This is a genomic window from Halopiger goleimassiliensis (genome assembly GCF_000455345.1).
Classification (GTDB): Archaea; Halobacteriota; Halobacteria; order Halobacteriales; family Natrialbaceae; genus Halopiger_A; species Halopiger_A goleimassiliensis.
The window spans coordinates 669,856-875,838 of the sequence record NZ_HG315691.1 but is presented as its reverse complement, the minus strand read 5'-3'; the positions used below and the strand labels follow the sequence as shown (position 1 = coordinate 875,838).

The following is a 205,983-nucleotide window of genomic DNA, read 5'->3' as shown; positions in this document are numbered from 1 at the left end:
GAGTATCACCTCGTACGCCAGTATTGTACATAAAGGCGTCGTCTGCGATCGCCGGGAGACGGCGATCGTGACGGGCGATCCGTTCCCTCGAGAACGCCGACGTCGTCGACGCCCACCGAGGACGTGGATACGTTCCTGCCTCCGTGCCGGGTCGCGGCCGGAGGGGACGTGGCCGCGCGGGGCCACGTCGTTCGCATTCTATTCGACGCCCGGGTGCATACATAAGGCCGTCGTCTCGAGGGCGCTTCGAAAATCGATACCATGCAACTGGGAACCAGCCGACGGCGCGATGGTAAGCCACGGTTACGAGCGGTCGACGACCTGTCGATCGTCGACTGCCGTCGCTGTTCGAGAACGCACGGAGAATGTCACGCGGGCGGAGGTCGGCCGGTCATCCCTCCCTCGCAGGTCCGGTCGGACCGAGTAAGACCCGCGTGCGGGCTAGTCGAGCGCGGGTGCGCAAGAAGGCTTCGCGTCTCGCCGCCAGGTCCAGCGACTGAATAGGTTCGGCGGCCCCGCAAACGACGGGTAGACACTCACACGGCGCATCGATGCCGATAAACGGGATGGGTCGTAATGGGCGTACGAATGGTCCGGGACCCGCTCGCCTCGGAGTCTGCTCCGTCGGCGGAGGAGATCTGTTCCGCGCTCGACGATCCCGACTGCCGGGAGATCATCCAGAACCTCGAGGAACCGATGACGGCCTCGGAGCTGACCGAACGGTGTGACATCCCACAGTCGACGTTGTATCGGAAACTCGAGCTGTTAACGGAGGCGACGCTGCTCGAGGAGTCGACCGAGATCAGACGCGACGGGCACCACGCGAGCAAGTACACGATCGCGTTCGACGAGATCACGCTCGTGTTGGACGAGGACCGAACGCTCGCGGTGGAGATCGAACGCCCGGCCCGGACGGCCGACGAACGGCTCGCAGAGCTGTGGTCGGAGGTGCGAAAGGAGACATGACCCCACACACCGGTGGCACGGAGATCGCGATGGCGCTGGCCGTCGTGAAGACGCTCGTTCTCGTGGTGGGAAGCGTCATCACGTACTTCGCGTTCAAGGCGTATCGGCGGACGAGACAGCGGGCGCTCGGACTCCTGGCGCTCGGGTTCGCTCTGGTCACGCTCGGGTTCGTCCTCGCGGGGATGCTCTATGAAGTACTGGACGTCGCACTGGAAACCGGTATTTTGCTCGAGAGTGCGCTCGTTCTCGTCGGCTTCGTCGTGATCGCGTACTCGCTGTACGTCCAGTAGGTGGCTTCGAGGCGGACCGCGACGAGTTCGATCGGGTCGGTTCGACCGCGGCATCGAAACGGAGAGCAGTCGCCACGCCACAACCGACACGGCGTCACCGGTTCAGCGTGTGGATCGCGTGACCGAGCGCGTTCTCGGCGGCCTCCATCACCGACTCCGAGAGCGTCGGATGGGCGTGGACCGTCGAGGCGACGTCCTCGAGCGTGGCACCGAGTTCGATCGCCAGCCCGAGTTCGGCGATCAGCTCGGAGGCCTCCGGAGCGACGATGGACGCGCCGAGGACGTAGCCCTCGGACTCCTCGGCGACGACTTTGACGAAGCCGTCGGACTCGTTCATCGTGAGCGCCCGGCCGCTGGCACGCAGCGGGAACTCGCCGACGACGGGCTCGAAGCCGGCTTCCTCAGCCTCGCGCTCGGTCATGCCGACGGTCGCGATCTCGGGATCGGTAAAGACGACCGCGGGCATCGCCTGGTGGTCGATCGCGGCGGGTTCGCCGGCGATCACCTCGGCGGCGACCTGGCCCTCGGCGCTGCCCTTGTGTGCGAGCATCGGTTCGCCGGCGACGTCGCCGACGGCGAAGATATGTTCGACGTTCGTACGCGCGCGCGAATCAGTTTCGATGAACCCGCGGTCGTCCGTCTCGACGCCGGCCGCCTCGAGGGCGAGCGTATCGGAGACCGGCTCGCGACCGACCGCGACCAGGACCTTCTCGGCGTCTAACTCGAGCGTTGCCTCGCCTTCGGCCTCGGCAGCGGCACCGCCATCGGCCGCGGTCGCGTCGGCTGGCTCGGCGACGACGCGGATCCCGTCGCCCGTCTCGTGCCACTCGCTGGCGGTGTAGCCGAACTCGAACGCGACGCCGAGTTCCTCCGCCCGCTTCTTGACGGGCCGCTTGAGGTCGTCGTCGTAGCCCGGCAGAATCGAGTCGAGCATCTCGAGGACGGTGACGTCGGTCCCCAGTTTCGCGAAGACGCTCGCCAGTTCCATCCCGATGTACCCCGCACCGACGACGACCAGCGAGTCGGGGACCGAGTCGAGGGAGAGCGCCTGCCGGGAGTTCAACACGGGGTCGTCCCCGTAGTCGAAGCCCGGAATCTCGATCGGCCGCGAGCCGGTCGCGACGATCGCGTGTTCGAACTCGAGGCTCTCGGAACCCTGGCCCTCGCCGCTGTGGGAGACGCGGACGGTGTTCTCGTCGGCGAAGGTCGCGGTCCCCTCGAGCAGGTTGACGCCGTTTGCCTTGCAGAGTTTCTCGACGCCGCTCGTGAGTTGCTCGACGACGCCGTCCTTCCAGCCGACCATCCCCGCGAGGTCGATGGCGGGATCGGCGTGGATCCCCATCTCCTCGGCGTGGCGCGCCTCGTGGGCGACGTCGGTCGCCGTGATCAACGCTTTCGAGGGGATACAGCCGTAGTTGAGACAGGTCCCCCCGTACGCGTCCTTTTCGACGAGCGTGACGTCCAGATCGAGCTGTCCGGCCCGGATCGCTGCCACGTAGCCCGCCGGTCCCGCGCCGACGACCAGTACGTCCGTCCCAGTGGTGACGTCTCCGACGACCATCGTACGTCGTCATACTCCCGTCAGCCGTATAAAGGCGCAGGAATTGCCGGGGGATCGACCGAAAATTCGGATCGGGGGTCGTCGGTGCCGAACCCCACTGGCGCGTTACCGGCCGTCGTCGGCGTCGAGCCCCGCCGCGAGGTACTCCAACGCGGCCGGCCACGAATCCGCGTCCGCCTCGGCCATCCCCGCCGCCGTGCCCCCGAAGACGCGGTGGTTCTTTGGCAGGTACGGCGGCGTGACGAAGTGGCCCGCGTCGAGCACGTCGAAACCGTTACGTCGGTTCCGAAACGAGTTAGCGAGTAAACAAGACAACAGGAGATAATCATTAGATATGTATAATTTCGAAAGCGATAAAAATGGCCTTCAGATAAGAAGGTTATGGCCGAGCCAATCGGTCCGGGAGGGGATGACAGGACGACGATCGAATGGGGCCACCACCGAGGTGGGCTCCGACGAACTGCACACGTGCTCGCGTCAGGTGCGGCCGCTGCACCCGACGCACACTGGTCGTTCGATACCGGGTTCTTCGAGGTGAGTGCTGAACCGATCGTCGATCCGGGCGAACCGGTCGTCTACGTCGGCAGTACCGACGGCGTCCACGCGATCGACGACGTCGGCGGGGAACGCTGGACCTACGAGACGGACCAACTGGTCGGTGCCACGCCGGCGCTGGCCGAGGACACGCTCTACGTGAGTTGCGTCGACGATCGCGTCCACGCGATCGACGCCACCACCGGCGAACGCGAGTGGGCCACCGAACTCGAGGGGGGACACTCGTCGCCGGCGGTCGTCGACGGCACCGTCTACGTCGGCTCCGACGACGGCTTCGTCTACGCGCTCGCAGCCGACACCGGCGACGTCGAGTGGCGCGTCGAGACCGGCGGCATGGTCCGATCGTCGTCGGCGGTCGTCGACGGTACCGTCTACGTCGGCTCCGACGACGGAACGCTGTACGCCCTCGAGGGCGCAACCGGAGCCGTCGAATGGACGGCCACCGACGACGGAATCGGTCGGATCAGGACCGTTCCCGCCGTCGCGGACGGGTCGGTGTTCGTCGGCGGCGGCCGGACGATGGTCGCGTTCGACGCCGAAACGGGCGACCACCGGTGGTCGTTCGATCCGGAGCCGGCCGATACGGTCTCCTCGCCTGCCGTCGCCGGCGGCACCGTCGTCTTCGGCTGTGCCAACACCGGCCTGTACGCGCTGGACGCCGACACCGGCGAGAAACGGTGGGTGTTCGCGGGCGACGGCGCGATGGGCGCGCCCCTCCTCACGGATCGGACGGCGCTCGTGGGGAGTCACGACGGGAACCTCTACGCCGTCGACGTGGACGGCGGCGACGAACGGTGGTCCGTCCCGGTCGGCGAAGCCGTCACGGCCGGACCGTCACTCGTCGACGGCGTCGTCTACGTCGGTGGCGGCGACGGAACCGTTCGAGCGTTCCGCGGTGAAACCGCCGAGACGAGCGCGACCGAGTACGGGTCGAACGCGGCCGTCGACGCGCCGTCCGTCGCCGACCTGCGATCGGGAACCGACTGGTCGGTTGCCGGCAGCGATCCGGGCCGTACCGGCTGCCTCGAAGGTCGGGGACCGGCAACGGACGTCGCGAGCCGATGGGAGTTCGCGACCGGCTACAAACTCCACGACGAACTCGCGACCGACGGGGAGCGACTCTACGTCGGCGACGAGAACTACGGTGCCCTGCGGGCGTTCGACCTCGGTGACGGGAGCGAGTGCTGGACCGCCCAGACGAGCCGGCCCGTCGATACGCCACCCGTGGTCGCCGACGGCACCGTCTACGTCGGCTGTCGCGACGGCGTGTTGTACGCGTTCGACGCCGAGAGCGGCGACCGCCAGTGGCACGTCGAGACCGCCGGACGAATGGCAGCGCCAGCGATCGGCGGCGAAACGGTGTATCTGAACGCCGGCACCGCCTGCTACGCGCTCGCAGCCGACTCCGGGGAAACCGACTGGGAAGTCGACCTCGGTGGCGTCGCCGGTGCGCCGGTCCTCGCGTACGGCACGCTGTACGTCGGCGGCGCTGGAACGCTGGCCGCGCTCGATCCCGCGACGGGAACCGAACGCTGGTCGACCGACGTCGGCGACGGCCTCACCGCGCCGGCGATCGGCGACGAGACGGTCTACGTCGGCTCCGACGACGGCGTCTATGCGGTCGACGCCGAGAGCGGCGACCGCGAGTGGCGCGTCGACGTGAGCGGAGCCGCCCGGACGCCCGCAGTCACCGGCGAGACGGTCTATACCGCCGACGACGAGGGCACGCTGTGCGCCCTCGAGACAGCGACCGGCGAGACCCGGTGGCGCTACGAGGGCCGTGACGCGTTCTCGGCACCGGCGGTCGACGGCGAAACCGTCTACGTCGGTTCGGCCGACGACAACCTCTACGCGGTCGCCGCCGACACCGGCGAGGAACGGTTCTTCATCGAGGTCGGCGGCCCGACCGGGCAACCGATCGTCGGCGACGGCGGCGTGTTCCTCGTGGCCGCCCACCGGGACGTCGTCGCGTTCGACCCCCACGAACGAGGCGAACGGACCGTGGAGGGCGTCGAACCGGACGGCTGGCCGTTCGCCGGCGGTGATCTCGGCGCGACCAACCACGCCGGCGGTGGCGGTCCGTCCGACGACGCGGTCTCGGTCCGCTGGCGGGCCGACCTCGGTCGGCGACCGAGCGCAGCGGCGTCAGTCGTCGACGACACCGTCTACGTCGGCACCGACGACAACACGGTCGACGCCTACGACGTGGCCACCGGCGAGCGACGCTGGTCGGCCGACGTCGGCAGAGCGGTCAAAAGCGCACCGGTGGTCGCCGGCGACACCGTCTACGCCGGTACCGACGGGGGGACGCTGTACGCTCTCGAGGTCGACACCGGACGCAAGCGGTGGACGTTCGAGGCGACGGCGAGCGGCTTCAGCCACGTTACCGCCTCGCCGGCGGTCTCGCCCGACGGCGAGACCGTCCTCGTCCCCTCGACGGACGACCACCTCTACGCCGTCGACGCCGCGACCGGCGACCTCGAGTGGTCGTTCGAGGCCGACGGCGAACTCGAGTGTGGACCGCTGGTCGCCGGCGGGACGGTGTACGCCGCCGCGTCCGACGTGTACGCGATCGACCTCGAAACCGGTACGAAACGGTGGTCCGCCGAGACTAGCGGCGGACAGGCGACCGGAATCGCCCTCGCCGACGGCACGCTCGTCGTCGGCACGACCGGCGGCGTCGTCCACGCGATCGACGCCGACCGGGGAACTACGGTCTGGAGCGCCCGGACGAACCGGACGGTCTCCCCGCCGGCCGTAGCTGACGGCATCGTCGCCGTCACCAGCGGCGACCACGCCGTCGCGTTCGACGCCGAGAGCGGCGGTGAGGAGTGGCGCTACGACCTCGAGGGGCGCAGCGAGCAGTCGCCCGCCATCGCCGACGGGATCGTCTACGTCGGGGACGCCGCCGGCACCCTTCACGCGATCGCCGACGGACAGCCCCAGTGGACGCTCGACCTGGGCGACCGTACGTCGGTCGTCGACGCGCCGAGCGTCGCCGACGGCACGGTCTACGTCGTCGACGAGAGCGGGACGCTCTCGGCGGTGAGCGAACCGGGTCACGAACCGGCCGCCACTGCCGGCGACGTCGCCGAGCAGTCGTCCCGATCGCCCGACGAACCGTCGGGTGAATCACCCACCGTGGATTCGGGTGGGGAACGAACCGAATCCGAAACAGCCAGTACGACAATGAGTAGCGATCAACTCGAGACGGACGCATCGATGGACGAACCGATCGATAGCTGGTCGACCCTGGGCGGCACGGTCGCCCGCACCGGCGGCAGCGACGCACCGGCCGGCGACGTCGCACCGGCCTGGACCCACGACGGGGACGGGAAGGTCGACACCGCGCCGGCAGTCGTGGGCGATCGAGTGATCGCCAACGAACACAACGACCTCTGTGCGTACGACGCCGCCACGGGCGACCGGCTCTGGCGGTTCGAGGACGGCGACGTGGCCAGTTCGCCGGTCGTCGCCGACGGCACCGTCTACGTCGGGAGCTGGGACCAGCGCCTGTACGCGATCGACGCCGAAACGGGGATGACCGAGTGGGACTACCAGCCAAGCGGTAGCGGCTTCAGCAACGTCGAGGCGACGCCGACCGTCGCCGATGGCACGGTCTACCTCGGTGCCAGCGACGATGGCATCTACGCAGTCGACGCCGAGAGCGGCGAGGAGCAGTGGGCCTTCGAGACCGGCGACGAGATCCAGGGCTGTCCCGCGGTCGTCGACGACACCGTCTACGCCACCAGCACCGACAGCGCCGTCTACGCGATCGACGCCGACACCGGCACGAAGCGCTGGCAGTTCGAACCCGAAGCCCGTCCCGGCATCGAATCGTCGCCGGCCGTCGTCGACGGGACGGTCTACGTCGCTGCCGGCGACAGCACGCTGTACGCCCTCGAGGCAGACACCGGCGACGTCGACTGGCAGTACGACTGTTCGACCGGCGAGCCGTCACCGGCGGTCGCCGACGGCACCGTCTACGTGCCGGCCGGCCAGACGCTGCACGCTGTCGACGCCGCCACGGGACAGGAGCAGTGGACCGAGGCGTTCGAGTACAAGCTTCGGGCCTCGGCGGCGGTCGCCGACGGCACCGTCTACGTCGGCGACGGTACCGATACGCTGGTCGCACTCGACGCGGAGACGGGCGAGCGCGAGTGGGAGTTCGAGGGCGACGGACGGCTGACGGCTCAGCCGACGGTCGCCTACGGCGCGGTTTTCCTCGGTACGAACGGGAACAGCTTCTACGCGCTGACCGAGGGCGGCGAGGACGTCGCCGTCCCCGAGACGGAAAGCGACGCCGAGGAGGACGACGGCGAGGAGCCGAGCCACGAGGCCGACGCAGGTTGGGCAGTCGCTCGCGGCGACCTGCGCCGGACCGGCGTCGCCGCCGGCCCCGGCCCGACGAGCGAGCCTGCCTCGCAGTGGTCCCACGAGACCGACGACAAACTCGGCGAGATCGCCGTCGTCGACGACGTCGCCTACGTGACCAGCGCCTCCGGCGAGGTCAGCGCGCTGGACCTCGAGACCGGCGAGCCCGAGTGGACGTTCGAGGCCGACAAACACGTGACCACCGCGCCGGCAGTCACCGACGGCACGGTCTACGTCGGCTGCTGGGACGAACACGTCTACGCGATCGACGCCGACACCGGCGAGAAACAGTGGGCGTTCGAGGCGACCGGGAGCTTCGCCAGTTTCGAGGCGACGCCCGCCGTCGACGACGGCGTCGTCTACGCGCCGTGTGCGGACGGCAACCTGTACGCGATCGACGCCGACACCGGCGAGGAGATCTGGACCGTCGACCGGCGCGACGACTTCCGGTCCAGTCCGGCCATCGGTGACGGTCTCGTGTACGTCGGCTGTGACGACAGCGTCCTCTACGCGATCACGACCGACACCGGCGAGAAGCGCTGGGAGTACGACGTCGGCGGCCTCGGCGGGATCAAGTCCACCCCCGCGATCGTCGGCGACACCGTCTACGTCGGCAGTTCATCGCCCGGTATCCACGCCGTCGACGCCGAAACGGGACGCGAACGCTGGACGACCGAGATCGACGGCCGCGTCTACGGCGCGGTCGCCGTCGTCGACGGTACCGTCTACGCGTGTGCGAAAGACGAACAGGTCTACGCGCTCGACGCCGAGACCGGCGACCTCGAGTGGCAGGTCGAGGCCGACGGCGAGATGGAGAACGGGCCGGCAGTCGCCGACGGCGTCGTCTACGTCACGAGCGGCAGTACGATCCAGGCGCTCGAGGCGGACAGCGGCCGCGAACTGTTCGACGTCCACCAACCGGGCAACCTCGACGTCTCGCCGGTCGTCGCCGACGGGCGACTGCTCACCGGCGGCCGCGGCTTCAACGCCTACAGCACCGACGGCGACGATGCTGCTGCCGACGAAGCCGACGATACCGACGAAACGGACGCGGGTGGATCGAGCAGCGACGTTCTCGCCAGCGAAACGGAGTTCGTCGCGAGCGCCGCCGACGACACCTCCGACCCCAGCGACGAACAGATTCAGGAGGCGATTCTCGGCGCGCTGTGTGACGAGTGGCAACAGTTCACTCGCGACGTGCGACTGAGCCTCGAGGAGATCACCAACCGCGTCGCCGAGGTGCTGCCAGGGGCGAGCGAAGGGCTGGTTCGACACAATGTCCAGCGCCTCGACGAGGAGGCGTACGTCCACTTCGAGCGGGCCTACGAGACGGTCAGCCTGCGCGCCCGCGGCGTCGGGAAGTACCAGCAACTCAGCGACCGGCAGGTCGTCCCCGACGCCCAGCTCATGGAGGTCCTCGAGCCGCTCTACGAGGAGTCCCGACACTCGCCACAGCATCCCCAGCTAAGCCGCGAGGAACTCATCGAGGAGACTTACCTCGACGAGGACGAACTCGATCGAACGATCTGGTTCCTCAAAGACGTCGGCCTCTCGCTGGGCGGCATCTACCTCGACGGCGGCGGCTACATCGACGTCCACACCCAGGGATCGACTCCCTGGTGGCTGTCGGCCCAGATCAACCGCTTCGGCAAGCAACTGTACGAAGAACTGTCCTGATCGTAGCGATAGCGACCGCCACGGCGGTCGAATCGCCGTGATTCGACCGTGGAATCCGGATACCCCGTAACTGCGGCGGAGCCGATCCGCCTTCGACACTATCGAATCGGACGATATCCTGCACGGGGCCGAACGTCGCCCACACTCAGTTTCTACTCACGGTTGCCACTCACAGCGGGATCGATGCCGGAGAAACACGTCGACAGCGTCAGTGCCGCGCCTGCGGCTCGGTCTCGACGTAGACGACCCGTTCGGTGGGAATCTTGCGCTCGACGTCCTCACCGTCGCGCTCGAGAATGAGCGACCACATCCCTTTCCCCTCCTCGTACCGGTACAGGTCGGGTTCGTAGGTTTTGGTGCCCTCGTCGGTCCGTGGATCTTCGACTACGATCTCCATACATCAGCAAGGAAACAAATACTGAATAACGTTACGTTTTGGATTTAGGTGAATCGGGCACGTAGCCGGGCGTCGCGGTCGATGGCTGTCGGGCACACGTCGTACCCCCGGACGATAGTCGGTGACCGCCCGACCACGTCGCACGGGTCGTCCTCGAGCGACGAGCGACCGTGTAGGATCGGGCGTGAACGGTCTCTTCCGGCGGGATCAGTCGAGAAACCACCGGAGATCGTCCCCAGGACCGCCGTCGGCGGGCGTCACGTCTGCGGGCAGTTCGTCGAGCCAGGCGGCTTCCCAGCGGTCGCTCCCGGCCGCGGCCGACCGCTTGCACGCCTGGATCTCCCCGCCGACCGGTGAGGCCTGAAAGAGCACCCGCGTCGTCGTCGCGTGGGGGTCGTCCTCCCCCTCGAGGACGTGATCGACCGTCCGGACGACGTCGATCGCCTCGAGTTCGATCGTGACGCCGGTCAGCGCCTCGACCTCGCGGCGGGCCGTCGCCACCCAGTCCTCGCCCGGTTCGACGTCCCCGTGCGGCAGCAGGGCGATGCCCAGGTCGGGGTTGACGAGTACCAGCAGCTCCCCCGCGTCGTTCCTGACGCCGGCGACGGCGCGGCCGTCGACGCGGACCCCGCAGTGGTCACGATCCTCCCGGACCACGGTCTCCGCCTCGAACGGCACGTCCGTGCGCCCTCGTAGCGTCTCGGGGTCGGAGAGTGATCGGAGGATGCCGCCGTCGGCAGCGAGTCGGGCGTCGTCATCGGGTCCGGTCCGTGCGTCGTCGCGGTGATGTGTATTTCCTGTCATCGGTCGTGGAACCGAAGGGAGCCACGGCTGGTCGTTCGTAAGCGGACGGCTCGAGTACGACGGTGTCGCGGCCCCTACTCCGGAGTCGGTGGATAGATGGGACTCCCGGATAAAACTTGTCCCTAGTACAGAATTTACCCTTCACTTACAAATTCGTGCGCCAGTGTGAAAAGGGTTTTTCTCCATTTTTGATAGTAGCGACGCCGGAGTGTCGAACCGCCGGGTACTCGTCCACTTGTGAGCCGCGAAAACGGGGCCTCGATACTCGCGCGCGGACGGCACGCGTCGGGAACCCGATCTTACTCCAGCAGGAGCAGGTCGGGATTCTCGAGGTACTCCATCACGGCGTTGGTAAAGCGCGCGCCGACGGTGCCGTCGATCAGCACGTCCGTTCCGATAGTGACGTCTCCGACGACCATACGTCTACAAACCCGTTCGAGGCATAAAATCGCGAGGGTCGCGGGTCGGTGTTCGCCACCGGACAGTAGAACTATTCGGGTCGCACCCCGAGTACCGACATGAGCGGGATCGAGTTCCGCGACGGGGTGCTCGTCGTCGATCGAACGCCGAACGCGCTCGACGAGCTCGCGATCGAGTTCTCCGAGGTACTGACAGATCTGGACGTCGATCACGTGTTCGTCGCGGGTTACGTTGCGATCCTGACCGGCCGAGCGAGGGCCACCGAAGACATCGACGTCCTGATCGAACCGCTCGATGCGGACGAGATAGAACGTCTCGTCGGCGTCCTCGACGAGGCATCGTACTGGGGTCCCGCGATGCCGCTCGAATCGATGTACGACTCGCTCTCGGACGGAACGAACGTCTGGATCGCGCCGAGCGAGCAGATGACGCCCCATCTCGAAGTGAAGTTTCCACACGACGAGTTCGATCGTGCATCACTCGACGGAGCGATCGACGCTCGCATCGGCGGAACCACGATACCGATCGGGCCGCTCGAACTCCAGATCGCGTACAAACTGTACCTCGGGGGACGGAAGGATCTGGAGGATGCAGTGCACCTGTACACGCTCTTCGACGAAACACTTAGCCGGCGGGAACTCGAAGTGTGGGCCGACGAACTGGGCGTGAGAGACAGATACGAGCGACTCGCAACCGATGACTGACGAACGAAAAATAGCTCGCCTCGACGCCAAACACGAGCGGAATCGAGAACGGCGGCTGGAAGCCGTCGTTCGCTGGGCCGAGTGCGTCAAAGAGGAGCCGCCGGAAGTCTGGGGGCCCCAACAAAACGCCGTCGTCAACGCCCAGATCGAGAGTGCACAGGCAACCGGCCTGGATGCCGACCACCACAAACGGGTGCGATCGCTCGCCGGCGAACTCGCCGAGGAACCGATCGAAAACCGGGCCGACGGGACGAGTGCAGAACCGGTCGAATCGAACGACGAAGAGTCGGCCGACGAAGCGGACGAGTAGACGGGCGCACCCGCCGATCATCCGGGGCCAGCAGCCGATCACTCCAGCAGGAGCAGGTCGGGATTCTCGAGATACTCCATCACGGCGTTGGTAAAGCGCGCGCCGACGGCACCGTCGATCAGGCGGTGGTCGAACGAGAGCGACAGCGTCATGACCGAGCGGGGTTCGATCGACTCCTCGCCGTGCTCGTCGGTCACGACGCGGGGTTTGCGCTTGATCTCGCCGATGGCGAGGATCCCCGACTCGGGGTAGTTCAGGATCGGGGTGGCGTACTCGCCGCCGATGCCGCCGACGTTGGTGATCGTGAACGTCGAGCCCTGCAACTCGTCGGGACTGATCGTCCGCTCGCGGGCCTTCTCGACGAGTTCGTTCGTCTCCGACGCGAGTTGGAGGAGACCCTTCCGGTCGGCGTTCTCGAGCACCGGCACCATCAACCCGACGTCGGTCGCGGTGGCGACGCCGATGTTGTAGTAGTCGCGGTAGACGATCTCCTCGTTCTCTTCGTCGATGACCGCGTTCATCTCGGGGAACTCCTGCAGCGCCGCGACGACGGCCTTCGTGATGAACGGCATGTACGTGAGTCGAATACCCTGCTCCTCGGCGCGGGATTTGAGCCGTTCGCGGGTCTCGACGAGGTCGGTGACGTCGACCTCGTCGTGGTGGGTGACGTGCGGAGCCGTGTACTTCGACTCGACCATCGCCTCGGCGATGCGCTTGCGGACGCCGCGGAACGGCTCCCGTCGCTCGCGCTCCCCGGGTTCGAACTCGGTCCCCTTGCTCTCGCCGACCGGCTGGCCGGCCTCGAGCGCCTCGCGGTCCGCCTCCTGTGCGCGTTGCTGGGCCTCGGCGTACTCCCGGACGGCCTCGGGCGTGACGAACGCCTCGCCGTCGCGCTGTTCGACGGCCGGGACGGCGTCGAGATCGACGCCCTCCTCCTGGGCGATCCGGCGAGTCGCGGGCGCGGCGAGGGTTCGCTCCCGGTCCGCAGACTCGAGGTCGGTCGATGCGGTCGACCCGCCCGAAACCGTTCCCGAGTCGGCCGTCGGCTCCGCGCTCGAGGCCGCCGTCCCGTCGCTCGAGTCCGCTCCCGACTCCGCTGGCTCGGCGTCGGTCGTCCCCGACGCGGTCGTTGCGGGTTCCGTACCGGCCGCCGCCCGGACGTCGGCGGCGGTGATCCGGCCGCCGGGACCACTACCCTCGACGGTCGCGAGGTCGATCCCCTCCTCGCGTGCGAGTCGACGCACGCGCGGGGGCGCGAAGACTCGGTCCTGGGGCGTATCGACCGTCTCGGTTTCCGCGCCGGTCGCGCCAGGGTCGCCGGCGTCGTCGCCCCGGGCCTCCTCGGGCGCGTCGACGCCCGCGGAGTGGCCGGCGACCTGGGCCTCGGACTCCGTCTGGCCCTCTTCGGACGAGTCCGACGGCTCGCCGGCGACCTCGAACGTGACGAACACCTCGCCGACTGGGATGACGTCGCCCTCCTCGTAGTGCAGTTCCGCGACGGTCCCGTTCACGGGCGCGGGGACCTCGACGAGGGCCTTGTCGGTCTCGACCTCGGCGACCGGCTGGTCCTCCGAGACGGTGTCGCCGACCTCGACCAGCCACGAGACCAGTTCGCCCTCGGCGACCCCCTCGCCGACGTCGGGGAGTTCGAACTCGCGCATGCTAGAACTCCACGGCGTCCCGGATGCCGTCCTCGATGCGGGCGGCCTCCGGCAGGTAGTAGTCCTCGAGCGCGTACAGCGGGAACGGCGTGTCGAAGCCGGTGATGCGCTCGATCGGTGCCTCCTGGTAGAGCAGCGCCTGTTCCTGGATCGTCGAGATGATCTCGCCGGCCAGTCCACCCGTCTTGGGGGCCTCGTGGACGACCGCCGCGCGGCCGGTCTTCTCGAACGACTCGACGATTGTCTCCTCGTCGAGCGGCGAGAGCGTCCGCAGGTCGACGACCTCGACGTCGATCTCCCCCGCGAGGTTCTCGGCGGCCTCGAGGGTCGGCTGGGTCATCGCCCCCCACGTGTAGACCGAGACGTCCGAGCCCTCGCGGCGAACGGCGGCCTCGCCCAGCGGGACCTCGTAGGACTCGCTGGGGACCTCCTCGCGGAACGCCCGGTAGATGAGCTTCGGCTCGAGGAAGACGACGGGGTCGGGACTGCGGATCGCGCTCGTCAACAGCCCCTTCGTGTCGTAGGGCGTCGACGGCATCACGACCTTCAGGCCGGGCTGGTGGACGAACATCGCCTCGCTCGACTCGGAGTGGTGTTCCGGCGCACGGATCCCCCCGCCGTAGGGTGCCCGAATCACCAGCGGACAGGTGAACCGACCGCGCGAGCGCGTCCGCAGCCGTGCGGCGTGGGAGACGATCTGGTCGAACGCGGGGTAGATAAAGCCCAGGAACTGGATCTCCGGCACCGGCCGCAGTCCGTAGGCGGCCATCCCGATGGCCGTCCCGACGATGCCCGACTCCGCGAGCGGCGTGTCGATCACCCGGTTCTCGCCGAACTCGTCGTACAGCCCCTCGGTGGCACGGAAGACCCCGCCGTTCTTCCCGACGTCCTCGCCCATGACGACGACGTCCTCGTCGCGTTCCATCTCCGTGTGCAGGCCGTCCCGAACCGCCTGGACCAGGGTGAGGTTCTCGGTCTCGGCGTCCGCGTCGATCGTGGTTTCGGAGTCTACAGCCATGGTATCACTCCAGAAGTTCCTCGTCGCCGTGGCGTTCGCGAATCGATTCGAAGTACTCGAGTTGGCGTTGTAACCGTTCGGGCATTCCCTCGTAGACGTGAGCGAAGATCTCCTCGGGCTCCGGCCGGTCGTAGGATTCGGCCGCCTCGATCGCGTCGGCGACGTCCTCGTGGATGCGGGTTTCGATCGCGTCGACCCGCTCGTCGTCTAAGATGCCCTGCGAGCGCAGGTACGTCTCGAGGCGCGGAATCGGGTCCTTCTGCTTCCAGCGTTCGACCTCCTCTTCCTCGCGGTAGACGGAGGGGTCGTCGGCGGTCGTGTGTGCGCCGAACCGGTACTGGACGGCCTCGATCAGCGTCGGCCGGCTGGCGTGGCCGGCCGCGTCGTCCTCGAACGCTTCGGGATTCTTGGCCTTCTCGACGGCCTCGCGGGTCACCTTGTAGACTGCGAGGGGATCCATTCCGTCGACCTGGACGCCTTCGAAGCCGTAGGCTTCGGCCTTCTGGGCGAGCGTCGCGCTCGCGGTCTGGCGCTCCCGCGGGACCGAAATCGCCCACTGGTTGTTGTTACAGAAGAAGACGGTCGGCGTGTCGAAGACCCCGGCGAAGTTCAGCCCCTCGTGGAAGTCCCCCTCCGAGGTCGCGCCGTCGCCGAAGTAACAGACGAACGCCTTCTCCTCGCCCTTGAGCTTCGAGGCCCACGCGGCACCCGTCGCGTGGGGGATCTGGGTCGCGATCGGCACCGCGACCGAGAACATGTTGACGTCCTCGGGGATCGCGTTGCCCTGCTCGTGACCCATCCAGTACAACAGCGTCCGCTCGAGGCTCATCCCGCGGGCGAGGCCGACGCCGTGCTCGCGATAGCTCGGGAACACCCAGTCCTCCTCGGCCATCGCGTGGGCGCTGCCGATCTGTGAGGCCTCCTGGCCCGAGAGCGGCGGATACGTCCCCATCCGCCCCTGGCGCTGGAGACTCACCGCGCGCTCGTCGAAGTGGCGCGCCAGGCGCATCTGCTCGTACATCTCCACGAGTTCGTTCGGCTCGAGATCCGGCACCTCGGCACCCTCGACGACACGACCCGCCTCGTCTAAGACCTGTACTCGCTGTCGGGGGTCGCGCTGTAACGTACTCACGGGTAGACCCTCCTGGGCATACCCGTATGAACTATCGCTCAGGATAAAGGAGTTTCCCAAAGTGGTTTACTATTAGCGAGATTCTTGCCATTCGATCGGAGCCAAGCTGGGTATTCTTGTCCGATTTTGGCCATCGATGTTGAAATTCGCAACATCGGCCGCCGCGCTGCCGAAACATTGCTGAAACGGAACTATCAGCATTCAAAAAGCCTATGCCTACCAACACGCGAGTCGGGTGCGTTACGCTCGACGATGACTCGGCCCTCCGCTATCGGTTCCTCCACCGCACGAGACCGCCTCGCAGGTGCACTGGATCGGCTTTCACGGGGATTCCAGCGACGCATCGCGATCGATCTCCGGGGCCTGGCCGCGCTCCGAATCGCGCTCGGGGCACTGCTGATACTCGACCTCCTGCTGCGAGCACGCGATCTCAGTACGTTCTACACGGACGACGGCGTGCTCCCGCTCGAGGCGCTCTTCGCCGACTACTCGTCAGTCTACTCGCTACACGCCCTCTCGGGGGAGGCGTGGGTGCAGGCGCTGTTGTTCCTCGTTGCAGGGGTGTTCGCGCTCGCGCTGCTGGTCGGCTATCGAACGCGGATCGCGACGATCGTCTCGTGGCTCCTGTTGCTCTCGCTGCACGTCCGCAACCCCATGATCCTCCACGGGGGCGACGTGTTGTTGCGGATGCTCCTCTTCTGGAGCATCTTCCTGCCGCTGGGTGAGCGGTGGTCGATCGACGCCCGCCGACTCGACCGCGACCGGACGACCGTGGCTTCCATCGGGACGATGGCGCTGCTCGCACAGGTGGTGCTCATGTACGTGGTCAACGCCGTCCACAAGACGAGAGGCGACCTCTGGATGGAGGGAGAGGCGGTCGTCCACACGTTCCAGGCCGATCAGTACACCTACCTCCTGGGACCCGTCCTCGCGGACCACCACGCCCTGTTGGGCCTGTTCGGCTACGCCTGGATGGGGCTGCTCCTGCTCGCCCCGCTGCTCGTGGTGCTCACGGGGGTTCGTCGTACGGTGTTCACCACGCTGTTCGTCGGGATGCACCTCGGCATGTTCGTGACGATCCGGATCGACGTCTTCCCGCTGATCGTCGTCGCTGCGCTGCTCGCGTTTTACCCGCCCGTCTTCTGGGACGGTGCGATCGGGCTGGCGACCCGCGTCGGCATCGCGGACCGCCTCCGCGTCGGACTCGAGCGCCTCCAGCGGACGGCACCCACCCTGCCGGCGTCGCCGCTCTCGAGCGCGGCCCGGGCCGCGCTCCCGTCGGTCCCGAACCGCGACTGGATTCGGGCTACCGGCCGCACCGCCTTCCAGACGGTCGTCCCCTGGTTCTTCCTCGTCCTCGTCGTCCTCTCGAACGCGCAGGCGGTCGATTACGCCGAGGTCCCCGATCCTGCCGAAGAGGTCCTCGAGACCGTGGAGGCGGACCAGGACTGGCAGCTGTTCGCCCCCGAGCCGGTCACCCAGACCCGATGGCTCGTCGTGCCGGGACAGTTAGCCGACGGAACCGAGATCGACCTCCGGGACGGGACCGACGTCTCGTTGGACCGGCCGCCGAACGTCGACCAGCGGTTCGACACGTCGCGGGAGCGCAAGTACCTCGCGAGTATGCGCTCCACCAGCAACGAGAACCACCGATCCTACTACGCCAGCTACCTCTGCGAGCGGTGGAACGCCGATCACGACGGCGACGAGGAACTCGAGTCGCTGACCATCTACGGGATGACCGACACGGCCGACCTGGACGACGAGGAACCGGACGTCTCCCGGTACACGCTGCTCGAGTACGACTGTTCGGGCGCGTTCGTCCAGAACGAGTAGCGCTTCGAGCGATCGCCGTAGCCGTTCGACGTCACCAGAACGGGTCTCGAACGGGTCAGGCGTCGACGCGCGCGCGTTCCCGCGCCTCCGCGACGCTTTTGCCGTCGCGAAGGACGGCGTCGACGAACAGTTCGCCGGCCTTGTACGACGAACGCACCATGGGACCGCTCGCACAGTAGAGAAAGCCTAACTCTTCCTCGGCGACGCGACGCCAGGTCTCGTACTTGTGCGGGTGGTCGTACCGTTGCACCTCGAGGTGGTCTCGCGAGGGGCGGAGGTACTGGCCCAGCGTCACGATGTCGACGCCGCGTTCCCGACAGTCGGCGAGCGTCTGGTAGACCTCGTGGTCGTACTCGCCGTGACCGAGCATGATCGAGGTCTTCGTGTAGATGTCGGACTCGCGGTCGACCTGCTCGAGGACCGAGAGAGACTGCTCGTAGCCCGCGCGACGGTCGCGGACGGGCCACTGGAGGCGTTCGACCGTCTCGACGTTGTGGGCGATCACGTCGGGTTCGGCGTCGATGATCTTCCGGACGAGGTGTTCTTCGCCCTGGAAGTCGGGGATCAGCACCTCGACGAGGATGCCCGGATGTCGCCGTTTGATCTCGCGGATGGTCTCGGCGAAGTGGCCCGCGCCCTGGTCGGGCAGATCGTCGCGGTCGACGGAGGTGAGTACGACGTAATCCAGGCCGATTTCGGCGACCGCCTCGGCCACGTTCGCGGGTTCGTCGGGGTCGAGCGGCTCCATCCCGCCCGTCTGCACGTCACAGAAGTTGCAGGCACGCGAGCAGCGATCGCCCATCAGCATGAACGTCGCCGTCCCTCCCCGGTCACCGTTCGCGGCCCCGCCGCTCCGTCCGGACCAGCACTCGCCCAGGTTGGGGCAGTTGGCCTCCTCGCAGACGGTGTGGAGGTCGTGCTCGCGCAGCGTCTCGCGGATGTCGGCGAACTCCCGACCCGACGGCGGCCGGTGTTTCAGCCAGTCGGGCTTGCGGGCGCTGCTCATACACACACGTCACGGGCAGAGGTGAAAAGTCGTTGTGATCGGTCCGGCCGACGACGAGAACAACGTTTATTGTACTTGGTTATATCCTACGACGTATGATCGAGTTCGACCGCGAGGAACTCACGGGTGGCTCGATCCCGAAAGCGCTCGCGGTCCTCGCCGCGCCGCTTTTGGTCCAGAACCTCGTGCAGGTCGCCCAGCAGGTCGTCGACACGCTCTGGCTCGGCCGCCACAGCCTCGAGGCCGTCGCGGCGGTCGGCCTGACCTTTCCGCTGACCGGCCTGCTCGCCGCCGTCTCGATCGGGACCAGCGTCGGCACCCAGGTGCTGGTCTCACAGCGGGTCGGCGCGGACGACCTCGCGAACGGTCGCCGGGCCGCGTTCAACGGAACGATCGTCGGCTTCGTCGCCGGCGCGCTCGTCGGCCTGACCGTCCTGGGGTTCGCCCACGAGGTCGTCGCCGTCTTCGGCGCGGGCGAGACCGTCACCGAGTACGCCGCGGCCTACCTCGCGATGTACGGCGTCGCGTTTATCGTGCTGTGTACGAGCGAATCGCTCGAGTCGGGGTTCGTCGGCTGGGGCGATACCCGCGCGGCGCTGTACATCAACGCCGTGGCGGTCGCGGTCAACGTCGTCCTCGATCCGTTCCTCATCTTCGGCTGGTGGGGTGCCCCCCAACTCGGCGTCGCGGGGGCCGCGCTGGCGACGGCGATCGGCTACGGCGTCGGCCTCCTGGTGGGGGTTGCGATGGCACTTCGGGGCCGCGAGGACTTCGTCCTCTCGCGTGCGGACTGTGCGGTCTCGCTTTCGGACTGGCGCGAAATCCTCGACATCGGCTGGCCGACCGCCGGCCAGCACGTCTCGAGTCAGTCAGCCCGCGTCGGGATGATCTGGCTGGTCACGCTGGTCGGCGGCGCGGCGGGACTCGCAGCGTACACGATCGGGGCCCGGGTCGCGACGATCGCGTTCGTCCCGGCGATGGGCCTCCAGCAGGCCGCCCAGAGCATGGTCGGACAGAACCTCGGTGCGGGGTTGCCCGAGCGGGCCAGGCGAACGACCTGGATCGGCGTCACCATCGCGAGCGGCGTGCTCTGTCTGGTCGGCGCGATCCAGTGGATCGTCCCCGAGACGCTGTCGGTGCTGTTCGTCCCCGACGCCACACCGGCGGAGGTCGAACTCGCCGCCGAGTACCTGCGGATTCTGGCCTACGGCTACTGGGCCATCGGTGCGACCTACCTCCTGCAGGCCGGCTTCAACGGCGCGCGGCGGACCCGGACGAGCCTCGTCGCGACCCTGCTGCAGTACTGGCTCGTGCGGTTCCCCGTCGCCGCGGTCGCCGCCTACCCCCTCGGCCTCGGCGTCGTCGGCGTGTTCTGGGCCGTCACCGTCTCGAACGTGGCCGCCGCGATCGGACTCGGCTGGTACTACTGGTACGAGACCGCGAATGGGATGAACGACCGCGCGGTCCGGAGCGCGACCGCAGACGCCGCGGACTAGGCCGCCCGCGGCGTCGCGCGCCACGGGAGCCGAGTAAGGACCCCGTACCCCCGATAGCTTTACGGCAGCCAGCGTGATAGCGGCGCTCGAGACCGATGGCGTTCAGCACCACCCCGGACTGGTTCCACATCAGCGACGACGAGGAACTCGTCTGGGAGAGCCGGCCCCACCCGATCGAACTGGGTCCGGGGTTCCCGATCGCAGTGATCACGGCGATCGCCGGCGTCGGCGTGACCGCCTGGGGGCTGACCGACGGCGGGACCCTCGCGGCGATCCTGGGGGCCGTCCTCGTGGTCGGTTGCGTCGCGTTCGCGGGCATTCGCTATCTCTTCTGGACGAACACCCGTTACGTGATCACCTCCACGGAGCTATACAAGAAACGCGGCGTGATCTCCCGGGACGTCACCCAGTTTCGCCTCGAGCGCGTCCAGAACACCAGCCTGAACCAGAGTATGCTGGGCCGGGCGCTGGGCTACGGCGACCTGACCGTCTTCACCGCCGGCTCGGGCGACCCCGAACTCACCTTCGAGCACGTTCCGCGACCCGAACGCGCCTCGAGCATCCTGAGCGACCAGCTCGCGGCGGTCGCGAGCGACGAATCCGCGGTCTGACGGCGGCGCGCAGAACACAAAACCCATCACGCGACGGCGCGAACCTCGCGACGATGTCACACCAGCGATCAGCGACGCGAGAGGGGTCGGTTTCGCGGGAGTCGGCCGTCGCCGCAAGCGCGGGGCTGGGCGCAATCGCCGCGGTGCTCGGCTACCTGGTGACGTACGTGCTCGTCGGGAGCGAGGTCCGCGCGAGCTTCGCCGGCAACGTCCCCGAGTGGAAGGGCGTCGCCTGGTACTTCTACAACGCCCACCTCGTCGAGATCGAGGCGAGCGGCTCCCTCGGCGGACTGGGCGGTACGGCGACGATCGACTTCATCTCCCAGTCCGAGGCGACGCGGGTCGCGTTGCTGTACGCCGTCCCGCCGGTCGTCCTGCTGGGGATCGGCGCGTTGCTCGCCCGACGACTCGGCGCGCGCGACCTCGGCGAGGCGGCCCTCGTCGGCGCGCCGACCGCGATCGGCTACGCCCTCGTCCTCGGAATCGGTGCAGTCGTCACCGAGTCGAGCGCGCAGGGGGAGTTCTTCGGCATCATCGCCTCGGGAGCGACCGGTCCCGATCTCGGCTCCGCGATCCTCCTCGGCGGCGTGTTGTTCCCGGTGGTGTTCGCCACCACCGGCGCACTGATCGCGACCGTAGCGGGGTCGCGGTGAACACGAGACGCCGATTCGGAGGCATCGAACGGGGCAGAGCGACGCGGATTCGCCGCGACGGTTCGACCGGCCGCGAAGGAAACGCCTTTCATCGCCCGCTTCCCGTATCCGTCTGATGGAGGTCGCCGAGGTTCTGCCAGAGTTCGCCGACGCCTTCGCGTTCGAGGAGTTCAACCGGATGCAACGCGAGGCGCTGCCCGCCTTGCTCGAGTCCGAGGAGAACGTGGTCGCGAGCGCGCCGACGGCCTCGGGCAAGACGGCGCTCGCGGAACTGGCGATCTGTAAAACGCTCGCGGACGGCGGCACCGCCTTATTTATCGCGCCGCTGCGGGCGCTGACCAACGAGAAGGAGGACGACTGGGACCGCTTCGAGGAACTGGACTACTCGGTGTACGTCGTCACCGGGGAGCGGGACCTGAACCCCCGGCGCGCCCGCCACGCCGACATCCTCGTGATGACCCCCGAGAAACTCGACTCGGCGACGCGCAAACACGACTCCCGGCGCTACGACTTCGTCACCGACGTCGACGTCTGCGTCATCGACGAGGTCCACCTGCTGGACGCGGATCGGCGGGGGTCGGTGCTCGAGGTGACCATCTCCCGGCTGCGACGGCTCTGTGACCCGCGGATCGTCGCGCTCTCGGCGACGATGCCCAACGTCGACGACGTGGCGGCGTGGCTCGACGCGCCCGACGAGACGACCTTCGAGTTCGGCGAGGAGTACCGCCCCGTCGACCTCAACGCGGGCGTCAAGACCTACACGCACGGCGAGAACTCCTTCGCGGACAAGTACCGCCGACTCTACCGGGCGCTGGATCTCGCGGAGCCGCACCTCCGGGAGGACGGCCAGGCGCTCGTGTTCGTCTCCTCGCGACAGGATACGGTGCGAGCGGCCGAGACGGCCCGCGACGAGATCGCCGAACGCGACGTTCCGATGGGCGTCAGGGGGGAGTACGACTTCCACACCGACGCCCAGGAACTCGAGAACGACACCCTCCGCCAGTCCGTGTTAGACGGCGTCGCCTTCCACCACGCCGGCCTCTCGAAGAACGATCGGGACCTCGTCGAGGAGTGGTTCAAGGAAGGCCACGTCGAACTCCTCTTTTCGACCTCGACGCTGGCCTGGGGGGTGAACCTCCCCGCCCGCTGCGTCGTCATCCGCGACACGAAGCTCCACGACCCCCTCGAGGGCGAGGTCGACATGAGTCCCCTAGACGTCCTCCAGATGCTCGGACGCGCGGGCCGGCCGGGCTACGACGAGGTCGGCTACGGCTGGATCGTCTGCGACACGGCGGAGGCCGACAAGTACCGTCGCCTGCTGAACGAGGGCAAGGAGATCGAGTCCCGCCTCGCCGAAAGTCTGGAGACCCACCTCAACGCCGAGATCGCGATGGGGACGATCACCGACTTAGAGGACGTGATGGACTGGCTCGAGACGACCTTTTACTACGTGCGTGGCCAGTCCAAACCCGAGGCGTACGACTTTCCCAACCTCCGCGGGCGCGTCCGGGACTGCCTCGAGGACCTCGTCGAGCGGGGCTTCGTCGAGACCGGCGAGTCCGGCGACCTCTCGATCGAGGCGACGGCCCGCGGCGTGTTGGCCTCGAAGTACTACCTGCGCCTCGAGACCGCGGCGACGTTCGCCGACCTCGCCGATCGAGTCAGCGACGGCGAGACTGCCCTCGAGACCGACGACGTCCTCGAGGCGGTGGCGACCGCAGACGAGTTCGACTCGGTGTCGGCCCGCCAGGACGAACGCGACGCGATCAGCGCGGTGCTGGTCGGCGTCGACACGGAGGACCTCGATGCCGGCGAGCGGAAGGTGCTCGCGATCCTGCGGAGCGCGGCCGACGGCCGGATCCCCGCCGAACTCCGCAGCGACGCCTGGGTGATCCGGCGCAACGCGACGCGGCTCGTCTCGGCGCTGGGAGCCTTTCTCGACCGGTTCGCCGGCGCACACGCCGCGAACCTCGCACGCCGCGTCGAGGCTCGCATCGAGAACGGCGTCGCCGGGGACGCGGTCGGTCTGACGGCCATCGACGGCGTCGCCGCCGGACGAGCCAGCAAACTCGCCAAAGAGGGGCTGGCGACGCCCGCCGACGTCGTCGAGGCCGGCGTTTCCGGACTCGTGGACGCCGGCCTCTCCGAGGGCGTCGCCGAAGGCGTCTACGAGGGTGCACAGTCGCTCCCGACCGTCGAAATCGACTGGGGCGCGTTCCCCGACTCGATCGCGGCCGGCGAGAACGACGTCCGCGAGGTGACGGTTCGCAACGTCGGCGAACCCGCCCGCGCGGGGATTCGCGTCACCGTCAACGGGGTCGAGATGACGAGTACGGCCTGTTATCTGCGAGGCGAGGAAACCGTTCCCGTCGCCGTCTTCGGTGCCGACGCGGAGACGCTCGAGTTCACCGTCAGCGTCGCCTTCCCCGAGGAACCGCTCCGGCCGACCGAAGAGCGACGGACGGTCGACGTCGTCTAACCGCTTTCGGCGGCCTCCCCGGCGGCGTCACCGTCTGCGAGGGCCGACCGCGAAATCCGTTCCGGAACTGTCACGAGCGTCGTCGTCGGCCTCGACGCTTTTGGGGCGACCAGCACTACAGGCGCGTATGCCCATCATGTCCGGCGACGACCTCTCGTACCACACGAACGACTGTCCCGACGTCGACGACGGAATGCGGCTCACGGACCTCCCCGAGGAGATCACGTCCCTCGAGGACCTCGAGTGTACCTGCTGGGAGCAGTACGACTCGCTCGCGGAGGTGTGAACGATCGCCCGGTGACGGACAGTCAGTCGACGGCCTCGAGCACCGCCTCGCGCAGTTCCGCTGGCGAATCGACGATTGCGTCGGCCGGCGAGAGGTCGAGATCGTCGTGGGCGTCGATCCGGTAGGCGACCACGAACCCGCCGGCCCGGGCCCCCGCCGCGACGCCGTTCTCCGAGTCCTCGACGACGGCACAGTCCTCGGGCGCGACGCCGACCTCGCTCGCAGCGTGTTCGAACACGTCCGGCGCGGGTTTCCCCCGGGCGTCGATCTCCTCCGCGCTCACCACCTCGTCGAAGGTCCCCTCGAGATCGAACCGCTCGAGGACGATATCGATCCACGCGTGCGGAGAGGAGGAGACGACCGCCGCGGCGACGCCGCGTTCGTCCAGTTGCTCGAGCACCCCCTCCAGTCCGTCGAGGAGGTCGACGTGCTCGCGGTAGATCTCGCGGGCGGTCTCCTCGAACCGGGTTTCGAACGCCTCCCGAGAGATTGCGGTTCCGTATTCGGACTCGAGGTAGTCGTAGGTCTCGCGGTAGTTCATCCCGGTGACCTCGGCGACGTCGACGTCCCGATCGGGGACAGCCGCGGGAAGGATCTCCTCGCGCTGGAACGTCGTCCAGTAGTCCTCGCTGTTCACGAGGACGCCGTCCATGTCGAACAACACTGCGTTCATGTGGGGCAGGCTACCCCCTCGCGACGGATAGCCGTTTGGTGCCAGATACGCGCCCCAGGCCGCAACGGTCCGCCGTCGTGATCGATTTCGGGTGTGAGTTGATCGTGGGTGGAATCGAGGTGACTGCGGAACGGCCGTCTGAAAACGGAACCACAACACGGTGCAAGCCCCCGGCCGTCTCGAGTCGAGGGGCTCGTTGCGCGCCTCACTCGCGACGCTCGTTCCGGTGCTTACGTCGCCCATCTTCCTCGAGACGGCCGGCCCCTTTCAGTCCCACCCACGTCCTCATCCTCCCCAGCCGACTCGTTCGCTCGTTAGACTCGCTCACTCGTCCCTCGCGGGTAAGCGAGGGGTCATCGCATCTGCTCAAACCCCTCGCCAGCGCGCCAAGGCCGAGAGCGCGCACCGCAAATCACGGGTGGGGCCGTGCGACCCGGGGAAGGGCAGGTTGTGGTCCCTGGCGTCTTGGCGAGCGAAGCGAGCCAAGGCACGGAAGACGTGCGTCTTCCGGCGGACTGAAAGGGGGAGTCGTGCGTGGCGGCTACGCCGTGGTTGGAGAGACCTTCGGTCTCTCGTCATGACGAGACGCCTTCGGCGTCTCGAACGACCACGTTCTCGGTTGTCGACTTCGCCGACAACCCTGTCGCGCAGCGCGTGGTCGTCTCAGCGACCGCGACAGCGACGAGGGCTTTCGCGTGGTTCGACGTTCGAGTGCTCGCTGCACTCACGAAAACCAAATCACCGACTCGATCGAAAAGTGATCAACTCACACCCGCGATCGTGCGAAGACGATCGCAACGGAACCGACGACTAGCTGAACACCTCGCCGCGGCGCTCGTGGGCCATCTCCTCGCTGACCGCGCTGGCGACGTCTTCACCGAACTCGCGTTCGACGAGCCACAGCGCCAGGTCGATCCCGGAGGTGACGCCGCCCGCAGTGAGGACGTCGCCGTCGTCGACCACGCGCTCGTCGACCACGTTGGCCGCGTGGGCCTCGAGGTCGTCCTCCGCGACCGGGTGGGTCGCTGCGGGACGGCCCTCGAGCAGGTCCGCCTCGGCGAGGATCATCGCGCCGGTACAGACCGAGGCGACGGTCGCGCCGTCGGCGTAGGCCGCGTCGACCGCGTCGGGGAGCGCGCCGTCGTCGACGACCGCGCGGACGCCCTCGTTGGCCGTCGTCCAGCCGCCGCCGGGGACGACGAGGATATCGGGCTGGTCGAGGGTCCCCTCGGGTTCGACCCGGAGGTCGTGACTCGCCGTGACGATGTCGGTCTCCTCGAGCGTCACCAGCCGCGTCTCGAGGTCGGCGCCGGCCTGGGCGGCGTTCTCGAACACTTCGTACGGCCCGATCGCGTCGAGTTCGTCGAACCCCTCGAAGAGGACGATGTCGACGGTAGTATCGACCATACGAGATCATCACCACGCCGGAGGAAACCTGTTATGCCTGCTCCAGGCGGGCCCGCTGTGACCGCCGGGATCGGCTCCCAAGCGCGCCACCACCCCGCCGTACCAGGGAGCCAGGAAACTGGAAATCGCACGACGGCGGCGTGAAATTGCAACGGAATTGCAGCGGATGTCGAACGCAAGCGAACGCATCCCAACGGAGTTCGAACGGATCCGACAGGAAGTCCGATCGGAGTTCGAAAAACGCCCTTTAGGGAGCCTCGAGTCGGCCTACGTGCGATGTTACGAACGACGACACGCACTGGAGTACTGGTCGTGATTGCCCTACTCGTCGGCAGCGTCGGCGCGGTCGCCGGCGCTGGCGCGGCAGCCGGCGGTGTCGACGCCGGCGGCCCAGCCCTGACGATTCAGGACGACGGCATGGACGACGATTCCATGGACGACGATTCCATGGACGACGATTCCATGGACGACGACTCGATGGACGACGACTCCATGGACGACGATTCCATGGACGACGATTCCATGGACGACGATTCCATGGACGACGATTCCATGGACGACGACTCGATGGACGATGATATGAACGACGACTCCATGGACGACGACTCGATGGACGATGACATGAATGACGACATGGGCGAATCCGACGAGATGAGCGATACCGAAGAGGACGGCCTGTTCGGTACCGTCGGCATCGTCGCGGTCGCCGCCGCCGTCCTCATCGGTCTCGTCGGCATCGTCGCAGTGAGGCAGTTCAGCTGAACCGTCCACCCCAGCCACATGTTCCACAGACTGTCACGGCTGTCGACCACGCACGCGACCTGGCGGGCGTTCACCGCCACGATCGCGGCCGTCGCCGCCGTCTGCGGCTCGTTCGCCTACGCCGGGCGGACGCCCGCGTTCGTCGCCGATCCCGCCGCCTCGTTCGTCGTCGACGTGATGCCGGCCGCGATCGTCAATCCGGTGCTCGACGCGCTCGGGTCGCTCGCCCAGCCGGCGAGCTTCCTGCTCGGACTCGCGCTCGTGGTCGCGCTCCTCGCCGGGGCGATCCTGCTCCCCCTCGAGGTCGAGGCCCTCGCCGACGTCCAGTATCTGGCGATCCCGCTGACGCTGGTCGCGGTTTGGCTGGTCGCCGCCGCGACGACGAACGCGCCGATCGCGGCCGTCGCCGCCGCGGTGCCGGCCGCCGCGGTCGTCGCCGTCGTCGAAGTCGCCGCAGCGCGGGACCCGCTGTCCGTGCGCCGCGACCGGACCGTCGATCGGAGCAAGCGCGCCACGCTCCAGGCCGGCTTCGGCACCCTCACGTTCGCCGGCCTCTCCGCTGTCGCCGGACGGCGGCGAACGCCCGACTCGAGCGTGCCCTACCTCGAGGGCGGCACCCAGCCGCCGATCGCCGAGCGAACGCTGCTTTCCGACGCCGAGGACGCCGCGTTCGACCTCCCCGACGCGCCGGGGCTGGTCAGCGAGATCGGCTCGTTCTACACGGTCGACATCAACACGATCGATCCGATCGTCGAGCGCGACGACTGGTCGCTGTCGCTCACCGGGGCCGTCGACTCGGAGCTGACGCTCGCGTACGACGACCTCCGCGACCGCGACGCCGACCGGTTCTACAGCACGCTGCGCTGCGTCGGCGAGGATCTGAACGACCGCGAGATGGACATGGCCGTCTGGACCGGCGTTCCCGTCGCCGACCTGCTCGAGGAGGCCGGCCCGACCGACGAGGCCGAACACGTGGTCGCCCACGCCGTCGACGGCTACTGGAACACGATCACGCTCGCGGAACTCGAGCGGTCGTACCTCGTCTACGGGATGAACGGCCGGCTGCTGCCGCGGGAACACGGTCACCCCGTGCGACTGCTCGTCCCCGGCAACTGGGGCGAGGTGAACGTCAAGTGGATCGACGAGATCGAACTCGTGGCCGAGGACCGCGAGGGTTACTGGGAGGAACGCGGCTGGGACGGCACCGGCGAGGTCGAGACGGTCGCCAAACTCTGGTCGGTCGACCGCGAGGGCGACGCGATCACGGTCGGCGGCCACGCCTACGGCGGCCTGGACGGGATCGACGCCGTCGAGGTATCGACGGACGGCGGCGATACCTGGACCGAGGCGGAGCTCTCGCCCGAACTCGGGACGGGAAGCGACCGCGCGGGCCGGGACACCTGGCGTCAGTGGCGCTACGAGTTCGAACCGACGGCCGAGAGCCACGAGGTCGTCGTCAGAGCGATCGACGGTTCCGGCGCAGTCCAGACCGAAACGCCCTCCGGGTCGAAACCCGACGGCGCGACGGGCTGGGTATCGCAAACGATCGAGGCATGACACACCGACCGACCCGCCGAACGGAGACCCCACGGCCGTGATGGACGCCACGCAGTCGCTGGTCGCCGTCGCCGTCGTGCTCTCGGCGCTGAACCTCGCGTTGCTCGGCGTGCTCGCGACCGTCTGGCTGCGGAACTTCCGGACATTCCGGAACGGGCAGGTGCTCGCGCTCCTGCTGTTCGCGCTGCTGTTGGCGGGCGAAAACCTCGCCGCGCTAGGGTTTCACCTCGGCATGGGCATGCTGTACGCCGACGCCGCGACCGCGCTCCTCGCGGCAGCCGCGCTACGCGGGCTTCAGTTCGTCGCCCTCTGCTTTCTGGCGTGGGCGACGCTGCAGTGACCGCCACCGAACCGACCTTCCCAACTCACACGAACTCATCAATGTCGAACGAACGGACGCCACGAGTCGAGAGCGAGACGACCCGCGGGGGCGAAGCCTGCTCGAGCGCCGGCGGACTCCTCGAGCGGGGGACCCGATCCCGAGCGCTATGCAAGGCGCTGGGCTACCGCGTGCTGATGTTGGTGACGACGGTCGTCATCGCGCTCGCGGTCACCGGCGATCCGGGGGTCGCGATCGACATCGGGCTGGCGGCCACCGTCGTCAAGACGGCCACCTACTACGGCTACGAACGGGTCTGGAACGCCGTGTGACGGTCTCACTTCAGGGAGACGTACGACAGGAACGCCAGCGCGACGAACTGCAGGCCGCGGAGCAGGGCGACGACCCACTGGACCGTCGGATCCGAGGCGTAGAACATGCCCGAACTGAAGAAGAAGTAGATGGCCACGGCGTTCTCGAGCGCGAGCACGAGGCTAAAGGCGAGCAAGCCGGCGACCAGCGGCGTTCTGAACCGCCGGTAGTTCTGCACCCAGACGTAGGTGAGCACCGCGAGCAGTACGAGGTTCCCCGCCGAGAGGATCGCTGCCGCCGTAAGTTCCGTTGACATTGCCATCGGTATCACTCCAGTTGCTCCGTGATCGATTCGAACTCCTCCCAGTGGCGTTCGAAGCGGTCGGTGAGGAAGTACAGTTCGCCGTAGGTCCGGCCGCCGCGTTCGACGACGTCGTGGTCCTCGAGCATCTCGAGGTGGTGTCGAACCGTGTTGTAGCCGACGTCCAGTTCCTCGGCCAGCTGGTTGGCGTTGCGGGGACGCTCCTCGAGCGCACGGATGATTCGCGCCCTGTTCTCACCGCCGCGGGTGCCGGCGATGAGGTACCACAACGCCTTCTCCATTGATTCGAACTGTCAGTTCTCAACCGACCGACGAAAAAGATAGGGATTCGTACCGAAAGCGACCGCCGCGAGGACCACCGCTGTCGGAGCGGCTCGAGCCAGCGAGCATATCCACTGAAGCGAACAGGTTCTGGTAGCCTCTGAAAAGAATTACGTTGGGTGGGGGCGGAAGCCACTACTAGGATGAACGTCGTCGTGATTGTCGTCGATGCCCTCCGGACGGACCGGGTAGCCTGTTATGGGGGCCGGCCTGTGACACCGACTATCGAGGAGATCGCATCCGAAGGCACCGTCTTCGAGCGCGCGTATACGACGATCAACGCGACGGATCCCGCGCTCACGTCCCTCACGACCGGGCAGTTGCCCCAAACACACGGTGTGAGAAATCACGGCTCCCACGTTACGGCCGAAGAGAAACGACGGGTCGAATCCGTCGAGTCGCTCCCCCAGGTCCTCGATCGGGAGGGGTACGCGACGGGAGCGTTCGGTCGCCCCCTCGGCCGGTGGCACCAGCGGGGCTTCTCCCGGTATCCGGAACTCTCCGACATGCACTGGTACCGTCAAGCCGCTGAAAACGTGATCAGTAGCGCACTCTACGGCGTGCACCCGGCGATCGGAGAGACGATCTCGTCGATCTATAACAAACTCACGGGCGGCAAAGACAACGAGGACGAAGACGAAATCGTCGCCGAGTTCGAGTCGTTCGTCGAGGGGAACGACGAGTTCTTTGCCCTCGTGCATCTGATGGACACGCACACGCCCTACGACGTCGATCCGGAACTCGTGGAGGCGTATCTCGAGGAGTACGAGTACGACAACCAGCCGTTGTCCGAGTTGCGCGACGAGTTCCCGTCCGGCTCGATCACCCACAACAGCCTCCAGCCGGGCGGGGTCTGCAACCAGGATAACGAGCGGTGGGCCGATCACGAGGTCGGAATCGGAACGGCGCTGTTGCGGGCCCAGTACGACGCCGCCGCAACCGAAGCGGATCGGACGATCGACGAGCTTCTCGAGGTACTCAGCGCTTCAAATCAGTTAGACGAGACGCTGGTCGTCGTCCTCGCCGACCACGGCGAGTCGCTCGGTGAACACGGGATCTACTTCGAACACCACGGACTGTACGAGCCGACTGTTCGCATCCCGCTGATCGTCCGCCCCCCGTTCGAGTCAGTCGATCGATCGACGGAACTCGTAAGTATCACCGACGTCGCACCCACCATTGCGGAGTATCTGGACCTCCCCGATCTGGATGCAGACGGAACCTCGGTACGCCCGCTTCTCGAGGGAACCGACGGCTGGCCCGGCCGCGATACGCTGTTCTTCGAGGAAGCGAACACGCAGCGGTTCCGCTCGGTGTTGGTCGACGAGTGGAAGCTCATTCGCGCCGTCGACGATCCGACGTGTCGGTACTGCGAGACCGCTCACGGCGAGCCGATTCAACTCTACGACCTGGAGTCGGACCCGGACGAACGGACGAACGTGGCCGACGATCACCCCGATGTCGTCCGGGACCTGGAAGCGACCCTGGACAACCTGATCGAAACCGCCGAGGAGACGCAGGACGGCACCGACGAACCCGAGGAGATCGAATACGACGACGAGAGTGAAGTACTAGAACGGCTGGAGGAACTCGGGTATCGCTAGCCGCGACACCAGCCTCGAGCACTCGCGTCGAGAGGCGAACGACTCGCGGTCACGTACGTCGCAGTCCCGTTCGGTCATCGAGGGGGTCGACGAGAGAGCCGGTTCAGCGGCCGAGCCAGCCAAGCGCCTACACGAGCGGCTGGCGTGGCGGACGGTCCACGGGGACCCGTCAGCGGCCGGCGTCGACGTACGCAGTCAGCGATCGGCATCGACGTGCTCGTCGACTATCGCCCGGAGCGCGTCGAACACCGGATCGGTACCAGCGGCGACGAACCACTCCTCGCCGGCGGCCGTCTCGAGTCCGCTCTCGCGGGCGAACAGCTCCCCCAGCAGTTGCTCCTCGCGATCGGGCCGATAACAGACGATCCCATCCAGTCGCCCGCGTGCGAGCAGTCCCCAGTGAACCGTCGGACTCCAGCTCTCGAGACGGCGCTTGCACCGGTCCTCGATGCCCCGATTGATCGCCTCCGAGACCGCGCGGTGTTCCGGGTCGCGTTTCACGTCGTGGCCGATGATCGAGACGACCGTCGCCGTCGCGGGGTCGGCCGTCTGCCCCTCGTCACCTGCGACCGAGCGACCGTCGTACCGGACGCCCCGGCCGCGCCGGCCGACGTACAGATCGTCGAGCAGCGGGACGGAGACGACGCCGAGGACGGGGTCGCAGTGCTCGAGATCGACGACCGTCACGGCCGTCGCGAACGACGGCAGGCCCGACTCGAAGTTGTTCGTCCCGTCGAGGGGGTCGACGAGCCACTCGTACTCCGCCCCCTCGTGGACGCCAGACTCCTCGGCGTCGATCCGGTGGTCGGGAAACCGCGAGCGGATCACCTCGAGCATCCGATCCTCCGACCCGGTGTCGGCGCTCGATTTCACGTCGTGTGCGCGCAGGTCGGCCGCCGTCTCGCCCGATCGGTAGACCGATCGCAGGTAGCGGCCGCCGACCGTACAGGCCTCGATCGCCGTCGCCTCGAGCGGGGCGAGTTCGTCCATACCGCTACCGCACGCTCCGTCGATTCATTTCGATTGCGTTTTCCGTCGACAGGAACCTCGAGACGGACATGGACGACGCCCAACAGCGAGTGGCCGACTTCGTCGCGCGTCACGACCTCGAGACGCCGCCCGCGTATCGCGTGCTCGATCTGGCCTCCGAGGTCGGCGAACTCGCCAAGGACGCCAACGAATCGACCGACTACGGTACCACGCCCGAGGACATCGCCATCAACGCCGACGAGATCGGCGACGTCCTGTTCGCCGTCCTCGCGCTCGCCGACGCCCTCGAGATCGACGCCGCCGACGCGCTCGAGGAGTCCCTCGAGAAGTACGAGCAGCGGCTGGAGAACGGCGGAACTCCGGGATCGAACGCGACGGAGTAACCCGCTCAGTGGACGACCTCGGCCTCGATCTCGAGCACCGACGCGGCCGCCTCGCGAACGGCCTCGAGGTGGTCCGCGGGGGCGTAGACGCCGAGTCGCCACATCTCGCGGGCACAGGCATCGAGTCCGGCGACCAGCGAGGAGCGATCCGCGAGGCGGCGCACGTCGCCGTCGACGACGATCCGGGCCCGGGACTCGGGCGAGGTCCCGTCCGAGGGGCTGTCGAGGATCACGGCGTCGGGATCGACGCCGGCTTCGGCCGCGATGTCGCGCTCGAGCGCGCGCGTCCGGTCGTAGTCGGGACCGACGAACCGGTCGGGAACCGTCTCCCGCCGGGCCCAGATCGCTCGCTTGTAGAGTTCCCGCTCCCGCAAGCGCCGCGATACGTCGGCCGTCGGCCCGTATTCTTCGAACGTCGCGAGCAACTGGGCGTCGGTGAGTCGAGTAAACTCCGCGGGCTCGAGGACGCCGTCGGCGAGCAACCGCTCGCTCGCGCGATCGATCATCGCGCCGGCGATCCGGGAGACGTGGTGGCGGTAGACGGTCGCGTTCATCAGCGTGCGGGCGATCAGCGCGCTCTCGGCGGTCGCGACGGTGTCCTCCTCGACCGCCAGTTCGCCGTCGACGATCCGCAGGTTGTGCAGCAGGCGCGCGTGGTCGATCGTCCCGTAGGGGACGCCCGTGTGGTGGGCGTCGCGCACGAGGTAGTCCATCCGGTCGACGTCCAGCGCGCCGGAGACGAGTTCGCCCAGCGGGCCGCGACCGTCGACCGTCGCCGCGATGGCCGTCGGATCGAGCCCCCGCTCCGCGAGCACGTCGCCGAGTTCCGTCCGCTCGAGCAGCCAGTCGATCTCGTCGTGGTGTCGCCCGAGGTGGCGCTCGATCGCCGGCTCCGTCTGGTGGCCGAAGGGACCGTGCCCGACGTCGTGGACGAGCGCGGCGGCCCGGAGCCGATCCGCGAGGTCCGGCTCGAGGTCCAGGCGATCGACGGCACGCGAGGCGAGGTGGTAGACGCCGAGGCTGTGTTCGAACCGGGTGTGGTTGGCGGAAGGGTAGACGAACTGGACGGTACTCAGCTGTCTGACCTCCCGCAGGCGCTGCATGGGCGCGGTATCCAGCAGCGCCTCGGCGGTCGGATCGAGTTCGATGTAGTCGTGAACGCTGTCCTTGATCGTCGTCATACCGGAGATACAGAGTCTCGTGCGGGGAGGCCCTTAGCCGCCCTGATCTGGTCCCGTGGCTGGCTCGCCGAGGACAAGAGGTGCAGGGGACGCGACGCTAGCGGACCCCGCCACGGTCGCCGTCGTCGCTCACTGGCGCTGCAGAGGCAACAGCGAGCGATCGATCTGGCGGTAGGTCTCCTCGAGGGAGCCGGAGTTGTCGATCACGACGTGGTCGCGCTCGAGGGGTTCGAACGACTCTTTGACGAGATTGTACACCCGGAGGTCGGCGTCGCTGACGGAGTTCGTCCGCTCCTCGAGCCGCGTCTCGACGACGTCGGCGTCGCAGGTGACGCGGGTGAACACGACGTCGGCACCGGCGTCGTCCGCGAGCGTCGCCGCCCGCTCGCGGAGCCGTGTCGTCCGGAAGGTCGCGTCGAGCACGACGTTCGAGCCGGCCTCGAGGTCGGCCCGGGCGCGCTCTAAGAGTTCGTCGTAGGTCGCCTGGGTCTCCGCGGACGTGTACTCGGGGTCGGGAAACAGCTGTTTGCGGACTTCGTCGCTGCGGTACCGTTCGGCCGGCAAGTTCGACGCCGTGTAGGCCGAGGCCACCGACTTGCCGACCCCCGGCAATCCACAGTAGACGATCAACGTTGGACGGGCCACGCAGACCCATCGTGCGTACTGGTACAAAATCCGACCGGATTTCGACGCGGCCGATCGCGGAGTGCCGACGGGCGAGTGGCATCGCTCGAGGACGAGACGCCAGAGGAGAAACGCCGAGAAGAGAAGACGGTAGCGTTACTTCGTCAGCGACCGGGCGAAGCGGTTCGGCAGGCCGAAGAGCAGTTCGCGCCAGCCCATCTTCTCCTCGTCGGAGCGCAGCCGTGCACGCAGGCGCTGGCTGAACAGTTCGACGACGAAGATGAGCACGAAGATGACGAATAGCGTCGCCATCATGTTGCCGTACGCGAGGAAGTTCTCCTGATTCCGAACGACCGCACCGAGGCCGCCGGCACCGATGACTCCGACGGTCACGGCCGCGCGAACGTTGATTTCGAAGATATAGAGCGTCCAGGCGATGAACGAGGTCCGGACCTGGCTCAACATCCCGAAGAAGACGATCTGGGACTTGTTCGCGCCGGTCGTCCGCATCGCCTCGATGGGGCCTTCCTCGAGTTCCTCGAGTTCCTCGACGAACAGGCGACCGAGGTTCCCGATCGTGTTTAACGCGATCGCGAGCGTGGCTGCTGCCGCGCCGAGGCCGACGAGAGCGACGAAGATGAGCGCCCAGATGATCGCCGGAATCGCCCGGATGAACGACATGATCGCGCGGAAGATGAAGTTGATCGGGAACGGCGTCACGCGTTCGGATCCGAACACGCTGAACACGAGCGCGAGCGGGAAGCCGAGGATCGTCCCGACCAGACCCATCGCGAGCGTCGTCCCGGCCTCCCCGAAGATCGTGAACATGCCCAGCTCCCCGAAGACGAAATTGTACAGCTCCGGCGGGAACTGGAAGAGCAGGCCCCCCACCTCGGGATCGTAAATGAGATTGTTCGCCTGGATGAACTCCCAGTACGTGCCGACGTCGAGGAACGGAACGCCGCCGTAGTCCGTCGTCGGGAAGTAGTCGCCCATCCGCTCGACGAAGTGGCTCCAGGTAAAGCGCGTGTTGTCGTCGAAGAACTCCGTCGCTGCGAGGCCCTGCAGCGTGATGAACAGGAGACCGAGGGTGCCGACGATCCAGCCGATCGCACGTCGCCGACGGGTCTGTCGGATGTTTTCGTACTGTTCGTTGACCTCGGCACTCGCGGACTCGAGCGGTTGCGATCGATCGGTGCCGCCGTCGGTGACCGCCTCCGATCGATCCGGATCGGCCGAATCGGTCACAGTGCGGCCCCCGTCCCTCGGTTTTCGGTTGCCGGTTCGTCCGTCGCCGTCTCGTCGTCGTCCATCACGAACATCCCTTCGGTGTCGATGTCACCGTAGATCTCGTCGATCGCGTCGATCGTCAACTCGTCGCGATAGCCGTCGAACACCTTCTGGCCGTTCCGAAGCCCGATGAATCGCTGGCCGTACTTGCGGGCGATGTTGACCTGGTGGAGACTGATGAACGTCGTCAGGTCCCGCTGGTTCGAGGCTCGCTGGAGGTACTTCATCACGTCCTGTGCGCTCCCGGGGTCGAGGCTCGCCACTGGCTCGTCGGCCAGCAACACCTCGGGAAGTTGGGTGAGCGCACGCGCGATGCCGACGCGCTGTTGCTGACCGCCGCTCATCCGTCGGGCCTTCTTCTCGGCTTCGTCGAGCAGGCCGACCGTGTCCAGCGCCTCGAGCGCGCGCTGTTTCTCGTCGTCCTCCTGTAACTGGAGGACGCTCTCGATGAAGCCACTCCGATTGATCCCGCCCGAGAGCGCGTTCGAGTAGGCCGTCATGTCGCCGATGATGTTGTGTCGCTGGAAGATCATCGCCACCTCCGGCCGCGTCGTCGCCATCGGCTCGCCGTCGATCAGCACTTCGCCTGCGGTCGGTTTGGTGAGCGCGGACATACACCGCAGGAGCGTCGATTTCCCCGACCCGGAGACGCCGAGGATGATGACGAACTCACCCGAGGGAACCTCGAACGAAATATTGTCGAGAGCGACGGTGTCACCGTACGTTTTTCTGAGATTGTCGACGACTATTTTACTCATCAGTTGGCCGTTGTTGGTAGTGGGGTTATTTGGGGCTTACCCTAGCTGCTCGAGCGGGAGATCGAGGTCTTCGGCGAAGTCGTGGATCGGTTCGTAGTCGTTGTGGTCGGCTTCGACGATGTCCGTGAACCAGAGCGTGTGGTCGTCGAACTCCTGCCAATCCTCGAGCTGGTCGTCGCTCAGGTCGTACTCGTCCGGATCGGCGCTGGCGTCCGGATCGTTGTAATCCTCGAGGAGGCCGTCGGGCAGGTCGAGGTTGAGTTCGTCGGCCAGATCGAAGGCGTCGTGATCGAGTTCGTCGGTGGAGAGACCGCGCATGAACTCGCCGATGCTGTGTCGGAGATCGTCGTCCCAGTCGGCGTTGACGACGATCGGTGCGCGCGGGATCGGCGGCGACGCGTCCAGCAGGCGGAGTTCCGGCTCGCGCGAGCCGGCATTGCTCATCTCGGCGGAGATTTCGGCCACCTGCGGGAAGTTCTCCTCGATCTGTTCGGCGGGGACGTGCGGAAGCGAGGCGAATCCGCCTGCCCCTGCGGCCGCGACGGTATCGTCCTGAATCAGTTCCTCGACCGCGAGGTCGTGTGCGACGCCGCCACGACGGACGAAGTCCTCGGCGCTCCCGCCCTGGGCGGCGTTACCGATGTCGAGACCGTTGTCCTGGAGCATCCACAGCGGGGCGATGCCGCCCGAAACCGAGCCGGTGTCGGCCATCGCAACCGATTCGCCTTCCAGCTCGGATACGTCGGTGATCCCGCTGTCGGCCGTCGTCACGAGCGTGCCGAAGTACTGTGCTGCGCCGTAGGCCTCTCGCATCCCGACGACGTCGATCGCGTCGGGTCCGAGCGCCGGGACGGCGACCGGCGACGTGTCGGCGAACATCATCTCGTTCTCGTCTGCACGGTCGAGGGCGTCCAGCGTGTGGGAGTAGCTCTGTGTCGGCATCCCGTCGATCTGGACGTCGAACTCCTCCTCGATCCGATCGAACAGCGGCTGGTACTGGACCTGGATGTCGATCGTGTCCTCGGCCGGGTTCATCACCCAGGTGATGGTGTCGCCGCCACCGCTGCCGCCGTTTCCGTTCCCGTTGCCGTTTCCGTTCCCGTTACCGTTTCCGTCACCGTTGCCATCGCCACCGAGGCATCCAGCCAACGTGAACGCACCAGCAGCCCCAGCGCTTGCCAAAAACGTTCGTCGAGTGTTCCGGATCGCGGAATTATCGTCCACCATTCGAGCTATTCTCTGAAACTACTCCTAAATAAGTTTTATAATATCTCTGCGACCTCCGCTTGTGGAATACCACACCGTCAGTGGAGATATATAGATATATGTTCGCCACAGTAGCACCAGAACGTGAGAGTGCCAACCGCAATCGGGTATCTGTGACCACCCGACGACGGTACCAGATTCGGACCACCGCCGCGCGGCCACAGTCAATCGTCCGCCTCGAGCGGGTCCGTCCACGGCCGACCGCCGGCGAACGCTCGAGCCGAAACCCCAGTCCCCGACTGTCGATCGGAGGCAGTGCCTGCGATCGACGATCGTCGCTAGAACGGACTGTCGGGGTGTTCCCACTCTTCGGCGTACGCGCGCTGACGGTCGGTCCACTCGTCGATCGACGCCCCGAGCGTCTCGAGTTTCCGTTCGGCGACCGCTCGATCCAGGCGATCTGGCATGGCGTACAGGCCGGGCGCGAGGTCCTCGCCGCGGCCCTCGGCGAGCATGTCGCGAGCCGCCTCGAACATCATCGCGAACGTCGTGTCCATCACTTCGGCGGGGTGACCGCCGCTGTGCGGGCCGGTGAGGTTGACGAGTCGCCCCTCGGCGAGGAGGTTGACCCGCCGACCGTCGGGGAGGTGGTACCGCGTCACGCCGTCGCGGGGTTCGGTGATCCGCTCCGCGGCCTCCTCGAGCGCGGGGACGGCGATCTCGACGTCGAAGTGGCCCGCGTTCGCGAGGATGACGCCGTCCTGGAGGTGCTCGAGGTGTTCGTCGCGGACGACGTCGCGGTTGCCCGTCGACGTGATGATGTAGTCGGCTTCGGCCGCGGCCTCCTCCATGCTCGCGATGCGGTGGCCGTCCATGTGGGCCTCGAGCGCCTTCCGGGGGTCGACTTCGGTGACGATCGTCTGTGCACCCATTCCGCGAGCCTTGCGGGCGATCCCCCGGCCGCAGTAGCCGTAGCCGCCGACGACGACGGTCTTGCCCGAGAGCATCGTGTTGGTCGTGATCATCACGTTCGCGAGCGAGGATTCGCCCGTGCCGTGGACGTTGTCGAAGTAGTGTTTCATCGGCGTGTCGTTGACGCCGTACACCGGGAACGCGAGGACGTCCTCGTCCTCCATCGCCTCGAGACGGGTGATCCCGGCGGTCGTCTGCTCGCCGCCACCGATCACGGATTCGGCCACGTCGGGGTGGTCGGCGTGGACCTTCGCGATCAGTTCGCAGCCGTCGTCGAGGATGAAGTCGGGTTCGGCCTCGAGCAGTTCGTGCTGGCCGTTCTCCCACTCCTCCTCGGACATGCCGGCCTCGACGTAGGTCTCGATCCGGTCCTGGTCGCGGAGCGCGTCGACGACCTCGGCCTTGGTGCTGTAGGGTTCGCTCCCCGTGACGAGCACCGTCGCTCCCGCGTCCCGCAGGGTCTCGACCAACACGCCGGTCTTCTGCTCGAGATGGGACGCCAGCGCGACGCTGTAGCCCTCGAGGGGCGTGGTCTCGCCGTACTCGTCGGCGAGCGAACGGAGGATCGGGGTGTAGTCGCGGGTCCATGCCAACGGATCGGTGTCGTCAGTCATACCCAATCGAGGGCGACCTCGGCCTATAAACAGTGGTGATCACGTCGCCTGCCCACGGACAGTTCCCGTCAACGTAACAACCGATTTCTCGAGTGATTCGATCGCTGCGTCAGCGACCGATCCGTGGGAACACCAGGCGCAGATACCGAAACCGATCATCGACGATCCGTCGACGAGTCGTGAGCGGTAGTCCCGACGATCGACCGTTAGATCGCCCCGTACCCCTGCAGCCGGAGGGCGATCGCCGCCGCAGCGAGCGCGAGGCCGAACGCGGCGACCAGCCAGTCGGTCGCCCCGAATGGCTGGTTGTTGTAGAACGACCGCTTCCCGCGCGTGTCGAAGCCGCGCGCCTCGAGCGCCATCGCCTGGGTCTGGACGTTGCGGATCGCGGTCATGAACACGGGGATCAACAGCGGAATGTAGCTGCGGAGCAGCCCGATCGGGTTGTTGCCGCCGACCTCGTGGCCGCGGGCGGCCTGGGCCTGCCGGACCGTGTTGGCCGATCCCAGCAGCGTCGGGAACAGCCGCAGGGCGGTACCCACGGCGAAACAGAACGCGAACGGGATGCCCAGCGACCGCATGCCGGCGACGATCTCCTCGTTCGAGGTGGTCGTCACGAACAGCAGGCCGCCGACGATGAACGCGACGATCCGCTCTGAGCGCCCCAGCGCGAACAGCAGTTCCCGCTCGGTGAGCGTGCCGAGCGGCGTCGACAGCAGGGTCTCGCCGCCGGGTTCCGTAAACGCCGGCCACACCGCGAAGCCGACGAGGAACAGCGCGAGGACGATGAACCAGAGCCGCCTGAAGTTCGGCCAGCCGCCGACGGCCACGAGCGCGACGAACGACGCCGCGAGCGGCACGAACACCCACAGCGGGTTCCCGAAGACGTACGCCGATACGAACACGCCGACGAGCAACGCCAGCTTCGAGCGGGCGTTCAGCCGGTGGAGGAACGTGTCGCGGTCGACGTACAGCGACGGCGAGGAACTCACCGGCGATCACCTCCGCTCTCGCCGGCGTCGCGGCCGCCGTCGGTGCGACCATCGACCTCCGAGGAGGAGCCCGTCGGTGTGGGGTCCGAGCCGGCGTCGGAGCCGTCGGCCGCGGGTCCGCCCAGGCCCGCGATCAGTTCGTCGACCGACAGTGCCGGCAAGGCGTCGTCCTGGCCAGTCTCCCGGGCCAACCGGTTCGACACCGCGACGGGCTGGGGCGGTTCGAGGTTCCACCGCTCGAGCAGCGACTCGTCGGCGAACAGTTCCCGGGTCGGACCGTCGCGGACCTTCTCCCCGTCTGCCATCACGACGGTCCGGGGGGCGTACTCGGCGACGGTGTGCATGCTGTGGGTGACCATCACGACGGTGACGCCGGTCTCGCGGTTGAGCCGGGCGACGAGGTCCATGAACCGGTCGCGCTGGGTCGCGTCGAGGCCCGTCGTCGGCTCGTCGAAGACGATCACGTCCGGATCGGTCGCGAGGATCGACGCGAGCGCGACCCGCTGGCGCTGGCCCTTCGAGAGGTTGAACGGGTCGGCCTCTTCCAGCCCGTCGAGTTCGACCGTCTCGATCGCCTCGGCGACGGCCTGCTCGAGTTCCTCGCCCTCCATGCCGAAGTTCTCGGGGCCGAAGGCGACCTCCTCGCGGACGGTGTCGGCGAAGATCTGGTGGTCGGGGTTCTGGAAGACGTAGCCGACCGAGCGGCCGACCTCGCTCATCGATAGCTCGGAGACCTCGCGGCCGCGCCAGCGCGCGCTCCCCGCGTCGGGCTCGAGCAGCCCGTTGAAGTGCTTCGCGAGGGTCGTCTTCCCGCTGCCGTTGTGGCCGACGATCGCGACGACCTCGCCCTCGCGGATCGTGAGGTCGACGCCGTCGACCGCTCGCACCGTCTCCCGGTCGGTCTCGTACTCGTGGACGACCCTCTCGAGTTCGAACACCGGGTCGCCGGCGTCCGTCCCGGTTCCGGCGGGCGCGCCGGGGAGGTCCTCGCCCGCTCGCGCGGGCGGCGTCCAGGAGAGGTCGCGCTCGAGGACCGCGTCGACGGCCTCGTCGGGGTACAGCGGGAGGTCCGCCCGGTCCCAGCCCAGCCGGTCGAAGACCTCGACGACCGGCGGGACGGCGACGCGGGCCTCGCGGAGCGCCTCGACGTCGGTGAAGACCTCCCGGATCGGTCCCTGGCGGTAGACCTGCCCGGCCCGCAGCAAGACGGCACGATCGGCCAGCAAGGCTTCCTCGATCTCGTGGGTGACCATGACGATCGTCTCCGGGCCGTCCCAGCCCTCGGGCGCGTCCGGCACGTCGGCGTCAGCCAGCGAGCGGATCACGTCGATCGTCTCGTGGCTCCCGGCGGGATCGAGGTCGCTGGTCGGCTCGTCGAGCAGGAGCAGTTCGGGGTGGTTCGCGACGACGCCCGCGAAGACGAGTCGCTGTTTCTGCCCGCCCGAAAGGGCGTCCGGCGGGCGTCGCCGGTCGAGATCCTCCAGGCCGACGACCTCGAGGGCGTGGTCGATGCGCGGATCGATGTCCGCCGGCGGGACGGCGAGGTTCTCGGGGCCGAACGCGACTTCGCTGGTGACGCTGGTCCCGAACAGCTGGGATTCGTAGTCCTGGAGGACCATTCCGACGTCGTCGGCCATCTCCGGGACGCGTGCGGCGGTCGCGTCGCGGCCGAGTACCTCGACGCTGCCGTCGAACGTGCCGGTGATGAAGTTCGGAATGATGGCGTTGAACGTGCGCAACAGCGTCGATTTGCCGCCGCCGCTTGCGCCCATCACCACGGTGAAGCTGTCGGCGGCGACGTCGAGGTCGAGCCCGCGCAACACCGCGCCGCCCCGGTCGTCCGGATCGTACGCCTCGTCGTCGCCGAACGAGTCGGCCGCCGGGAGGTCCAGTCCGCGCTCGTACGCGAAGACGACCTCTCGCAGTTCTGCGGCGGTACCCCCGCTCGAGTCAGTGCCCATGATATCTGGTAGAGATCGACGCTGTGACTAAAACTGCGCGGATTACTCGAGCAGTTTCGAGAGGCGCTCGCCCGAGATGGCCGTCAGCCCGAGCAGGAGCAGGAACGCGACAGCGCCGAGGGCGATCTGGACGGTCGCACCGCCCTGCTGGAAGGTCTCCTCTTGCCCGGCCGCGAAGGGGACGTCGTAGAGCCCCAGCGAGATCGCAATGCCGACGACGGCCCAGGCGAGCGAGATCGCGAGCAGCCCGAACGCCGCAGTTTGGGCTCGCCCCGCGCTCGTGTCCGGGAGGTCCTCGTCGTGCAACAGGTCGGGATAGAGCAGCCCCATCTGCTTGATCCGCGGGTACGTGAGGAACAACAGCGGCGGCCCGAGGACGACCGTCGCGATCGTGTTGTTCAGGAAGATCACCGTCCCGAGCACCGAGAACGGGAACAGTCCGAGCAGTTCCAGCCCCCAGGCGATGATCGCCGCACACGCCGCGGAAGCGGCGACCGCGACTGCGACGAACTCGACGAGCTGGCGGCCGACGTTCTCGCGGAAGTTCGGCTCGACGCCGCTCGAAAGCGGGCCGAGGCTCCCCCACAGCTTGTACGCGAGCATCCCGAAGAAGAAGTTCCCGACCATCCCGAACGCGCTGCCTGGTCCGAACTGTCCGGTGAAGATGTCGTTGATCAGGTTGCCGATGGCCGATCCCCAGGCGGCCGCCGGGCCGAACGTGACACCGAACAGGATAGGAATCACGTTTCCGGGTCGAACCGATGTGATTCCGGGAATGATTACGAACCCTGCGAACGGGATCAACAGAGCGGCGTACACCGCCGCGACGACCGCGACGAGCATGATCATCCGCGTGTCGCGCCACATCGTGAGTAGTTCTCGCATCGGTTTACATCCCGCGCAACCACCACTTAAACGTAATTATTCTCTATGATAGATATTGGTCGTTTGAAAGGTCAACATCAGACGAACTGACCCATCAGCAAACCAACCACGAACAATATATCAGATTGGCATTACTATCTATTCTCCATACCGACGGGAAACTGTCGAGTAGTGGAGACGTAAGCAGCGATAGTCGGTTTCGAGCGCTCCCGAGCGAATCGGTGACGACCGCGAGTTTAAGTACGATCCCCGGGCCAACGGCGGCATGATCGACGACGCGATTCGCGTCCTCGCCGGCGACTGTACCGTCATCACCGAAGGCCCGGAGCGCGAGGAGTACCGCGGCCGGGTGACGACCATCGTCAAACCCGACAACACCGTCCTCGTCCACGACGTCGACGGCTACCAGCCCGTCGCCTGGCTCACCCGCGCCGACAGCGTCTCGAGCGACCGTGCGGCGGACTTCGCGCTCGTGGCGAAAAAAGAGGGGCAGACGCTCCGGGTCGCCGCCCACGACCGAGACGGGTTCGCCCACTACCCGAGTTCGGCTGCCGGAACCCCCCTCGGCCCCTGTCCGGACTGCGAGAACGGCACGCTCGTCCGCTCGAGCGGCGTCCGCTGTATCGACTGCGGGAGCGAGTACGGGGTGCCGCGGGACGCGACGATTCAGCCCGACGGCAACCGGTGTGCGTGTGGCCTCCCGCGGATGCGCGTCGAGCGCGGCCTCGCCTTCAACGTCTGTCTCGACCGGGACTGCGAGTCCCTCGACGCGGCCGTCCGCGAGGCGTTCGACCGCGAGTGGGCGTGTCCCAACTGCGACGGCGACCTCCGGATCCTCAGACGCGGCGGCCTCATCGCCGGCTGCGAGCGCTACCCCGACTGCGACACCGGCTTCGCCCTCCCCAACGGCGTCGTCGACGGCGAGTGTGCCTGCGGCCTGCCCACCTTCGACACCCACAGCGGCACCCGCTGTCTCGACCCGAACTGCGACCGGATGCTCGAGCCCGCGCTCGAGGCCGAACCGGAGCCCGCGAGCGACGACTGAGTGTACTCGTACCCGCGAGCGACGACTGAGTGTACTCGTACCCGCGAGCGACGGTCGCCCTCGAGTCGGAACGACCGAGCGATCCCCATCGCAACAGCCGCCCGATCGTCCACCGCGGTGGGCGGACTGAAAGGGGCTGACCGTCTCGGCGAAGCACGACGGCCCAAGCACCGCAATCGAATGACGTGAGATGCGGAGCGCAGGGTCGGCGCGCGAGTCGAGACGATCAGGGGCTTTCGAGGGAGGAGAAACAGCGGGGACTCGACCGAATCCGACTAGCGATCCACAGCCCCTTAGTGATCGCCGCCCGACCCTCGAGTATGGGACTCGAGGGGCGATTCGACGAGGAAGCGGGCGTCGTTCGCGTCGGTGCGGACGCCCGGCAGCGATACCACGACTCGCGGGGGTACGGCTATCCGCTCTCGGGTAACGAGATCGCGCTGGCACCCGTCGAGGCGGCGCACCTGCTCTTCCGGGGCGACCTCGAGGCCGTGGTCGCCCCGGACGGCACGGAACTCGACTTCCGGTCGTTCGTCGCCCGCGAACCCGGCACGGACTTCGGGGTTCGCTTCCTCGTCTATGCGGACCTCCGGTCGCGGGGGTTTTACCTCTCGCCGGCGGCCAAACCCTGGGTCGCCGACCCGCCGGACGCGGACTTCGCCGTCTTCCCGCGCGGAAAGGGGCCACAGGACGGCGAGGTCGAGTACCCGCTGCGGGTGATCGGCGAGCGGACCGACGTGGCCGCCAGCGATCTCGCGGCGGGCGTCCTCGCTGTCGTCGACGAGGAGAGCGAGATCACGTACTTCGACATCTCGCGTGCGCCCCCGAGCGGCGCGACGGAGGCCCCGCTCCCCGAGGGCTGCGCGGCCGACCTGCTGGCCGACCGCGTCGTCGTCTGGGAGCCGCCGCTCGAGCTGTACGAGGAGGCCTTCTACGGCCAGCCGCTCGAGGGCCGGGAGTACGACCGGCCGACGCTACAGTGTTCCCTGCTCGAGGCGGCCTACCTCGCGGAGCGGGGGGCGATCGACCTCGAGCCGGAAACGGTTCGATCGCGCGGGCGCGAGGTCGAGGGCGACCGGTTCGACCGGCGACTCGCGGTCTACACGGCGCTGCGCGAGCGCGACGTCGTCCCCAAGACGGGCTACAAGTTCGGCGCGGACTTCCGGACCTACGACGAGGTGGAATCGGTCGACGAACTGGGCCACTCCGAACGGCTGGTGCGGGTCCATCCCGCCGACTACGTCTTCGAACCGCGCGATCTCGCGCTGGACGTCCGGCTGGCCCACGGGGTTCGGAAGACGATGGTGTTCGCGCTGGTCGACGGAGACGGACCCGCTGAAGACGATACCGAAGACGGAGGAACCGCGACGATCGAGTGGTGGTCGATCGAACGCCTGACGCCCTGATGAACGTCGAACTGGACGGTTTTTGAAAGAGAGTCGAAGCAAAGAACGTTGAATTGGATGCTGTTTTGAAAGAGAGTCGAAGCAAAGCGTCCTGCTATCGTGGACACGGGGAGTAGCCACACCCTCCCCAGCCGACTCGTTCGCTCGTAGCGGCGCTTCGCGCCCCGTCCTCGCTCACTCGTCCCTCGCGTCTCAGCGAGCCGCCCTCGCAGTGCTCACGGCTCACTCCGTTCGCCGTTCGCGTTCCGAGGTGCTCCCGTTGGTCGCACCTCGCCTTGCTCGGTCGGCTCGCCAGCGCGCCTAATGGCCGGGAACACGGCTCCGCGCACTCTCGCGCGGAGCCGGGCGACTCGGGGGAGGGCAGGCCCTTTCCTGGAGGACTGAAAGGGCGAGCCGTGCGTGGCGGCTATGCCGTGGTTCGAGAGACTTGCAGTCTCTCGTCATCACGAGACGCCTTCGGCGTCTCGAACGACCACGTTTTCGGTTGTCGGCAAAGCCGACAACCCATGTCGCATTCATATAGTCGCCTACCCCTATCCGCGCTTGCGCGGATATGTCGCTGAGCGACCGCGACAGCGGCGAGGGCTTTCGTCGTGGTCTCGTCTACTGATTTGCACCAGCATCAGTCACCGACTCGAGTCGAACGACACCGACGGACTCACCAGGATACAACCGGCGGCCACCGCGGTCGGAAACGTAAAACCCCCCGCCGGACCATAGGGGGACGTATGCAACTCGAGGTGATCGGTGTCGGTGGCGCAGGCTGTCGGATCGCCGATGCGATCCACGCGAGGGAGCCGGACGAGGGCGGGTTCGTCGGGACCGCCTACGCGTTCGATACCGACAGCGACGCGGTGACGGCGCTGTCGTCGATTCCCGTCGCTCACCGCCACCGGTACGGCCAGACCGTCGCGGGCGGACTCGAGGGGAATCTCCAGCAGGGGTTTGCGGTCGGCGAGGACCACGTCGACGAACTCAGCCGACAGCTCGACGAGGGAACGCCCGCGGTCGCGGACGCCTTTCTCGTCTGTCTCGGACTCGGCGGCGCGACCGGCGGCGGCACCGTCCCCGCGCTCGTTTCGAACCTCAAGACGCTGTACGACGAACCGGTCTACGTCCTCGCGACGCTGCCCGCCAAGCGCGAACTGGAACCCGGATCGAACTCCCAACGTGACCGCGAACGCGCGGGCGACCCGAGAGCGAACGCGAGCGAAGGGGCCACGAGCGGAGGCGACGGCGAGGACGCCCGCCCGATGGCCGAGCAGAACGCGGTCCGGACGCTCGAGCGACTCGAGGGGATCGCCGACGCGGTCGTCTGTTTCGACAACGACGAGTGGCTCCGCGGCGAGGAACCGCTCCGCGAGGCGCGCGATCGGCTCAACGAGGAACTCGTCGCGCGCGTGTCGGCCCTGTTCTCCGCGATGGGCGACGAGCGCGACGGCGGGGCGGCCGAGACGGTCGTCGACGCCAACGACCTCCACCGCATCCTCGGCGCGCGGACGGAGATCGCGACCATCGGCTACGGCAGACAGCAGGTCGACACCGGGAGCGACTCGCTGCTCGGTCTCGGCCTGTTCTCCTCGAGCGACGAGGTCGAGACTACCGAGGCGATCAGCGCCATCGAGACGACGATCAACAAGGCGCTGCACGGGAAACTCACCCTCGAGTGCGAGCGCGCGAGCGCGAGTCGGGCGCTGTTGCTCGTCGGCGGACCGCCGGCGTGGCTCAACCGGCGGGCCATCGCCGACGGCCGCTCGGTGCTCGAGTCGACCACCCAGTCGACCGAGATCCTGAGCGGCGACGCCCCCCGACCCGACAGCGACCAGGTGTTCGCTACCGTGCTCCTGGCCGGCCTCGACCCCGCGGGCCGCCTCGAGACCCTCCGCGAGGAGACCCGCCCGCTCGAGACGGATCGATACAGTACCGACTGAGACGGATTGCCGGAACGATATACCGGCCCACCCGCGCGACGAATCGCCGTCGGAGGCGTGTAGCGGGCGAGTACTTTTATAAGGCCGACCGATACAGATACACTGAAACAGCGGGTTTTGATGCGGGGACCAAGCGATGGCTGAACGCGACGCAGTCGACGAGCAGACGGCGGGACCGGACTGGGGACAGCTGGGGCTCGTCGGTTTGCTGTGTCTCACGCTCGCGCTCGCAGCCGTCGCAGCCCCCGGGCTCGGCGGCATCGGCCTGGGAGGACTCGGCGGCGACGCAGTCCCCGGCGACGCCGAACGGATTAGCACGCTCGAGAGCGAGGACCTCGAGGGCCAGCCACAGGAGTCCGGCGACGGGTTCGGCGACAGCCCCGCGAACGGGGACGCCGACATGGCCGGCAGTGACGCGGTAGCCGGCGAAGACGGCGGATCGGGCGGGGAACCCGGCGACGGAACTACTACCGACGACGGTACCGGAGGAGGCCACGGTGGCGACGACGGTGAACCCAGTGCGGCCGGAGCCGGCGACGGCGAGTTCGGCGACGGCGCAGACGGCGAGGCGGGCGGTGGTGAAGCCGGCGAAACCGGCGACGGTGAATTCGGTGACGACGGCCAGGTCGACGGCGAAGACGGCGAGTTCGGTGACGGAGACGCAGGGGACGGCGAGTTCGACACCGGTGAGGACGGCAGTGACGACGGCGAATTCGGTGACGGAGAGCCGAGCGACGGTGCTGGATCCGGAGAGAGCGGTGACGGCGAGTTCGGCGATGGCGACGGTGATGGCGGCGACGAGGGAAGCCAGGACGAGGAGGTCGACCTCGAGGAGGACTCGAGCCAGGACGAGTCCGACGACAGGATCGACGGGGACTCGAGCGACGAAGACGGCGCGGGGCAGGCGGACGAAGACGGTGACGAAGCGGAGACGACGACCACCTACGACGTGGCGTTCGAGGAGGAGCCGGTGCCTGGAGCCGAGACCACCGCGACGGTCACCAGGGACGGCGACCCGGCCGAGGACGTGGTGGTCTTCTTCGACGACGAGCGGGTCGGAACGACCGACGCGAACGGACGGGTGACCGGCGAGGTGCCGTACACCGACGAACTCGAGGTGACGCTCCGGCCGGCCGGAACGGCCCAGCCGGCGCTGACGGGTGCGGGGTCGGTCGTCGCCGACGGACCGCAGTTCGCCGGCGTCTCGAGCGCCGTCCAGGACGACGGGAACGAGACGCGGACGACCGTCGAACTGAACGCCGAGACGGAACTCGCGGTCGAGGACCCGATCGTCGCCGGGACGGACGTCACGATCAGGGCGACCGTCGCGGACAACCCGATCCCGGACGGGACCGTCTCCCTCGACGGCGACGAGCGGGGGACCACCGACGCCAACGGGACCGCGGAGATCACCCTCCCCGAGACGGCGGGGAACGCGACGATCGCCGTCGAGCGCGGCGAGATCAGGGCCGAACGGACCGTTACCGTCCGCGCGCTCTCGATCGAAACCGACGCGGCGTTCCCCCTTCCGGGGCGATCGATCGACGTCGAGGTGACGGAGGGTGACGATCCAGTCGACGACGCGACGGTCCTGTTAGACGGCGACAGGGTCGACACGACCGAGAACGGGACGGCGACGGTCGCGTTACCGATCGCGGACGCGGCGACGATCGGCGCGACCTACGAGGGGGCGACCGCCGAGACGACCGTCGATGGCCTGTATCGCAACGCCGCGATCCTCGCGGCCGTCGTCCTCGGCCTGCTCGGACTCGTCGGCTACGTGCTGGTCCGCCGGTTCGACGTGACGCGGGAGACCCTGCGCTCGCTGCCGGAACGGATCGTCGCACGCGCCCGGTGGCTGCTCGAGACGGTCCGGCGAAGCGTCGTCGAAGCGATCGTTCGGACGGCCGATGCCCTCGAGCGCGCCGGCTACTGGCTGGCCGACCGCGGACGTGACGCGCTCGACGCGCTCGCTCGCGCGGGTCGCTGGCTCGTCGGCCTGCCGGGGGCGCTCGCCGACCGGGGACTCGCCGCGCTCGCGGCAGTGAACCCGATCCGGCTGGCGGCGGCGCTCGTGGCCGCGATCAGATCGCTGTTCCGGTCCTCGGGGGAGCGACTCGAGTCGCTCGCCGATTCGGCGACGGGTGATTCCGAAACCGAAACGGGCGAGACGTCCGCGGCCGACCGCGACGTCGTCCTCACGCTCAGGGACCTCTGGGAGCAGTTCGTCGGGATCGTCCGCCCGCCGGAGCTCCGGACGAAGACGCCCGGCGAGGTCGGCCGCTACGCCGTCGAGAAGGGGTTCCCGGAGTCGCCGGTCCGCACCGTCGTCGACGCGTTCCGGGACGCCGAGTACGGGCCGTCGCCGCCCTCGAGCGATCGCCTCGAGCGGGTCCGCGCCGCGGTGCGCTCGGTCGCGGACGATCCGGACGGTGTCGACGCGGATCCGTCCGCGCAGGTGGTCGCCGATTCGGAGGCAGGCGGCGACTCGAGCGACGCCGGCGAGAGCGAACGCGAGGCCGGAGACCCCCGGGGAGGTGAGCCGCGATGAGAGTGCGATCGATCACCGACGCCGTGCTCGTGCTCGTCGCCCTCGCCGCGCTCGGGTTCGGGGCCGTGCTGGCGACGACGCCGTCCGCGATTCCGTCGGCGATCGGCCAGGAGGTCGCGACGCTCGAGGAATCGCTCGACCCCGAACACGTCCTGCTCGGGGCCGGGGCCGTCGTCGGCCTGTTCGCGCTGTGGCGGTCGTACTTCTCGGGCGCGACGGACGTACGCGACGGCGGCGTCGATCGGACGGAGCCGAACGAACCGACGGGTGACGTGACCGTGATCGGCGAGCGGACCAGCGAGCGCGTCGAGCGAACGATCGCGGCGCTCGAGCGGGGCACCCAGACCGACGCCGACGCGGTTCGCCGGGAGGTTCGTGCCGCCGTCCGGGCCATCGAGGAGGCTCGCGGCTACTCCCGGGAGCGGGCGGCCGAACGCGCCCGGACGGGCGCGTGGACCGACGACCGGATCGCCGCGACCTTCGTCGGCGACGAGTCGGCCGGGCGGCTCTCGCTGTGGCACCGGCTCCGCCGGTGGCTGTTCCCCGGCCGCACGTTCGAACGCCGGCTCGAGCGGACCCTCTCGACGCTCGAGGCCCGCGCGGCAGGCCGCAATTCGGCCGCCGACGGGGGAGAGACGATCGACCACGAGACGGAGGCAGGAACGAACGTGACGGACGGCGAGCCCGACGATACGGAGGCGAACCGATCGAACGACCGAGCAGGCGACGCGGGGGGCACCCATGCGTAGGGTCACGCGCTGGCACTCGGGCGTGGTCGCGTCGATCTTCCTCGTCGCCGTCGGCTTCCTCGTCGGGTCGGCCGCGCTCGTGGTGGCCGCGATGGTGCCGCTTACGTTCCTGGGGTACGCGGCGCTGTCGTCGGTCGCCGACCCCGCGTCGGCGATCGCGCTCGAGCGGGACTGCACGCCCGCGACGCCGTTGCCCGGGGAGCGCGTCGAGGTCACGCTCACCGTCCGCAACGAGTCCGATCGGACGCTGCCGGACGTGCGGATCGTCGACGGCGTCCCCGACGAACTCGAGGTGCTCGACGGGACCGCCCGCGAGGCGGTGACGCTCCGGGCCGGCGAGGAGGCGACGCTCAGCTACGCGCTGCGGCCGCGGCGCGGATCGTACGCCTTCGATCCGACGTGGGTGCGCCTGCGAAGCCTGAGCGCGACGGCCGTCTCCACCGACGCCGTCGCGGCTGGCGGCGACGACGAACTCGAGTGTACGGTGCCGCTGGACGGCGTGCCGATGCACCGGGAGACGATCCCGTTCGTCGGCTCGATCGCGACCGACAGCGGCGGGCCGGGCTACGAGTTCCACTCGACGCGGGACTACCAGCAGGGCGACCCGCTGAACCGGATCGACTGGCGACGCTACGCCCGAACCGGCGAACTCGGGACCGTCCGCTACCGCGAGCAGGAGGCGGCGAACGTCGTGGTGATCGTCGACGGACGGACGGACGCCCGACTCGCACCGGAACGGGGGCACCCGGACGGTATCACGCTCTCGGCGTACGCCGGCATCGTCACGACCAGCGCCCTGACCGACGTCGGCCACAACGTCGGCGTCGTCGGCCTCGGCGTCCGCGGCGAGACCCCCGGCGTCTACACGGGGCCGCCGGCGTACGTCGAACCCGGAACGGGCGCGAACGTCGGCGGTCGGATCGCTCGAGTCTGTGACGCCATCGCCGCACGCGGTAGCGGCGGGGACGTCACCGCTAGCGGCGCGAACGGGTCGTCCGGAGCGGCCGACGCGGGCTCGCCGACGGCCCGCGCCGACGGCGGCGTCGAGACCGCCGACTACCTCGACACCCTTCTGCCCCCGAATACCCAGCTGGTGGTCTGTACCCCGGCCGTCGACGACGAGATCGTCGACCTCGGGCTCGAGCTACGACGACGTGGCTATCCGCTCTCCGTGCTCTCGCCGAACGTCGCGGACCGCGACGACGTGGGGGCACGACTCGCCGCGGTACACCGGCAGGCGCGACTCGAGCGGCTCCGGCGGACGGACGTGCCGGTGGTCGACTGGTCGCCCGATACGAAGCTCTCGACCGCGCTCGAGCACGGCTTCGGGGAGGTGATCCGCTGATGGCGACCGACGCGGGCCGTCGGTCCGGATCGACGCGGTACGACCGACGGGAGTCCCGACAGTCGGGAGACGCGCGCACGAGGGATCGACGCAGAGCGGAGACGGTAAGCGCGCCGGTGACGGCTATCGCGACCATCGTCGCGGCGCTTTCGGGCGTCCTCGTGCTCGCGTTCGGGGCCGACGTCCTCCTGCCAGGCGTCGTCGCCGCGGTCGCCGGTGGCCTGTTGACGGCGACCGTGACGGCGACGAAACGACGGACACCGGGCGGCCGCGCCGTCGGCAGCGTGCTCGTCGTCCTGACGGCCATCGCGATAACGGCTGCCGTCGGGCTCACGGCGCTCGGAGGCCTCTCGCTCGGAATCGTCTATCGAGTCGGGCTCGTCGTCGCGATCGGAGTCGCGGCGTTCGGTGCGACGGCCACGCTCACCGGCGCGATCGGGGACGGTGCCGTGCGCTCTGCCCTGCCGATCACGACCGCTACCTCGCTCCCGCTCGTCCTCGTGGCCGCAATCTACAGCGGCGTCGTGGATTCGCTAGTCCCCGACCGACGATCAATCGGTGGGGTCGACACCGGCGTCGTCAGCGAACCGTTGCTCTCGCCCGACGGGATCGCGGCGGCGACTGCCACGTTCGTCCTCCTCGCGGTCGCGACGCTGTGGACGGTCTGGATCGTCCTGCCGCGGCTGCCGATCGTCGAGTTCGTCCCGCGGGATCGGCGCGCGGAAGCCCGCGAGTGGGTCTCCCGGATCGCCACCGCGTCGCTGCACTACGGGTTCGTCGTTCTCCTGCTCGGGTTGACCGCGGCCGCGTTGCTGGTCGGCCGGGAGGAGATCACCGTCGACGTCGTCGCCAACGCGGCCGATCTGCTCGAGACGATCCTCGAGCCGATCGCGACCTCGAGGGCGCTCCGACTGCTGTTGCTCTGGAGTATCGCCGCGTTCGTCGCGGCGTACGTCATCTCGCGACTCCCGGGGCTGTACCGGCTGCGACACAGTTCGCTGGTCGCCTGGACCCCGGTACTGACCGGCGGCGTCCTCACGGCGACGCTGATAGCGGTCGCGTATCCGACGCTGTTCGAGCGGCTGCTCGCGCCCGAACTCGAGGCGCTCGCCGCCGACGGGGTCGTGATCCCGAACCCGCTGGGCGGCGTCCTGACGGGCGAGTCCCTGTACGCAATGCTGGCTCCGCCGGGCGGGGTCGCCGTCGCCGCGGTCGCGATGATGGCCGCGGTCGGCACCGCCGGACTGGTGGTGGGCCTGATCTGGCTGACCGGGGCGGTCGCACTCCTGCCCGACCGGGCCGCTCCGGGGTCGGTCGTCGCGGGGGCGCTCGTCCTCGGGAGCGTCCTCGCCGGGGTGGACGGGGCCGGCACGCTGGTGGTCGCGATCCCCGTCGCGTCCGCGATCGTCGCCTGGGACGCGGCCGTCTACGGCGTCTCGATCACCGAGGAACTCGGCGCGGACGCCCCCGTGCGGCGTCCGGCGCTCGTCCACGTCACCGGCGCGGCCGTCGTCGGCCTCGCGAGCGTCGCGCTCGCGGTCGGCCTCACCGCCCTCGCCGAGCGCCTGACCGCGCGAACGGGCGTCACGATCGTTCTCAGCCTCACCGTCGCCTTGCTCGCGGTCTGGATCGTCCTCAAACGGCGGGCGACACGACGGGCCGTCGAGTCGGCCCGGGCCGATCGGCGCGATTCGGGCCGTTCAGGGACGACCCCCCGCGAGCGACGCTCCGAGCCGGCCGCCCCTCGAGAACGTCCCCGAAGGAGCCAGGAGACCGACCGTCCGAACGAGGCGGTGTCCGACCCCGACCGAGAGATCAGCACGACCACCGTCCCGGTGCTTGCACCCGGCGACCGCGTCGACCTCGAGGCGGCCGGCTACGAGACGGTCGGCGACCTCCAGAAAGCGACGGCGGCGGAGCTGGCAGCAGTCGAGGGGCTCCATCCGAGGAAAGCGACGGCGATCAAACGGGCCGTCGACGCAGGGATCGACGGCGACGATACTGGGTCCGACGACGGCTGATCCATCCCACGATCTGTCGGCCTCGAGCGTTACGGGTCGACCGCCGGCACTTCGACGCGGTTCAGCACGTCCCCCACGACGGTCGCCCCGTCGACGCCGTCGATCCGTGCGTCGGTCGTCAGCACGAGGCGGTGTTGCATCAGCGGTTCGGCGATCCGCTTGACGTCGTCCGGCGCGACGTACTCGCGGCCGGCGATCACCGCCCGGGCGCGCGCGGCCTCGTAGTAGCGCTGGATGCCCCGCGGCGAGATGCCGATGTCGACCCGGTCGTCGCGCCGGGTCGCCCGAGCGAGGTCGACGAGATACTCCCGGACCGCCCGGTCCATCGTCACGCCTTCGGGAACCCGCTGGAGTCGTCGAACGCCCTCGCCGTCGAGCACCGGATCGACGGAGGGCATCTTCGTCTCCCGCCGGCTCCGGCGCTCGATCAACTCGAGTTCGCCCGCCTTCTCGGGGTAGCCGATCGAGGATTTGACCATGAAGCGGTCGCGCTGGGCCTCGGGAAGTTCGAACGTTCCCTCCTGTTCGACCGGGTTCTGGGTGGCGATCACCAGGAACGGGTCCGGCAGGTCGCGGGTCTCGCCGTCGACCGTCACCTGGCCCTCGTCCATCGCCTCGAGCAACGCCGCCTGCGTCTTCGGCGGCGCACGGTTGATCTCGTCGGCCAGCACGACGTTCGCGAACACCGGTCCCGGCGTGAACTCGAACTCGCCGCGCTGCTCGTTGAACACGTGCGACCCCGTGATGTCGCTCGGGAGCAGGTCCGGCGTGAACTGGATCCGCGAGAACTCGAGGCCGAGCGCCTGCGCCAGCGTCAGCGCCGTCAGCGTCTTTCCGGTTCCCGGCACGTCCTCGAGGAGGACGTGGCCCCGCGCCAGCGTCGCCGTGAGGACGTGCTCCAGGAACTCCCGATCGGTGATGACCGCGTCGCCGATGCGGGAGATCACCTCGTCACACCGCTCGCTCGCCGACGCGACCGTGAGATCGTCGCCTTGCATCGGTCATCACTGTCAGCCGAACGACCAAGAACGTACTGGCGTGGTAGCACCGTTCGATTCTCAAACACACCTTGGAGAACTGTTTTATCACCAGCGACCGAGCAGCCTACCATGGGAGTCTACGCCGACGAAGTGAGCGAGTTTACGCGATCGAACGACGAGAACGAGGACGACGACCGCGAGCCGCTTGGTGAACGGCTTCGAGGAATGGCAAGCGAGATCGACGTCGATTCCGTCGACGAGGTTCGTGAACTCCGCGAACGGTCATGAGACTCTTTCTCGATACCAACGTATTCATCGCTGCAGTTACAGACGAGCAGGATACAGGGGGCTCAATCTGATGGAGCTGCGGTCGGTGCTGACGAAGAAGCAACGTCTCGAGCTATCCCGGGCCGAAACGATCCAGGACGAAATCACCAGCGACGTAAGGATCGTCATCCCCGACGCGTCCGATATGATGGACGCCAATCGGCTACAGCGTGAAACGCTGCTGTATCCACTCGATTGTTCGATACTCGCCTGTGCACAGAGTCACGACGCTGAACTGGTGTCTTTCGACTCGGAGTTGCAACAGGCGGGTGCTCTCAGTCCTCGCGACGTGTAACCGTACTCGTCTCTCACACCGAAGCCGAAGGCTTTTGCGCGCTGGCGCGCCAACCCCGTGATAATGACCGGAGACGACCCGCTCGAGGAGTCCGAGTCAGGGGAACCGACGACCGGGGAACCGGTGACGGATGGTGGCGCTGCAGGAGCCGACGATGTCGCGCTGGATCCCTGGGGCTCCTCGACCGTCTCCGACTACCGGAAACTGTTCGAAGAGTTCGGTATCGAGGAGGTGGACGAACTGCTCGAGGAGGTGCCCAACCCCCACTACCTGATGCGCCGCGGCGTGATCTTCGGCCACCGCGATTACCGGCCGGTCGCCGAAGCGCTGCGCGAGGGGAAAGAGGCCGCCGTCCTCTCGGGGTTCATGCCCACCGGCGACCCCCACATCGGGCACAAACTGGTCTTCGACGAGATCATCTGGCACCAGCAACAGGGCGCGGACGCCTACGCGCTGATCGCCGACCTCGAGGCGAACTCGGCCCGCGGGATGTCCTGGGAGGAGATCGACGAACACGCCCGGGATTACCTCCTCTCACTGCTCGCGCTCGGGTTCGACCCCGAGGAAGGCACGCTCTACCGCCAGTCCACGAATCGCGAACTGCAGGACCTGGCGTTCGAACTCGGCTCGGAGGCCAACTTCTCGGAGTTCCAGGCGATCTACGGCTTCGACGGCGAGACCAGCGTCTCGCACATGCAGTCGGTCGTCACCCAGATGGCCGACATCCTCTACCCGCAACTCGAGGAGCCGAAACCGACGGTCATCCCCGTCGGCCCCGACCAGGACCCCCACGTCCGGCTCGCACGGGATCTGGCCGAACGGATGCGCTTCTTCAAGGTCTCGAAGGCGTTCGCCAGCTTCGAACTCGAGCCGGGGGAACGCGACGTCGTCGCGGAGTTCTACGAGCGCCTCGATCCCGCCGACTTCGACGACGACCAGCTTCGGTGCGTTCACGTCGCCGAGGCGCTCGAGGAAACGCCGCTGTCGGATCTCGAGGTCGACGCGGGAACGCTCGATTCCGTCCTGACGAAACTCCGCGAGGCGGGCATGGAGCCGGTCCGGCCCCGCACCCGCTTCTTCGATCGCCGGGCCACCGACGAGGCGTTCGAGGCGCTGATCGACGCCGTCGACGGCGAGAAGCGCGTCTACGAGAGCCACGTCGACGCCTTCGACCTCGACGTCGCCGCAGCCGAGGAACTCGCCCGCGAGATCGAACTCGCACACGGCGGCTACGGCTTCCGGCCGCCGTCGTCGATCTACCACCGCTTCATGACCGGCCTCACCGGCGGGAAGATGTCCTCCTCGATCCCCGCCTCGCACATCTCCCTGCTGGACGACCCCGAGGACGGCTACGACAAGGTCAAAGCCGCGACCACGGGCGGCCGCGAGACCGCCGAGGAACAGCGCGAGAAGGGCGGTCGCGCCGACGAGTGTCCCGTTTACGAACTGTACGCCTACCTGCTGGCCGGCGACGACGACGAGTTCGCCAAGCGCGTCTACGACGAGTGCGTCGGCGGCGAACGGCTCTGTGGCGACTGCAAGGAGCAGGCCGCCCAGCTCATGCGGGAGTTCCTCGAGGAACACCAGGAGAAACGCGAGGAGGTCGAGGAGTTGCTCGAGGCGGCGGACGTCGAACTCGAGTCGCCCCGACGGGCCTGACGGTCCCGGGCGTGGAAGTCGACCGCCGCCGGGACCGCGACCGGGTCGAACCGGCCGCCGCCGTCGGATCTGTCAGCCTAACGTACACGGCGGCGTCTGACGAAAATATTTACGACCCACCGTGGTAGAGCCGCCACGGATGCCCCGCCCCTCCGGCCCGCCACGCGACGCCGACGAGCTGTTGATCTGTGCCGACGTGCTGGGTGCGTTCGGCGTCGGCCCGACGGACGTCGCCCGAGCGGACGCGGACACGCTCGAGGAGGCGCTCGCAACTGCCCTCGCCGACGGCCAGCACCGGACCAGCGTCCTCCGGCGAACGATCGCGCGGAGCGACCCCGGCCTCGGCTGTGCCGCCCGCTACGCCCACGACGCGCTCGTCGACGAACTCGAGACCCTCTTCGAGTCGGTCGACTGGTCGTTCGAGATGGTCCCCGCGACGGAACGGCGCGACCGCTGGACCGTCCGGGTCAGCGACCACCGCGGACGACAGGCCGAGACGACGGTCGCGTACCCCGATACGCCGCTCGGAACCGACAACCTCCCGGCAATCCTCCACGCGCTCAACACCTCCCTGCTCGCCGGCACCGACGCGCGGTTCGTCTTGCTCTCGAGCGGGCGCGATCGCTGGCAGGCCGCCCTCGTCGATCCCGAAGAACTCGAGCGGCTGCGCGACCGGTACGGCCCACGCATCACCGCAGTCGAGCGGCCGCTGCTGCCCGAACACCCGATCGAGGCGTACGTTCCGGACGCCGACTCGGCCGACGGACGCCCGTCGTCGGCCGAGGAGACCGACCCCTGGCCCGACTGGGCACAGACCCGGGAACGGGACGACGGAGCGGCCGCTCGAGCCGACGGCGCGGACGCCAGCCAGTCGACGCTGACCGACGTGGCCTCGCTGATCGAGGACCCCGAAACCGACGACCACGCCGAAGCGGACGCCGCCGGGTCGTCCGCCGAAGCGGACGAATCCGACGACGCGACCGACGACCGTGGAGCGGCGGACGACGCTGCCGCCGGCCCCGGTACGGCAGGGGAGACGACCGAGGGTCGATCGCCCGTGGAGCCGGCAGCCGCCTCGTCGACCGCAGCGACGGACGGCTTCGAACTTCGAGGGTCGCCGTCGGTCTCGAGAGTGTCCGACGACGCCCCGACCGAGACGACGTCACCCCCCGAGTGCCGCCGAGCGGATCGGTCGCTCCTCGCCGCCGACTCGGACTCGTCCGACGCCGACGCGAACTCGCGCGCCGACGACGCGTTCGGGACGCTCTCGGGCACGACCCGGACGGCCCGCGTCTCGAACGACTCGTTCGGCAGCGACGTCGCCTGGGACACCGAAACCGACCGCTACCGGGCGCTGGGTGCCGCTCTCGGTGCCGGCGGCCGCGTCTCCGTGCGCGGCCTGCTCGAGGACGACGAGTTCTTGCCGGAACTGCCCGCGGCCGAACCCGAACGGACGCGCATCGAGTTCGAGGACCCGTTCGATCCCGGCGCGTTGCACGAGGCGAGAGCCGCCGCCGAACAGTCCGGCTTCGTCTGGGTCGACGCGGGCACCCTCGATCGGACCCGCGTCTCGAACGGGTGAACGGAGTGCTGTCGTTCGACCCGACCCGAAACTGCCACAATAGGTTTTAGCCGCGGGTCGAAAGTAGCGCGTATCGATGACAGCGACGGCGACGATGGGAGCAGCGGGCGTCCTCGGCGCGAGCGGGCTCGCCCTCTGCTGGCTCGCCCTCGTCGTCGCCAGACGGCCCGACAGACCGGGACGAACGGCGTTCGGCCTGTTTGCCGGCGTCGTCGCGGTAGCCGCGCTGAGTGGCGCGGTCGGACTGCTCGTCGGGGTCGAGCCGACGATCGACGGCTGGAATCACCTCGTCCGTGCGCCAGCGTATCTGGCCGTCGGTGCCTGGTTCGTTTTCGTCGTCCAGTACACGGGACGGAGCGAGTCACTCACTGGACGAGGAACCATCGCCCTGATGAGCCCGCTGGTCGCGGCCGTCGTGCTGACGACGCTCGACGTCGGAATCGCCGGACAGAACGGCTCGCCAGCCGACATCGTTTCCGTCCTCGACACCGCTGGCGGCACCCTCTGGATCGCCGTCGGCGTCCTGCTGTTCGGCCTCTTTCCGTTCGCCTTCGCGTTCGCCGGCATCGCGATCCTCCTCCAGACGAGTTTCGCGAGCGACCGGTTCTCGGCCGGACTGGCCGGCACGCTCGGCGTCGTCGTCGTGAGCCCGCTGGTCGCCTCGTTCGTCGGCTCGACGGTCAACGACGCGATCGGCACTGGCGGGCTCCTCGCCATCTACGCGATCGGATTCGGGAGTTGTGCGGTCGCCTGCTGGGTGGCGATCGATCGGTACGAGGCGTTCGGCTCCTCGGCCGTCGCCGTCAGCACGCTCGCCCGACGGCGCGTCCTCTCGGAACTCGAGGACGCCATCGTCGTCCTCGACGATCGAAACCGGATCGTCGACCTGAACGACGCCGCCATGCGGACGTTCGACGTGCGTTCCCAGGACGTGATCGGCGACCCCGTGGACGCCCTCGTCGGCCAGCGCCTCGAGAGCCTCGACACCGACGACGTCGTCCGCCTCGAGACGGTCGACGGCACGCGGCGGTTCGACTCCCAGGCGACCGGATTGGTCGTCGACGACCAGTGGGTCGGGACGGTGGTGAACTTCCGGGACGTCACCGAGCGGGAACTCCGCGAACAGCGGATCCGAATCCTCAATCGCGTGCTCCGGCACAACCTGCGGAACAAACTCGCGGTCGTCCGGGGGAACGCAGAACGGGTGCGGACCGTCGACGAACCGTCTTCGATCGCCACCGAGATCCAGGCCGTCTCGGACGAACTGCTCGCGCTCGGCGAGAAGGCTCGCATGATCGAGTCGGTGCTCGACGCCCAGCGATCGAACGTCGATCCCACGCGGGTCGCGGCGGTCGTCGAGTCCGTCGTCGAGGACGTCCGGGCGCGAAACGAGGACTACGAGATCGACGTCGCGATCCGCGAGAGCTGGACCATCGAGGCCAGCGGCCGCGCGCTCGAGTACGTCGTGGGCGAACTGATCGAGAACGCCATCGCCCACAACGACGCCGCGTCGCCGCGAGTCGAGGTGACGGTGACGGCGGACGACGAGCGCCACGGCATCGTCTCGATCGTGGACAACGGTCCCGGCATTCCGGAGGAAGAACGCGTCGCCATCCAGTCGGGCGAGGAGTCGCCGCTCGTCCACGGCAGCGGCCTCGGCCTGTGGGGCGTCCGCTGGATCGTCACGCTGCTGGGCGGCGACCTCCAGTTCGCGGCGAACGACCCCCGCGGAACGATCGTCCACGTGGACCTGCCGCGGCAGTCGACGCCCGAGTCGCTGCAGGACCCGACCATCGTCCGCGACCGCTCGGAAGCGGGGCTGGTGACGACCGACGGCGGCGACCGCGAGCCACCGTCGATGGGGCGTGGGGAGTGAGGGCACACCGCAACGTTTTTGCCGAGGGTCGCGAATTCTCGAACGATGACGCCCGAATCCCACGACGGCGGTGTCGGCGATCGACCGCAGCAGCGACGCCCGGGATTCGGCTTCCGTTTTCGCGGGTAGGACGGGGCGGTGGACCCGGGGACGACCACACCGGTCGGCCCGGCGAAACCGTCCAGTTCGGGACGGCTCGAGCGACTGCCCTCTCGAGCCGAGTCGGAACCGCTAACTGAGAGCCACCCAGCTATCTACCCAAGCGAATGCAACTTCCAGAATCACAGGTCGCGGTCCTAGAGGCCGCGAGCGCGGACGAGGCGACGGCCGTCGACGCCCTCGCCGCGGCGACCGACCTGCCGCCGGAAACCGTCACCGGGGCGGCGTTCGAACTCGAATCGGAGGGCCTGGTCGCCGTCGAGGAGCGCGTCGACGAAACGATCACGCTGACCGACGAGGGGGGGACCTACGCCACGGAGGGCCTGCCCGAGGTGCGACTGTACGAGGCAGCCCTCGAGGCCAGCGCGGACGAGGACCCCGTCGAGATGGGGCGAGTCATCGGCCAGTCCGGCCTCGAGGGGCCGCAGGTCGACATCGCGCTGTCGAACTACGCCCGGAAGGGGTACGGTACGATCGAGAGCGGCGAGATCACCGCCGACCCCGACGCCGATCCGTCGGCCGACGCCGAGGCGAACGCCCTCGAGAGGCTGTCGGGCCAGGATGCACTCGGGCTCGAGGACGTGGGCGTCGACGACGAGACGCTCGAGCAACTCGAGCGGCGCGGCCTCGTCGAGGTGCGCGAGTCGACCGTCCGCGAGGTGACGCTGACCGAGCAGGGCGTCACGGAACTGATGGCCGGCGTCGAGACGGCCGAGACGGTCGGCCAGGTGACGCCGGAACTGCTCACGAGCGGCGAGTGGGAAGACGTGGAGTTCGCCGACTACAACGTCGAGGCCGACGCCGAGGCGGTCGAGAGCGGCAAGGTCCACGTCCTGCGCCAGATGGCCGAGCGCGTCAAGGACGTCCTCGTCGGGATGGGCTTCCAGGAGATGGACGGTCCCCACGTCGACGCGGACTTCTGGATCAACGACTGCCTGTTCATGCCCCAGGACCACCCCGCTCGCACGCACTGGGACCGCTTCGCGATGGAGCAGCCCAGCCACATCGACGACCTCCCCGAGGACCTCGTCGCGGACGTCGAGCGCGTCCACCGCGAGGGACTCGGTGACGACAGCGAGGGGTACCACTCGCCGTGGGACGAGGACTTCGCCCGGGCGCTCGCGCTTCGGGGGCACACCACCTCGCTCTCGACGCGCTACCTGTCGGGCGAACAGATCGGCGAGATCGAACCGCCCGCGCGCTTCTTCAGCGTCGAGAAAGCGTACCGGAACGACACGCTCGACGCAACACACCTCCTCGAGTTCTACCAGATCGAGGGGTGGGTGATGGCCGAGGACCTCTCGGTGCGGGATCTGATGGGCACCTTCGAGGAGTTCTACGCCCAGTTCGGCATCGAGGACATCCAGTTCAAACCCCACTACAACCCCTACACGGAGCCGAGCTTCGAACTGTTCGGCACCCACCCCACGACGGGCGAACTGATCGAGATCGGTAACTCCGGCATCTTCCGCGAGGAGATGCTCGAGCCGCTGGGCGTCGACTGCGACGTCATGGCCTGGGGACTGGCCCTCGAGCGACTGGCCATGCTGACCACCGGCGCGGAGGACATCCGCGACCTCCACGGGACGCTCGCCGACCTCGAGTTCCTGCGCAACGCGGAGGTGACCTACTGATGCCCACCGTCGACATCGATCCCGACGAACTGCGCGAGTTGACCGACCACGAGGAGAAGAGCGACGAGGAGCTGAAGGACGATCTGTTCGGCCTCGGCCTCGAGTTCGAGGGCCGCACCGAGGACGGCGCGTTCGAACTCGAGTTCGCCCCCGACCGCCTCGACCGGCTCTCGGTCGAGGGCGTCGCCCGGTCGCTGCGCTACCACTACGGCGACTCGCGGGGCGTCCACGTCCCCTCGACGAACGCCGCGGACTGGACGATCGAGGTCGACGAGTCGGTCCCCGACGAGCGACCGTACGTGACCGGCGCGGTGGTCCGTGACGTCGACTTGGACGAGGAAGCCCTCGAGTCGCTCATCCAACTGCAAGAGAAGCTCCACGCGACGATGGGCCGCAAGCGTGCCAAGGGCGCGATCGGCATTCACGACCTGACGATGCTCAAGGGTCACGATGCGCTACGCGCATCGGAACACGCGAGCGGCGATGAGCCGCGAGCGAGCCCCGCGACGGAGGGGAATCCAACGATCGAGTACGTCGGCATAGAGCCCGACGAGGACACGTTCGTCCCGCTGGACTCGGACAAAGAGATGACGCCGGCACAGGTGCTCGAGGAGCACCCGACGGGCGAGACCTACGCCGACCTCGTCAGCGAGTACGAGCGCTACCCCGCGATCTACGACGACCTCGGGCTGTTCTCGTTCCCGCCGGTCATCAACGGCCGCCGCACGGAGGTCTCGACGGACTCGAGAGACCTGTTCGTCGAGATGACCGGCACCGACCAGTGGACGATCGACAAGATGCTGAACATCGTCTGCTACGCGCTGGCCGCGCGCGGGGCCACGCTCGAGGAGGTCCGCGTCGAGTACCCGGACAGCGAGGCCGCGAACGCGGCCTCGGACGGGAGCCGGACGGAGTCCGGCGGACGCGAGATCGTTCGCCCGGACCTCTCGACGAAGACCAAGACGGTCGCCCACGACCGCATCGAGACCATCCTCGGCATCGAACTCGCGCCCGACGAGGTGATCGACCTCGCGGAGCGGTCGGGGCTCGAAGCGGAGCGCGAGGAGGACGACGACGGGAACCTCGTCTACGAGGTCACGATCCCGCCGTACCGCGTCGACGTCCTCCACCCGCTGGACGTGATCGACGACCTCGGGCGGGCCTACGGCTTCAACGACCTCGAGCCGACCTACCCCGACGTGGGAACCGTCGGCGGCCGCCACGAGCGCTCGCGCCTCGAGCGCGCGGCCCGCGAGCAACTCGTCGGGCTGGGCTTCGAGGACCTGCTGAACTTCCACATGATCAACGAGGAGCAGAACTACGAGCGCCTGGACCTCGAACCGGGCACCGACGCCTACGGCGCGGGCGAGCCCACCACCATCAAGGAGGTCTACAGCGAGGACTACACGATGTTGCGGACCTGGGTGCTGCCCTCGCTGCTGACGGTCCTCGAGCGCAACACCCACCGCTCGTACCCACAGCACCTCTCCGAGATCGGCTTTACGGCCCGTCTCGACGAGACGGAGAACACCGGCGTCGCCGAGAACCGCCACGTCGGGGCCGTCCTCGCGAGCCACGACGCCGGCTACGAGGACGCCAAGGCCCGCCTGCAGGCGCTCTGCCGCCAGTTCGACGTCGACCTCGAGACGCCGCCGACCGACCACCCGACGTTCATCTCCGGTCGAACGGCCGCGGTCGTCATCGACGGCGAGGAGGTCGGCGTGATCGGCGAGATCCACCCGAAAGTGCTCGTCGAACACGACCTCGAGGTGCCCGCGGCCGCGTTCGAGTTCGACCTCGCGGCGCTGCGGTAACCGGCTATTTTCGTTCCGAGCGACCCAGTTAGACCCGTCGCGTGAGGTGATCCCGGACCGTCCGCTGGCAGTCGGCACAGACCTCCTCGAGCCGAAGGGCCGTCGTCAACACGGGATGTGCGGTCGAAAACTCCCGGTAGAGGAAACCGGCGACCGTTCGCTGGCGGACGCCGGCGCTGCCGTTGTACGTCGCCGTCTCCTGGAGGACCGACTGTCGCTCGCGCAGGAGGTCCCGACAGCGCTCGCGGTGGCGCTCGAGCGTCTCGTGGCGCTCGCGAAGCGCCTCGAAATCCAGTTCCAGCAGGGGGGTCTCGTTCGCACGGCAGAGCCACGCCGTGATCACGTCGATATCGGATCGGGCCGCCTCGAGCGAGTCGGCTTCGCGCTCGAGCGCCAGGTCGAACGCCTCGAGTTCGGCCCGACGATCGGCGGTCGCCGAGGTGACGGCACGCTTGACCTGCGGGGTGAACGCGCCGTCGGTTCCGGGGGCTAGCGCGACGGCGATATCGCGGCCGAGTTCCTCGCCGATCGTCTCGAGCAACGGTTCGTCGTCGGCGTCGGTCACGCTGTGGGGCCGGATCGTCTCGGCGAACGACTCCCGGACCTGCCGGCACCGGTCCGCCGTCGAGTCCGAGCGATCGATGGTCGTCACCATCCCGCCGTCCGTGAGACGTGGCTGGGTCGGCGTGTCTACCTCGACCGGGTCGAGGTCGGCGACCTCTTTGGCGAACCGCTCGACGCTCTCGCGGTGGGCCGCGACTTGCTCGCGTTCGCCGTCGACGCGGTCGATCGCGCGGTGAACGAGGGTTTCGACGGTCATGGTTCGGGCTCCGGGGAGGCGTGGATCAGGCCGTTCGACGACGTCGCCTCCGTCGAGACGTCGAGTCGCCACGTCGCGGACTCCTCGGAGAGCCGTTCGACCGCGGAAATCTCGAGTTCGCGGTCCGGCCGTCGGCGCAACACGTCGAGGACGATTGGCAAGGTGACGAGCCGTTCGTCCGAGTCGCCGAACGCGTACTCGTCGAGCGTGACGGTCCACGACCCGGCGGTTTCGTCGGCGTCATCGGAGTCGGGATCGAGCGTGAACGCCTCGAGGACCGTCGCCGCCTGGAGTCGCGACAGCGCCGACTCGAGCGGTTCCTCGTCGGCGGGACCGGGCGGAAGCCGGTTCGCGCTCGCGAGCAGGATCTCCCGTTGCTCGTCGGGGTCGAGGGAGTCCTCGAGTTCCGTCGCCATGCTCTCGATCAGGCGGATACAGAGTTCGTCCGGCCCGTCGACGGATTCGGCGACCGAGAAGTAGGTGTCCATGATCGCGTCTTCGACGTCCGTGTACGACGACGCCGCGACGCTCTCGAAGACCGCGCCGGCGACGGTGTGACAGAAGTCGATCATCGACGCGCGGTCATCGAGTGGGTCCTCGGTCTCGGACGATCGGCGGCGCTCCGGGTCCGAGTCTCGCCCGGCGGCCGACCGCTGACAGACCACGACGTCGTAGTAGGGCACCTGCGGGTCGTATCGTCGAAGGGCGGCCCGATACTGCTCGGTCGCTCGCGCAGCCGCTCGAGCGGTCGGGCGCGTGTCGAACGTGAGCCCCGCGGCGGGAACCGGCCGTTCGCCCGTCCGGCCGCAGACGAGCACGTAGTCGCCGGAATCGCTGGCTATCGATTCAACGTATCGCCGAATGTCGTCGAGTGTCGCGCCGACCATTTTAGGCTAACCTAAAGCAAGGCGAGTATAAAATAGTTAGGTAGACCTAAAACCTGTAGCGGTCGTGGGGAGCAACCCATCGCACTCGGGCCGATATCACACCAACATAGCAGCCTGGGCCGGCCATATCGCTTCCGAAATCGGCCCCCAGCCGACTCGAGCGCATCGATTCGAGTGGCGTCTTACCGACTCGAACGAACGCCACCAGAACAGACCACGACGGCAAGCGCGTAGACGGCAGCGAGAGAACTAGAATTCGTGTTCGACGTCGTCTTCGTCGGCTTTCTGGATGATGATCTTGCCGTCTCGGACCCGGACGAACACCTCGTCACCGATGTCCATCCCCGCGACTGCGAGTTCGTCCTCGTGGAGGTTGAGGTGGACGTTGTGGTAGTTGCCGTCTTCGTCTTTCGCACCGCTCGGACTCAGCTTCTTTTTCCGTACCATCGCGGGATTCTATGACGAACTTCGCCGTAGGATATACTTAAGTGTTTTCTACGACACGGCCACTGATACGTCGGAGTACCAACGACACTGAGTCGGGAGAACAGCGTCCGTGACGCTATTGCGGAGCAATAGTGCACCCCACGCACTTAAAAATACCGACGCTGTCGGTCGGTTTTCAGGGATATCTTTATGTCGGGCCGTGTGCTGGGTTGACACGGAGGCGAAACCATGGTACGTGAAGACGGTAAGCGAAACTTCGCACTGCGCGAGTCGGATGGTGAGGAAACTAGCGTCTTTTCGGGGAACACGCCACGGCAGGCAGCACTGAAAGCGGCCCGACGGCTCGAGCCCGGACCGAGCGAGGAGGAGGCCGATCGGGTCGAACTCCGACTCCGCGAGAAGGGGACCGACAAGGTACACATCTACGACGGCTGGGCCTGGGAAGAGACGGCACCCGACGACAAACCCGACTGGATGCCCGACGAGATCACCGAAGCGAACGTCTCGAAGAAAGGGATCGAACACCTCGAGGAGTGAGGAGCGGACCGGTCGTTTTTGCGTCGCGATATCCACGAACGCCTCGAGAGCCGTGAGTGCAACGGCGCTGGGCCTCGAGTGACGAAGTAATCGAGAAACACGGTCGCGTTCTACCGAAACGAACCGCGAGTGAAAACGAACCGAGAGCCGTCCGTTCAGACGGTTTCCTGTACGTCGTTTCCGGCGCACCCGCCCGGGTCGCGGGTGCGCCGGTACATCGGCAATCCGTCTCAGTCCGCGGGCTGGGAGTCGCCGGCCTCGACCCGCTCGAGGGAGCCGTCGTCACCGGCGGCTCCGGCCTCGGCGGTGTCCTCGAGTGCGTCGGGGCTACGTAGAACGATGCCTCCGAAGCCGATCACGAGGATCCCCTCGACGTAGATGAGCGAGATCTGGCCGACGAAGTCGTCGACGAGACCCATGCCGGAGATGAGGCCGTTGACGACGAGACCGATCCAGGCGAGTACGACGAGATACTTGAGTTTGTTGAAGAGCAGGCGACGCTGGGGCGACTGCGTGTTTACCACGTGCGTGTACGGTCCGAACAACACGTAGATACCCGCGAACAACAGGGCAATCGGGGTTAACGATCCCACGGTTGCGAGCACGCCGTCGAGGAACCCGGCGACGTACGTGATCCAGACGCGACCCAGCACGATGGCGTACAGGACCCCTGTCAGTCGCGTGCCGACGCCGGCGACGGCAGCGATGACGTAGATGATCGGGAGCCACAACCCGGTGTACCCGAGGAAACGGACGAGGTCAGTGGTACCGCTGTTTGTGAACTCGATGGCAGTCATCACGACGTACGAAACGGCCATCGCACCGGCCGCAATCGTCACCACGTAGCCGTAGCGTCGACTCTCGGGCGAGAGCGAACGCGACCAGACGAGGAACGCGAGCGTCGTGACGACGAACACCAGCGCCGAGATGGCGAGGAGCTGATTGGCGTCGAGCACGGTCAGTCACCCCCCACGCTGCCCGCGGCGGTCGGATCCGCCCGTCCGTCCTCTGCGAGCGTGAACTCGTCGATCAACCGTTTCAGGTCCTCGGCGTTCTCGCCGAGATCCCTCGCGGTCTGCGAGACCGTATCGATCGTCGCGCTCGTCTCTTCGGAGGCCGCCGCGGCCTGCTGGGCCGTGTTGCTCGTCTCGTCGGCGACGTCGGCGACGTCGTCGACGATCACCGACAGTTCCTGTGCGGAGTCGGCCTGATCGTCGCTCGTCTGTGCGATCTGCTGGATGCTCGCGTCGACGGCGTCCATCTCGTTCGAGACCGTCTCCAGACGCGACTCGAGGTCGTCGACGATCGCGGCCGTCGTCTCCATGTTGTCGTCGACTTCCGAGATCTCGTCGGCCGTCGTCTGGGTGCGTTCCCGGATCGACTCGAGGGTCGCCTCGATGTCGTCGACGGCGTCCATCGTCTCCTCGGCGAGCGATTTGATCTCGTCGGCGACGACGGCGAACCCGCTGCCGGCGTCACCGGCGGTCGCCGCCTCGATCGACGCGTTCAGTGCCAGCAGGTTCGTCTGGTCGGCGATGTCGTCGATCAGGGCGATGATCTCCTCGATCTGTTCGGTCTCCCGGGAGAGTTCGTCGGCCGTCTTCACGACGGTCTCGGTCTTGTCGGCCAGTTCGTCGATCGTCTCGGCCGCCTCGCCCGCGAGTTCCTGTCCGTCGTCGGTGAGTTCGGACACCTGCTGGGACTGATCGGCGATCTCGTTGGTCGTCGAGGCGACCTCCTCGGTCGCCGCCGAGAGTTCGCTGACCTCGCCGGCCGCGTCGTCCAAGTTGCCCGACTGCTCGGCGGCACCGTCGGCGATCTCCTGGACGGACTCGGCGACGTCCTCGCTAGCCGTCTTGATCTGCTGGCTCGAGTCCTCGAGTTCGACCGAGATCGACTCGACGGTGTCGACCGAGGTCTGAACCTGGGCGATGGTCTCGCCCATCCGGTCGAGCATCTCGTTGAACGACGTGGCGATCGCTTCGATCGCCTCGTCCTCGACCTGCGGTTCGAGTCGCCGGCTCAGATCGCCCTCTGCACAGGCGTCCATGACCTCGGAGAAGCGTTCGGCTTCGGCGACCAGACGCTCGTTCTGCCGTTCGACTTTCTCGCGCGTCTGCTGGACGCGTTCGCGCTCCTCCTCGAGTTCTTCGGCCCGCTCTTCTGCCTCCTGCTGGGCCTGCTGGGCGCGCTGTTGTTCCTCCTCGAGGTCCTCGAGGGTCTCCTCTAGGGAGTCGCGCATCTCCTCGATCGAGCCGTAGAGCCGGCCGATCTCGTCGATGCGGTCGGACTCGAGGTCGACGTCGAACTCGCCCTCACCGATCCGTTCGGTGCGCCGGCTGAGCCGGCGAAGCGACAGCGAGACGTTGCCCCCGAGGACGATCCCCAGGAGGCCGAGGTTCATCAGGAACACGACGACCAGCCCGGTGATGGACGCGATCGCCCGTGCCTGGGCCTCCTCGGCCGGTCCCGTCACGGCGTGTCTCCCCAGTATGACCGCGATGAAGAGGGTGACGCCCATGACGATCCCGACCATCGCGGCGATTTTCGCACTGTACTGCTCGCGTAACCGATTCGGAGTGAACGTTTCGAGTACCATCGTAGCCCTGCCCGAGTGAGCCCACCGTCGTGACGGCAGGCGTCGGCTAGGTGAAGCGACTGTCAGGGATGCAGATAACTGTTATCGCCGAAACGGGACGAGTTCGACGTGTCTATCAACCTAGTAATGAGTGCGGTCTGGAACGATCCCTCCGTTCTCAGTACAAGTGCGTTCACGAATGCCCGTATTCACACACCGAACTCTGGTCGTGTTCGCCAGCTATTATGTCGTCGATCGACGCCAGACGGTATCTCGAACCGCTGGCATGAATCGAACTCGACCGTTCGTTTCGGTGCCTTCACCCGGGAGAGCGACCGGCAGGGAACCCGACGGTCTTTTGACGGTCTCGCCGCTACGAGGGGACGATGGCTGCAGTCACACTCGGGCCCGAAGGAACCTACTCACACCGGGCGGCGCGTGCGATCGCCGACGGCGACGCGATCGCGTTTCGGCAGTCGGTCACCTCGATCGTCGACGCCGTCGCGGCCGGCGAGTACGACCGCGGCGTGATCCCCATCGAGAACAGTATCGAGGGCTCCGTCACCGAGAGCCTCGACGCCCTCGCGGAGTACGACGTCGCCGTCGTCCGCGAGATCGTCACCCCCATTCGCCACGCGTTGCTCGCTCAGGGTGAGGAATTCGACACGGTCGCCAGCCACTCCCAGGCGCTCGCCCAGTGTCGGACCTACCTCGAGCAGGAGTACCCCGACGCCACGCTCGAGGCCGTCGCCAGCACGGCCCAGGGCGTCGAGTTCGCCCGCGAGGATCCCTCCGTCGCGGGGATCGGCCACCCCGCGAACGCCGACGGCGGGAACGGCCTCGAGGTACTCGCCGAGGACATCCAGGACCAGGATTCGAACGCGACGCGCTTTTTCGCGCTCGCGCCCGCCAGCGAACGATCCGAGGGTGGCGGCAAGACCTCGATCGTCGTCTATCCCGACGTCGACTATCCCGGATTGCTGCTCGAGATGCTCGAGCCGTTCGCCGAACGGGACATCAACATGGCCCGCGTCGAGTCCCGGCCGAGCGGGCAGCGACTCGGCGACTACGTCTTCCACATCGACATCGAAGCCGGACTGTACGAAACCCGGACGCAGGAAGCCCTCGAGGAGATCGAGGCCCTCGCCGCGGACGGCTGGGTGCGACGGCTCGGCTCCTACGATACGGAACACGTCGTGGAGTGACGGCCGGCGGGAACACGTATCGAGACCGGCCGGTTCCCTCGCGTTGGGAAGACCGTTTATGTACCGATGGTCGTTGCTGTGGGGTATGGCAACGACACGGGACGTTCCCGATCCGGCCGAGTACGAGTGGGACTTCGAGAAACGCGGTTCGGTGGGCATCTGGTTCATGAAGGGCTGGCAGGGGTTCGCCGACGAGGACCTCGAGGCGGCCAGCGAACACTACCGAGAGCGAGGGAGTCGACCGGACGTCGAGGCGACCCTCGCCGTCTTCGGCGACGCGACGACCCTGCCCAAGGAAACCCAGGAGTACATGGGCGAGGCGTGGTCCGCCAACGGCGAGTACACCGGCGTCGACCGGATCGGCTTCGTCTCCAGCGGGATCGCCGCGATGGCGGTCAAATCGCAGGTCGAGGTCGACGGCGCGGACGTCGAGAGCTTCGACGACCTCGAGGCCGCCCTCGAGTGGGCGTCGGCCTAGCCCGTCGGCCACCGAAAGCCGTTTCCGCGCGTTCGCAGTACGCTCCCGTATGTCACTCGAGGAGGGTACGGACGCGCCGACGGTCACCGCACGGAATCAGGACGACGAGACGGTCACGCTCGCGTTCGACGAGCCAACCGTGCTCTACTTCTACCCGAAGGACGACACGCCCGGCTGTACGACCGAGGCCAGCCAGTTCCAGCGCGAACTCGAGAGCTACCGCGACGCCGGCGTCTCGGTCTACGGCGTCTCGGTCGACGACGTCGACTCCCACGCGGCCTTCTGCGAGCAGGAGGGCCTCGAGTTCGACCTGCTGGCCGACCCCGACGGCGAGGTGGCCGCGGCCTTCGACGTCGAGCGACGGGGCGGCGACGGACCGACCGCCCGGACGACGTTCGTCCTCGCCGACGGCGAGGTGCAGGCGGTCTACGAGAACGTCGATCCGGACGGCCACGCCCGCGAGGTGCTGTTCGACGCGCTGGACGCGGGACTGGTCTCGCTGCCGGAGTGACGCCGCCGTTCATTGTGACCGTCCGTCGCGGGCAGATTTATCCCGATCCAGGCCCTACGGAACGATATGCGAGGGAACCCGTTCGACGAGTTCGAGAACGTACTCGATCGGCTGAGCCAGCAGGTGGAGCAAGGGATGGGCGGCGGCCTCCAGGTCCCGGGGTCGGTCCCCGTCGACGTCGTCGACACCGGCGAGGAGTACGTCGTCACGGCCGACCTCCCCGGCTACGAGACCGACGACATCGAACTGACCCTCTCTGACGGCACGCTCCGCCTCGAGGCGAGCAAAGCCGAGAGCGAGGAACACTACGAGGGCCAGTACGTCCGCCGCGAGCGCAGCAAGACGACGGCCAACCGTCGGATCCGGCTCCCGGAACCCGTCGAGGAGGATTCGGTCTCGGCCGGCTACGAGAACGGCGTCCTGACGGTCCGCCTGCCGAAGGTCGGCGGCGGCGAGGAGTCCAAAGAGATCGACATCGAGTGACGCGATGGCGCGGCCGGTCGCGACCGCTCCCGTCGCGGCGACCCGTTCCGTTGCGCGCGGCCGCCACTATCGCCACCGGTTCGTATCGCCCGATGTGGGAGTGCTTTTACCGGAGCCGACACAACGAGGGGGTATGAGCTACGACCCGCAGGAACTCGAGGCCGAGTGGCGCGAGCGCTGGGCCGAGTCGGGGCGGTACGAGGCCGACCCCGACGGCCGCGACGACGAGGCCGGCGAGGCGCGACGCGCCTCGAATCGGTCGAGCGGTGACGATGAGGAACCGCGAGACGCGACGTTCGTGACGGTCCCCTACCCCTATCCCAGCGGCGGGATGCACATCGGGCACGCCCGAACCTACACCGTCCCGGACGTCTACGCCCGGTATCGACGCCAGCAGGGCGATAACGTCCTCTTCCCGATCGGCTGGCACGTTACGGGCACGCCGATCATCGGTGCCGTCGAACGGCTCAAGAAAGGTGAAGAGGAGCAGCTGTCGGTTCTGCGGGACACCTACAACGTCCCCGAGGACACCCTCGAGGAGCTCGAGACCCCGATGGGCTTCGCCCGCCACTTCATCGAGAACCACTACAAGCAGGGGATGCGCCAGCTCGGCCTCTCGATCGACTGGCGTCGCGAGTTCACGACGAACGACGAGCGCTACTCGAAGTTCATCACCTGGCAGTACGAGACCCTCAAGGAGCGCGGCCTGCTCGAGAAGGGGCTGCACCCGGTCAACTACTGTACGAACGAGGAGCAGCCGGTCACGACCCACGACCTGCTCGAGGGCGAGGACGCCGAGTACCAGGAGTACACCCTCATCAAGTTCCGCGCGTCGCAACGCGACGCGGAACGAGCGAGCGGTGACGGGACGGAACCGCGAGCCGAGGACGACGGGACGATCTATCCGATGGCCACCCTCCGCCCCGAGACTGTCCGCGGGGTGACCAACGCCTACGTCGACCCCGACGCGACCTACGCCCGCGCGATCGTCGACGGGGAGGAGTGGATCGTCTCCGAAGAAGCCACCGAGAAGTTCGACCTGCAGGCCCGCGACGTCAGCGTCGAGGAGACCTTCGAGGGGGCCGAGCTGGTCGGCGAGCACGTCACGAACCCCGTCACCGGCGAGGAGATCCTGATCATCCCCGCCGACTTCGTCGACACCGACAACGCGACCGGCGTCGTGATGTCCGTCCCGGCCCACTCGCCGGACGACTGGGTCGCCCTCGAGGAGGCCAAAGCGCGGGCCGACGACCTGACCGAGTACGGCGTCGATCCCGACGAGGTGCGCGCGATCGAGCCCCGGGCGATCCTCACCATCGAGGGCTACGGCGAGTTCCCCGCCCGCGACGCCGTCGAGGAGCACGGCGTCGACTCGGCGAACGATCCCGCCCTGGAGGAGGCCACCCAGGAACTCTACAATCGGGAGTTCCACCAGGGCGAACTCATCGAGGAGTACGGCGAGTTCGCCGGCGAAGTGATCGAGGACGTCCGCGACGAACTGAAAGCCCACTACCAGAGCCAGGGCGCGTTCGACTCGATGTACGACTTCGCGGAAGAGGTCGTCTGTCGCTGCGGCGGCGACGTCGAGGTCTCCGAGCAGGAGACGTGGTTCTTGCGGTACAACGACGAAGCGTGGAGCGAGAAGGTCCTGCGGGCGATCGAGAACCTGGACGCGATCCCGGAGACCACCCGCGAGCAGTACACCCACACCGTCGACTGGCTCGAGGAGTGGCCCTGCATCCGCAACTACGGTCTGGGAACGCGGCTGCCATGGGACGACGAGTTCGTCATCGAACCCCTCTCGGACTCGACGATCTACATGTCCTACTACACCATCGCCCACCGGCTGGAGGACGTCCCACCGGAAGCGATGGACAAGGACTTCTTCGACACGCTGTTCTACGGCGCGGACGCCGTCGACAACCCCGACGAGCGCGCGCTGGAGCTGCGCGAGGAGTGGGACTACTGGTACCCCGTGGACTACCGGTGCTCGGCCAACGACCTGATCTCGAACCACCTGACCTTCTTCCTCTACCACCACGCCGAACTCTTCGAGGAGGAGCAGTGGCCCCAGGGCATCACCAGCATGGGGATGGGCCTGCTCGAGGGCGAGAAGATGAGCTCCTCGAAGGGCCACGTCGTCCTCCCCGACGAGGCCATCGAGGAGTACGGTGCCGACACCGTGCGCTTTTTCCTGCTCAACAGCTCCGAGCCGTGGCAGGACTTCGACTGGCGGGCCGACGAGGTCGGCTCGACCCGCGACCAGCTAGAGCGGTTCTGGAACCGTGCGATCGACGTTATTGAGGCTCCCGAAGGCGAGCGGGACCTCGAGACGATCGACCGCTGGCTGCTCGCCCAACTGCAGGAGACCGTTCGGGACGTGACGGACGCCATGGAGCGCTTCGAGACCCGCACCGCCAGCCAGCACGCCTTCTACCGCTTCGAGGAGCACCTCAAGTGGTACCGACGGCGCGCCGACCTCGATCGGCCGGGTTCCCGGTGGACGCTCCGGACGGTGCTCGAGACGCGGCTGCGGCTGCTGGCTCCCTTTATCCCGTTCATGGCGAACGAACTTCACGAGCGGCTCACGGGCGAACCCGCCGAGGACGTCCCGTGGCCCGAGCCCGTGCCGGAGTTCGAGGATCGGGCGGTCGTCGCCCAGGAGAGCCTGGTCGAGGACGTCTTAGAGGACGTGCGCGACATCGTCGACGTCACCGACACCGATCCCGAGACGATCCGCCTGTACGTGGCGGCCGACTGGAAGCGTGACGTCCTCGATACCGTAATCGACGTCGGCCCGAACCAGGGGCAGGTGATGGGCGAAGTGATGCAGAACGACGAGCTGCGCGAGAAGGGCGACGCCGTCAACCAGCTCGTCGGCGACCTCGTCTCGTTCGTCCGCGAGCGCGACGACGAGACGCTCGCGACCCTCTCGGAGATCGACGAGCGCGCGGTCTACGAGGAGGCCGCCGACTTCCTCGCCCGCGAGTTCGACGCCGACGTCGAGGTGTATGCCGAGGACGGCGACCCCGTCGATCCCGACGGGAAGGCGAGCCAGGCCCAGCCGTTCCGGCCGGCCATCCACCTCGAGTAGGGCCGTCAGCGCTCACCGGTTCGAAGGCGTTCTACCGACGATCGAACTCGAGTGCGATCGATCGACAGAACTGGTTCGGTAGCGTACACTTTTGCCGCTGGCCACGGTAGAATCGAATATGCTCCGATCGCTTTTCGCTCGCGTGCACGAGTGGGTCGCCGTCGACGATCCCGACGAGCGCATCGAGGGCTCGGGCGAGGCGATCACGTCGCCGCAACACCGCCGGTCACCCGAAGCGCGGCGTGAGCTAGAACGTCTCGAGGAGGTGGCGGACGAGAATCGAGACCCGTAACCGGTCGGCGATCCCGTTTCGAGCGGCCGCCACGAAACACGACCCTCACTGCCGGCGAACGGATCGGTCCACGCAACCGCCGCATCACACATCGGAGGCGTACCTATCCGAACCAGACGACCAGGATCGCGACGGCTGCGAGCGGGTGAGCCACGAGCAGGGCGACGGCCCGCCTCGAGAGCGGGTCGGCGTCCCGGCGTCGCCGGGCGACGTACCGACCGACGAGGTACGCGATCGATCCCAGCGGCATGGCGACGAGCGCGACGGTGGCCGGACCGAGCGCGAGCAGGGTCTGACTGACGCCGCCCCTGACGGCGTCGCCGGCCACGAGGTAGCCCCAGATCCCGACGAACGGCGTGCTCGCGACTCCCCAGCTGACCAGCAGCCCGTCGTTTCGGACGGCGACCACGACGGCCGCGACCAGCCAGGCCGGGATCGCCCACTGGACCAGCAGCCACGAGAGCAGCGTCAGCCAGTAGGCCGTCCCGACCGCGACGAGGTCGAGCACGAGGAACACCGCGAGCGTCCCGGCCAGGATCGAGGCGGCGTACCGGCGGGTCACACCGGGTCGACGGCCGAGCAGTCGCTTCGCCACTCCGCTTCGCTCGGCGCTGAGCCGTGCCCGATCACGGTCGAACGCCCCGAGCCGATCCGCGGCGAGCACCGCGAGCAGTCCGAGCAGGAACGTCGTCACGGCGGCGGTAACGGCTGGCGAGACGACGGTCGCGCTCCGGGTAGTCGCGTCCGCCGCCCCCGCTTCGTCGCCGGCGAGCAAGCCGATCCCTGCCGGCTCCCGGACGACGACGCCGGCGACCAGCGCGAGCAACCCCACGATCGCGACGGGAGCGAACAGCCGGTCGACCGCCGCGGCGATCCGCTCGACGACCCCCGGTTCGCCCGCCGCGATCACGAGCGCCCGCTTCGACGGCTCGTAGACGGTCACCTCGCGGCCGTTCTCCCCGTAGCGGGTCTCGACCGCCTCGAGCAGCCCCGCGGACTCGAGTTTGTCGACGTGGTAGCCGACGTTCTGGACGCTCGTCTCGAGCAGGTCGGCCAGTTCCGAGCGGGTTCGCCCCTCCTCGTAGCAGGCCCCGAGGACGGCCCGGGAGGTCTCCGAGCCGAGGGCGTCGAACACCTGGTCGGCGTCCTCGCCCTCGAGGCCGACGACGCTCGGCTCGTCGGGTTCCTCGCGGAACCGGCGGACGAGTTTGCCCGCGAGTCGATCCATGGCGAAGGCGACGGTACCCGGCGAGAAAAAGTATCCGGGAACTACAACGTTCGTTTGAGCTGACTGCGGCCGCGTCGTCGGTCCGGGTGGAATCTACCGGTTACGCGCGTCGCGTCCTGACGGCGGTTCCCGAGATATTGACCCAGAGCATCCCCTCGGCCATCTCCTCGTAGTCGAACGACGCGCCGACGACGGCGTCCGCGCCCACCTCGCGTGCTTCCTCGCGAACGTCCGCCTTGGCCTCCTCGCGCCCCTTCGCGATCTTCTTCTCGTAAGAGGCGCTCCGACCGCCGACGACGTCGCGGATGCCCGCGGCGATGTCGCTGACGACGTTGGCACCGATGATCGCCTCGCCAGCGACCACGCCGTAGTAGTCGGTGATCTCTCGCCCCTCGAGCGAGTCGGTCGTCGTGATGGTAATCTCGTCCATGCCCACCGTTCCAACTCCCCGGGGCTTAAACACCTAGTTCGAGTTACAGCATCGCCGCGCGCCGCGAGCGCACCCTCTGCTGTGGTTCCCGGAAGAAGGTTTTTCCCAGTAGAAGGCTCTACTACTGGTATGGCCACCTCGATCAAGGTCACGGACGCGACGAAATCCCGCCTCGAGGAGCTACAGGCCGAGATCAGGCTCGAGACCGGGACGAACGTGACCCAGCAGGAACTGCTCGAACGGATCGTCACCGACAGCTACGAGTCGAAAGACGAGTTGATCGATTCGTTCCGCGACGAGTTCGAACCGCTGTCAGCGGAGGAGATCGACCAGTGGCTTTCCGAGACGGTTAGCTCCGGCGTCGAAACGGCGGAAGCAGACATCGACGACGTGTTATACGACGAATGAGTGTAGTTATCGATACTGGCGTCTTCTTCGCTCAGTACGACACGGACGCTGCGAGACACGAGTCCGCATCGAACGCGATGCGAGCCGTCTTCGAAGGGCGGTTCGGACGGCCGTACACGAGCGATTACGTCGTCGACGAGGCGATAACTCTGACGAGAAAACGAACCGGTAGTCACGACGACGCCTGGACGCTCGGTCAGCGAATCCTCGGCCGAGGAGCGTATCCGGAACGGATCGAGTTGACGACGATAACGCCCGATCTGTTCGAAAAGACGCTCGAGGTATTCGAAACGTACGCGGATCACTCGCTCAGTTTCACGGATGCGAGCACGATTGCGATCGTCGAAACGAACGACATCGACGCCGTGCTCAGTTTCGACGACGACTTCGATGGACTCGTCGATCGCATCGATCCGAGAACGATTTCATCGTGAAAAAGGCCGGATCGGCGTCCCCTCGAGCGAACGGATTCGTCCGCGGAGTTAGTCCGCGGCGACTTCGAGTTTCGCCTCGTCCTCGGCGTCGATCGCCTCGACGATGAGTTCGGCGACGTCGACGATTTCGATCTCGTCCTCGTAGCCGCCGGTCTTGCGGCCGTCCTCGTACATCGTCATGCACATCGGGCAGGCGACGACGAACTTCTCGACGTCGGGGCCGTTGTCGGTGTCCTCGAGCGCCTCGCGGATGCGTTCCTCGCTGGGTTTGGGCTCTTCCTCGAAGTCCATCCAGAGGCCGCCACCGCCGCCGCCACAACAGAAGGAGTTGTCGCGGTTGCGGGGCATCTCGTCGAGTTCACAGCCCGTGGCGCGGATGAGTTCGCGCGGGGCCTCGTACTCGTCGTTGTACCGGCCCAGGTGACAGGGGTCGTGGTAGGTGACGGTGTAGTCGAGTTCGTCGCCGTTCAGGTCGAGGTTGCCCTCGTTCACGAGTTCCTCGACGGCCTGGGTCCAGTGGAGCACCTCGATCTCGCCGTCCGCGTTCCACTGCTCGTCGTACTCGAACGGCATCATCGGGTCGTCCGCGAACTCGTCGAAGTTGAGCTCCGGATACTCGTTCTTGAACGTGTTGTAGGAGTGGGGGTCCGTACAGACGATCTTGTCGAACTCGCAGTCCTCCCAGGTCTCGACGTGGTGACCGGCGAGTTCGACGTAGAGCAGTTCCTCGCCGACGCGGCGAATGTCGTTGCCGTCGTACTTCTCGTCGTCGAAGAGGATGCCGAAGCTGACGTCGGCCTCCTTGAGGATGGTCGCCAGCGACCGGGCGACCTGCTTGTTGCGCTCGTCGTAGCTCGGGAAGTCGCCGACGTACCAGAGGTAGTCGACGTCCTCCTCGCGGGCGTCAGGGACGTCGAACTCGAGGGCGTCGGCCCAGTCGCCGCGGTTGCGCGGGCTGTCGCCGAAGGTGTTGCCGTTTTGCATGACGTTCTGGAAGACGTCCTGCATGCTGGGGGCGACGTCGCCCTGGTCGGTCATCTGGCGGTTGAGCTTGGTGAAGCTCTTGAGGTGCTCGATCTCGACGGGACAGGCGTCCATACAGGCCATACAGGCCATGCAGGACTCCATCGTCTCGGTGTCGATCACCGAGGTGCCGCCGTCGGCGATGATCGCCTTCTCCTCGCCGCCGGCGTCGAGTTCCTCACGGTACTTCTTCAGGTCGAGGATGACGTTGCGCGGATCGAGCGGGCGGTCGGAGGCCTTCGCGGGACAGACCGACGAACAGCGACCACACTTGGTACAGGCGTCCTGGTCGAGGATTTCCTTCCAGGTGAAATCGTCGATGGACTCGGCGTTGGTCGCGTCCAGATCAGAGGGCACGTTCGGGAGGCGCTGTCCGGCCTTCTCGTCGCGCGTGACGACGTTCGCGAACGACGAGATCATGTGGAACGGCTTGGCGTAGGGGATCCACGCGACGAAAAACAGCGCCAGCAGCGAGTGTGACCACCAGAACAGCCAGTGGAGCGTCTCGGCGTTGATACCGAAGTGTGCGGCCGAACTGTAGTAGGCCCCGGCCTCGGTCGCCTCGACGGCGAGGCCGAGCGTCGGCAGGTCGATCGCCTGCAACACCATCGCGATGCCGTAGCCGACGAAGCTGACGACCTCGTGTTCGGGCATTCCGGTGGCGTAGATGCGAGCACCCTCGAGGAGGAAGCCGCCGACCCCGAGCAGGAACAGCGTCCAGATGAAGATGTCGTCTTCGTTGGAGGTGTGACGCCCCCAGAGTCGGTGGTTACGGACCCAGTAGCGCCGGTAGATCGCCATCCCGATGCCGACGACGAACAGCAGGCCCATCGCGTCGACCATGAACTGGTAGGCGAGATAGAAGTCGCCCTGCCAGAAGTACAGGCCGATGAGTTTCGACGTCCCGTACTGTTCGAAACCGATGATCAGCGTCGCGATGAACAGCGTCAGGAACCCCCAGAGGATAAAGGAGTGCATCAGCCCGCCGTAGAGGTCCCTGTTGAAGTTCTTCTCGTTCGAGATGACGGTCTTGGTTGCGCCGACGATGCGGCCCGGGAGATCGTTCACGCGGGGGAACGGATCGTCGTCGCCCGCCGCGTATCGGCTGAATCGCTGATACGCGCCGTACAGGAAGACCGAGATGGTGATGGCGACCAGGAGATAGAACAACAGGTACTCCGTGTTGCTGATCCCCAGGTACGTCTCCCTGCCTGGTACCGACTGCGCTACCACGTTCATATTCATGGACGTGCGGGGACGTGACTTAACTCTTGTCACACCGTCTCGTGGCCCATCCCGTCGCTTGCCCGCGGAAATTTTGATTCGGTTTCACGTTTATAATTGTCGATCGTGTCAGCTATCGCCGGCCAACGCAATCTGGCAACAGGCTTATATAGCCGCCCGTCGGGAGTGTCCACCCATGAACGACAAAACCGAGGAACTCCGAGATATCTTCACGGACGTCACCGACGGCGAGGAGACCGTCACCGAATCCCAGGAGAACACCCGGGGATCGCTGGCGACCGACGAACGAAGCGAAGAAGAGCGCCTCGAGAACGTCATCAGCCAGATGCGCGAGCGCTACGCGTTCGACACTCCCCTATCGACCGACGAACTGATCCAGGTCGCACGGGGCTTTTACGACGAGGAGAGCGACGCCGAAATCGCCGACGACCTGGGCGTCGACCCGGAGACGGTCTTCGAGGCCCGCATGTCCCTGCACCTCGTGGGCGAGGACGACGCCTCCGAGATCGACCTCGCCGTCATCCGCGGCCGCGACGAGGACGACGCGACGCTCGCCGCGGAGTTCGACGTCAGCGAGGAGCAGATCCGGCGCTACCGGCGCGTCGCCGAGGCCGAAGACGAGTCCCGCACCGCGAACGACCGCTACCGCGACGAGTTCGACAGCATCCTCGCCGACGCCGAACTCTCCGAGCGGATGACCACGGACGTCCGCGAGGACGGCCTCGAGGACGCCACCGAGGGGATGGAGACGAACGTGGACTTCTAGCCGACCGTTTTTATCCGATCGGGCGGCCAACGGGGGCGTGGCCAGCGAGTACGTCACCTTCAGCGACCTGCGAACCGCCGCCTACTGTCCGCGGAAACTCTACTACCGACGGACGCACGAGGACGATCCCGACCCGCCGTCCCGTGTCGACGCGATCCGCGACCTCGAGCGACGGTACGAGGAGTTGCTCGCAGCGCCGGCGGGAACGCTCGCGGACGAACCGATCGCCGTCCCGTCGGTCGACTACCGGGAGACGCTGGCAGCCACGCGGGAGCGACTCGCCGACGAGGGGGAGTGGGACCGACTCCGCGACCCGCGCGACCGGAACCGACTCGTGACGGGCCGTGACTGCCGTGGCGTCGTCCACAAGGTGCTCGCAGATCCCATCGAACCCGTCCTCGTCTCGAGCGGAGCACCGCCCGACCGCGGCGTCTGGGAGAGCCAGTCGGTGCAGGCCGTCGCCGCGGCGAAGGCGCTCGCCTGGGAACACGAGCAGCCGGTCGAACGTGCGTGGCTCGAGTACCCCGCCTACGGCGTCGTGCGGTCGGTCTCGACGACGGTCCGGCGGACGGCCCGCTACCGCCGCGCACTGCGGACGGTCCGCGAACTCGACGGGCCGCCGCCCCGGACGACGAACCGGTCGAAGTGCGAGTCCTGCGAGTACGCCGGCGAGTGCGGCGTCCGGACGCGGACGCTACGCTCGCTGCTCGGGTTCGGCCGGTCGTGACGGGGATCGAAGCTCGAGACGCGGCGAACGGGGCCGACCCCGGGTCGCAGGTCTTAACAGTCGTGGCCGCGACGTTCCGTCAATGACCGACCGAGAGCGAGACCGTCACGACTTCTCCGAAGGGGAGGGGTTCGACGATCCCTACGACGAGTTCGATCTCGATCCGCCGGAACTGGACGTCGACCCCTCGAAGGTCGACCCCGTCGACTCGCGGGTGATCGCCGACACGCTCGACCGGGAACAGCTACCGGCGGACGAGGTCGACGCCGGCGAACTGCTCGACGTCGGGCTGAACTACATGGGCATCAACCGCTACGAGCAGGCCACCGAGGCCTTCGAGCGGGCCGCCCGCTTCGCCGAGGACGACCGCCTCGAGCAGGAGGCCTGGGTCAACAAGGGCATCGCCCACGCCGAACTCGAGGAGTACGACCAGGCGATCGGGGCCCACCGGGAGGCCATCGCGATCGACGACGCGAGCGAACACGCCGCGACGGCCGAGACGAACCTCGCCTACGCCCTCTGGGAGTTCGGCGAGACCGCACAGGCGCTGGAACACGCCGAGCGCGCCGTCGAGATCGACGAACGATTTGCGGAGGGGTGGTACAACCGCGCCTTCTTCCTCTCCGAGCGCGGACTCGCCGAGGAGGCCTTACACTGCATCGACAACGCCATCCGTCTCGGGATGCGCAACGCGCCGGTTCTCGAGGAGAAAGCCCGCATCCTCGAGGAACTGGGCGAGTACGACGAGGCCGAGGAGATCGCCGACGAGGCCAACGAACTACGCGAACGCGCCGAACAGCACGTGATGGAACAGCGCCGGGAGATGGAGGGCCAGCCGACGGGCGGCGCGCCGCCACGTGAGGACGTCGAGATCACCGATCCCGGCCGCGAGCACGACCGCGACGAGGAGTGGCGACTCGAGTGAGCATGCTGGTCACCGAGCGCGAGACCGAACAGGGGCTGCTGGTCACCGTCTGCGACAGCGACGTCCTCGGCGAGACCTTCGAGGAGGGTGAGTTCTCGCTGACGGTCACCGAGGAGTTCTACGGCGGCGAAGAACGCGACGAACCCGCGGTCGCCGACAGTCTCGCCCGTGCCGACATCGCCAACATCGTCGGCACGCAGGCGGTCGCGCTCGCTATCGACGAGGGCGTCATCGACGAGGCGAACGTCCTCGAGATCGGCGAGACGCGCCACGCGCAGTTGTTGCGGATGTACTGAAGGGTCAGTTCGGACGCTTCGACGGCTCCGACCGGCTCTCGACGGAAGTTTCGTCGAAGCGTTCGCTCGGCCTCCGTCCGACGACCGATAACCGGGCGCGCAGACTGAGGAAGGATCGCGCTGCATCCATCCCGTGTGCGGAGGCGCGCGCTGTCGTCCGGTCGAGGGAAGCGAGAGATGAGCGGAGCGAATCCCTCGGAGAGCGAACGGGGAACGGAGTGACCCGTGAGCACCTTCGAGACCGGACGACGAAACCGCGCGAGGGATGAGCGACCGAAGGGAGCGAATCGGTTGGGGAGGGCGTGGCCACTCCTCGAGTCCACGATAGCAGGACGCTTCATTTCGATGTTCTCCGTCCAAACGCGCCGTAAACAGATTCGAAGGAGAAGTGAACAACATCGAGACATTGCGTACACTCTCGAGAGAGCGATCACAGGTCGGCTCGGCTGAACCGGTAGTAGCCGATCCCGAGCGGGACGACGATCCAGACGAGCAGCCCCACCGCGGCGAACCACTCCTCGAGGTAGAACGGGATCTCCGCCCAGTACCGCTCGGCGGGCGTCATCCCGATCGCCGCGGGCGTCTCGAGGCCGTACTGCAACCGGAGCGGGAGCAACTCGACCCCCAGCGCGTAGTCGGTGAGCGTCGAATAGGCGACGATCGGATTGAACTGCTCGAGCGCGAGGTACCAGGGGGCCGCCTGGACGGGCGGGCCGTGGCCATAGAGCAAGTAGTAGGGGCCGGCGGTGAGCAACTCCCAGAGGCCGACGAACGCGACGTACGAACCGACGGCGAGCGCCAGCGCGCGGCCCCGCGAGGCGACGGCGGCCGAGATGCCGACGCCGATGGCGAGAAACGCCGCGCCGAACGCGAGCGTGATCGCCCCGAAAGCGAGCCAGTCGAAGATCGGCGCGGAGCCGAAGAAGACCGCGCCGGCCACGAGGGCGACGGCGAAAGCCAGCCCGACGGCGGCGGCGACGACGCCGAACCGGCCAAGGAGCGTCCCGAAGACGACGTCCGCCCGGGTCGGCACCACCCCGAGCAGGAGTTTGATCCGGCCGGATCGTCGCTCGCCGACGACGGCCATGTAGCCGACCACCAGTGCGGCGACGGGCAACAGGACCTGCAGCGGGAGGCCCAGGAAGACCAGCGCCTCGAGGGCGGTGATCGACTCGCCGGCCGCCCACAGCCCCGCGTAGCCGACCGCCGCGACGACGAGCAACAGCGCCACGAGCGCCCACAGCAGCCGCGAGCGGCCGGCGTCGTCGAACTCCTTGCGGGCGACCGCCCAGACGGCCGTACTCATTCGACCGCCTCCGCGCCGCGTTCGACGTCGGAGGAGTCGGCGTCGCGATCCGTCTCGGGGGACGGCTCCGTTGCGTCGTCGGTCGCCGACGGGCCGACCAGCGTCGTGAACAGCGACTCGAGGGACGGCTCCTCGAGGCGGAGGTCCCGGATCGTCGCGCCGGCGTCGTCGAGCGCGGTCACGACGGTTGCTTTCGCCGGCGGATCCGTGACCGTACACTCGAGGGAGGCCTCGGCGGTGACGACGTCGGTCACGCCGTCGATCGTGGCGACGACGGCCTCGGCATCGGCGGGCGACTCGGCGAAGGCCACGCGCATCGTCGCGCCGTCGCCGATCGACTCGCGCAGCCCCGCGATCGTGTCGACGGCGACCAGTTCGCCCTCGAACAGGACGCCGACGCGGTCACAGACAGCCTCGACGTGCTCGAGGATGTGGCTCGAGAAGAAGACGGTCGTCCCGCGGTCGGCCTCCTCGCGGACGAGCGCCTGGAGTTCGCGAATGCCGTGGGGGTCCAGCCCCGTCGCGGGTTCGTCGAGGACGAGCAGGTCCGGGTCGCCGACGAGCGCCATCCCGAGCGCGAGTCGCTGGCGCATGCCGGTCGAGTAGTCGCCCGCGGGACGGTCCCTGGCCTCGGGTGCGAGGCCGACGCGATCGAGGAGGGCGTCGGGATCGTCGTCAGCCTCGAGCGTCTCGATGGCGAACTCGAGGTGGCGGCGGCCAGTCAGCCGCGGGTAGACGTCGACGTCCTCCGGGAGGACGCCGACCCGCCGGCTCACGGCGGCGGACTCCGCCTGGGCGTCGTATCCCAGGACCGCGGCAGAGCCGGCGGTCGGGCGGACGTAATCGAGCAGGAGGTCGATCGTAGTCGACTTGCCGGCCCCGTTCGGCCCGAGAAATCCGAACACCTCCCCTTCCGCGACGGTCAACGAGAGTCCCTCGACGGCCGTGACGTCGCCGTAGCGTTTCGTCAGATCGACCGTCCGTATCGCTGCCATCGCGGGCGGCTACCACGAACGGACAGTTAATCCGGCGGGTGCCTCTCACGCAGGGAAAAGCCCCGGGTCAGTCGGATCCCGGCGTCGGAGAAACCGGCGATTTCGTCCGTCTCGCGGTCGCGGAACCGAAGGAGTGTTTTGTATGGGACCCCTGCTAGTCGCCAATGAGCCACCAGAACCTCGAGTCGCTCGACGTCGAGGCCATCCGCGAGGAGTTTCCCATCCTCGAGCGCGAGTTCGACGGCCAGCAGGTCGTCTACCTCGACAACGCGGCGACGACCCAGACCCCCGACGCGGTCGTCGACGCGATGAGCGACTACTACCGCCAGACGAACGCCAACGTCCACCGGGGCATCCACCACCTCAGTCAGGAGGCCTCCATCGCCTACGAGGAGGCCCACGACCGCGTCGCCGACTTCGTCAACGCCGACGGCCGCGAGGAGGTCGTCTTCACCAAGAACACGACCGAGGGCGAGAACCTGATCGCCTACTCGTGGGGGCTGAACGAACTCGAGCCCGGCGACCGGGTCGTCCTCACGGAGATGGAACACCACGCCTCGCTGGTTACGTGGCAACAGATCGCCAAGCGGACGGGTGCCGACGTCGAGTACATCCGGATCGACGAGACCGGCCGCCTCGACATGGACCACGCCCGCGAGTTGATCGACGACGACGCCGCCATCGTCTCGGCGGTCCACGTCTCGAACACCCTGGGGACGGTCAATCCCGTCTCCGAACTCACCGACCTCGCCCACGAACACGGCGCGCTCTCGTTCATCGACGGCGCACAGGCCGTTCCTAACCGCCCGGTCGACGTGAAGGAGATCGGCGCGGACTTCTATGCCTTCTCCGGGCACAAGATGGCCGGCCCGACCGGCATCGGCGTCCTCTACGGTAAACGGGACCTGCTCGAGGACCTCCAGCCCTATCTCTACGGCGGTGGCATGATCCGCAAGGTCACCTTCGAGGATTCCACGTGGGGCGACCTCCCCTGGAAGTTCGAACCCGGCACGCCGCCCATCGCCGAAGCCGTCGGCCTCCACGCCGCGGTCGACTGGCTCGAGGAGATCGGCATGGACCGCATCCGCGCCCACGAGGAAGAACTGGCGGCCTACGCCTACGACCGTCTCGCCGAGGAAGACGACGTCGAAATCTACGGTCCCGAGGGCGGTCCCGACCGCGGCGGCCTCGTCAGCTTCAACCTCGAGGGCGTCCACGCTCACGATCTGGCCTCGATCATGAACGACCACACCATCGCCGTCCGGGCCGGCGACCACTGCACCCAGCCGCTGCACGACAAACTCGGCGTCCCGGCCTCGACGCGGGCGTCGTTCTACATCTATAACACCCGAGAGGAAGTCGACCAGTTGGTCGCCGCGCTCGAGGACGCGCGGCAACTGTTCGCCTAGGGCAGACCGCGAACGGAGTGAGCGGCGTTTTGGTCCAGCTTTTTTCGTGAGCGGTGAGCGAGTACCGCGCCGCACAGACCGATGCGCGCCAGTTGATCGCCAGATCATCGCGAACGAATCGGCCGGAGGGGGCGGCGGCTCCTCAGAGGTGGGTCCGACCCCGTTCCGGATACGATGGGTATCACCGAAACCGACAGCGTCGTCGGTGAGAACGGTCGGTCGACCCGTCAGCGGATGCACCTACGACTGATCCGATCCATGATACCATTGCACACATTTATGCTACGGAACCCATAATATAGTGGTATGACTGGCCACCAACGGCAGGATTCCTCGTCCGCAATACGCCGCTGGAATCGCGTGTTCGAGGTACTGGCGGTCGATCCGCGTCGCCAACTCGTGGATGCGCTGATGGACGTGCCTGACGGTGGTGCCGTCCAATTGCCGGACGCGGCCGCCAACCCCGACCTCGAGCGGGACCCGGACCGACTCCGCCTCGAATTGCGCCACCAGCACCTGCCGATGCTGGCCGACGCCGATTACGTGGAGTGGCAACACCGTCCGTTCTCGGCGAGCCGCGGCCCGCAGTTCGCCGAACTCGAGGCGGTGATGTGCGGGCTGTACGCGACGGCCGACGATCTCCCGGATCGACTCGTCCGAGGCTGTCATCCTTTCGAGCGCGAGTTCGACGGGTCCGAGTGGTAACCGGCCGGTACGGCCGACGACAGGTAGGGCAACGCCAGAGGCCGGGTTTTCGGTCGCCGAGCAAACAACAACAAACTCGCGTAGGGTTTTTCCATCCCGGCGTCCTACGATAACGTGCCGAGGTGAGAACACGTGTACGAGAAACCCATCGGCCGTCCCGAACGGGACCCGCTCGAGACCCTGGTCGGTGTTCTCACCGCGGCCGACCGGTACGATCTCGTACTCGCCGTTATTCCGGTCGCGTTCGCGGTTGCACTGGTCGCAACCCACGCCTTCGGCGTGGCGATGCGACACGCCGTGACCGTCGCGTCGGTCGTCGGCGTCCTCGCCATCGCCGACGCCTGCTACCTGCATCCCCCCACCGACCAGGGATCCGCGTAGCAGCACCGACCACCAACCGCTCGCCGTGACGGTGCAACCGCCCATTTTTCGTCCGTAGCGACGCGTCCGAACCGCCGGAAGGGACCGTCCGAGCGCCGATCGCAACCGGTTTCGGTATCGCGCGACGCCGAGCCCCGGAACCCTTTTACAACGGAGCGGTCTATTCCGGCATACCAATGGGACTGGGCTCGGACATGTACCGACAGCAGATCCTCGATCACTACAAGAACCCTCGCAACTACGGGGAACTCGAGGATCCCACCTTCTCACACGTCGGCGAGAACCCGATGTGCGGCGACGAGATCCGCATGGACGTCGAACTCGACGAGGAAGAGGAGACGATCGAGCGGGTCGCCTTCTCCGGGGACGGCTGTGCGATCAGCCAGGCCTCCGCGAGCATGCTCTCGACGGAACTCCAGGGGAAGACCGTCGACGAACTGCTCGAGATGGATCGCGACGACGTCATCGACATGCTCGGCGTCGACATCTCGCCGATGCGGGTCAAGTGCGCGGTCCTGGCCGAGAAGGTCGCCCAGGACGGCGCGGAGATCTACCAGGGCGATCTGGACAAGGAGAAGACGACGACCGAAGACTAGCACCCACCTTTTTTGCGGTCGGGTTCGCTCCCTGCGGTCGCTCACCACTCCCGCAAAAAATCTGGACCAAAAAAGACCGCTCGATCACGTCACGCGGCGCAGAGCGCCGCGTTCGTTCTCTCGCGGGTGCCCCGCTTGCGCTCTCGCTACCCTCGGTTTCGCTGCTGGCCACACCCTTACCCCGCTGCTTCCCGTGGAACGGCCATGGTCGAGACGGCGCTCGGCTTCGTCCTCGGTGCGGTCATCGGCGCGATCGCCACCGCGGCGGGGTCGTACCTGCTGTACTGGAAACGCGAGCGCGACGCCACCCGTCGGCTCCGGCGGGCGTTCCAGGAGGAACTGCGCTCCTACGCGTACGTGGACGAACTGGTCGCCGACGGCGGCTACGAGCGGATCACCGAGCGGGTCGAGGCTCCCGTGATCTACCGGTCCGCTGCGGGCGACCTGGGCCTGCTCACCGAGGACGAGATCGGCCACCTCGTCTCGTTTTACAGCGGGCTCTCGTGGCTCGACGGCCTCGAGGACCCAGAGGACAAGAAAGAGCGGATCGAGGCCGTCGTCGAGAAACGGCAGGCGGCGCTCGAGGCGGTCAAGTCCTGACTCGCGGATCGGAAGCGACGATTCTCGTCGGCCTCGTCCCGCGGTGGGCCGTCGCGATCGCACGAGGGGAACCCGGTCGGTCAGTTCACCGATCCGGACTGACCGCGTAGAGGGCGTTTTCGACGGTCCCGTGTTCGATCGGATGCGGACGCTCGGGGAGGTCTTGGTAGCCGTAATCGATGATTCGGTTGCGGTTCAGCGTCAGTCGAGGGAACGTGGGCTCGAGCAGGTCGAACAGCGCGAACCGGTCCTCGAGTTCGGGGAACTGCGCGTGGTAGTCCTCGACGGCGGCCCGGACCTGTCGCCAGAACCGCTCCTCGGGGTACTCGTGGTGACGAACCAGAACGTCCGCGAGGTAACGGTAGACGCCGACGAACAGCCCGTAGACGAGGAACAGTCGGAGATCCGACGGGGGCACCGAGAGGAGTACGTCGTCGACTTCGTCCGGCAGCGCCTGCAGTTCTTCGATCGGGTGTTCGGTTACGTTCACGTCGTCGACGAAGTCCTTGACGCCGAGCCGCGAAGGACGGCCGTCCTCGAGCACGAGGATCGTGTTCTCGCCGTGTGGCGAGAAGGCAGTCCCGTACCGGTAGAGGTAGTGCAACAGCGGCGGGAGCATCGTCGCGAACAGCTCTTCGAGCCACTCGGACAGCGACAGCCCGGAGCGCTCGACCAGTTTCGAGACGACCGGCTCGTCGTCCTCGACGTGCAGCAAGGCGGAGAGGGTCATCGCCCGCTCGTCGTCGTCGATCAGCGCAGTGACGCTCTCGCGCCAGACGCAGCCGAGCAGTTCGTCGTACTGGTAGGCCGGGCCGGAGAGCGCGTCGAACGTCGGATGGTCGACGTCGATCCCGGCGATTTCGCCGGGAAGAACGAGTTCGCACTCGTCCCGCAGGAACGGATCGTCGTCGCGAATTCCCTTGATGTACTCCGTGACGATCGGCGCAGCCTCGGTGCGCTCGCCCGGAAGACCGCGCCAGACGAGCGTGTTGATGATGCGCATCGGGAGCTTCACGTTGTGTTTGTCGGGCTCGTCGACGTTGACGAACGTCCGAACGGACTGCATGGGGCGGTACTCGTCCGGCCCCTGCCCTAGGGGAACGATCACGTCGGTCGCGAGTTGTTTTCCGAACAGCGGAACGACGGTGTTCGACCACTGCCAGTCGTGGACCGGGACGACGCGGTAGTCGTCGGGTTCGAGCCCCCGGTCCGCGAGTTCGTCGCGGAACCGATCGTAGTGGCCACCGAGTTCGGAGCGGACCAGCGTCTCGTACTCGAGGTCCTCGACCCCGACGAAGGTGGCCGCCTCGCGGGATACGGCACACCACGACAGGCTGATCGGCTCGGATCGTTCGGGGGCGAACTGCAGGTAATCGTCGTATCCCCAGCCGATTCGCCCCTTGTTGAAGGTGAGCCACGGATGACCGGTCATCTCGCCCTCGATTTCGGCGTAGGTCATATCGAGGACCGACACGTCGGTCTCGTCGGCGGCGATGTGTGCGTCCGCGAGCAGCGTGTTGGTGTACTCGCGAACGAGGTGGCCGGCCGTGATGCCGTCGAGATCGACCGTCGGCTCGAGGTCGACGACGAACCGGAGCGGATCGTCGGCGGGGTCGAAACCGTCGCCGTCGTCCGGTTCGCGCTCGATCGACGCGGGGCGGACACTGATGCTGTCCCAGTACCGCTGCTGGGCGTCGAACCGGTAGCGCGTCCCGTCGAGATCGATTTCGTATCGGGTCCAGGACTCGTCCGACGGGTCGGCATCAACCGGTTCGGGATCGACGATCCCTTCGTAGGTGAACTCACGAAGGATCTTCGCGAGCAACGCTCGTTCCGCGTCGGTCCAGCGGTCGTCGGTCAGCACGTCGTCGAGCGTTTCGGTCCCGTCGAGTCCGTACTCCAGATCGTGGTCGTGTCGTGGGTCGTCCATCGTTATTCCGTGTCGCGTTCTGCGGAGTCTGCCGTGTCAGTTCGGACGGGCGCGTGCTCGGCGAACCGATCGACGTCGAAATCCTGAAAGACGGTGTCCCGGTCGATCGGATACACCTCGCGACCGACGAGTTGGTCCACAATGACGGCGTTCCGGTAACAGCCGAGGCCGAGATCCGGCGTCCCGACGCCGTGGGTGTGAAGTTCGGCGTTCTGGACGAAGACGCGACCGCCGGCGTCGTCAGAACCGCCGAGGTCGCCCTCGAGGCGGTAGTCCTCGCTCACGCGGAACCGTCCGCGATCGTCGAACGCGATCCGGTCGGCGATCGGTTCGATGAATGTCGGGGCCGGCCGCTGGTAGCCCGTCCCGAAGACGACGGCGTCGGTCTCGAGGACGAACGATTGCTCTTGCTGACGGTGTTCGCACGCGAGCCAGTAGCTGCCGTCGGCGCGTTCCAGGTCGGTGACGGCGGTCGTCGCGAGCATTCCGAAGTCGGGATCGCGGTCGCCGATCGAGTGCTCATAGAGGGTTTCGTAGATTCGGGCGCTCGTCTCGACGTCGATCCCCTTGTAGAGGAGGTCCTGCTCCGCCAGCAACTCGTCCTTTCGGGATTGCGGCAGGTCGTAGAAGTACCGGAGATACTCGGGCGTGAAATGCTGGAGCCCGAGTTTCGAGTACTCCATCGGGAAGAACCCGTCCGAGCGGGTGATCCAGTCGAGGCGGTAGTCACGGTGGGACTGGCGCTCGAGCAGATCCAGGACGACCTCGGCGGCGCTTTGCCCGGAACCGATTACGGTGATCGAATCGGCCGACAGGACGTCCGCGCGGCGCTCGAGGTAGTCGGCAGTGTGGAACGCACGCTCCGATCCGTCGTCCGCGGTCACGTACTCGCGAGCGAACTCGGGCACCGCGGGCCGAGAGCCGATGCCCACGACGAGGTCGTCGGCGCTGTAGCGGTACCGGTTGCCGCTCTCCGGATCGGCTGATTCGACCACGAACGTTCCGGCTGCGGGCTCGTCCGCACTCGCGTCGCCGTCGTCCGCCGCGACGTACTCGACGTCCGTCACATCCCGGCTGAACTGCGTCGTGGGAACGGTCTCGGCGACCCAGCGCAGGTAGTCGTCGTACTCGCGGCGCGGGACCTGGAACGTCTCGTAGAAGTAGAACTCGTACATCCGGTCGCGTTCGCGGACGTAGTTGAGGTAGCTGTAGGGGTTCGTCGGATCGGCGATCGTCACCAGGTCCGCGAGGAACGGCACCTCGAGCGTGACCCCCTCGATCAACATGCCTTCGTGCCAGGCGAACTCGGGTTCGCGCTCGAGAAAGACCGCATCGAGGTCGTCGTCGACCCCCTCGAGGAGCGCCGCGAGCCCGAGATTGAACGGCCCGAGACCGACGCCGAGGACATCGTAGTGACCACAATCGACGACGGTTCCGGGATCGGCCGTCCCGGTGGCAGCCGAGGACCCGTCAGTCATTTCGTTCACCTCCATCGGCAGCCGTGGGCGGCCATATTTCGCGTTCGAACCGCTCGCGCGGACAGGTTACGAGGGTCGCCGTCTTCTCCTCCTCGTGGAACGTGAACTCGCCGCGCAGTTCACAGCCACACCGCTTTGCGACCTCGAGGACGGGCTGGTTGCGCGCATCGGGTTCGCCGACCACCCGATCGGTGTCGGGATGACGGAACTGGAAGGCCATCATCGCCCGGAGCAGCGGCGTTGCGAACCCCCCACCGAGGTACTCCGGTGGACCAAGTAGGAGGTGAACTCCCCGGTCGCCGGGCCGTACATCGTAGTACGCGGCCAGGTCGTCCTCGGCGGCCCAGTAGGTCTCCCAGTAGCTCATCGGAACGTGATCCAGAAAACCGATGTAGAGCGTCTGGTGGTCGTCCGCGAGCTTCTCCCGGCACGTCTCTCGGAACGCCGGCAGCGGCTCGTCGAGATCCCAGTACGGTTTGACGTGATCCGAGCCGAGCCAGGCGTGCAGTCGGCCGAGGTCGCGCTCGAGATCGACCGGTCGGAAACCGATGTGCCGGTCGATCGTCTCGTCGTAGTACGCGAAGTCGTACTCACCGACGGCCGTGGCGTGGGGGTCGCGAACGGAATCCGTCGCGGTCATTGGCTCACCTCCGCGTCCGTGGCTCCACCCGAATCGTCGACAGCCGCGTCGAACGTGTCGACCAGCGGATTCCGCACGTCGGCGTAGACCGACTGCTCGTCCAGCGAGGGTGCCTCGAGTTCGTCTAGACCGCGAAACCGGGTCAGCAAGTTCGCCTTCCGTGGCACCGTCGCGGACTCGAGCAGCGGATCGAGGATCGTCGTGTCGAACCGATCGAACTGACGAAGCGACTCGAGTTCCGCCTGGAGAACGTCGAGTAACCGATGCTCGTCGACCAAGCCGGCGGTTCCGAAGGCGTTGATTACGCCGAACGCATTGTTGAGTACGACGTAGTAACGGATCCGCTCGTCGGCGACCGCGGCTGGACACAGCGAGTTCGCCCGCTCGCCGATCCCGGGGGCGACGGTATCGATACGATCGTTCGCCCCCTCGGGCATGTAGAAGCCCTGATTGTCCCGGTAGCGGAACGCGGCCGGATACCCCTCCTCGTCGAGCCTGACCACGCTATTTTGCTGGTGGGCTTCGAGACCCAGTCCCCACTCGAGATAGAGCCACAGGAGCGGACGCACGGAAATCTCGAGGTACTGGCGGAACCACGCCTCGCTCACGGCCGCTGGATCGCGTCCCTCATTGGTCGCGATGGAGTCGACGAGTCGGGCGAGCCGGGACCGACCATCGATCGCGTCCTGACAGAGCGCGACGACGGGCGACGCTCGTCGAGCGTCCTCACCCTGAAAGGGGTTCTCGCGGAACACGACCTCGAATCCCGATTCGTCCGCGTCGATCGCCAGCGCGTTCGGTTCGATCGTCAGATACGCGGGGTCGCGGATCACGTCGAACGCCGGGAACCGGTCGCGGAGTTCCTGCCCCAGTTCGGTCGACAGGAGTTCGGCGACCGCGACGCCGCGCTCGAGTTCGTCGCGCTTGTTCGTCCGCAGGGAGTTGGTGATCTCGACTGGTAGCGAACACTTGACCATGAACGGCGCGTCGGGTGCGTACAGCGTCCGCACGGACGCCGTCGGGTGGAACTCCCGGCCCAGTTCGCCCAGCGACTCTAGACGACCCGCCGAGACGAGATCACGGACGGCGGGCCGGTCGAGCAGGTGTTCGGCCTGCAACGGATGCAACGGGATCACGACGTCGTCCGCGTCGAGTCGGTCCTCGAGATCGGCGGCCGGATCGTCGTGAAGCGCCTCGCGAACCCACTCGGCCGCGGCGACTGCGAGTGCGGACTCGGAGGTGACGATATCCGGGTCGGCGCGGAAATACTGCAGCGGGAACGATCCCTCGAGCTCCGGCGCGTAGCGGTCGGCGTGTCGACCCATCCCGCGCCGGCTCTTCGGCGTCGGGTGGCGGAGGTGGCCAAACACCAGCGACTGTTCGGCCTCGCGGAACGTAAACGCCGTTCCGTACAGCGTCTCCCCGTCGTCGGCGCGGGCCGCGACGTAGCGTTCGACGTTCCGACAGGAACGGATCACCCGCTCGAGGAGGTCATCGCGCGCATCAGCGTCGCCCTCGAGTTCGAGGTCCTTCGTCACGAGGGTCGCGAGCGTTACGTAATCGAGTTCGATCGGATCGTCGTCGGTGCGGTAGTAGCCGGGGAGATCGAACAGGTGGCGACCGGTGGGCGACCGGTAGGCGACGGGAACGAAGAGTTCGATCCCCTGGTTCGCCAGCGCGCAACGGAGCACGAGTCCGCTGGTCGGCGCACAATCGATCGGTGCGTCCGCCGCGGGAACGAACTCGCCAGCCTGGGTCTCGTGACAGTAGCAGTTCAGAAAGCTGTGCACCGTCGCCTCGCGCGCGATCCACGTCGGATCAACGCGAGCATCGGTCGTGGTCGGTGTCGTGGATGGTGACGTCATACTGAATCGATCAACTCGTGTTCGAGGGTCTCGCCGCGATCGACGACCGCCTCGAGAGCGGCCCGGAGGTGGGAAACCGTCGTTCTCGGGTTTAGCAGGGTGAACTTCAGGGCGGAAACGCCGTCGACGTCGGTGCGGGCCAGCAACACCTCGCCGTCGGTCAACAGTTCGTCGCGGATGGCGCGGTTGATCCGGCCGACGTCGTCGTGATCGTTCGAATCGATGCTGTCGGTCCCCCGATCCGGTCGGTACCGGAAGACGACTGTGCTCAGTTCGGGCTCACAGCATAGTTCCAGCGCCGGCGCGGCGCGGATCTCCTCGGCGACGGCGTCGGCGAGGTCGCAGACGTACTCGACACACTCCGCGAGCCCGGACCGACCGAGGGCGTTGAAGGTGACGTACGGCTTCAGCGCGTCGAAGCGGCGACTCGTCCGGAGGGACTTCGAGACGAGGTTCGGGACGCCGACGTCGTCGTCTCGTTCGGGATTGAGATACGCCACGTTGCGCTCGAGCAGCCGATATCGATCGCCGTCTCGCAACAGGAAGGCCCCACAGCCCAGCGGCTGGTAGAACAGCTTGTGGAAATCGACCGCGATGGAGTCGGCACGGTCGATCCCTGCAAGCTTCGGCCGGAGTCGATCGCTGATCGCACACGCCCCGCCGTAGGCGGCGTCGACGTGCAACCAGCAGTCGTATGCGGAAGCACGATCCGCGAGCGGCGCGAGAGGATCGATACTACCGAAATCGGTCGTACCGGCGGTAGCGACGATCGCAAACGGGTGGTGACCGTCGGCCGCGATCCGCTCGAGTGCGTCGTCGAGCGCGTCGAGATCGATCCGGCGGTCGTCGTCGGTCGCGACCGTCACGACCGCGTCTTCGCCGAGCCCGAGGTGGTGGGCGGCCTGTTCAGCCGTGAAGTGGGCATCCTCCGAACAGAGCAGTCGGAGGTCCGCCCCCGACGGTAGTCCAGCGGTCTGGACCTCGCAGTCGAACCGCGTCTCGCAGTACCAGTCTCGCGCGAGCAACAGTCCGAGGTGGTTCGACTCCGTACCGCCGCTCGTGAAGACGCCGTCGGCACCGGGCGGATAGCCGAACAGTTCACAGCAGGCGTCGACGATGCGCTCCTCGAGCACGGACGCTGCAGGTGCCTGATCGAACGAATCCATCGACTGGTTCGTCGCCGAGAGCAACAGTTCCGCAGCGAGCGCGGGGATCGTCGGCGGACAGTGGAGGTGTGCGACGCAGTCTGGATCGTGGACCCGAACGGAGTCGACGAGGATCTCGTCTGCGACCGTCTCGAGAACCGACTCGAGCGAATCGCCGTCCGCAGGGACGACCGTAAGGTCGGACAGGCGCTCGCGTAACGTCTCGTGATCGGTTCCCGCGTAAGGCCCCTCGACCGTCGCGAACGATTCGAAGAGGAGGTCGCACGCCTGCTCGATCGCGTTTTCGTAGCTGACGTGCCCGTCAGGATCACCCAGGAAGGCGCTCGTGGCAGCCGGTGGAACGGGGTCGACATCGGAGTGAGAGCGTCCCGCGGTCATCCCATCGCCTCCGTCCGATCGTGATCGGTCTCGACGGCCGCACGCACGCTTTCGGCGACGATAGCACCGATCTCGTCGACTTGTGAGCGCGAGATGGTCAACGGCGGAAGGAACCGAACGACGCTGCCGTGCCGGCCACCCGTCTCGAGGACGAGCCCGCGCTCGAACGCCGCCGACTGGACGGCTTCGGCGAGATCGCCGTCCGCAGGCGGGTGCCCGAGCGAGTCGGAATCGCTGCCGGGATCGACGAGTTCCATCCCGAGCATGAGGCCCCGGCCCCGAACGTCTCCGACGGCCTCGAACTGCGCGGCGGTCTCCTCGAGGTGACCGCGCAGCCGCTCGCCCATCTCGGCGGCGCGGTCGTCGAGATCGTTCTCGAGGACGTACTCGATGGTGGCGACACCGGCGGCCATCCCGAGCTGGTTGCCACGGAAGGTACCCGCGTGGGCACCAGGGTCCCAGACGTCGAGCGACTCGTCGTAGACGACGACCGACAGCGGGAGGCCGCCGCCGACGGCCTTCGAGAGCGTCAGTACGTCAGGAACGACGTCGGCGTGTTCGACGGCGTACAGTTCCCCCGTGCGGCCGAGACCGGTCTGGATCTCGTCGACGATCAACGGGACGTCGTGATCGCGTGTGAGCCGGCGCATCTCCCGAATCCACTCGTCCGGGGCCGGTACGACACCGCCTTCGCCCTGGATCGGCTCGAGGATCATTCCGGCCGGCTCCACTATCCCGCTCTCGGGATTCGAGAGCGTTCGCTCGACGTACTCGGCGCTCGTCTGCCAGCAGTCCTCGCCGCCGAGCCCGAACGGACACCGATAGGCGTAGGGATAGGGCAGGTGATGGACGTCCGAGGTACTCCCCGTGATCGGCGCTTTCGGCTCCGTATCGCCCATCAACTCGAGCGCTCCCTGGGTCATCCCGTGGTACGCACCCTGGAAGGTAAGCAGCGATCGATTTCCGGTGGCCGTCTTGACGAGTTTCAGCGCGGCTTCGACGGCATCCGTCCCCGCGGGACTACAGAACTGCACCGTCGCGTTCGCGGCGAACTCGTCGGGCAGGCTCTCGAGCAACCGGTCCACGAATTGCTCCTTGATCGGCGTCGTCAGATCGAGCGTGTGGAGCGCCTGTCCGCACTCGAGCAGGCGTTCGATTCGTTCGACGACTGCGGGATGGTTGTGGCCGAGCGCGAGCGTTCCGGCTCCTGCGAGACAGTCGATGTACTCGTCTCCGTCGACGTCCTCGAGAATTGCACCCTCCGCCCGTGCTATCGCGAGTGGAAGCGACCGGGGATACGTCCGCGCGTTCGACTCGCGACGGGCCTGTTGCGCCAAAAGCTGTGCAGTCGACGGGGTCGTATCGGTCACACTACACCACCGCTGCGTTCGTTACCGCCCGGAATATCGAGCGGCGATTGTCGGGGCAGCATAATTTTTAGGCCAACCTAAATAATGAAAAGCGTACCGATCTTTAGGCTAACCTAAAGTTCATATTGATCGAGGTGCAATAACGAGTTTCAGCCCGGAGCAGCCCTCATCGGCCAGCGGGTGTAGTGGATCAGCACGCGAGTTCGACGCAGTCGAACGGTCGCGGATAGTTGTCGGGGCACTCGAGTGGTCGGGTAACAGGCCGTCTTGCGGCGAGAACGAGTAGTTCGGATCGAAGAAGGGTCGAACGCAATCGATTCCGGATGGATTCGAACGGCGGGATCAGTGAAGTGGTCCGTCGGAAACGCCTCAAGCGAACGTACGAACCGAATACACGTAGCCCGTCGGTCGAACGCAGTAGGGTGATTACGATCTACTCGGGCTTCAGCCCCGCGTCCTCGACGCGCATGACGGCCTCCCCGTCGGCGAGGTTCGGCGCGTCGACCAGGCGGACGATCCGCTTGTCGCCCTTGGACTTGCGCAGGTAGATGCGGAACGTCGACTTGTGGCCGAGGATGTTCCCACCGATGGGCTGGGTCGGGTCGCCGAAGAACGAGTCGGGGTTCGAGGCGACCTGGTTGGTGACGATGACGGCAGCGTTGTAGAGGTTGCCGACCTTGTCGAGGTCGTGGAGGTGTTTGTTGAGCTTCTGCTGGCGGTCCGCGAGTTCGCCACGACCGACGTACTCGGCACGGAAGTGGGCGGTCAGGGAGTCGACCGCGAGCAGACGGACGGGATACTCGGAGTCTTCGTGTTCGCTCGCGAGGTCCTTGGCCTTCTCGGCGAGCAGCATCTGGTGGTTGGAGTTGAACGCCTTCGCGACGTGGATCTTCTCGAGGATGTCGTCGACGAGTTCCTCCATCGCGTCCTCGTCGCCGGGCGAGCCCTCGATCTCGCGGTCCTCGAGCGCGGCCTCGATGGCCTCGTCGGGGAGCCCGCGGACCATGTCGTCGATCCGCTCGGGGCGGAACGTGTCCTCGCTGTCCACGAAGATGGCGCTGCCGTGGAGGCCGCCGACCTCCTGGGGAAGCTGGACGTTGACGGCCATCTGGTGGGTGACCTGCGACTTGCCGGAGCCGAACTCGCCGTACACTTCGGTGATCGACTGGGTCTCGATCCCGCCGCCGAGCAGGTCGTCGACCTCGTCGATGTGCCACGAGAGCTTGCCGATCTTGTTGCGACGCTCCAGCACCGTCGAGCCGGTCTCGAAGCCGCCGACGTCGGCGGCGTCGCGGGCGGCGTTGACGATGTCAGCGGCCGTGGACTCGCCGACGTCGGCCGTGTTCGACAGCTCCGACGGGGAGGCGACGGCGAGACTCTGGAAGGAGTCGAAGCCTGCGTCCTTGAGTTTGTCTGCGGTTGCCGGTCCGACGCCGGGGAGTTCCTCGAGATCTGCTTCTGGCATACTCCATCGTTGCGCCGGACCCCTCATAAACCCTCGTTAACAGGGAAGTGAAAGTGAAAGTGCCGGCCGGCACGGGGCTCGAGAACGACCCCTCGGATCTCGAGAGCGATTCGAGAGCGAGAACGTCGCTACTGGCGATCCGTCGCGGTGGTCGGGGGAGGTCCGTCGCGACGACACCCTGACCGAACCCATTTCAGCGTGCGTAGAATACCGATGGACGTGACCGACAGCGACGACGTCGTCCGGGTCTGGCTGGTCGAGCGGACCTACTCCGACGGCGTCCTCGGGAGTGAAACGAGCGAGGGGTCGTGAGAGCGCCGCTCTCACGGTGAGCAGAACCTGATCATCCTCACGTACGCGACGCGGACGGCCGCCGATACGTCCGGAAAGAACGGGCGCTGACCTCATACGGCGACGTTCGCGAGCCGACCGCCGCGCTCGAGGTCGAACCGCACAACCTGGGGATGGTCGACGACGAACGCGAGCGCGAACAGTACGCGAAGCCCGGCGGATGGCAGAGAGCCACGATCCGGACGACGTCATCTGAACGACCGGGGCGCGAGCGACGAACCGTCGCTACGCACCCGGCTGGTCGCCCGGCGTCCACTCGAGACAGTAGAGTCGTTCGTCCTCACTGCCGACGAACAGTCTCGCGTCGCCGACCGCGGGGGTGCTCGTGACGGGGCCGTCGGCGGCGAAGTGCCACCAGTGATCGTAGCGGTCGGCGTCGATGCCGTAGATCGACCCGGTCGTGTCCGCGACGCAGACGACGCCGCCGACGACGACCGGCGTGGCGTGGACCTCGCCATCGAGTGCGAGCCCTTTCTTCGAGAACAGCCAACCGCGGACCTTCCGCCGGCCGAACGTCGTGTCGGTGACGTGGACGTAGCCGTCAGCCGCGCCGACGAACGTCGTCCCGCCCTCGGCGTCACCGTCGGCCGTCGGAATCTCGTCGACGGCCAGGTCCTCGCCCGGCAGGACCGTCACCGAGGAGGTAAACCGGCTCGTCCCGTCGTAGGAGAACCACGACTGCCCGGAGTCGCCGTCGAGCGCGACCATCGTGCCGCTCCCGTCCGCGACGTAGACCCGGCCGTCGACGGCCGTCGGCGCGCCAGCGAGGTCGTCGCCCAGCGGGACGCTCCAGACTTCCTCGCCGTCGGCGGCCTCGAACGCGTGGACAGTCTCGTCGGCCGTCCCGACGAAGACGCGCGGGCCGCTCCAGGACCGGTCGTCACCGACGGCCGGCGGCTCGAGGGCCGCGGCCTCGGTCTCGGCCGTCCACAGCGGATCACCCGTCTCCGGTTCGAGCGCCGTCACGCCGCGTTCGTGGGGGGCGTAGAGCCGTCCATCCGCGAGCGTCGGCGCGCCCCCGAGTTCGCCGGGCAGGGTCCGCTCCCACCGCGGGTCACCGGTCGCGGGATCGACTGCGTGAATCCGCCCGTCCTCGGTACCGAAGTAGAGGAACTCGCGAGTGACGACCGGCGCGGTGTCGGTCGCCTGCGTGGTCTCGACCGTCCATCGTCGCCGGCCCGTCTCGGCCTCGAGCGCGTAGCAGTTGCCCCGCGTCGTGCCGACGTAGACGGTGTCGTGGTCGCAGACGGGCGTTCCGACCGGGCCGACGAGGTCGGCCGTCCAGGCCTCCTCGATCAGCCGCGGCCCCTCCCGGTCGGGCGCGATCCCCGAGTGGGCGGCGTCGCCCTTGTACTGGTTCCAGTCGCTCACGATCACGGGCTACCGAGCGAACCCGTATAATGGACCGGATTCGTTTCCGCGATCGCGGATAGTTATGTGCGCGGGACGCCTACCGGCCAGTATGAGCGTACTCGTCGCCTACGACGGTTCCGCGCCAGCACAGGACGCCGCGACCTACGCCTTCGAGGAGTATCCCGACGAGGAGATCGTCCTGCTGCGCGTCCTCGAGCTGGCCGAGGGCTACACCGGTGCGGGCGTCGAACTCGCCCGCGAGGCGCTGGGCGAGCGCACGGAGGAAGCCGACGAGGAACTGCTCGAGGAAGTCACCGACCTCGCGGGCTCGAGCGAGGCCGCGTTCCGGACCGAGGTCAGGGTCGGCGACCCCGCCCACGAGGTCGTCGAGTTCGCCGGCGAGCACGACGTCGACCACATCGTCGTCGGCAACCACGGCCGGACGGGCGTCTCGCGCGTGCTGCTGGGCAGCGTCGCGGAGAAGATCGTTCGTCGCGCGCCCGTCCCGGTGACGGTCGTCCGATAGGGGCTCGCGGTCGCGAATCGGCCCTACTCCCGCCGGACCTCGACGTCGCCGACCTGTCCCGCCGGCTGGTACTCACAGCGGTAGGTCGCCATCTCGGGCGTCGCCTCGAACGCCAGCGTCTCGGTCCGACCCTCCTCCTCGTTGCCCTCGGTCGCGTAGCCGTCGACGACCTCCCGATCCGCGTCCCAGAACGCGACGTTGTGGTGGATCCCGTCCATGTTCTCCCAGGTGAGTTCGTACTCCCGGCCGTCGAACAGGACCAAGGTCGGGTTCTCCACCCGATCGATCGCCGGCGGCTCGACGCCCACCCAGCCACCGACCCACCCCTCGAACCTGATCTCGGAGACGTCCCGCCACGCGTCGGGATCGGTCTCGCCCTCGAGTGCCTCCGCGACGTCGACCACCGGCTCCTCGACGGACGGATCGTCGTCGTCCCCGCCCAGGCAGCCCGCAACCGGTACGGCGGCGAGGCCGGCGACCCCCGCCAGGAACGAGCGGCGCGAGTCGTCGCTCGAGTTCATGAGCCGACCTACGCGATCGAGCGCCAAAAGCGGTCGTCCGGCGCGTCCGAACAGTGATCCGATCTGATCCGTCGACTCCGCCGTACCGTCAGCGTTCTCGAAGCGATCGGGTTCGGGTGCCTCGTCGGATTACCGCGATAAATTTCGGGTGTGAATTGAGGACTTTTCGATCGAGTCGGTGATGTGATTTTCGCTAGTGCAGCGGGGAACTCGAACGTCGAATCCCTCGAAAGCCCTCGCCGCTGTGGCGGTCGCTCAGCGACATATCCGCGCTTGCGCGGATAGGGGTCGCTGAGACGACCACGTGAAACGCCACAGCGGCTCGCCCTTTCAGTCCACCAGGGACCGCACCCTGCCCTTCCCCGGGTCGCACGCCTCCACGCGGGAGGCGCGGAGGCGTGCTCCCGGCCACCTGGCGCGCTGGCGAACCGTCCGAGCAAAGCGAGGTGCGACCAACGGGAGCACCTCGGAACGCGAACGGCGAACGGAGTGAGCCGTGAGCAGATGCGAAGGACGGTTCGTCGACACGCGAGGGGCGAGTGAGCGAAGCGAACGAGCCGGCTGGGGAGGGAGAGGCTCCGGGTGGGACTGAAAGGGGCCGGCCGTCTCGAGGAAGGCGGACGACGGTAGCACTACAGCGAACGCAGTGAGCGAAGCGCGCAACGAGTCCCCCGACTCGAGACGGCCGGGGGCTTTCAACGTGTGCTCGATCCAGTCGCCGACAACCGTTCCGCTGCCATCACGGTACCATCAATACACACCCGGAATCGAACGGAGAGCCGCCGAGTGACGCTACTCGAGCAGATTTTCGACCATCCCGGAGACGAACTCGAGTTCGTCCTCGTTGACGCCGTGGCCCATCCCCTCGTAGATGCGGGTGGTGACGTCGCCACCGAGCGCCGCGAGCACGTCGGCGGTCTCGTGGACGCGCTCCTCGGGGATGTGGGGGTCGACGTCGCTGCAGCCGAGGAAGACGGGGGTCTCCTCGAGGTCGCCGTCGCCTGCGAGGTAGTCCTCGGGGTCGACCGACTCGCCGATGAGGCCGCCGCTCAGGGCGGCCAACCCGCCGTAGCGTCGCGGATTACGGGCGACGAACTCGCTGGCGAGACAGCCCCCCTGGGAGAAGCCGACGAGGAGGACGCGCTCTGCCGGGATGCCGGCGGCGGTCGCCTCGCCGATGGCGTCGGCGACGGCCCGCAGACCGGACGTGCGCCCGGGTTCGTTCTCCGCGACGGGGGCGAGAAACGAGTTCGGGTACCAGGTGTTGCGCCGGGCCTGCGGGGCGAGCAGGGCGACGCCCTCGCGATGGACCTCCCGGCCCATCTGAATGATGCTACGGGCCGTCGCGCCGCGGCCGTGGGTGAACACGACGGCGGCCTCGGCGTCGCCGAGGTCGGTCCCGGCCGTCACGAGGGGCTGGTCCTGGTGGGGACCGTCGGCGTCGTAGTCGGCGACGGCCGACGCGTCCGGCGAGCCGTCGCTCATTCGAGACCACCGACGCCGGCGTCGGCGTCGGGAAGGTCGTGTTCGACCACCTCGAGGCCAAGCGCCTCGATCGCGCCCCGCAGGTGTTCGTCCTTGGCGTAGTCGGCACCGTCTTCCTCGCGGAGTTCCTGGGCCTTCGCGAGCACCTCGCCGCGGCGGTCGTCGGGGATCTCGTACTTGTCCGTCGAGAGTTCGATCACGAGGCCGTTGTTGTCCCGGGTGTAGATCGAGTGGAAGATGCCTCGGTCGAAGACGTTGTAGCCCTTGCCGGCGTCCTCGAGGGCGCGCATGGTGTCCTCGTACTCGTCGGGGTCGACGCTGAAACAGAGGTGGTGGACGGCACCGACGCCGGCGCGCTGGCCGCGGGCGGAGGGGCGGTCGCCCACGAAGAACGTGAGGATGCGACCATCCCCGGTGTCGAAAAAGAGGTGGGTCTGGGAGGGGTCGTCCAGATTGGGCTGGCGGAGAACCAGCGGCATGCCGAGGAGGTCGCGATAGAACGCGATGGTGTCCTCCGCGTTGCTTCCCCAGACGGTGATGTGGTCGGTTCCGGTCGTGTGGACGGGGCTGTCCGGCAGTTCTGGCGTGACGGGAATGCTGTCGTCTGACATTGGTGATCGTGGGTCGTCGATGGTGAATCGCGTGTCTGCGTCGTGGATCGCGAGGGCGTGCTCGAGGATCGCGGACCGTGGTCGTGGTGGATGTGACGACGGTCGCGTCACGGTTCAGTGTGTTGTGTGTTGGCTTTACACGTATCGTACGGGGATACGACCCCGAGAGCCTTAGGGAACCGGGCTGAATCGAGAAGCCGATCGATCGGGCGTTACTCCGCGACGTGCTCGCCGAAGACGCGCGCGGCGTCGTCCGGGACGTCGAAGTCGTGGTAGTACTCGCCCTTCTCGGTCGAGAGGACGTTCAACGCGGCGGCAGCACCGTCGCCGACGGCGATGGCGGCCTGCCACTCCTCGGGGCGGACCATCGCGCCGGTGGCGTAGACGCCCTCGACGCTGGTCTCCATGTCGACGTCGACGTCGACGACGCCCTCCTCGGTGAACGCACAGCCGAGTTCCTCGGCCAGGTCGCGGTTCGCGCCCGTGGCGAGGATCACGTAGTCAGCCTCGTAACTGTCCGCGTCCGTCTCGACGACGAAGCCGTCGCCGCGTTCCTCCACGCTCGTCACTTCCTCGCCCTGGTGGCGGTCCGCGCCGAGGTCGTCGACCTGCTGGCGCGCCGTCGCCATGAACTCGGTGCCGCCGACCGAGCCGATCCCGAGGTAGTTGAACAGGTGTGCCTTGTGCATCCAGGTCTCGTCCGTGTCGAAGACCGTCGTCTCGAGGCCGTTCTTCGCGGCGAACAGCGCCGCGCTCAGGCCGGCGGGGCCGCCGCCGACGACGATTACCGACGCGCTACGCTCCGTCTCGTCTCCGTTGGCGCTCATGTGCAGTGTCACTTTGTTACCGGACGAGTATGAATGCGGTAGCAACCCCACCCCAACCACGTGACGCCGATGTCAGTAGCGATTCGGGAGCAGGCGGCGACCCTCCTCGGCGTCAGTGCGGGTGGGTGAGAGCCCCTGTCAACCTTGTGACCGGCAGGTGCAGGCTCAACGGCTTCACCCGGACGTTGCCTATCTCCGATCCACAGGACAGGAGCGGTGTCCGGACGCCCCGCTCCCGGAGTGCGATTCCGGGAGTTCGTCCGCGAACCGTGGCCCGGTGACAGCTTCCTCGAGGGCCACCGCGATCCCGGTTCAACGGAGACACATCCATGAACACAAGCCTCGAGGTGGAGTACTGGGTCGTCGACGACGACGGCGACCTGACTGCACCCGACACGCTGCTCGACGTCTCGGAGCAGATCGATCCCGAGTTCGTCGAGCCGATGCTCGAGCTGAAAACGACCCCGTGTGCCTCGATGGACGAACTCCGCGAGGAGTTTCTCGGCCTCCTGGCGGAGGTCGTCGACGCGGCCCGCGACCAGGACAAGCGGCTCGTCCCGCTGGCGACGCCGCTGCGGGCCACGCCGGCGGAGATCCCCTACCGCGACAAGCGCGGCACCGACCTCCAGCGCCGGATCGTCGGCCCGACGTTCGACGACGCGCGGGTGTGTGCCGGCACGCACCTCCACCTCGAGCAGTCGAACGTCGTCGACCAGCTGAACACGCTGACGGCGATCGACCCCGCCTTCGCGCTGGTCAACAGCGCCTCGCACTACCGCGGCGAGCCGATTCTCGAGTGTGCCCGCCCCTACCTCTACCGGCGCTCGTGTTACGATACCTGCCCCGAACAGGGCCAGCTGTGGCCCTACGTCGACAGCGTCGCCGAGTGGGAGGCCCGCCTCGAGTCGGCCTACGACTGCTTCCGCGAACGCGCGAGAGAGCGCGGCGTCGACCTCGAGACGTTCGACGACGAGTTCGACCCCTACGACGCCGTCTGGACCCCCGTTCGCCTCCGGACGGCGATGCCCACCGTCGAGTGGCGCTCGCCCGATACGGCGCTGCCGGGCCAGGTGCTCCAGCTGGCCGAGGACGTGCGATCGACGGTCATGCGCGCGGACGCCAACGGTACGAGCGTTGGCGGGCCGACGGTCGCCGCCGACGGCGGCACGGCACCCACCCCCGACGGCCGCGGCGGGCCGGTCTCGCTCCCGCCGTTCGAGACCGTCGAGCACGTCACCGACGCCGCGATCCACGACGGCCTCGAGAGCCCCCGGGTCCGCCGGTACCTCCGGCGGCTGGGCTTCTCGCCGTCGGCTTACCGGCCCTACGCCGATCGACTCCCCGACGGACGGCTGTCGAAGCGCCACGCGAAACAGTGTCGACTCCAGGCCGCCGACCGACTCGAGGCCGACCTCGGGACTCGTCGGGCAAGAGTCTGAAAACGAAAGCCGCAGTCGGCAACGGGCCGGCGCGCGATCAGCCCGGGAGAGCGGCCCACGGCGGGCCGTTGCCGTTCCCGGGAGCATTACCGTTTTCGTTCCCAGGGCCGTCGCCGTTCCCGGGACCGTTGGACGCACCGTCAGGCGTCTCCTCGATCAGGATTTCTCCGTCGACGAGTCGCGACGGCGCGTCGAGTTCCGCCGTAACCTCCGTAGCGACCAGATCGCCGGCCACGGTGACGCCGCCGACCAGCCGGACCGTCTCGACCGTCGACAGCGAGACCGTCCCGTCGACGGTCACGCCGCCGCGAACCTCGAACGTGCCCGTTTCGTCCGCGACGGTGACGCTATCGACGCTCGAGCCGCCACGGAGGTCGATTCGGTCCACCGTCTCGAGGGCCACGTCGCCGATCGATCCGGAGCCGACGACTTCGAGGGAACCGATCGCGTCGACCTCGAGCGAGCCCTCGATGGCCGCGTTGCCCCGGACAGCGACCGTCTCGACCGACTCGGCGGTGACGTCGCCACCGACGGAACCGCTGCCGAGCAGTCGCACGTCACCCTCGACAGCGCCGCCGACGAGTATCCGGTCGACCGACGACGCGCCGCGGACGATCACGTCGCCCGCGACGTCGCCCGCGATCAGGAGGTCGCCGTCGATCTCGGTCGCGCCGCCGAGCACGACGTCGCCCTCGACGTCGCCGTGGACGACCACGTCGCCGTCGACGTCCTCGCTCCAGTAGTGCAGTTCCGGGACGTCCTCGCCGCGGTCCTCGGGGACGTCTCCGTCGTCGCTCTCCGCGTAGGTGAACTCGACGGTCGTCGTCTCGTCGGCCGCGACCGCGAGGTCGACTGCCGCGGTCTCGCCGTGGGAGAGCGTCTCGGCGACGACCGCGTACTCGCCGGGCGCGACGCCCTCGAGCAGGAACTCGCCGTCGGCCTCGAGCTGGACCGTCTCGTCCGCCTCGAAGCCGTCGGCGGCGAACGTCACCCACGTTCCCTCGGGGAGGGGCTCGCCCTCGGCGTCGGTGACGGTGCCCGCGATCGCACCGGTCTCGGGATCGGTCACGACGAACTCCGTTTGCTCGCCGGCCGTCGCGTCGACCGTGACGGGGTCGCTCGAGGCGTACCCCTGGACCGTGACGGCGACCTCGTACGCCCCGGCCGGCACGCGATCGAGGGCGAACGCGCCGTCGGCGTCGGTCTCGACGATCGAGACGCCCGTCTCGGGGCCGTCGTACTCCACGACGACGGTCGTCTCCGCGAGCGGGTCACCGTCGGGCGTCGACACCGTGCCCGCGATCGTTCCGCTCGTCGGCGCGTCGGCGTAGGTCAGTTCCGTCGCCGCCGTCCCGCCGGCGGGAACCGACACCGTCCGCGCGTCGGTCTCGCCGTGCGCGACGGTCGTCGCCGTCAGGTCGTACGTTCCGGGCTCGATCCCCTCGAGCAGGACGGTGCCGTCGGTCCCGACCTGTCCGGTTCGAACCGGACCGAACGCGCCGTCGCCGTCGACGGCCACCCACGTTCCCTCGGGGAGCGGGTCGCCGTCCGCGTCGGTTACGAGTGCGTCGATCGCGCCGGTGGTCGGCGTCTCGAGCGTGATCGACGCCTCGGTTTCGCCCGCGACCGCGACGGTGTCGGTCGCCGTGCCCTTCTCCTGGGCCGTGACGGTAACCTCGTAAGTCCCCGCCTCGGACACGTCGACGGTCGCGACGCCGTCGGCGTCGGTCGTCGTGAGCGCGACGGTCTCGCTCGGCCCCTCGAGTTCGACGGCGACGGGCGTCTCCGCGAGCGGTTCGCCGTCGGCGTCGGTGATCGTCAGGGCGAGGGCGTCGTCGGTCTCGCCCACTGCGAACGTGGCCTCGGCGGTGACGGTGTCGTCCCCGTCGAGGACGAGCACGGCCGCGTGCTCGCCCGCCGGCGGGTTCTCGAGGCCGTCGACCGTGACCGTCACCGGGCCGTCGACGTCCGTGTCGTACCAGCCGCTCAGGTCGAACGTCGCCTGCGAGCCCGCGTAGGTATCGCTGTTGACGTCGATGGTCGTCGGTTCGTCCTCGCCTGCGCGCGTGATCCCGACGGTGACGTCGCCGTCCTCGAGGCCGTCGAACCGCGTGCCGTCGGGGTAGTCGACGGTGATGGTATCGACCTCGCCCTCGTACGCGATGTCCTCGAGGGTCCAGGAGTGGACCGTCGGCGCGCCGGCCGCGTCGGACTCGAGGGCCAGCGCGGCGTCGGCGTAGTCGGGCGCAGTTGCCGACTCCGTGCTCGAGAAGGCGGCGTCGACGGCGACCGTGTCGTCGCCGACGAACGTGAGCGTCGCCTCGCCGTCGCCGGCCGGCGGGTTCTCGATCCCGTCGATCTCGACGACGACGGGGCCGTCGATATCCGTGTTGTAGTTCCCGCTGAGGTCGAACGTCGCCGCCGACCCGGCGTAGGCGTCGCTGTTGACGCTGATCTCGGTCGGCTCGCTCTCGCCTTCTCTCGTGAGTTCGACCGTCACGTCGCCGTCGTCGAGACCGTCGAGGCTCGTTCCGACGGGGTAGTCGACGGCGATCGCGTCCACCTCGCCGTCGAAGTCGACGTCGTCGACCGACCAGGTGTGGGTCGTCTCCGCGCCGGCGTCGTCGCTCTCGAGCGACAGCGCCGTGCCCTCGGCGAGTCCGAACGCGGCGGGAGCGAACGCCAGCGTCGCGACGAGCAGCAGCGCCGCGGTCGCGACTCCGAGCGTGACCCGACGCCTCATGAGACGATCACCTGCAGGCCCTCGGACCACGCCTCGATGGCCGCCTCGAGCGTCTCGCGGTCGATGCGGCCGGCCGACCAGTCCTCGACGGCCCCGTCGACCGCCTCACGGCTGACGGTGCCGTCGTCGTCGGCGATCAGCCGGAGGTACGCCCGCTGGTCCGGGTCGAGGTCCCCGAACGGGCCGTCGCCGACCGGCGAGAACAGCGGGAACGACCGGTCGAACCGGCTCGTCACCGGCAGGTCCGGCTCGTCGGCGAGGTTGTCCTCGGGGTCGACGACCCGGTCGTCGTTGAGTCGCAGGTCGGAGCCGAGGCCGGCGGCGACGGCGTCCAGGTTGTCGCGGTGTGCGGGGTCGGCCGCGGCCGATCCGACGAGGATCACCGCGCCGCCGGCGTCGCGGTACTCGCGCAAGGCGGCGAGTTCGGCGTCGGTGTAGGGCCGTCCCGGTGCGGTGACGAAGAGGACGGTCGGGTCGTCCTCCTCGGGGAGCGTCTGCACGACGTCGTTGAGCTGGCGGAAGCGATAGCCGACGCCCTCGAGGTAGCGGAGGTAGTACTGGGTGCGCTCGAGCGAGAGCGATCCCGGGACGTCGAACTGCGCGTGGCCGCCCTCGACGAGGAAGTCGCCGTCGTTGGCCGAGAGGTAGCGCGCGAGGTTCGTGACCAGCGGGAAGTTGCCGTAGCCGCTCGTGTCGACCGGGAACTCCTCCCCGGATTCGTAGGCCTCGTTGAACAGCAGGCCGCCGATCATCGCAACGCGGTGCTCGCGGTCGACGCCGATCAGGGGAACGTCGTCGTAGGCGTCGACGGCGCGATCACCGAGCGGTTCCTGTTGGGCCGACGGGCCGGCGACGACGGGCGCTCGGTCGTCGGCGAGCGGGCCGCTGGCAGTCGTCACGCTCGAGGCGCGGGGCACGAAGACGTCCTCGACGGAATCGTTCCGGCGTTCCGGAACCGCGTCGAAGTCGGCGGCAGACCAGACGCCCCGTCCCTCGGCGAGGGCGGCTTCCTCGGCGGCCGCGAACTCGTCGTGGCGAGCGAAGCCCGAGGAGTAGACGCGGGCGTAGCCCTCCTCGACCATCTCGAGGTTGTACTCGACCGAGAACGAGCCCGTATCGGGGTCGGCGTCGAAGTCGTCGGGGTCGTAGGACATGTAGCCGAGCAGTCGGCCGTAGTTGCCCCGGATCGGTTCGACGTCGTCGAACGTGAGTGCGATCCGCCGGCCCTCGACGTCGGTGTCGCCCGTCTCGGTTCCCTCGGGAGTCAGCCGCTCGAGGGCGAACTCGCTCGCCTTCGTCCCCCAGGTGTCGAGGTGGTCGCGGTCCTCGATGCCGAACCACTCGTAGATTTCGTTGGCGTCCTCGCCCGTCTCGGCCGTGTCGACCCCGAGGTGGCGGACCACCTCGCGGTAGTCGTACTCGGTGTCGAACTCGACCTCGACGGTGTCGCCGTCGAAGACGCGCACGACGCGACCGTAGTAGGTCTCGTCGGGGTCGAACTCGATGCCGATGGAGGCCTCGCGCTCGTCGAAGTAATCGAACGCGGGGTTGAAGTTCGTCGTCGTGACGTCGAACTCCCCGTCGCCGTCGTTGACCTGGTCCGAGTTGAACCGGAAGGAGAGGTCGAGCGCGTCCGCGATGGCGTTCAGGTTCTCCGTCTCGTCGAAGCCGTAGTCGGTGTTGCCCTGCCCGCCGAAGTCCGACTCGTCGAAGAGGAAGAGGGCACCGCCATCGGCGACGAACGACTGCAGTGCCTCGAGTTCTGCGTCCGAGAACGACTCGGATGGTGACGTAACGACCAGCCCGTCCGCGGCCTCGAGTCCCGTCGTCTCCAGCCCGTCGAAGAGGTCGAACGCCTCGTTGAAGTTCGAGGTCGTGGGGACGAAGGCCGCGCCGTCGTTGTGTTGCTGGTCCTCGACCTGGTCGGCGTTGAACCGGAACGCGAGGTCGAGTTCCTCGGCGATGGCGTTGAGGTTCGCCGTCTCCTCGTTGGTGAACTCCGACTCGTCGAAGAGGAAGAGGGCACCGCCGTCGGCGACGTGACTCGAGAGCGCCGCCAGTTCCGCGTCGGTGTAGGCCTCGGCGGGCGAGGGAATGGCGACGACGTCCGCCTCGTCGATGGGCGCGTCGCCGTCCCCGCCGCCGAAGAAGTCGAACGAGTCGTTGAAATTCGACGTTCGAAGCACGAACGGAGCCCAGTCGCTGTGTTCCTCGTCGACGACCTGGTCCGAGTTGAACCGGAAGGGGGCCTCGAGCGCCGCGGCGACGTCGTTCAGCGTCTCGGTCGCGTGGCCCCCGTAATCCGCCTCGTCGTGGAGGAAGACGACGCCACCGTCGGCGACGAACGACGCGAGTGCCTCGAGTTCGGCCGCCGTGAACGGCTCGTCCGGCGTCGTGATCATCACGAGGTCGGCGGCCCCGAGGTCGGCCGCGAGGTCGTCGGTCGCGGTCACGTCGAAGCCACGCTCCTCGGCGGCGGCCGCGAGGTCGCTATAGTCCGCGAGCGCCAGTTCCTGGCCGTGGCTCTCGTCGTAGTAGACGGTTCCCGTGCCGCCGAGGCGATCGATCCAGGCCTCGACCAGGAACTCGCGGTTGGCGTCGACGTCGCTCTCGTCGGTCGCCAGCGCCGCGCCGACGCCGACGACCTGCTCCGTCGCGGCGACCAGCGGGACGTCCGCGTCGACGCCGTCGTAGCTGACGTAGCCGTCGCCCGCCTCGTCGACGTTCTCCGCGGTCGATTCGGCCCACACCGCGACCAGCGAGTCGTCGGTCAGCGCCTCGCCGTCCGCGTCGAGCAGGCTGGCCGTCGAGAAGAACTCGAGTTCCGCGACGCCGGCGTCGCCGCCGAGGAGGTCGCCGACGGCCTCGAAACTGTAGCCGGCGCTCTCGACGCTGCTCGCGAACGCGCCGAACGTCGAGGAGTCGTAGTAGGTGTCGTGAGCGTCGTCCCAGAGGATCGTCCCCTCCTCGCCGACGGTGTCGGCGAGTAACTCGTGGACGAACGACTCGTTGGCACCGGTGAAATCACCGTCCTCGAGCAGTTCCGGCGTTCCGAAGCCGACGACGGCCCCGTCGCGGGAGACGAGCGGAATCGCCTCGTCGTCGCCGTAGTCGTAGGTCGCCTCGTCGCCCGCCTCGTCGACGGTTTCGGCGGTGGGTTCGGCCCACACCAGCACGTGTTCGGGGTCGGAAAGCGGGCCGCCGCCCGGTGCGACCTGGCTCGCCGTCGAGGGCAACACCAGCGTCGAGCCGCCCAGAAGGTCCGTCGTCGCAGTCAGGTCGTAGCCCGCGTCCGCGGCGTACTGGCTGAACGAGTGGTAGTGCTCGAGGGCCAGTTCGTGGAACTGGTCGTGGCCCTCGTCCCAGAGGACGGTCCCCTCGCCGCCCAGCTTGGCGTCGAAGAGGTTGAGCATGAACTGCTCGTTGTCGACGTCGAACCCGCCCTGGTCGTCGCTGAGGAAATCGACCGTCCCGATGCCGACCACGTTGCCGTCCTCGGAGACCAGCGGGATGTCGGCGTCCTCGTAGACGACCGTCTCCGGCCCGTCATCGGTCGTCTCGAAGTTGTACGCGGTCGGCTCCGCCCAGACGACGACCGTCTCCTCGTCGGTCAGTTCGCTCTCGCCGTCGGGAGCGATCTGGCTCGCCGCGGAGTAAAAGGATAGCGCCTCGAGCTCCGTCTCGGGCGCTGACTCCCCCGCTGCGGTCCGAAGACCGGCGCTGGCGAGTGCCGTTCCGAGTGCCGTCCCACCCACCGCCATGAAACCGCGGCGGCTGAACAGGGACCGATTACGATCGGGATTCGTTCCCATAATTCGACCCGTTAGTTCTCGCAGTTAAAGGTACGTATTTCTAGTATATATCCCAACGTCGTGCAGGAAAGTCGACAGTGGAACGCAATAGACGGGACGGACGGTCGCGTCCCGTACCGCCGGCCGTGTCGCTACCGGGACTGAACCCGTTCGAGCCAGCGTCCGCCCGTCCGGAGATCGGCCGGCACCTCCTCGCCGAACCGACAACGCGTGCGCTCGGTTTCGCAGGGGTTGCCCATCCCGACTTCGATGGTTGGCGAGCCGCCCTCGAAGATAGCCGTACTCGCCGTCGTGAGCTGGCCGAACGCGTGCTCGCCGACCTCGGGTTCGGGGTGGCGACAGATCGAGTCGTCGCCCGGTCCGTTCGTGTGATCCTGGGCGATCGTCCACAGGTCGTCCCGGTCGATCCGCGCGGTGCCCTCGAGCAACTCGCGGGCGCGCTCGCGTCGTTTCGTCGAACTCTCGGTCTGCGTCGACTCCGAGCGAACGAAGTGGTTCGTCCGCGTGACGACCCGCTCGTCGTCGACGATAATTCGCTCGGCACCGGGGTCGACTTCGAGCAAGACGGCGTCGGTGTCGTCCGCGAGAAACAGCGTCTGCCCGCAGAGTCGGCGAGTAGGGTAGGACTCGAGTTGTGCCCGGGCCTCGTCGACCGTCGCCGTCTCCTCGAGCAGCATGCGGATGACCGTCCCGTTGCGAAGTTGCTTCTCGGGGGCAACCGACTCGCACTTGCTGTCGATGTACGTGTTCGCCGCGACCAGTCCCTGGTCGTTGACCCCCTTGAACATCGCGACGGTCCCGCAGGTATCGACCGTCAGGATCCCGTAGTAGTCGTCGATCGGCGGTTGCTCGACGACCGACTTCGGTCGCGTCCCGCGGCCCGCGATGTCGCGGTTCTTGAGTACCAGCGGGCCGCCGGCCGCGTCGTCGCTGGCCGCACCCTCGACGCTCGCCCCGGGGTCAACCCGCTGCGGCGAGACCAGCACGTTGGTACAGCCGTTCGCCGTCCCCATCGGGTTCTTCTCGGATCGACCCTCGCCCCTCGAGAGCTTCTCGCACAGCTCCGAGTACGCGAAGGCGTAGACCTCGTAGACGTCGGCGTCCACGTCGAAGACCTCCGCCATCGCCTCGTAGGCCCGGTCGTGTCGCTTTGGGAGGCTCTCGCGACTGCGCCGGGCGTACTCGAGCAGCGGCTCGAGGTCGACGTCCCGGGCGGCGATCAACTCCTCGAGTTCGTCGATCGCCCACTCGACGGCCTCGCGTTCGGTCTCCGCGCGCCGGCGGGCCTGTTCGGCGAAGGAGTCCGCGCCCGCGATGGTGTCGCTGTACGCGATCGTCTCGGGGCTCGTGTCGACGCCGGTGTCGTCCATGGCTGAACGAGAGGACTCGACCCGGTTGTACTCCCGGCATGCAAGCGAACGGTCGTCGATCCGCGTCCGTCACGTGGGCGCGAACGGCGACTCTCGAGCGGGCCGGGACCGACGCGGACGTTCCGGGGACGGCGTGAGACGGCGATCCGACGTGGGTCGTCACTCGAAGTCCGGTTCCGAGAACGTTCCGGGAGCGATCGAACAGCCACAGGGGGCCGCAACCGCGTCGGTCGGTCCCAGCACCGAGACCGTGGCGACCCGGCGGCCACAGTGGGGACACTCCGGCAGCTCTCCCTCCTCCACCCCCTCCGACGAAGGGGGGTGGTCGGCCCCGTCGCTCATCGGGACCTCCAGGCGGCGGGGGGGCTCCCGCTCGTCGTCGCTGCTCGAGGTGGGCGATTCGTCCGTCGGTAGTGCGTCGCGTGGGCTCCGTACATGGTTCGACGTCTCGTCGGTGGTCGCCGTCCCCGCGTGGCGTTCGCCAACTCATACCGGGGACGGCCAGCGTTCGTTCCCCCTGTCAAGCGTCTGCAACTTATACCTACTGCTAGCAACCGACAATATTTGCGAGAAGCGATTGGAATCGGTTATCGACCCCAGTGACGTGACCGGTCCAGTCCCACCGTGCGGGAGGTGGGCGACCGACTTATCTTCCGTGAGTGCGAACCACACACATGGCCACAGAGGTAGAACACGCGTGTCCGGAGTGCGACAGCGTGGGGCGACGCCGGGCCGACGAGTCGCTGGGCGGTGCGACGTGTTACCTGTGTCTAGCCGAGGACTGCCCCGTCGTCGAGTACACCAGCGACGGGCGCGTGTCCCACGAAGCCGGCTGCCCCGAGATGAAACGCGCGGTGTTGACCGACCGGGACGACCTGTAGGCAGCCGACCTGCCGTTGTGACTCAGATCACAACAACACTGTGAGGAGTCGCGTACTCGCACGTCGCTTTTCGTGGTCGATTCGAATCTCGCGAGTGGGATGTCAGGCGATGGGGATGACCGACTGGTGGCAGCGTGCGAAAACTGCGGCTCCGTCTACGCTGCTCTCGAGCACTCCGACGGTACCATCCGGCCCATCGGCAGCCGCGACGGCTGTACCGCCTGCGGCGAAACGGCGTTCACGCCGCTACCGGACTTCGAGGACGACTCGAAGGCTGCCGGTGCCGGTGACGAGTAACGCGAGTCGATAGCCGACGGCGTCGAATCGCCGACTCACTCGAGCGGTCGGCTACTCGCGTTCCGATTCTTCCTCGCGTTCTGCGGTCGGCTCCCGCGGCGACGCGTTGGACTGCCACCACTGCACGGCGATCGCCGGGAGTGCGAGGACGAGCAGTGCCAGTCCCGCGGCCACGAGCACGAGAAGCCAGCCGATAGCCTCGAGCATCCGTCTCTCGTCATCCAGTTCGTTCGCGTCCGGTATATCGGTTGCCCGCACTCGAGGGGCGTCGGCGGTCGTGACGCCGCGCACAACGCTCGAGCGGCGAGCGACAGTAACGATCAGTAGCGAAGGACAGCTCTCCCGAGGCCCCACGTCACTCCAGCGAGGACGGAACGAGGAGCGTCGAGCCGACGCCACGGCCGAACCACCAGTAGACCAGCCCGACCGCTATCCAGCAGTGATCGCCTCGAGTATCACCTGCCGAGTCGTGATCCAGTCGCTCATCGTCGAGACGGGCGGGTGCGCTATTTGCTGTGTGCACGTTCGCGTATTTAATTACGAAGGCGACGAGTAACGCGAGTCGGTGACCGACGACGTGTGGCCACTACGAAGGTCCCACCCCACGGTGGCCAGTCCGGCCAGCCGACACAGGCGGGACTGAACGGGGCCGGCGTCGAGCGAACGCGAGGCGTTCGCGATGCTCGAGGGGGATTTCGTGGTAATTCGAACCGCAGCCGGACGAGCGATTCACTCGAGTCGCGCTTACGGGCCGGGCGTCGCGTGGGTGATTTCGTTGGGAATCGATGCCGTCGGCGTCTCCCCCCGTACCGACGGCCATCGCCGCGGACGAGACGGACTGCCGTCGGGTCGCCGACGCAGTCGCAGGGTGGTCGCGGCTGCGCCGACACTGGCGGCCAGCAGCCCGTCCGACTGTCGCCGCGACGCCCGGCATACCGCCGCGGCTCGAGCGGGTGGTCACTCGAGCCGCGAGGCGGTGATCGTCCCGGGAGCGACCCGACAGCCACAGGGGGCCGCGACGGCCTCCCCGGGACCGACCACCGTCACGGTGGCGACCGGGCGATCACAGCGCGGACAGCTCGAGAGCGGTGCGTCGGGCGGACTGTCGGCGTCACCGCTCATGGCTGTCGCTGGGGGTACGGGAGGGTACTCGAGGCGGGCGATTCGGCGGTCGTGCGGGACGTTTATATCCCGGTAGAATGTACGCAAACATGGCTTTCGAACCCTGCATGGGTTGGAAGCCGCGTCTCGGGTGTTCCAGCACCCGGGACATTTCGTGTGTATGTCCCCGCGGAGACGGGCTTCCGTGTTGTACGTTGATGTGAACCGACTTATATCTACTGCTAATTGACGTGGATATTGCGTCGTTAGTATGGATTGTGGGCGATTTTGGTGGGTGAGAGTTTCTTCGGATACTTCGGGAGGAGTCGAGGTCGTGTGCTCGAGTCGTTCACACGCTGATTTTCCTAATGCGCCTCACGGCCTTCCGGTGTAACCGGTCCGGATCTGTCGTTGCAGGTCATGTTCGTGGACACAAACCGCTATTCCTAGATTTTTGCGGCTACTCACTCGCGGTTCAGTTATAAATGTGGTATCGGGATCCGATGTGATCGGGTCGATCGGCACGCCCATCGCGACGGTGATCGACGAAATATGAACACGGCCGATTCGTGCTTGTGTTCATATTCGGGAAATCGATCTTCGCGCTGTGCAACCGGTGGGTGGTTGGCTTGCAACCCCACGCGCTGGAACGAATGCCGTCTTTTTGCTAGGACAGTTGAGGCCACCACTGGAATAGAATACTTCCAATCAGGTTACGTCAGAGATGCGGGAGTAGTCGATAGATCTCGTCTGCAACTCGATATTTTCGTCGTACGCATTGTAAATATTCTTATCTATCTTTCCACCATTTCGTCCGTCATAGTGCATCTCATGCCACCAGATATGTTTCAGGCATTGTTCATCGTTGAGATCACCGATACCAGTCGTGACTTTGAACAGGATCTCAGCAAAGTGGAGATCATCTAGTGTCGGCATCTCTGGGTCTGGGTTACTCGGTGACGGATATTTATTTGGAAAAACAACCACATCGGGGATGACACGACCGTTCTCCGTACGGGCACCTGCTGGAGGATCGCGAATAATCATGTAACCTGGGTCTTCGTCTTGGTTTAATCCCCACCGCACTGCTCGGTTGATGACCTCGTTCAGCCGAGACGCAGGGGACTTGGTGTTGCGAGCATTCCGCTCGCTCCACACCATCAGTGTGTCTGTATTGGTTGGAACCAGCAGGTGACCGATGCTCTGTCCTTCACCACCCTTCACGTCCATCGCAAAGACCTCCCCCGTGTCTTTGAGCCGACCTTTGAAATCGATACGTTCACTCCCACGCTGGTCAGTGAACGAGAGATATCCTTGCTTCTCGGCCGGTTCTAGGAAAACCTCGCGAACAATGTCCTCATTGTCCGCGCCGTGGGACTGACGGAAGGTTCCACCGAGTGAGAAGACCGCATCCTTAAGTTCACGTTGATAGTCACCGGCATTAATATCCCACTCCTCAAACACCTCTGGGTGTTCATTCCCAAGCGACTGGATTAGCTCTTTAACCTCGTCCAAGGTCTTTTCACGCTTGTCGGTACCTAAGTCCGTAAACCCAAGTGTATCGGTCCATGGATCCTTGTCAGTCACATAGACAAACCTATCCTGCGGCGAAATAATCTATGAATCCCTGTTTTCCTATGCATAGGGCTACACCTATGGTAGTAATATACCTGGTATTTGAGAATTAGGTGAAACAGAGAGAGTCCGTATGCACATTACAGTTATTCAGATAAGAAACTGGAGGATATTAGAACTCAGTTAACGAGCGTTGCTGTAACGACGCGAGCCGCTCAGAGATAACGTCTCGGAACTCCTCGTTCAGCTCGTAGCCAATACATCGGCGATCGAGTTCGAGAGCAGAAGCTGCGGTTGTTCCACTTCCGAAGAACGGGTCAAGCACTGTATCGCCGGGGTCCGTCGAAACCTTGACGATGCGGTCGATGAGCGATGTCGGGTAAGGGGCCTGATGGAGTACGTTCTGGCCTACAGTCCCTCGCTTGACCGGGTGCCGCCACAAATTACCAAGACGGTGTTCTTCCGCAACAGCAGGGTCTTCGAGCCCGTTCTGTCCCTCTTCTTCGCGGAATTTGTGGTCCTTCGACTTGGAGAGGTAGACAACGTACTCCTTCTTATTCACCACGTTGCGGTCGGTCATGCCGGCGATAGCGGTAGGCTTGTACCAAGTGACCATATCTTGGAGAACGAATCCAACATCCTCAACCCGTTCAGCAATGTGGTACGGAAGGAGTCGGAGGTCGCCACGCTCCATGACGGTATCAACGACCACCCACATCGTTCCGTCATCGCGTAGTACGTCGTAACACTCGCTCCAAACGGCCTCCATTCGGTCGTGGTAGTGTTCGTACGACTCGTCGGCCGTTCCGATTTGGTTCTCGTGTCCGTAGTCCTTGAGGTCCCAGTAGGGTGGTGAAGTGATAACCGACTGTACAGTGCCATCCTCGACCTCGGTCATCTCTTCGCTCGTACTCCAGTGAATTTCGAGGTCGTCGATTGCGTCAAGGTCAACCATCTATTCGTTCACCTCTTCACGTAGCGCGGTCGCATCAAGTGGTTCAGCAACGCGTTCCTCCTCGGAGAAAACACCTTCAATATCATCTGTCCAGAGTGTATAGATGGTTTCGCCTTCATCGGAGCCCACGAGAATACACCGGCGGAGCGCCTCGCGAAGTGGTATTGTCTCTACCTCGTCGACCTCTTGGTTATCTGTCTGCGTGCGGTCTTCATCTAGCCAGACGTTGCCCGGGTCCTTGCCGTCTGGATTGTATCGGCGAACCTTAGTGTCGTGGTAGGCGCTGTTACCTTCCTCACGTTCGCCTCCCCATTCGTTCCCTTCGTATACGTGTGCCACCCGAATATCGTCCTTGTAGAACTGATACTTCCGTTTGTCTTTTACGAAGAACAGAATTTCATCATATGCTGATTCCATATCGCCGCCACGGTCCTCCCACCGGTGGACTGTTATCGTGTTCTTCAGGGAGAGCCCTGATTCTTCTCTGGCGTAATCAGCTACCGCCATTGCAACAGGCCACATCCGGCCGTCTCGGTACGCGTTCGGCGCGACGACCCACAATGTCTCGGTCGGGTCCATGCGATCGTAGATAGCACTCCAGATCCCCTCTGTCGCGTTTAGGACATCTTCTTGGATGTCGGCGTTCGACACCACCCGTCCGAGATCAACGAGGTACATCTGATTGATCTCTCGTTTCCCACTTTGGGTACTTGACTGTTGCACCATCTTCACTAATAAGTAGTCGGTCACCTATGCATAGACATTCGGGTATGCATCGCTTATCAACGACCCATGCAAACCCCAAGACAAGATGGGGCTAACGCTGACGGACGCGAAGCGTAGGATACTCACTCTACTTGATGAAGAGCCCCGCCACGGCTACGCACTCGCCAAGGACCTCGGTAGACAAGGACCTACAGTGTATGAACACCTACAGGAACTGGAAGAGGCCGGCTATGTCGAGGTCGAAGAGCAAGACCGGCGGAAGGTGTACTCGCTTACTGAGCGTGGCAAGCTCATTCTACAAGCCGAACGCACCAATGAGTAGATACACTACCAGAGATGGGACGCACTACTGAATGATGGAAAATATTATCGTAGCTATTGTCAACAGCACAGTGGCGTAGCCGTTAATTTGTGTGTTTGGCCTTAGCCGAAGTTCTCTCCCACCTGTCTGTAGTACCACACCTCTCACGTTCTCTTGCCATTATGTTTCATTTCACATTATCTTAGTGTTCCGATATAAAGGTAGAATCCACGCAATCGAATGGCAGCGGTACGAAGGCGGGCAGTTGATTTGGAGCTTTGGCCTTACCCACTAACCCGGAATTTGACCCGTCGGATCGGATTCCGGGATGAGTGCGGCTGGGGCCGAACGCAGCGTTATCGAGTATCGGCCCCGACCGCACCCGCCAGGATCCCCGGTATTCTGGAAAACGCAACCACAAAATAGTGAAATAAGCCAGAACGATAGTGTTGCCACTACTCCAGGCAGCGGTACCGGGGCGCGATCGCGAAGCCGCGGCCCTGCTCGGTAACGATTTCACCGAGGTTGACCAGGCGCTCCTCGAGTCGGTCGGCGTCCTAGGCTACCCTCGAGATGGTAGCACGATTCGAAATAGCGTCTCTGAAAACGGTTCTGAGGGGGCACGATGGGATTTGAACTACGCCGTCGGCTCGCTATCGCTCGCCGCCGTCTACTTCAAATCCCACGTGCCGGTTCACTCGTCACTCCGCGACTCGTTGCACGGGCACGATGGGATTTGAACCCACGACCGTCGGATTAGAAGTCCGACGCTCTAATCCGGACTGAGCTACGTGCCCTCGAGTTCTTCTCACCGACCGAACGGCTTAAGCGGTGTGGATTCCCCGCTGTGGAACCGACACGGCGGGCTGTGAGTCCACATATCGCCCACGTCCCCACGTAGACTCACAGGTCCATGAACCGCAGGAACAGGCCGAGCAACAACAGCCCGATCCCGATCGTCGACCCCACGAACGGCGGCAGGACCGGAATGGGGAGCACGATCAGGAGAACGGCGACGAGGATCACCGTCGTGGACAGGCGCATGCGATCCGCGTCCACCTCGAGCCCTAAAGTCTCGAGGGGGCCGAGAACTCCGGGAGAAAGCTTAATACACGATACATAGAACGTGTATTCGAATGTCGGTCGACGATCATCTGGCGTCGCCGCGGGATCCCGAAGGGCCAGTCAACGATCTACTCACGTACGCTCAGCTGCTGAACTCCCCGCAGCTGGCTCGACTGTACAGCTACGTGCTCCAGCACGGACCGGTCGAAATCGAGGCGATCAAGGAGGACCTCGAGATGCCCCACTCGACGACGTACAAGTACGTGGGCCAGCTCGAGGAGATGGGCGTGCTCACCCGTCACGACGAGGAGTCACCGGCGACCGTCACCGCGACGCCGATTCACCTCGAGATCGAAACCGACCAGGGAACCGTCACCGCGTCACCGACGCTCGTCGAGGCGATCGGTCGGCAACTCGAGGACGAGGACCTCCGCGTCTTCGTCGATCGACAGGGAATCGCCAAGCTGGCTGGGGCACTTCACTACGCGCGTCGAATACGAAACGGGGAACTCACCCAGCGAACGGCAGCGAACAGGCTGGGCGTCCATCCAGTCGAAGGCATGACCGTCTTCACCGCACTGCAGGACGTCATCGAAGACGTAGCCGAAGACGACCCGCATCTGGAGCGATCGGAGTAATGTCGGCGGCGGAGAGTCCGCCCGATAGCACCATCGTGATCGATAGCAGTGTGCTGTTCGCGATGGGAGGGCCGACGAACGAGAAGTGCCAGGCGTTCGAACGGTTCGTTCGCCGTCGAAATATCACCGTCCGCGTCCCACAACGGGTCGCCGAAGAACTCGGGGAGAGTCCGGACGACTACGGCTATCAGCGCGATCGGCTCGAGCACGCACGAGAGGCCGGATGGCTCGAGTCGGCGACGATCGACTTTTCCATCCCCCGGGTTTCGACGGTCGTGGATAAAACGCGGCATCGAATGCAGCAACTGTCCGCGGACGACGTCACAGAAGACCAGATCGAAAAAACGGATACCGTTCTCGCCGGGCTCGCGTACCAGTACGCCAGCAACGAACCGAGACACGTTACCGTGCTGGTGAGCGACCGAGTCGCCCACCGAGCGATCGAAGACGTGTTGACCGCAGTCGGTGTCGACGACAGAACGCAGGTCGTCGAAGGTCGAGCGTTCCTCCAACGCCTGCTTTCCGAGTCGACAGAGAACTGAACGCTCGAGCGGGCTCTCGAGCACGAATCTGGCACTGGATACGCTATCATCGACCGCTTTCTTCCCCTCGCGATTGCAGACCGACCTCGCGACACGGGGAGGGACTGACAGGGGCTTTCGTAGTGTTCGCAACGATCACTACAGCACGCGTTTCTCGAGTAGACAGACCACCGACCGAGGCAAGGCACAGTCCTTAAGCGCCCGTCACCGGTACTAGCCGGCGATGCACGTCATCGGAACGGTGGGACTGCCCGGCAGCGGGAAGGGCGAGGCCGCCACCGTCGCGCGCGAGGAAGGGATCCCCGTGGTCACGATGGGCGACGTCGTCCGCCAGGAGACGGCCGACCGCGGGCTGGACCCGGCGAAGGATCACGGCAAGGTCGCACAGGCGCTACGCGACGAACACGGCCCAGCGGCGATCGCCGAGCGGTCGCTCCCGATGATCGAGGACCGCCTCGAGGACCACGACGTCGTCCTCGTCGACGGCATTCGCTCGGACGTCGAGGTCGACGCCTTCGAGCGACGCTTCGACGAGAACTTCACCCTCGTCAGCATCGAGGCCCCGTTCGAGGTCCGCGCCGAGCGGATCGAGGCCCGCGGCCGGGACGCCGGCGCGGACGACGGCGGCGAACCCCTCGCGGCCCGGGACGAGCGCGAGCGCGGCTTCGGGATGGACGACGCGATGGCCCGGGCCGACGTCGTCGTCGAGAACACCGACACGCTCGAGGCGTTCCACGACCGGATTCGGGCGATCATCCGCGAGGGGCCGGCCGCCAGCGAGGGCGACGAAGCGCTCGAGCGACCCGACGAAGCCACGGAGGCCCGACGATGAGCGAGATCTACCGCGTCGACGTCGAGATCACGGCCCCGGTCTACGACACCGAGGTGACCAGCCGGGTCGCCGACGCGATCACCAATATCTTCCCGAACGCCGACCTCGAGGAGAGTTTCGGCGAGATCCGCGGCGAGACCCACTCGATGGAGCACTTCTCGGACCTGCTGTACCGCCAGGAGATCCTCGACACCGCCCGCGGCGAGTTCTTTTCGAATCGCGAGGGCGACGCCTTCGCCTTCGCCCTGAAGAAACAGGCCGCGTTCGAGGGCCGGGTCAACTTCTCCGTCGGCGAACCGGACGAACTCGGCGAGATCACCGTCCGCGTCCGCGTCGACGATCCGAGCGTCGAGGGCTATATCGACCACATCGCGCCGCCAACCGAGGACGGCCAGCCGGTCGACGCGTAGCGCTCGAGCCGGTACCGCTACGAACCGCCGTTCTCGACGCAATAGCACGTCCGACTCCGCTCGAGGCAGGTCGTGAGCAACGGCCAAGGAACGATATAGCGCCACCGCGTAGAGCCGTCGACATGCACGACACCATCCCCGTCGCCGAGATCATGGTCAGCGACGTGGTGACGGCCGAGACGGACGCGAGCGCGACCGACGCGGCCCGCCTGCTGCGCGACGAGGGCGTCAGTTCCGTCGTCGTCACCGAGGACGACACCCCCGTAGGCATCGTCACGGAGGGCGACATTGCGACCCGGCTCTGTCACCGCGAGGACTTCGGCTCGATTTCCCTCGCCGAGGCCATGTCGACGCCGCTCGAGACGATCACGTCCGACGCCTCCATCGTCGAGGCGGCCACGGCGCTGCGCGAGGACGGCCGCGAACACCTGCCGGTCGTCGACGAGACTGCAGGCGACCCCGGAGAGCTCGTGGGCATCGTCACGACCTCGGAGCTGTCGTACTACGTCCCCCACCTGGTCCACCGCCAGCAGCGGGCGGCGGCCGAGCGGCCCCGCCGACGGGTCCGGACCGACACCCAGTACGAGCGCGACGACTGGGCGTTCGAGTACCGCGGCGAGGACGAGTCGACCGTCTCGGTGGGCGACGTGGCCCGCTTCACGAAAACCATCTCGAGCGACGACGTCGAGGCGTTCGCCGAGGTCACCGGCGACACCAACCGCGTCCACCTGGATGACGCCTACGCCGCCGAAACCCGCTTCGGCGAGCGGATCGTCCACGGCGTGCTGGCAAACGGCATCGTCAGCGCAGCCCTGGCCCGCCTGCCGGGGCTGACGATCTACCTCTCCCAGGAGAGTAGCTTCCTCGCGCCACTGTCGATCGGCGACCGCGTGACCGCCGTCTGCGAGGTCTCAGAGGACCTCGGCGGCTCGAGGTACCGGATCGACACGACCGTCTCCGACGAGAACGAGACGGTCGTGCTCGAGGGCGACGCGGTGGTGTTGATCGACGAGGTACCGTCGGACGTCGACGACTAGTGTTGGACGTTACAGAGACTCGTCCACGGGAATATGCACGGCCGCTTCATAGCAACTGTCCGGGAGTCGTGCTGGAAAGCGGGTGACCCGCTGAAGCAGTGTTTTCTCGTGGAACCAGGTGTCAGCACATCGCTCACGGGCCACTCGCTCACGAGTCATTTCGTTCCCGTTCGCAACTCTCATCGGAACAGCGCCATCAAGTAGTCAAATTTTATTCCCGTCCATCCAAGAGAAAAATTATGCGCTCCCGTCGAACGACCCTCCAGGCGACGACGCCTTTGCTTGCCAGCCTGCTTTCCGGGTGTGTCTCCTCCGTTCTTTCTACTGACCACCCTCTTCTCGGCTGTATCGAGATCGTGAACGGAGACACTCGGCCGCATACTGTTCACGTCCGTGTCGAATACGAGGACGAGGAAATCCTCTCTAAGTCGTATACTATCGACGGTCGCGGGGAAGACGGACGGGATCAAGTGAAATGGATTCCACGGCAGTGGCCCGACGAACCGGGTCAATTCCGCGTCCACCTGCGTATGGATACCCATTCGGAGTGGGTAACGATCGAGTCGGAGGAAGAACTGGGCGAGTACGCGATGCAGATAGCCTATCGGATCGATTCAGATGGCCACGGAATACCCGTCTGGGAAACGATCGACGCTGACGAGTACACTCGAGAGTGTGACGAATCAATAGTGGCAAATCCGATCACAGTAGCCGAGTGAACTGATATGTAGAGACGGGACGACGTCGAGAGAGGCAATGTGACATCGAACCGAGGTCGTGCGTCCTCGAGGGCGACGCGGTCGTGTTGATCGACGAGTTGCCGTCGGAAGCCGAATCGTAGTAGGGAAAACGTCTGCAATTGCTATCAGTTGGAACGGCGATTCGAATGCGCTCGGGGCCCCAGCCCCGTCTCGTCGCATCAAACATCGTCCAGTTCCGTTCGATCTGCGTAGTGTTTCCAACACAGGATAGGGACGTCTGCCGTATAATTTCGCTCTTCAAACAGCATCGTCACCTCAATATAAGGCGGAATACTCTCGACTAACGTGTCGAAATCGGTTTCGGGTTCTCTCACCAGCTCTTCGCCCCCGTACTGGTAATCAATAGCGACGGTGACCCCGATATCCACTTCTCGGTCGAACAGCGACGGATCCGGGTCTCGACTCGTTCGGCTTTCATCGATATCGTCCCGTTCTATTACGCCCATCGAGGCCCCCGCATCTGCTAGGCCCTCATCGGACAGTAACGACCGCATTTCGTCGGCAGCGGCTGCTGTCGCTCGACGCCGCCCCCACTCGTCGAACGACATCGTTCTCTCGGACGAGTCATCGTACTCGATGCGAACCGCCTCGTCGTCTTCCAAATACTCGTATTCACGTTCGGGGGTCGCCGCTATCGAATACGGCTCAGCAGTACCCAGTACGGCAACGTCTTCGAACTGCGTGTCACCGCCACCAGTATCGTCGCTGTCGTCGGCGTCGAGCGATCCCAAACAACCAGTCGTCGGCAGTAGTACCGGCACGCTGCCCAGTAGTACGCGACGTCTCGTCACACCCCGGCGATTGTTATCCATACGATCGTCCCAGAATTTTGGGTCGGTCGAACGAATATCTTCTGTCCCGGTTACAGTTGGCGATGGGTCCAGAAAGGATCGAACGATACCCGCGAGCAGAACCGTGAAAGCCGCGTCCGACACCGCTACAGGGAGAAAACGCCAGGCGACTTCAGAACGGCCCCATCCCGCCCATACCGCCACCGCCGCCTTGCTGTTCCATCTGTTTCATCATGCGCTGCATCTCCTGCTCGGAGCCCATGTTCTGGAACTGCTTGATCGTCCGCTCCATCATCTTGTACTGGTCTAAGAGTTCGCGGACGTCGTCCTCGCTGGTACCCGACCCGCGGGCGATGCGCTCGATCTGGCTCTGCCCGATGGCCTTGGGGTACTCCTTCTCCGCGTCGGTCATCGAGTCCATGATGACCTGGAACCGTCGCATCCGGTCCTGGGTGACGTCCATCGCGTCGTCGGGCAACTGGTCTTTGATCCCGCTGCCGAAGCCGGGGATCATGTCCATCACCTGGTCGAGCGGCCCCATGTTGTTCATCGCCTCCATCTGCTTTTGCATGTCGTTCAGGGTGAAGTTGCCCTGCAACATGTCCTCGGGGTCCCAGTCCTCTTCCTCGATGTCCGTCTCCTGCATCGCGCGCTCGACGCGCTCTGCGAGCTGGGCGAGGTCGCCCATCCCGAGCAGTCGGGAGATGAAGCCGTCGGGTTCGAACCGCTCGACGTCCTGGACCTCCTCGCCGGTCCCGAGGAAGGCGATCGACGAGTCGGTCTGGTCCACGGCGGTCAGCGCGCCGCCACCCTTCGCGGTCCCGTCTAACTTCGTGATGACGACGCCGTCGATGCCGATCGACTCGTCGAACTGCTGGGCCTGCTCCTTGGCTCCCTGCCCGATCGCCGCGTCGAGCACGAGCAGCGAGGTGTCGGGGTCGACGACGCCCTCGATCTGCTCGATCTCGTCGATCAGGTCGTCCTCGAGCGCGTGGCGACCCGCCGTGTCCACGATGTGGACGTCGGCCTCGCTGGTCTCCTCGAGGCCCTGGCGGGCGATCTGCACCGGATCCTCGGCGTCGGGATTACCGTAGAAGTCGACCTCGGCGCGCTCGGCCATCTCCTTGGCCTGGTCGTACGCGCCGGGCCGGAAGGTGTCCGTCTGGATGACCGCAGGGCGTAGCCCCTTCGTGGAGAACCACCAGGCCATCTTCGCGGCGGAGGTCGTCTTCCCGGACCCCTGCAGGCCCGCCAGGAGGATGGTCTGTTCCTCGAGGGGAAGTTCGGTCGAGTCGCCGATGAGATCGACCAGTTCCTCGTAGACGATACGAAGGACGAAGTCCCGCGCGGGGGTGCCCGCGGGGGGTTCCTCCTCGAGTGCGCGTTCTTTGATGTTGTCCGAGAGCTCCTGGACCAGCGTGATGTCGACGTCGGCGGAGATCAGCGAGCGCTGGATCTCCTTGACGATCTCCTCGACGTCTTCCTCGCTGATCCGGGACTTGCCACGGAGCTTGTCGAGCGTGCCCCGGAGCGAACTGCCGAGATCGTCGAGTACCATTTGCTCGGAGTACGGGGCGACGGCGTTAAAGGCTTTTTCTACGACCGACAGGTCGTACTCAGGGTTGCGACCGACGAACCGGGGCGGACTGCGGTCGCGTACTCGCCCCTCGAGCTACGACCAGCTGTCCTCGATCCTGGTTTCGATCGCCGCGAGGACCGTCGAGACGACGTCGATCGGATGGAGCGACGGCAACTCGAGGTCGGTAACCGTCTCGGCGGTGGGCGGTTCGTGGAAGTGGAAGCGAGCGTCGTGGGCGTTCGGATGGCGATCCCAGTGACACTCCCACCGCTCGTGCTCGGCGGTTTCGACGTAGTGAAACGTGAAATCGCCGGTCGTAAACCAGCGAACGTCGAGCCGCGCGGACTCGACCGTAGGCGGATAGCGACGGGAATCGAGCGTCGCCTCGAGGGCGCGGGGATCGTCACCGCTCGGTTCGAACGTCGTTCGATCGACGAGCGGCTCGGCCGCGAGACGGCGCTCGAGTGCGCGAAGCGTCCGTCGATCGGGTGGTCCGGTCGACGGCCCCTCGTCGGCGGGTCCTTCGGACATCGGCCTACACCGGAACGAGGTGGCCGTCGTTCTGTGCGATCCGGCGGGCGAGGTCGTAGAGGCGAATCTCCCGCTCGATCGCTCGCCAGTCGCCGAGCAGTTCCATCCGTTCGTGGACCGAGTCGTGGTCGTCGCCAGCGTCGTCGGGGTCGAAGGCGGACACCGCCGACGGATCGGACGCGCCGAACCGATCGCGGAACGCCTCGCGTTCGGCTTCGAGCGTCGCGACGCGGTCGACGATCTCGTCGACGGTCCGTTCCTCGGCGATACGACTCGCTTCCTGCCACTCGAGGTAGCCGTCGTTGCGTTCGTACCGGAAGGGCTGGACGTCACGATGGGCACGGACGATGCCCATGTCGGCGAGTCGATCCAGGTGTTTCCTCGCCGCATTGGGAGAACAGTCGGCGATCCGCGCGATCTCGTCGTAACTCGTCGGCTCCGTGATTCCCAGGGCGGTTTCGTAAACGCGATCGAACGTATCCGCCCCCTCTCGCCACCGCTCCCGGACCGCGTCGATGGCCTCCCGATCGGGGACGGGATCGAACTCGGTCACGCCTCGTCCTACGACTGCGAGAATAATATGTGTTTGTACTCGCAGATATTTGATCGTCGTCGGCTGGCCCCGGTACAGATGACAACAGCCTTATCATTGGCGGAGGGATACGACCACGTATGCCCTCCGATGCCGACCTCGAGCCCGACGGCGGCGAACCCGTCGGCGTGTCCAGCGAGGAACTGTACACCGTCGTCCACGCTGCGGTCAAGGACGCGCTGTTGGACGTGCTCGCGACCCTTGCCTTGCTCGGGTTCGCGCTCGTCTTCCTCTATGCCGGCGCGACGAGCCTGCTCGAGGGGTCGACGGGGTTCGAGTACGTCGTCGGCGGAGCCACCGTCGGCCTCGGACTCGCCTTCGCCGCGGCGGCGTTCGACCTCGTGCCGTCGTTCCACGAGAAGCTGATCGGATAGGTGACCGAAAGACGGCGAACGCGACCCGACCCTCGAGCCACGTCGGTGCGTATTTCTGCCGACGTCGCCAATCGTCGGCTATGAGCTCCGACGACGTGCTCGACCTCGCGGATCTGGACGTCGATCCGGCCGACTACGAACCGCTGGCCGACGCCGACGTCCGCATGCGCGTCAACGAACACGGTCTACACATCGCCGACGACCTCGAGACGCAGGTCTCGAGCCAGGGACAGAGTCCCGAGGAAGCGATCGAGAATCTCGCGGAGGCCGTCGACTCCTACCTCGAGGCGACCGACGACGATCCGGGCGACGACTGGCTGTAGGGTCTCTCGGTGCTCGCAGAACGCGGCGTTCCGGTGCGATTATGTGAGCGTATCGGCTATCGGAAATTATGAACGTTCGGCGGGACCGCGTCGAGGAGGTGCTGCGGGCGCTCGTCCACGAACTGAAGGTCGAACGCGTCACCTTCATGGCCGGCAGCATCGCCTACAACGCCTTCCTCTCGCTGTTGCCGCTGTTGCTGTTTTTGCTCGCGATCCTCGGCAGTGCCGGCACCCAGGGACTCGAGGAGGCGCTGGTGTCGATCACCCGCGCGGCGCTGACCCCCGGCGCGGCGGACGTACTGGTCGCGGAACTGGAGTCGGCCTCGGCCGGAGCCTCGGCCATCGGACTGGTCGCGCTGGCCTGGGGGGCGTTGCGCATCTTCCGGAGTCTCGATATGGCGTTCTCGGACATCTACGAGACCCAGGCCGAGAACACGATGGTCGACCAGTTGCGCGACGGGCTCGTCGTACTCGCCACGGTGACGGCCGTCGTCGCCGCCGTCGCCGCCATCGAAGTGTTTACCCCCGGCGGCCTCTCCGGCCCCGGCGGCACCGTCGGCTGGATCGTCCAGCGACTCGTGCTCGTGCTCGCCGTCGCGGTCGCGATCGTCCCGATGTACTACCTCTTCCCGGACGAGGACGATATGGCCGTCGTCGAGACGGTTCCGGGCGTGGCCGTCACCGCGATCGGTCTCGTGGCCGCCGAATCGCTGTTTCGGCTCTACGTCGCCTACAGTTCGACCAACGCCGAGAACAGCCTGCTCGCCGGGATCATCGTCTTGATGTCCTGGCTCTACGTCAGCGGCCTCGTCATCCTCGTCGGCGCGGCCGTCAACGCCGTACTCTCGAACCGGAGCGAGGACGTCTCGATCGAACCCGTAATCGGCGGCGTTCCCGTCGACGACGAGGATTCCGGTCCGACGGATACCGCCGGCGACCCCGTCGCGACCGTGACGGAACTGCAGGAACGGTTGCCGACGGCGACCGACGTACGACTCGTCGTCGACGGCGAGTCGATTACGGTCCCACCGCCGGATCGCGTCGACGCCGACAGTGACACGTCGCGGGTCCCGTTCGTCGACGACACCGTCGGCGTCGGTCTCCACTGGAACGTCCGCGACGGCGACGGCGGTCTCGAGGGTTCCGGAGTGGACGCCGTCGCCGACGACTCCGGCGGAGACGCCGACGGGAGCGAGGGCGAACGGCGACGCCACGAGCCCCCCAGTCGGTCGTAACCGACTCGCAGGGATCGCTTTTAGGCGGCCGTCCGTGGTCGTCGCGCGTATGACCGAGTACGACGTCGTCGTGATCGGCGGCGGCTCCGGCAGCCAGGTCGCGACGGCCGCGGCCGAGCGCGGCCTCGAGGCGGCCGTCGTCGAACCCGGCCCGCTCGGCGGGGCCTGTATCACCCGGGGCTGTGTTCCCTCCAAGGCCCTGCTGCACCGGGCCGACGTGGCCGACGCGATCGGCCGTGCCGAGCGGTTCGGTCTCGAGGCGACACTCGAGGGCGTCGATTACGGTACGATCACCGCGTCGATCCACGACCTCGTCTACCGGAAGGCCGCCAGGCAGGAACGAAACCTCGAAGACAGCGAGAACGTCACTCTCTACCGCGGCGAGGGGCGGTTCGTCGACGACCGCACCCTCGAGATCGACCCGACCGACGGCGCGGGGACCGAGAACCCGGAGGAGATCCGCGGCGAGCACGTCGTGATCGCCGTCGGCTCCCGGCCGACGACCCCGCCGATCGACGGCCTCGAGGACGCCGATTTCCTGACGAGCGACGACGCGCTCTTCCTCGAGGAGCGACCCGACGACCTGGTCGTCGTCGGCGGCGGCTACATCGGTGTCGAACTGGGCTACTTCTTCGCCGCCCTCGGTACGGACGTCTCGATCGTCGGCCGCAGCGACCGGCTCCTCCCGGGCGAGGACGACGACGTGAGCGAGGCCGTCACCGACGCCTTCGAGCGCCGATGCGACCTCTACACCGGCTACGAGGCCGGCGAGGTCGCCGCGAGCGACGGGGGGATCGCGGTCACGGCGGCCCCGACGGCCGACGACGGGGAGACGGTCGACCTCGAGGCCGAGGAACTGCTCGTGGCGGCTGGCCGCCGGCCGAACACCGATACGCTGGACCTCGAGGAGACGGGGATCGAGGCCGACGACAAAGGACACCTCGAGACCGACGCGACGCTCGCAACGACCGCCGAGAACGTCTGGGCGCTGGGGGACGTGGTCGGCGAACAGCCGTTCAAACACGCCGCCGACTACGAGGCGGAGGTCGTCTCGGCCAACGTTCTCGACGATGCCGGCCGCGAGGTCGACTACACCGCCATGCCCCACGCCGTCTTCACCAGCCCGCAGGTAGCCAGCGTCGGCCACACGGCGAGCGACCTCGAGGACGCGGGTCGCGAGTACGAGGCCACGCTCGTGGGCTACGACGCCGCGCCGAAGGGACTGCTCCTCGAGGCCGAGGGGGCGTTCGTCAAGGTGCTCGCGGCTCCCGACGGCGAGCTCCTGGGCTGTCACGTCGTCGGCCCCGACGCCGCGACACTGATCCACGAGGTCGTCCTCGCGATGGAGCGCGCCGACGGGACCGTCGAGGACGTAGCCGAGACGGTCCACGTCCACCCGGCGCTGAACGAGATCGTGCTGAAAGCGTTCGACGAGGCCGCCGACCGCGAGTTCTCGACGGCTCCCGACTGGCGGGACGTAGGCGAGTGATCGGCACGCTCGAGCTTCGAAACCGTTACGTCACGGACGTAACACGTGAGAACCGATGGCCGATTCGATCGACGCGTGGCTCTCGAGTCGGAAAGCCACGAACCAACTGCTCGTCGCCGCGATCGTCGTCATCGCCGCGGGATTCGTGAGCGTCGGTGCCGGCCCGGACAACCTGCGCGTCGTCTCGGAACTGCTGCTCACCCTCGTGCTGTTCGGTGCCGCCGTCCTCGGCCTCGTGTGGCTGCTCGACGAGTGAGCGCCAGACCCGTCGACAGCCGTCGCGGGCCGCCGCGAGTCGCCGATCACTCGACCCGGCGGACCCGCTCCTCGAGCGCGAGGTCGCGCGCGACTTCGGGGGTGAGGCCGGCGACGGCGTCGCGGAAGTTCGTCCGGTAGCTGCCCGGTCCGCGGTGATCCATCGCGGCCGCGCGCTCGCCGGCGACGCCGAACGCGAGCGTCCCCAGCAGCGCCGCCGCGGGGTCGTCCTCGAGCGCGCCGCAGAAGGCCGCGACCGTCGCCCCGAGCATGCAGCCGGTACCGACGACCTCGCCGAGCATCTCGTGGCCGGCCTCGAGGCGGACCGCGCCGTCGGCGGTCGCGACCACGTCGTCGACGCCCGAGGCCACGACGACGGCACCGGTCGACTCCGCGACCGACTGTGCCGTCGCCTCGATCTCGTCGTACTCGCCGACTGATTCGACGCCCTTTACGTCGGCCTCGACGCCCGCCAGGGCACTGATCTCGCCGTAGTTACCCTTGATGGCGGCGAACTCGAGCTCCGAGAGGAGCCGTTCGGCCAGCGACTCGCGGGTCGGCGTCGAGCCGACGCCGACGGGGTCGAACACGACCGGGACGCCCCGTTCGTTGGCCCGCTCCCCGGCTTCGACCATCGCCTCGACGCGGTTCTCGGCGACCTGGCCCATGTTGAGCAACACGGCGTTCGCGAGGTCGGCCATCTCGCCGGCGTCGCCGGGCGTGTCCGCCATCACCGGGAGCGCGTCCCAGTGGAGGATGACGTTCGCGACGTCGTTGATCGTCACCGCGTTGGTCAGCGCCTGGACGAGCGGTTCCGTCTCGGCCAGCGCCGCGAGCGATTCCGCGAGCGCGTCGCCGGAGGCGTCGATCGTCGCTGGATCAGTCATGGCTCTCCCCTTCGGCCCCGTCCCCTTTCGCCGTTTCGACCGCAGTGGCGAGCGCCTCGGTCGCCGCCCGCGGATCCTCGGCGGCGGTGATCGCGGAGATGACCGCGACGCCCGCCGCCCCCGCCTCGACGACGGGACCGGCGTTGTCGGCCGTGATCCCGCCGATACCGACGACCGGGATCGAGACCGCGTCGGCGATTTCGGCGAACCGGTCCGTACCGAGGCCGTTCTTGTCCGCCTCGACGTCCTTCGAGGTCGTCCCGTAGACGGCCCCGACGCCCAGGTAGTCCGCGCCCGCGGACTCGGCCGCCACGGCCTCCTCGACCGTCGAGGCCGAACAGCCGACGACGGCCTCGGGACCGAGCAGGTCTCGAGCGACGGCCACCGGGAGGTCCGACTGCCCGAGGTGGACGCCGTCGGCGTCGATCGCCTCCGCGATGTCGACCCGATCGTTGACGATCAGATCGACGCCCGCCTCGGCGGTCAGCTCGCGTAGCTCGCGGCCGAGTTCGTACCGATGGCGGGCGTCGGTGTCCTTCTCACGAAGCTGTACGACGTCGACGCCACCCTCGATCGCCGCCTCGACGACGTGCGTCGTCGAGCGCCCCTCCGAGAGGGACGCCTGGGTGACGAGATACGTGCCGTAGTTCGACGGCTCCATGCCCGAAACGGCGGCGGGGAGGACACTAAGCGACTTCGATTGACCGACAGCATCGACGGCGGCACGTCCGAGCCGGGGCCGGTGTGCCTACCGTCGCTCGGCGACGTTCGCCACCGCCAGCGCTCGAACGAGTACGACCGTCCCGAGCGCAATGACCGGCATGAGAAGCATCGTTGCTGCCAGCGGCGGGAGTTCCGAGGGCTGGCTGTACAGGCAACCGACGAATCCCCCGATTATCGCGTATATGGTGATGGGGTCGTGGCTACTCTTGCGTTTGAACCACGTCCCCACCTTCCCGAACGAGAGGGTGATACCGTATTCGGGAACCAGCCACCGTATCGCGAAGCTTACGCTCACGCCGATCACGATGAGAGCGGCCAACTCGACGGTCCGAACGCCACCGACGGCCGTCGTGGAATCGCTGAGCAGTCGCAACGGGTCGACGACGTCTATCCCGCCGTTGAAGGGTGGGTCGATCCCGCCTACGTACCTCGGGACGTACATGATCAGGAAGGACAGATAGAACGACACCAGGATCGGGGAAACCGGGAGTAAAACGCCATCCGGATCGGAGACCGTCTCCGTTTGCCGGACCATCCCCAGCAGTTCCTCGTACTCCTCGTCGTCGTGCCACTCGAGGACGGCATCGCGCTCCATGAGTTCCCGCGCGCGACCGAGATTGCGGGCTTCGACGTGTGCGTGTCCGACCGCAAGGCAAGCGTTCGCGTAGTTCCCCCACACCCACTTCGTGTCCGGGTGGCGATCGAAGAGCCTCTCTAGATCCTCGAGTACGTTCTCGGCTGCGTCGAGCGAGCCCGCGTTCGCGTACGCCTCCGCGAGTTTGTGGAGCGATCGGGCGAGCGCTTCCTGTACCTCGGACTCGTCCCGATGGGACTCGTAGTACTCCCTGAGTCGGTCGATCGTCCCGCCTGCGGCCGTTCGGTCGTCACGCGCTAACTGACAGTCCAGCACGTCGTCGAGCGCCCGCGCCACCCCGGCGGCGACGGCATCGGTCGAACGATTTTCGTACAGTCGTTCCAGGCGTTCGGTCTCGGTTTCGACGGCCTCGAGACGAGCGCGCGTGATCGCGCCCGTCCGTACGGAGCGGGCCCAGGCCAGGTGTCCAGCGACGTCGTCGGTCGGATGATCCTCGTAGAGAGCATCCAGCCGGTCGAGCCACCGTTGCTTTTCGTCCAGCGTCTTCGCCGACACCGTCTTGTCCGAATACAGCGACGCGAGCGCGCTGGCGACGCCGTCGGTCGCATGGTCGTCGTAGAGCGCCTCGACTCGCCGTCGGTTCCGCTCGGTCATTGCGCAGGGACCCTCGTCGTCGCTGTGGCGTGCGTGCTCTTTCGCCTCGCCGGCGAGGGCTGCCGCGAGGTGTTCGGCGATCGTCTCGTCACCTCCGTGCTCGTCGTACAGGTTCCGTATCGCCGTTCGTCGCCGTCGGGCTTCCTCGAAGGCTTCGAGCTTCGCTCTCGCAACTGCGAGGTGCCTGTCGGCGTGTGCGAGTCGTCTGGCGATGGATTTCTCCGGGTAGTCCTCGTAAAACCGTTCCAGCGTCGATCGGTTCTCCTCGAGCCGACGGCAATCCGTCTCGAGATCGTAGATTCCGTCGCGGTTTTCGTAATCGGTCGCGTTTACCAGTGCTCGAGCGTAGGCCGTCCGGACGTCGGGATCGTCGGTTTCGGACGCCAACAACGCCAGTTCCGCGAGGTGCTGGTCTTCGGCGTCGAACCGACCGGCTGCGCCGTGCTCGTCGGCGGCTTCGACGTGCTGTTCGGCCCTCTCCAGCGCCGTCGCGTGGACCTCGACGTCGTCGATCCCGCTCCCCGACTCGTCGTCCCGAGTTCGTTCGGGCGGATCGACGGAGTCGGACGTGTTTCGTTCCCCCGTCATCGATCTCACTGGTAGTTGTCTAATTGCCGCATTTAACAGTTGTTCAATCAATTTCGCGAAACCGCTGATGGTATTGCCACAGCCACGATTGGAGTGGCGACTGCTCGATCCTCCCCGCTGCGACGTAACGTTCCGACGAAAACTCGGACTCGTCACGAGCTGCCGAAACGGTGTGATCGGCTCCGGATCGTCGGTCGGCTCGCGTGGCTCGAGACCGAGTGGTTCGACGGCGCGCTGGCCAAACCGCGGCAGGGAGGCTGCGAAGCGAGTTCGGTCAGCACCGGTGACCAGCGACCCTACTCGTCCGATCGAGCGACGGCGTCGACGTCGACCAACTCGAGTTCGGAAAACGGCGTGATCGGCTCCGGATCGTCGGCCTTCTCGTGGATCGAGCGACGCCACCAGGCCACGTCGTGCCAGTCGCCTTCCGTGTAGCCCATCGCGGGGAAGTCGACGACCCGGTCGAACCCCAGCCGTTCGTGGAAGGCGACCGTCGCCGGGTTCGGCAGCGTCGTCACCGCGTAGGCGTCGCAAACGCCCTGTCGCTCGAGCACGTCGAACAGTGACTCGTAAAGGACCCGACCGACGCCGGTCCCGCGAGCGTCCGCGGCGACGTAGACCGACAGTTCGACGACCCACTGGTAGGCGCGGCGCTTGCGGAGTTTGCTCGCGTACGCGTAGCCGACGACCTCCCCCTCGCGCTCGCAGACGAGCCACGGATAGGTCTCGAGCGTCGACTCGATGCGCTCGACCAGTTCGGCTTCCGTCGGCGGCGTCTCCTCGAACGTGACCGCCGACGACTCACAGAATGGCGCGTAGATGTCGCGGATGGCCCCGGCGTCCGAGGGCTCCGCGACGCGAACGCGCTGGTCCGACGCGTCGTCCATAGCAGTCCGAGCGTTCGCTCGCGTCGGGATAAGTCCGCTGAATCCACGGCGGTCTCGAGGAGGATACTCGAGAGGAGGGGTGACTGCGACTCGAGCGCGACCGCTCTCGAGTACGTGATCGCTCAAAAAACGCGTTCCGTACGGACCGTCGGAACCGACGGCCGCGGGACGGAGTTAGTTGCGGACGACGTTCGTCGCGCGGGGGCCCTTGGGGGCCTGTTCGATGTCGAATTCGATCTCTTCGCCTTCTTCGAGGTCCGGACCGCCGACGTCTTCCATGTGGAAGAACACGTCATCGTCCGCGTCGTCCGTCGAAATGAAACCGTAGCCGCCAGTGTGGTTGAAGAAGTCAACCTTACCGTTTGCCATTACAAACAGACGTAGGCTCGGTACGGGGATAAGGGTTCCGAGAGTCGTGGTACCACGATCGAACCGGTCAGTCGTCGCGGACGGTCATGGAACGGACCATTGTGGGGGCTCGTCTATCCCGAATGCTCGAGGACGTGATCGAAAACGAACAACGGCCGGCTCGAGACCGCCGGCTAGCGAACGGTGAGTACCGTAGAACGACGTTCGTCCGTCGTATCTTCACCTTGTGACCAGAGACACTTAAAGGACCGTCGAGTCCTCGTCAGTACGGACGGAGGGAATCCGAGACTGAAGGCGAGCGATCGTGAACGCCGACGGTAGCGACTGCGGATCGAGAGTACGAAAAACGGCGACTTCCCGTCATAGCTCTACCTTGTGACCAGAGGCACTTAAAGGAGGAGCGGTTGTGCTCACGCGGATCGGTCGGACAGTCAACGGCCCAGACACAGTCGACCCGCTCGAGATTCTATCGTCGACGGCGGTATCGAGAACCGGCGCTGGAGGTAGCAATCGTTACGAACTCGAAAACGCGGAGAATGACGATTTCCCGTCGTATCTTCACTTTGTGACCAGAACCACTTAAAGAGCGAGCAGTACCGAGTTAGCGACGACCGGAACCGTGCTGAGAACGTGGACGGAACGAGTTCCTGTTTCCCCGGTGAGTGCAACAGGGTGTCGTCATGCTCGGCGTAGTTCGTGTAGTCGTGGAACCCGCGCCTGTCGAAATCGAGCGGGTACACGAGGCGGCTTCGACGCTGCGTTCGAAACCGACGCTGTGATCGACGCTGACGCCGCGATCGACGGCGACAGTATCGAAACCACCTCGACTTCGCCGACTACTGGCCGTAGAATCTTCTTCAGACGGGAAGGTGTCGAAAACGAAACAGGGATACGATCTGCCGACAGAAAACGAGTAACAGACGTGGCATGATCGAAACGGTCGTCGACGCCGGATACTCGTTCCTGCTTTCGTTCGGGTTGCCCGCGCTGTTCGTGCTGTTCGTCGTCAAGGGCGCGATCATCGGCAAGTTGTTTCCCACGTCGGTCTTTCTCCCCGGCTATCTCGTCGCTATTTCGGCGTCGCGTCGCACGATCGTACTCGGCATTCTCGTGGCGTCGGTCGGATACGCCTGCGGACAACTGCTGATCTACTGGGTGGCTGCGGTCTACGGAGTCGACGCGGTGCGATCGATCCCTCGCGTCACCGTCTCCGACGAGCAGTTGGATCGCGCCGAACGGCTCTTTCACCGCTACAGCGGGGCCGGAATCGTCGTCACGAATCTGGTGCCGTACGTCGGGAGTTTCATCATGATTCCGGCCGGAATCGCCGGCTATCCGGTCTCGCGAGCGGCGTTCTACGCGTTCACGTCGACGGTGGTGAACTACGTGCTCATCGTCTGGGTGGTCGTCGGCTCGGTCCGGCTCTTCACGTGATCGGCTTCGTCGCGGTGACGACGCCGATCCGGGGATTGGTGATCGCCGATCCGCCCGACCCCCGAGAAGACGACCCGAACGGACTGCCCGCCGAGCACCACGTCAGTGCGCCTGATCGTGGGGGTTCAGCGCCGTGCCGTAGTTCTCGGCGTGATCCGTGTAGTCGATGAACCGTGGCGCGTCGGGGTCGAACGGCCGCTCGAGGCTCTCGAAGGCCTTCTTCTTGTCCCAGCCCTGAAGCTTGCCGATGGCCGAACGGTCCTCTAAGTCGTGGTAGTCGAGGTTCGGCTCGGTCAATTCCCAGGCGTTCATCCCCTGCTCGGTGCGAATGATGACGCTCGAGTACTCGTCGGAGGAGCCGACGGAGCCGACCGTGATATCCGAACAGAAGCCGGTGAAGTCGGCACACTCGTCACAGCCCTTCAAGGCGGCGTCGTGGAAGTTCTCGACGTCCTCTTCGAGGATCATCTCGCCGTCGTGGTCGTAGACCATCATCTTGCCGTGGAGGACGTCCATCTTGCCGATCTCGTCGGGCGAGATACCGCGTTGCTCCTCGAGTTGCTCGCCCATGAGGCTGTAGTAGTTGAAGTTCTTCGTACACATCAGCGAGATCGTGTACTCGACCGCGCTGATGCCCTCGTTTTGGGCCTGGTAATCCCAGTCGAAGTTCTGCAGGGCGCGGATGCCCTCGATCTCACAGGGGGTACCGACGAGCGCCAGCGAGAGGTCCTCCCAGTCCTCGTCCGGGAGCTTGTGCTCCCACTGTTTCAGGTCGAGGTTGCCGAGCGCGAGGGTCTGGTTGTAGACGGTACCCGCGTTCTCGATGAGTTCTTCCTCGGTGGTCGCGAGGAAGCTCTCGGCCTTCCAGGGCTCCTCGTCGCTTTCGGTCGCGATCAGCGCGCCGTCGATCTCGCCCTCCTCGAGCAGCGTCGCGAGGATGCCGGTGACGACGCCGCCGTCCTGGGCCTGGTCGGTCCAGTCGTCCTCGACCTTCGCGGAGAACTCCGTGATCGGGTCGCCAGCGCCCGTGACGTTGTCCTCGCCGCCGGTAACCACCCACTGGCGCTCGTAGCGCATCCCGCCGCGGGGACAGAAGTCCCAGCACAGCGAACAGCCGGTGCACATCTTCACCAGCTTGGGCAGGTCGTCCGCGCCGACGCCGATGGAGTCCGAGGGACAGGCGGCGACGCAGGTTCCACACTGGATACAGCGACCCTCCCGGATCACCGCCTCGTCGAGTTCCATGAACCAGGTCTTCTCGTCCGGCGTCTCGATGTCGTTCATCTCCGACCGGATGGAGTAGTCGGGCGTCTCGAGGTCGACCCCCTCCGGGACGCCGACGCGAGTATCGGGTGCGTCGTCGTAGACGTCCTGACTGACGCCCTCGGCGGGCTCGGTGAACTCGAGGTCGCCGAGTTCGCCCTTCTCGTCGACGTTTGCGGCACCCGCACCGTCGGTGGCGACCTGCGGAGTCCCCGCTTCGGAGTCGACCGCCGTCTCACCGCAGGTGCAGTCGTCGAGCGAGCAGGACTCGCTGTTCTCGTCGGTCGCGATTGCGCCGTCACGAGTCGGTGCGGTTTCCTCGTGCGACCGGGACGCGAAACCGTTCGGCTCGAGGTACTGGACGGTCTCCTCGTCGTCCGTCCGCGATTCGGGAACCCCCGGGAAGGGCCGTTCGTCCTTGCGGCTCGCGGCTTCGCCGTCTTCTCGCGGACTTCGCCCGCTCGAACGGTCCGCGGAGCTTCGCTCCGCGCTACTCGCTCCATCCGAGGACTCGCTTCGCTCGCCCTCGCGGCTCGCGGCTTTGCCGCTCGATTCGTCCGAGGCCTCACTACGTTCGGCCACGCTATCAATCCCCATGGGCGACACCTCGCGCAACCGGCGCGTCAGCGCCTTGCATGATCCGCCGGAGTCGCTCGTTGTCGACGCGGCGGGTCCACTCGTAGAACCGCTCGCCGTCCTCGCGCTCGTCGCTGTAGGCCTCGAACAGTTGCTCGAGGGCCGGGATCACGGACTGGGCGGGCACGGCGTTTTCCACCCAGTCTAAGAACTCGTTGTCGGCACCGAGCGAGCCGCCGAGCCCGAAGTCCATCCCCTCGACGATGTCCGATCCGTCTTCGTCGTCCAGCTTGACGGTCTCGCCGCGGAAGCCGATGTCCGCGATCTGGGGCTGGGCGCAGGACGCGGAACAGCCGGACATGTGCATCCGGATGGCCTCGATGTCGTCGGGGACGTCGATACGCTCGTCGAGTTCGCGGGCCCAGCGCTTGGTGCGCTTTTTGGTCTCGATGATCGCGTAGTTACAGAACTCGTTGCCCGTACAGCCGACCGCACCGCGGGAGAACGGCCCCGGATCGGGGCTGTACTCCTGGGCGAACGGCTCCGCGAGGAGGTCGTCGACGTTCTCCTCGGGGATGTGGGTGATGAGGAAGTTCTGGTCCGTCGCGAGGCGGATCGAGGCGTCCTCGGTGCCGTACTTCTTGGCGGCGCGGGCCGCCTCGGCGAACTCGTCGCCGCCCATGCGGCCGGCGATCACGTTGAAGCCGACGTATTTGAGCCCGTCCTGCTTCTGGTCGTGGACGCCGACGTGGTCGCCCTGGTAGCCGACGGTCAGGTTCTCGCCGCCCGCGGGGAGATCGACCTGACAGCGGTCGCGGATCGCCTCCTCGAATTTCTCGGGACCCAGCTGCTCGACGAGGTAGCGCATCCGGCAGACGCCGCGGTTGTTGCGGTCGCCGATCTCCTTGAACGTCTGGGCGACGGCGCGGCAGAACTCGACGGCGTCCTCCGGCGGGACGAAGACGTCGAGTTCGGAGGCCATGCGCGGGCCGTCCGAGAGGCCGCCGCCGACGCGGGCGTGGAAGCCGTAGTAGTACTCGCCGTCGATCTCCTTCCTCGCGGGGACGAGCCCGACGTCGTTGATCTGGGACTGCGCGCAGTCGTGGGCACAGCCGGTGATGGTCATCTTGAACTTCCGCGGGAGGTTGGCGTACTCGCGGTTGTTCGTGAAGTAATCCGAGACGGCGTCGATGACCGGCTGGGCGTTGAAACACTCGTGGTCGTCGAGCCCGGCGGCGGGGCAACCCAGCACGTTCCGGGCGGAGTCGCCACAGCCCTGGATCGTCGTCAGGCCGACCTCGTCGTAGCGCTCCCACATCTCCGGGACGTCCTCGACGCGGATCCAGTGTTTCTGGATGTCCTGGCGGGTCGTGATGTCGAGGTAGGCGTCGCCCCAGAGCTCGTTCTGTTCCGCGCCGCCGTACTCCTCGGGGGCGGTGGCGTAGTCGGCGGCGCACTCGCCGATGACCTCGGCCTGCTCGGGCGTGAGTTTCCCGCCCGGGACCTTGGTCCGGATCATGAAGTAGCCCGCCTGCTTCTGGGCGTACATGCCGGCCCACTTCAGGCGCTCCCACTCGCCGCCGCCGGCGCGGTCCTCGATCTCCTCGAAGGTCAGGCCTTCCTCGGCGTACGCGTAGACGTCCTCGACGACGTCGAGGGGGTGTTTCTCCTGTTTGTGCTGTTCGACCGTATTCATGCGTACCACCGCCGGCCGTCGCGCCGGGCCGGGGACGCGACCGTAGACGTGCCGTCAATACCCATCGTATCCCGGCAATCACGACCCCGAACTATACGTCCGCGCGATGGGGCGAAACGTGACGGCGGTCCCTCTATGCGGTAAGTGTTGCCTGAAGATGTGGCGGTTTGGACACCCGCGAACGGAAACTGCCGGATAGGCGGTCAGACGAAGCGGTTTCGTCGAGAGCTTCGGATGTCCCGTCACGGGTCACGGCAAGTATTCCCGAAAAAACGCACCGCGAGTGCGCCACTGCTCGTGAACGTCAATGACGACGCGCATTGACCGACGGTTATCGCGTCACGGCCGATCGGCCCCCACTTGAGGAAATTATTTATGGAAATTCGTAGTGGAATTTCGCATGGACGGCCTCGAGACCCTCGGCTCGCTCGTTCGATCGCCGAACAAAGTACAACTTCTCGAGCGACTGTCTGCCGAACCGACAACGGCGGACGAACTCGCGGAGGCGTACGACGTCCATCGTCGAACGATCGTCCGCAACCTCAATGACCTCGAAGCGAGCGGGTGGGTCGTCACGGACGGCCGAATGTACCGTCTTGCGCCGGCAACCCGCGTGTTTCTCCCGGATCTACTCGACGTCATCCGTGACGTCGATACCGCATCTCGGCTGGTGACGTTCTTCGAATGCGTGTCCTCCGATACGGTTGACATCCCCATCGCCGCACTCGAAGACGCCACCGTGGTTAGTACCGATTCAAACGCCGAACGCGAACCGCTGTCAACTGCCTGTGAGACGGTTTCGGCGTCGACGAACGTCCGAGCGGTGGTCCCCGTATTATCCCCGATGATCGCCGAAGTGTTCGGGACAGCGATCGAGAACGATTCACTCACCGAAACGATCCTCGCAGTCGATGTCGCCGACACGCTGCGCAGTATGTCGGGCCACGGCCTCTACGCCGAGTTCAAGGCAAACGACGTCCGCGTGTACGTTACCGACAGCACACATTCGCATGGCCTGATCATGACGGATCGTTCGGTGCTGATCGTCGGTTACGACGATGGCATCGCACGGGTACTCGTTCGGGGTGACTCCCCCGAATTCAGAGAGTGGGCAATGGGAATGTTAGACCGGCAGCGGACAGCCGCACGGCCCGTTCCTACACTCACTGAAGAAGGATAAGTCACGCCACAGTCTCGACTCAGTTTTTCGTCACCGACTTACCCGCCCTGGAGTTTGCTTTCCGCCGCCGCATGCTGTCGCGACGACAGCCGGTGTCTATTCTACAGGGAATGTCATTATTTCCAATACCTATGTATTGAAGGCTGCGATGGTTCGAGAAAAACCACTTTCCAGACGAAGTGTAATACAATCGGTTGGCGGTACAGTCGTTGGCATTGGTACACTCGGAGCGTTCTCAAGTCCCGGTAGTGCCTCGAGCGATAATCGAGTCACGTTCACCGTTGACGTAGACGAGTACGAGTTCGTCGACCGCGCATCGCTAACGATCGAAGATCGATCGAACCGGTGGCTCGTTCGGGAATCAGTCTCAGTAACGACGCCGGCAGACGCACCACTACAACAATACAACGTGACCCTGAAGAGCGATCTGCTTGAGGAGTACGAACGCGACGGTGGCGCGGATCGGTCGGACGGGCCTCGCAGACACGACAGCGAAGAACTCCCGTCAGTCACCGACCTCAAGAAGGAAGCCGAAGCAACCCTCGAGGTGGAAACGCTCGACGAAAATGCGACGGACGCTGTCACCTCGAACGAAGACGTTACGACGGCTGACGATACCTGGAGCGGTCTCCAACTGGTCACAGCCTCGCAGTTCTGTGGTGACCTAGCCAGGTCACAACTCAACGTCAATTGGGAACACCACGTTCCGAACCCACAGATGCAGTACAGCGAATACCACGATCACTTCTTCTCGACGTGGTCCGTAGACGGTGCGGAGTGTAACTTCCCGGACTACGATATCTTCGCGACGACCTGGCACGTCGACGACGAAAGCGACACCGCCGGGAACGTGGGTGATGGCAGCATTGAGGCCGACGGCGAAGCGGAGTACTACAACACCGACTTCCCGATGCCTGGTTCCGGGACGCACTACGCTGACCACACCGCATCGGTTGACATCTCCTACTACGGATCGGTCACCCGCTATTGGGACCGAACCCACGAAGGGACCTACGCGTGGGTTCTCGATAAACCGTCCGTCACTACGTGGTAATGACCGTAAGATATACGCCTCAACCAATATAGTGACAAGGCGATGCGAACGCCGACCGTCCGGCGAGAGATTCATCGATTTTCCCGCTCGAGATGGGCGTGGACCTGCTGGCTCGTCGTCACGGCGTTGCTGGTCGTTGCGGTCGTCCGAGCGTCGCCGCCACAGTCCGTCGGATCGGTCGACGTCCACCCGATTCTGTTCGTCCTGTTCGCCCCGGCAGGTGCGACGTTCGAGGCCGTAGTTCGCACGTTCGTCTCGGCACTTGTCCTGGTACCGCTCGTCGCGTTCGTTCACAGCCACAGCGCCATCGCCGAGGAACGCGAGACGGGCCGGCTTCGCGTGCTGCTCACGATGCCGTGCTCGAGACGGGAACTGTACGAGGCGAAACTGCTCGGCCGGTCGGTGACGTTTCTCGGGCCGCTCGTCGGCACGCTGGGTGCGGTCGGTCTCGCACTCGTGGCCACCACCGGCACCGTCGCGGGCGGATACGGCTACGTCGTCGCGGCGGCATGCCTGCTCGGCCTCGCCTGCGTCAGCATCGGCGTCGCGATTTCGGCAGCCGCGTCGACGACGAACCGGGCCGTCGCGGCGTTCTTCGCCGTGTACGCGGGGATGCTAGTCGCCTATCCGATCACCGTCCTCCGCTCGGCGCTCCCGTACGGGCTCGTCGTTCTCGATCCGCTCTTTGCGGCGGCGGCCCTGTTGACCAACAGCAGTCCCCACGTCGGGATGCCGGGAGCGGTCGAAGGGGGCGCAACCGACTTCGTGACGGCGGCCCCGGTGCCCGTATACCTGACCGACTGGTTTCTCGTGGCCGTCCTGCTCGGCTGGACGGTCGTCCCGGCGGTGATCGGCCGGTGGTGGCTCACCAGACCCGACCTTTCGTGACATGTCGATATCCACGCTCGCCACGACAGAAGCCAGACGCGTGCGCCGCTCGAGAGCCTTCGCCGTCCTCGTCGCTGCCCTCGTCGTCGCTCCTCTCGTGATCGTGGCGATGGCGTCCCCGGAAGCGTTCTCCGGCGCGTACTTTCACCGTTCTCGGACGGTTCCCGAGGAGTCGATCGTCGTGTTGCACCTCGCGAGTCCGACCTGGCTCGTCTTCTCCGTTTCGCTCGTCGTCCCCCTGCTCGGGTTGCTGCTTGGCTCGAGCGCGATCGTCGACGAGCGGCTGACCGGTCGCGTTCGGACGACGCTGACGACCCCCTGTTCGCGCCGGGCGCTGGTCGCTGGGACGCTCCTCGGCCGGGCGTTGGCACTCGCGGCGGCGATCGGCGTCGGATTGAGCGTCGCTGCGATCGCCGCCTACGCCCGGTTCGGGGTCGTCCCCGCCACCACGTACTGGCGGTTCGTCCTCGTGACGATCCTCTATGGCTGGCTGTTCATCGCCATCGGTACCGCACTCTCGGCGCTGTTCGCAACGAAGCGACGGACCGTCGTCGGGGCCGTCGCGACGTACGTGCTCCTGTCCCCGATCGGTTGGAACGCGCTCGTCGCCGGCGTTCCGGCCCTCGACGCGCCACGGATGCGGGCGCTCGAACCGACGACGGGCTACGCGATCCTCGTCACCGGCGGCGATCCGGCCCTCGAGGCGACGGCCCGCGTCGACGCGGCACTCGGCCCCGGACAGACGACGCCGTTCGAGGCCTGGGCGTCGATCCCGGACCAAGTCCCCGTCGTGCTGACCACGTGGGGGGCGACCTCGTTGCTGATCGGATGGTTCCTCGCCGCCGTACTCGTCGCGACCGTCGCGTTCGAACGAACGGACCTACACAGATGACCGCACTCACCACCACGGACCTGACCAAACGGTACGGCTCGACGACTGCGATCGACTCGGTCTCGCTCACGGTCGACTCGGGCACCGTCTTCGGTCTCCTCGGACCGAACGGAGCCGGAAAGTCGACGCTGATCGACCTGCTGCTGGACTTCGTCCGCCCGGACGCGGGGACGGCGACGGTACTCGGACTCGATCCGCGAACGGACGCGGTCGAGATCCGTCGCCGAACGGGCGTGTTACCCGACGGATTCGCAGCGTATCCGCACCTCACCGGTGAAGAACACCTCGCGTTTACGATCGAGATGCACGACGCCGACGACGACCCGGCGGCGCTCCTCGAACGGGTCGGCCTCGCGGACGCCGCCTCCCGGCCCGCCGCGGAGTACTCGACCGGCATGACCCAGCGACTGGGGCTCGCCATGGCGCTGGTCGGCGATCCCGACCTCCTCGTGCTCGACGAACCGTCCGCCGGACTCGATCCGAACGGCGTCACCCGGCTCCGGGAGATCGTGCGGACGGAACGCGAGCGCGGCGCGACCGTCGTCTTCTCGAGTCACGTCCTGCCGCAGGTCGAGGCCGTCTGTGACGACGTCGCGATCGTCGACGACGGCCGACTCGTCGCCGAGGGACCGCTCGAGGAGCTTCGAGCCGGCACCGGTGACGCAACCAGGCTCACCGTGAGGGTAACCGCACCGCCGCCGTCGACCGCACTCGAGGCAGTTCGCGCGCTTCCGGCCGTCGACGCGGCGTCCGCAAACGAGGAGACACTCGAGGTCTCCCTCACCGATTCGGCGGGACGAACGCCAGTGTTGACGACCCTCGACGACCACGGCGTCGACGTCGTCGATTTCGAGACCGAATCGAACACGCTCGCGGACGTGTTCGCCCACCACGTAACCGAGTAAGAGAGGCAAAAAGCGATCGGTCGACGACCCCCGCAGCGTCGACGCCCGTCAGGAGTCGTCCTCGAGCAGTCGATCCACCATCTCGTCGGGATCGAACCGCTCGAGGTCGTCGTACCCCTGCCCGACGCCGAGGAACAGGATCGGCTTCCCGGTGACGTGGGCGATCGAGATCGCCGCGCCGCCGTTGGAGTCGGCGTCGGCCTTCGTCAGGATCGCGCCGTCGATCTCCGCGGCCTCGTTGAACTCGCGGGCGCGGTTGACGGCGTCCTGGCCCGCCACCGCCTCGTCGACGAACAGCGTCAGGTCGGGGTCGACGACGCGGTCGATCTTCTCGAGCTGGTCCATCAGGCCCTCGTTGGTGTGGAGCCGACCGGCGGTGTCGCCGAGAACGATATCGACGTCGTTGGCCTCGGCGTACTCGACGCCGTCGTACAGGACTGCGGCGGGGTCGCCGCCCTGTTCGTGGGTGATGAGCTTCGTGTCGAGCGCGTCGGCGTGTTCCTCGATCTGTTCGTTCGCGCCGGCGCGGTAGGTGTCGCCGTTGGCCATCACCGTCGAGTAGCCCCGCTGTTCGAAGTAGCGGCTCAGCTTGGCGATCGAGGTCGTCTTCCCGACGCCGTTGACGCCGGTGAAGACGATGGTGACCGGTTTCTCCGCGTCGGCGATCCGCTGGTCGAAGTCGAACTGGCCGACGCTGATCACGTCGTGGATCGCCTCGCGAAGGGCGTCCTCGACGACCTCGCCCGTCGAGGTCGTGAAGGTCCGGGTCTCGCCGACCAGTTCGTCCCGGATGGTGTCGAGGATCTCCTGGGCGACGTTCATCTCGACGTCGCTCGAGAGCAGCGCCATCTCGAGTTCGTAGAGCGGATCTTCGAGGTCTTCCTCCTCGATGACGAACTTGCCCTTGACGAGGGACTTGGCCTTGCGGCCGAAGCCGGTGGAGTTGTTCCCGCTCTCGTCTCCGTCTTCCTCGTCGTCTTCCTCCGCCGGTTCGGGCTCGGACTCGAGATCCGCCTCGGCGTCGGCCGCTGTGGCGTCAGCCGTCGCCGACGGTTCGGCCGTCGCGTCGGGTTCTGCGTGTTCGTCGTCGGCCACCGTCGCGTCGGCGGCCGTCGCCGGCTCGGTCTCGGTTCCCGTCCGGGCCTCCGCCGTATCGGTCGCGGCGGCAGCCTCGGGTTCGGCCCGGGGTTCCGCCTCGGCGTCGGCTCCCGGTTCGGGGGTAGTATCGGGGGCTTCCGCGGCCTCGGCGTCGGCCTCGAGGTCGGCGTCCGCCAGCTCCTCCTCGTCGAGTTCGTCCTCGTCGACTTCTTCGACGTTCTCCTCGGCCGCCTCCTCGGCGTCCTTGCGGAAGCTCCCCAGTTTCTCCTTCAGGTTGTCGAACATGGGTCGGCGTTACTGGTCGTCCTGCCCCTGGCCACCCATTCCCTGAAGCTGCTGTTGCATCGCCTGCTGCTGGAGTTGCTGGGCCTGTTGCTCGAGTTCCTCGCTCTCGGTCTCGAGTTCGGCGATCTCCGCGTTGAGTTCGTCGATCCGGTCGTCGAGGTGCGCTTTCTTGTTCTCGAGGGCAGAGACGGCGTCGTCCTCCTCGAGTTCGGCGGCGTAGTCCGCACCGAGATCGACGATCACTTCGTCGATGTCCTCGATCGTCGCCCGGAGGTAGGCACCCCCGCCGATCGGGACCTGCACCGTCGAGTCCGTCTCGAGGGTCTCGAGGGCATCGATCGCCTCGTCGACCTCCGATTTTTCCTCCTGGACGGCCTCGACGTTCGTCTGGAGGGCTTCGATTTGCTGTTGAATCTCCTGGAGTTCCTGGGAGAGCTGCTGGAGCTGTTGCTGGCTCATTGGGTTACCTCCTCGAGTTCGATCTGCGTCCGCTTGAGCCCGTGCTGGCTCCCGAGCTGGGCGTAGGCGTGTTCACGGGCGACGTCTTCGTTCTCGGCGTCGATCGTCTTCTCGAACTCCGCGAAGCCGTCGCGGGTCTTGAACCGACCGGTAACCGTAAACTGGCTCATGTCACTCACTCCGGCAGGCAGTCGGAAGAATCTTCCCTTCCGTCGGAAGGCGCGCGTCCGGAGTCGCCCGCTGTCCGAACAGTGCTCGACGTCCACACACCACACGTACCTTGAAGACGGACCGACAAGTCAGAAACGATCGACATGGTCGATTTCGTCACGCCACCGCCGCTCGAGCCCGGAGATAAGGTCGCAATCGTCGCACCTTCCTCCGGTCTTGCGGCGGCCTTCCCGCACGTCTACGAGCGTGGTCTCGAGCGAATCCGGTCGGTATTCGACCTCGAACCGGTCGAATACCCGACGGCAACGATGGACCACGAGACACTCTCAGAACACCCCGAACAGCGAGCGCAGGACGTCGAACGCGCGTTCGCGGATCCCGATATTCGCGGCGTGATCGCGACGATCGGCGGCAACGATCAGCTCCGGATCCTCAAGCACCTGGACGGGGACGTCCTCCGGGAGAACCCCACTCGATTCTACGGCACCAGCGACAACACGAACCTCGCGCAGTTCCTCTGGAACCACGGCATCGTCTCGTACTACGGCGGGAACGTGCTCACCGAGTTCGCGTTTCCGGGGGCGTTCCCCGACTACCTGGCGTCCAGCATTCGATCGGCACTGTTCGAGGACTCGATCGGCCCCATCGATCCCGCATCCGAATTCACGGACCAGGACCTCGAGTGGGCAGATCCCGACAACCTCGAGCGATCGCCGGAGATGGAGGAGAACCCGGGCTGGTCGTGGCACGGCGGGGACGAGCCCGTCGAGGGGCGAACCTGGGGCGGCAGCTTCGAGGTCACCGCTCTCCAGTTGACCACGGATCGGTACGCGCCGTCGCCCGAGGCACTCGAGGGGACGGTGTTGCTGCTCGAGACGTCGGAAGAGTTGCCCGAGCCCCCTGTCGTTCGTCGGAAGCTGTTGGCGATGGGCGAACGAGGGTTGCTCGAACGGTTCGCCGGCGTCCTCGTCGGCCGGGTCAAAGCCCGCTCGCACCGCGTCGACCGGTCGCGCGAGGAGCGCGAGGCCTACCGGGAGCGAATCCACGAGGCGATCCTCGACGTCGTCACGCGATACAACGAGAGCGCACCGATCGTCCTCGGCGTCGACTTCGGTCACACGAACCCTATCGTCCCCGTTCCGATCGGCGGGACCGTGACGATCGACCCGGAAACCGAACGGATCGCGTTCGAGTGAGACGGACCGACCACTGGACGCCGGGACCACACGACAAACGGCTTTAGCCGCGACGCCGTACTCACAGCTATGAGCGAAATCGAACCCGGCGAGTTGCTCCCGAACGACCGGATGCAACGGGACGCCCTCGAGGGCGAGGTCACACAGATCCACCGCGGCCACCAGTACGCCGCGGAGGGCGACACGTTCACCATCGACGGGACGACGTTCGAGGTGACCGACGTCACCGAACGAACGCTGGGGGACCTCACCGACGAGGACGCCCAGGCGGAGGGAATGGACGACCTCGAGGCTTACCGCCGGTTGCTCGAGCGCGCCCACGAGAACTTCGCGTGGGACGACGATAGCGAGGTCGTGTTACACGAGTTCGAGCGGCGATAACGGTGCGGACGGAAGAACGGCTGGCTACGCCGGCTCAGTGTACGTCGGAAGAACCTCCTCGAACAGCGACTCGACGATCTCCCAGAGCACGAGGGAAGGCGTTTCGTGATCGAACTCGACGCCTCGACGATCCGTTTCGTCGCCGACGGCGACCTGAACGTGTGCGTAGCCGAGGTCGGGGTGGTCCTCGTCCTGGTGCCAGCCTGCGTGGAAGCCGGTGTTCGGATCGCTGTAGTCGACGTGGAACCAATCGCGGGGCGTCTGTCGATACCACTTCACAGTGAGTTCGGGCGATTCGGGACCAGTCGGTGGGTCGAGCCGGTGTGGATCGACGGTTGCCCGGAGCGACCTCGCTTCGATTTCGTTCGGAACGTACTCGACCAACTCGACCTGCGGAGCCCGCTCGAGGACGTCCCGTTTGAGCTGTTCGTACAGTTGCGCGTTCGGGTCGCCTCCGGGATGTGGAACCGACATCCATCACCCGTTGACCGCTACGCCGTTCGCGTCCGGCGCGAGGAAATCCCACTCGCGGATCGTGAAGCCGACGATCTCGATCCGGTGCTCGAGGCGTTCCCATTCGCGGGCGATTTCTCGGCGTCGAGCTTCGGCCTCGGGATCGAGCTCGTCATCGGCGATCGTCGCCCGGAGCTGGTTGGGTGAGTCGACGTCGAACTCGGCCTTCCACTCCCGGATGTCGGCTTTCATCTCTGCGACTCGATCGGTCAGATCCTCGACCGAGTGCCCGCTGTCCCGAAGCCGCGTCGCTTCCGCGATCGCCTGTCGTCGATAATCCGGATAGTACGTCGTGTGCGCCCCGCTTTCGTCACGACGAAGCACACCGTCGTCGACGAGTCGCTCGAGAACTCGTTTCGTCGGCTCGTGCGACCAGTCGGCCTCCGACGCGATCCAGTTCGCCGTTCGGGGTTCGGCGAGCTGTCGAGCGACCATCCGCACGCGGTCCTGGCCAGTCGTCTGTCGCTCCGCCAGTCCGGCTTCGTCGTCCGACGGTTGGTCACTCATATCCGACGATACGGAGTGTGTCCTGATATAAGTTGAGGGAGGTCGTGCTATACCGAACTACAGAACGAGCGTTCTCGAGACGTATCGGCGACGACTCGGTCGTGCAGCAAACGATCAGTGAGAGAACGAGTTCTAAGGAGAAACCGCGGTATACGGTCTGCGAGTTACCGGTGTGCTTTCGGGACGGACAGCGGTCGCGTCCAAACTGGCGTCCAGCATCTCGTATCAATCGTCGGTACCGCCGAACGACTGGTGGGGACCCTCGACGGTCGTCTTCCGGGAACGACGCAGTCGAAACGACAGACCGTTCGGCGACCGGAAGGCCGCGATCAGCCACCACATGACGCCGGTCGCGACCAGTCCGACCGCCGCGAGGTACATCCCCAACGAGGCGAAGGTGACCGCGTACACCGCGCCGAGGGCCATCTTCGGGAGACTCGTTACGAGCGGAATCCGCGCCTCGACGTCTCGAGCGGCGGGAACGAGGACGACCACCGTGAGCAAACTCCCGACCAAGAAGATCAGATCCTGCCAAGCCATAGAGTGTGTACTCGGTCTCGAGTAAATGTAGTTGCCGGTGGCGACACCGGCGATCGGCCACCAGACGGTCGCCACGATCGGCAGCCGGCGGAAGAGTGCTCGAGTCGCCGCGAGTCAGTCGATGTAGCCCAGTGCGTCTTCGATCCGGCCGAGTTCGGGACCGGTGGTGTCCTCGCCGACGACGTAGCCGCCCGCGTTCGCGATCAGTCCCGAGCCGACCAGCGGCGCGCCGTAGTTGACCGTGCCGACGTCGGCCCGGACGTCGAGCGCCTCCTCGAGGAAATCCAGTTCCTCGTCGGTCGCCTTCGGGTGACAGAGCACCCCCTCGTTCGTCGCGACGGCAGCCGTCCCGACGGTCCGGACGCCCGCGAGGTCGCCGCGTTCGACCGGCACCTCGAGGGCGTCCGCGACGAGTCGAACCGTCTCCCGGGGGAGGTCGGGGTGGACGTACGCGCCGTAGTCGTTGGCCAGCACGACGTTGCCGGCGGCGTTGATCTTCCCCGGAAGCTCCGTGACGGGGACGTCGAGGGCTTCCTCGAGCCGGTCGCGTTCGTACTCGAGGACCCGGGAACTGACGAGCAGTCCGTTCTCGTTGCCCGTCGCTAACGCGCCGACCGTCGAGGAGCCACCGACGGTCGTCTGGATCGCGGACGCGTCGAGTTCCGCTTCCAGGTCGGCGACCACGTCGTCGTCGACGTCGGGACGAACGAGCACGCTCGAGTCGGTCGCCGTCGCGAAGACGCCGACGTAGGCCGACCCGGCGAAGGCGAGACGTTGCAAGTTTAGTCGGCGACCTCGGCCTCGACGACGGCCTCACCCTCTTCGTCGAAGCGGGCCGCTCGCACGCGCAGTTTGCGCGGCGGGTTGGACCGGCCGTTCGACCAGACCGCTTCGTTGATCGAGGGGTCGAGGCGGACCGCGTCCTCGTCGACCGCGAAGTGTTTCGCGAGGTGTTCGCGGACCAGTCGCATCGCCAGATCCGCGGCCTCGTGGTTCGCTCCCTTCTTGACGTCCCGCAGCGGGACCGTTACGACGCGTTCTTCGAAGTCGCTTGCACTCATGATTACTCGTCGGTGTCGCTACGTCGCCAGTTGCGTCGCTTCGGGTTCCGCGTCGTTTCCATGTCCGTCTTGAGCATGACCCACGTCGGAACGCGGCTGTTCTGCTTGTCGAGTTTGGCGAGGCGCTTTTTCTTGCCCTTCGATTTCTTACCCATAGTAGCCGAACGTAGCCCACGCTGGCTTAAAATCTTGTCCATCTGGTGGACGCCGGTCTGCCGCCGCTCCGCCGCGCGAACGCGGCCGCTCGAGCCGTCGAACGGGCCACATAGCGCCAGTTCGTCGGAGGTACCGTCGAACCCGGCGACACAAGTTACTCCGCGAGCGGGAACGAGGCAACCGTCGAATACACCGGCCCGTCGTCGGTCAGCGTGCTCTCGGTCAGTCGGATCTCCTCGACGGTCGTCTCGCCGACGGTCGGATCGCGCTCCCGGACGAGGTCCTGGACGAGGTCCTTGCCGCCGGCGTGTTCCATCCGCGCGAGCGTGACGTGGGGCGTAAAGTCGTGGTCCTCCGGGTCGAACCCCATCGCCGTCGTCCGCTCCTCGACGGCCTCGTGGAGGCGCGTCAGTCGCTCGCCGCCCTCCTCGACGCCGAACCAGACGACGCTGATGTACTCGAGGCTCGGGAAGACCCCGAGTCCCCCGTAGCGCACCGTGAAGGGGTCGACCCCCGCGTCGTCGACGGCGGCCGCCAGTTCGCGCTCGAGGGCGGGGACGCGGTCCTCGTCCACGTCGCCGAGGAACTTCAGGGTGACGTGGGCCTGTTCGGGATCGGTGACGTTGAGGCCGCTCGCGTCCGCGAACTCCGCCTGCAGGTCGGCGACCGCCGACGCCATCTCGTCGGGCAGGTCGACGCTGACGAACAGTCGCATACGCGTGGCTCGTACGGCGAGTCCAAAACCCGTTGCGGTGGCCCGCTCGAGCGCGTGGTTCGGTCGCTCGAACGATCAATCGTCCCTCCGAAACCCCGACGGATACGACGCCTCGTCCCCCCGCACGGAAGCGATCTTCGAGGGGCGACGGTGGCGAACGATCACGACGTCGTAGGCCTCGTCCGCGGCCACGCTCGTGCCGACCGTCGCCATCGCGTTGACGACTCGTCCCGCGTTCTCGCTGCCGACGACGACCATCGAGGCGTCGACCTCCCGCGCCAGCTGGCGGATCCGCTTCGAGATCGTTCCCGACGGCGCGTACCGGTCGACGAGGGCGTGCCTGAAGTTCGCGGCCGGGTGGAGGTCCGTCACCTGCCGGTGGAGCGTCGCCACGACCGCCTCGAGGTCGTACGCCTCCTCCGGGCCGATCCAGCCCCGTTCCCGCGCGTACTCGGCGTTTCCCTCGGGAATCACGCTCACCGCCAGCACCGGCTCCTCGAGTGCGTCACTGAACTCCGCCGCGCGGACGAGCGCGGCTTCGGCGAGGTCGGAGCCGTCGAAGGGAACGACGAACGTCATACGTCGATCTTACACCGTACCGACAAAAACCGCCCGTCGATTCCTGCGAACTGGTACCGCTTCGAGACCGACCGCCGGTGCTACGGGATCCGGGTCAGGCCCTCGGACCCGACCCCCGGATCGGAGTAGAGTATCTCGAGGAGCGTCGACGTGACGTACGCCTCGACGAAGGCCGCGAGCACGAGCAACAGCCAGGCGAACGCGACGAGGGCGACCGTTCGGGCGAGGTACGGTTTCGTGACGAACGCGTCGCGACTGCCGAGGAGACGTTCGCCGAACCGATAGATGAGCCGGAACCCGACCCCGGAGGCGATAAACAGCGCGGCCAGTTCGAAGACCCCGTGTGGAACCAGGCCGACGATGATGAAGTCGACGCCGACGTCACCGGCGACGGCGGCACCGAGGTTTCCGACGATGATGCCGTTGAAGACCATGACGAACGCCGTCAGCAGGCCGAGCGAGAGCGCGCCGACGATCGAGAGGAAGAACGGCTGACTGTTGTTCACGACGAACCACGTCGCCGTAATCTGGATCTCGCCGGAGCCCTCCGCGGGGAGCAGGTCCTCGAACTCCTCGGCGAACAGTTCGGCGATCATCTCGAGCAGGTCGACGCCCGCGAACAGCAGGAGGGCACCGATCCCGATGCCGACCGCGAACAGCCCGGTCGCGAACAGGGTGTAGCGTCTGTGTTCCGCCCAGCCCGCCGAGAGGGTCGCGACGAGGCGCGACTCCGACTGCCAGGTGAGGCCAGCCAGTGCGAGAAAGCCGACGCCGAGCAGTCCCGCGCCGGCGACGGGATCGAACCCGTCCGCCGTGACGGCGATCACGCCCGCCGTGGCGAGCGCCGTCAGCGAGAGCGCGACCAGCAGGACCGTCCAGTTCCGGTCGGCGTTCGGACCCGGATCCGGCCCCGTCGCGACCGGGTCCCGGTCGGGATCCCGCTCCGGCGGCTCCGACGCCGACTCGTCGAGGTCGACCGTAATGCGGCGGTCGGCGGTCGATTCGTCCGCTCGGGACGACGTCTCGTCGACGGGCTGGTGATCGCGGCCGAACTCGTCGGCCCCGTCGTCCGCGGGGACCTCGCGGGGACGATCCGGGTCAGGATCGTCCGCTCCCGTCCGGTCGCCGTCCTCGGCTCCAGTCATGGCCGATACTTCGGCGAAACGAGGGATAAATCCGCCGACTACTGCCATCGCGCTCGAGCGACGGGCGGTGACCGACGCTCGAGACGCCACTCGCCCCGGCGCTGTTCGGAATCGAAATCGCCGGACACGAGCGCGGTGTTCCAGGCGAAACGAGGGGGTGCTCGCGGCGGGAACGCCGTCGACGGACACAACGTCCGGTCGGGATCGACAGTATAAGGCGCTCGCGGGAGAACCTCCCGGCGATGACGACGCTCTCGGTCACCGGCGGGCACGTCCTGTTGCCCGACGCGTCGGTGACGCGTGCGGACGTACTGATCGATCAGGAGCGCGGCGAGATCCTCGAGATCGGGGCCGACCTCGCAGGCGACGAGACGCTGGACGCGAGCGACGCGCTCGTGACGCCCGGCTTCGTCAACGGTCACTGTCACGTCGCGATGACGCTGTTGCGCGGCTACGCCGACGACAAGCCGCTGGACGCGTGGCTGCAGGAGGACATCTGGCCCGCCGAGGCAGAACTGACCGCCGAAGACGTTCGCGTCGGCACGGAACTGGGGCTGGTCGAGATGATCAAGTCGGGGACGACGGCCTTCGCGGACATGTACTTCCACGTCCCCGAGATCGCCGCCGCGGTCGAAGAGGCGGGCCTGCGCGCTCGCCTCGGTCACGGCGTCGTCACCGTCGTCAAGGACGACGAGGAGGCGCGCGCAGACATGGAAACCAGCCTCGAGATCGCCGCGGAGTACGACGGCGCGGCCGACGGCCGCATCTCCACGGCCTTCATGCCCCACTCGCTGACCACGGTCGGCACGGAGTACCTCGAGGAGTTCGTCCCGCGGGCCCGCGAAATCGGCGTGCCGATCCACTACCACGCCAACGAGACCGAGGACGAGGTGACGCCGATCGTCGAGGACCGGGGCGTGCGCCCCCTCGAATACGCCGCCGAACGCGGCATGCTCGAACCCGAGGACTTCGTGGCCCACGGCGTCCACGTCGACGAGCGCGAGACCGAACTGCTCGCGGAGGCGGGCACGGGCGTGATCCACTGCCCGGCCTCGAACATGAAACTCGCCAGCGGAATGGCACCCGTCCAGCGCATGCGCGAGGCGGGCGTCACCGTCGGCCTCGGTACCGACGGCGCGGCCTCGAACAACGACCTCTCGATGCTCGACGAGGCCCGCGACGCGGCCATGCTCGGCAAACTCGCCGCCGCGGACGCGTCGGCGGTGCCGGCCGAAGCGGTAGCGGAGATGCTGACCGCGGACAGCGCCGACGCCATCGGCCTCGAGACCGGTCGCCTCGAGGCGGGCGCGCCCGCCGACCTCGCGGTGATCGACCTCGAGACCTCCCACCTGACGCCCCGGCACGACCTCGTGAGCCACCTCGCGTACGCCGCCGCGGCCGCTGACGTCCGCCACACCGTCTGCGACGGGCAGGTACTCATGCGCGACCGCGAAGTCCTGACGCTCGACGAGCGAGCGATCCGGGAACGGGCGCTCGAGGCGGGGAAGGCCCTCGTCGGCCGCGTCGAGGGTTGAGACGGCGGCTCCAGGCAGATTCCCGAAAACGGGTCGATCGAGGAAGATTGATCACCGACCCGGTCAGACTGGCGCTCGGCGGTGCCCGAACGGCCGTTCGTATCGGATTTCGTGAACGGCACTAAACCCTCAGAGAGGTTTTTGAACAGTTTAACTTTCTCTCGTCTGGTTTCGAGAACAGCAAACCGTTCCAAACCGCCGGCCGGGTTTATTCACCGAAACGTGAACGTCACGACCGGATGATCAGGTGGAAACAACTCGCAGTAGCACTTTCGATCGCGATGGTACTGACCGCGATCGCCCCCATGGGGGCGGCCGCGGCCGAACCGGATCACGAGGAGATTTCGCTGGCAGTATCGGACGACGGAGTCGTCTCGGTGACCGCAGACGGGACGCCCGTCGAGAACGCGACCGTCGAGGTCGTCAGTGACGAGGAGTACGCGGGCACGGGAACGTACGCGACCGACGCCGACGGCGAAGTCGCGCTTCCCGCACCCGACGAGACGGTCGAGGTGACGGTAACGGCCTCGACGACCGAAACCAGCGTCGAACTGACGACGACGCTCGAGCCGGAGACCGTCGACGAGCTCTCGATCGGCGTCAGCCAGAACGAGGACGTCGTCGTGAGTGTCACCGACGGAAACGAGAGCGCCGTCGCGAACGCGACGCTCGACGTAAGCGACGCCGACGAGAACGCGACCTACGCCGAGACCGGCCAGTATACGACGGACGCCAGCGGAACCGTACCCCTCGCCGCACCGAACGAGACGGTCGACGTCACGTTCACGGCGTCGACCGACGACGCCTCAGCCGAGACGACGGTCACGCTCGAGGGCAGTGCGGACGAGCCCGAGAGCTTCGGCCAGCTCGTCTCGTCGTTCGTCCAGAACCTCGAGACTGACGGCCCGGCAGGCCTCTCGGTCTCGGAGTTCGTCCTCGAACACAACCCGGGTAACGCGCCGGATCACGCCGGCCCGCCGGGTGAGGACGGGAAGCAGGGTCCGCCGGACCACGCCGGCCCGTCGCACGACGATGACGACCAGCGAGGGCCGCCGGCCCACGCCGGTCCGTCCGACGACGAGGACGACGAGGACGAAGACGAGGAAGACGACGATGACGACGATGACGACGATGACGAAGACGGTGGTGGCCCGCCGGACCACGCCGGTCCGAACCGCTGACACCTGCTCATCCACGACCGAGTGACGTCGGACGACGGAACCGAGTGGACGATGTCAGAGGCACGTGCCGTCGCCGGCGTTCGTGGACACACACTGCCGGACGATCCGGTCCGGTAGCTCACCCCGAGCAGCAATCGATCGATACCCCGCGACCGCACGTCCGGGGTATCACGGGCGTCCCTCATCGGGACGCTTCGGTAGCGTTTTTGCGTCGGTGGCTCTCTATCGAGCTATGACCGACGCCAGGTATCCGACGATCACCGAACAGCTGGACGACCCGGACGCCGCTCGCGAGGAGGGGCGTCGCAAGATGGACTGGGCCGCCCAGCACATGCCCATTCTCGAGCACGTCCGCGAGGAGTTCGTCGACGAGCAGCCTTTCGAGGGCGAGCGCATCGCGATGGCGATGCACGTCGAAGCCAAGACGGCGATCCTCGTCGAGACGCTCGCGGAAGGCGGGGCCGACGTCGCCGTCACGGGCTGTAACCCGCTGTCGACTCACGACGACGTCTCGGCGGCGCTGGACGCCCACGAGTCGATTACCAGCTACGCGAAACGCGGCGTCGACGACGAGGAGTACTACGCCGCCATCGAGGCCGTCATCGGCCACGAGCCGACGATCACCGTCGACGACGGGATGGATCTGGTCGCCGCGATCCACGAGGAGTACCCCGAACTGATCGACGGCATCGTCGGCGGCGCGGAGGAGACGACCACGGGCGTCCACCGCCTGCGCGCGATGGACGACGACGGGGCCTTAGAGTACCCCGTCTTCGCCGTGAACGACACCCCCATGAAGCGGCTGTTCGACAACGTCCACGGCACGGGCGAATCGTCCCTCGCGTCGATCGCGATGACCACGAACCTCTCGTGGGCCGGGAAGAACGTGGTCGTCGCGGGCTACGGCTACTGCGGCAAGGGCGTCGCGAAGAAGGCCGCGGGCCAGAACGCCAACGTCATCGTCACCGAAGTCGAGCCCCGCCGCGCCCTCGAGGCCCACATGGAGGGCTACGAGGTCATGCCGATGGACGAGGCCGCCGCGGTCGGCGACGTCTTCCTGACGACGACCGGCAACCGCGACGTCATCGTCGAGGAGCACTTCGAGAAGATGCAGGACGGCGTCCTGCTGGCGAACGCGGGCCACTTCGACATCGAGATCGATCTGGACGCGCTCGACGACCTCGCGGTCGACCGCTACGAGGCCCGCGACGGCGTCGAGGCCTACGAACTCGAGGACGGCCGCCGGCTGAACGTCATCGCCGAAGGTCGGCTGGTCAACCTAGCCGCGCCCGTCTCGCTGGGCCACCCCGTCGAGGTGATGGACCAGTCGTTCGGGATCCAGGCCGTCTGCGTGCGCGAACTGGTCGAGAACGGTGAGGCCTACGAGGCGGGCGTCCACGACGTGCCCGACGAACTCGACAAGGAAATCGCCGAGATCAAACTCGAGGCCGAGGGCGTCGAGTTCGACTCGCTGACCGACACCCAGCGCGAGTACATGGACTCCTGGGACCACGGGACGTAGACGGAGCGAACGGGGTCGACGCGGAGGGGGCGGCGACGGGCGCTCGAGCCGCGCCTCAGCCCGAGACGCGGTCGATGACGGGCGTGGCCGTCACCCCGTGGACGACGATCGAGATGACGACCACCGCGCCGACGATCGCCCACAGCAGGTCGGCCTCCGCGAACGCGCCCTCGTTCAGCCCGTGGGCGAGGTAGTAAAAGGAGCCGATGCCCCGGATGCCGAAGAAGGCGATCGCTCCCCGATCGCTCCACTCCCTGTCGAATCCGAGCAGGCCGGCGATGCCGGCGGCGGGGCGGACGACGAAGACGATGGCCACCGCGGCGACCAGCGCCTCGAGAGTCAACGCCGAGAGCAGGCCGCCCGCGATCGCGCCGCCGAAAAAGACCATGATGACCGCCATCATCGTCTGCTCGGCCAGTTCGCTGATCTCGTGGAGCGACTCGTTGTAGTCGTGGGAGCGTTCGTAATCCCGGATCGCGACCGCGGCGACGAAGACCGCGATGAAGCCGTAGCCGCCCGCGAGTTCGGTGAGGCCGTAGACGAACAGCGTGCCAGCGATCGCCTCGAGTCCCTGGACGGAGCGGGCGATCTGGGTCCCAGGGTTCGTCAGGAAGACAGCCCAGGCCGTCACCCGCCCGAGGACGAGTCCGAAAAGCGTACCGACGGCGATCCGGTAGCCGACGTCGATCAGGAGCCACTCGCCGATCCAGTTGCCGGGCGCGACGCCGACGAGCGCGATGGCGATCGCGAGGTTCGTAAACGGAAACGCGAGGCCGTCGTTGAGCCCCGCCTCCGAGGAGAGCGCGAACCGGACCTCGTTCGCCCAGCCGTCGCTCTCGGGGTCGTCTTCGGCTTCGATGCCCTCGCCGGGATCTTTCACCTGCACCTCCGAGGCCAGCACCGGATCGGTCGGCGCGATACAGGCCCCCAGCAGCACCGCTGTCGGGACGAACAGCCCCACGTACGCCCAGCCCAGCAGGGCCGCCCCGGCGATCGACAGCGGCATCGTGATCGCGAGCAGCCGCCAGGTCGACGCCCAGGCTCGCAGCCCGGGAACGCGATCGAGTTTCAATCCGACGCCCATCAGCGCGACGATGACGCCGATCTCCGCGAGCCGTTCGGTCAGGTGGCCCTGTTCGAGCGGATCCAGCGTAGGGAGGCCGATCGGCAGGCCAAACGCCAGGATGCCGACGCTCACGAAGAACATCGGGAGCGAGATCGCCCGATCCGCGACGAACCGGGGCAAGACGGCCACGGCGAAGAGAACGATTCCGAACAGGACCAACAGGACGTCGTACAACTCGAGCGCCATCGATGGGGTCGAAGCTAGCGCCGACGCCGGCCTTGAGTGCGATGCAAGCGTCTGCAAAATCAACCCCTATGCCGGCCGCGGCGCTAGCCCGTCGTATGTCCCCGCAGTCCGACGACGGGTCTCGACGGACGCCGTCACGCCGCCGGATGCTTCGCTGGAGCGCTCTCGGGGGTCTCGCGCTGTTGAGCGGCTGTACCCGGGACGTCGGCGAGGAACTGCCGCCCAACCTGGAGTGGCCCATCGCCGACCTGACTCCGGAACTCCCCGTGCAGGAGCGGACGGACGTGCTCGAGGCGGGCATCGAGGAACTGGCGAGTCGGACGATCACCGACGAGGCGGAGTTCGCGGCGGCCATCGAGGACTACTCGCTCGAGGTCGAGTCGGTCGAGTACGAGCGGGACGTGCTGACGATCGAGTACGTCAACACGAACGTCTACGAGGAAGGGAACGTCCACGACGTCGGGCCGATCGCCGGCGCGTTCGCGGCGTTGCTCGACTCCGGCTACGAGGCGGTGGCCCTCGGGATCACGATCCTGGACGCGGCACCGTCGTCCTACGGTGCCGCGGAGGTCGACGCCGCGTGGGCCTACCAGTACAACGACGGCGTCCTCTCCGCGAAGGAGTACGGCGAACTGGTGGCCGGAACGATCGAGTCGGACCGCCACGAACCGCACGTGGCCGTGGAGCCGGACGAGTGATCGGTTCGGGCCGGCGACCCGTGCGGGCCAGCCGCGAGACGCGTCCGCGGCCCGAATCGGCCGACACGCTGAACTACGCCGACCGTGAGTCCTACCCAATGAGCGGGGGGACACCGGCGGAGGAATCGACCGCAGACGGCGACCTACTCGAGGACGGCACGCCGGTCGAGAGCGGCGTCCCGGTCGGCCCGTTGCTCGAGCACTCCCGACTCGACGACGGGCCGCTCGAGGTCGGGATCAACGTCTCGGGAACGGAACCGATCGACGGGATCGAGTTTCACGCGTTCCTCTCGCGGTCGCGGGTCGATCCCGGCGACCGGATCGAACTCGGAATCTTCGTCGCCGGCGTCGGGGACCTCGAGGAGACGGACCTCAGCGTCTTCTACGACGACGAGTCGCCGCTGGACCTCGAGGACCCCGGCCTGGTTCGGCGCAACGCGACGGCCTCGTCCGACGACGTGGGAGACGTCGAGTCGTCGGTGTTCCGCGCGACGCCCGGCAGCGACGAATCCGGCCTCGAGCGCCGCCCGCTCGAGGGCAGTTGGCAGGACGGGCCGGCCTACCTGCTCGAACTCAACACCCGGCCGGACGCGCCCGCCGGGACGTATCCGCTCCGGGTCGTGTTCACGTATCGATCCGAGGACGGGTTAAAACAGGTCAAACGAAGTCCGACGGTTCGGCTCCGGTCGCGTCGGGAACGCTGGCAGCCGTGGGTGGTCCGCGCCGTCGCCGGCGTGGCCGCGCTGGGCGGCCTCGCCGCAATTCTCCAGTGGTCGGGCGCGTTGTTCTAGGGTTCGTCGACGACGAAGACGAGACTGCCGTCCTCGAGGCCGTCGAGTGCGACGCGGGCGGTGAAGGTATCGCCGTCGTGGCGGCGGGCGGTACAGGTACCGGACCACCGCCAGCCGTCGGCGACGGTCGGGATCGCCGCCGCCTCGAGGCGGTCGACCGTCTCGGGGACGAACAGGTCCTGCCAGGGGCGGCCGACCAGCGTCTCGCGATCGGTGCCGAACAGCACCGCGAACGACCGGTTGGCGAACTCGAGTCGGTCCGCGGGGTCGACGATGCCGATGGCGTCGCCGGCGAGTTCGATCCCGGCCAGCGATCGCTTCGAGAGCGCCGAGAGCCGCCGCCGTTCGACGAGTCTGGTGACCCGCCGCTGGAGTTGCCCGTCGTCGGGCGAGGCGACGACGTCGACCCAGCGGAACGAGGACACCTCGGCGCGAACCGCCGCGGCGTCGTCGGTCGACGGGACGAGGACGATCGGCAGTCCCACACGCCGCGAGCGAACGCGTTCGACGACCGCACGGGCGTCGTGATCGGCGATCGGGAGTCGGCAGACCAGACAGTCGACGTCCGCGAAGTCGCGTCCCTCCGCGAGGAGGCGGTCGCTCGAGCGAGTCGACAGCGAATCGGCGTCGGCCAGCGCCGACTCGAGGGCCGTCCGGTCCTCGTCGGCGACCACGAGGACGGTGAGCGTCGACTGGCCCGTCTTGGGTTTGGGCACGGCTCCGTCGATCGATGGAACGGTCATCGGTGGGTGAGGCGGGGAGACCGGACGGTCGAGCGGAGTATCGCGACGACCGGAGGCGTCGCCGTCCGCTTACGCACCGTCATGGACGACTCCATCGACCACGACGGTATCGTCGCTGCGGACCTCGACCGTGTGGCCGTCGTACTCGAAGCGGACGCTCGCGGTCACGTCCGCGTCGGCCCGGAAGAGTCGGTCGAGCGCCTCGGGGTCGACGACGTTGTACAGCGGCTCGAGTTCGAGCGGATCGGTGTCGGTCGTGGTAGCGATCGCGTCGACGACGCGGAGACTGGGAGAGTCGCGGTGGTAGTCCAGCGTAGTTCCTGACATCGAATGAGTAAACGCCGACCGCGGGTATCCCCCTGTCCGCTATATGCGTTTACCCGAGATGGATTGGACGCTACGTGTATAGCCCCCGGCCACGACGGGGCCGCTCTCCCCGCGAACGACCCGACGGAACCGTATCGTTCGAATTACGCCCAATAGTCGCTGAATTTGACGGGTTTTCTTCCCTCCGTTTCCCAAACGAATTATTCCGGCGAGGGACGTATACGGAATATGCGTTACAGTCCGCGTCGATCCCGGTCGCGACGGGACCGTCCGGCCGCCACCCGATCCGGGCACTCCGGTCGCGGGTGGCTGCTCGCGGCCGTCGCCGTACTGGTCGTGCTGGTCGCGATACGGGCAGGACTCCCCGGCGAGGGGTTTCCGATCGCCCCCCTGTTCGTGGGCCTCGCGGTCAGCAGCGACGACGACCGCAGCGCCCTCCAGCGACTCACCGACGACGTCGAGACCGTCGTCGAGCGGTTCGGCGACGTCGACGCCACGAACCCCGACGGGATCGACGACTGGGACGTCGACGTGGATCGATCCGACGAGGTGGGCGACCTGGCCGCGGCGGTCGACGAGTTGACGTCGACGATGGTCGACCGCACGCGACAGCTGGCCGAGAGCGAACGGTACCGGCGTGCCGTCCACGAGATCACGTCCGACACCGACGCGAGCAGCGAGGCGAAGATCAGGCGGCTGCTCGAGCTGGGCTGCGAGCGTCTCGGCGTCGAGAGCGGGTTCGTCGCCCGGATCGACGAGGAGCGCGGCGACTACGAGGTCGAACGCGCCGTCGGTGACCTCGTCGAGGAGGGGCTGGAGACCGACCTCGAGCGGACGTACTGTCGGGACGCGATCGACGCCGAGGACATCCTGACGCTGTACAACGCCCCCGAACAGGGCTACGCGGACCACCCGGGCTACGAGGACGCGGGGATCGGCTGTTACGTGGGCGGCCGGATCGAGGTCGACGGCGAGCTGTACGGGACGGTCTGTTTCGTCGACCGCGAGCCGCGGTCGGCGTTCTCCGGTCCCGAACGGACGTTCGTCGACCTCGTGACCCGGTGGGTGAGCCACGTCTACGACCGCCGGGAGTACGAACGACGCCTCCGACTCAAGGACCGTGCGCTCGAGGAGGCACCGGTCGGAGTGACGATCACCGACCCGGACCGGCCGGACAACCCGATCGTCTACGCCAACGCGTCGTTCGAGGAGATCACGGGCTACGCGGAGTCGGAGTGTCGGGGGCGAAACTGTCGGTTCCTGCAGGGTGAGGCGACCGACCCCGACCGGGTCGAGGAACTGCGCGAGGCGATCGAAACCGAGGAGCCGACGACCGTCGAGTTGCGCAACTACCGCGCCGACGGCACCGAGTTCTGGAACCGGGTCAGCGTCGCGCCGATCGGGGACGACGACGGCGAGGTGACGAACTACGTCGGGTTCCAGGAGGACGTCACCGACCGGAAGGAGCACGAACGCGAACTCGAGGAGACCAACGAGTGGCTCGACGCGGTCATCCAGGCGTCGCCGGCGGCCCTGATCGCGGTCGACCTCGAGGACCGGGTGCAACTGTGGAATCCCGGTGCCGAACGTATCTTCGGGTGGAGCGAGGAGGAGGTGCTCGGCGAACCGTTGCCGACGATTCCAGAGGGGAACGAGGACGAGTACGAACGCTACCTCGATCGACTGCGGGCCGGCGAGACCGTCACCGGCGTCGAACTCCAGCGGCAGACGAAAGACGGGTCGCTGATCGAGGTCAGCCTCTCGAAAGCACCGATCCACGGCCCTGACGGGGAGGTCGTCGGGATGATGGGCGCGCTCGAAGAGATCACCGAACGAAAAGAGGCCGAACGGGCGTTACGCGAGCGCGAACGACGCCTCCAGGAGTACAAGGAGTTCACCGACGGCATGCTCGACGCCATCGACGACGCGTTCTACGTCATCGACGCCGACGGCGATCTGATACGGTGGAACGAAACCGTCGCGGCCGCGTCGGGCTACTCCCACGAGGAGATCGCAGAGATGGACCCGGTCGAGTTCTTCGTCGACGACGACAGGGACGAGATCACGGCGGCGATCGACCGCGCCTTCGAGACCGGTAGCTCCCGCGTCGAGGTCTCGGTACGTCGGCACGACGGCGAGCGCGTCCCTTACGAGTTCGTCGCCTCACGGCTCGAGGATCCGGACGGGAATCCGGTCGTCGCCGGCGTCGGCCGCGACGTCTCCGACCGGGTGGCAAAGGAGCGGGAACTCGAGCGCTACAGGGAGTTCACCGACGAGATGCTCGACGCCATCGACGACGTGTTCTACGTGCTCGACGCCGACGGGGGCCTGCTGCGGTGGAACGAGACGGTCACCGAAGTAACGGGGTACACCGACGACGAGGTCACCGAGATGGACGCCCTCGAGTTCTTCGGCGAGGAGGGCCGTGAGATCATCCGCGACTCGATCGAGGAGACGTTCGAGACGGGCGATACGCGCGTCGAGGCCCCGTATCGGACGAAAGACGGCGAGCGGATCCCCTACGAGTTCGTCGCCTCCCGGGTCGAAGATCCCGAGGGCAACCCGGTCGAGGTGGGCATCGGACGGGACATCTCCGACCGGAAACGGTACGAGCGGGAACTCGAACGGACGACGCGGATGCTCGAGCAGTCCCAGCAACTGGCCAGCGTGGGGGCCTGGGAACTGGACGTTCGGGAAGCGCCGTACGACGTCACCTGGACCGAGGAAGTCGCCCGGATCCACGGGCTCGAGTCGTCCGCCGACCTCGACCTCGACCGCGCACTCGAGTTCTACCACCCCGAGGACCGGCCGATCGTCGAGCGCGCGGTCGAACGGGCGATCGAGGGCGGCGAACCGTACGATCACGAACTCCGCATTCGGACGGCCGACGGCGAACGACGGTGGGTGCGGACGATCGGCGAACCCGTCCGGGAGGACGGCGAAGTCGTCAAACTCCAGGGGTCGTTTCAGGACATCACCGACCGCAAGCGTCGCGAACGCGAACTCGAGCGCTACGAGACGATCATCCAGGCGATCGGCGACCCGGTCTACACGCTCGATCCGTCCGGGGAGTTTCGGTTCGTCAACGACGCCGTCGAGTCGCTTCTGGGCTACGAACCAGCGGAGGTCATCGGGACGAACGTCTCGGAGGTGCTACCACCGGCGGATTTCGAACGTTCGCAGGAACTCGTCCGCGAACTGCGTCGAGAGGGGGATCCCTACGGCACCGTCGAAGCCACGCTCGAGACTGCCGACGGTGACCGCATCGACGCCGAGATCCACGTCGCCTTGCTTCCATCGGACGACGGCGAGTTCGCCGGCACGGCGGGCGTCGTCCGCGACATCACCGATCGCAAAGAGCGCGAACGTGAACTCGAGCGAACCCGAAACCTGCTCGAACGGGTCCAGGAGATGGCGCGGATCGGCGGCTGGGAGCTCGACGTGCGGACCGATCCACCGACGGCGGAGTGGACGGACGAACTCTACCGCATGCACGGGCTCCCGACGGAGGTCGAGCCGGACCTCGATACCATCGTCGACTGTTACCACCCCGACGACCGCGCGTTCGTCCGTGAGACGATCCAGGAGTCGCTCGAGAACGGAACTGGCTACGAACTGGAAGCGCGGATGCAACCGCGACCGGGAGAGACCAGGTGGGTCCGGGCGTTCAGCGAGCCGATCTTCGAGACTGACGACGGGCGTCGCGTCGTCGGCACCCCGGCACCGAACGACGCCGAGCTGATCAAGTATCAGGGGGCGGTCCACGACGTCACCGACCTGAAACGCCGGGAACGGGACCTCGAGCGAACGACGGACCTGCTCAAACGCGTCCAGCGGATGGCCGGGGTCGGCGGCTGGGAACTCGACACGCGCACGGAGCCCCGGCTAGCGGACTGGACGGACGAACTCTACCGGCTCCACTACCTCTCGCCGGACGTCGATCCCGACCTCGAGACGACGATCGACTGTTACCATCCCGAAGATCGCGCGTTCGTCCGCGAGCAGATCCGCACGGCGATCGACGAACAGCGAGGCTACGAGTACGAGGCGAGGATCCAGTCCGACGAGGGCGACGTCCGATGGGTACGGGCCCGCAGCGAGCCCATCTTCGAGGACGGCGACCTCGTCAAATATCGCGGGACGGTCAAGGACGTCACCGAACAGAAAGAGCGCGAGCGCGAACTCCAGCAGACCCGGGCGTTGCTCGAGCGCGTCGAGGACCTCGCGAGCATCGGCGGCTGGGAACTCGACCTGCGGACGGATCCGCCCACCCCGACCTGGACGAAAGAGCAGTACCGGCTGCACGGCTTCTCGCCGGAGATGGAGCCGGACCTCGAGGCGGCGATCGAACGGTACCACCCCGACGACAGACCGAAGGTGCGACGCACGCTCGCGGACGCCATCGCCGGAGAGACGAACTACGAACTCGAGGCGCGACTGCAGCCGTCGCCGGACGAGACGCGGTGGGTTCGCGGCTTCGGCGCGCCGGTGTACGAGGACGGCGAACTCGTCAAGTACCAGGGCGCACTCCAGGACATCACTCCGCAGAAGGAGCGGGAACTGGCCCTCGAGTCGCTGCACGAGGCCGCCCGCGGGTTGCTCGCTACGGAGAGCGCCGCGGAGGTCGCTGACGTGGTCGTCGAGGCCGCCGACGACGTCCTCGAGGCCTCGGGGGTCGCGCTCTATCAGCTCGAGGACGAACACAACCGGCTCGAGCCGATCGCCCACACCGACGGCTTCGAGGCGCTCTCGAGCGGGACGCCGGCGGTGGCGGCCGGTGCCGGCGACTCCGTCCTCTGGAACGCGTTCGTGGCCGGCGCGCAGACGGTCGTCGACGATCCGACGGCGTTCGATCGCTCGCAGGTGTTCGGCCCGAAGGTCGAGCGGGCCGTCGTCGCGCCTGTCGGCGACCACGGCGTCGTCACTGTGGCCGCCGAATCCGAACCCATCGACGGCGACGCCCGACGGCTGATCGAGACCCTCGTGGCGACGGCCGAAGCCGCGTTCGATCGCCTCGAGAGCGAGGCCAGCCTCCGGGAACGCGACGCCGAACTCGAGTCGCAGAACCGTCGTCTCCGTCGACAGATCGCCGTCAACGAGACGATCAGGCGAATCAACCAGTCGCTGGTCGGCGCGACCAGCCGCGCGGAGATCGAACGCACCGTCCCCGAGCGGTTGCTCGAGGACGACCGCGTCGCGTTCGCCTGGATCGGGTCGGCCGACGACGACCGCCTCGAACCCCAGGCCTGGGCCGGTACCGACGCGGCGTACCTGGATCGGGTCTCGCTCGAACCGGCGACGTCGGGTGAGCCGGCGTCCCGCACCGCCCGGACGGGCGAGGCGACGGTCGTCGAAAACGTCGTCGCGGACCTCCAGAGCGAGCCCTGGCGGCGGGAGGCTCTCGATGCCGGCTTCCAGTCGGTCGTCAGCGTTCCGCTGGCCGTCGAGGAGTACACCTACGGCGTGTTGACCGTCTACGCGACCGAGCCCGACGCCTTCACCGACCTCGAGCGGACCGTCTTCGGCGAACTCGGCGAGGCCATTGCGAACGCGATCACGGCGACGAAGACCCGGGAGGCGCTGCAGGCCGAGACCGTGATCGAACTCACGCTGTCGGTCACCGGCGGGGGCGACGTCCTCTCGCGGATCGCCGACCGAACCGACGCCGAGGTCGTCTACGAGGGGCTGGGGACCCAGTCGAGCGAACAGTCGGTCGTCTTCTTCGAGACGCAAGGGGTAGCGCCCGAGGCCGTCGAGGGCGTCCTCGAGGACCTCGTCTCGGTGTCGGAGTACCGGCTGATCAGCGACGACGATGGAGTTTGCCGGTTCGAGGCCCACGTGACGGGCGACCTCCTCGCCGCCCAGCTGGTTCGTCACGGGGCCAGCCCTCGTCAGATTCGGGCCGACGGCACCGAGACCGTCGTCGTGGCCGACGTGCCGGTCGGGACCGACGTTCGCGAGTTCGTCGACACCGTTACCGAGGAGTACGGCACCGTCGAGTTGCGACGCCGACGTCACGTCGAACGGGCCATGCACACCCGTCGGGAACTCGTCTCGTCGCTGTTCGACGACCTCACCGACCGGCAACTCGAGGTGTTGCGGACGGCGTACTTCGCCGGCTTCTTCGAGTGGCCCCGCGAGAGCACCGGCGAGGACGTCGCCACGATGCTCGACGTCTCGCAGCCGACGGTCAACCGTCACCTGCGAATCGCCCAGCAGCGGCTGCTCACCCAGCTGTTCGGGACGGAGACCGCAGAGACGGCCGACTGAGACTCCGACCCGACCGTCCCCGCGTCGGTCGGAGGGAACGTTTCGATCCGTGACCCCGGTACCGGCGGCCGTCGCCCGCCCGGCTTCCGCGACAGGAACGCAAAAGGCGATCCTGTCCGTACGGCGAACCATGGACGTCGATACGCGGTCCCCGTCCGAGAGTCCGGTGCGGACGTTTCTCGTCGCCATCGGGCTCGCCATCTTCGGTATCCTGGTCGCAGAGCTGACGACGGCCCCCGCACTGTTGCTCGAGCCCGGACTGCTCGACGCACCGGGCGAGACGTCGATACCGCTTCGAACGCTGTTTTTCGTCCTGAACTTCCTCGGGTTCGTCCTCGCGGGCGGAATCTACATTGCCGCGACCGATCGCGACTGGTCGTTCGTCGATCTGCGCGTGCCGACCTCGCGCGACTGGCGCTACGTCCTCGCGGGGATCGTCCTGAGCATCCTGTTTTACCTCGGCGTCAACGTCACGATCACGCTCCTGGAACTCCCGTCGGCGGAGAGCCAGGTGATCGACTTCGTCGGCAACGACCAGACGATGATCCTCGTGATGCTCGCGATCGTCTTCCTGTTCAACGCACCCGCCGAGGAGTTCCTCTTCCGGAACATCGTCCAGAAACGGCTGTACGCGGCGTTTTCTCGGATGCAGGCCGTAGTCGGTGCGAGCCTGATCTTCGCGACCATCCACCTGCCGACCTACCTCCTCTACGCCGAGAGTCCGCTGGCGACCCTCGTCTCGCTGAGTATCGTCTTCGGCGGGTCGCTCGTCTTCGGCTACGTCTACGCGAAAACCGACAATCTCCTCGTCCCGGCCGCCGCCCACGCGGTCTTCAACGCCATCCAGTTCGGCCTGCTCTATCTCGCCGTGGAGTACGACCTCGAGGGCGTCGAACCCGAGACCACGGGCGCACTGGTCGACGTCCTCTCCGCGATCGGGTTCTGAGGGGCCGAACCGCCTCCCCGTCCGTTAGCCGTCCTCGAGTCCTCACCGAGTCTGGGTCCGTCCCTTTATTAGCGGCCGCACGTGAGAGAGTGGTATGTCTCAGGCGAAGGGCGACCGCCGCGAACGGGAACTCGTCAACGCGCTCGACGAGGCCGGCTTCGCGGTGATGCGCGCGCCCGCCAGCGGCTCTGCGACCGACCGGGAACTGCCCGACGTGCTCGCCGGCGACGGCGAACTCTTCTACGCGATCGAGGCGAAATCGAGCGCCGGCGACCCGATCTACCTCACCGGCGAAGAGGTCGAAGCCCTCACCTACTTCGCGCAGAACTTCGGCGCGAAGCCCCGCATCGGCGTCCGCTTCGACCGCGAGGACTGGTACTTCTTCCACCCCGCCGACCTGCACGTGACCGACGGCGGCAACTACCGCGTCAAGAAGGAGACGGCCATCGCCGAGGGGATCGACTTCCCCGAGTTCGTCGGCGAGAGCGAGAAGGTCACCCTCGAGGACGTGGACGAGGAGGGCATCGACGACGGCCCGGACGAGGAGATCCTGCGCGTCCTGAACGCGGTCAAACAGGGCACGATGGAACTCGAGGAAGCGGCCGAACTGCTCGAGTAACGGCCCTACTCGTCGACGATGTTCGCCACGACGGGACAGTCGGCGTTCAACAGGAGTTGCTGGGCGACGCTTCCGAAGACCGCCTTTCCGGCCGGCGACCGGTGACGGCCGCCGATGACGAGGTAGTCCGGCTCGAGCGCGTCGGCTTCCGCCAGAATCTGGTCCGTGACGTCGCCGACGCGACCGCGTGGCTCGAGCCGTGAGGGATTCTCCCCGAGCGTCTCCATGACGAACCGCCGGACGAACCGTTTCGCGCTGTCGGCCTGCTGATCCAGCGAGAAGTCCCCCATGCCGGGGATGCTCTCGACGCTCTCCTTGTGCGACAGGTACTCCGCGTCCGGGACGACGTGGAGCGCGACGAGGGGTACGTCGTACGTCGTCGCGAGGTCGTAGCCGACGTCGACGACCCGTTTCGATCGCTCCGTCTCGTCGATCGCAGCAAGTATTGCCATAGCCGAGCGTTTCATTCGCGAACACAAGTGTGTTGCTGCGCGATCCCGACACCCGGGAATTCCCGACGCCGAGCGGATCGATCGGGTTTCCTCCACGAGTTCCGCGACATCGATCACCCCGTCGGGAACGATCGCGTCGAACAGCGGTTCGTGGGCGACCTCGCGCTCGAGCGCGCCGTAGTCGATCCCGTCGCCCATACCACGTGATAAGATACCATGAGACAAGAGATCGGCCGGTTTCGATGGCTCGTCGACCGTTCGGAGTCGGTACAGTCGCTCGGCCCTACCGGGATCGGAGAGGGGTCTCCGGGGGTTCGTTGCGACGAGCGGGCGCTTTCTCGAGTCGCGTCCGCGGGAAGGTGTAGACCTTCAACGATCGGGGGACGACGCCGTTGCGTTTCACGTTGGCGTGCGGGTAGACCGCGCCGACGACGGGCACGTCCGAGTCGTAGTTCTCGTTGGTGCCGTAGTCGGCGACGGTACAGTCGGCCTCGCGGATGGTGACCGCGTCGGCTCGCAGATCCGAGACGTCGACGACGGTGAGGCGATCGCCCGTCTCGCGGTCGCGGACGGTGTCGCCGGGGGCGATCGCGTGCGCCTCGCAGTAGATCGGTTCGGGCGCGTCTTCGTCCACGAAAACCGGTTCGCCGCAGTCGTGGCAGGGGACGGCGATTTCGCCCGGCGGCGGGGTCCGGCCCTCGGTGATCTCGATCGCCACCCGGCGAACGTGCTTGCAGCGCGCGTCGCGGAAGACGTGATCGGGGCAGGTACAGCGGCCGGCCTCGAGGTCGACGAGGTAAGTGTTGTCGCTGGCGGACTCGATCTCGTAGAGGCCGTCGCCCAGCGGGAGCACCGACATCGGTTCGATGCGGGCGCGGCGCGAGCGCTCCTCGAGGTGGTCAGTCGTCGGGACGGGAAGCGGTGCTTTCGGTGATGCTGTTGTGTTCATGGGTGCATCAGGGGTGAACTGCAACGGTCGGCGGGCTATTCGACTACTGTAGGTGCTCGAGGGGTATAACGGGTGCGCCCGTCAGGATCGCTGACGTGTTCGTACCGTCGTTTCGGGCGTTGACGGGGGTGGCGACTGGGCGTCGTCGCGACCCGTGTCGCCGACGAGGTGTGCTCGAACACAACAGGTGGATTCTAAGGGCTCGCCCCCGTTCACTCGCCTATGGGACTGCTGGACGGACTTCGGGCCGCCCTCGGCCTGCGCGCCGAAGCCGACGCCAAACGCGACGCCGACCCCGACGACCTCTTCGGGATGAGCACCGCCTACCTGACGATGGAGGCCGACCTCGGCTACGAGTCGGCCGACGTCGGCGCGCTCTGTTTCTCCGGCGTCGACTCCCACACGTTCCAGGAGGCCGTCGACGACGTGGAGGCGATCCTCGAGGCCGGCCAGCAGGACACGGGCACCGACTTCCGCCTCACCGAGGACGACCACGGCTACCACTGGGTCGTCCTCGAGGACAGCGATCCCGAGGACCTGATCACCAGCCTCCACTTCGCCGCCGACACGTTCATCGAACACGGTTACGGCTCGCGGCTGCTCGCCGCGGTGTTCGCCTACCACGGCCGAGACGGCCCCGCCTACTGGATCTACTCGTTCCGCCGCGGTGCTTACTATCCCTTCGCACCCCGCGACGGCCGCGAACGCGACTCGAGCACGGAGTTCAAACTCGAGGCGGCCCTGGACGGCGAACTCGAGATCGAACGCGAGAAAGAGTACTGGTACCCGCTGTGGCCGAGCCGGGGCGGTACCCACCCCTGGGAGTGAGCGGGGAGTGACGTTACAGGTCGACGTCTAAGTCGTGTTCCTCGAGGACGTCTTCGAGGACCCCCCTCGAGCGACTCTCCATCTCCTCGTCGTCGGGTTCGATCGGTTCGCGCCCGTCGAAGGTCTCGTGGACGATGGCGACGCTGTCGGCGAGCACGTCGAGGCCGTAGCCGCCCTCGAGGACGAACGCCAGCGCGGCGTCGATGTCGTCGGTCAGCGACCGCAGCCGATCCGTCATCAGGGCGTAGGCCTCCGTCGAGAGGCGGATGCGCGAGATGGGATCGTGACGATGGGCGTCGAAGCCCGCGCTGACGATCAACAGGTCCGGATCGTACTCGGTGAGCGCGGCGGTGATCGGTCCCTCGACGGCCGCGAGATACGCCGGATCACCGGTTCCGGCCGGCATCGGGAGGTTCATCGTCGTTCCCTCACCCTCGCCGGTCCCCGTCTCGTCGACGCTCCCGGTTCCCGGATACAGCCCCTGTTCGTGTAACGAGACGAAGAAGACGTCACCGCGGTCGTAGAAGATGTCCTGTGTGCCGTTGCCGTGGTGGACGTCCCAGTCGACGATCGCGACCCGATCGACGCCGGTCGTCTCGGCCTCGAGGGCCTGTTGTGCGGCTACAGCGACGTTGTTGGCGAAGCAAAAGCCCATGGCGTCGTCCTCGACGGCGTGGTGACCCGGCGGTCGCCCGATCGAAAACGGCGTCTTCCGCCCCGTCGCCCCCTCGAGTGCGGTCTGGATGGACCAGCACGCCAGCCCTGCGCTCTGTCGGATGGCGTCCCAGGTCTCCTCGACGGCGACCGTGTCGGGGTCCCAGTTGCCGCCACCCTCCGCACAGAACTCCTCGACCGATTCGACGTACTCGCGGTCGTGAACGCTCGCGATCTCGTCGATCCCGACCGGATCGGCCTCGACGTACTCGACGCCGTGTTTCGTCTTCAGCCGCTCCCGGATCGCCCGCAGTCGGTCCGGTGCCTCCGGATGACGAGGCCCGGGATCGTGTTCGAGACAGACCTCGCTGTAGCCAAACTGCATCTCACTCGAACAGCGAGAAGTACGTCTCGATGTCGTCGTCGGTGATCGTCCGACGATCGGCGTGTCGAGCGAGAATCGCCGCCGCCCTCGCCACGTTGTCGGCGTAATCCTCGAGGATGTCGGCCAGGGCGATCCGTGCGTCCATCGAGACGCGGTACCGGTCGTCGATCTCGAGTCGGGCGATCCGATCGACCGGTGCGACGGGGAGTTCGAGGTCGTCCTTGTCGACGACCTGTTCGACGCCGAAGTCCTCGGCCATCAGCGTCTTGCGCCCGTCCGCCGTCGCCCGTTCGGCCGCGTCGACGGCCAGCTCGCTCCCGTGTTCCTGGATCCGCGTCGCGAGTTCCTTCGACGCATCGGCGCTCACCCGGAGCCCATCCGCGTTCCGGCGGATAATCGTGTCTACCGGGGCGAACGGGAGTTCGACGTTCATATCATCATAGGCGAAGCTAACACCCTTAACGCTTTTCCTAGGCGCTCGAGGAGGTCCCTCGCGGCGTCAGAACACGTCGTTGGCCTCGAGACGGCCGTCGCGGACGACCCCTCGGGCGGTTACCTCCTCGCCGAGACCCACGTCGGCTTCCGTCGCGACGCTCATCGTCGTTTCGCCGTCGTCCAGCACGACCGGATCGCCCGCCTGCACGACGACGCCGGTGAACTCGATCTCCTCGCCGTCTGCCGGTTCGTCCGACCCGGGATCGGCAGCACCCGCGTCCGCCGTCGAATCGGCCGCGGCGGACCCGGCGTCGGCCGCTCCATCCGACGCGTCCGTCCCGTCGTCCTCGTCGGCGAACGCCGACAATCCGGTGTTCTCCTCGACGGCGTCGCCGTCCTCGCCCGCAGCGCCCTCGGAGTCGGACTCGAGGACGGTGATCGTCGACTGCCAGCCAGCGGAGGCCTCGAGGTCGTCCTGCCAGCCGTCCTGGATCTCGACGTCGCCCAGCGCGAGTTCGTCGCCGGGGCCGACGTCGATGTCGGCCTTCTCGCCCCACAGCGCGACCCGGATGTCGTCGGTGGCGTCCTGCACGCGGATGTTACGGACCTGCCCCTCGGAGCCGTCGTCGCGGTCGAAGGTCCGCTTCGGGTCCGCCGAGCGAACGACGCCCGCGATGTCGACCGTCTGGCCGATCTCGACCTCCTCGATCGGCGTGCTCTCGGGGACGTACTCGACCTCCTCGTCGACCTCCTCGACGGTGCCGCGGTTGCCGACGTGAAGTTCGAGGTCGCCGTCGCGTTCCTTGACGTAACCGTCGACGACCTCGACGGTCGTACCGACCTCGAGCTCCTCGGCCAGGTCCGCCTGTTCGTCCCACAGCGTCACTCGGACGCGGCCGGTCTGGTCGCCCAGCGCGAGGTTCGAGACCCGACCTTCGGAGCCGTCGTCCCGGTCGAAGGTGCGGACGCTGCCGGTGTCGAGCACCTGTCCGACGAGGTTGACGTTCGAGAGGCCGAGCGAGAGGTCCTCGACGCGGTGGGTGTCCGAGACCGTGACGTCGATCTCGGTGTCCTCGTCCGGTTCGACGTCGTCGACGCTCACTTCGACGCCCGAGAACCCCTCCTTCGGGCGGCCGGCGATCCGGAGCACCTGGCCCTCCTCGAGTTCCTCGATAGCGGCCTCGGCGTGGTCGTCCCAGAAGGCAGCGCGAACGGAGCCGGTCTCGTCGGCGACCTCGACGTTGACGACGCGGCCGTCCTCGTCCTCGCCGTCGCGTTCGAACGTTCGCATCTCGCCGATCGAGATCACCTTCGCGACGAACTTCGCCTCCTCCATCCCGGGTTCGATGTCGGCGACGCCGCCGACCTCACTCTCGCCGATCTCGTGAGCGACGAGCATCGCCGCCGTCTCCTCGTCCGCGAGTCCCCCCATCTGCTCGACTTTCGCCTCGACGGCCTCGCGAAACTCCTCGAGAGAGACGTCGGCCTCGAGATCCTCGTAAACGCCCTCGATGTCGCTCATTCTATAGTCGTGCATGCATACGCCGCGCATAAGCGTTGTCCATTCGGCGTGCGCACCCGCGTTCGCGTGTACTTTGACCCCGTTTCCGCGTGGAAATTTCGACGTCGGTCGCACCCGACGCCACCTCCGACAGCATACCCTCGCTGGCCGCCCCTCAGTATATAAACTCTCGGCCGAGTGAATCGCCGCTCGAGTGGAAACGAAGGGGATCGATAACCGAACTGACCGGAAATCCGGGCCGGCGCGGTCCCGGTGGGTGGCTTTCGAAAGGGCTTTAATACTCACCCGGCTACGGGTAGATGAGTCCTGGTAGGGTAGTGGACTATCCTCTTGGCTTGCGGAGCCAGGGACCGGAGTTCAAATCTCCGCCAGGACGTTTCTCTGCAGCACAATACGACGAGCGAAGCGAGGAGTCCGTGCTGCAGAGAAACTCTCGGAGATTTGAACACGAGAGTCGCAGCCCGCGCAACCGAGCGAAGCGAGGTGAGCAGGACTGTCTCTCACCTGTTCAAATCTCCGCAACGTCGAAGACGTTGCGTGCCCAACGCTCACTTTCGCTCGCGTTGGACTCCGCCAGGACGTTTTTGCGAACACAACGACGACGAGCAAAGCGTGACACGGTAGCGCCACGGGAAACGAACGGCGTAGCCGTGAACAGCGGGACGGTGCTCGAGGTCGCCGTGGTCGGACGCACGCTCGGGTCGAAAATTTCGACGCGAGGGCCGAACCACAAAATTCACTTCGATGCGTCGATAATTCGATCCGAATGCCCTCTAGACGGAACGTCCTCCTCGGGGTCGGAGCCGCGAGTACCGCGGCGGTCGCCGACTGTCTCGGTAGTCGTACCGACGAACCGGGAACGGACGACGACTACGCGTGGTCGACCGTCGGTGCCGACCGGCGAAACTCGAGAGCGATCCCCGACGGCGTCGCGCCGCGGGACGAACCGGACGTCGAGTGGCGCGTCGACCTCGAGTCGGCCACGGCGATGGGTGAACCGATCGTGACCGACGACACGGTCGTCGTGAACACCGGTCTCGACGTCGTCGCGTTCGACAGGGAGACGAGAGACCGGCGCTGGTCGATCGATCCCGAGAACGACGTCTACTCCTACAACGGCGCGCCAACGGTGTTCGGCGGAACGGTCTACGTCCCCGAACGCGAGGTACTGACGGCCCGCGACCTCGAGTCAGGCGAGGTCGACTGGTCGGTCCAACTCGACTACCCTATCAGCCGGAGTTCACCGGTCGTCACCGACACCGACGACGGCCGCGTCTACGTGGCCGCCGGCAACGCAGCCTACGCACTCGACGCTGACAGCGGCGACGAGTTGTGGGAACAGGAACTGCTGGGAATCGCACGCTACGCGCTCGCGAAGTACGCCGACTGGCTGTTCGTCGCGACCAGAGGTGGCGAACTGCACCGCATCAGTCGCTGGGAAGGCCGGGTCGAGTGGCGACGGACGATCGAAGCGGGCATCTCGAGTGCGCCGATCGTCCTCACCTCGGACGACCGTCGACGCGGCCACGGCGTCGCGGTTGCGGGGGACGACGGATCGATCACCTACTTCGATATCAGCGGGGAACGCGAGTGGCGAACGGAACTCAGTGCGTTCGGAAACGACGGGCTCGCAGTCGGTCATCGGAGCCTGCTGGCCCGTTCAGGGTCGACGCTGTACGCGCTCGACGCGAACGACGGGGACGAACGCTGGCGTGCGGATATCGGACACACGTCCCGGAACCCGCCGATACTCGTCGGTGATACGGTGTACGTCGGCGGGGATCGACTCCGGGCGCTCGACGTCGGCGGCGGCTACGGAATCCGCTCGCTTCGCATCGGAGAACAGCGGTTCGAACGCGAGGAGACGGGCGACGTCAACTACGTGACTGCGGCCGACGGGAAACTGTTCGTGACGACGGACGTCGGCCGGTTCGAGGGTGACGACACCGCGGAGTTGCTCGTGCTCTCGTAGCACCGGAAGCTGCCTGCCGGGAGCCTACTCCCCTCGAGTCCGCACTCGAACCGTGAGCGAACGGAACGCACGAACGGACGGTGATGGCGACGAGGCGGACCCGACTCGAGTCGGTAGACGCCGCCTGCTCGGATCGGTCGCGGGAGCGAGCGCCGGCGTCGCGGGTCTCGGCGCGACGACCGATTCGGCGTCCGCGACGGGGTTCACGGGCTGTGACGACTGGCTCGAGGCCCCCGCGGAGTACCCCGAGATCGATCTCACGACGGGCAATCCGACGGCGGTGAACGCCGACGCCGTCGAGGATAGCGACGAGGTGGTGATCTTCGTCCACGGCTGGCTGGGCCTCGAGACCAGCACCGATCAGGCCCACACCCTCGAGCGGGCGCTCGCGGACGAGGGCTACGACGCGCCGGTGCTGGCGGCCTCCTGGGAGGCTGACACCCCCAACTACTGGCGTGCGGAAGGCGAAAGCGAGACGGCCGGACGGCGGCTGGCCGCCTGGCTCGAGGCGGATCGGATCGACCTCGAGGGGACGACCGTGCGGCTGGTCGGTCACTCGCTGGGCGGTCGGGTCTGTCTCGAGACGCTGCCCGCGCTGGACGACGCAACCCTGGAGACGGTGGCGCTACTCGGGACGGCGGCGGACGACGACGCGGTCTGCCGGGACGGCGAGTTCGCGTACGGGATCGAAGCCGGCGCGGAGGCGGTGTACAACTACCACTCGGAGAACGACGACAACGTCTGTTACGGCTACGACCTGCAGTCGCTCTCGAGCGGTCTCGGTTGTGGCGGCGCGGACTGTTCCGGCGGCTGGTTCGACGACGAGAGTTCGACGCCCGACAACTACGCCGACGTCGACGTCACCGCGTCGGTCGAGGGCCACTGCGAGTACGCGAAACCCGGGGTCGGCTGCGTCCCGCGGGTGGTGGCGCACTTCGACTAAGCGGACGGCATCCGTCGTTCGCCGTACTCCGGATCCGTCGCCCGATAATCGTCCCAAATAGATAAGTTCCAATTAGAACTAGTCAATTATAAATAACATCGCCGAGTGGCTCCCGCCAATGGTGGGAGGACGGAGACGATTTCTGACCAAACTGGGTGCGGTCGGCCTCGCGACCGTCGGTGGGCTGTCCGCGTTACCCGATCCGGAGGCCGAACCGGGCGTCGATCCGCCCGCAGGGATCGAACCGACCGAGACCGTCTCGTCGGAGAGCCAGACGCCGTTCGCGCTCTGGCAGTACCGGCCGAGCAGCGACGGCTTCACGCCGACGTCCCCGATCAACGTCGTGTTCGACCTCCACGATAGCGATCGGACGCTCGAGGACGTCGTCGACGTGTTGCGGTCGGACGGCTGGCTCACGACCTTCGAGGAGTACGCCCGGTTCGCGTACGACGTCAGGAGCGAAACGTACGAACGCCAGCACGAGACGGCGGCACAGACGTACTACGGCGGCTTCGGCCGTCACCACGTCCGCTGCTGGGAGTTCGACGGTTACGTCTCGATGCAAGCACACCAGGATACGCCAGCGGCACCGAAACACGGAATCGCCTCCTACGAGCGCACGCAGGAACTGATCGGCGCGAAGTACGCCGACGTCGGCTGGGCGGTCTCCCCGAACGAACTTCGATTCGAGAACGAGAGCAGTCCCGACCACGATGGACTCGTAACGGTGATCCGGCCGTGAGCGACGACGAGAGCGGTACCGCCCTCGAGGAATCCGACACCGACGCAACTGCTCGAGACTCCAGCGCAGTTGCCGAGTTCGAAACGGACGATCCTCACGGAGCCGACGACCACGTCGAGACGGAAACAAGAGACCCGACAGCGACGGGCCGTAAAAGCCGCTCGAGGGACCATACCTCCCGTCTCGATTCGCCGCTGTTGGGGCGAGACCCACGCCAGACGGCCGTCGCGATGGGATCGGTCGTAGTCCTGCTCGGACTCGTGACGTCCGGCGTCGTCCTCAAAGAAACCGTGCCGGCGACCTGGATCGCGGTCATCGTCCACGACGAGATCCGGGCACTGGCGATCGCCGCTGCCGTCCTCTACATGCTGGTCGCACCGGTCGCGTACGCCCTGACGAACGGCGGCCCCGTCATGGCGGCGACGCTCGGGATCGCTCCCCTCGCGGTCGCTGCGCTCGGGGCGGGACAGGTCGCGCTGACGACCGACTTTGCCGTCGCGCTGCTGACGGGGGCGACAGGGGCTGCGCTCGCGACGGTCGTCCCCGCTGCCCGGCGAGGCGAGGGATGGCTGCCGTCGTGGTCGGCCTCCTACGAGAACGGGTTGCTCGTGGCGACCGGGACGACCGTGATCGCCGTCGTCGCCGTCGCGACGCTCGCGTCGGAACCGGTCGCTCATCCGTTCCGGCGACACGTCCCCGCCCTCGTGGTCGCTACTCTCGTGCCGACCGGCCTCGTCGCCGTGGGATGGGTGGGCTGGTATCGAACGCGTCCGAACGCCTCGAGACGGACGGAAGAAGCGATAGCAGCGGCTCGAGAGCGTGAAAACGGGTGAGAGGAGTAAGCCCCCTTCTGTTCGTCCCGGCATTCGGCTGAGCGTCCGCGCCGTCCGCGACCCGTGAGGGTCGCGGGGCGTTCGGGCTACCACGGCGCGGACTTGCACCGGTGAGGGTTCGCCGTTCCATCGATCCTCGGCCGTCTGTGTGTGGTCAGCGACGCCGAGCGTCACTCGCGGTTTCGAACCGCGGACGTCGACCACACGTCCTCGGCGGGTTTACTCCCCTTCCTCTCGGTCGGGTTCGCGCGCATCATCGGTCGGGCCGAGACGTGTCGTTTCTGTTCCAGAGCCAGCGGTCTCCCGCTCCGGACTTGCGTCCGGTCACCTGCCCGAACAGGTGGGGGGACTTTCCTCGCGGGCGTTGGCCACCTCTTCGAGGTGCCCAACGTTTGGGCGTGGTGCATCTCTTCGAGAGGGACCACGTTAGGTGACCGCGCCGTTGCCGGCGCGGCCATCGCGGCAGCCGGGCTCTCTCTCCCGATTCACGTAGGAGTTCTCGGCGAATAAGTCCCTCGGTCGTGGTGTGGTTCGAGCCTCGAAACGAATGGAAGCGTTTTAGGAGCACAACCCCCATGTACAGGTGTATGTCCCAGCGACAGGGCGTCGACCTCTCCTACGAAGACGGCGCACGCGCGGTCGAACTCGCGCGCGAAGCCGTCGAATCTTACGTGGAACACGGGCAACGTGAACAACCGGGCAGTATGCGCGAGGCGTTCTACGAGCGAACGGGCGCGTTCGTCCGCCTCGAGTCGACCCGCGGCCGGGGAAGCCTGCGGGGGTGTGCGGGCGGCTACCGATCGGGTGAGCAACTCGGGCACGTCATCGTCGACGCGGCGATCGAAGCCGCGAGCGAGGACTCCTGTGGCTCCGAAGTGCGTCCCTCGGAGCTCCCGAATCTCACCGTCTCGGTCTGTACCGTCAGGAACGTCCTCCTCACGGACGATCCGCTCTCCGACCTCGAGATCGGCACCCACGGGGTCGCCATCGACGGCGGCGAAGGAGGGTGGCTCTACCCCACCGTCCCCGTCGAGAACGGCTGGAGCGAACGCGAGTACCTCGATCGCACCTGCCGGAAGGCGAAACTGAATCCGGGTTCCTGGCAGGACGACGACGTCGTCGTCACGCTGTTCGAAGGACAGGTCTTCCGCGAGCGCGAAGCCGACGGCAGCATCGAAGAAGTCTGAGCGGCAGCGCGTCGGCGGCCACTCGAGCCGACGAGAAGTGGGATGAGACGTCGACGTTCGATCGGCGTTCTCGACCTACGACGTTCGATCGAGGCGAGAGCGGTGCCTGACAGCCCTCGAGTCGCCGCCGAAATGTGAATATCGATGTGATTCTTCTCTCCGACGGGGGTGTCTTACACCATATTTTTTAGCACATCTATGTTTCTCGGCTTTGTGAAGGTGTAGGTGAAAGAAAATGCGGAGGCGGATACAAATGCATGCTCGAATGGAATGACACCAATAACCCACATGAGCATCACAGCCACGAAAGGGATTACGAAGTCGTAAATCAGGTAAACTACTGGGTACTCCTGGCCAATATCGTCTAACCACTCGACGCCTTCTTCGATTCCGCTGTTTTCTTCAGGCATCACGGGATTCAATCATCGTCTCCTTTTTTCCTCGACCCCTGGTACCACGAATTGGTGATCTGTACGGAACGGTCGGGGATAAATTGGGGGATTTGCTAGCGCATAATGGGACCAATATCGTCGCCACGCTCGAGAGAGCCACGTACAAAGCCGAGGTGTCCTCGCCACGCTTATGTCGGTCGGCTGCGGGCGTTTCGACGTACCTGTGGAATCCGAACGCGACGCCTCCAGACTCAGCGGCGGCGGTGGACGGCTCCTGCTGTCGACGATCGGTCGATCGATACGCCCGCAGAGCTGGCTGCACCTCCTCTATCTCCTGCTCGCGATTCCGCTCGGCGTCCTCTATCCGGTCATGTTGATCGGCGGCCTCACGCTCGGACTCGTGCTCTCGGTCGTCCTGGTCGGCGTCCCCATTCTGCTGTCCGTGCTGGGGACCGCCCACGTCCTCGCCGCGTTCGAACGGGCGACCGCACGCCGACTCCTCGGCGTCGAGATCCCCTCCCCCGGCTACCCGTTCCTCGAGCCGGACGACGAGCGCGAGCGGCTCCGCGCGCTCGTGTTCGGGATCGGGACGTACATGGTGCTGTGCTTTCTCGCCACGAAAGCGCTCGTCGGAGCCGTCGCGCTGGCCCTGGTCTCGACGCTGCTGGCCGGCAGCGTGGGACTGCTGGCGGCACCGCTGTACTACGACCGGACGGCCCACCTCGCGGACGCGCTCGGGGAACCGGTCGGCGTCGTGCTGTTCGATATCGCGTGGAACCAGCTGCTCGTCGGCCTCGAGGCCGCAGTGAGAGTCGTCGCGTCGGCGGGCACGTCGCTGCCGCGAGCGGCCGGGCTCTCACTCGTCGGTCTGCTGGTGCTGGTCGTCTCGCTGCAGGTCTGTAACGCCGTTGCACGACTGGTCGGCCAGTTCAGTCGCGTGTTCCTGGGTCCGTTCGGATCGACGCCCGGGGCAGCAGCTGACGAGACCGATCGACGGGCGAACGGACGCCAGTAAGTCGAGAAGAAGCGTCGTCGATCAGCCCCAGCTGTCGTCGAAGCCGACCGCCTCGGCGTCGGCCAGACAGCGCTCGCGCGCTTCCTCGAGGTCGAACTCGCGGACGACCTCGCCGTCGCGGACCAGCGGCTCGAGCAGGTTCCGTCCGTCGTCGGGTCCGTCGCGGTCGGCGAGGGCGACGTGGTGACCGCCGTCGGGCGTGCGATACACCTCCTTGACCCCCGAGAGCTTGCCCCGTTTGGAGGTGGGGTCGCCCTCGAGTTCGACGATGTCGAGGCTGAAGTCGATCGGCGAACGGTTGGTGACGTGTCCCCCGACGCCGAAGCCGTCGGCGACGTCCCGCAGGGTCCGAAGCTCTTCCGGGCCGAGACCGCCGCTGCAGAAGATGTCGACGTCCTCGTGGCCGCGTGCGTCCAGTTCCCAGCGAACCTCGCGGATGATGTGCCGGAAATCGCCCCGGCGCGAACTCGTCGTGTCGATGCGGACGCCGTCCAGATCCTCGCCGAGCGTCTCCGCGGCCAGCAGGCTCTCGCTTTTCTCGTCCCAGAAGGTGTCGACCAGCGCGATGCGGGGGGTCTCCTCGGGCGCGGCCTCGTCGAACGCCCGCCAGGCCTCGGCCTGGTTTCCCTCGCCGAAACAGAACATGAGCGCGTGGGGCATCGTCCCGCTTGGCTCCTGCTCGAGCAGCTCACCCGCGGCGACGTGGGAGAAGCCGTCCAGGCCGGCCAGCAGCGACGCTCGCTCGACGACCGAGGAGATCGAGGGATGGACGTGTCGGGCACCGAAGGAGAGCACGAGCGACTCCGGCGCGGCCAGTCGCGCCTCGAGCGCGGCGGTCGCGAAGCCGCTTGGCTGTGAGAGCAGGCCGAGCAGGGCCGTCTCGAGTTCCGCGAACGCGAGGTACGGCCCCTCGATGCGCAAGACGGGGCCGCCGTCGAACAGCTGACCGTCGGGCAAGGCGTCGACGTCGACGGACCGGCCCTCGAACAGCCGGGCGACCGATTCGACGCCGGTGAACACCTCGAAGGCACCGGTCGGGAACTGGTCGGCGGTCACCTCGGCGACGACGCGGGGGTTCTTCCCCGCGTGCTCGAGCGTCGCCCGGGTGCGCTCGAAGTAGGCGTCCGTCGCTGACCCCTCGAGGATCGCCTCGTCGGGGACGGTACCGAACGGAGTTGACATATCTTCGATTTCCCGCCGACGAGGAAAAAGCTACTCGTCTCGGTCGTCGCCCGCGAACGGCTCAGCGATCCGCCGAGCGTCCCCCGCGGCCGCCGCGGAAGACCACGAACGCTGCTGCGGTACCCAGCACGACGCCGGCGGTGAGCACGATCGAGCCCGGAGTGCCGATGGCGTCGCCGTCCTCTGCTGTGTCTGTTGCCGCGTCGTCATCGTCGGCCGTGTCGCTCTCGTCGGACTCTCCGTCCGCGTGCGTCTCGGCGTCGGCGTCGATCTCGGCGACGGTGTCCGAACCCGTCGGGCCGACGCCCTCGTGGACGGCCTCGAGGTCGTCGACCGACGGTGCGCGGACGATCGTCACCGTCTCGTCCTCGTACTCGATGGCGTAGGCCCCGGGGTAGTCCTCCTCGATCACGTAGGTGTCCTCGCGATCGTCGACCGCGTCAGCATCGTGGATGTCGAGCAACTCGAGGTAGCCGTCGACGAACTCCGCGGCCTCTGCCTCGCTCGTCCACTCGGATTGCCAGACGTAGCCGGCGTGGTCGAGCGCGTCGCGGGTCGTCTCGGCCGCGGCCGCGTCCTCGTGGACGTACGTGACGAGTTCGTCACCGGCCCAGCCGTCCGTGTAGGGGTGGTCGTAGTCGGTACTCAGGTCCGGGTTGACCAGCGCCGACTCGTCGATCACCGACGGCTTGGTGGGATCCAGCGCGCCGGCGGCGAGCATCGAGACCATCCCGACCTCGCCGGCCGTCTCGGTCGCGACCTCGCCGTCGATCTCGAACTGCTGCCACTCGGCGCTCGAGCGGTCCGCGACGTCGACGTCGACCGGCTCGCGCTCCTCGCCGGGCCGGATCACTTCGGAGCTGCTCGCCGGCGGATCGTCGTAGGCGGCGTCGACTGCCTCCCAGCCGCCGGTCTCACGGAGGTAGTCGACGTAGTCCGGACCCGCCTCATAAGGGTGGGTAACGATCAGCATCATCCCCCAGTTGACCCCGGTCGGCGTCTGGGGCGTGGTCGTTGGCTCGAGACAGTCCCACTCGCTGGCACAGCGCTGGGCGTACTCGTTCTCGACGGCGGTGGCGTCGCCCTCGATCAGCCCGTTTTTCGCGGCGTCCTCGTCGATCGTCTCGCGGTCGAAGCTCCCGAGGTCGAAATGTTGGTCCTGCAGCGCGTGGTGGAGTTCGTGGCCGAGGATGACCTCGTCGGTCTCGGGCGTCTCGGGGTTCTCCGAGACGAGGACGATCTCCTCGGTCGCGGGATCGTAGTACCCGCCGACGGCGTCGCCGTAGAGGGCTTCGACCTCGTCCTCGGCGTCGGTGTCCCGATCGACCATAAAGAGCGCCTCGAAGTTGACGTTCTCCTGGAGGCGCTCGTCGCGACTCAGGTTCGCGAAGAGAGCGTCGTCCTCCTCCTGGAACTCCTCGCGAGAGACCACGTCGACGGGAACCGCCCGTTCGAAGGTGAGCCCGCGGACCTGCTCGACGCGGGCCATCGAGCGGTAGACGGCCGGCTCGAGTTCGCTCTCCTCGAGGACGGCACCGTCGCGGTCGTCTACGGGCAGTTCGTCGTCGTACCAGTACCCCTCGACGTAGCCGACGGTCTCGCTCGTGGAGGGCTCGTCGGGCCGGTGGTCGGACCCGACGTTCGCGTCACCGACCGGGCCGAGCGAGAGCGCCGTTCCGACGACCGCACCGCCGAGGAGGGCGACCACGGCGACCGCGAGAACGCCAGCGAGAACCTGTCTCCGACTGCGTTGCATGTTCGTGACTGCCAACCAGTAGGGGTGGCACACCAAAAAGATCGGTGATCCAACAGCCGGGCGGTACCGGATCGCGACCCGCAGACACCGTTCCCGACTGCGGACCGCGTGTGGGGGCGTCACGAACGTTTTTACGATCCAGCCCGAACCCTCGCGTATGAATCTCGAGCCCGAACAGACGGCGGTGGTGGTGGTGGACATGCAAAACGGCTTCTGTCACCCCGACGGTTCGCTGTACGCGCCCGGCAGCGAGGACGTGATCGACCCGATCGGCGACCTGGTCGCGCGGGCCGACGCGGCGGGGGCGTCGATCGTCTACACGCGGGACGTCCACCCACCCGAACAGTTCGAGGACGCCTACTATTACGACGAGTTCGAGCAGTGGGGCGAACACGTCCTCGAGGGCTCCTGGGAGGCCGAGGTCGTCGAGGAACTGCCGGTCGAGGACGCCGATCACGTCGTCGAGAAACACACCTACGACGCGTTCCAGAAGACGGAGTTCGAGGGGTGGCTGAACGCCCGCGGCATCCGCGATCTGGTGTTCTGCGGCACGCTCGCGAACGTCTGCGTGCTCCACACCGCGGGCAGCGCCGGCCTGCGGGACTTCAGGCCGATCCTCGTCGAGGACTGCATCGGCTACATCGAGGAGGACCACCGCGAGTACGCCCTGGATCACGCCGACTGGCTGTTCGGCGAGGTGGCGACGAGCGACGACCTCGCGTTCGCCTGATCGCTGCCGGACGCGGGACTGCGACCGCACGCGATGGAGGGCGGGCGGACCGACAACCGGGCCGACTCGAGCGGACAGGTTTTTGTCGCGTCCGCCGAAGGCCGCGGTATGGATCGGGACCGGCTGCGGTACATGTACGTCGTCGGCATCGCGCTCTGTACGATCGCGCTGGGGTCGGCCGCGACGGCCGGCGACTACCTGATCGCCGGCACCTTCGGGGTCGTCATCGCCTACCTCGGCGTCCGCTACTGGATGGTCGCGACGGGGAAGTTCTGAGAACCGCCACGGGAGTCATCGACGGCGGTCGTTCGTGCTCGACGTACGCGGATCACCTGATCAGTAGCACCGTTCGGAGTCCACGAGAGGAGACCAGACCACCGAGCGCCCAAGCGTTATTCCGCTCGCTCCCGTAGAGCGGAGGATGGCAGACACCAAAAAGGGTCGAGACAAGCAAGCCGACGACGAAGAGCGACGCCAACGAGAGCGGGAACTTCAGGAGGCGATCGACCGAACCGACGAAGCCGAGCCGGAACGCGACGACACTGGCGAGGAACTCGGCGGCCTCGACGAGGCGCTCGAAACCCACGAGTATCCGACGACGACGGAGGAACTGGTGACGGCCTACGGCGACCGAGAGGTAGAAACACAGGGAGGGTGGGAGTCCATCGACGACGTGCTCGCCCCGATCGACGACGAAACGTACGACTCCGCCGACGAGGTCCGAAACCGGATACAGGGACTGATCCATCGCGGATGAGAGCGGCCCGATCGATCACTGTCGTATCCGTATTTCGAGGTCACTGGTCCCGATACGGATAGCCGCTGTATTCACAACATCGGTACTGCCGACGTTCGGTCGCAGGTCGGTTCCCCGTTCGACGACAGCTTCGATCCGGGGCGAGAATCTATCCGCGTCAAAGCCGTGATTTGAGCGTCTCGGCGGTCTTCTCGCCGACGCCCGGCACGCTCCGGAGGTCCTCGAGGCTGGCCTCGCGGACGTTCTCGACGCTGCCGAACCGGCCCAGGAGCCGTTTGCGGGTCTCGGGGCCGACGCCCGGAACGTCGTCCAGCACGGTCTTGACCTCGTCGCGGACGGTCTGGTGGTACTGCACCGCGAAGCGGTGGGCCTCGTCGCGCACCCGCTGGCAGAGGTGGAGGTGTGGCGCGTCGTCCGGCCACCGGAACTCCCGGTCGGGCGTGACGACCCGTTCCTCGGCCTTCGCGAGCGCGATGGCGGGCACGTCCCAGCCCACGTCCGCGAGCGCGTCCCGGGCCGCCTCGAGTTGTCCCTCGCCGCCGTCGATCAACAGCAGGTCGGGGTCGGGCCGGTCGTCCCGGCCCTCGACGGCGCGGCTGGCGCGCCACTCGATCAGGGCGCGCATGTTGTCGTAGTCGTCGTTCTGGTCGGTGAGCTTCTTCCGGCGATAATCGGCCTTCTCGGCGGTGCCGTCCACGAACGTCACGTTACTACCGACCGCGGACTTCCCCTGCGCGTGGCTGACGTCGAACCCCTCGATCCGGCGGGCCGAATCGATCCCGAGCGCGTCGGCGAGCATGCCACACTCGTCGCGTCCGCCGACGTTGCGCCGGGCGTTTTTCAGTGCGAGGTCGACGAGTTTGGCCTCCCGCCCCGCGCCGGGCACGCGCACCGAGACGCCCTCGGCCTCGAGCCAGGCCGCCACCTCGTCGTCGCCGTGGCGTTCGGGCAGCAAGAGGGCGTCGGGCAACTCGCGCTCGGCGTAATACTGCACGATGAAGGCCGCGAGCACGGCGGGCACGCCGCCCGCTTCCGCCTCGACGCCGGTGGCGTCCTCGACGCTCGCCCCGGGTGCCTCGAGCGTGTGTCGGTCCCGGTCGACGAGTTTGCCGTCCTCGGCGCGCAGGCGGGCGACGGTCGCGTCGCCGCCCTCGATAGCGGCCCCGAGGACGTCGACGGCGCGCTCGTCGCTCACCGCCTGGACGGCCTCCCCGCCCTCGCCGTGGAAGGCCTCGACGGTCTCGAGACGGTCCCGGAGGTTGGCGGCGCGCTCGAAGTTCTTGTCCTGTGCGGCGGCCTCCATCTCCCGGCGCAGCGGGTCCGCGAGGATGCCCGTCTCGCCCTCGAGGAATCGCTCGACGGCGGTGACGTCCTCGGCGTAGCTCTCGAGGTCGATCTCGCCGGTGCAGGGGGCCGTGCAGAGGCCCATCTCGTAGTCGAGACAGGGTCTCTCCCGGTCGGCGTACTTGTGATCCGAACAGCCCCGGACGCCGTAGGTCTCCCGCAGCGCCTTCACGACCGTCTCGACGGTCCCCTTGTTCGTGTAGGGGCCGAACACCGTCGCGGACTCGTCGGGATCGCGCGTGATCTCGATCTGCGGGGCCTCGTGCTCGGTCAACTGCACCATCGGATACGATTTGTCGTCCTTCAGTCGAACGTTGTACTGGGGCTGGTGGCGCTTGATCAGGTTCGCCTCGAGCAACAGCGCCTGGGTCTCGGTGTCGGTGACCGCGATCTCGATCTCGTCGGCCCGGTCGACCATCCGCCGAATGCGAGCGCTACGAGGATCGGCGTACGAGGCCACCCGGTCCCGGAGGTCGACCGCCTTCCCGACGTACAGCGTCGTTCCGTCGTCCCGGAACTGGTAGACGCCGGGCTCCCGCGGCAACGATCGTGCGCGTTCGCGAACCCCCTCGGCGTTCATCAGCGGGCCTAGGGAGTCAGCGACTTTGAGCCTGACGTACCGGGTACCAGTCCCTCCCCTCGAGGACCTTACCCGCCTTCGGAATCGCCGGACGTTCCCTCGTCGCCTACGTCGGTTTCGGGACTCCCATCGTCGATGGTATCCTCGTCGTCCTCGTCCGCATCTTCGATCGCCTCGTCCGGATCTTCGGTTGCCTCGTCCGCATCGCTCGACTCCGCGAGGTCGATCCGATCCGCGTCGCCGTCGCCATCGTCCGCCGACAGCTCACCGCCCTCCGAATCGGCTGGACCGTCGCCGTCGGGTTCGTCCGTCGAATCGGTGCTCGCCGACTCCTCGACCGGACCGACCGTCTCGACGGTGAACTCGTCCGGCCCGAGCGTGACCTCGTCGACCGTGCTCGTCTCGTCGAAGGGACCGTCCTCGAGCGACTCGAATTCGTCGTCCGCCTCCGCGTCGAACGGGTCATCAGTCCCCGTCTCGAACCCGTCGTCGGCGGCCGACTCTCCGAACGGATTGCGTGGATCGGTGTCGGCTGGCCAGTCGTCCTCGAGCGTGTCTCCGAACCCGTCGTCCTGACCGTCGAACGGGTCGGTGGCCGCCTCGGGGTCGTCCCTCTCGCTGAACGGGTCAGTCGTCTCCTCGCGATCGTCTCGATCGTCGAACGGGTCGGAAGTCTCCCCGTCGAACGACGGCTGTTCGGACGCCCGTGGCCCGACCGCGTCCGCCCGACCGTCGGTGGCGAAACCGCCCGGCGAGTCCTCGGTATCGACGCCCGAAGCCGTCCGTTGCTCGCCGCCGCGGTCGGCAGTGGTCGGACCCTCCGCATTCGACGAGTCGAGGCGGTCGCCCCGCGAGACGACCGGATCGTCGGATCGCGACCCGATTCCGTCGGGATCGAACCGACCCGAACCGATGGGGTCCGGACTCGAATCGTCGGCTCCGCGGTCGGTCGCGTCGCTGTGCAGTCCCGCTCCGACGGCCGTCCCACCAGGACCGCCCGGCTGAATTGCGTCCTCGAGGTCGTAGACGACCCCCTGTGCGGTCCGCTCGAGCGGGAGTTCGACGGTCTCGTCGCCGTGGACCTCGATCACCAGTCGCCGCGAGCGCGAGACGACGTAGCGAACGAGCAAGACGACGGCCACCAGGAGCAAGACGAGGCTGAACGCCGCGATCGAGAGATCGATCAGCGTCAGCAGCGTCTCGAGTGCGCCGAAAACGTCGCCAGTTGGATCGCCGCCGGGGACCTCGCCCGTCCCGCCGTCGATCCGGAGCCCTGGAACGAGGTCGGCGACGCTAAACAGCGTCGCGGCGAGCGCGCCGCCGACGCCGAGCAGGCCGAGGATCGTCGCCCAGACGAGGTGCCGAAGCCGGCCGCGGGACTCGACGCCGACCGATCCGACGTTCGGGCGGTCGACCTCCCGAAATCGCGGATTGCCGTCGGGCCTGAAGACGAGAACCCGGTGGCTCGTGACGACGACCGTCGCCGGCCCGACCGACACCCGTTGCCGTTCGGTCTCCCCGTCGTAGAGCAACTGGTCGACGCGCTGGGTCCACTCCATCGGTCCTCACTGTACCACGGACGTACAAGTACGTCGTGGTCGCCGGACTGTCCGTCGTGGTCGTTTCACCGCCGATCCGGTACGTTCTCGGTCGTCGATACCCTATCGACGTCCATGTCAGACTCGACGGTTCGGTGCTGGCTCGTCGAACGGGACGTCGATACGCGAAACACAGTGACGATGGTCTACGCGACCACGGACGGCTCTCGCTACCAGCAACGACAGCGCTCGTCGGTGGCGCTTCGCACCGGATCAGCCGTGACGGCCGCGGTCGACGTTCCGGAAGAGGACCTGAGCCCCGTCTCGGACGAGGAAACCAGGGAGCGCTACGCGTCGGAGGCCCAGCGAACCGCCGAGCAGTACGATCCCGACGAGGAGATCTGACGCAGACGCGTCGAAAGCTTAGGGCCTCGGCGTGGTACGCGCGGTCGATGACCAGATGCCTGTTCTACGGCGGCAAGGGCGGCGTCGGCAAGACGACCTGTGCGGCGGCGACCGCCGTCGGCCTCGCCGCGGCGGGCCGGCGAACCCTCGTCGTCTCGACCGATCCCGCTCACTCGCTGTCGGATTCGCTCGAGGCCGATCTCGGGCCGGAGCCGCGGCAACTCGGGACCGGTTCCGATGCCGTCGCCACCGACGACACCGACGGCGGCCTCTGGGCCGTCGAGATCGACCCCGACGCACGGGCGGACCGGTACGAAAACCTGGCACGAGCACTCGCGACGGACCTCCGCAGTGCCGGCATTCGACTGGACGACGAGGAGGTCCGCCGGCTGTTCGCCTCGGGCGCACCGGCCGGCAGCGACGAAATCGCCGCGCTGGACCTGCTCGTCGAGTACGTCGACGAGGGCGACTGGGACGTCGTCGTCTTCGACACCGCGCCGACGGGTCATACCCTCCGGCTGTTCGACATGCCCGAGGTGATGGGACTGGCCCTCGAGACCGCCCAGTCGCTGCGCGGCCAGGCCAGGCGGATCGGCAACGCCGCCCGGACCGCCGTCCTCGGTCCGATGTCGATGCTCGGAACCGGGAGCGACGACGAAGAAGAGAGCCTCGAGGCGTTTCGCGACCGCCTCGAGCGCGCTCGCGACCTGTTGATCGATCCCGAGCGCACCGAGTTTCGCGTCGTTCTCCTCCCCGAGGGGATGGCCATCGCCGAGTCCGAACGCCTCGTCGAGACGCTCCGGGAGGCCGAGGTTCGGGTCAACCGACTCGTGGTGAATCGGGTCTTCGAGGACCCCGAGGAGGGGTGTTCGCGCTGTCGGTCACGGCACGAGCGACACCTCGAGCGGGTCGCGGAGATCCGGGAGACGTTTCCCGACCTCGAGGTCGTGACGCTGCCCGAACGGGAGGGCGAGGTGCAGGGGCTCGAGTCGCTGGCGGCGGTCGCGGACCGACTGCCCGCCGAGGCGTGAGAGCGATCGGAGCGACCGTCGCCAACTCGAGACATACCTGCTCGTCGTCTCTACCACCCCACCGTTTCCGACGAGTGAACGTTGTCGCTGATACGAGTGCGAGCGTCTGTCGCTGTTCCCGCCGAGATTGAGAGCGAACGACGTCGACACGAGCGCCTCTAGTGACGCCACGAGGCGCGGCGGACGTTACTCTTTAGTTGTTGTGCGTTCAACACTTTTGTATGACGTACTCCATCGGTCGAGACTCGGCCTCGATCGGAACCGCGGTCGGACTCGCCGTCGTGCTCGTCGCGATCGTCGGGACCCAGTTCCTCGGCTGGGAGTGGGGCGACGGTCGATTCCTGCCGACGATGATCGGCATCGTCGCCGCCGTAATCGCCGTCGTCCTGCTCCTCAATCGACGCGGCTGAGTCGGTCGCGCGGAACAGCCGCCACCGAGACCGAGACGGTCACTCGAGGTCGACCCCGTACTCCGCCAGCAGTTCCCGGAACTCGTCCTCGTCGACCATCGGGACGTCGTTCGCCGCGGCGTCGTCGCGTTTCGTCTGTCCCGGGTTCTCGCCGACCACGAGGTAGTCCGTGTTCCCCGAGACGCTGCTCGTCGCCGACCCGCCGTGGGCCTCGACGGTCTCCTGGGCCTCGCCGCGAGTGACGCCCTCGAGCGACCCCGTGAAGACGAAGGTCAGCCCCTCGAGTTCGTCGCCGCCGGACTCGAGGGCCGACTCCTGGGGCGAGACGTGCTCGAGGATGGCGTCGACCGCCTCGGCGTTGGCCTCGCTGGTGAAGAACTCGTGGATCTGGTCGGCGACGGTCTCGCCCACGTCGTCGACCTCCTCGAGCCGTTCGGGTTCGTTCTCGGCGGCTTCGCGGAACGCCTCGAACGTGCCGAACTCGCGGGCGAGTTCGCGGGCCGTCGTCGGCCCGACGTGGGGAATCCCGAGCGCCGAGAGGAAGTCCGAAAGCGGCGGTTCGCGGCTCTCCTCGAGTTCGTGCAACAGGTTCTCGGCGCTCGTCGCGCCCCAGCCCTCGAGCGCAGTGAGGTCCTCGCGCTCGAGTTCGTAGAGGTCCGCAACGGACTCGAGCAGGCCGGCATCGACAAGCTGCCGGACGCTCTTCTCACCCAGCCCCTCGAGGTCGAGGCCGTCGTCGCCGGCGTAGTACTCGATCGACCGTCGAAGCTGCGCGTCGCAGGCGAGCCCGCCGGTACAGAAGGCGATGGGACCGTCGCGCTCGACGGCGCTGCCACAGACGGGACAGTGATCGGGGAGTTCGTAGTGGCTCTCGGGTTCGTTCTCCGCCCCCTTTTCGACGACCTCCTCGACGTAGGGGATGACGTCGCCCGCGCGCTGGACGCGGACCGTGTCGCCGACGTCGACGTTCTTCTCGGCGATCTCCTCGGGGTTGTGCAGGCTCGCCCGTGAGACCGTCACGCCGCCGACGTCGACCGGCTCGAGGAGGGCGACGGGCGTCAGCCGGCCCGTGCGACCGACCTGGACGGCGACGTCGACGATCGGCGTCACCTCCGCGCGAGCCGGGAACTTGTAGGCGAAGGCGTAGCGGTCGTGACGCGCCGTCCGGCCGAGTTCCTCGCGGGCCTCGCGATCGTCGACCTTGATCACGGTGCCGTCGATCTCGTAGTTCAGGTCGTCCCGCAGCTCGAGCATCCGGTCGCGGTAGTCGATCGCCGCGTCGATATCCGCCGCGCGCTCGACGTGCTCGGTCACCCGGAGTCCCCACTCGGGGAAGCGCTCGAGCGCGTCGCTGTGGGAGTCGAACGGCTCGCTGGACTCGAGGACGTCGAAGTAAAAGACCTGCAGCGGCCGTTCGGCGACGACCGAGGGATCGAGCTGTCGGATCGTGCCCGCGGTCGCGTTCCGGGGATTGGCGAACGGCTCCTCGCCGCGTTCGATCCGCTCGCGGTTGTGTTCCTGGAAGGCGTCTTTCGGCATGTAGACCTCGCCCCGCACGGCGAGGAAGTCGGGGTGGTCGCCGTGGAGTTGCTGGGGCACCGAGCCGATGGTGCGGGCGTTCCGGGTCACGTCGTCGCCCTCGCGGCCGTCGCCGCGGGTGACCGCGCGCTCGAGGGAGCCGTCCTCGTAGACGAACTCCATCGAGACGCCGTCGAACTTGGGCTCGCAGACGTAGTCGACCGCGCCGACTTCGCGGCGCACGCGGTCGTCGAACTCGCGGACGTCCGTCTCCTCGCCGCTCTGGTCGATCGAGAGCATCGGCGCGACGTGTTCGACCGTCTCGAAGGCGTCGATCGGTTCGCCGCCGACGCTCCGGGTGGGGCTGTCCGGATGCGAGAGGTCGAAGGCGTCCTCGAGGGCCTGCAGTCGGGAGAAGAGCGCGTCGTAGGTCCGGTCGGCGATAATGGGATCGTTCTCGACGTAGTACCGGCGGTCGTGCTCGCGGATCGCCTCGCGGAGCAACTCAACTTGCTCGCGGGCGTCCTCCGCCGAGAGCTCCTCGACCGGTTGGAAGTCGGTCGGCGGCTCCCGGAGATACGGGTTCTCGTCCGCGTCCTCGTGGGTGAGCGACATTCGTTGCTCGAGAGTTTCGTCGCGGCCCCGTTAACGTTACTGGGGTTAGCCAGTCGCCCGCGGCGGACGGCCCCGAGCCGTCGAATCCGCGTCGATCGGGAACGGGGGGATTCGACACCGGAACGACCTGCCTTCGGCGATTCCCAGTACGCTGGAGCCGGTTGGTCCGTTTATTATAACTCCCCGCCAAACGTCGGGTGCGGTCGCGCAGAGACCGCACGCCCCGACCGATCATCGCTACCCACCGCCGACTCGGCAGTCCACAGGCACCCGATCACGTACCTTCCCGCCCGCCTCCGTTTCCCTGCCCGTTCGGGTCGACTCCCTCCGTTTTCCGCTGCGAACGCCGGCGGCTACTCGACGGACGCGAGTGTACCCGTCGTCACGAACCGCTCGTAATCGTGCCACCAGCGTTACAGACGAGGTCGTTACTCCTTGATCGGCTGCTGTGAGATCGTCCATCACCGCGTTATTTCTTTTTCGACCAGAGTTCCCGTCGCTACGTCCACTCGGCATCGCGCTCCAATCGGGTTTACAACCCAAATTCCACCGTTCTCTTTGGACAAATCCACGTATGGCTGGTCTGCAGTTGGATCGTCACTGATCGGTTCTATTTCCCAAAGCCGGGCTCCGTTTTCCGAGACTCCGATGACGTTCCGATTATCTATCGTTCCGGTCGGGACGTCGAGTAGCACCACGACTACGTCGTTAACTCGAGTCGCTTCCTTTACAGGATGTCGGAGGCTAACCGTCGTATCCTCGATCGTCAACGTTCTTCCATCATATCTTACAGTGGTCATACATATCTACCTCTTGTTTCGTCAGCAGGAGTCTCAGCAGTTTAGAGTAGATCATCGTTCAGTCGGTTAGCAAGTTCAATCTCCGGCCGATCCACTCGTTCATCCTGCGTCGGCATCGTTCACTCTTCACAACAGCCATCATTCGTTTCGGTATCTTCTTCAGACCCCAGGTCTTTTTTGGCGGATTCAATGGAATCTCGTTGTCCTTTTACCGTTTCTTCGAGTACATCTGTCGGTTCGGGCTCACGTTCATCGTTTGGTTGATCGTCGTCAGTCATAGATCAAATAGCTGCTCGTATTGGTGTTCGAGGTTCCCCGAGATGTCCGTCCCGACTCGTTCCATTGCGAAGAGTTCCGCTAGAAACTCGTATGGATGTCCGTCGGCAAGGCGGGCACGGGCATGTCCCAGTCGGGATGCTCGCGGTCTTCGAAGTCGATGCCCGTCTCGGCGCGGTACTCGCTGGATTTTTCGTTTCGCCAGAAGTGGAATACGTTTGACGACAGCACCGCACCCACGTAACCGTCGGTCGATTCGGGGTCGACATCGATACTCCGTCGTACTCGAGAACGACTCACTCGTCGACGTTCTCGAGCGCCGTTTCGAGCGCGGAGAGTTTTTCTTCGAATTCTTCGAGGTACTCGTGACCGAACTCGATCGGATACCCAGAAATTTCGTCGAAATATGCGCTTGTGGCTCGCAGGACTTCGGAGCAGAACTCCGCCGCCGTGACAACGTACCCGCGAGCACTTTCGGGGTCGGGAAGAACGTCACCGGCAGGTTTCGAATCGGTCGAAATTCGATACGCGATCCTGAGGTGTGTCTCCGTGAGCATCTCGAAGACGAATTCGTTGACTGTGCCGCTAAATCGACAGGTAACAGGTTCGTACATCGCGAGTTTCCCTCGGGCGATCCGCGTCGTCTTCGACAGCAGGTCGATGAATTCAGTGTGGAGGTACTCGCCCGCATACTCGGGCTTCCACCGGAGCGGAGATTCGAACGCGGCTTCGTTTCCGTATCGGTTGATGCGGCGGCCGTCGACATCGATCCGATATCCGCCTCTGATGTCCTCGGTATCAATGACTTCGTCCGCGATCTCGTAGCTGATCCTGACAGACATGGTAGATACACCTCACGTGACCAGTTTCGTAGGGAAGGCTGATCGGACGACTCCGAGCGTCGGATTCCGACGACTGACCACTACCGTACTGCTGGAACTCGAAACCATCGTACATCAGTTCTCCCCTGTCTGTTCCGTGGTGGCCGTTTCCGATCGGGAACTCGATTACCGATATCATTTCGTCGTACGTCAACTCGCCGGGAAATATTGTCGTTTCAGAATCCGTCTGTGGGTCGTGCGACGTTGGCCACTCGTCTTCATCGGTATGGGCCCTCGAGCGACCGCTGGATAAGCGCTCGTAGTCGAAGTCGTTCGTCGGTACCGTCGCCTCGCACGTATTCTACCCTCCAGTACATCGATAGCGCCCGAACGGCTGCAGCAACCGGTTCTCGTTCGACCGATACGGGACGGTTGGCTGCGGAGACTGAGCAGCCTCGAGACGATCGATCGACCGAATGCCGCCCGATCGGCATGGAGCTCGTTTCAGTTGGTGCTATCGCTTCGCGGACTCTCAGCTCCAGGGACTATCACCGACTTCCGAGCGCACCTGTGGACCGACCCTGACGTGGCAGTCGGCTCGCGGCACGGCGATACACAGCAGGACGTAGCCGTCGGCCTGCTCGTCGTCGGTCAGCGCCGCGGGTGACCGCCGGTAGGTGAACGCGTCCGCGGAGGAAGGCCGTGCCGACCCGTCGGCCCCGTCGGTATCGGAATCATCGTCCGTACCTTCGACCTCGAGCACCTGGCCGACACAGGTGATACAGGTCCCCTTTCGGCAGTCGTACGGCAATCGGACGCCGGTCCGCTGGGCCGCCTCGAGCACCGACTCCCGCGGGGAGACCGTCACGGTCTCCGTGCGGCCGTCGCGCCACTCGAGGGTGATCTCGTGGTCGGTCATCGTACCCGGCTCCGAGTCGGTCGATCGGACGGTCCTGACATGGTCCGCGGCTACGGGACGCAGCGAAATAAGCCTGCAGCCGTGGGGCGCGTCCGTTGCGTCGGGACGTGAACCGTACCCAGTCTTTACCCGCTCGCACCCCGTAGGCGCGGGTAGATGGGAGAGGGAGAATTCGGACTCGTGGACCTCGAGGAGGCCGAGACGCCCGGCGACGAGTGGGAGGAGATCGACGTCTCGGACACCGAGGCCGACCGCATCGCCCGCAAGCGCGACCGCGAGTTCAACCAGTTCCAGGAGCGGATCAAGGACGCCGACCAGTTCAAGGTCGAGCAGTCGGTGTTCGACGACGCCACCTTCGCGGCGCTGTACAAACTTGTGCAGGACGGCTACGTCGAGGCCTTCGGCGGCCCGCTGTCGACGGGCAAGGAGGCCAACGTCTACCACGCGCTGGGCGACGACCGCGAGGTCGCGGTCAAAGTGTACCGGATCAACGCCTCGAACTTCCGGCAGATGCGCGACTACCTCGAGGGCGACCCCCGGTTCGAGGGCCTCGGTGGGAAGAAGAAAGACGTCGTCCTCGCCTGGACGAAGAAGGAACTCGCAAATCTCCGCCGGGCGAAGAAGGCCGGCGTCCGCGTCCCGGAACCGATCGCGTCCGAGCGCAACGTCCTCGTGATGGAGTACATCGGCAACGAGGACGGCCGCGCCAAGCGCCTGGGCGAGGTCCAGATAGAGAACCCCCAGACGGCCTACGAGGTCATGCGCGAGTACATGCGCCGCCTCTACTCGGCGGGAATCGTCCACGGCGACCTGAGCGAGTACAACGTCGTCTTCGACGAGGGCCAACTCGTGATCATCGACCTCGGGCAGGCCGTGACGGTACACCACCCCAACAGCCGCGACTTCTTAGAGCGCGACTGTGAGAACGTCGCGAGTTTCTTCGCCCGGCAGGGTCTCGAGACCGACGCCGACGAGTTGCTCGAGTTCGTCACCGAGGCCGAACCGGACCCGTCGCGGGACTGAGCCGACGGTAACGCTCTTGTCGCAGGAGTTCCAACGGCCGCGTACGATGTCGGCCGCTCTCGAGCGCCGGTGGCGCTGGCAGCCCCCCTCGAGAGCGGACAGTGTCGTCGCGGCGGGCGACGCGGCCTAACCCGTCGGTCGTGGCGACGGGCGCTCCCTTCGTTCTCGCGGCTCGAGGTCTCGCTCGAGAGCCACCCAGCGATCCAGACGAATGTCCGACGACACGACCAACGACACCGACGCAGGCAGTACCGATTCGACGACCGACGATCGCAACGGCCCCGACGTGCACCGCGATGATGGCGAGGAGTTCGTCGTCACCCCCTACGCCGTCGAAGGCGAGGTCGACTACGGGAAACTCCTCGAGCGCTTCGGCGCGGAACCCCTCACCGACGGGCAGATCGACCGCTTCCCCGACCACCCGCTGCTCCGGCGGCGGACGTTCTACGCCGGGCGTGACGTGGATCGCTACCTCGAGGCCGCCGCGGCCGGCGACCCGCACGCGCTCGTCACCGGCCGCGGCCCCTCCGGACCGATGCACCTCGGGCACGTCCTGCCGCTGTACCTCGCGAAGCGGTTCCAGGAGGCGACGGGCGCGACCGTCTACGTGCCGCTCTCGGACGACGAGAAGTTCCTCGCGAAAGACCAGTCGTTCGCGTCGATCGGCGCGCACACCCGCGAGAACCTCCGGGACGTGCTCGCGGTGGGCTTCGATCCCGGGCGGACGCGGATCGTCGTCGACACCGCCGACGCTGACGTGATCTATCCGCTCGCGGTCCGCCTCGCGAACCACCTCACGCCCGCGACCGTCGAGGCCGTCTACGGCGAGCAGGATACCGTCGGCCTGCAGTTCTACCCCGCCGTGCAGGCGACCCACCTGCTGCTCCCGCAACTCGTCGGAGGGCGTCAGCCGACGCTGGTCCCCATCGCCGTCGATCAGGACCCGCACGTCCGGGTCTGTCGCGACGTCGCGGCGAAGGAGGCCCTGCCGGTCGAGAAACCCGGCGCTCTGCTCGGGCGATTCCTCCCGAGTCTCGAGGGGCCGGGCAAGATGAGTTCCTCCGGCGACGCGCCGTCGATCGAACTCACTGACGACCCGGAGACCGTTGCCGAGACGATCCGCGAACACGCCTACACGGGCGGTCGCGCCAGCCTCGAGGCCCACCGCGAGCACGGCGGCGATCCGTCCGTCGACGTCCCCTTCCAGTATCTGCGCTTTTTCTTCGAGGAAGACGACGACCGCCTCGAGCGCATCGCCGCCGACTACCGGTCGGGCGACCTGCTCAGCGGCGAACTGAAGGAACTCGCGATCGAACGCATTACCGACTTCCTCGCCGAGCACCAGCGTCGCCGCGACGCGCTGGGCGATCTCGAGGCGGAACTCGAGCCCTACCGGCTCACGGACGGCGAGCGACGGCGGGCGCTCGAACGTGCGGGCGTACCGTCGCTCGAGCGCCGAGACTGAACCGATCGGCTCGGGCCGACCGGAAACCTGTCGGCCTCCCGAACGCATTTGGTGCTCGCAGTCGCCCCATCGCGTATGAACATCGGGATCGTCTCCGACACGCACGACAACGTCGACGCCATCGAACGCGCCGTCGAGATCTTCGAGGAGGAAGGGGTCGAGGTCGTCGTCCACTGCGGCGATTTCGTCGCCCCCTTGATGATCGACTACTTCGGCGACTTCGAACTCCACGGCGTCCTCGGGAACAACGACGGCGACGTCGCGAACCTCCAGGCGGCCTTCGACGCGTTGGGCGGCGAGAGCGAACTTCACGGCCGCTTCGCCAGTCTCGAGTTCGACGGCCTCTCCTTCGCCGTCCTCCACGGCGAGCACGAGGAGGAGGTCGAGGCTATCGCCGCCGGCGAGACCTACGACTTCGTCTGCTACGGCCACCACCACCAGCGCGAACTCGCAGAGGAGGGTCGGACGACGGTGATCAACCCCGGTGCCCACGTCCTCGCGCGCTCCGACGACGACCGCACCGTCGCCATCGTCGATACGCTATCGGAATCCGTGCGATTCCGATCCGTACTCGAGTGATTCGTCCGATGTTGGTGGATTTCGAGGGTGAAGTTGCCTTTTGGCGGCGACGAACACCACGAAAGCCCCTGGCGCTATCCGGTCGGTGGACTCGTTGCGCGCTTCGAGGCTCGCTGCGCTCGCCTCTCCAGTGCTTACGTCGTCCGTCTTCCCGGATAGCGCCAGCCCCTTTCATTCCCACCCGTGTCGGCTGGTCGGTCTGGCCACCGCGGGGTGGGAATGAAAGGGGCTGCCGACGTCGACGAGCGAGACGACGCAAGCAACGAACGAAGTGAGGGGCGCAGCGAGTCGCAGCCGTCGACGTCGGCAGGGGCTTTCGTGGTGTTCTCGAGCGGATACGGTCTTGAGCAGAGAGGACAGTTTGCAGCGACGACTAGCGGACCAAGGCCTTAACCTGACGCAGCCAGTATCGTTGGGTATGCAGCACGTGAAGATTCCGCAGGACCGTATTGGCGTTCTCATCGGCGAGGGTGGCGAGACGATGCGCGAGATCGAGGCCGAGGCAGAGGTCCGACTCGACATCGATTCCGAGAACGGCTCCGTCGCCGTCGAGACCGTCGGCGATCCCGTGCGCGGGCTCAAGGGGCCGGAGATCGTCCGTGCGATCGGTCGGGGGTTCCCGCCGGAGGCCGCTCTGCGCCTGCTCGAGGACGATATGATGCTGTTCGACGTCGTCGACATCGACGCCGCCTCGCGCAACAAGAACGACATGAAGCGCAAGAAGGGACGGCTCATCGGCGAGGGCGGCCGCACGCGCGAACTCATGGAGGAACTCACCGGCGCGGACGTCGTCATCTACGGCTCGACGCTCGGCATCATCGGCACGCCCGAACAGGTCGACGCGGTTCGCAGCGCCGCCGAGATGTTGCTGGACGGTGCGCCACACGGCGCGGTCTACTCGTTCTTGGAGGAGCGCCACAACGAGATGAAACACCAGGGCCTGCAGTACCACCGCTTCCCTGGCTCCTCGGAATCGAGCTGAGGGACGTAGATCGCGACGGCTCCCCTCCCTCGCTCGTCCCCATCTGCCGGTACACGCCGGGCGTTCGCGTCCGTTCTCGCCACGTGGCGCTCCAGAAAGAATATAAATATCGGTGCCCCCGCTGTCGAAAAACCACCGTACAGCGCCTCTCTGAGCGAGGTAGTATCGCCGACTCTCGAAACACTTATATAGAATCACAATCAATCCCTCTGGTGACTATGGCACAACAGCAGATGGGCAACCAGCCCCTTATCGTTCTCTCGGAGGACAGCCAGCGAACCTCCGGTAAGGACGCCCAGTCGATGAACATTCAGGCCGGGAAAGCCGTCGCCGAGTCGGTACGGACGACCCTCGGGCCGAAGGGCATGGACAAGATGCTCGTCGACTCGACGGGCAACGTCGTCGTCACGAACGACGGCGTCACCCTGCTGTCGGAGATGGACATCGACCACCCGGCGGCCGACATGATCGTCGAAGTCGCCGAGACTCAGGAGGACGAGGTCGGCGACGGCACCACCTCCGCCGTCGTCGTCGCCGGTGAACTCCTCAGCCAGGCCGAGGAGCTCCTCGAGCAGGACATCCACGCGACCACCCTCGCACAGGGGTACCGCGAGGCCGCCGAGGAAGCCACCGAGGCGCTCGAGGAGATCGCCATCGACGTCGACGCCGACGACGACGAGATCCTCCACCAGATCGCCGCCACGGCGATGACCGGCAAGGGTGCCGAGAGCGCCCGCGACCTGCTCGCCGACCTCGTCGTCGAAGCCGTCCAGGCCGTTGCCGACGAGGACGGCGTCGACACGGACAACATCAGCGTCGAGAAGGTCGTCGGCGGCTCCATCGAGAACTCCGAGCTCGTCGAGGGCGTCATCGTCGACAAGGAGCGCGTCTCCGAGAACATGCCCTACTTCGCCGAGGACGCCTCGGTCGCGATCATCGACGGCGACCTCGAGATCAAGGAGACCGAGATCGACGCCGAGGTCAACGTCACCGACCCCGAGCAGCTCGAGCAGTTCCTCGAGCAGGAAGAACAACAGCTCAAGGAGATGGCCGAGGGCATCGCCGAGGCCGGTGCCGACGTCGTCTTCGTCGACGGCGGCATCGACGACATGGCCCAGCACTACCTCGCCCAGGAGGGCATCATCGCCGTCCGCCGCGTCAAATCCAGCGACCAGACCCAGCTGGCCCGCGCGACCGGTGCCACGCCCGTCACGAGCGTCGAGGACCTGACCGAGGACGATCTGGGCTTCGCCGGCTCCGTCGCCCAGAAGGAGATCGCCGGCGACCAGCGCATCTTCGTCGAGGACGTCGACGAGGCCAAGTCCGTCACCCTCATCCTGCGGGGCGGCACCGAACACGTCATCGACGAGGTCGACCGCGCCATCGAGGACTCCCTCGGTGTCGTGCGGACGACCATCGAGGACGGCAAGGTCGTCGCCGGCGGCGGCGCGCCCGAGGTCGAACTCTCGCTCGCGCTCCGTGACTACGCCGACTCCGTCGGCGGCCGCGAGCAGCTCGCCGTCGAGGCGTTCGCCGACGCCCTCGAGGTCATCCCGCGCACGCTGGCCGAGAACGCGGGGCTGGATCCCATCGACTCCCTCGTGGAGCTTCGTGCCGACCACGACGGCGGCAACGAGGCCGCCGGCCTGGACGCCTTCACCGGCGACACCATCGACATGGGCGAAGAGGGCGTCTACGAGCCCCTCCGCGTGAAGACCCAGGCCATCGAGTCCGCCACCGAAGCCGCCGTCATGCTGCTGCGCATCGACGACGTCATCGCCGCCGGCGACCTCGCCGTCGAGGACGACGACGATGACGAGGACATGCCCGCCGGCGGCGGTATGGGCGGCGGCATGGGCGGCATGGGCGGCGGCATGGGCGGCATGATGTAGGCGAGGTTCGGAACGAGCGAAGCGAGTGAGAACCTCGTGAGACGAGCGGGGAGCGAACGCGACCCGCGAGCCAGAACTAAATTTTGCTCTGCGGGCCGCCACGGGCGGCCCTCGGCAAAATTTAGTATAAAAGCCTCCTCCCTCCGTTCGCTCGAGCGCGACTCCGTCGCGCTCTCCGCTCACATCGGTCGTCGGCCCGCGAGCGCCAAACGGCGCTCGCGGTGAACGGCGTCGTTCGGGTTCTCCGAACCGCTCACTCGCCGACGAAAGGCCCGTCGAACGGCCTACAACTGCAAGAGGAGGCTTCGCCTATCACCGCTCGAGCCGTCGTTTCCCTCGAGTCGGCCCAGCTTCTGTATCTCCCGTTTCGGATTCGTCGTAGCTCCACGCTTCGTCCCACCCGCGCTCCCGTCTCCACGCACCACCTCGTCCGTTCTCCACACCATCCGCTCTCGAGTGCGTACCTCGAGAAGGATTCCAGCGGTTGACTCGGTAGTCCGACTCCCGCTCGAGCGAGTCGAACAGCGACAGGGAGTCGTCC

Annotated in this window: 194 protein-coding genes, 2 tRNA genes, 1 other RNA gene and 2 pseudogenes; 101 read left to right on the top strand and 98 right to left on the bottom strand. The window is 66.8% G+C overall.

Going from position 1 to position 205,983, the window contains the following annotated elements; genetic code table 11:
- The first annotated feature begins 588 nt into the window (after window positions 1-588).
- Together TX79_RS18865 and TX79_RS18860 are read left to right on the top strand one after the other, a co-directional pair.
- Window positions 589-966: a winged helix-turn-helix domain-containing protein gene (locus TX79_RS18865; protein ID WP_049929277.1), complete on the top strand. Its 378-nt coding sequence runs from the start codon at window positions 589-591 to the stop codon at window positions 964-966.
- A complete protein-coding gene (locus TX79_RS18860; protein ID WP_049929213.1) occupies window positions 963-1,256 on the top strand; it encodes a DUF7521 family protein in 294 nt (97 codons plus the stop codon). The genes TX79_RS18865 and TX79_RS18860 overlap by 4 nt, the downstream gene beginning before the upstream one ends.
- Window positions 1,257-1,350: 94 nt before the next feature.
- On the opposite strand, the gene lpdA is transcribed toward TX79_RS18860, so the two are convergent.
- Both lpdA and TX79_RS19495 read right to left on the bottom strand, forming a co-directional pair.
- Window positions 1,351-2,817 (bottom strand): dihydrolipoyl dehydrogenase, encoded by a 1,467-nt coding sequence (gene lpdA, locus TX79_RS18855; protein WP_049929212.1) that lies wholly within the window; start codon window positions 2,815-2,817, stop codon window positions 1,351-1,353.
- Window positions 2,818-2,922: 105 nt separating this feature from the next.
- The gene (locus TX79_RS19495) at window positions 2,923-3,081 is read right to left on the bottom strand and encodes a hypothetical protein (RefSeq protein ID WP_195892538.1); all 159 of its coding nucleotides are present in this window, start codon (window positions 3,079-3,081) and stop codon (window positions 2,923-2,925) included.
- Window positions 3,082-3,285: 204 nt separating this feature from the next.
- Between TX79_RS19495 and TX79_RS18850 the strand changes: the two genes are divergently transcribed.
- On the top strand, window positions 3,286-9,423 hold the full coding sequence (locus tag TX79_RS18850) for an outer membrane protein assembly factor BamB family protein (protein ID WP_049929211.1): 6,138 nt from the start codon (window positions 3,286-3,288) through the stop codon (window positions 9,421-9,423).
- 208 nt (window positions 9,424-9,631) lie between these two features.
- On the opposite strand, the gene TX79_RS18845 is transcribed toward TX79_RS18850, so the two are convergent.
- Together TX79_RS18845 and TX79_RS18840 are read right to left on the bottom strand one after the other, a co-directional pair.
- Complete coding sequence (locus TX79_RS18845; protein WP_049929210.1) at window positions 9,632-9,820, bottom strand: hypothetical protein; 189 nt, start codon at window positions 9,818-9,820, stop codon at window positions 9,632-9,634.
- A gap of 207 nt (window positions 9,821-10,027) precedes the next feature.
- Window positions 10,028-10,624 (bottom strand): NUDIX hydrolase, encoded by a 597-nt coding sequence (locus TX79_RS18840; protein WP_049929209.1) that lies wholly within the window; start codon window positions 10,622-10,624, stop codon window positions 10,028-10,030.
- Window positions 10,625-11,142: 518 nt separating this feature from the next.
- On the opposite strand from TX79_RS18840, the gene TX79_RS18835 reads away from it, so the two are divergent.
- Both TX79_RS18835 and TX79_RS18830 read left to right on the top strand, forming a co-directional pair.
- Window positions 11,143-11,748: a hypothetical protein gene (locus TX79_RS18835; RefSeq protein WP_049929207.1), complete on the top strand. Its 606-nt coding sequence runs from the start codon at window positions 11,143-11,145 to the stop codon at window positions 11,746-11,748.
- Window positions 11,741-12,058 carry a hypothetical protein gene (locus TX79_RS18830; protein WP_081655651.1) on the top strand — a complete coding sequence of 106 codons (318 nt, stop codon included), beginning with the start codon at window positions 11,741-11,743 and terminating at the stop codon, window positions 12,056-12,058. The genes TX79_RS18835 and TX79_RS18830 overlap by 8 nt, the downstream gene beginning before the upstream one ends.
- A 38-nt stretch (window positions 12,059-12,096) precedes the next feature.
- Here the strand turns inward: TX79_RS18830 and TX79_RS18825 are convergent, their stop codons facing one another.
- From TX79_RS18825 to pdhA, 3 genes are read right to left on the bottom strand one after another with little or no spacing between them, the layout of a single operon-like run.
- Complete coding sequence (locus TX79_RS18825; RefSeq protein ID WP_049929206.1) at window positions 12,097-13,719, bottom strand: 2-oxo acid dehydrogenase subunit E2; 1,623 nt, start codon at window positions 13,717-13,719, stop codon at window positions 12,097-12,099.
- 1 nt (window position 13,720) lies between these two features.
- Window positions 13,721-14,737: an alpha-ketoacid dehydrogenase subunit beta gene (locus TX79_RS18820; protein WP_049929205.1), complete on the bottom strand. Its 1,017-nt coding sequence runs from the start codon at window positions 14,735-14,737 to the stop codon at window positions 13,721-13,723.
- A 4-nt stretch (window positions 14,738-14,741) separates the two neighbouring features.
- Window positions 14,742-15,869, bottom strand: a complete 1,128-nt coding sequence (gene pdhA / locus TX79_RS18815) for a pyruvate dehydrogenase (acetyl-transferring) E1 component subunit alpha (RefSeq protein ID WP_049929204.1) — start codon at window positions 15,867-15,869, stop codon at window positions 14,742-14,744.
- A 252-nt stretch (window positions 15,870-16,121) separates the two neighbouring features.
- On the opposite strand from pdhA, the gene TX79_RS18810 reads away from it, so the two are divergent.
- The gene (locus TX79_RS18810) at window positions 16,122-17,705 is read left to right on the top strand and encodes an HTTM domain-containing protein (protein WP_049929202.1); all 1,584 of its coding nucleotides are present in this window, start codon (window positions 16,122-16,124) and stop codon (window positions 17,703-17,705) included.
- Window positions 17,706-17,760: 55 nt separating this feature from the next.
- Here the strand turns inward: TX79_RS18810 and lipA are convergent, their stop codons facing one another.
- The gene (gene lipA, locus TX79_RS18805; RefSeq protein WP_049929201.1) at window positions 17,761-18,711 is read right to left on the bottom strand and encodes a lipoyl synthase; all 951 of its coding nucleotides are present in this window, start codon (window positions 18,709-18,711) and stop codon (window positions 17,761-17,763) included.
- 95 nt (window positions 18,712-18,806) lie between these two features.
- Here lipA and TX79_RS18800 point away from each other — a divergent pair, with 95 nt between their 5' ends.
- From TX79_RS18800 to TX79_RS19790, 5 genes are all read left to right on the top strand, one after another.
- Entirely contained in the window at window positions 18,807-20,207 is a 1,401-nt protein-coding gene (locus tag TX79_RS18800) for an MATE family efflux transporter (RefSeq protein ID WP_049929200.1), read from the top strand.
- 95 nt (window positions 20,208-20,302) lie between these two features.
- Window positions 20,303-20,818 carry a PH domain-containing protein gene (locus tag TX79_RS18795; protein WP_049929199.1) on the top strand — a complete coding sequence of 172 codons (516 nt, stop codon included), beginning with the start codon at window positions 20,303-20,305 and terminating at the stop codon, window positions 20,816-20,818.
- 53 nt (window positions 20,819-20,871) lie between these two features.
- Window positions 20,872-21,471: a hypothetical protein gene (locus TX79_RS18790; RefSeq protein WP_049929197.1), complete on the top strand. Its 600-nt coding sequence runs from the start codon at window positions 20,872-20,874 to the stop codon at window positions 21,469-21,471.
- A gap of 115 nt (window positions 21,472-21,586) precedes the next feature.
- Window positions 21,587-23,950, top strand: coding sequence for a DEAD/DEAH box helicase (locus TX79_RS18785; RefSeq protein WP_049929195.1), 2,364 nt, complete (start codon window positions 21,587-21,589; stop codon window positions 23,948-23,950).
- Between the two features lie 127 nt (window positions 23,951-24,077).
- Window positions 24,078-24,236 carry a hypothetical protein gene (locus TX79_RS19790; RefSeq protein WP_195892537.1) on the top strand — a complete coding sequence of 53 codons (159 nt, stop codon included), beginning with the start codon at window positions 24,078-24,080 and terminating at the stop codon, window positions 24,234-24,236.
- 22 nt (window positions 24,237-24,258) lie between these two features.
- Here TX79_RS19790 and TX79_RS18780 read toward each other — a convergent pair whose 3' ends face one another.
- Together TX79_RS18780 and TX79_RS18775 are read right to left on the bottom strand one after the other, a co-directional pair.
- Complete coding sequence (locus TX79_RS18780; protein WP_049929194.1) at window positions 24,259-24,909, bottom strand: HAD family hydrolase; 651 nt, start codon at window positions 24,907-24,909, stop codon at window positions 24,259-24,261.
- 810 nt (window positions 24,910-25,719) lie between these two features.
- Window positions 25,720-26,316: a DJ-1/PfpI family protein gene (locus tag TX79_RS18775; RefSeq protein WP_049929192.1), complete on the bottom strand. Its 597-nt coding sequence runs from the start codon at window positions 26,314-26,316 to the stop codon at window positions 25,720-25,722.
- Between the two features lie 312 nt (window positions 26,317-26,628).
- On the opposite strand from TX79_RS18775, the gene TX79_RS18770 reads away from it, so the two are divergent.
- From TX79_RS18770 to TX79_RS18755, 4 genes are read left to right on the top strand one after another with little or no spacing between them, the layout of a single operon-like run.
- The gene (locus TX79_RS18770; RefSeq protein WP_049929191.1) at window positions 26,629-27,078 is read left to right on the top strand and encodes a hypothetical protein; all 450 of its coding nucleotides are present in this window, start codon (window positions 26,629-26,631) and stop codon (window positions 27,076-27,078) included.
- Between the two features lie 18 nt (window positions 27,079-27,096).
- Window positions 27,097-28,635 (top strand): molybdopterin-dependent oxidoreductase, encoded by a 1,539-nt coding sequence (locus TX79_RS18765; protein ID WP_049929190.1) that lies wholly within the window; start codon window positions 27,097-27,099, stop codon window positions 28,633-28,635.
- Window positions 28,636-28,675: 40 nt separating this feature from the next.
- Window positions 28,676-28,975, top strand: coding sequence for a hypothetical protein (locus TX79_RS18760; RefSeq protein ID WP_049929189.1), 300 nt, complete (start codon window positions 28,676-28,678; stop codon window positions 28,973-28,975).
- Window positions 28,976-29,016: 41 nt separating this feature from the next.
- Complete coding sequence (locus TX79_RS18755; protein ID WP_049929188.1) at window positions 29,017-29,286, top strand: DUF2061 domain-containing protein; 270 nt, start codon at window positions 29,017-29,019, stop codon at window positions 29,284-29,286.
- Window positions 29,287-29,291: 5 nt separating this feature from the next.
- Here the strand turns inward: TX79_RS18755 and TX79_RS18750 are convergent, their stop codons facing one another.
- Window positions 29,292-29,582 carry a hypothetical protein gene (locus TX79_RS18750; RefSeq protein WP_049929186.1) on the bottom strand — a complete coding sequence of 97 codons (291 nt, stop codon included), beginning with the start codon at window positions 29,580-29,582 and terminating at the stop codon, window positions 29,292-29,294.
- A gap of 11 nt (window positions 29,583-29,593) precedes the next feature.
- The gene (locus tag TX79_RS18745) at window positions 29,594-29,869 is read right to left on the bottom strand and encodes an ArsR/SmtB family transcription factor (protein WP_049929184.1); all 276 of its coding nucleotides are present in this window, start codon (window positions 29,867-29,869) and stop codon (window positions 29,594-29,596) included.
- Between the two features lie 183 nt (window positions 29,870-30,052).
- On the opposite strand from TX79_RS18745, the gene TX79_RS18740 reads away from it, so the two are divergent.
- The gene (locus TX79_RS18740; protein ID WP_081655650.1) at window positions 30,053-31,513 is read left to right on the top strand and encodes a sulfatase family protein; all 1,461 of its coding nucleotides are present in this window, start codon (window positions 30,053-30,055) and stop codon (window positions 31,511-31,513) included.
- Window positions 31,514-31,708: 195 nt separating this feature from the next.
- Here the strand turns inward: TX79_RS18740 and TX79_RS18735 are convergent, their stop codons facing one another.
- Window positions 31,709-32,503: an inositol monophosphatase family protein gene (locus TX79_RS18735; protein WP_049929183.1), complete on the bottom strand. Its 795-nt coding sequence runs from the start codon at window positions 32,501-32,503 to the stop codon at window positions 31,709-31,711.
- 68 nt (window positions 32,504-32,571) lie between these two features.
- On the opposite strand from TX79_RS18735, the gene TX79_RS18730 reads away from it, so the two are divergent.
- Window positions 32,572-32,886 (top strand): MazG nucleotide pyrophosphohydrolase domain-containing protein, encoded by a 315-nt coding sequence (locus tag TX79_RS18730; protein WP_049929182.1) that lies wholly within the window; start codon window positions 32,572-32,574, stop codon window positions 32,884-32,886.
- 5 nt (window positions 32,887-32,891) lie between these two features.
- Here TX79_RS18730 and TX79_RS18725 read toward each other — a convergent pair whose 3' ends face one another.
- The 9 genes from TX79_RS18725 to TX79_RS18685 all read right to left on the bottom strand — a co-directional run bounded on the left by TX79_RS18725 (window position 32,892) and on the right by TX79_RS18685 (window position 43,369).
- The gene (locus TX79_RS18725; protein WP_049929181.1) at window positions 32,892-34,067 is read right to left on the bottom strand and encodes an HD domain-containing protein; all 1,176 of its coding nucleotides are present in this window, start codon (window positions 34,065-34,067) and stop codon (window positions 32,892-32,894) included.
- 129 nt (window positions 34,068-34,196) lie between these two features.
- Window positions 34,197-34,712, bottom strand: a complete 516-nt coding sequence (locus tag TX79_RS18720; RefSeq protein ID WP_081655649.1) for an AAA family ATPase — start codon at window positions 34,710-34,712, stop codon at window positions 34,197-34,199.
- A gap of 135 nt (window positions 34,713-34,847) precedes the next feature.
- Window positions 34,848-35,939 (bottom strand): phosphonate ABC transporter, permease protein PhnE, encoded by a 1,092-nt coding sequence (phnE, locus tag TX79_RS18715; protein ID WP_049929179.1) that lies wholly within the window; start codon window positions 35,937-35,939, stop codon window positions 34,848-34,850.
- On the bottom strand, window positions 35,936-36,739 hold the full coding sequence (locus TX79_RS18710; protein ID WP_049929178.1) for a phosphonate ABC transporter ATP-binding protein: 804 nt from the start codon (window positions 36,737-36,739) through the stop codon (window positions 35,936-35,938). Before TX79_RS18710 ends, phnE begins: the two co-directional genes overlap by 4 nt.
- Before the next feature lie 36 nt (window positions 36,740-36,775).
- Window positions 36,776-37,888, bottom strand: a complete 1,113-nt coding sequence (locus TX79_RS18705) for a PhnD/SsuA/transferrin family substrate-binding protein (RefSeq protein ID WP_230198621.1) — start codon at window positions 37,886-37,888, stop codon at window positions 36,776-36,778.
- Between the two features lie 395 nt (window positions 37,889-38,283).
- Entirely contained in the window at window positions 38,284-39,531 is a 1,248-nt protein-coding gene (locus TX79_RS18700) for an adenosylhomocysteinase (protein WP_049929176.1), read from the bottom strand.
- A 206-nt stretch (window positions 39,532-39,737) separates the two neighbouring features.
- A complete protein-coding gene (locus TX79_RS18695) occupies window positions 39,738-40,523 on the bottom strand; it encodes an energy-coupling factor transporter transmembrane component T family protein (protein WP_049929175.1) in 786 nt (261 codons plus the stop codon).
- Window positions 40,520-42,484 (bottom strand): ABC transporter ATP-binding protein, encoded by a 1,965-nt coding sequence (locus TX79_RS18690; protein ID WP_049929173.1) that lies wholly within the window; start codon window positions 42,482-42,484, stop codon window positions 40,520-40,522. Before TX79_RS18690 ends, TX79_RS18695 begins: the two co-directional genes overlap by 4 nt.
- 42 nt (window positions 42,485-42,526) lie before the next feature.
- Entirely contained in the window at window positions 42,527-43,369 is an 843-nt protein-coding gene (locus TX79_RS18685) for a QueT transporter family protein (protein WP_230198620.1), read from the bottom strand.
- Between the two features lie 265 nt (window positions 43,370-43,634).
- On the opposite strand from TX79_RS18685, the gene TX79_RS18680 reads away from it, so the two are divergent.
- The 7 genes from TX79_RS18680 to TX79_RS18650 all read left to right on the top strand — a co-directional run bounded on the left by TX79_RS18680 (window position 43,635) and on the right by TX79_RS18650 (window position 54,417).
- Window positions 43,635-44,414, top strand: coding sequence for an endonuclease NucS domain-containing protein (locus TX79_RS18680; protein WP_049929172.1), 780 nt, complete (start codon window positions 43,635-43,637; stop codon window positions 44,412-44,414).
- Window positions 44,415-44,734: 320 nt separating this feature from the next.
- Window positions 44,735-45,820 (top strand): tRNA-intron lyase, encoded by a 1,086-nt coding sequence (gene endA, locus TX79_RS18675; RefSeq protein ID WP_049929171.1) that lies wholly within the window; start codon window positions 44,735-44,737, stop codon window positions 45,818-45,820.
- 728 nt (window positions 45,821-46,548) lie between these two features.
- Window positions 46,549-47,751: a tubulin/FtsZ family protein gene (locus tag TX79_RS18670; protein WP_049929169.1), complete on the top strand. Its 1,203-nt coding sequence runs from the start codon at window positions 46,549-46,551 to the stop codon at window positions 47,749-47,751.
- A 136-nt stretch (window positions 47,752-47,887) separates the two neighbouring features.
- Window positions 47,888-50,302: a DUF4129 domain-containing protein gene (locus TX79_RS18665; RefSeq protein WP_049929168.1), complete on the top strand. Its 2,415-nt coding sequence runs from the start codon at window positions 47,888-47,890 to the stop codon at window positions 50,300-50,302.
- Entirely contained in the window at window positions 50,299-51,051 is a 753-nt protein-coding gene (locus TX79_RS18660) for a DUF7269 family protein (protein ID WP_081655648.1), read from the top strand. Before TX79_RS18665 ends, TX79_RS18660 begins: the two co-directional genes overlap by 4 nt.
- Window positions 51,044-52,396 carry a DUF58 domain-containing protein gene (locus TX79_RS18655; protein ID WP_049929166.1) on the top strand — a complete coding sequence of 451 codons (1,353 nt, stop codon included), beginning with the start codon at window positions 51,044-51,046 and terminating at the stop codon, window positions 52,394-52,396. Before TX79_RS18660 ends, TX79_RS18655 begins: the two co-directional genes overlap by 8 nt.
- Window positions 52,396-54,417, top strand: a complete 2,022-nt coding sequence (locus TX79_RS18650; protein ID WP_049929165.1) for a DUF7519 family protein — start codon at window positions 52,396-52,398, stop codon at window positions 54,415-54,417. The genes TX79_RS18655 and TX79_RS18650 overlap by 1 nt, the downstream gene beginning before the upstream one ends.
- A 29-nt stretch (window positions 54,418-54,446) precedes the next feature.
- On the opposite strand, the gene TX79_RS18645 is transcribed toward TX79_RS18650, so the two are convergent.
- On the bottom strand, window positions 54,447-55,415 hold the full coding sequence (locus TX79_RS18645) for an AAA family ATPase (RefSeq protein ID WP_049929164.1): 969 nt from the start codon (window positions 55,413-55,415) through the stop codon (window positions 54,447-54,449).
- Between the two features lie 111 nt (window positions 55,416-55,526).
- Here TX79_RS18645 and TX79_RS19490 point away from each other — a divergent pair, with 111 nt between their 5' ends.
- The 7 genes from TX79_RS19490 (at window position 55,527) to pheT (ending at window position 64,743) form a co-directional block, all read left to right on the top strand.
- Window positions 55,527-55,685 (top strand): hypothetical protein, encoded by a 159-nt coding sequence (locus tag TX79_RS19490; protein ID WP_154660594.1) that lies wholly within the window; start codon window positions 55,527-55,529, stop codon window positions 55,683-55,685.
- Between the two features lie 70 nt (window positions 55,686-55,755).
- Window positions 55,756-56,019 carry a PIN domain-containing protein gene (locus tag TX79_RS18640; RefSeq protein ID WP_230198619.1) on the top strand — a complete coding sequence of 88 codons (264 nt, stop codon included), beginning with the start codon at window positions 55,756-55,758 and terminating at the stop codon, window positions 56,017-56,019.
- Between the two features lie 63 nt (window positions 56,020-56,082).
- Window positions 56,083-57,678, top strand: a complete 1,596-nt coding sequence (locus TX79_RS18635; protein WP_049929163.1) for a tryptophan--tRNA ligase — start codon at window positions 56,083-56,085, stop codon at window positions 57,676-57,678.
- A 139-nt stretch (window positions 57,679-57,817) separates the two neighbouring features.
- Window positions 57,818-59,260 (top strand): hypothetical protein, encoded by a 1,443-nt coding sequence (locus TX79_RS18630; protein ID WP_049929162.1) that lies wholly within the window; start codon window positions 57,818-57,820, stop codon window positions 59,258-59,260.
- Window positions 59,261-59,336: 76 nt separating this feature from the next.
- On the top strand, window positions 59,337-61,136 hold the full coding sequence (locus TX79_RS18625) for a sensor histidine kinase (protein WP_049929161.1): 1,800 nt from the start codon (window positions 59,337-59,339) through the stop codon (window positions 61,134-61,136).
- Window positions 61,137-61,402: 266 nt separating this feature from the next.
- Complete coding sequence (gene pheS / locus TX79_RS18620) at window positions 61,403-62,929, top strand: phenylalanine--tRNA ligase subunit alpha (protein WP_049929160.1); 1,527 nt, start codon at window positions 61,403-61,405, stop codon at window positions 62,927-62,929.
- Window positions 62,929-64,743: a phenylalanine--tRNA ligase subunit beta gene (gene pheT / locus TX79_RS18615; protein WP_049929159.1), complete on the top strand. Its 1,815-nt coding sequence runs from the start codon at window positions 62,929-62,931 to the stop codon at window positions 64,741-64,743. The genes pheS and pheT overlap by 1 nt, the downstream gene beginning before the upstream one ends.
- A 28-nt stretch (window positions 64,744-64,771) precedes the next feature.
- Here pheT and TX79_RS18610 read toward each other — a convergent pair whose 3' ends face one another.
- The 3 genes from TX79_RS18610 to TX79_RS18600 form a co-directional block, all read right to left on the bottom strand.
- Window positions 64,772-65,563, bottom strand: a complete 792-nt coding sequence (locus tag TX79_RS18610; RefSeq protein ID WP_049929157.1) for a DUF7260 family protein — start codon at window positions 65,561-65,563, stop codon at window positions 64,772-64,774.
- On the bottom strand, window positions 65,560-66,450 hold the full coding sequence (locus TX79_RS18605; protein ID WP_049929156.1) for a DUF7551 domain-containing protein: 891 nt from the start codon (window positions 66,448-66,450) through the stop codon (window positions 65,560-65,562). Before TX79_RS18605 ends, TX79_RS18610 begins: the two co-directional genes overlap by 4 nt.
- Before the next feature lie 249 nt (window positions 66,451-66,699).
- Window positions 66,700-66,897: a hypothetical protein gene (locus TX79_RS18600; RefSeq protein WP_004215684.1), complete on the bottom strand. Its 198-nt coding sequence runs from the start codon at window positions 66,895-66,897 to the stop codon at window positions 66,700-66,702.
- A 228-nt stretch (window positions 66,898-67,125) separates the two neighbouring features.
- Here TX79_RS18600 and TX79_RS18595 point away from each other — a divergent pair, with 228 nt between their 5' ends.
- Window positions 67,126-67,434, top strand: coding sequence for a non-histone chromosomal MC1 family protein (locus TX79_RS18595; RefSeq protein ID WP_049929154.1), 309 nt, complete (start codon window positions 67,126-67,128; stop codon window positions 67,432-67,434).
- A gap of 230 nt (window positions 67,435-67,664) precedes the next feature.
- Here the strand turns inward: TX79_RS18595 and TX79_RS18590 are convergent, their stop codons facing one another.
- Both TX79_RS18590 and TX79_RS18585 read right to left on the bottom strand, forming a co-directional pair.
- Complete coding sequence (locus TX79_RS18590; protein WP_049929153.1) at window positions 67,665-68,390, bottom strand: bacteriorhodopsin; 726 nt, start codon at window positions 68,388-68,390, stop codon at window positions 67,665-67,667.
- 2 nt (window positions 68,391-68,392) lie between these two features.
- Window positions 68,393-70,033 (bottom strand): methyl-accepting chemotaxis protein, encoded by a 1,641-nt coding sequence (locus TX79_RS18585; protein WP_049929152.1) that lies wholly within the window; start codon window positions 70,031-70,033, stop codon window positions 68,393-68,395.
- 365 nt (window positions 70,034-70,398) lie between these two features.
- Here TX79_RS18585 and pheA point away from each other — a divergent pair, with 365 nt between their 5' ends.
- The 6 genes from pheA to TX79_RS19785 all read left to right on the top strand — a co-directional run bounded on the left by pheA (window position 70,399) and on the right by TX79_RS19785 (window position 76,075).
- Window positions 70,399-71,217 (top strand): prephenate dehydratase, encoded by an 819-nt coding sequence (gene pheA / locus TX79_RS18580; RefSeq protein WP_049929150.1) that lies wholly within the window; start codon window positions 70,399-70,401, stop codon window positions 71,215-71,217.
- An 85-nt stretch (window positions 71,218-71,302) separates the two neighbouring features.
- Window positions 71,303-71,695 (top strand): hypothetical protein, encoded by a 393-nt coding sequence (locus TX79_RS18575; RefSeq protein WP_049929149.1) that lies wholly within the window; start codon window positions 71,303-71,305, stop codon window positions 71,693-71,695.
- A gap of 49 nt (window positions 71,696-71,744) precedes the next feature.
- The gene (locus tag TX79_RS18570) at window positions 71,745-72,206 is read left to right on the top strand and encodes a peroxiredoxin (protein ID WP_049929148.1); all 462 of its coding nucleotides are present in this window, start codon (window positions 71,745-71,747) and stop codon (window positions 72,204-72,206) included.
- A gap of 66 nt (window positions 72,207-72,272) precedes the next feature.
- Window positions 72,273-72,689: an Hsp20/alpha crystallin family protein gene (locus TX79_RS18565; protein ID WP_049929146.1), complete on the top strand. Its 417-nt coding sequence runs from the start codon at window positions 72,273-72,275 to the stop codon at window positions 72,687-72,689.
- 133 nt (window positions 72,690-72,822) lie between these two features.
- Complete coding sequence (gene leuS / locus TX79_RS18560) at window positions 72,823-75,783, top strand: leucine--tRNA ligase (protein ID WP_049929144.1); 2,961 nt, start codon at window positions 72,823-72,825, stop codon at window positions 75,781-75,783.
- Window positions 75,784-75,901: 118 nt separating this feature from the next.
- Window positions 75,902-76,075 carry a hypothetical protein gene (locus TX79_RS19785; protein ID WP_195892536.1) on the top strand — a complete coding sequence of 58 codons (174 nt, stop codon included), beginning with the start codon at window positions 75,902-75,904 and terminating at the stop codon, window positions 76,073-76,075.
- A 103-nt stretch (window positions 76,076-76,178) separates the two neighbouring features.
- Here TX79_RS19785 and TX79_RS18555 read toward each other — a convergent pair whose 3' ends face one another.
- Both TX79_RS18555 and TX79_RS18550 read right to left on the bottom strand, forming a co-directional pair.
- Window positions 76,179-77,303 carry an ArsR/SmtB family transcription factor gene (locus tag TX79_RS18555; RefSeq protein ID WP_049929143.1) on the bottom strand — a complete coding sequence of 375 codons (1,125 nt, stop codon included), beginning with the start codon at window positions 77,301-77,303 and terminating at the stop codon, window positions 76,179-76,181.
- Between the two features lie 100 nt (window positions 77,304-77,403).
- Window positions 77,404-77,733 carry a YbjQ family protein gene (locus tag TX79_RS18550; protein ID WP_049929142.1) on the bottom strand — a complete coding sequence of 110 codons (330 nt, stop codon included), beginning with the start codon at window positions 77,731-77,733 and terminating at the stop codon, window positions 77,404-77,406.
- A 129-nt stretch (window positions 77,734-77,862) separates the two neighbouring features.
- Here TX79_RS18550 and TX79_RS18545 point away from each other — a divergent pair, with 129 nt between their 5' ends.
- Both TX79_RS18545 and TX79_RS18540 read left to right on the top strand, forming a co-directional pair.
- A complete protein-coding gene (locus TX79_RS18545; RefSeq protein WP_049929141.1) occupies window positions 77,863-78,141 on the top strand; it encodes a hypothetical protein in 279 nt (92 codons plus the stop codon).
- The gene (locus TX79_RS18540; protein ID WP_049929139.1) at window positions 78,138-78,575 is read left to right on the top strand and encodes a type II toxin-antitoxin system VapC family toxin; all 438 of its coding nucleotides are present in this window, start codon (window positions 78,138-78,140) and stop codon (window positions 78,573-78,575) included. Before TX79_RS18545 ends, TX79_RS18540 begins: the two co-directional genes overlap by 4 nt.
- A 48-nt stretch (window positions 78,576-78,623) precedes the next feature.
- On the opposite strand, the gene TX79_RS18535 is transcribed toward TX79_RS18540, so the two are convergent.
- Window positions 78,624-80,837: a heterodisulfide reductase-related iron-sulfur binding cluster gene (locus TX79_RS18535; protein WP_049929274.1), complete on the bottom strand. Its 2,214-nt coding sequence runs from the start codon at window positions 80,835-80,837 to the stop codon at window positions 78,624-78,626.
- A 181-nt stretch (window positions 80,838-81,018) separates the two neighbouring features.
- Here TX79_RS18535 and TX79_RS18530 point away from each other — a divergent pair, with 181 nt between their 5' ends.
- The 4 genes from TX79_RS18530 (at window position 81,019) to TX79_RS18515 (ending at window position 83,557) form a co-directional block, all read left to right on the top strand.
- Window positions 81,019-81,609 (top strand): conditioned medium-induced protein 4, encoded by a 591-nt coding sequence (locus TX79_RS18530; RefSeq protein ID WP_049929138.1) that lies wholly within the window; start codon window positions 81,019-81,021, stop codon window positions 81,607-81,609.
- Window positions 81,610-81,646: 37 nt separating this feature from the next.
- On the top strand, window positions 81,647-82,336 hold the full coding sequence (locus tag TX79_RS18525; RefSeq protein WP_049929137.1) for a CRISPR-associated protein Cas4: 690 nt from the start codon (window positions 81,647-81,649) through the stop codon (window positions 82,334-82,336).
- Window positions 82,337-82,418: 82 nt separating this feature from the next.
- Entirely contained in the window at window positions 82,419-83,261 is an 843-nt protein-coding gene (locus TX79_RS18520; protein WP_049929136.1) for a tetratricopeptide repeat protein, read from the top strand.
- Between the two features lie 2 nt (window positions 83,262-83,263).
- A complete protein-coding gene (locus TX79_RS18515) occupies window positions 83,264-83,557 on the top strand; it encodes a DUF424 domain-containing protein (RefSeq protein WP_049929135.1) in 294 nt (97 codons plus the stop codon).
- A gap of 430 nt (window positions 83,558-83,987) precedes the next feature.
- Here the strand turns inward: TX79_RS18515 and TX79_RS18510 are convergent, their stop codons facing one another.
- Window positions 83,988-84,863, bottom strand: coding sequence for an ABC transporter permease subunit (locus TX79_RS18510; RefSeq protein WP_049929134.1), 876 nt, complete (start codon window positions 84,861-84,863; stop codon window positions 83,988-83,990).
- The gene (locus TX79_RS18505) at window positions 84,860-85,858 is read right to left on the bottom strand and encodes an ABC transporter ATP-binding protein (protein ID WP_049929133.1); all 999 of its coding nucleotides are present in this window, start codon (window positions 85,856-85,858) and stop codon (window positions 84,860-84,862) included. Before TX79_RS18505 ends, TX79_RS18510 begins: the two co-directional genes overlap by 4 nt.
- Before the next feature lie 164 nt (window positions 85,859-86,022).
- On the opposite strand from TX79_RS18505, the gene TX79_RS18500 reads away from it, so the two are divergent.
- From TX79_RS18500 to TX79_RS18480, 5 genes are all read left to right on the top strand, one after another.
- Window positions 86,023-87,267, top strand: a complete 1,245-nt coding sequence (locus TX79_RS18500; RefSeq protein WP_049929132.1) for an aminotransferase class V-fold PLP-dependent enzyme — start codon at window positions 86,023-86,025, stop codon at window positions 87,265-87,267.
- A gap of 306 nt (window positions 87,268-87,573) precedes the next feature.
- The gene (locus TX79_RS18495; protein ID WP_049929131.1) at window positions 87,574-87,972 is read left to right on the top strand and encodes a hypothetical protein; all 399 of its coding nucleotides are present in this window, start codon (window positions 87,574-87,576) and stop codon (window positions 87,970-87,972) included.
- Window positions 87,973-88,104: 132 nt separating this feature from the next.
- Window positions 88,105-88,353, top strand: coding sequence for a hypothetical protein (locus TX79_RS18490; RefSeq protein ID WP_049929130.1), 249 nt, complete (start codon window positions 88,105-88,107; stop codon window positions 88,351-88,353).
- Window positions 88,354-88,529: 176 nt separating this feature from the next.
- The gene (sufU, locus tag TX79_RS18485; protein ID WP_049929129.1) at window positions 88,530-88,949 is read left to right on the top strand and encodes a Fe-S cluster assembly sulfur transfer protein SufU; all 420 of its coding nucleotides are present in this window, start codon (window positions 88,530-88,532) and stop codon (window positions 88,947-88,949) included.
- Window positions 88,950-89,153: 204 nt separating this feature from the next.
- Window positions 89,154-89,549, top strand: a complete 396-nt coding sequence (locus TX79_RS18480) for a hypothetical protein (RefSeq protein ID WP_049929128.1) — start codon at window positions 89,154-89,156, stop codon at window positions 89,547-89,549.
- A gap of 85 nt (window positions 89,550-89,634) precedes the next feature.
- Here the strand turns inward: TX79_RS18480 and TX79_RS18475 are convergent, their stop codons facing one another.
- From TX79_RS18475 to radA, 7 genes are all read right to left on the bottom strand, one after another.
- Entirely contained in the window at window positions 89,635-91,479 is a 1,845-nt protein-coding gene (locus TX79_RS18475) for an IucA/IucC family protein (RefSeq protein ID WP_049929127.1), read from the bottom strand.
- A gap of 2 nt (window positions 91,480-91,481) precedes the next feature.
- Complete coding sequence (locus TX79_RS18470; RefSeq protein ID WP_049929273.1) at window positions 91,482-92,957, bottom strand: lysine N(6)-hydroxylase/L-ornithine N(5)-oxygenase family protein; 1,476 nt, start codon at window positions 92,955-92,957, stop codon at window positions 91,482-91,484.
- On the bottom strand, window positions 92,950-93,597 hold the full coding sequence (locus tag TX79_RS18465) for a GNAT family N-acetyltransferase (protein WP_049929126.1): 648 nt from the start codon (window positions 93,595-93,597) through the stop codon (window positions 92,950-92,952). Before TX79_RS18465 ends, TX79_RS18470 begins: the two co-directional genes overlap by 8 nt.
- Entirely contained in the window at window positions 93,594-95,462 is a 1,869-nt protein-coding gene (locus TX79_RS18460; protein ID WP_049929125.1) for an IucA/IucC family protein, read from the bottom strand. The genes TX79_RS18465 and TX79_RS18460 overlap by 4 nt, the downstream gene beginning before the upstream one ends.
- A complete protein-coding gene (locus tag TX79_RS18455) occupies window positions 95,459-97,006 on the bottom strand; it encodes a pyridoxal phosphate-dependent decarboxylase family protein (protein WP_049929123.1) in 1,548 nt (515 codons plus the stop codon). Before TX79_RS18455 ends, TX79_RS18460 begins: the two co-directional genes overlap by 4 nt.
- Window positions 97,003-98,376: a diaminobutyrate--2-oxoglutarate transaminase gene (locus TX79_RS18450; protein WP_049929122.1), complete on the bottom strand. Its 1,374-nt coding sequence runs from the start codon at window positions 98,374-98,376 to the stop codon at window positions 97,003-97,005. The genes TX79_RS18455 and TX79_RS18450 overlap by 4 nt, the downstream gene beginning before the upstream one ends.
- A 433-nt stretch (window positions 98,377-98,809) precedes the next feature.
- Window positions 98,810-99,841, bottom strand: a complete 1,032-nt coding sequence (gene radA / locus TX79_RS18445; RefSeq protein WP_049929121.1) for a DNA repair and recombination protein RadA — start codon at window positions 99,839-99,841, stop codon at window positions 98,810-98,812.
- A gap of 213 nt (window positions 99,842-100,054) precedes the next feature.
- On the opposite strand from radA, the pseudogene TX79_RS20125 reads away from it, so the two are divergent.
- Window positions 100,055-100,388, top strand: a pseudogene (locus TX79_RS20125) (hypothetical protein).
- A gap of 29 nt (window positions 100,389-100,417) precedes the next feature.
- Here the strand turns inward: TX79_RS20125 and TX79_RS18440 are convergent.
- The gene (locus tag TX79_RS18440) at window positions 100,418-101,563 is read right to left on the bottom strand and encodes a PQQ-binding-like beta-propeller repeat protein (protein WP_049929272.1); all 1,146 of its coding nucleotides are present in this window, start codon (window positions 101,561-101,563) and stop codon (window positions 100,418-100,420) included.
- A gap of 91 nt (window positions 101,564-101,654) precedes the next feature.
- Between TX79_RS18440 and TX79_RS18435 the strand changes: the two genes are divergently transcribed.
- The gene (locus TX79_RS18435; protein WP_049929120.1) at window positions 101,655-102,071 is read left to right on the top strand and encodes a universal stress protein; all 417 of its coding nucleotides are present in this window, start codon (window positions 101,655-101,657) and stop codon (window positions 102,069-102,071) included.
- A gap of 23 nt (window positions 102,072-102,094) precedes the next feature.
- Here the strand turns inward: TX79_RS18435 and TX79_RS18430 are convergent, their stop codons facing one another.
- The 4 genes from TX79_RS18430 to TX79_RS18415 form a co-directional block, all read right to left on the bottom strand.
- Entirely contained in the window at window positions 102,095-102,592 is a 498-nt protein-coding gene (locus TX79_RS18430) for a cupredoxin domain-containing protein (RefSeq protein ID WP_049929119.1), read from the bottom strand.
- A gap of 792 nt (window positions 102,593-103,384) precedes the next feature.
- Window positions 103,385-104,077 carry an alpha/beta hydrolase gene (locus TX79_RS18425; protein ID WP_049929118.1) on the bottom strand — a complete coding sequence of 231 codons (693 nt, stop codon included), beginning with the start codon at window positions 104,075-104,077 and terminating at the stop codon, window positions 103,385-103,387.
- On the bottom strand, window positions 104,074-104,688 hold the full coding sequence (locus tag TX79_RS18420) for a VOC family protein (RefSeq protein WP_049929117.1): 615 nt from the start codon (window positions 104,686-104,688) through the stop codon (window positions 104,074-104,076). Before TX79_RS18420 ends, TX79_RS18425 begins: the two co-directional genes overlap by 4 nt.
- A 212-nt stretch (window positions 104,689-104,900) precedes the next feature.
- Complete coding sequence (locus TX79_RS18415) at window positions 104,901-105,515, bottom strand: NAD(P)/FAD-dependent oxidoreductase (RefSeq protein ID WP_049929116.1); 615 nt, start codon at window positions 105,513-105,515, stop codon at window positions 104,901-104,903.
- Window positions 105,516-105,844: 329 nt separating this feature from the next.
- Between TX79_RS18415 and TX79_RS18410 the strand changes: the two genes are divergently transcribed.
- Complete coding sequence (locus tag TX79_RS18410; protein WP_049929115.1) at window positions 105,845-106,954, top strand: glutamate-cysteine ligase family protein; 1,110 nt, start codon at window positions 105,845-105,847, stop codon at window positions 106,952-106,954.
- 37 nt (window positions 106,955-106,991) lie between these two features.
- On the opposite strand, the gene TX79_RS18405 is transcribed toward TX79_RS18410, so the two are convergent.
- The 4 genes from TX79_RS18405 to TX79_RS18390 form a co-directional block, all read right to left on the bottom strand.
- Window positions 106,992-109,697, bottom strand: coding sequence for a carboxypeptidase regulatory-like domain-containing protein (locus TX79_RS18405; protein WP_049929114.1), 2,706 nt, complete (start codon window positions 109,695-109,697; stop codon window positions 106,992-106,994).
- Window positions 109,694-113,509, bottom strand: a complete 3,816-nt coding sequence (locus tag TX79_RS18400) for a thermonuclease family protein (RefSeq protein ID WP_230198618.1) — start codon at window positions 113,507-113,509, stop codon at window positions 109,694-109,696. Before TX79_RS18400 ends, TX79_RS18405 begins: the two co-directional genes overlap by 4 nt.
- Window positions 113,510-113,640: 131 nt before the next feature.
- Window positions 113,641-114,879: a C45 family autoproteolytic acyltransferase/hydolase gene (locus TX79_RS18395; RefSeq protein WP_049929112.1), complete on the bottom strand. Its 1,239-nt coding sequence runs from the start codon at window positions 114,877-114,879 to the stop codon at window positions 113,641-113,643.
- 159 nt (window positions 114,880-115,038) lie between these two features.
- The gene (locus tag TX79_RS18390; protein ID WP_049929111.1) at window positions 115,039-115,221 is read right to left on the bottom strand and encodes a hypothetical protein; all 183 of its coding nucleotides are present in this window, start codon (window positions 115,219-115,221) and stop codon (window positions 115,039-115,041) included.
- Window positions 115,222-115,553: 332 nt separating this feature from the next.
- Between TX79_RS18390 and TX79_RS18385 the strand changes: the two genes are divergently transcribed.
- Both TX79_RS18385 and TX79_RS18380 read left to right on the top strand, forming a co-directional pair.
- Window positions 115,554-115,760 (top strand): hypothetical protein, encoded by a 207-nt coding sequence (locus tag TX79_RS18385; protein WP_049929110.1) that lies wholly within the window; start codon window positions 115,554-115,556, stop codon window positions 115,758-115,760.
- 126 nt (window positions 115,761-115,886) lie between these two features.
- The gene (locus tag TX79_RS18380) at window positions 115,887-116,057 is read left to right on the top strand and encodes a hypothetical protein (protein ID WP_326544642.1); all 171 of its coding nucleotides are present in this window, start codon (window positions 115,887-115,889) and stop codon (window positions 116,055-116,057) included.
- Window positions 116,058-116,108: 51 nt separating this feature from the next.
- On the opposite strand, the gene TX79_RS18375 is transcribed toward TX79_RS18380, so the two are convergent.
- From TX79_RS18375 to TX79_RS18360, 5 genes are all read right to left on the bottom strand, one after another.
- Window positions 116,109-116,264: a hypothetical protein gene (locus tag TX79_RS18375; RefSeq protein WP_154660593.1), complete on the bottom strand. Its 156-nt coding sequence runs from the start codon at window positions 116,262-116,264 to the stop codon at window positions 116,109-116,111.
- Window positions 116,265-117,014: 750 nt separating this feature from the next.
- Window positions 117,015-117,179, bottom strand: a complete 165-nt coding sequence (locus TX79_RS19780) for a hypothetical protein (protein WP_195892535.1) — start codon at window positions 117,177-117,179, stop codon at window positions 117,015-117,017.
- Between the two features lie 687 nt (window positions 117,180-117,866).
- Window positions 117,867-118,745, bottom strand: a complete 879-nt coding sequence (locus tag TX79_RS18370; protein ID WP_049929107.1) for a hypothetical protein — start codon at window positions 118,743-118,745, stop codon at window positions 117,867-117,869.
- Between the two features lie 160 nt (window positions 118,746-118,905).
- Window positions 118,906-119,688, bottom strand: a complete 783-nt coding sequence (locus tag TX79_RS18365) for a DNA-methyltransferase (protein ID WP_049929106.1) — start codon at window positions 119,686-119,688, stop codon at window positions 118,906-118,908.
- Window positions 119,689-120,438 (bottom strand): DNA methyltransferase, encoded by a 750-nt coding sequence (locus tag TX79_RS18360; RefSeq protein ID WP_230198617.1) that lies wholly within the window; start codon window positions 120,436-120,438, stop codon window positions 119,689-119,691.
- Between the two features lie 61 nt (window positions 120,439-120,499).
- Here TX79_RS18360 and TX79_RS18355 point away from each other — a divergent pair, with 61 nt between their 5' ends.
- Window positions 120,500-120,736, top strand: coding sequence for a PadR family transcriptional regulator (locus tag TX79_RS18355; protein WP_049929103.1), 237 nt, complete (start codon window positions 120,500-120,502; stop codon window positions 120,734-120,736).
- Window positions 120,737-121,436: 700 nt separating this feature from the next.
- Here the strand turns inward: TX79_RS18355 and TX79_RS18350 are convergent.
- Both TX79_RS18350 and TX79_RS19775 read right to left on the bottom strand, forming a co-directional pair.
- Window positions 121,437-121,512: transfer RNA gene (locus tag TX79_RS18350), tRNA-Arg, on the bottom strand.
- 106 nt (window positions 121,513-121,618) lie between these two features.
- The gene (locus tag TX79_RS19775) at window positions 121,619-121,759 is read right to left on the bottom strand and encodes a hypothetical protein (RefSeq protein WP_195892534.1); all 141 of its coding nucleotides are present in this window, start codon (window positions 121,757-121,759) and stop codon (window positions 121,619-121,621) included.
- 92 nt (window positions 121,760-121,851) lie between these two features.
- On the opposite strand from TX79_RS19775, the gene TX79_RS18345 reads away from it, so the two are divergent.
- The 6 genes from TX79_RS18345 to TX79_RS18320 all read left to right on the top strand — a co-directional run bounded on the left by TX79_RS18345 (window position 121,852) and on the right by TX79_RS18320 (window position 125,958).
- A complete protein-coding gene (locus TX79_RS18345; RefSeq protein ID WP_049929102.1) occupies window positions 121,852-122,418 on the top strand; it encodes a DUF7437 domain-containing protein in 567 nt (188 codons plus the stop codon).
- The gene (locus tag TX79_RS18340; protein WP_049929100.1) at window positions 122,418-122,960 is read left to right on the top strand and encodes a hypothetical protein; all 543 of its coding nucleotides are present in this window, start codon (window positions 122,418-122,420) and stop codon (window positions 122,958-122,960) included. Before TX79_RS18345 ends, TX79_RS18340 begins: the two co-directional genes overlap by 1 nt.
- A 223-nt stretch (window positions 122,961-123,183) precedes the next feature.
- A complete protein-coding gene (locus TX79_RS18335; RefSeq protein ID WP_049929099.1) occupies window positions 123,184-123,792 on the top strand; it encodes an AAA family ATPase in 609 nt (202 codons plus the stop codon).
- Window positions 123,789-124,202 carry an RNA-binding domain-containing protein gene (locus TX79_RS18330; RefSeq protein WP_049929098.1) on the top strand — a complete coding sequence of 138 codons (414 nt, stop codon included), beginning with the start codon at window positions 123,789-123,791 and terminating at the stop codon, window positions 124,200-124,202. Before TX79_RS18335 ends, TX79_RS18330 begins: the two co-directional genes overlap by 4 nt.
- Before the next feature lie 122 nt (window positions 124,203-124,324).
- The gene (locus TX79_RS18325; protein ID WP_049929097.1) at window positions 124,325-125,239 is read left to right on the top strand and encodes a CBS domain-containing protein; all 915 of its coding nucleotides are present in this window, start codon (window positions 124,325-124,327) and stop codon (window positions 125,237-125,239) included.
- 239 nt (window positions 125,240-125,478) lie between these two features.
- Window positions 125,479-125,958 carry a hypothetical protein gene (locus TX79_RS18320; protein WP_049929096.1) on the top strand — a complete coding sequence of 160 codons (480 nt, stop codon included), beginning with the start codon at window positions 125,479-125,481 and terminating at the stop codon, window positions 125,956-125,958.
- A 200-nt stretch (window positions 125,959-126,158) separates the two neighbouring features.
- Here TX79_RS18320 and TX79_RS18315 read toward each other — a convergent pair whose 3' ends face one another.
- From TX79_RS18315 to TX79_RS18300, 4 genes are all read right to left on the bottom strand, one after another.
- Complete coding sequence (locus TX79_RS18315) at window positions 126,159-126,731, bottom strand: hypothetical protein (protein WP_154660592.1); 573 nt, start codon at window positions 126,729-126,731, stop codon at window positions 126,159-126,161.
- A gap of 232 nt (window positions 126,732-126,963) precedes the next feature.
- Window positions 126,964-128,349, bottom strand: a complete 1,386-nt coding sequence (locus TX79_RS18310; RefSeq protein WP_049929094.1) for a signal recognition particle protein Srp54 — start codon at window positions 128,347-128,349, stop codon at window positions 126,964-126,966.
- Between the two features lie 114 nt (window positions 128,350-128,463).
- Window positions 128,464-128,901 (bottom strand): hypothetical protein, encoded by a 438-nt coding sequence (locus TX79_RS18305; RefSeq protein WP_049929093.1) that lies wholly within the window; start codon window positions 128,899-128,901, stop codon window positions 128,464-128,466.
- 4 nt (window positions 128,902-128,905) lie between these two features.
- On the bottom strand, window positions 128,906-129,454 hold the full coding sequence (locus tag TX79_RS18300) for a winged helix-turn-helix domain-containing protein (protein ID WP_049929092.1): 549 nt from the start codon (window positions 129,452-129,454) through the stop codon (window positions 128,906-128,908).
- Between the two features lie 119 nt (window positions 129,455-129,573).
- Here TX79_RS18300 and TX79_RS18295 point away from each other — a divergent pair, with 119 nt between their 5' ends.
- The 5 genes from TX79_RS18295 to TX79_RS18275 all read left to right on the top strand — a co-directional run bounded on the left by TX79_RS18295 (window position 129,574) and on the right by TX79_RS18275 (window position 133,170).
- Window positions 129,574-129,867 carry a hypothetical protein gene (locus tag TX79_RS18295; RefSeq protein ID WP_049929091.1) on the top strand — a complete coding sequence of 98 codons (294 nt, stop codon included), beginning with the start codon at window positions 129,574-129,576 and terminating at the stop codon, window positions 129,865-129,867.
- An 80-nt stretch (window positions 129,868-129,947) separates the two neighbouring features.
- A complete protein-coding gene (locus TX79_RS18290; RefSeq protein ID WP_049929090.1) occupies window positions 129,948-130,190 on the top strand; it encodes a type II toxin-antitoxin system HicB family antitoxin in 243 nt (80 codons plus the stop codon).
- A gap of 68 nt (window positions 130,191-130,258) precedes the next feature.
- Window positions 130,259-131,425, top strand: coding sequence for a YihY/virulence factor BrkB family protein (locus tag TX79_RS18285; protein ID WP_081655646.1), 1,167 nt, complete (start codon window positions 130,259-130,261; stop codon window positions 131,423-131,425).
- 49 nt (window positions 131,426-131,474) lie between these two features.
- Window positions 131,475-132,914 (top strand): dihydrolipoyl dehydrogenase, encoded by a 1,440-nt coding sequence (locus TX79_RS18280; protein ID WP_049929270.1) that lies wholly within the window; start codon window positions 131,475-131,477, stop codon window positions 132,912-132,914.
- Window positions 132,915-132,969: 55 nt separating this feature from the next.
- The gene (locus tag TX79_RS18275) at window positions 132,970-133,170 is read left to right on the top strand and encodes a hypothetical protein (RefSeq protein WP_049929089.1); all 201 of its coding nucleotides are present in this window, start codon (window positions 132,970-132,972) and stop codon (window positions 133,168-133,170) included.
- A 46-nt stretch (window positions 133,171-133,216) separates the two neighbouring features.
- On the opposite strand, the gene thiM is transcribed toward TX79_RS18275, so the two are convergent.
- From thiM to TX79_RS18250, 5 genes are all read right to left on the bottom strand, one after another.
- The gene (gene thiM, locus TX79_RS18270) at window positions 133,217-134,056 is read right to left on the bottom strand and encodes a hydroxyethylthiazole kinase (protein ID WP_049929088.1); all 840 of its coding nucleotides are present in this window, start codon (window positions 134,054-134,056) and stop codon (window positions 133,217-133,219) included.
- Window positions 134,049-134,717 carry a thiamine phosphate synthase gene (gene thiE, locus TX79_RS18265; RefSeq protein ID WP_049929087.1) on the bottom strand — a complete coding sequence of 223 codons (669 nt, stop codon included), beginning with the start codon at window positions 134,715-134,717 and terminating at the stop codon, window positions 134,049-134,051. Before thiE ends, thiM begins: the two co-directional genes overlap by 8 nt.
- 87 nt (window positions 134,718-134,804) lie before the next feature.
- On the bottom strand, window positions 134,805-136,616 hold the full coding sequence (locus TX79_RS18260) for a hypothetical protein (protein ID WP_049929086.1): 1,812 nt from the start codon (window positions 136,614-136,616) through the stop codon (window positions 134,805-134,807).
- Between the two features lie 296 nt (window positions 136,617-136,912).
- The gene (locus TX79_RS18255; RefSeq protein ID WP_049929085.1) at window positions 136,913-137,503 is read right to left on the bottom strand and encodes a GNAT family N-acetyltransferase; all 591 of its coding nucleotides are present in this window, start codon (window positions 137,501-137,503) and stop codon (window positions 136,913-136,915) included.
- 174 nt (window positions 137,504-137,677) lie between these two features.
- Window positions 137,678-137,872: a cold-shock protein gene (locus TX79_RS18250; protein WP_049929084.1), complete on the bottom strand. Its 195-nt coding sequence runs from the start codon at window positions 137,870-137,872 to the stop codon at window positions 137,678-137,680.
- 927 nt (window positions 137,873-138,799) lie between these two features.
- Between TX79_RS18250 and TX79_RS18245 the strand changes: the two genes are divergently transcribed.
- Window positions 138,800-139,306: a DedA family protein gene (locus TX79_RS18245; protein WP_049929083.1), complete on the top strand. Its 507-nt coding sequence runs from the start codon at window positions 138,800-138,802 to the stop codon at window positions 139,304-139,306.
- Window positions 139,307-139,408: 102 nt separating this feature from the next.
- Here TX79_RS18245 and TX79_RS18240 read toward each other — a convergent pair whose 3' ends face one another.
- Together TX79_RS18240 and TX79_RS18235 are read right to left on the bottom strand one after the other, a co-directional pair.
- Window positions 139,409-141,166, bottom strand: a complete 1,758-nt coding sequence (locus tag TX79_RS18240; protein ID WP_049929082.1) for a Coenzyme F420 hydrogenase/dehydrogenase, beta subunit C-terminal domain — start codon at window positions 141,164-141,166, stop codon at window positions 139,409-139,411.
- Complete coding sequence (locus tag TX79_RS18235) at window positions 141,156-142,841, bottom strand: nitrite/sulfite reductase (protein WP_049929081.1); 1,686 nt, start codon at window positions 142,839-142,841, stop codon at window positions 141,156-141,158. Before TX79_RS18235 ends, TX79_RS18240 begins: the two co-directional genes overlap by 11 nt.
- Window positions 142,842-143,241: 400 nt before the next feature.
- Between TX79_RS18235 and TX79_RS18230 the strand changes: the two genes are divergently transcribed.
- The 5 genes from TX79_RS18230 to TX79_RS18210 all read left to right on the top strand — a co-directional run bounded on the left by TX79_RS18230 (window position 143,242) and on the right by TX79_RS18210 (window position 147,760).
- The gene (locus TX79_RS18230; RefSeq protein WP_049929080.1) at window positions 143,242-144,021 is read left to right on the top strand and encodes a helix-turn-helix transcriptional regulator; all 780 of its coding nucleotides are present in this window, start codon (window positions 143,242-143,244) and stop codon (window positions 144,019-144,021) included.
- A gap of 148 nt (window positions 144,022-144,169) precedes the next feature.
- The gene (locus tag TX79_RS18225) at window positions 144,170-145,075 is read left to right on the top strand and encodes a hypothetical protein (RefSeq protein ID WP_049929079.1); all 906 of its coding nucleotides are present in this window, start codon (window positions 144,170-144,172) and stop codon (window positions 145,073-145,075) included.
- Window positions 145,076-145,117: 42 nt separating this feature from the next.
- Window positions 145,118-145,963 (top strand): ABC transporter permease subunit, encoded by an 846-nt coding sequence (locus tag TX79_RS18220; RefSeq protein ID WP_049929078.1) that lies wholly within the window; start codon window positions 145,118-145,120, stop codon window positions 145,961-145,963.
- A gap of 1 nt (window position 145,964) precedes the next feature.
- Window positions 145,965-146,855: an ABC transporter permease gene (locus TX79_RS18215; protein WP_049929077.1), complete on the top strand. Its 891-nt coding sequence runs from the start codon at window positions 145,965-145,967 to the stop codon at window positions 146,853-146,855.
- Entirely contained in the window at window positions 146,852-147,760 is a 909-nt protein-coding gene (locus TX79_RS18210) for an ABC transporter ATP-binding protein (RefSeq protein WP_049929076.1), read from the top strand. Before TX79_RS18215 ends, TX79_RS18210 begins: the two co-directional genes overlap by 4 nt.
- Window positions 147,761-147,808: 48 nt before the next feature.
- Here TX79_RS18210 and ftsY read toward each other — a convergent pair whose 3' ends face one another.
- Genes ftsY through rpl18a form a run of 3 tightly spaced genes read right to left on the bottom strand, consistent with a single transcriptional unit; the run spans window position 147,809 to window position 149,772 of the window.
- Window positions 147,809-149,143, bottom strand: a complete 1,335-nt coding sequence (gene ftsY / locus TX79_RS18205; protein WP_049929075.1) for a signal recognition particle-docking protein FtsY — start codon at window positions 149,141-149,143, stop codon at window positions 147,809-147,811.
- A gap of 9 nt (window positions 149,144-149,152) precedes the next feature.
- The gene (gene pfdA, locus TX79_RS18200; protein ID WP_049929073.1) at window positions 149,153-149,602 is read right to left on the bottom strand and encodes a prefoldin subunit alpha; all 450 of its coding nucleotides are present in this window, start codon (window positions 149,600-149,602) and stop codon (window positions 149,153-149,155) included.
- Window positions 149,599-149,772, bottom strand: coding sequence for a 50S ribosomal protein L18Ae (rpl18a, locus tag TX79_RS18195; RefSeq protein ID WP_049929072.1), 174 nt, complete (start codon window positions 149,770-149,772; stop codon window positions 149,599-149,601). The genes pfdA and rpl18a overlap by 4 nt, the downstream gene beginning before the upstream one ends.
- A 144-nt stretch (window positions 149,773-149,916) precedes the next feature.
- On the opposite strand from rpl18a, the gene TX79_RS18190 reads away from it, so the two are divergent.
- Together TX79_RS18190 and TX79_RS18185 are read left to right on the top strand one after the other, a co-directional pair.
- Window positions 149,917-150,969, top strand: a complete 1,053-nt coding sequence (locus tag TX79_RS18190) for a S66 family peptidase (RefSeq protein ID WP_049929070.1) — start codon at window positions 149,917-149,919, stop codon at window positions 150,967-150,969.
- Between the two features lie 69 nt (window positions 150,970-151,038).
- Window positions 151,039-151,350, top strand: a complete 312-nt coding sequence (locus TX79_RS18185) for an ASCH domain-containing protein (protein ID WP_049929068.1) — start codon at window positions 151,039-151,041, stop codon at window positions 151,348-151,350.
- 24 nt (window positions 151,351-151,374) lie between these two features.
- Here TX79_RS18185 and TX79_RS18180 read toward each other — a convergent pair whose 3' ends face one another.
- From TX79_RS18180 to TX79_RS18140, 9 genes are all read right to left on the bottom strand, one after another.
- Window positions 151,375-151,824: a hypothetical protein gene (locus tag TX79_RS18180; protein ID WP_049929067.1), complete on the bottom strand. Its 450-nt coding sequence runs from the start codon at window positions 151,822-151,824 to the stop codon at window positions 151,375-151,377.
- Window positions 151,825-151,827: 3 nt separating this feature from the next.
- The gene (locus tag TX79_RS18175) at window positions 151,828-152,370 is read right to left on the bottom strand and encodes a DUF7342 family protein (RefSeq protein WP_049929066.1); all 543 of its coding nucleotides are present in this window, start codon (window positions 152,368-152,370) and stop codon (window positions 151,828-151,830) included.
- 225 nt (window positions 152,371-152,595) lie between these two features.
- On the bottom strand, window positions 152,596-152,910 hold the full coding sequence (locus TX79_RS18170) for a hypothetical protein (RefSeq protein ID WP_081655645.1): 315 nt from the start codon (window positions 152,908-152,910) through the stop codon (window positions 152,596-152,598).
- A 114-nt stretch (window positions 152,911-153,024) separates the two neighbouring features.
- Window positions 153,025-153,690, bottom strand: a complete 666-nt coding sequence (locus tag TX79_RS18165; protein ID WP_049929065.1) for a translation initiation factor IF-6 — start codon at window positions 153,688-153,690, stop codon at window positions 153,025-153,027.
- A gap of 2 nt (window positions 153,691-153,692) precedes the next feature.
- Complete coding sequence (locus tag TX79_RS18160) at window positions 153,693-153,971, bottom strand: 50S ribosomal protein L31e (RefSeq protein WP_049929064.1); 279 nt, start codon at window positions 153,969-153,971, stop codon at window positions 153,693-153,695.
- Window positions 153,972-153,973: 2 nt separating this feature from the next.
- Window positions 153,974-154,126: a 50S ribosomal protein L39e gene (locus TX79_RS18155; protein ID WP_049929063.1), complete on the bottom strand. Its 153-nt coding sequence runs from the start codon at window positions 154,124-154,126 to the stop codon at window positions 153,974-153,976.
- A 155-nt stretch (window positions 154,127-154,281) separates the two neighbouring features.
- Entirely contained in the window at window positions 154,282-154,842 is a 561-nt protein-coding gene (thpR, locus tag TX79_RS18150) for an RNA 2',3'-cyclic phosphodiesterase (RefSeq protein WP_049929062.1), read from the bottom strand.
- A gap of 75 nt (window positions 154,843-154,917) precedes the next feature.
- Window positions 154,918-155,421, bottom strand: coding sequence for a universal stress protein (locus tag TX79_RS18145; RefSeq protein ID WP_049929061.1), 504 nt, complete (start codon window positions 155,419-155,421; stop codon window positions 154,918-154,920).
- Window positions 155,422-155,501: 80 nt separating this feature from the next.
- Window positions 155,502-156,566, bottom strand: coding sequence for a DUF7524 family protein (locus TX79_RS18140; protein WP_049929059.1), 1,065 nt, complete (start codon window positions 156,564-156,566; stop codon window positions 155,502-155,504).
- A gap of 242 nt (window positions 156,567-156,808) precedes the next feature.
- Between TX79_RS18140 and TX79_RS18135 the strand changes: the two genes are divergently transcribed.
- The 3 genes from TX79_RS18135 to TX79_RS18125 all read left to right on the top strand — a co-directional run bounded on the left by TX79_RS18135 (window position 156,809) and on the right by TX79_RS18125 (window position 160,804).
- Window positions 156,809-158,101 carry an amidohydrolase gene (locus TX79_RS18135; RefSeq protein WP_049929058.1) on the top strand — a complete coding sequence of 431 codons (1,293 nt, stop codon included), beginning with the start codon at window positions 156,809-156,811 and terminating at the stop codon, window positions 158,099-158,101.
- Between the two features lie 239 nt (window positions 158,102-158,340).
- On the top strand, window positions 158,341-159,282 hold the full coding sequence (locus TX79_RS18130) for a collagen-like protein (RefSeq protein WP_049929057.1): 942 nt from the start codon (window positions 158,341-158,343) through the stop codon (window positions 159,280-159,282).
- Between the two features lie 232 nt (window positions 159,283-159,514).
- On the top strand, window positions 159,515-160,804 hold the full coding sequence (locus TX79_RS18125; protein WP_049929056.1) for an adenosylhomocysteinase: 1,290 nt from the start codon (window positions 159,515-159,517) through the stop codon (window positions 160,802-160,804).
- A gap of 55 nt (window positions 160,805-160,859) precedes the next feature.
- Here the strand turns inward: TX79_RS18125 and TX79_RS18120 are convergent, their stop codons facing one another.
- A complete protein-coding gene (locus TX79_RS18120; protein WP_049929055.1) occupies window positions 160,860-162,116 on the bottom strand; it encodes a cation:proton antiporter in 1,257 nt (418 codons plus the stop codon).
- 95 nt (window positions 162,117-162,211) lie between these two features.
- Between TX79_RS18120 and TX79_RS18115 the strand changes: the two genes are divergently transcribed.
- Both TX79_RS18115 and TX79_RS18110 read left to right on the top strand, forming a co-directional pair.
- Entirely contained in the window at window positions 162,212-162,814 is a 603-nt protein-coding gene (locus tag TX79_RS18115; RefSeq protein WP_049929054.1) for a hypothetical protein, read from the top strand.
- A 98-nt stretch (window positions 162,815-162,912) separates the two neighbouring features.
- On the top strand, window positions 162,913-163,605 hold the full coding sequence (locus TX79_RS18110) for a hypothetical protein (protein ID WP_154660590.1): 693 nt from the start codon (window positions 162,913-162,915) through the stop codon (window positions 163,603-163,605).
- Here the strand turns inward: TX79_RS18110 and TX79_RS18105 are convergent.
- Both TX79_RS18105 and TX79_RS18100 read right to left on the bottom strand, forming a co-directional pair.
- Window positions 163,602-164,348, bottom strand: coding sequence for a PAS domain-containing protein (locus TX79_RS18105; RefSeq protein ID WP_049929051.1), 747 nt, complete (start codon window positions 164,346-164,348; stop codon window positions 163,602-163,604). The two genes, TX79_RS18110 and TX79_RS18105, sit on opposite strands and share 4 nt — an antisense overlap.
- Before the next feature lie 69 nt (window positions 164,349-164,417).
- Complete coding sequence (locus TX79_RS18100) at window positions 164,418-164,675, bottom strand: HalOD1 output domain-containing protein (RefSeq protein ID WP_049929050.1); 258 nt, start codon at window positions 164,673-164,675, stop codon at window positions 164,418-164,420.
- A 228-nt stretch (window positions 164,676-164,903) separates the two neighbouring features.
- On the opposite strand from TX79_RS18100, the gene TX79_RS18095 reads away from it, so the two are divergent.
- From TX79_RS18095 to hjc, 3 genes are all read left to right on the top strand, one after another.
- Window positions 164,904-170,945, top strand: coding sequence for a PAS domain S-box protein (locus TX79_RS18095; protein ID WP_049929049.1), 6,042 nt, complete (start codon window positions 164,904-164,906; stop codon window positions 170,943-170,945).
- Window positions 170,946-171,075: 130 nt separating this feature from the next.
- Complete coding sequence (locus TX79_RS18090; RefSeq protein WP_049929048.1) at window positions 171,076-171,891, top strand: CPBP family intramembrane glutamic endopeptidase; 816 nt, start codon at window positions 171,076-171,078, stop codon at window positions 171,889-171,891.
- A gap of 94 nt (window positions 171,892-171,985) precedes the next feature.
- The gene (gene hjc, locus TX79_RS18085; RefSeq protein ID WP_049929047.1) at window positions 171,986-172,510 is read left to right on the top strand and encodes a Holliday junction resolvase Hjc; all 525 of its coding nucleotides are present in this window, start codon (window positions 171,986-171,988) and stop codon (window positions 172,508-172,510) included.
- A 5-nt stretch (window positions 172,511-172,515) separates the two neighbouring features.
- Here hjc and TX79_RS18080 read toward each other — a convergent pair whose 3' ends face one another.
- A complete protein-coding gene (locus tag TX79_RS18080; RefSeq protein WP_230198616.1) occupies window positions 172,516-173,160 on the bottom strand; it encodes a universal stress protein in 645 nt (214 codons plus the stop codon).
- Window positions 173,161-173,245: 85 nt separating this feature from the next.
- Window positions 173,246-173,911, bottom strand: a complete 666-nt coding sequence (locus tag TX79_RS18075; RefSeq protein WP_081655644.1) for a hypothetical protein — start codon at window positions 173,909-173,911, stop codon at window positions 173,246-173,248.
- A 222-nt stretch (window positions 173,912-174,133) separates the two neighbouring features.
- Here TX79_RS18075 and pspAB point away from each other — a divergent pair, with 222 nt between their 5' ends.
- Window positions 174,134-174,739, top strand: a complete 606-nt coding sequence (pspAB, locus tag TX79_RS18070) for a PspA-associated protein PspAB (RefSeq protein WP_049929044.1) — start codon at window positions 174,134-174,136, stop codon at window positions 174,737-174,739.
- Window positions 174,740-174,752: 13 nt separating this feature from the next.
- Here the strand turns inward: pspAB and TX79_RS18065 are convergent, their stop codons facing one another.
- From TX79_RS18065 to TX79_RS18055, 3 genes are all read right to left on the bottom strand, one after another.
- Window positions 174,753-175,778: a histone deacetylase family protein gene (locus tag TX79_RS18065; RefSeq protein ID WP_049929043.1), complete on the bottom strand. Its 1,026-nt coding sequence runs from the start codon at window positions 175,776-175,778 to the stop codon at window positions 174,753-174,755.
- Between the two features lies 1 nt (window position 175,779).
- Window positions 175,780-176,211 (bottom strand): histone, encoded by a 432-nt coding sequence (locus TX79_RS18060; protein WP_049929042.1) that lies wholly within the window; start codon window positions 176,209-176,211, stop codon window positions 175,780-175,782.
- A gap of 66 nt (window positions 176,212-176,277) precedes the next feature.
- Entirely contained in the window at window positions 176,278-177,735 is a 1,458-nt protein-coding gene (locus tag TX79_RS18055) for a single-stranded DNA binding protein (RefSeq protein WP_049929041.1), read from the bottom strand.
- A 303-nt stretch (window positions 177,736-178,038) separates the two neighbouring features.
- Here TX79_RS18055 and TX79_RS18050 point away from each other — a divergent pair.
- The 5 genes from TX79_RS18050 to TX79_RS18030 all read left to right on the top strand — a co-directional run bounded on the left by TX79_RS18050 (window position 178,039) and on the right by TX79_RS18030 (window position 182,225).
- Window positions 178,039-178,111: transfer RNA gene (locus TX79_RS18050), tRNA-Arg, on the top strand.
- 390 nt (window positions 178,112-178,501) lie between these two features.
- Window positions 178,502-179,707 carry an outer membrane protein assembly factor BamB family protein gene (locus TX79_RS18045; protein WP_049929040.1) on the top strand — a complete coding sequence of 402 codons (1,206 nt, stop codon included), beginning with the start codon at window positions 178,502-178,504 and terminating at the stop codon, window positions 179,705-179,707.
- A 52-nt stretch (window positions 179,708-179,759) separates the two neighbouring features.
- A complete protein-coding gene (locus TX79_RS18040) occupies window positions 179,760-180,650 on the top strand; it encodes an esterase/lipase family protein (RefSeq protein ID WP_049929039.1) in 891 nt (296 codons plus the stop codon).
- Window positions 180,651-180,768: 118 nt separating this feature from the next.
- Window positions 180,769-181,392: a hypothetical protein gene (locus TX79_RS18035; protein WP_081655643.1), complete on the top strand. Its 624-nt coding sequence runs from the start codon at window positions 180,769-180,771 to the stop codon at window positions 181,390-181,392.
- Between the two features lie 230 nt (window positions 181,393-181,622).
- The gene (locus TX79_RS18030; protein ID WP_154660589.1) at window positions 181,623-182,225 is read left to right on the top strand and encodes a hypothetical protein; all 603 of its coding nucleotides are present in this window, start codon (window positions 181,623-181,625) and stop codon (window positions 182,223-182,225) included.
- Here TX79_RS18030 and rnpB read toward each other — a convergent pair.
- Window positions 182,224-182,603, bottom strand: an RNA gene (gene rnpB / locus TX79_RS18870) — RNase P RNA component. The genes TX79_RS18030 and rnpB overlap by 2 nt on opposite strands.
- A 209-nt stretch (window positions 182,604-182,812) precedes the next feature.
- Here rnpB and TX79_RS18025 point away from each other — a divergent pair.
- Window positions 182,813-183,412, top strand: a complete 600-nt coding sequence (locus TX79_RS18025) for a TIGR00296 family protein (protein ID WP_049929266.1) — start codon at window positions 182,813-182,815, stop codon at window positions 183,410-183,412.
- 173 nt (window positions 183,413-183,585) lie between these two features.
- Here the strand turns inward: TX79_RS18025 and TX79_RS18020 are convergent, their stop codons facing one another.
- Entirely contained in the window at window positions 183,586-183,822 is a 237-nt protein-coding gene (locus TX79_RS18020) for a hypothetical protein (RefSeq protein WP_049929037.1), read from the bottom strand.
- Between the two features lie 205 nt (window positions 183,823-184,027).
- Here TX79_RS18020 and TX79_RS18015 point away from each other — a divergent pair, with 205 nt between their 5' ends.
- The gene (locus TX79_RS18015) at window positions 184,028-184,819 is read left to right on the top strand and encodes a sensor domain-containing protein (RefSeq protein WP_049929036.1); all 792 of its coding nucleotides are present in this window, start codon (window positions 184,028-184,030) and stop codon (window positions 184,817-184,819) included.
- A 21-nt stretch (window positions 184,820-184,840) separates the two neighbouring features.
- Here the strand turns inward: TX79_RS18015 and TX79_RS18010 are convergent, their stop codons facing one another.
- Window positions 184,841-186,001: a nicotinate phosphoribosyltransferase gene (locus TX79_RS18010; RefSeq protein WP_049929034.1), complete on the bottom strand. Its 1,161-nt coding sequence runs from the start codon at window positions 185,999-186,001 to the stop codon at window positions 184,841-184,843.
- A gap of 61 nt (window positions 186,002-186,062) precedes the next feature.
- The gene (locus TX79_RS18005; RefSeq protein WP_081655641.1) at window positions 186,063-187,757 is read right to left on the bottom strand and encodes an Hvo_1808 family surface protein; all 1,695 of its coding nucleotides are present in this window, start codon (window positions 187,755-187,757) and stop codon (window positions 186,063-186,065) included.
- A gap of 157 nt (window positions 187,758-187,914) precedes the next feature.
- Between TX79_RS18005 and TX79_RS18000 the strand changes: the two genes are divergently transcribed.
- From TX79_RS18000 to TX79_RS17990, 3 genes are all read left to right on the top strand, one after another.
- Window positions 187,915-188,487: a cysteine hydrolase family protein gene (locus tag TX79_RS18000; RefSeq protein WP_049929032.1), complete on the top strand. Its 573-nt coding sequence runs from the start codon at window positions 187,915-187,917 to the stop codon at window positions 188,485-188,487.
- Window positions 188,488-188,595: 108 nt separating this feature from the next.
- On the top strand, window positions 188,596-188,763 hold the full coding sequence (locus tag TX79_RS17995) for a hypothetical protein (RefSeq protein WP_154660588.1): 168 nt from the start codon (window positions 188,596-188,598) through the stop codon (window positions 188,761-188,763).
- A 145-nt stretch (window positions 188,764-188,908) separates the two neighbouring features.
- The gene (locus TX79_RS17990) at window positions 188,909-189,244 is read left to right on the top strand and encodes a DUF5789 family protein (protein ID WP_049929030.1); all 336 of its coding nucleotides are present in this window, start codon (window positions 188,909-188,911) and stop codon (window positions 189,242-189,244) included.
- 157 nt (window positions 189,245-189,401) lie between these two features.
- Here the strand turns inward: TX79_RS17990 and TX79_RS17985 are convergent, their stop codons facing one another.
- Together TX79_RS17985 and TX79_RS17980 are read right to left on the bottom strand one after the other, a co-directional pair.
- Window positions 189,402-191,168: an excinuclease ABC subunit C gene (locus TX79_RS17985; protein WP_049929029.1), complete on the bottom strand. Its 1,767-nt coding sequence runs from the start codon at window positions 191,166-191,168 to the stop codon at window positions 189,402-189,404.
- A 68-nt stretch (window positions 191,169-191,236) separates the two neighbouring features.
- On the bottom strand, window positions 191,237-192,727 hold the full coding sequence (locus tag TX79_RS17980) for a hypothetical protein (RefSeq protein WP_049929028.1): 1,491 nt from the start codon (window positions 192,725-192,727) through the stop codon (window positions 191,237-191,239).
- A 114-nt stretch (window positions 192,728-192,841) separates the two neighbouring features.
- Between TX79_RS17980 and TX79_RS17975 the strand changes: the two genes are divergently transcribed.
- The 3 genes from TX79_RS17975 to TX79_RS17965 all read left to right on the top strand — a co-directional run bounded on the left by TX79_RS17975 (window position 192,842) and on the right by TX79_RS17965 (window position 194,552).
- Window positions 192,842-193,111 carry a hypothetical protein gene (locus TX79_RS17975; protein WP_049929027.1) on the top strand — a complete coding sequence of 90 codons (270 nt, stop codon included), beginning with the start codon at window positions 192,842-192,844 and terminating at the stop codon, window positions 193,109-193,111.
- 47 nt (window positions 193,112-193,158) lie between these two features.
- Window positions 193,159-194,142, top strand: a complete 984-nt coding sequence (locus TX79_RS17970) for an ArsA family ATPase (RefSeq protein ID WP_049929026.1) — start codon at window positions 193,159-193,161, stop codon at window positions 194,140-194,142.
- A 221-nt stretch (window positions 194,143-194,363) separates the two neighbouring features.
- Complete coding sequence (locus TX79_RS17965) at window positions 194,364-194,552, top strand: hypothetical protein (RefSeq protein ID WP_049929024.1); 189 nt, start codon at window positions 194,364-194,366, stop codon at window positions 194,550-194,552.
- Between the two features lie 39 nt (window positions 194,553-194,591).
- Here TX79_RS17965 and ligA read toward each other — a convergent pair whose 3' ends face one another.
- The 5 genes and pseudogenes from ligA to TX79_RS17950 form a co-directional block, all read right to left on the bottom strand.
- Window positions 194,592-196,685, bottom strand: coding sequence for an NAD-dependent DNA ligase LigA (gene ligA / locus TX79_RS17960; protein ID WP_049929023.1), 2,094 nt, complete (start codon window positions 196,683-196,685; stop codon window positions 194,592-194,594).
- Between the two features lie 919 nt (window positions 196,686-197,604).
- Entirely contained in the window at window positions 197,605-197,763 is a 159-nt protein-coding gene (locus TX79_RS19485) for a hypothetical protein (protein ID WP_154660587.1), read from the bottom strand.
- 94 nt (window positions 197,764-197,857) lie between these two features.
- A pseudogene (locus tag TX79_RS19125) lies at window positions 197,858-198,022 on the bottom strand (selenium-binding protein); the annotation flags it as partial.
- A 35-nt stretch (window positions 198,023-198,057) separates the two neighbouring features.
- Window positions 198,058-198,603, bottom strand: coding sequence for a hypothetical protein (locus tag TX79_RS17955; RefSeq protein ID WP_049929021.1), 546 nt, complete (start codon window positions 198,601-198,603; stop codon window positions 198,058-198,060).
- A 511-nt stretch (window positions 198,604-199,114) separates the two neighbouring features.
- Entirely contained in the window at window positions 199,115-199,501 is a 387-nt protein-coding gene (locus TX79_RS17950; RefSeq protein WP_049929020.1) for a 2Fe-2S iron-sulfur cluster-binding protein, read from the bottom strand.
- 156 nt (window positions 199,502-199,657) lie between these two features.
- Here TX79_RS17950 and rio1 point away from each other — a divergent pair, with 156 nt between their 5' ends.
- From rio1 to thsA, 5 genes are all read left to right on the top strand, one after another.
- A complete protein-coding gene (rio1, locus tag TX79_RS17945; protein WP_049929019.1) occupies window positions 199,658-200,524 on the top strand; it encodes a serine/threonine-protein kinase Rio1 in 867 nt (288 codons plus the stop codon).
- A 211-nt stretch (window positions 200,525-200,735) separates the two neighbouring features.
- Window positions 200,736-201,989 carry a tryptophan--tRNA ligase gene (locus TX79_RS17940; protein WP_049929018.1) on the top strand — a complete coding sequence of 418 codons (1,254 nt, stop codon included), beginning with the start codon at window positions 200,736-200,738 and terminating at the stop codon, window positions 201,987-201,989.
- 75 nt (window positions 201,990-202,064) lie between these two features.
- The gene (locus tag TX79_RS17935; RefSeq protein WP_049929017.1) at window positions 202,065-202,568 is read left to right on the top strand and encodes a YfcE family phosphodiesterase; all 504 of its coding nucleotides are present in this window, start codon (window positions 202,065-202,067) and stop codon (window positions 202,566-202,568) included.
- A 418-nt stretch (window positions 202,569-202,986) separates the two neighbouring features.
- Entirely contained in the window at window positions 202,987-203,550 is a 564-nt protein-coding gene (locus TX79_RS17930) for a KH domain-containing protein (RefSeq protein ID WP_049929015.1), read from the top strand.
- A gap of 233 nt (window positions 203,551-203,783) precedes the next feature.
- Window positions 203,784-205,442 carry a thermosome subunit alpha gene (gene thsA / locus TX79_RS17925; RefSeq protein ID WP_049929014.1) on the top strand — a complete coding sequence of 553 codons (1,659 nt, stop codon included), beginning with the start codon at window positions 203,784-203,786 and terminating at the stop codon, window positions 205,440-205,442.
- Window positions 205,443-205,983 lie beyond the last annotated feature (541 nt).

What these genes read in the sequence shown, in the direction of transcription:
- TX79_RS18865 (WP_049929277.1), top strand. Translation starts at nt 589, where the DNA reads ATGGTCCGGGACCCGCTCGCCTCGGAGTCTGCTCCGTCGGCGGAGGAG.
- TX79_RS18860 (WP_049929213.1), top strand. Translation starts at nt 963, where the DNA reads ATGACCCCACACACCGGTGGCACGGAGATCGCGATGGCGCTGGCCGTC.
- lpdA (WP_049929212.1), bottom strand. Translation starts at nt 2,817, where the DNA reads ATGGTCGTCGGAGACGTCACCACTGGGACGGACGTACTGGTCGTCGGC.
- TX79_RS18845 (WP_049929210.1), bottom strand. Translation starts at nt 9,820, where the DNA reads ATGGAGATCGTAGTCGAAGATCCACGGACCGACGAGGGCACCAAAACC.
- TX79_RS18840 (WP_049929209.1), bottom strand. Translation starts at nt 10,624, where the DNA reads ATGACAGGAAATACACATCACCGCGACGACGCACGGACCGGACCCGAT.
- TX79_RS18835 (WP_049929207.1), top strand. Translation starts at nt 11,143, where the DNA reads ATGAGCGGGATCGAGTTCCGCGACGGGGTGCTCGTCGTCGATCGAACG.
- TX79_RS18830 (WP_081655651.1), top strand. Translation starts at nt 11,741, where the DNA reads ATGACTGACGAACGAAAAATAGCTCGCCTCGACGCCAAACACGAGCGG.
- TX79_RS18825 (WP_049929206.1), bottom strand. Translation starts at nt 13,719, where the DNA reads ATGCGCGAGTTCGAACTCCCCGACGTCGGCGAGGGGGTCGCCGAGGGC.
- TX79_RS18820 (WP_049929205.1), bottom strand. Translation starts at nt 14,737, where the DNA reads ATGGCTGTAGACTCCGAAACCACGATCGACGCGGACGCCGAGACCGAG.
- TX79_RS18810 (WP_049929202.1), top strand. Translation starts at nt 16,122, where the DNA reads ATGACTCGGCCCTCCGCTATCGGTTCCTCCACCGCACGAGACCGCCTC.
- lipA (WP_049929201.1), bottom strand. Translation starts at nt 18,711, where the DNA reads ATGAGCAGCGCCCGCAAGCCCGACTGGCTGAAACACCGGCCGCCGTCG.
- TX79_RS18800 (WP_049929200.1), top strand. Translation starts at nt 18,807, where the DNA reads ATGATCGAGTTCGACCGCGAGGAACTCACGGGTGGCTCGATCCCGAAA.
- TX79_RS18795 (WP_049929199.1), top strand. Translation starts at nt 20,303, where the DNA reads ATGGCGTTCAGCACCACCCCGGACTGGTTCCACATCAGCGACGACGAG.
- TX79_RS18790 (WP_049929197.1), top strand. Translation starts at nt 20,872, where the DNA reads ATGTCACACCAGCGATCAGCGACGCGAGAGGGGTCGGTTTCGCGGGAG.
- TX79_RS18785 (WP_049929195.1), top strand. Translation starts at nt 21,587, where the DNA reads ATGGAGGTCGCCGAGGTTCTGCCAGAGTTCGCCGACGCCTTCGCGTTC.
- TX79_RS19790 (WP_195892537.1), top strand. Translation starts at nt 24,078, where the DNA reads ATGCCCATCATGTCCGGCGACGACCTCTCGTACCACACGAACGACTGT.
- TX79_RS18780 (WP_049929194.1), bottom strand. Translation starts at nt 24,909, where the DNA reads ATGAACGCAGTGTTGTTCGACATGGACGGCGTCCTCGTGAACAGCGAG.
- TX79_RS18775 (WP_049929192.1), bottom strand. Translation starts at nt 26,316, where the DNA reads ATGGTCGATACTACCGTCGACATCGTCCTCTTCGAGGGGTTCGACGAA.
- TX79_RS18765 (WP_049929190.1), top strand. Translation starts at nt 27,097, where the DNA reads ATGTTCCACAGACTGTCACGGCTGTCGACCACGCACGCGACCTGGCGG.
- TX79_RS18760 (WP_049929189.1), top strand. Translation starts at nt 28,676, where the DNA reads ATGGACGCCACGCAGTCGCTGGTCGCCGTCGCCGTCGTGCTCTCGGCG.
- TX79_RS18755 (WP_049929188.1), top strand. Translation starts at nt 29,017, where the DNA reads ATGTCGAACGAACGGACGCCACGAGTCGAGAGCGAGACGACCCGCGGG.
- TX79_RS18750 (WP_049929186.1), bottom strand. Translation starts at nt 29,582, where the DNA reads ATGTCAACGGAACTTACGGCGGCAGCGATCCTCTCGGCGGGGAACCTC.
- TX79_RS18745 (WP_049929184.1), bottom strand. Translation starts at nt 29,869, where the DNA reads ATGGAGAAGGCGTTGTGGTACCTCATCGCCGGCACCCGCGGCGGTGAG.
- TX79_RS18740 (WP_081655650.1), top strand. Translation starts at nt 30,053, where the DNA reads ATGAACGTCGTCGTGATTGTCGTCGATGCCCTCCGGACGGACCGGGTA.
- TX79_RS18735 (WP_049929183.1), bottom strand. Translation starts at nt 32,503, where the DNA reads ATGGACGAACTCGCCCCGCTCGAGGCGACGGCGATCGAGGCCTGTACG.
- TX79_RS18730 (WP_049929182.1), top strand. Translation starts at nt 32,572, where the DNA reads ATGGACGACGCCCAACAGCGAGTGGCCGACTTCGTCGCGCGTCACGAC.
- TX79_RS18725 (WP_049929181.1), bottom strand. Translation starts at nt 34,067, where the DNA reads ATGACGACGATCAAGGACAGCGTTCACGACTACATCGAACTCGATCCG.
- TX79_RS18710 (WP_049929178.1), bottom strand. Translation starts at nt 36,739, where the DNA reads ATGAGTAAAATAGTCGTCGACAATCTCAGAAAAACGTACGGTGACACC.
- TX79_RS18700 (WP_049929176.1), bottom strand. Translation starts at nt 39,531, where the DNA reads ATGACTGACGACACCGATCCGTTGGCATGGACCCGCGACTACACCCCG.
- TX79_RS18690 (WP_049929173.1), bottom strand. Translation starts at nt 42,484, where the DNA reads ATGGGCACTGACTCGAGCGGGGGTACCGCCGCAGAACTGCGAGAGGTC.
- TX79_RS18685 (WP_230198620.1), bottom strand. Translation starts at nt 43,369, where the DNA reads ATGCGAGAACTACTCACGATGTGGCGCGACACGCGGATGATCATGCTC.
- TX79_RS18680 (WP_049929172.1), top strand. Translation starts at nt 43,635, where the DNA reads ATGATCGACGACGCGATTCGCGTCCTCGCCGGCGACTGTACCGTCATC.
- endA (WP_049929171.1), top strand. Translation starts at nt 44,735, where the DNA reads ATGGGACTCGAGGGGCGATTCGACGAGGAAGCGGGCGTCGTTCGCGTC.
- TX79_RS18670 (WP_049929169.1), top strand. Translation starts at nt 46,549, where the DNA reads ATGCAACTCGAGGTGATCGGTGTCGGTGGCGCAGGCTGTCGGATCGCC.
- TX79_RS18665 (WP_049929168.1), top strand. Translation starts at nt 47,888, where the DNA reads ATGGCTGAACGCGACGCAGTCGACGAGCAGACGGCGGGACCGGACTGG.
- TX79_RS18660 (WP_081655648.1), top strand. Translation starts at nt 50,299, where the DNA reads ATGAGAGTGCGATCGATCACCGACGCCGTGCTCGTGCTCGTCGCCCTC.
- TX79_RS18655 (WP_049929166.1), top strand. Translation starts at nt 51,044, where the DNA reads ATGCGTAGGGTCACGCGCTGGCACTCGGGCGTGGTCGCGTCGATCTTC.
- TX79_RS18650 (WP_049929165.1), top strand. Translation starts at nt 52,396, where the DNA reads ATGGCGACCGACGCGGGCCGTCGGTCCGGATCGACGCGGTACGACCGA.
- TX79_RS18645 (WP_049929164.1), bottom strand. Translation starts at nt 55,415, where the DNA reads ATGCAAGGCGACGATCTCACGGTCGCGTCGGCGAGCGAGCGGTGTGAC.
- TX79_RS19490 (WP_154660594.1), top strand. Translation starts at nt 55,527, where the DNA reads ATGGGAGTCTACGCCGACGAAGTGAGCGAGTTTACGCGATCGAACGAC.
- TX79_RS18640 (WP_230198619.1), top strand. Translation starts at nt 55,756, where the DNA reads ATGGAGCTGCGGTCGGTGCTGACGAAGAAGCAACGTCTCGAGCTATCC.
- TX79_RS18635 (WP_049929163.1), top strand. Translation starts at nt 56,083, where the DNA reads ATGACCGGAGACGACCCGCTCGAGGAGTCCGAGTCAGGGGAACCGACG.
- TX79_RS18630 (WP_049929162.1), top strand. Translation starts at nt 57,818, where the DNA reads ATGCCCCGCCCCTCCGGCCCGCCACGCGACGCCGACGAGCTGTTGATC.
- TX79_RS18625 (WP_049929161.1), top strand. Translation starts at nt 59,337, where the DNA reads ATGACAGCGACGGCGACGATGGGAGCAGCGGGCGTCCTCGGCGCGAGC.
- pheS (WP_049929160.1), top strand. Translation starts at nt 61,403, where the DNA reads ATGCAACTTCCAGAATCACAGGTCGCGGTCCTAGAGGCCGCGAGCGCG.
- pheT (WP_049929159.1), top strand. Translation starts at nt 62,929, where the DNA reads ATGCCCACCGTCGACATCGATCCCGACGAACTGCGCGAGTTGACCGAC.
- TX79_RS18610 (WP_049929157.1), bottom strand. Translation starts at nt 65,563, where the DNA reads ATGACCGTCGAAACCCTCGTTCACCGCGCGATCGACCGCGTCGACGGC.
- TX79_RS18605 (WP_049929156.1), bottom strand. Translation starts at nt 66,450, where the DNA reads ATGGTCGGCGCGACACTCGACGACATTCGGCGATACGTTGAATCGATA.
- TX79_RS18600 (WP_004215684.1), bottom strand. Translation starts at nt 66,897, where the DNA reads ATGGTACGGAAAAAGAAGCTGAGTCCGAGCGGTGCGAAAGACGAAGAC.
- TX79_RS18595 (WP_049929154.1), top strand. Translation starts at nt 67,126, where the DNA reads ATGGTACGTGAAGACGGTAAGCGAAACTTCGCACTGCGCGAGTCGGAT.
- TX79_RS18585 (WP_049929152.1), bottom strand. Translation starts at nt 70,033, where the DNA reads ATGGTACTCGAAACGTTCACTCCGAATCGGTTACGCGAGCAGTACAGT.
- pheA (WP_049929150.1), top strand. Translation starts at nt 70,399, where the DNA reads ATGGCTGCAGTCACACTCGGGCCCGAAGGAACCTACTCACACCGGGCG.
- TX79_RS18575 (WP_049929149.1), top strand. Translation starts at nt 71,303, where the DNA reads ATGGCAACGACACGGGACGTTCCCGATCCGGCCGAGTACGAGTGGGAC.
- TX79_RS18570 (WP_049929148.1), top strand. Translation starts at nt 71,745, where the DNA reads ATGTCACTCGAGGAGGGTACGGACGCGCCGACGGTCACCGCACGGAAT.
- TX79_RS18565 (WP_049929146.1), top strand. Translation starts at nt 72,273, where the DNA reads ATGCGAGGGAACCCGTTCGACGAGTTCGAGAACGTACTCGATCGGCTG.
- leuS (WP_049929144.1), top strand. Translation starts at nt 72,823, where the DNA reads ATGAGCTACGACCCGCAGGAACTCGAGGCCGAGTGGCGCGAGCGCTGG.
- TX79_RS19785 (WP_195892536.1), top strand. Translation starts at nt 75,902, where the DNA reads ATGCTCCGATCGCTTTTCGCTCGCGTGCACGAGTGGGTCGCCGTCGAC.
- TX79_RS18555 (WP_049929143.1), bottom strand. Translation starts at nt 77,303, where the DNA reads ATGGATCGACTCGCGGGCAAACTCGTCCGCCGGTTCCGCGAGGAACCC.
- TX79_RS18550 (WP_049929142.1), bottom strand. Translation starts at nt 77,733, where the DNA reads ATGGACGAGATTACCATCACGACGACCGACTCGCTCGAGGGGCGAGAG.
- TX79_RS18545 (WP_049929141.1), top strand. Translation starts at nt 77,863, where the DNA reads ATGGCCACCTCGATCAAGGTCACGGACGCGACGAAATCCCGCCTCGAG.
- TX79_RS18540 (WP_049929139.1), top strand. Translation starts at nt 78,138, where the DNA reads ATGAGTGTAGTTATCGATACTGGCGTCTTCTTCGCTCAGTACGACACG.
- TX79_RS18535 (WP_049929274.1), bottom strand. Translation starts at nt 80,837, where the DNA reads ATGAACGTGGTAGCGCAGTCGGTACCAGGCAGGGAGACGTACCTGGGG.
- TX79_RS18530 (WP_049929138.1), top strand. Translation starts at nt 81,019, where the DNA reads ATGAACGACAAAACCGAGGAACTCCGAGATATCTTCACGGACGTCACC.
- TX79_RS18520 (WP_049929136.1), top strand. Translation starts at nt 82,419, where the DNA reads ATGACCGACCGAGAGCGAGACCGTCACGACTTCTCCGAAGGGGAGGGG.
- TX79_RS18515 (WP_049929135.1), top strand. Translation starts at nt 83,264, where the DNA reads ATGCTGGTCACCGAGCGCGAGACCGAACAGGGGCTGCTGGTCACCGTC.
- TX79_RS18510 (WP_049929134.1), bottom strand. Translation starts at nt 84,863, where the DNA reads ATGAGTACGGCCGTCTGGGCGGTCGCCCGCAAGGAGTTCGACGACGCC.
- TX79_RS18505 (WP_049929133.1), bottom strand. Translation starts at nt 85,858, where the DNA reads ATGGCAGCGATACGGACGGTCGATCTGACGAAACGCTACGGCGACGTC.
- TX79_RS18500 (WP_049929132.1), top strand. Translation starts at nt 86,023, where the DNA reads ATGAGCCACCAGAACCTCGAGTCGCTCGACGTCGAGGCCATCCGCGAG.
- TX79_RS18495 (WP_049929131.1), top strand. Translation starts at nt 87,574, where the DNA reads ATGACTGGCCACCAACGGCAGGATTCCTCGTCCGCAATACGCCGCTGG.
- sufU (WP_049929129.1), top strand. Translation starts at nt 88,530, where the DNA reads ATGGGACTGGGCTCGGACATGTACCGACAGCAGATCCTCGATCACTAC.
- TX79_RS18480 (WP_049929128.1), top strand. Translation starts at nt 89,154, where the DNA reads ATGGTCGAGACGGCGCTCGGCTTCGTCCTCGGTGCGGTCATCGGCGCG.
- TX79_RS18475 (WP_049929127.1), bottom strand. Translation starts at nt 91,479, where the DNA reads ATGGACGACCCACGACACGACCACGATCTGGAGTACGGACTCGACGGG.
- TX79_RS18470 (WP_049929273.1), bottom strand. Translation starts at nt 92,957, where the DNA reads ATGACTGACGGGTCCTCGGCTGCCACCGGGACGGCCGATCCCGGAACC.
- TX79_RS18465 (WP_049929126.1), bottom strand. Translation starts at nt 93,597, where the DNA reads ATGACCGCGACGGATTCCGTTCGCGACCCCCACGCCACGGCCGTCGGT.
- TX79_RS18460 (WP_049929125.1), bottom strand. Translation starts at nt 95,462, where the DNA reads ATGACGTCACCATCCACGACACCGACCACGACCGATGCTCGCGTTGAT.
- TX79_RS18455 (WP_049929123.1), bottom strand. Translation starts at nt 97,006, where the DNA reads ATGACCGCGGGACGCTCTCACTCCGATGTCGACCCCGTTCCACCGGCT.
- radA (WP_049929121.1), bottom strand. Translation starts at nt 99,841, where the DNA reads ATGCCAGAAGCAGATCTCGAGGAACTCCCCGGCGTCGGACCGGCAACC.
- TX79_RS18435 (WP_049929120.1), top strand. Translation starts at nt 101,655, where the DNA reads ATGAGCGTACTCGTCGCCTACGACGGTTCCGCGCCAGCACAGGACGCC.
- TX79_RS18430 (WP_049929119.1), bottom strand. Translation starts at nt 102,592, where the DNA reads ATGAACTCGAGCGACGACTCGCGCCGCTCGTTCCTGGCGGGGGTCGCC.
- TX79_RS18425 (WP_049929118.1), bottom strand. Translation starts at nt 104,077, where the DNA reads ATGAGCGACGGCTCGCCGGACGCGTCGGCCGTCGCCGACTACGACGCC.
- TX79_RS18420 (WP_049929117.1), bottom strand. Translation starts at nt 104,688, where the DNA reads ATGTCAGACGACAGCATTCCCGTCACGCCAGAACTGCCGGACAGCCCC.
- TX79_RS18415 (WP_049929116.1), bottom strand. Translation starts at nt 105,515, where the DNA reads ATGAGCGCCAACGGAGACGAGACGGAGCGTAGCGCGTCGGTAATCGTC.
- TX79_RS18410 (WP_049929115.1), top strand. Translation starts at nt 105,845, where the DNA reads ATGAACACAAGCCTCGAGGTGGAGTACTGGGTCGTCGACGACGACGGC.
- TX79_RS18405 (WP_049929114.1), bottom strand. Translation starts at nt 109,697, where the DNA reads ATGAGGCGTCGGGTCACGCTCGGAGTCGCGACCGCGGCGCTGCTGCTC.
- TX79_RS18400 (WP_230198618.1), bottom strand. Translation starts at nt 113,509, where the DNA reads ATGGGAACGAATCCCGATCGTAATCGGTCCCTGTTCAGCCGCCGCGGT.
- TX79_RS18395 (WP_049929112.1), bottom strand. Translation starts at nt 114,879, where the DNA reads ATGGACGACACCGGCGTCGACACGAGCCCCGAGACGATCGCGTACAGC.
- TX79_RS18390 (WP_049929111.1), bottom strand. Translation starts at nt 115,221, where the DNA reads ATGAGCGACGGGGCCGACCACCCCCCTTCGTCGGAGGGGGTGGAGGAG.
- TX79_RS18385 (WP_049929110.1), top strand. Translation starts at nt 115,554, where the DNA reads ATGGCCACAGAGGTAGAACACGCGTGTCCGGAGTGCGACAGCGTGGGG.
- TX79_RS18375 (WP_154660593.1), bottom strand. Translation starts at nt 116,264, where the DNA reads ATGCTCGAGGCTATCGGCTGGCTTCTCGTGCTCGTGGCCGCGGGACTG.
- TX79_RS19780 (WP_195892535.1), bottom strand. Translation starts at nt 117,179, where the DNA reads ATGAGCGGTGACGCCGACAGTCCGCCCGACGCACCGCTCTCGAGCTGT.
- TX79_RS18365 (WP_049929106.1), bottom strand. Translation starts at nt 119,688, where the DNA reads ATGGTTGACCTTGACGCAATCGACGACCTCGAAATTCACTGGAGTACG.
- TX79_RS18355 (WP_049929103.1), top strand. Translation starts at nt 120,500, where the DNA reads ATGGGGCTAACGCTGACGGACGCGAAGCGTAGGATACTCACTCTACTT.
- TX79_RS19775 (WP_195892534.1), bottom strand. Translation starts at nt 121,759, where the DNA reads ATGCGCCTGTCCACGACGGTGATCCTCGTCGCCGTTCTCCTGATCGTG.
- TX79_RS18345 (WP_049929102.1), top strand. Translation starts at nt 121,852, where the DNA reads ATGTCGGTCGACGATCATCTGGCGTCGCCGCGGGATCCCGAAGGGCCA.
- TX79_RS18340 (WP_049929100.1), top strand. Translation starts at nt 122,418, where the DNA reads ATGTCGGCGGCGGAGAGTCCGCCCGATAGCACCATCGTGATCGATAGC.
- TX79_RS18335 (WP_049929099.1), top strand. Translation starts at nt 123,184, where the DNA reads ATGCACGTCATCGGAACGGTGGGACTGCCCGGCAGCGGGAAGGGCGAG.
- TX79_RS18330 (WP_049929098.1), top strand. Translation starts at nt 123,789, where the DNA reads ATGAGCGAGATCTACCGCGTCGACGTCGAGATCACGGCCCCGGTCTAC.
- TX79_RS18325 (WP_049929097.1), top strand. Translation starts at nt 124,325, where the DNA reads ATGCACGACACCATCCCCGTCGCCGAGATCATGGTCAGCGACGTGGTG.
- TX79_RS18320 (WP_049929096.1), top strand. Translation starts at nt 125,479, where the DNA reads ATGCGCTCCCGTCGAACGACCCTCCAGGCGACGACGCCTTTGCTTGCC.
- TX79_RS18310 (WP_049929094.1), bottom strand. Translation starts at nt 128,349, where the DNA reads ATGGTACTCGACGATCTCGGCAGTTCGCTCCGGGGCACGCTCGACAAG.
- TX79_RS18305 (WP_049929093.1), bottom strand. Translation starts at nt 128,901, where the DNA reads ATGTCCGAAGGACCCGCCGACGAGGGGCCGTCGACCGGACCACCCGAT.
- TX79_RS18295 (WP_049929091.1), top strand. Translation starts at nt 129,574, where the DNA reads ATGCCCTCCGATGCCGACCTCGAGCCCGACGGCGGCGAACCCGTCGGC.
- TX79_RS18290 (WP_049929090.1), top strand. Translation starts at nt 129,948, where the DNA reads ATGAGCTCCGACGACGTGCTCGACCTCGCGGATCTGGACGTCGATCCG.
- TX79_RS18285 (WP_081655646.1), top strand. Translation starts at nt 130,259, where the DNA reads ATGAACGTTCGGCGGGACCGCGTCGAGGAGGTGCTGCGGGCGCTCGTC.
- TX79_RS18280 (WP_049929270.1), top strand. Translation starts at nt 131,475, where the DNA reads ATGACCGAGTACGACGTCGTCGTGATCGGCGGCGGCTCCGGCAGCCAG.
- TX79_RS18275 (WP_049929089.1), top strand. Translation starts at nt 132,970, where the DNA reads ATGGCCGATTCGATCGACGCGTGGCTCTCGAGTCGGAAAGCCACGAAC.
- thiM (WP_049929088.1), bottom strand. Translation starts at nt 134,056, where the DNA reads ATGACTGATCCAGCGACGATCGACGCCTCCGGCGACGCGCTCGCGGAA.
- thiE (WP_049929087.1), bottom strand. Translation starts at nt 134,717, where the DNA reads ATGGAGCCGTCGAACTACGGCACGTATCTCGTCACCCAGGCGTCCCTC.
- TX79_RS18260 (WP_049929086.1), bottom strand. Translation starts at nt 136,616, where the DNA reads ATGACGGGGGAACGAAACACGTCCGACTCCGTCGATCCGCCCGAACGA.
- TX79_RS18255 (WP_049929085.1), bottom strand. Translation starts at nt 137,503, where the DNA reads ATGGACGACGCGTCGGACCAGCGCGTTCGCGTCGCGGAGCCCTCGGAC.
- TX79_RS18250 (WP_049929084.1), bottom strand. Translation starts at nt 137,872, where the DNA reads ATGGCAAACGGTAAGGTTGACTTCTTCAACCACACTGGCGGCTACGGT.
- TX79_RS18245 (WP_049929083.1), top strand. Translation starts at nt 138,800, where the DNA reads ATGATCGAAACGGTCGTCGACGCCGGATACTCGTTCCTGCTTTCGTTC.
- TX79_RS18240 (WP_049929082.1), bottom strand. Translation starts at nt 141,166, where the DNA reads ATGGGGATTGATAGCGTGGCCGAACGTAGTGAGGCCTCGGACGAATCG.
- TX79_RS18235 (WP_049929081.1), bottom strand. Translation starts at nt 142,841, where the DNA reads ATGAATACGGTCGAACAGCACAAACAGGAGAAACACCCCCTCGACGTC.
- TX79_RS18230 (WP_049929080.1), top strand. Translation starts at nt 143,242, where the DNA reads ATGGACGGCCTCGAGACCCTCGGCTCGCTCGTTCGATCGCCGAACAAA.
- TX79_RS18225 (WP_049929079.1), top strand. Translation starts at nt 144,170, where the DNA reads ATGGTTCGAGAAAAACCACTTTCCAGACGAAGTGTAATACAATCGGTT.
- TX79_RS18220 (WP_049929078.1), top strand. Translation starts at nt 145,118, where the DNA reads ATGCGAACGCCGACCGTCCGGCGAGAGATTCATCGATTTTCCCGCTCG.
- TX79_RS18215 (WP_049929077.1), top strand. Translation starts at nt 145,965, where the DNA reads ATGTCGATATCCACGCTCGCCACGACAGAAGCCAGACGCGTGCGCCGC.
- TX79_RS18210 (WP_049929076.1), top strand. Translation starts at nt 146,852, where the DNA reads ATGACCGCACTCACCACCACGGACCTGACCAAACGGTACGGCTCGACG.
- ftsY (WP_049929075.1), bottom strand. Translation starts at nt 149,143, where the DNA reads ATGTTCGACAACCTGAAGGAGAAACTGGGGAGCTTCCGCAAGGACGCC.
- pfdA (WP_049929073.1), bottom strand. Translation starts at nt 149,602, where the DNA reads ATGAGCCAGCAACAGCTCCAGCAGCTCTCCCAGGAACTCCAGGAGATT.
- rpl18a (WP_049929072.1), bottom strand. Translation starts at nt 149,772, where the DNA reads ATGAGCCAGTTTACGGTTACCGGTCGGTTCAAGACCCGCGACGGCTTC.
- TX79_RS18190 (WP_049929070.1), top strand. Translation starts at nt 149,917, where the DNA reads ATGGTCGATTTCGTCACGCCACCGCCGCTCGAGCCCGGAGATAAGGTC.
- TX79_RS18185 (WP_049929068.1), top strand. Translation starts at nt 151,039, where the DNA reads ATGAGCGAAATCGAACCCGGCGAGTTGCTCCCGAACGACCGGATGCAA.
- TX79_RS18180 (WP_049929067.1), bottom strand. Translation starts at nt 151,824, where the DNA reads ATGTCGGTTCCACATCCCGGAGGCGACCCGAACGCGCAACTGTACGAA.
- TX79_RS18175 (WP_049929066.1), bottom strand. Translation starts at nt 152,370, where the DNA reads ATGAGTGACCAACCGTCGGACGACGAAGCCGGACTGGCGGAGCGACAG.
- TX79_RS18170 (WP_081655645.1), bottom strand. Translation starts at nt 152,910, where the DNA reads ATGGCTTGGCAGGATCTGATCTTCTTGGTCGGGAGTTTGCTCACGGTG.
- TX79_RS18160 (WP_049929064.1), bottom strand. Translation starts at nt 153,971, where the DNA reads ATGAGTGCAAGCGACTTCGAAGAACGCGTCGTAACGGTCCCGCTGCGG.
- TX79_RS18155 (WP_049929063.1), bottom strand. Translation starts at nt 154,126, where the DNA reads ATGGGTAAGAAATCGAAGGGCAAGAAAAAGCGCCTCGCCAAACTCGAC.
- thpR (WP_049929062.1), bottom strand. Translation starts at nt 154,842, where the DNA reads ATGCGACTGTTCGTCAGCGTCGACCTGCCCGACGAGATGGCGTCGGCG.
- TX79_RS18145 (WP_049929061.1), bottom strand. Translation starts at nt 155,421, where the DNA reads ATGACGTTCGTCGTTCCCTTCGACGGCTCCGACCTCGCCGAAGCCGCG.
- TX79_RS18140 (WP_049929059.1), bottom strand. Translation starts at nt 156,566, where the DNA reads ATGACTGGAGCCGAGGACGGCGACCGGACGGGAGCGGACGATCCTGAC.
- TX79_RS18135 (WP_049929058.1), top strand. Translation starts at nt 156,809, where the DNA reads ATGACGACGCTCTCGGTCACCGGCGGGCACGTCCTGTTGCCCGACGCG.
- TX79_RS18130 (WP_049929057.1), top strand. Translation starts at nt 158,341, where the DNA reads ATGATCAGGTGGAAACAACTCGCAGTAGCACTTTCGATCGCGATGGTA.
- TX79_RS18125 (WP_049929056.1), top strand. Translation starts at nt 159,515, where the DNA reads ATGACCGACGCCAGGTATCCGACGATCACCGAACAGCTGGACGACCCG.
- TX79_RS18120 (WP_049929055.1), bottom strand. Translation starts at nt 162,116, where the DNA reads ATGGCGCTCGAGTTGTACGACGTCCTGTTGGTCCTGTTCGGAATCGTT.
- TX79_RS18115 (WP_049929054.1), top strand. Translation starts at nt 162,212, where the DNA reads ATGTCCCCGCAGTCCGACGACGGGTCTCGACGGACGCCGTCACGCCGC.
- TX79_RS18110 (WP_154660590.1), top strand. Translation starts at nt 162,913, where the DNA reads ATGAGCGGGGGGACACCGGCGGAGGAATCGACCGCAGACGGCGACCTA.
- TX79_RS18105 (WP_049929051.1), bottom strand. Translation starts at nt 164,348, where the DNA reads ATGACCGTTCCATCGATCGACGGAGCCGTGCCCAAACCCAAGACGGGC.
- TX79_RS18100 (WP_049929050.1), bottom strand. Translation starts at nt 164,675, where the DNA reads ATGTCAGGAACTACGCTGGACTACCACCGCGACTCTCCCAGTCTCCGC.
- TX79_RS18095 (WP_049929049.1), top strand. Translation starts at nt 164,904, where the DNA reads ATGCGTTACAGTCCGCGTCGATCCCGGTCGCGACGGGACCGTCCGGCC.
- TX79_RS18090 (WP_049929048.1), top strand. Translation starts at nt 171,076, where the DNA reads ATGGACGTCGATACGCGGTCCCCGTCCGAGAGTCCGGTGCGGACGTTT.
- hjc (WP_049929047.1), top strand. Translation starts at nt 171,986, where the DNA reads ATGTCTCAGGCGAAGGGCGACCGCCGCGAACGGGAACTCGTCAACGCG.
- TX79_RS18080 (WP_230198616.1), bottom strand. Translation starts at nt 173,160, where the DNA reads ATGGGCGACGGGATCGACTACGGCGCGCTCGAGCGCGAGGTCGCCCAC.
- TX79_RS18075 (WP_081655644.1), bottom strand. Translation starts at nt 173,911, where the DNA reads ATGAACACAACAGCATCACCGAAAGCACCGCTTCCCGTCCCGACGACT.
- pspAB (WP_049929044.1), top strand. Translation starts at nt 174,134, where the DNA reads ATGGGACTGCTGGACGGACTTCGGGCCGCCCTCGGCCTGCGCGCCGAA.
- TX79_RS18065 (WP_049929043.1), bottom strand. Translation starts at nt 175,778, where the DNA reads ATGCAGTTTGGCTACAGCGAGGTCTGTCTCGAACACGATCCCGGGCCT.
- TX79_RS18060 (WP_049929042.1), bottom strand. Translation starts at nt 176,211, where the DNA reads ATGAACGTCGAACTCCCGTTCGCCCCGGTAGACACGATTATCCGCCGG.
- TX79_RS18055 (WP_049929041.1), bottom strand. Translation starts at nt 177,735, where the DNA reads ATGAGCGACATCGAGGGCGTTTACGAGGATCTCGAGGCCGACGTCTCT.
- TX79_RS18045 (WP_049929040.1), top strand. Translation starts at nt 178,502, where the DNA reads ATGCCCTCTAGACGGAACGTCCTCCTCGGGGTCGGAGCCGCGAGTACC.
- TX79_RS18035 (WP_081655643.1), top strand. Translation starts at nt 180,769, where the DNA reads ATGGTGGGAGGACGGAGACGATTTCTGACCAAACTGGGTGCGGTCGGC.
- TX79_RS18030 (WP_154660589.1), top strand. Translation starts at nt 181,623, where the DNA reads ATGGGATCGGTCGTAGTCCTGCTCGGACTCGTGACGTCCGGCGTCGTC.
- TX79_RS18025 (WP_049929266.1), top strand. Translation starts at nt 182,813, where the DNA reads ATGTCCCAGCGACAGGGCGTCGACCTCTCCTACGAAGACGGCGCACGC.
- TX79_RS18020 (WP_049929037.1), bottom strand. Translation starts at nt 183,822, where the DNA reads ATGCCTGAAGAAAACAGCGGAATCGAAGAAGGCGTCGAGTGGTTAGAC.
- TX79_RS18010 (WP_049929034.1), bottom strand. Translation starts at nt 186,001, where the DNA reads ATGTCAACTCCGTTCGGTACCGTCCCCGACGAGGCGATCCTCGAGGGG.
- TX79_RS18005 (WP_081655641.1), bottom strand. Translation starts at nt 187,757, where the DNA reads ATGCAACGCAGTCGGAGACAGGTTCTCGCTGGCGTTCTCGCGGTCGCC.
- TX79_RS18000 (WP_049929032.1), top strand. Translation starts at nt 187,915, where the DNA reads ATGAATCTCGAGCCCGAACAGACGGCGGTGGTGGTGGTGGACATGCAA.
- TX79_RS17995 (WP_154660588.1), top strand. Translation starts at nt 188,596, where the DNA reads ATGGATCGGGACCGGCTGCGGTACATGTACGTCGTCGGCATCGCGCTC.
- TX79_RS17990 (WP_049929030.1), top strand. Translation starts at nt 188,909, where the DNA reads ATGGCAGACACCAAAAAGGGTCGAGACAAGCAAGCCGACGACGAAGAG.
- TX79_RS17985 (WP_049929029.1), bottom strand. Translation starts at nt 191,168, where the DNA reads ATGAACGCCGAGGGGGTTCGCGAACGCGCACGATCGTTGCCGCGGGAG.
- TX79_RS17980 (WP_049929028.1), bottom strand. Translation starts at nt 192,727, where the DNA reads ATGGAGTGGACCCAGCGCGTCGACCAGTTGCTCTACGACGGGGAGACC.
- TX79_RS17975 (WP_049929027.1), top strand. Translation starts at nt 192,842, where the DNA reads ATGTCAGACTCGACGGTTCGGTGCTGGCTCGTCGAACGGGACGTCGAT.
- TX79_RS17970 (WP_049929026.1), top strand. Translation starts at nt 193,159, where the DNA reads ATGACCAGATGCCTGTTCTACGGCGGCAAGGGCGGCGTCGGCAAGACG.
- TX79_RS17965 (WP_049929024.1), top strand. Translation starts at nt 194,364, where the DNA reads ATGACGTACTCCATCGGTCGAGACTCGGCCTCGATCGGAACCGCGGTC.
- ligA (WP_049929023.1), bottom strand. Translation starts at nt 196,685, where the DNA reads ATGTCGCTCACCCACGAGGACGCGGACGAGAACCCGTATCTCCGGGAG.
- TX79_RS19485 (WP_154660587.1), bottom strand. Translation starts at nt 197,763, where the DNA reads ATGACTGACGACGATCAACCAAACGATGAACGTGAGCCCGAACCGACA.
- TX79_RS17955 (WP_049929021.1), bottom strand. Translation starts at nt 198,603, where the DNA reads ATGTCTGTCAGGATCAGCTACGAGATCGCGGACGAAGTCATTGATACC.
- TX79_RS17950 (WP_049929020.1), bottom strand. Translation starts at nt 199,501, where the DNA reads ATGACCGACCACGAGATCACCCTCGAGTGGCGCGACGGCCGCACGGAG.
- rio1 (WP_049929019.1), top strand. Translation starts at nt 199,658, where the DNA reads ATGGGAGAGGGAGAATTCGGACTCGTGGACCTCGAGGAGGCCGAGACG.
- TX79_RS17940 (WP_049929018.1), top strand. Translation starts at nt 200,736, where the DNA reads ATGTCCGACGACACGACCAACGACACCGACGCAGGCAGTACCGATTCG.
- TX79_RS17935 (WP_049929017.1), top strand. Translation starts at nt 202,065, where the DNA reads ATGAACATCGGGATCGTCTCCGACACGCACGACAACGTCGACGCCATC.
- TX79_RS17930 (WP_049929015.1), top strand. Translation starts at nt 202,987, where the DNA reads ATGCAGCACGTGAAGATTCCGCAGGACCGTATTGGCGTTCTCATCGGC.
- thsA (WP_049929014.1), top strand. Translation starts at nt 203,784, where the DNA reads ATGGGCAACCAGCCCCTTATCGTTCTCTCGGAGGACAGCCAGCGAACC.